Here is a 230,686-nt window from a genome sequence, read left to right on the forward strand (position 1 = left end):
TATCATTCGATTATTCATATTAATAATAGAAAGAAAATGGCAAAGCTCCTTTATTTTAAAAATGTAGATAACAAGTTAACTCCTTGTCTTTCTATCAATGATTTAACTTCTCTTGGTATTGATACTTATTTTTATAAAATAACAAAAGAAAATCAGGAAATAACTCCTTTAAGCGATTATTCGATAGATTTTAAATACCAATTTTCCAATCAAAAATTAAATTTAATCATTCCGCAAAAAGCATTAATAAAAAAAACAGACTATGTCATCAATGAACAAGATTGGGATGACGGAATTACCGCATTATTCACTCAATATTCCTATTGGATTAAATATCACCAAAAAAAATCGACTGAGCAAAAACTTAATTTACACTCAGGTATTAACATGGGAGCTTGGCGTGTACGTAGTCAAAGTGGATTTAATTGGAATAAAGATCGTTATCAATCTAAGCTTTCATCAATTTACACCTATCGACAAATTAATTCTTTTTCTTCTCTTTTTTATGGAGGTAAATTTTCACCTACGACACGAATATTATCAAATGATAAAATTATTGGCTTTCAATTAATATCCAATAATTTAATTTCGAACAAAAGTCTTTATGCTAATAGCCCGATTATTGAAGGTATTGCTGATACACAAGCTCAAATTATCATAAAACAGGGTGATAAGATCATCTATGAAACAACGGTTCCTCCTGGCCCCTTTCTTTTAAATTCATTACCTTCAATAGGAAGTGAAAAACTCACTTTGGAGATCAAAGAAGCAGATGGAAGAGTAAAAATTTCGACACACTATTTTGCATCATTACCGAATAAATTAAATAAAGGAAGTTATCAATATAATATCATCTCAGGCACATTACCTGATCATCCAAATAACAAAAAATCTCTTTTTCTTTTAGGCGAATTTTCATATGGTCTAAGCCAAAAAATCACTTCTTACAGTGCAATAAAAAAACATAATAAAAGACAAACCTATTTATCTGGACTATCTCTAGATTTAGGTATTTTAGGTGGTTTAGCGACAAATATAAGTTATGAAAAAAATAACAATAATAAAATTAAATATCAATTTCGTTATCAGAAAAGTATTCCCATGACACAAACTCACTTTACTTCGGGAATGTCTTTCTATCATTATTTAGGTAATTCATTATCAAAAAACAACATTAAAAAAAACCATTCACTATCTTTATCTCAAAATATTAATGAGTTAGGCTACTTCTCTTTGCATTACCACGGTAAAACATACCATGATTCATCGAAAGAATTTGAAATTGGAGCATCCTTTTCATCCTCATTTAATAGGGTAAATTATCATTTAAAGTATGATTTCAAAACAGAGAAATATTTTTCGGATCATTATTTTTCATTTAATTTTCATATTCCTATAGGTAATATTGAACATCATCATTGGATGAACAATCAAACAAGCTATCAAGTCAATAATAAACGTTATACAAATAGTACAAATCTAGGAGGAGCATTGCTTAATAATAATTTAGGATATTCAATAAACTATCAACATACACATCATCCTAAAAGAAAATATAATCAATTTTCTGCTAATACACGCTATCAAAATAATTATCAATCTTATAGTTTCTCTGGAAATAAATCAGAGAATAATTACAATCTTAATTTTTCAATTAATGGTGCATTAGTACTTCATTCCGAAGGTATTACTCTGACACCCCGTTTAGGAAAAACCTTTGCATTAGTGAGTACACAGGGTATTACTGGTATTAAAACATCATTTTCATCTAATTTAGAAACAGATATCTTTGGTAACCTAATTTTAAATAACATCACGCCTTATCGAATAAATAAAATCAAACTAAATGCGACTACACTCCCCCAATCCGTTGAAACCGAATATTACAGCAAGAGTATTATTCCTACATTAGGTGCAATATCTAAAATTACTTTTCCAATGAAAACAGGTTATCGTATTATTTTCAAATCAATAACCCCACTTCCTTTTGCTTCAACAGTTACCGTACTAGATAAAGAGGATAATATTATTTCTCAAGGATTGGTGACAGAAAATAATGTTATTTTTCTTTCTGGTATTCCTGATCATGGATTAATAAAAGTAAAATGGGAAGAAGATAAACAGTGTCAATTTAATTATAATTTGAGTTCCGATGAAAAGAAAAAAAACCTGATAAAAAAAGAAGTTAATTGTCTTTAATTCAAAACAAAAGTACTAAATATGAAAAATAAAAAACATTTCTTCTATTTAATTATAATTTTACTCTATTCATCATTTTCATTTTCATCAATACCAAGACGTGGTGATCACGATATTCCTCTAAGCTGTGATATAGATCATATTTATGAAAATACAAGTGATAGATTTTCTATTAACGGAAATGACTTTTCTTCATATGAGAAAGGAGAATTAGCGAATATTGATCCTCACATTATCCTTATTAATATAAAAGATTGTTCTAAGAGTAATGGGAATATTCGCTTAAAAATTGAAAATACGAGTATTGATAATACAACAGGTTACTTGAAAAATATGATTAGTGCTCCAGATGCAAGTAATAATATTGCTTTTCAATTATTGTACAATGAGGAAGAAAGACCCATCAATCTTAATAAAAAGAGCGAATTTACTGAAGAACTGACTGATGGAGAAGCTGAATTTTATTTTTTAGTTAACTATGTTAAAAAAGATAATATGCCTCCTGCATCCGGTTATATACGCTCAAACATTAATTTTATTGTCATGATCAATGACGATATTGTTAATTTTAGTGGTAATGATTAATTAGTCATAAAAATTAGCTACAAAAAAGCACGATAGAAATTTATAATATATCGTGCTTTAAAAATAAAATGAGGTTAAGTCTGTATTTAAGATTTAACTACTTCTTTACCCATTTTCCATTAATCCCCTTTACAAACTCACCTTCATTAGCTCTTGCGACTAATTTTTCACCTGCTAGTCGAGCAACAGAATCAGGTGTTACTTGGTTAGTTTTAGCAATTTCAGCATATTTTGCTTTTCTTGCTTGATTTATTTCATCAGCAAGTTGTTGAGCCTGCTTGTTATTAGTTTGCACAAGCTCAATATAACCACTAAAGGTTTCCCCTACTAATCCTTGTGATCTTGCTTCATCAAGCGTTAATGCTATGGCATTTGCACTGCCTAAAGCTATCATTAGCGCAAAACTTAAAAAATATTTTTTATAATTCATCATTTATCCTTTAAAAAATGGCGCTGTTATTTTTTAAGAGATCTTCAACTTGTCGGTCTATTTTTACATTAATTTCATGTTCAATTTTTACATTCATATTAATGTTAATGGGCTTATCCGGTGTGGCGACTTCTAACCGAATACATCCTGTTAATGCTGATATTCCCATCATCAAAGCTGTTAGTAAGAATAGTTTTCTTAAGAATAATGGTTTCACTCTGACTCACTCCCTAAATCTGATAAGCTCTTTTCTAACCACTCTTCCAATTGTGAACCAAATCGTAAACTTCGCCATAATTGGAAGACATTTTCTTCATGTCGATAATTTAAATTAACTTGTCGACGTTTATCTTCTAGAGGATTCGTTCCATTGATTTCTGCTTCTAATACCAACTCACCCAAATTACTTAAATTAACGCGAGTCCAAGAACGGCTGATCTCTAAATAGCGCAACCATGCCATAGCAACGCCCGCAGACATATTATTTTCATCAATAGAATCCACAAAATCCTTATCAAGTCTTAACGTTAAATAAGATGAATTAGCCAGCCAACCATCTTTAATAATCCATTGGTTATTATTAATAAAAAACGGAAATTCACCACTAACTTTACCTGATGCCGCAAACTGCGTCACTTTTAACAAAGTAAAAAGATGACTTAATTGAATGTTATCAAGAGAAATAATCGCTGCATCATGTTGTGGAATTGTGAGTTTTGCCAATGAAATGGTTCCATCAAGCATAGCAACATTCACATTAGATAGAACTAACGGTTTATTTTCTGTTGCAGGGTAAAAACCTTGAAGATCAGCCGTAATATCCGTCATGTCAAAAAGATTATTAACACGCTTTATCCGTAACTGGACAGGCTGTTTAACACCTAATTGCCATTCGTCGCCATTTAAACGCCAAGGCAAAATAAAATCTAAACCTTCTAAAACACCATCTTTAAGCCACATTCCACCTTGTTTAACAACAAGATGCCCTCCTGCTATTAATCCTTGTTCTGGTGCAATAGAAAAATCTGCTTGTGTGTAGAGTTCACCTTTATCAAGAGTGATCCCTAAATCTTCAGGCAAGAGCGATTGAAAAACATTAATAGGTTGTGAAGGCCAACGCATTTGACCTCTTAATCTTGCGCCATCCCAACGCGTATTTATTGCAATAGGTCCTATATTGGGTTTAGCACTTAATTCGCCTTTTACATTAAAATTAAAAGGGGAATCACCATTAACTGTGGCAATAAAATCGGCCTTATCTAAAAAACCACCAGCAGGAAAATCAATACGTTGACTCGTTAATTTTAGTTTTCCATTAAATACAGGCTTTTTATCATCTCTTACCCAACGAAACGGACTTTCTAAAGATAATCGAGGAGCAGTCATCGTAGTATTTTGATATTTTAAAACATCAAAACCTGTATTGAGTTTCTCAAAACTAACCACTTTATCAGCCCAGTACCCTGTTCCTGCGATATCCCAACGTGCTTTTAAAGGTAATAAATCCCCTTCTCCCCAATAGCGCCATTGCCAAGTCCCATTGTCAGGTAAAAAATCAATCGCCTTACCTTGAAAATGAATACGGTAATCCCCCCAAATGCTATCTTGGGCAACGACTATCGCATTTAAACGACCATTAAAACCATTTGATGAAAGTGTGGTTCCAGCTAAAGGTAAACGAGCATCTGTGATGGTAAGCGTTTCAGTGAGTGGTCCTTTAAAACGAAACAAAGAGCCAGATTGAAATTCAACAGTAGGATCGGTCAACATGCCAGTGACTTTAACAGGTAATTGCGCACTGGCTTGCATTAATTCTTTATTAACAATACCAGTGATTTGAATAGGGATTTGTGCATCTAACCAATTTACTGCGGTTTCAGGGATCGATATTACTAAATTCCCTTTTCCCGCTTTGCCTTCTGTCATCACGTTTAATCGTGCAGTTAGTCTTAAATCCGCCAATCCTTTTTGCCATTGAGCGATATTAATATTTACACCGCCTCGCAAAGGTTGATCCAATCCAAACCATTCCCAACGACCTTGTTCAATCACTATATTTTCGGGTGTCACTTTCCAAGGTAATAAAGCCAATGCATGGCCACCACCTTGTTCAGCAAGCGAAATCGTGCCAGATTTTCCTACCCATTCAAGAATAACAACCAATGGGTAAGCGTAGTGAGACGTCAATAGTGTCGCATCAATGGTTCCTTTTTCTGGTAATGAAGCAACATCAAGAGGAAGCGCTATTTCAGCAGCAAGTTCAATGTTATTGTCATCAGGCAAATTCACTTTGAACCGTTTAATATCAAGCCATTGGTTATCTCTAATAAAAATACCAAGTTGTACATTTTCTCCTTGGTAAGTCATTAATCTTCCATTATTTTGTGTTCTTAATTGCAAAGAACCTTGATAACGCGCATTTTCTTTTAAGAGTACATTTTCGATGTTGACAAATAAATGAGGTATTGAAGTCAGTAGTGAATTTATCTCAAGAGGAACGGTTGCAGTTTCTTCTTGCTTACTTACAGGCATCATTGAAAAACATTGTTCATCAATGGCAAGTTGCTGGCTATTAAATTGCAATTTATCAATCTGTTCTTTTTGATAAGAGAAAACAAAGTTATCAAGATTAGCTAAAGTGCAATTCTCTGTCTTTAATACGATGTTTTCAATTGAAACACCCATACGCTGTAATTTGGGCTGTGATAAAGAAAGAGTTACACCTTCAGGTAAGTAATAATGAGCAACAACAGGTAACCAACGAGGAATAGACACCCATAAAGCAGTGCCTATTAGGCCGGCGCCTAGTAGTATCGTCCCTGTCCATTTGATTGTTTTTCTTAACAACACATTATATTCCTTTTAAACAAACCTGAATCATCCACTTACCTCGTTAAATTGTTTATAATGATAGTATTAATTTCTTTCATATTGGGGCTGGATAATTCTTGTTTTTCTAGCCTCTGAATAAAAATTTAATCGAGAGTAGAGAAGACTGGATGAAAATCGTTTCCTATAGTACTAAACATTATGATCGTAAGCACATGGAATGGGTCAATCAACATAATGGATATCATTATGATATTGAATATTTCGATTTTAATTTAACAGAACAAACTGCAAAAAATGCCGTTGGCGCTGATGCTGTCTGTATTTTCGTCAATGACGATGCAAATCGTGCGGTTTTACAAGAACTTGCTAGCCTTAATATACGTATTCTCGCATTACGCTGCGCGGGCTTTAATAATGTTGACTTAGAAGCGGCCGCTGAATTAGGCATTACTGTTGTTCGTGTTCCTGCTTACTCACCAGAGGCTATTGCAGAACATGCTGTTGGTATGATGCTGTCACTTAATCGTCGTATACACAGAGCTTATCAACGTACTCGTGATGCTAACTTCTCATTAGAAGGCTTAACTGGCTTTAATATGCATAATCGTACTGCCGGTATTATTGGTACAGGTAAAATAGGATTAGCAACATTACGCATATTAAAGGGTTTTGGCATGAAGTTACTTGCCTATGATCCTTACCCAAACCAAGCTGTACTTGATTTAGGTGCCGAATATGTTGATTTGGCGACGATTTACGCAAACTCCCATGTAATTTCATTACATTGCCCATTAACCGCAGATAATCATCATCTATTAAATGAAACTGCTTTTTCACAGATGAAAGATGGTGTGATGATTATTAACACCAGTCGTGGTGCATTGATTGACTCTGCGGCTGCGATTAATGCATTGAAACAAGGCAAAATTGGTGCACTGGGAATGGACGTTTATGAAAATGAACGCGATCTTTTCTTTGAAGATAAATCAAATGACGTTATTCAGGATGATATTTTCCGTCGTCTTTCTTCTTGCCATAACGTGTTATTTACTGGGCATCAAGCATTTTTAACAGAAGAAGCCTTAATCAGTATTAGTGAAACAACTCTGCACAATATTAAAGAGATTGCTTCAGGTAATGAGTGCGTTAATCAGATCAAAGCTTAATTCTAGGCATTAAGAATAAATGTAATAAAAAGCCCCCTTCGCCATAGATTAGCCAAGGGGGCTTATTTTATTTATCATCGATACGACACTTATTTTCCTTGAGTGTCGATAACTTCTGTTGATTGTGTTGAATCAAAACGTGAAAGAATTTCGTTCTCTTCATCTACTGTAAATTGTGAAACCAATTTAGCTAATTGATGAGCTTCATCATCCATATTTGCTGTGATAGCTGCTGATTCTTCAACCAATGCTGCATTTTGCTGAGTAACGGTATCCATTTCACTGACGGCCAACGCGATTTGGTTAATACCCATGCTTTGTTCATTAGAAGCAAGGGCAATCTGTTGCATAAAGTCATTTACCTGATTAATGGTTGTAACGATCTCTGACATTGAACGTCCAGCTTGAGCAACCTGTTGCGAACCAACATGCACTTTATTAACAGAGTGCGTAATCAACTCATTGATCTCTTTTGCAGCTTCGGCACTGCGGCTAGCTAAACTGCGCACTTCAGACGCAACAACGGTAAATCCTCTACCTTGCTCACCTGCTCTTGCTGCTTCAACTGCCGCATTCAGTGACAAAATATTCGTTTGATTGGCTATGCTGTTAATAATGTCATTGATATCTGCAATTTTTTTCGCACTTTCAGAGATTGAAGACATGGTCTCTACCACGCTATCCATCACATTTTCGCCATTTTGAGCAGATGCCGTTGCTGTTAGTGCTAATTTGCTAGCTTCACGCGAGTTATCCGCATTTTTCTCAACTGTTGTTTTAATTTGCTCCATGCTCGCAACAGTTTCTTGTAATGCACTAGCCTGCTCCTCAGTACGGGAAGATAAATCAGTATTTCCTGTCGCAATTTCACTTGCACTTACACTGATGGTATTCACTGCATTTTTGACAGATGCGATCATATGGCTTAATGAATTTTTCATCTTATTCATTTCATTGAATAACTGACCAAATTCATTAGTACCATGATTCTCTACACGCATACTTAAATCGCCTTGGCTCATCTTACTAAATATGTTGATTAAGATTTTAATATTGCCAATAAACGTATGAGAGAACCAACGTAATATAAAGATAAATAAGAGAATAACGACAGTGCCAATAGAAATCGACACCAACATCAAGCGTTCTTGGGATGTTTTTGCAATATCGATATAGCTATTCTCAATGCCATTAGCAACAGCATAATATTGCATAGTAATATCATTTAGCTCATCCATTTTAACACTGGCAGAGTGTGTTGTTAGCTCACCTTTACGCAGTTTATCTAGTGCGCCAGTGAAGATATCCAGCAGTTCATCAAAACGCTTTGTCATATCATCGGCTAATTCTCGCCCTTCTTGGGTGAGTTTTTCCGTATCTGACCAACGATGGATCTCTTCACGCGTTATTTCAATATATTCCGCAGTTTGGTGAAAGTATTTTGCTGAGGGTTTTTCATTAACGCGTAATTGTCCATCTAACCCATTAATATTTGCCCTGATCACCGCCATTTGATATCGCGCTTTGCCCATAAGTAACATTTGCTGACTGAGGCTATTTGATGAAACGAAATTATTGTAGGAGCGAGTGGAAGCATCATAACTAAAATAAATAATGCTCATAATCAACGCAAACAAAATGGCCAGCATGACCTTAACGGTCTTTTCTATACTGATATTTTTAAACATGGTCATATTCCATCAAAATATACAGAGTTTGTTATCTGTACATTTGTAAGATATCAGAATGCACTCTTTTTCTGGTAAAGAGCATATTCCCTAGTGTCAATAAAATAAGGCTAAGATTTATTCATTAGAATATAAAGGCACGTAGGATCTACCTTTGTTTATAATGTCGGTAATAATGAGAGAAAACTTTAGAGTACAGTGAAAACCATTTTTCATTTATGAAATAAACGATTGTTTTAGCCACCAAGATACAAATTAACTATATAATATCCCGCAATGAAGGTGATTTTACTCAGAAAAAGATAATTTATTAATTATATTTTAGTTTTTTTGATTTTATTTATGTATTTTCATATTAAGTTTTAATAGGTATATTTACCTATTAACATTAATTAATTTAATTCTGAGATTAATTTACAGTGAGTTTTAAAAGTGTTTTATTTCCAATAAAAATAAAGCAGTTTCTAAAAACCGCTTTTATTGTTTATTTATTATGAGTAATTTAGCTTTATTAAGAAATTTAAATAATTTTTTCTATTAATAGTTTTTCAGTTAGTTCAATAAGTCTTATCACATTTAATGGGGTTTCTATTTTTCTAACTTCTTCCAAAGAAAGCCATTGGAAAGAATTATTTGTTAATCGGCTATTTTTTAGCGGCTTGCAAAGGTAAATCATATCAATGTGATAATGAAATCCTTGTTTTTTATCGTGGATGGGTTCTTTTAAAATGGCGAGAGGTTTTACAAGCTCAATAACATCATTGTTATTGAGGTTAAGGCTAAATTCAGGTTGATAGCAAAGACACTCACACAGTAAGCCTGTTTCTTCTTCTATTTCTCTTAATACTGCATCTTGTGGCTCTTCATTTTCTTCTATATGACCACCAGGTGGTAACCAACAACCTATTTTAGAGTGTAAATGGAGAAGGAATTTGCCCTGTTCATTGAATACAATGCCCGTTGCGGTGAAATGACTCTTAGGCACTTCTATTGTCATAATATTCTGATCCTTTACTCTATTTATTTTTACCCAATGTACATCACACCTATCATTATTTTTGTGCTATTTATGGTCTTTCACATTTATTGAAGATTGTTTCATTCCCATTAAAAAATCAGAAAATATCATTTTAAAATCCTTACAAGCATTTTCAGGTAATGTAGTTTCATTTTTTAAATTAATCGCGATATGCGTAACAAATCCATAAATTAAATTAACGACAATATCAGGAGAATAGGTACAAATTTCTTGTTTATCATAAAGCGTATCTACACATTTTTTTATTCGAGGAATAAGAATTTGTGAATCAATTTCATCCCATTCCTTCCAACCTAAAACGGAAATTATTTCTTGTAGGGGAATAAGCTTATCTTTATGTTGATAAATATGATCAACACAGAAACTAAAAATAGCCTCTAACTCTTGCCATTGATCATCATAGGTAGGAATTTGAACCAGTTTTTCAACAACTTTATCAACCTGAAAAAGATAGCACTCTTTTAATAGGGCTTTCTTATTACTAAAGTGGTGATAAAACGCCCCTTTCGTTACTCTTGCGTGACGTGATATTTCATCAACAGAAACATCACAATAGTTCTGATTTATAAATAGTTCTTGTGCAGCTTCACGTAACGCAGAGCGCGTTTGCTCTGAATTCTCTTGTTGCCGTGATTTTATTTTCATGATAAAACCCTTAAAACATACCATAAGTATGTAATAATATATGGGTATCAGTTTCGTGTAAACTGAACAAAATATTTTCAGGAAATCATCATGTCATCTCAGTACAATGGGCTTATCCCCTCCAATACCTTATCCTCATTTAATATAGAAATTATCAAAGAACTCCTTCTCTGGATTGAGGTGAATCTGGAAAAACCGTTGTTACTTGATGATGTGGCAATTAAATCAGGTTACACAAAGTGGCACTTACAACGCGTATTTAAACAAGCAACGGGTTTAACGCTTGCTTCGTATATTCGAGGAAGACGTTTAACAAAAGCTGCAACAGAGTTACGGTTAACAAAGTTACCTATTCTCACTGTTGCATTGCGTTATCAATTTGATTCTCAACAGTCATTTACTCGTCGCTTTAAAGCAACATTTGGTGTTACACCAACGGAATATCGTAAACTTGATAATCTTTGTGGTAATAATTTCCAGCCCCCCATTAATTTTGATGTTATTGATTTGCCTATTCCTAAGATTATGGAATTACCAGACAGTTATGTTTACGGCATGCAATATCAATATTTTTGCTCTATAGAAGATATTGGCAAATTACATGAAGATATTCGTCATCAATTTTGGAATGATTTTTTACTGTATACTGATAAAAATTTTACGGAAAGTACGGTGCTTATCTCATATCAACCCAATACTTTACGTAAAAATAAAATCCAAATTGATTATGAAATTGGCTTGAATAACTTAGATCATTTTACAAAAACCAGTGGTTTTAGAAAAAGAGTGATAGAAGGAGGACGTTATGTCCGATTTCAATTTAAGGGAACATTAGAAGAATATAAGCAGTTTGCGATGAAAATTTATTTTTATACGCTACCTGCATTAGGTTTATGTCGTCGCTTAGGCGCTGATATTGAAAGGTATGTCAGTATAGAAACTGATGTTGATTTAATGGAATTACCAAAAACCTTAGAGATTGATTATTTCGTTCCCATCCATTGATGATCCTCAAATAGCTTGAATTTTCAGGCTATTTTATTAAGAGCAGATTAATTTCATAGTGGCTATCTGTGCGATAAATTTTTCATCACTTGTTTCTGTACAATAATTCACTAAATTAGCTGTTTACTTATTATTAAAATAAAATTTCGTATTACCTCCCTACAAAAACAAATAAGGTGATCATGCGCATTTCACTTCTATTTTTACTCTCTACTTTTTTGCTTCCTTCTTTTGAAAGTTATGCAAAAATATCGACACATCTACTCCCACGGAAAGATGGTAGTGAAATTAGCTATTACTTGGATAAACGAGCTGAAAAAAACCAAACTCTATTAGTATTAATGCAAGGCTCTGACTGTAACAGCATTAAAAATAACATGTTTATCCAAGAAACTTTTGGTCAGTGGTTACCAAATAGTGATGTTCTCATGGTGGAAAAATACGGTATTACCGCCCTATTACCGTATTCACAATATGATGGTGAACGTGTTGATTGTCCTAAAATCTATAAGCGTCATGATAATCCCAAGCAACGAATCGAAGATTATGAAGCTGTGTTAGATAAATTATCCTCACAGTATCCGAATATTATTTTAATTGGTGGAAGTGAAGGCGCCACGATGGTGCATTTAGTGGTAACTAAGCGCAATGATATTAAAGCAGCTATTGCGTTAAATGGCGGGGGTCGTTTTTTTCTTGATGATGTTCTTTATAATATCCGCCATACCACACCGAAAGAACACGTTGAAGATGCTCTAAATGGCTTTCAGCAATTTGCTGACGCAATAAAAAATAATCAAATAGATGATGAACAATTTATAAGCGAACACAGTAAAATATGGTGGCAACAATTTTTTACTATCGATTTACTCAAAGTCATTAAAAGTAATCAACACACCCCTGTATTAATTATTCAGACACTTAATGACACTAATGTAAATGTCGATGCATTTCATCAATTAAGCCAAGATATCAATCAGCCTAATGTGAAATTTATTAAATACAATAAACTAGATCATGGGTTTTATAATGAACAAGGCGAGCGTTTAACGAATGAAATAATCAGCGATATACAGCAGTGGTACTCTCAATATACAAAATAATTTTATCTTTTTTATAGGCTCGCATTCTTATTATCCTATACTTCAATAGTAACAAATTTGCTTACTAACTGATTTAAAGCAGGATCTTTATATCGTTAATTCTGTATAATAATTATTATTCTCTCTTTTAAGTTTGGGATAAGAATGGAAAGCACGACTGCACTTTTACGTCTTGATAAAATAAGTTATCGAGTCGATAACAAAACTATCCTCGATGATATCAATTTTGAACTTCAACCTTCTGAATTTAAACTTATCACAGGCCCTTCAGGTTGTGGTAAAAGTACCTTACTCAAGATTGTCGCTTCTCTATTATCACCTACCAAGGGTTCAATTTTCTTTGAAAATAAAGACTATTTAACGTTGTCACCCGAAGAATATCGTCAACAAGTTTCTTATTGCACTCAAACACCTATGTTATTTGGTGAAACTGTTTACGATAACCTTAAATTTCCTTATTTCTTACGAAAACTCTCAGTGGATGATAAGAAACTAGCACATGATTTGGATTATTTTTGTTTACCTGAATCCATTATGAAAAAAGGAATTAATGAACTTTCTGGCGGTGAAAAGCAGCGTATTTCACTGATAAGAAATCTGCAATTTATGCCAAAAATCTTATTACTTGATGAGATAACAAGTGCATTAGATGAAGATAATAAAACAAAAGTGAATGATGTTATTCACCAGTACGTTAAAGATCAAAATCTTGCTGTGTTGTGGGTTACTCACGATCAAAATGAAATAAAACACGCTGATGATGTGATTTTATTACCTTCTCACAATGATGCCTGATTTTTTATTTCTTTCTCAGTCATCCTTTTGTTATGAGCGAACATAATATTATGAACGAACATACGATAAGCAATGAATCTCTAATTTTCTCGCTTTTATTAGTTCTCGTGGCTATTTTTATTAGTCGCAAAGAAAAACTAGCTTTAGAAAAAGATATTATTTGGAGTACAGCAAGAGCCATTATTCAACTATTAATTGTTGGCTATGTCTTGACCTATATTTTCCATGTTGACCATTTTATTCTCACCTTCTTAATGGTGTTATTTATCTGCTATAACGCAGCTCATAATGCCAAAAAGCGAAGTAAATACGTTAAAGATATTTTTCTGATCTCATTTACTGCTATTACAACTGGGGCACTATTAACTTTAACTATTTTATTGCTCACCAGTTCTATTGCTTTTACACCAATTCAAATTATTCCTATTACGGGGATGATTGCGGGTAATGCGATGATAGCAACAGGGCTTTGTTATAATAATTTGGGTCAACGTTTTCAAAATCAACAACAGCAATTGCAAGAGATGTTAAGCCTTGGTGCGACACCTAAATTAGCCTCAATGAGTATTATTCGAGATAGCATTAAATCTTCATTGATCCCGACCGTTGATGCAGCAAAAACTGTGGGTATTGTGAGTTTACCGGGTATGATGTCAGGGCTTATTTTTGCCGGTGTTGATCCATTACAAGCTGTTAAATATCAAATTATGGTGACTTTTATGTTGATGGCAACAGCCAGTATTTCAACCATTATTGCTTGCTATTTAACCTATAAGAAGTTTTTTAATCAGCGACACCAGCTTATTAATCTTGAAAACCGCTAAATTATAGCCATTTAACTATATTGATAAAGGTCACTCAATTGAGTGACCTTTTTTATTACTTACTAAGAAATCGGTTTAAAATCTTATTTTAATACCGTACATCCCATTTTTTTGACTAACTCACCAGATTGAGATTTCACACCTTGAGCGCTTTCAGGTAATTGACTCCAGAGTGTTAGACCTGTACGTGCTTCCACTTCTGCCGCAGTTACTTGGAATTCACAGAAATTTGCTTTTTTCGGTGTTTGTTGATCCATAATAAACGCTGCATAAGAGGAGTTTTCAGGTGAATCATTTAGAAAAACCACTTTAAAATAAGCGCTTGGAATTGTGTGATCTTTATCTGTACTTGGCAATTTACCCATATCTCTTTCATAGATAGGACCAGTAACTGTAAAGACTTTATGACCTTCTTTTGCCAAATTACGCTCTTGATCTTCTAATCGCACCCACGCACCTTGGTTTAAATCTGCTTTTTGTGGTGTGATATTCGAAAGATAGTTAAGTGCATTCCAGCCAGGCAACGCAGCCAATGAAGCTAAAGGCGCCTGATGACCACGGTCAACTTTTAATGTGGCATTGGCATTTTTGTAATCCGTTGGCGATAAGGTTTCATCATTACCTAAAGCTGGGTCTTTTTTCCAGTTACGTGCTTTACCACTACCAATACTGTCTTTAGTCACTAAATAAGCAACCCAGTCCGCAAACTTGGTTTCGCTATTATTATTTAATGTATAAACATCACGTTGAATTGTGGTTTCACTGCCTCCTAATGGACAACCAATACCACAGTTTTCATCATTCATTGCACGCATTGAAGTATCACGCGCAACGGCAGATGGTTGTGTTTCAAGATCAGGCCCTACCATCGTCTCTGAATTGGCATAGCTAGTTGAAACCATAAGAAGTGATAAAATAATCGGGGTAATACGTTTCATATAAAATTCCTTTTTATAAAATGAAGAAAAACAAAAAAACTCGCCGAAGCGAGTTTTGATGTTTTAGATAAGAGAAAATCCATTCTTCTCTTTTAGTGAATTCTGGTAATAAACGATAAAGAAAAGCGCATCATTTTAATATTGATGTGCTTTTCAATGACTGAATACGACTCAGAATTTTGCTATAAAATATGGAGGGAATTTTCACAGCACTAAAATGCAAAAAGCCCCGCATAAGCGAGGCATTTATTCATTTAGTTGGTGAAATTCAAATTTTCCACCATGAGAATAATCATGGACTATATTTCCCATCTCGTCAATAAGTTTTCTTAAAAAGATTATTTGATGAATATTTTTTCTCTTATTGGCATCAAATTAGGAATTTTTTATCATTGACATCATGTCAATCGGTATAGCTGACCCAGCAATATCTATTGTCATTACTTAGCTCCTTTAACAAAAAGCGCCTATAAAGGCGCTTTTTAATGAAAAGAAGTAATTAACCACGCCCTTTCGGACGATTAAGAATATGATCTTCCCAATCTTCAACTTCCGTTTCTGGTACCGCAATATATCTTACGGAAATATTGCCTTGGTGCATTTTTGCTTTATTACCTGCAATAAGTGGATGCCAACTTTGTAACGTCTTACCCTCTGCTAACAGGCGATACGCACATGTCATTGGTAGCCACTCAAATGTTGGTAAATTATACCGTGTAAGTTTGATACAATCTGGCTCATAACGGAAACGATCTTCGTAATTACTGCATTGGCAAGTTTTAATATTTAGCTGATTACAAGCGACATTGGTAAAATATATCTCATCAGTATCGTCATCCATTAACTTGTGTAAACAACACTGTCCACACCCGTCACAGAGCGATTCCCACTCATCATCACTCATTTCATCTAATGTTTTAGTCTGCCAAAAAGCCTGTGTCATCTCTACGTTATTACCTTATTGCTCATCTAATACGAATTAAATAACCCGCGTTGTCAGCTGATGTTCATTAACACTTAATACCAACATATCGCCTGATTCTAGAGGACCAACACCTTCAGGTGTCCCCGTTAAAATCACATCACCAGGACGTAGGGTAAAAAAGCGAGACATATAGCTGATAAGGGGCAAAACAGGGGTTAGCATATCACGACTGTTACCCTGCTGACGAATCTCGTCATTAACACGTAACATTAAATCCGCATTTTGCGGGTCGCCAAATGAATTGACAGGGATAAAACCTGATAATGGTGCAGAGCCATCAAACGCTTTACTTTTTTCCCATGGTTGCCCTGCTTTTTTCAATTTACCTTGTAAGTCACGTAATGTGAGATCAAGACCAAGACCGAAACCCGCAATTGCACGATCAACCCTATCTTCGTTAGCTTGCTTAAGTGGCTGACCGATAAGTACCGCTAATTCAATTTCGTGATGAACCGCTCCCATATCTTTTGGGATAGCAATAGGTTGGCGAATATCACACATTGCTGTTTCTGGTTTGATAAAAATCACAGGCTCTTCTGAGCGAACGGACCCCATCTCTTTAATGTGATTTGCATAGTTACTGCCAACGCAAATCACTTTATTGACAGGAAAATCAAGTAACGCACCTTCCCAATCACGATGTTGATACATAATGTGTTCCTTTTAGGTAAATTGCTGTGTTTTATTTCACTATAAAAACGCGATTAGCTCGCGTTAGGTAGTGAATTTATTTTATTAGCAACGCCATCAGCCATTGTGACAATACTGAGGGCAAAAAAGTAAGAGCTGTTCCAATGCATAATCGTACGGAAGTTCTGTGTTACTAAATAGCTTCTGTGCAAATCATCATCAGGAATGATTAACCATACAGTCATAGCATCGTTCAATTGGCTATTTACAGGTAATTGAACACCCAACGCTTTCCATTGAGCGACCGTTTTTTTCTGTTCGGTCTTAATGCCTTCAAGCTGTTGGTTAAAATCTACCGATAAAGTAACCTGTTCTCCCCAAGGAAGTCCACTTTTCCAACCTTCAGTCGCTAAATAGTTAGCAGCCGAAGCAAATGCGTCTTCTTGAGTATTCCAAATATCGATTTTTCCATCACCATTGCCATCTGCGGCATAAGTTAGGAAGGAAGATGGCATAAACTGAGTTTGCCCCATAGCACCCGCCCAAGAGCCTTTGAGACGCTGTCCTTGAGGGATATGTCCTTCTTCAATAATCTCTAATGCTGCCATCAATTGACGAGCAAAAAGTTCTTCTCGACGGCCTTCAAACGCAAGCGTTGCAAGTGCAGAGACAACATCTTCTTTGCCTTGCACCTTACCAAAGCCACTCTCAAGTCCCCATAACGCAACAATATAGTTTGCAGGCACACCATATTTTTTGCTGATTTGTTCTAGGGTATCTTGATTCTCTTGATAAAGCTTAGCCCCTTGGTTTAAACGCCCATTGGTGACAATGCGCGGTAAATAAACATCGAGTGTGATTTTCTTTTCCGGTTGATTACGGTCTGATTTAATCACTCGTTCAATAAAATGTGCTTCTGAAAAAGCAAAATCTATTGTTTCTTGTTTATATCCCAATTGAGCTGCTTTCAATTTTAACGCTTCAACATAAGCAGGAAATTGTGCAGAAGTGCGAGTGTCTTTAGGAAACGCTTGTTCTAACGATGCAACATTCACTTGTTTCCATCGAGGCATTTTTTGTGCTTCAACTGCCTTTTCCTCTGGTGCAGTAATTTGCCTTTCAGCCAATTTTTGTTGGCTATGAGTACACGCAGATAACATTAAACCGGAAACAATCACAGCGATGAATGAATATTTGAACATTTATGCTCCTTTTATCTCGATGATTTATTCAGTTTTTTCTGATTTTTTTAATTCATCTAAATAAGCATTTAACATACTTTCGACAGGGGGTGGAACTTGTAAGTAAAAACCCTGCTCAACTAATGCTTTTTTGACTTTTTCAATGTCAGCATGCGCTAAACGCTGTCTATCCGCGAGATTAAGCAACATTGAAAATTGTGGTTCGCCAAAACTTTGTAATAATTCGTCCGGAATTCGAGAGAAATCATCCTTTTTTTCGATGTATAAATAAGTTTGATCACGTTTGGTACTACGGTAAATTGCACAAATCATTTTCATTAAACTCTAATTATTAAAATAAGCGACTTGCCTGAATATTTTAGTAAATATAACATGCTTATATACTTTCGTAATATCGTCTCTGGTTTTTTGTGCCAGATTATAAAAAATTTACTGAGTCAGATAGATGTCAAACACGCCCATTGAGTTAAAAGGCAGTAATTTTACCCTTTCAGTACTCCATTTAAACGATGGAACACCGAAAGTTATTCGTCAGGCTATTTCAGAAAAAATTGCACAAGCGCCTCAATTTCTGAAAAACGCACCTGTGGTTATCAATGTCTCTGCTTTGGCAGATGAAAATATTGATTTTAAAAAACTGAGGCGAATTGTAGAAGATGCTGGCTTACGAGTCGTGGGAATTAGTGGTAGTTCAAACGCTCAACAGAAAGAAGCGATAATTGCCGCACAGTTACCTATCTTAAATGAAGGTAAAATAGTTAAGCCAAGCACTCAGGCAAATAACGATAAAACGAATGAAGCACCGACAGTTGTTCGTCAAAAAACAAAAATCATCCATACACCTGTGCGTTCAGGTCAGCGTATTTATGCTCAAAATAGCGATTTAGTCGTTATCAGTAATGTAAGTGCAGGCGCTGAATTAATTGCTGATGGTAATGTTCATGTCTACGGTGTGTTACGTGGACGTGTGCTTGCAGGAGCATCGGGTGATCAAGAGAGTCATATTTTTTGTACACATCTGTCTGCTGAACTTGTTTCTATTGCTGGTCAATATTGGCTAAGCGACCAAATTCCTACAGACTTTGTTGGTAAATCAGTACAACTGAGTTTGCAAGAGAATGAATTAACAATCGAGAACTTAATTTAGAGCATCGACAAGGAATCACGCCATGGCACGCATTATTGTTGTTACGTCAGGTAAAGGTGGGGTTGGTAAAACAACTTCCAGCGCGGCCATTTCTACCGGCCTCGCTCAAAAAGGTCATAAGACGGTTGTTATCGACTTTGACATTGGGTTGCGTAATCTAGACCTTATCATGGGTTGTGAACGTAGAGTTGTTTATGATTTTGTTAATGTTATTCAGGGTGATGCTTCTTTAAATCAAGCATTGATTAAAGATAAGCGTACAGAAAATCTATTTATTCTCCCTGCTTCACAAACAAGAGATAAAGACGCGCTCACTCGTGATGGTGTCGAACAAGTATTAGATGAACTTGATGAAATGGGTTTTGATTTTATTATCTGTGACTCACCTGCGGGTATCGAAAGTGGCGCTTTGATGGCTCTTTATTTCGCAGATGAAGCTGTTATCACCACAAACCCTGAAGTGTCATCAGTACGTGACTCCGACCGTATTTTAGGCATTCTTGCCTCGAAATCACGTCGTGCTGAACGTGGTGAAGAACCAATTAAAGAACATCTGCTATTAACACGTTATAACCCCGGCCGTGTTAACCGTGGTGATATGTTAAGTATGGAAGATGTCCTTGAAATTCTATGCATTCCACTCTTGGGTGTTATTCCAGAAGATCAATCTGTTTTACGTTCATCTAACCAAGGTGAACCTGTTATTTTAGATAGCGAGTCTGATGCGGGTAAAGCCTATTCAGATACAGTAAATCGTTTGTTAGGTGAAGAACATCCATTCCGTTTTATTGAAGAAGAGAAAAAAGGCTTTCTGAAACGCCTTTTTGGGGGGTAAAAGATGGCTTTACTAGATTTTTTCCTGTCGCGTAAAAAGTCGACAGCTAATATTGCCAAGGAGCGTCTACAAATTATCGTAGCAGAACGCCGCCGTGGTGATAGCGAGCCAGCTTATTTACCTGATATGAAAAGAGATTTATTAGGTGTCATCTGCAAATATGTGCAGATAGATCCAGAGATGCTTTCAGTTCAATTTGAACAAAAAGGTGATGATATCTCTGTATTAGAGCTAAATGTGACTTTACCTGAGAGTGAAGAACCTACAAAGTAAATCATATTTTACGCTTTACATAAGTCATTATTCACAGAGCCAGCCATGAACTATAATTAATTTGATTGGCTCTGTGTTTAATTATATACAAATTGAATACACCTGAATGCGCAAATAGCGCTATATCTCGTTGCTATTTTGATCATTGGTGATAAGTCAAAGGAGTTTTTTTATTCCGTTATAACATTTATTTTACGCCCTGTTTATTTAGCTTATTAATCCGTATCACCTATTTTTTATAGGCGATTTTTTTGTGCGCAAAAAATAAGAGCCTCAAAAGAGACTCCTATTTATTGAACTAATGATACCGACTTCATTTCAAGTATTTGCTATTAGAAAATAAGCCGTTAACAAATTTAGGAATATTGTGCCAAAATTTCAGTGACTTTTTCTTCTAATAAGGCTTTACGCCAGCGTGAAGTAAGCTCAGGTTGCCCTTCTCTTATTTTCCAATGAACACTCAATAATTGATTTATTTGTCTTCTTGAGGCTAATAATTCAGGGTTATAACGCTTGTCTTCACTAATTTCTTGAATAACCGATTTGATTGCTTTAAACGCTTTTTTATAGTTTGGTTGTTCAATTAAATTGCCAATAGGCTCTGGGCAATCTTCATCTTTAATTTCTTTTGCCTTAGCAACAAAATCTAATAAGCGACGACCATGACAACGAATTTCTTGACCAGAAAGCGATAACGCATCTAATTCTGCTAGTGATGAAGGAAAATAACGAGCAACAGACCATAAATGTTCTTCTCTTACAACGAAGTTTAATGCCATATCACGAGATTTAGCTTGATTTAAACGCCACTGAGCAAGCATTTGTAAGCATGCTAGCTGTTGGCCTTTTAATTGCCATGCATTGCTAATATCACGATAGGCAAGCTCTGGTACAACCGTTTCTTGTCGACGTTCTGCAATCATGTTGCATTCATCTGCAATGGCATCCATATAGCCTGCTTCTTCAGCTTCTTTAATTAATTTTTCAGCTAAAGGTAGCAAATAGAAAACATCACCGCTGGCATATTGGCACTGTTTTTCAGTTAAAGGTCGCGCTAGCCAATCTGTTCGAGATTCACTTTTATCGAGTGCAACATTTTCATATTTCTCAACTAATGTCGCAAAACCACAAGAAATGGGATGACCTAAGAATGCAGCAACGACTTGAGTGTCAATCATAGGTGTTGGAACACAGCCAAACTGGTGAGAAAAGACTTCGAGATCTTCACTTCCCGCATGGAGAAACTTCATAATGTCTGAGTTTGTTAGTAGCTCAACAAAAGGAGCCCAATCCTTAATTGCTAACGGATCAATAAGAGAGATCTGCTTACCGTCATACATCTGGATCAAACCAAGATGTGGGTAATAGGTTCGTATGCGGACAAACTCTGTATCTAAAGCTATTTGTGAAGCCTCAGAAGCGGCTTTACAGGCGGTATCTAATGCAGTGTCTGTCGTAATCAATTGATAATTCAAAACAGGTTTCTCTTATTTTTATGTCTAATGACTTTTTTATGTAATCACAAAAACGCCGGTATAAACCGGCGAAATTGAAAAAGGTTATTGAGTGTTGTATCAAGATTCAGTTGAGGTTTTCAACTCTTTTTCTTCATTTCTTAACTCTCTGCGTAAAATTTTACCAACATTTGATTTTGGTAATTCATCGCGGAACTCAATAATTTTAGGTACTTTATAACCTGTTAGGTAACGACGACAGTGTGTTTTTATCTCATCTTCTGTTAATGATGGATCTTTTTTCACAATGAAAACTTTAACTGCTTCACCTGAGTTTTTACTCGGTACGCCAATTGCAGCTGATTCTAAAACCTTAGGATGCGCCGTGACAACTTCTTCGACTTCATTAGGATATACATTAAAGCCTGAAACTAAGATCATATCTTTTTTGCGATCAATGATACGAATAAAGCCTTCGTCATCCATTGTAGCAATATCACCAGTTGCAACCCAACCATCATGTAAAACTTCATCAGTTGCATCAGGACGATTCCAATAACCTTTCATTACTTGAGGACCACGAACCCACATTTCACCGCCTACAGTGCGGTCAACTTCGTTACCTTCATCATCCATAAACTTCACATCCGTTGAAGGTACAGGTAAGCCAATACTACCACTGTATTTTTTCAAATTATAAGGGTTACCAGTGACTAAAGGAGAACATTCAGTCAAACCATAACCTTCTAACAAATGTTTACCCGTTAACTCTTCCCACTCTTTAGCAACACTACTTTGAACGGGCATACCACCGCCAACAGAGAGGTTTAGTTTGGAAAAATCAAGCTGACGGAATTCTGGATTTTGTAACCAAGCATTAAATAAAGTATTTACGCCAGTAATTGCCGTGACAGGGTAACGTCCTAGCTCTTTAATTGTGCCTTTCACATCACGAGGGTTGGTAATAAGTAAATTTTTACCACCAATTTCAATAAAGAGCAGACAGTTTACGGTTAAAGCAAAAACGTGATATAGCGGTAACGCTGTAACCACCAGCTCTTTACCTACATTTAGTGCAGGTACATAAGCCGCTTTTGCTTGCTCAAGATTTGCCAACATATTGCGGTGCGTTAACATAGCACCTTTAGCAATACCTGTTGTTCCCCCTGTGTATTGCAAGAAAGCTAGGTCACTTCCTGTAATTTCAGGTTTGATATATTGCATACGATAACCAAAATGCATTGCTCTACGGAATGAAATGGCATCAGGCAAGTTATATTTAGGCACTAATCGTTTGATATATTTAACAACAAAGTCGACTAATGTTGCTTTAGGACGAGATAGCTGATCACCCATTCGGGTTAAAATAACGTGTTTAATACTGGTATTAAATACGATTTTTTCGAGCGTATGCGCAAAGTTAGAGACTATTACAATGGCATTTGCACCACTGTCATTTAATTGATGTTCAAGTTCTCTTGGTGTGTAAAGTGGGTTTACGTTTACGACAACCATGCCTGCACGAAGAATACCGAAAAGCGCGATAGGATATTGCAGTAAATTAGGCATCATTAAGGCAACACGATCACCTTTTTTTAATCCTAAGCCGTTTTGCAAGTATGCTGCAAAAGCACGGCTACGCTCTTCAAGTTTGCGATAAGTCATGACCTCGCCCATATTGATAAAGGCGGGTTGATCTGCGTAATTTGCGACAGCGTTTTCAAGCATCTCAGCAAGGGATGCAAAACGGTCCGGGTCAATTTCAGCCGGAACATCTGCCGGATAACGTTTAAGCCAGACTTTTTCCAAAGTAGTACTCCTGATTAATCGCACTTCTTGGGTTAATATTATGTTTCATTTTTAACAAAGTATTAACTCATCCTACCAGCACAAACAATTTTCTGTTGTGAAGATGCGAAGTGTGTCACTAAATATTTTATTTTTAGATTAACAAAAAAGAAGGCGGTCAAAACCGCCCTCTCTTTTATTTTTATTCAACTTTAATAACTCTATTAGATAGTTACCTAATATATTATAGATATTGATTATACACCGTTTCTCACAAATGGAGATAAAATATTATTTTGTCATGGAATCTAATACCCATTTTTTATTCTAAAACGGGCACAACCTGACCGGTTCCATATGGATATCCACCGTAACCGCCATATCCATGATGATAACCCCAATATGGGCCATCTCCATAATATCCCCATGTCATAACAGGTGCTGGCATAATGACTTGTTGTGTCAGCGTCCAACGTTTCATGCCCGTCACATCAATACGTAAAAATGGATAACTCGCTTCACCGACTTTGCCAGTTTCAACACCTTTAATAGTACCAACTACTGTTACATACTGATTTTTATAATCGGTAGGATCTAAGAAATGCATAACATTCGCATAGAGACGACCAATAGAAGGCTGTTGCAATTCGGGCGCAGCATCATATTGAGAAAGAGGCATAACAGCAATTTCTAGCTGTGTTGATGATTGAAGATTTTTAACATCAATCACACGTCCACCAAAACGCCCTTCTTGGCCAATATAAAGCTCAGGTGCAACAAAAACTCCATTTAAATCAGTAACAGGCGTTGCTGATGTACCTTTTATTGATTCAGGTATAGAGACGCATCCCGCCAGAAACAAAGCACCAGATAGAAATAGCGCTTTGCTTACCAAACGGTAGTTTAATTGTCTGTTCATAAACCACCTCATTGCAAGTCATTATTGACGTTACTCTATAGTACTATTATAGCTTTACTCTTCGATTTCTAATAGATACTCACAAATCTATTCACGACCGGGCAATTTTTTCCACGTCACTTCATTACGTAAATACACAGGCTCAGCGTCTTCAACTTTGGTTGCTTTACCTTCATGCCAAGCGGTTACAGCAAGGGGTAACATATCTTGTGCAGCAGGTAATGTAATCTCAGTTTCAACAACAGTGAAAGACAACGCTTTTTTTAAATCAGGATAAGCTTGCCAGCCTGTACCTGCCATTGCCCATGTTCCTGTTGTTGATTGTAATGCTTCAATAAACTGCTCAGGTTTCATCACCGCTTCAGTGTCTTCCCCCACCCAAGCACCTGCATCATTACGCTGATATTGAGCGCAATAGATTTCACCCATACGCGCATCGATTGCCACGAGAACTTGTTTAATACCCGTTGTTCTAAAGACACCTTCAGCCATTGTGGCAAGTGATGAAATACCAATCATGGGCAACTCAGCACCTAACGCAATACCTTGTGCAACACCAACACCAATACGAACGCCAGTAAAGCTCCCTGGGCCTCGTCCAAAAGCAAGTGCATCTAATGATTGCAATGTGATGTTTGCTTCTTCTAAGGCGCTTTTCACCATAGGTAAAATCTTTTGTGTATGTTCACGAGGTGAGATTTCAAAACGTGAAGCAACAACGCCTTCATTCCAAACTGCAACTGAACAAGATTCTGTTGCAGTATCAATTGCTAAAATTCGCAGTGACACGCCATAACTCCGGCAAATTCGATAATTAAAAGAGGAATAATAATATCATAATAGTGTTCAACAGAATAAACACACATTCTGTGCGATCGCTATTATGAATCCGATATTTCTTGTATTTCATTCTGCTGTGCGCGTTGGCTCAAAAATTTCATTGTTTTTTCGAGTGAACGCGTTCGTGGTGATGGTGGCAGACTACTTAAAAAAACCTCGCCATATGCACGAGAAACCAATCTATCATCACAAACTATAATTGCACCATAATCGTGTACATCACGAATTAATCGCCCGACACCTTGTTTTAAACTAATAACAGCATCAGGAATTTGGACATCTTTAAAGGCATCTCCGCCCCGCAACTCACAATCTTCAATACGTGCTCTTAATAAAGGATCATCAGGTGCTGTAAAGGGTAATTTATCAATAATCACACAAGACAATGTATCTCCACGCACATCAACACCTTCCCAAAAACTTTGAGTCGCCACTAAAAGCGCATTTCCTGATGAGATAAATTTTTGCAGTAATTGCGTTTTACTCATCTCTCCTTGCATCAATACGGGTAATGGCAAACTGGCTTTGAATTCTTCGGCAAGTCCACGCATCATGGCATGTGAAGTACAGAGGAAAAAACAGCGACCTTGGTTTTTTAAAATAACAGGCGTGAGCATAGTGGCTAAACGTTTCGCCGTATAAGATTGATTTAATGGTGGCAAATAACGTGGTACACAGAGTAATGTTTGATGTTGATAATCAAACGGACTGTTTAAAATCAGTGTTGTCGCATTTTCTAAACCGAGCCTGTCTGTGTAATAAGACATCTGTTCATTTACAGAAAGTGTTGCAGAGGTAAACACCCAACTACTTTTATGTGATTTGATAAGCTCACGAAATTTATCGGCCACAGAAAGTGGCGTAATGGCCAGTAAAAAATGGCGACCATAACTTTCAAACCAGTAGCTATAACCCGGAATTGTGGTATCAATCAGGCGTTTTAAGCGATTGCGATAAACGGTGGCGCGTTCAAAAGCACTATCAAGTAATTGGCTTCGCCCTAACGAAAGTTTCATTACGTCATAGCTCAGTTCTAAGGCATCATCCAGTAACGTAAGAAAACGTTTTGTTTCACCACCTTGCAATAGCTCACGTAAATTTCCACGATACCCCGTATCACCTAACGCTAAGCGAAAATCCATCACCATTTGTGTTAATCTATCAGCGCTTTTTTGCAACTGAACTTGATCACGGACTTCTGTGCGATAAGCAACTGTCATGTCTCTGGCGAGATCAAAAAGCTGTCTACTGGTAAGTTGTTGACCAAAATAGTGACTAGCGATATCTGGAATTTGATGGGCTTCATCAAAGATCATAATTTCAGCTTCCGGAATTAGCTCACCAAAACCAGTATCTTTAACGACCGTATCCGCCATAAATAAATGGTGATTAACCACCACAATATCCGCATCCATTGCTTTTTTACGTGCACTTAAAACATAACACTCTTTATAGCGAGGGCAATCACTGCCTAAACAGTTATCGTTAGTACTTGTGACTAAAGGCCAAACACGACTGTCTTCAGCCACGCTATGACAACGGCTCACATCACCATCTTCTGTCTGCGTTGACCATTGACGCACATACATTACATCAGACAAAACTTCGGCCTCGAGATCACCACCACTCAGCATTTGCTGATCAAGTCTTTCCAAGCAGAGATAGTTAGAACGCCCTTTTAATAACGCCGTATTACCATCATAATTAATCGCTTCAATGATCGTGGGTAAATCTCGACTATATAATTGATCTTGCAAGGCTTTAGAGCCTGTTGAGATAATCGTTTTTTTACCCGAACGCAACGCGGGCACAAGATAAGCATACGTTTTTCCTGTCCCTGTACCCGCTTCAGCGATAAGTACACCTTGCTTATCAATAATTTCCTCTATTGATTTCGCCATTTGTCGTTGAGCTTCACGGGGATGAAATCCTGGAATAGTTCGGGTTAAAATCCCGTTTTCTGCAAAATCGTCTGACACAGGCATACTCTTTTTATAAAATAAGACGTAAATTATGCCAGTGGATAACCAAAAGTACCACCTATGCCGTTAATACAAAGGAGAACTCATAATGACAATTAAACGTATCGACCCTGAAGATCGCTGGTCTGAAGCTGTTATTCATAACGACACAATTTATTACACTGCGGTGCCAGAAAATTTATCGGGCGATATTATTGAACAAACAGCAAACACATTAGCGGCAATTGACGTTTTGTTACAACGTTTAGGTTCTGATAAAACTAAAATTCTTGATGCAACAATTTTTTTAGCTAATAAAGAGGATTTTGCAGGAATGAATCAAGCGTGGGATGCATGGGTTGCCAAAGGTAGCGCACCAGTGCGTTGTACTGTACAAGCACAATTAATGCACCCTGAATATAAAGTTGAAATTAAGATTATTGCGGCTATGTAAATAGGTATTATTTATTGACCTGTTACGTTTATATAAAAAAGCTGAATTCATAAGAACTCAGCTTTTTAATGTCACTTATTGCTGTAATAATTAGATTTTTTGTTTTATCAATATCTCATTTATTAAGTTAATTAGATTTAGGGAAATTTAATCATTACCATACCAACCAGTAATAATATAATTCCACCCCATCCTTTATAATTGAGTCGTTGATTAAATAAGATCCAACCCGCGGCAATGGTTGCAATAATTCCGAATGCTCCCCAAAGTGCATAAGCAACAGAAAGCTCTATCCCTTTGACTGCCATTGCCAGTGCACTAAAGGCACCTAATACACAAAACAGTGATAATATTCCTAATCCCATTCGGCTAAAACCGTTAGACATTTTTAAGAATATATTCGCGACAATCTCGAGCACTACGGCAAGTATCAGAAACGCACCATGCCACCATTCAAATTGAGCTAACATAATTAAGCCTCCTTGATATTGGCAGGAATTGGCTTATTCGCTCCTTTTACAGCACTGGCAACGTGCTTGGCTTTACCGGCAATACTTTTTACCGATTCTGTTGTTTTCTTAGCAACAGCCGATTTTTTAGTACCTGATTTTATAAGCGTGATCCCTGCAATTAACATTGCTAGACCACCTAATTTTAATGGTGAAAGTGATTCACCAAACCACAGAACGCTGAATGTCGTAATAATGACAATTCCAATACCTTCCCACAGTGCATATGCTACACCTAATGCCACTTTTTTAACGGCTATGGCTAAAAAGATATAGGAAGTGGCAATCATTAACCACATCACTATCATACCGGTGTAACCACCGCTTACACTGGCGTACTTCATCGATAAAGTACCGATAACTTCACAAACAATAGCTAATGCTAAAAATATCCAATAAATCATTTTTTCATCTCTCATACACATTTGAAATACGCCGAAACGTTTCTTGCGCAGAAGATAGAGAATATGTAGATAGTCTTTCTGGCGGCAATAGTAGCCAAACGTTAAGGCAACGTCATTTCCTGATAACTCAGGAATTAAGATGAGAGATTTCTATAATGCGCCACACCAGTAGTGTTCGCTGGATAAAATAGCAGAAAGGAATAACTTATAGGTAGAACGTTTAACTTTGACGCTTTTGGCGCTAGTCATGATTATTTATTCTTTCATCGCACAGACCATCCGCACGATATACTCCGAACCCTCATATAAGATGGTTAAATGTTACATGATATTTCTATCACGCCAAATTATTTAAAGCAATGCTTTTGAGGAAAATTTTTTAGTTAATTGGTTGGTTTTGTTTAAGTTTTAATTTCCAACTTAAATTAGATTGCATAGTTAATCAGTAGTTTTACGATCCTTCAGCGGTTTTATTCATCTAAAGCGCTGTATCTATGCTTAGAGGTAAAAAATACCCAGCAAAGCTGGGTATCTTAATCGTCGAATAAACAATAAAGACATTATTGATTATTCAATTTCATTCCAAGAACGACCATCACGAGTGATCATTGCAACAGATGCAACAGGCCCCCATGTACCAGCTTGATAGGGTTTAGGTAGCTCATTATCGCATTCCCATGCATTGATAATTGAATCAACCCATTTCCATGCTTCTTCCACTTCGTCACGACGCACGAATAGCGCTTGAATGCCACGCATGGCTTCTAACAATAAACGCTCATAAGCATCCGCTAAATGCGTTTGGTTGAATGTTTCAGAGAAACTCAAGTCCAGCTTAGTTGTTTGTAAACGGTGTTTATGATCAAGACCAGGTGCTTTGTTTAGCACTTCAATATCGATACCTTCATCTGGCTGTAAACGGATAGTCAGCTTATTTTGAGGTAACTCTTGATAAGTCTCACTGAAAATATTCAGCGCAGGCTTTTTAAAATAAACCACAACTTCTGAACATTTACTTGGTAGGCGTTTACCTGTTCTTAAATAGAACGGAACACCTGCCCAACGCCAGTTATCGATATCAGCGCGGATTGCCACAAATGTTTCTGTATTGCTGGTTTTATTGGCACCTTCTTCATCAAGATAACCAGGTACTTTTTTACCTTGTACAAAACCACCCGTATATTGTCCACGAACTGTTTTTTCGCGAATATTTGTGTTATCAATACGACGCAGTGAACGTAAAACTTTCACTTTTTCTTGACGAATACTGTCAGCTGTTAAGTCAGCTGGCGGTGACATTGCAATCATAGTCAGGATTTGTAATAGGTGATTTTGCACCATATCTCGCATTTGACCTGCTTGATCGAAGTATCCCCAACGCCCTTCAATGCCCACTTCTTCTGCAACCGTAATTTGGACATGATCAATCGTTTTATTGTCCCAGTTGTTAACAAACAGTGAGTTTGCAAAGCGCAATGCTAATAGGTTTAAAACGGTTTCTTTACCTAAATAGTGGTCAATACGATAAATTTGAGTCTCTTTAAAGTATTTCGCCACGCTATCGTTAATAGAAACAGAAGACGCTAAATCTGTCCCTAATGGTTTTTCCATTACGACACGATTAGGCTCTTTATTTAATTTTGCATGACCTAGTCCCTGACACATCGCGCTAAAGGTACTTGGAGGCATAGCAAAATAATAGATAGCGGGTAATTTATCTTGTTTTAGATGCTTTGATAACTCAATGAAATGGTCGGTTTCATTAACATCAAGATTACAAAAATCTAAGCGATCACTTAAACGCTGCCAAATTTCAGGGTTAATTTCTTCTTTTAAAAAGGTTTTTAACGCTTCATGAGCGACATTTTTATATGCCTCAACATCCCAATCAGCACGACCGACACCAATAATGCGAGAGTCAGGGTGAATATATCCTGCTTTCTCCAATTGATATAATGATGGAATGAGCTTACGGCGTGCTAGATCCCCTTTCGTACCGAAGATAACCAGATCACAGGCCTGAGCAGTCGATATCGCTGCCATAGAACGTCTCCTCATGATGAGATTTTGTAATTTTGTTACAGAATTTTGTATTAATGTACTCTTTTGGATGTATTCAGTAAATACACTTGCACATATTAGTCTTTAACTTACCATACATATTGTAATGCTTCATTTTATGCCTAGCGTTTTATCCTTTCTTGTAACTTTACAACAGTTTTGTTTCTTGTTTTCAGCTTTGAAAGTTAGACACACGTCATACTTTAACGAAAAAAGCCCTGTTTACCGATGGTTTACACTGCAAGCCTTGTTCTTTGCGTAGTATATTTTCATAAAACCGTTATAGATTTCTCCTTTTATTGAAATTGGCAAAGCCAAGGATCTGTATATTTAATGAATATATTGGAAAGGGTTCAGTCTAATCTGGACATCTTGAGTAAATCAGAAAAAAAAGTCGCAGAGGCTGTTTTAACTGCGCCACAAACAGTTATCCATTCAAGCATTGCCTTAATGGCTAAAACGGCTGATGTCAGTGAGCCGACTGTTAATCGATTTTGCCGACGTATGGCAACAAAAGGATTTCCTGATTTCAAATTACAATTAGCACAAAGCATTGCCAACGGTACGCCTTATGTAAATCGTAATATTGATGATTCCGATACTGTCTCTTCTTATACCAATAAAATTTTTGAATCAGCAATGGCAGGACTTGAAAACGTTAAAAACAATATTGATATCGCAGCGATCAATCGTGCAGTTGATATTTTGACGCAAGCTAAAAAAATCTCTTTTTTTGGTTTAGGTGCATCAGCAGCCGTTGCTCACGATGCCATGAATAAGTTTTCTCGTTTTAATATTCCTGTCACTTATTTTGATGATGTTGTTATGCAACGTATGAGTTGCATAAATAGTACTGATGGTGATGTGGTCGTTATTATTTCACATACAGGACGTACTAAAAATTTAGTTGAAATTGCCAAAATCGCACGCGAAAACGATGCAGCGGTTATTGCTATTACAACTCCGGGCTCTCTTTTAGCCTCTGAAGCAACCCTTCCCATCTTGCTTGATGTGCCTGAAGATACTGATATCTACATGCCAATGATCTCCCGCCTTGCACAACTCACTATTATTGATGTTCTTGCAACAGGATTTATTTTACGCCGAGGACCAAAATTCAGAGATAACTTGAAGCGCGTCAAAGAAGCTTTACGTGATTCACGGTTTGATAAGTAACCGTTTTTAATTATTCTGTTAGTATAGTCACACTTCCAATTGTGCCCCTGACTAGATAAGTTTTTGAAAAATGGTAGCATATCTGCGAGCTAACTCTCGCATATAATGAAAACAGTAGTGTATGTTGCAATTAGCTTGAAGCGTTTCACTTAACATATTGGGTAAAACACAGTCTGATTTCTGTTTTATCCAATTGCCAACACCTTTCGTTCAAGGTCAACGGAGTAATACATGTCCAGACGGCTCAGAAGAACAAAAATTGTTACCACCTTAGGCCCAGCAACAGATCGTGATAATAACTTAGAAAAAATTATTATTGCTGGCGCGAATGTTGTTCGATTAAATTTCTCTCATGGTTCTGCGGAAGATCATCTTGCTCGTGCTAATCGTACGCGTGAAATTGCAGCAAGATTAGGTCGCCATGTTGCTATTCTCGGGGATTTACAAGGCCCTAAAATCCGTGTATCTACCTTTAAAGACGGAAAAGTTTTCCTGAATGTCGGTGATAAATTCTTGCTTGATGCGGCGCTAGAAAAAGGCGAAGGCAATCAAAATCAAGTGGGTATTGATTATAAAGGCTTACCAGCCGATGTGGTTCCAGGCGATATTTTACTTCTTGATGATGGTCGCGTTCAGTTAAAAGTCCTTAAAGTGGATGGTTTAAAAGTCTTTACTGAAGTGACTGTGGGCGGTCCTTTATCTAACAATAAAGGGATTAACAAACTGGGTGGTGGTCTCTCCGCTGATGCGTTAACAGAAAAAGATAAGCAAGATATCATCACTGCTGCAAAAATTGGTGTTGATTACCTTGCCGTTTCATTCCCAAGAACTGGCGAAGATCTTAACCTTGCCCGCCGTTTAGCCCGTGATGCTGGCTGTGAATGCCAAATCGTTTCAAAAGTAGAACGAGCTGAAGCGGTTGCTAATGATGAAATCATTGATGAAATCATTCTAGCTTCAGATGTGGTGATGGTTGCTCGTGGCGATTTAGGCGTTGAAATTGGTGATCCTGAGTTGGTTGGCGTACAGAAAAAATTAATTCGTCGTGCTCGTCAGCTTAATCGTGTCGTTATCACTGCGACTCAAATGATGGAATCCATGATAACAAATCCAATGCCAACTCGTGCCGAAGTAATGGACGTTGCTAACGCCGTATTGGATGGTACTGATGCTGTTATGCTTTCAGCAGAAACAGCTGCTGGACAATATCCAGCAGAAACAGTCGCTTCAATGGCGCAAGTCTGCTTAGGTGCTGAGAAAATGCCAGCTGCCAATGTTTCTAAGCACCGTTTAGATATGGTGTTTGATACAGTGGAAGAAGCCATTGCAATGTCTACAATGTATGCAGCTAACCATATGAAAGGCGTTAATGCGATTATTGCGATGACTGAATCAGGTCGTACTGCACGCATGATGTCTCGTATCAGTACAGGCTTACCTATTTTCTCAATGTCTCGTCATGAGAAAACATTGAATCAGACTGCACTTTATCGTGGCGTAACCCCCGTTTATTGTAGTACTCACACTGACGGTATTGCCGCTGCTAATGAAGCAATTGGTCGTTTGCGTGATAAAGGTTTCTTAGTTTCAGGTGATTTAGTGCTAGTCACTCAAGGTGACCAAATGGGCACAGTCGGTAGCACCAATACATGCCGTATTTTGACTGTTGAATAACTCAGAGTCTTAAATATTAATAACAAAATGGGCACTTTATTAAGTGCCCATTTTTTATTTGGTTATTTCTTGTGCAAGAACTAGTCTAGGATATTCTCACGTGCATAAGGCTCTATTTCACCCTCTTTACGTGTCTTAAGTAATTTTAAGATCCACGTATATTGCTCTGGCGTTGGTGTCACTAGTGCTTCTAACTCTTCATTCATTCTGCGTGCAATGTACGCATCATCTTTATCTTCAATATCATCCATTGGTTCACGAACAATAATACTAAGCTGATGTGTTTTATGACAATACACTGGGAACAACGGTACGATAGCAGCTCGGCATACTTTCATTAACCGCCCAATCGCGGGTAATGTCGCTTTATAAGTACCGAAAAAATCGACAAATTGGCTATGCTCTGCACCGTGATCTTGGTCGGGCAGATAATAGCCCCAGTAACCTTGTCGCACAGAAGAAATAAAAGGCTTAATACCTGCTTCGCGTGAATGTAATCGACCATCAAAATGATGACGTGCTTTATTCCATAAATAATCAGCAACAGGATCTTTTTGGTGGTGAAACATCGCGGCCATCTTCTGACCTGTTGATGCTAATAGCATTGCAGGGATATCAACTGCCCAGCCATGAGGCACCATAAAAATGACATTACGGCCTTGCGCTTTAAAACGCTCAATAATTTCTAGCCCCTGCCAAGATGTGCGTTTTAATATACGCTCAGGGCCTCTTAAACAAAGCTCTGCTAACATCACAAAGGATTGGGGGGCAGTTTCAAACATACTGTCGAGTACATTTTCACGTTGCGTTTTATTCCATGTTGGAAAACAGTATCTCAAGTTGATATCTGCACGACGTCTTGCGCTTTTCGCTTTACGTCCAACAAAACGGCCAATAGAAGCAAGAAAGGGATCACGCCATTTTACTGGCATATAAGCCAATACACTTAATACACCTGCACCTAGCCAAGTTCCCCAATGACGAGGATGCAAATACGCACGGTGAAAAGTGGGCACATAACCCGCTTTGCTATCTGTATCTTTTTCTTTATTCATCAGATAATTCTCTGAATTGATACCCCTAATAGGCGTAAAAAACATTAAAACAAAAACGGATGATATCAATCATCCGCTTTTATGTCTTTAAAATCGTGTTTATTGTCAATCGGCTAGCACTAACTGAGGTTTAATCTCTTTTACTTTAGCAAGATATTCTTGTTTATCTTTACCTGTTAAACCGTCAGCGCGAGGCAATGTTGCCGTTAATGGATTGACTGCTTGTTGGTTGATCCACATTTCATAATGTAAATGAGGCCCCGTAGAACGCCCTGTATTTCCTGATAACGCAATTCTATCGCCACGCTTAACACGCTGTCCTGGTTTTACCAATAATTGACGTAAGTGCATATAACGTGTTGTGTATTGGCTACCATGACGAATAGCGATAAAGTTACCTGCAGCACCACTGTATTTAGCCACAATAACTTCACCATCTCCTGTTGCTAATACTGGAGTACCTACTGGCATCGCAAAATCAACACCTTTATGTGCAGCTAAACGCCCCGTAACAGGGTTAATACGACGAGGGTTAAATTGAGAGGAAACTCTAAATTGCTTCACAGTTGGGAAACGCATAAATCCACGTTCTAATCCACCCGCTTGGCTATCGTAGAAACGACCATCTTCAGCAAGGAACGCATAATAATCTTTACCCGCACTACGTAAACGGACACCAACTAGCTCACTTTGCTCGGTACGCCCATCAAGCACTTCACGAGAAAATAGTGCCGCAAATTGGTCACCACTTTGTAATTTTTTAAAGTCCACTTGCCACTGTAATGCTTTGGTAACGGCGCGTGCTTCAGCATTGGTTAAACCTGCATTTGTTGCACTGACAGAAAAACTCCCACGAATAACACCTGTGGTTACACTGTTCTTCCATTCACCTTTTTGAAACTCTTTTGTTTCTTTAAAACCCGTTTCGGTACGGGTATAAACGCGAGTTTCGCGACGAGAAACACCCCAGCTTAATTCTTGAAGCAATCCATTATCATCAAGTTCCCAGCTAATAGGTTGCCCTATTTTGAGGTTTCTAAGATCTTTATTTTGATTAGAGATAGTCGCGATATCCGCAGAATCAATACCAAACTGAGTCAGAATTGAACTTAATGAATCGCCACTAGAAACAATATAAGTATGGGGAACTTGCGCAACCGCAGTGCTTGTATCAGTGCCATCATCAGTATCAACTAATCCTTCATTGGTAAGCTGATCACTACTATCAGTGATAATGTCATCGGTATTTTCGCCTTGATTGGCAAGAGGCATTTGAATGCTGACTGGAACTTCTCGGCTTTGTTCATTTTGAAGTACCACAGGCCGCCAAATTGCGACGGCCAAGGTTGCTGCAGTTAACGAACCAAGCATGATCTTATGTGGGAGTGGTAAACTTAAATATACCTGTGCAATGGATTTCTTCTGCTGCACGCTCTTAATTCCTTATTGTGTTTCATTCAGGCAGCTCGCATATTGGTTAGCTAGTTGGGTAAGGAATTTTACATAGCTCTCTTGAGTTAGAGCAATCCCACTTCCTAGGGGGTCTAATACACCCATTTTAACCCCAGTGCCTTTCGCCACTGTTTCTATTACTGTCGGCCTAAATTGTGGCTCAGCAAAAATGCAGGTTGCTTTTTGCTCAACCAACTGTGTTCGTATTTGATGTAATTTCTGCGCACCTGGCTGTATTTCAGGGTTGATCGTAAAATGACCTAACGGCTTTAAATTATAATGTTTTTCGAAGTAGCCATAAGCATCATGAAAGACAAAATAACCCTTATTTCTCACAGGCGACAGAATATTAACAAGATTCTTATCAGTTTGCTTGAGTTGTTCGCTGAATTTACCTAGGTTTACGTCCAGAAGTTCTTTTTTATCTGGATAGAGTGTAATTAACCTTTGGTGGATCTGTTTTGCAGACGACAACGCAATTTCTGGTGATAACCAGATGTGCATATTATAATCACCGTGAGAATGATGTTCGTGATTTTCCTCATGTTTATGCACATTGTCATCATCATCTTTCAATAAAAGTGACTTTATTTCGTCAGTTTCCGCTAAAGCCAACTTATGATTGTCAGTAAGTCTGTTTAATGGCTTATCTAAAAATACTTCCATATCAGGCCCCACCCATACCATCAGGTCTGCGGAAGTAATTTTTTTCAAATCAGAGGGTTTTAATGCATAATCGTGTGGAGATGCCCCATCTGGTAATAAAACCTCCGTTGGTGTTACTCCATCAGCGATAGCCGCAGCAATAAATCCTAGTGGTCTGATGGAAACGACAACATCAGCCTGCACTGAAGCACTGAATGAGCTTATCATCGCTGTCGTTAAAAATGATTTCAATAAAAAACGATGCGCAAATTTGTTGTTTTTATGTAACATAGGAAGAATTCTCGTGAATCATCATTGGAAATGTTATATTATAACGTTTCAATGATTCTGCAAGTGCTAATTTTATGTCTGACTTGATTTGTTTAAAATCGGTTTGTGTTTCTTTTGGTGAAAGAGAAATTTTAAAAGATATCTCTTTTGATCTAAAAGCAGGCCGTATTCTTACTTTACTTGGCCCTAATGGTGCAGGTAAATCTACGGTTATCCGTTTAGTTCTTGGTTTATTAAATCCAACCTCAGGAAAAGTTGAGCGTCAAAACGCGCTACGAGTGGGCTATGTACCACAAAAACTTTATCTTGATCCCACAATGCCACTCACCGTTAAACGGTTTATGACACTAAAACCGGGTGTTCATGATAAAGATATTCTCCCTGCTTTAGAACGCGTTAATGCGGCTAAATTAATCGATCAACCTATGCAGAAACTTTCTGGTGGTGAGTCTCAACGTGTATTGTTAGCAAGAGCGTTGCTTAATCAGCCCCAACTTTTAGTTTTAGATGAACCCACTCAAGGTGTTGATGTTAATGGTCAATTAGCACTTTATGATTTAATTAATCAGCTTCGTCATGAATTAGGTTGTGCCATATTGATGGTTTCTCATGATCTTCATCTTGTGATGGCAAAAACAGACGAAGTCCTCTGTTTAAATGGTCATATTTGCTGTTCGGGTACACCTGACGTTGTTTCTTCTCACCCTGAATTTATTGCCATGTTTGGAAGCCGTGGTGCTGAACAACTTGGTATTTATCGTCATCATCACCAGCATAGTAAGGAGTGTCGTCATGATTGAGTTGCTGTTACCGGGTTGGATTGCCGGTATGCTCTTAGCAATGGCGGCGGGCCCTTTGGGCTCTTTTGTCGTTTGGCGTCGTATGTCTTATTTTGGTGATACTTTAGCTCACGCCTCACTACTTGGTGTTGCTTTTGGTTTGCTGTTTAACATCGAGCCTTTTTATGCTGTGATTGCAGTCACGCTTCTCCTCGCTATTTTGTTGGTCTGGTTAGAATTAAAACCTCAACTTTCTGTTGATACTCTTTTAGGGATCATGGCACACAGTGCGCTTTCTTTAGGGCTTGTGGTTGTTAGTTTAATGTCGAATGTACGTGTTGATTTAATGGCTTATCTGTTTGGTGATTTGCTGTCTGTAAACTATCAAGACGTTATCAGTATTTTTATTGGTGTTGTGATTGTTTTATTTGTGATTATTCGCTCATGGCGTCCACTACTTTCCATGACAATTAATCAAGATATGGCATTTGTTGATGGTGTGAATATTCAACGAGAACGCTTAAAGCTAATGATGATCACCGCATTAACCATTGGTTTAGCCATGAAGTTTGTCGGTGCGCTGATCATTACCTCGTTACTGATCATCCCTGCTGCAACAGCACGTCGTTTTGCTCGTTCTCCAGAACAAATGGCTCTGATTGCAATCGCGGTTGGTATGTTAGCCATTACAGGCGGTTTAACCTTCTCAGCTTTCTATGACACTCCAGCTGGCCCGTCTGTAGTTTTAGCAGCGAGTTGCCTATTTATCTTGAGTTTATTTTCACCTACTAAACAGTAAGATAACAAATTAAGTTTGGATAAAAAAATACCCCTCGTTGTTAATTATTTCACCGAGGGGTATTTTTTATCTATTTTCTAATGATGATAAGAAATTAATCTTCCATAATTCGATTAAAATGACGATAGGCATGATTAGTGGCAACACGGCCTCGTGGTGTGCGCTGAATAAAACCTTGCTGAATTAAATAAGGCTCTAATACATCTTCTATGGTTTCACGCTCTTCACCAATAGCTGCTGCAAGGTTATCTAATCCTACGGGGCCACCCATAAATTTATCAATGATGGCAAAAAGGAGTTTACGATCTAAATAATCAAAGCCTGCCGCATCCACATTCAACATATCAAGCGCTTTAGAAGCAATCTCTTCATCAATGGCACCATTACCCTTTACTTGGGCAAAGTCTCTCACACGGCGCAATAATCGGTTAGTAATACGCGGTGTGCCTCGTGAACGCATCGCAATTTGACGAGCACCTTCGTCTGTCATCTCTAATCCCATAAAACTGGCACTACGAGAAACAATATGTTGAAGATCGTCAACATTATAAAACTCAAGACGTTGAACAATACCAAAACGGTCACGCAATGGCGATGTTAAAGAGCCAGCTCTTGTGGTTGCACCCACTAAGGTAAATGGAGGTAGGTCAATTTTAATTGAACGAGCCGCAGGCCCTTCACCAATCATGATATCAAGTTGATAATCTTCCATTGCTGGATAAAGAATTTCTTCAACAACGGGTGAAAGACGATGAATTTCATCAATAAATAATACGTCGTGAGGCTCAAGATTAGTTAGCATTGCAGCTAGATCACCCGCTTTTTCAAGCACAGGACCTGATGTCGTGCGTAAATTAACCCCCATTTCATTAGCAATGATATTTGCCAATGTGGTTTTACCTAATCCAGGAGGTCCAAAGATAAGCAAATGATCGAGCGCATCATGACGCAATTTAGCCGCCTGAATAAAAATCTCCATTTGTTCACGAACTTGCGGTTGCCCAACATATTCGGCAAGAGATTTAGGACGTATCGCCCTATCAATAATTTCTTCTTCAGGTTGTTGAATTTCTGCTGAAATCAGGCGATCTGCTTCAATCACAATGTGTTACTCCTAAATAGCCGCGCGCAACGCTTCTTTGATAAGCGTCTCGCTATCTGTACCCAGTTTTGCCACTTTGCTGATCATTTTTGCAGCTTCTTGTGGTTTATAGCCTAATGCGATTAATGCAGCAGAGGCTTCGGCTTCAATATCTGCCGCTTTTGGTGCTTTAGGTGAAGTACTTTCTGGTAATTCGATGTCACTATTTTCGAATAAATCACCATTAAGACCTTTAAAGCGATCTTTCATTTCAACAACTAAACGCTCAGCTGTTTTCTTACCTACACCCGGTAATTTCACTAGTGAAGTGATAGATTCATTTTCAATCGCGGTTACAAATTGGCGAGCAGACATGCCAGATAGAATGGCTAATGCGAGTTTAGGCCCTACACCATTCACTTTAATTAATTCACGAAAGAGTGCGCGCTCTTGTTTTTGGTTAAAACCATAAAGTAATTGAGCATCTTCACGTACGATAAATTGCGTGTAGATAATGGCTTCTTGACCAATATCAGGCAATTCATAAAAACAGGTCATTGGCATATTGATTTCATAACCCACACCATTACCTGCCTCGATCAGCACCACTGGTGGCTGTTTTTCAAGAATAATTCCTCTGATACGACCTATCACCCTAACGCCTCCGCAAATATAATTACGTCAAGTTTATAACATAAAAAAAGCTGGACGTATATCCAGCCTGTAAAAAACCAAAGACATTTACCAAGATAACAACTTATCTTAACCGACCTCGTGTTAACACTAATCGAGGATCACCCACACGTAATAAATTTTGGTTAAAATGACAATGCGTGATAGCAATCGCCAAAGCATCAGCAGCATCTGATTGTGGTGCCGCAGATAGTTTTAGTATTGAGCGCACCATATGTTGTACTTGGCTTTTTTCAGCGGCACCCGTACCCACAACGGTTTGTTTAACTTGGCGAGCCGCATATTCAAAAACAGGTAAATCATTGTTTACGGCTGCGAGTATCGCTACACCTCGCGCTTGCCCCAGTTTTAATGCGGAGTCAGCATTTTTAGCCATAAACACTTGTTCAACGGCAAACACATCCGGCGAAAACTGAGTAATAATTTCGCTAACACCAGCATAAATGCGCTTAAGTCGATTGGGGAGATCGGGAACTTGTGTACGAATACAACCGCTTCCCAAATAGATAAGTTGACGCCCTTGCTGTCGAATTACGCCATAGCCTGTAACACGCGAACCGGGGTCTATACCTAGAATGATAGCCATATCAATTCCTGTTGCCGATATGGTCGATGGCGAGAGAAAAGAGCAAAAAAATCTGCTCTGCTCTTCTCTTCGCACTTTTAATAACAGCGTTAAACACCGTTATTTTCGATAATCGTTAGAACGATTACAGGATATCTTCCAGTTGTTTTGCAACTTCGTCTGAGATATCACCGTTGTGATATACTTCTTGCACGTCATCACTGTCTTCTAACATATCGATAAGACGCATTAATTTTGGTGCAGTTTCAATATCTAATTCAGCTTTAGTCGATGGGATCATTGAAACTTCTGCTGATTCAGCAACAAAACCTGCTGCATCCATTGCATCTTTTACTTCACCAAAAGATTCTGGTGTAGTGTAAACATCAATAGCGCCATCATCAAAGGTTTCAACGTCGTCAGCACCTGCTTCTAACGCTGCTTCCATAACGGCATCTTCATCAACACCTGGTGCGTATGAAATTACACCTTTTTTGGTAAACAGATAAGATACAGAACCATCAGTTCCTAAGTTACCACCTGTTTTGGTAAATGCATGGCGAACATCGGAAACAGTACGGTTACGATTATCACTTAAGCATTCAACCATCACAGCAGTACCTGCTGGGCCATAGCCTTCATAAATGATGGTTTCCATATTATCGTTTTCATCATTACCCACACCTCGTGCAATTGCACGATTTAAGGTGTCACGAGTCATGTTGTTCGATAATGCTTTATCAACTGCCGCACGTAAACGCGGGTTAGTTGCAGGATCACCACCACCTAAACGTGCTGCTGTAACTAGTTCACGGATGATTTTAGTGAAAATTTTACCGCGTTTCGCATCTTGCGCTGCTTTACGGTGTTTTGTATTGGCCCATTTACTATGACCTGCCATGAAATATCTCCAAACGTGGTCTAATCATTAAATAACAAATTCTTCAATCGCTTGCTGATTACTGGCGGATTTTGTTAATTTTGCCGCCAGTGACGCGTCTAACCATTGGTATTGCGAATGCTCAGTTAGCACAATATCTCGCTCTGCGGGCAGTGCTAACGTAAACCAATGTTCCTGACAATGAGTAACATCTGGTGCATAACGATGCCGAAAATGTGCAAAAATTTCAAAAAGAATTGAGCGATGGCAATCCACCAGCTCAAGATTTTCTTTTATGATATCAATTCCAACTTCTTCTTGCACTTCACGCAACGCCGTTTGAAAAGGCGTTTCACCCTCTTCTAAACTGCCAGTCACAGATTGCCAGAAATCAGGATCATCTCGACGCTTTAGCATAAGCACCCGTTTGGTCTTTTTTGCATAAATAACAACTAAAACGGATATCGGGCGCTTATATTTCATCATTTACTCTTTATCTTCGCTAACTTCTTTTTGAGTGACTGCAATCGCTAACTCTTTTAAAGAATCTTCATTAGCAAAGCTTGGTGCATTAGTCATTAAACACGCAGCGGCTGTTGTTTTAGGGAAAGCAATAACATCACGGATGTTATCAGTACCTGTCAACAACATCACTAAACGGTCTAAACCAAATGCTAAACCTGCATGTGGTGGAGTACCAAATTTAAGTGCATCTAATAAGAAACCAAATTTCTCTTGTTGCTCATTCGGTGTAATACCTAAAATGCTAAATACCGCTTGCTGCATTTCATTACGGTGAATACGCACTGAACCGCCACCCACTTCATAACCATTAATCACCATATCATAAGCATTTGCCACAGCACCTACCGGATGTGCAGTCAATTCAGCTGGTGATAAGTCTTTTGGTGAAGTAAATGGATGGTGCATCGCACTTAAGCTACCAGTTTCTTCATCTTCTTCAAACATTGGGAAGTCGATGACCCACAATGGTTTCCATGCATTTAAATCAGTCAGTTCAAGATCACGACCGACTTTTAGACGCAGAGCGCCCATCGCATCACTCATTGTGCCTTTACGACCCGCACCAAAGAAGATTAAATCGCCATCTGTTGCGCCAGTTGTTTCCAAAATAGCGTTAACAACATCGTTAGTCAGGAATTTAGCGATAGGGCTTTGTACACCTTCAATGCCTTTCGCGCTTTCGTTGACTTTCATCCACGCAAGACCTTTAGCACCGTAAATACCAACAAACTGTGTATATTCGTCAATATTTTTACGGGTTAATGCTGCACCACCCGGTACACGCAATGCGATAACACGGCATTTTTCATCGTTGGCAGCTTGTGCAAATACGCTAAACTCAACATCTTTGACTAAATCAGCGATGTCTTTAAGTTCCATTGGGTTACGTAAATCTGGTTTGTCTGAACCATAACGACGCATTGCTTCAGCAAAAGTCATTACTGGGAACGCACCTAAATCGACATTAAGAATATCTAACCATAATGCATGGATCATACGCTCCATCACTTCGCGCACTTGATCTGCACTCATGAAAGAGGTTTCAACATCGATCTGGGTAAATTCAGGCTGACGGTCAGCACGTAAGTCTTCATCGCGGAAGCATTTTACGATTTGATAGTAACGATCAAAGCCAGACATCATTAACAGCTGTTTAAAAAGCTGTGGTGATTGAGGTAATGCGTAGAATTTACCTTTATGTACACGACTTGGCACTAAATAGTCACGCGCACCTTCTGGTGTCGCTTTAGTCAGCATAGGGGTTTCAACATCAAGGAAACCTTCACCATCCATAAAACGGCGAACAAAGCTTGTGATTTTAGCACGGGTTTTTAAGCGATCTGACATTTCAGGGCGACGCAGGTCTAAATAACGATATGTTAAACGACGCTCTTCGGTATTTGTTTGATTGCTATCTAACGGTAATGGCTCTGAACGGTTAAAAATAGACAGAGATTCTGCCGCTAACTCAATTTCACCTGTTGCCATATTTTTATTAACTTGGCTATCAGGACGAGCGCGTACTGTTCCTGTGACTTGAATACAAAATTCATTACGCAGTTCTGAAGCCTGAGAAAATGCCTCTTTCTGCTCTGGGTCAAAGAAGACTTGAACAATACCTTCGCGATCTCGCATATCAATAAAGATAAGTCCACCTAAGTCACGGCGACGGTTAACCCAACCACAAAGAGTCACTTTTTGGCCCACATGGGCGCTATTCAACTGCCCACAATAATTAGTACGCATACAATATCCTTTTACTCAGCTTGTTGTGCTTTCTGCTGCGGAAATTTTGGCAATAGTCTTTTTCGAGTAGTGTCAAAAAAAGGCAGACATTATAACGAAAATTCTTCCTGGAGATAAGAGTATAGACCTAGTTTATATGATACATCTTTTCAAGGATTTGCTAATCCCCAAACAATTAATTAATAATAATTATTTATAGCGACAGAAGTCGCTTTGAGGTTTATCATTAAATTCGCCGTTTTTTGGCTTTGGCAATGGAGAAAAGATGGTTAGCTCGCTTTACATCGTACTGGGCGCACTATTATTGATTAAATTGTCCCTCAATGTCGTAAAACTCAGAACACAATATCGGGTTGCTTATGGCGATGGTGGCTTTTATGAATTACAAACAGCCATCCGTGTTCACGGCAATGCGGTAGAATATATTCCGATTTCCATGATCTTATTACTGGTCATGGAAATGAATGGTGCTTTTGTTTGGATGGTGCACATCTGTGGCTCAATTTTAATCGCAGGTCGCTTTTTACACTCTTATGGATTAAAACACCGTGAACTTCGCTGGCGCCGTTCAGGTATGGCAGCCACTTATTTATCGATGGTATTGATGATCATTGCTAATATTTATTTCCTTCCTTGGATACAAATCTTTTCCTTTTATTACTAAGTCCTCGCGGGAATAACATGATCATCCATGATCAAAACCGACATCCTTGCTGTTGTGTCTAATAACGGCAAGGTATCAAAAAGGTTTATTTATTTTTTCCAATTTCTTTCTAAATAATGCAACTTTGTGAGCACCGTCGCTTCTGGTAGAATGCTTGCTTCTTTTATTCCTTAAACCTATTTTAGTTATGTCGAATTCAAAATCATCACAACAAGACAGCTTATTTGCGACACCTATTGCTAACCTTGGTGACTGGCGCTTTGATGAAAAAGTCGCTGAAGTGTTTCCTGATATGATAAAACGCTCAGTACCAGGTTATTCTAATATCATCTCCATGATTGGTATGCTTGCAGGTCGCTTTGTTACGCCCAATAGCCAAGTCTATGATTTAGGCTGTTCTTTAGGTGCAGCAACCCTTTCCATGCGTCGTAATATTGATGCTGCTGGCTGTAAAATTATTGGTGTTGATAATTCACCTGCCATGGTAGAACGCTGTCAGCGCCATATTGATGCCTATAAAGCAGATACACCCGTTGATATTATTGAAGGTGATATTCTTGATATCGAAATTAATAATGCCTCAATGGTAGTGCTTAATTTCACCTTACAATTCTTAGCGCCGAACGATCGCCAAATATTATTAAACCGAATTTACCAAGGTCTTAATCCCGGTGGCGTGTTAGTGCTTTCTGAAAAATTCAGTTTTGAAGATAAAGAAATTGGTGAGTTGTTGTTTAATATGCACCATGATTTCAAACGTGCTAACGGTTACAGCGAATTAGAAATTAGCCAAAAACGTAGCATGTTAGAAAATGTTATGCTGACCGATTCTGTTGAAACGCATAAAGCTCGCTTACATAATGCAGGTTTTCCACATACAGAAGTTTGGTTCCAATGTTTTAATTTCGGCTCTCTTTTAGCGATTAAAGGCAATAATTAATGATTAATTTTGGCTCGTTTTATCAACTTATTGCGCAAGATGAGCGCTTATTTCATTGGTTAGATACATTACCGGCTCAATTATCAGAATGGCGATCAAATGCGTTACACGGTCACTTTTCTTCTTGGGAAAGAATGCTCGATGGTTTGCCAGAAATTACGCCTACTGAGATTGATTTGAAAAATGGTGTGATTGCTCAACACACTCCAGCATTAAGTGCTGGCGAGCAACTAGGATTAAGTAACGTTTTAAAAAATTTAATGCCGTGGCGTAAAGGTCCATTTTCACTTTATGGCGTCAATATCGATACAGAATGGCGCTCTGATTGGAAATGGGATCGTGTTTTACCCCATCTTTCACCGCTTGAAGGCCGTTTAGTATTAGATGTTGGTTGTGGCAGTGGCTATCATATGTGGCGGATGTTAGGTGAAGGCGCAGAATTTGTTGTAGGGATCGATCCTACTCAACTTTTCTTATGCCAATTTGAAGCTGTCAGAAAATTATTAGGTAATGACCAACGCGCACATTTAATTCCTGTTGGTATTGAGCAAATGCCAGAATTAAATGCCTTCGATACTGTATTCTCAATGGGTGTACTTTATCATCGCCGTTCACCACTTGATCATTTATGGCAATTAAAAAACCAATTAGTTTCTGGTGGCGAATTAGTGTTAGAAAGCCTTGTTGTTGATGGTGATGAATTTCAATGCCTGATCCCTGGTGAGCGTTATGCACAAATGCGTAACGTGTACTTTATTCCATCTGCAAAAATGCTAAAGGTTTGGCTAGAAAAATGTGGTTTTAAAGATGTGCGTATTGTTGATGAAAATACGACATCACTTGATGAGCAACGTAAAACAGATTGGATGGTAACAGATTCATTAGATGCTTTTTTAGATGCTGATGATAAAACAAAAACTGTTGAAGGTTATCCCGCACCAAAACGTGCCATATTAATTGCCACTAAGCCTTAATTTTTTATCTAAATTTAAAGGGATATCAAGTTATTAAATATCCCTTTCTTTCATAATATTCATCTTGTTTTTTATTAAAGACACTTTATACGCCCCTTATTTGCAGATGAACGATTAAAGAAAATTATGGCAAAGACACCAAAGAGCAAAGTTGCTACCCAAAAGGAAATAACACAAAAAAAACAACACGCTCTTTTGCAAAAAAATAAGCGTCAGCAATATGATGATCCTATTTTTTCGTCCTTTATAGAAACCACATCAGCAAAACGCCCTCCACTAACTCCATTACAACAAGGGGTACAACTCTTTTTTTCATTATTTGACTATGCCACACAACTTTTATATATCGCTTTTATTATTACCGTTTGGTGGTTTCCTGAACATTTCTCAGTTCAAACAATTTATAATCTAACCGCTTTATTTTTATTTGAATTTATTCTCGTGCATTCAGGTGTTTTTATGGCTGCATTTGCTCGTACTAAGCTTGTTTTTGCTCTTATTCCTTTTTATGGGATATTTGCTCTTATTATCAATAGTATGATTATGGGTGATGAAAACCTGATTATTTGGCTTTATGCTGTAATTGTTGCTAATCGAATTATCAGTGGTTATCAAGTGAAAACTAAAGAAGAAATGGGAAAGAATTTATTCTATTCTGCACTATTAGTTTTAAATTTTATGCTGTGCCTTTTTTCTGTCATGATTTTTAAGTTTCTAGTCCCTTACGGTGGATTAACGCCCCAATATTTAAATGAAATTAACTATCTCTATTTAATTCCACAGCACAGCGATTATTTTAATGTTCCACATATTGGTATGGCTTACGGCACATTATTCTACGGTATTCCTTTAGCTTGCATTGCCTATATTAATATATCATCGATTTATAAACGTATAATGTTTAGAATAAAAGCACATAAAATAAGAACCACACAAAGATAACCTTATTCGGCGCTTGTTGTTTATCTTTATTCATGTTTAAATACGCGCGTTATCACTCCAATTATTTCTCTTTTTAAGAAGGCACTTCCCTACGATGAACTAAATTCTGCCAGAAAATTATTTCAAATACCTTTTAGGTATTCATTTTCTGTTACTGGCAGACAATAATTTATTTCGTCGCATCTAGAAAAAAGATCTCGGCTGTCTGCCACCTATTTCTCTTAGGAGGTCGATGATGACAATAGCCAGTCATTTTTCACAACTTACTGTCGAATTTAATCAACAAGCTCTTTTTCCACCATTAACTCGCTCACTGACTTGTCAGCAAAATGCATTAATTGGCCATAACGGTAAAGGAAAGTCTGTACTATTAAGATTATTAGCACAAAAAATATTACCGACTTCGGGTCAAATTAATTGGAATATGCCTTTTGTTCACGTTGATCAATTAACGCGATTACAGGGTGATACACTTGCTCAAGCGTTAGATGTTCATGAAATTTATCAAGCATTCCAACGCGTTGATGACGGTATTGCCACATTAGAAGATATTGAGTTACTCGATGGCAAATGGCAACTCCCTGTCATGTGGCAGAATTTATTAGATTCAGCACAACTTCCCGTCGCATTAGATACCCCTATTGCGCATCTAAGTGGTGGAGAACAAACACGTTTAGCACTTTGTCGCGCTTTTTTATGTGAAGAGAGCTTTCTACTGTTAGATGAGCCAGATAACCATCTTGATTATCAAGGACAACAATGGCTAATAAAACAATTAGCTCAGCACAAAGCTGGCTCTCTTATTGTTAGCCACAATCGAAACCTGCTTTCGTATGCTGATACCATTCTTGAGTTAAGTGAGAAAGGCTTATCAGAATATGGTGGAAATTATACGTTATATGAGGCACAAAAAAGTGCGGAAATAACATCATTGGAAGCCGCAAGTGATCGACTAAACAGCCAAATTAAAAATGAGAAACGCCAGCAACAAGCAACATTGCAAAAAGCAGCACAACGGAAACGACAAGGCGAATCAATTAGGCAAAGTGGCTCTCAGTGCCTACTTTTACTGGATATGCAAAAAAACAGAGCAGAACAACGCCAATCTGCCGTAGCAAAACGACATCAACGCGTAATTGATGATATGCAATCTCAAAAGCAAGGTATCGATGAGGAAAAAGCACATGTTCATCAGCAAAAAATGGTATTGAATTATCAAAGTGATGGCCATCGTTTAAATGTATTTGTTAATAATCTTCAACTTCCATATGGTTATCAGCACCCTATTTCATTTTCAGCTTACGGCAATGAGCATTGGCATATTAAAGGTAAAAATGGCTGTGGAAAATCAACATTACTAAAATGCTTGATCGAACAATTTGTACCACTTTCTGGTGAGTTTCGTCTCAACAAAGACTATTGTTACCTTGACCAACATCTTGCTTTACTTGATAAAACATTGCCACTTGCACAAGCACTACACCAATATCAACCCGCGATTTCTGTCGAGCAATGGCGAACGCGTCTTGGAATGTTGAGAATTAGAGGTGATAAATCTTTACTACCACTTGAAAAACTCAGTGGTGGCGAGCAATTAAAAGCAACGTTATTGGCTTTAACACACAGCCCAAAACCACCAGCAGTATTATTACTTGATGAGCCAGATAATCACCTTGATATCGAATCCAAACAACTATTGGAAAATCTACTTGTTGAATATCAAGGCACATTGTTACTGGTTTCGCATGATGAAGCCTTTGTTGAACGCTGTGGTATTACACATACGCTGTTATTAGGCGAACTTATATAAAAAAACTGCGCCATAAAAGGCGCAGTTTTAAAATATTTAATCCGTATCAATCAAGATGCTAATGGCGCATAAATACTCATAATATCTTTCATCGCTTCAACTGTATCTTCATCCACACAGTAATGCGTAAACTCATCAACCTCACTGTCAGAGCTCATAGTTACCCCCGCTTTTCGATAAATCATGGTTGAAGGTGCCACTTTTCCTGCTGAGCTATGAATTTCTTTCAATCCTGCATCTAGGAATTTTTGGATATTGCTGAGTCTTACACCAGCGCCCGCCATAATTATAGGGCCTTGTGTTTTTTCATTTAACGTGCGTAATAATGGCAAACCTAATTCTGCATTCGCCTGCTGTCCTGAGGTTAAAATACGAGCAACACCTAGCTGAGTCAGTTGTTCTAGCGCTAATAATGGATTAATGCACATATCAAAAGCACGATGAAAAGTAATGGCTAATGGACCTGCAAGCTCCATTAAAATTTCCATTTTAGGCAAATCAATATGCCCTTCTTCATTTAAAAGACCAACAACGGCACCTGAAAATCCCATATCACGGATCAAACTAATATCATTTTTCATTGCTGAAAAATCAGCTTGTGTATAACAAAAATCACCACCACGCGGGCGAACGATAGGATGAACGGGAATACGAACCAGATCCCTGACTTGTCGTAGCATTCCAAAGCTTGGTGTAATACCACCTTCTGCTGGACTCGTGCACAGCTCTATTCTGTCTGCGCCTGCTCGTTCTGCTACCAACGCACATTCAGCGCCAAAACAACAAATCTCCAATGTAGCCATATCATCCCTCTCCATCCTTAATAAAGAAAGTAATCAGAAAATAAATATCATTTCTTAGCGATTACTAACAATAGTTGTCGAATCTTGTAATTCATTCAATTCTGCCATCAGAATTTTGTGCTGACACAAGCAAACTATTTTCTGAAAGTGTCGATCAACACTCACTTTCAACGATTTCAAGTAACGAATAAGGATGATACTTCACGGTGACTTTTCCATTAGAAATAGCCACCGTTGGATTGGGTAAACGTTCTTTCTCACCTTTAGGTTCGCTGATTTTTAGGCTAACACTCTCAGGTAACGTTTGGGGTAAAAAAGACATCACTTTATCCACTAAAAAACCGGGTTCAACGGAGATCACTTGCTCAATATGCTCCCAACCTTGGTATTCATATTTTTTATTTGTGGGAAAAGGCAATTCAACAATCGAAACAGATTGATTTAGAATAGTTAGCGGTATTTCTAATTGAAATAGATATATTGGGCGCCCATTAATCACATTATCAGAAATACACTTTCCACACTGGCTTAATCCTGTTCGCCACTGCTCCGCTAATGCTAAATCGTGACAACGTAACGATACGTGATCAGTGTGATAGATGGATAAATCTATGCCCAAACTATTGACAAATAGTGTCATATTTTCTTCAAACAAAGAAAGCTCGTGAGTTAAATCATTTAATTGAGGAATTGAAGAAAATAACACCATTTTGAATAACCTTAATGAAAAAACAGAGAAAAAACCTTAAAGATAAGGCCTAGATGGTAGCATGTTCTAGCCGGAATATGTTATAAATTCAAGGTTAATCCTAATTCTTTATAAGAAACCTGTCAGACTTTTGTCGTCAGGTTTTATTTTCTCAATAATTTAAGGTAACCCGGTGAATATTCAGGCTTTTCTTTCAGAAAAAATCAGTGTGGCAATGTGTGCTGCTGGCGCACCCGCTGATAGCGAACCTCTTGTCCGTCAGTCAGCCAAAGTACAATTTGGTGACTATCAGGCAAATGGTGTCATGGGAGCTGCAAAAAAAATGGGGATCCCACCCCGACAACTCGCAGAAAAGATCCTAGAAAAGCTCGATATTACAGATGTTGCAGATAAAGTTGAAATCGCAGGCCCAGGTTTCATCAATATCTTTTTATCTCCACAATGGGTTGCAAAGCAAGCTGAAGACGCATTAGCAGATGAACATCTAAACGTAACACCCGTCGAACCTCAAACTATTGTTATCGACTATTCATCTCCGAACGTTGCAAAACAGATGCACGTTGGTCACTTACGCTCAACCATTATTGGTGATGCAAGTGCGCGTACTTTATCTTTCTTAGGTCATAATGTTATTCGTGCTAATCACCTTGGTGATTGGGGTACGCAATTTGGTATGTTGATTGCGTATTTAGAAAAAAAACAGAATGAAAATGCCGCTGATATGGCGTTATCAGATCTCGAAGAGTTCTATCGTGAAGCGAAAAAACACTATGATGAAGATGAAGTATTCGCAGAGCGTGCCCGTAATTACGTTGTGAAATTACAAAGTGGTGATGAATACTGCCGTACAATGTGGCGTAAATTAGTTGATATCACCATGCAACAAAACCAAGTGACTTATCAACGTCTTAACGTCACATTAACCGAAGACGACATTATGGGTGAAAGTCTTTATAACCCAATGTTGGCAGGTATTGTTGCCGATTTAAAAGCAAAAGGTCTTGCAGTAGAAAGTGAAGGCGCAACGGTTGTTTTCCTTGACGAATATAAAAACAAGGAAGGCGAACCTATGGGTGTTATCGTTCAGAAAAAAGACGGTGGCTACCTATATACAACGACAGATATTGCTTGTGCAAAATACCGTCACGAAACATTACATGCTGACCGTGTGCTTTATTATATCGACTCTCGTCAGCACCAGCATTTAATGCAAGCTTGGACAATCGTTCGTAAAGCAGGCTACATCCCTGATTCAATGTCACTCGAACACCATATGTTCGGTATGATGTTAGGTAAAGATGGTCGTCCGTTTAAAACTCGTTCTGGCGGCACTATTCGTTTAACCGACTTGCTGGACGAAGCTCAAGAAAGAGCCCGCGCATTAATCGCTGAAAAAAATCCAGATATGGATAAAGACGAATTAAATAATGTTGCTCGCGTTGTGGGTATTGGTGCTGTTAAATACGCTGATTTATCTAAAAACCGTACCACAGATTACATCTTTGATTGGGATCTGATGTTAAGTTTTGAAGGTAACACAGCACCGTATATGCAATATGCTTATACTCGTGTTGCTTCAATCTTCAAACGTGCAGAAATTGATGAAAATGCGTTAACGCAACCTATCGCACTAACCCAATCTCATGAAAGACAGCTTGCATTACGTTTAGTCCAGTTTGATGAGACGATTATGCAAGTTTCTCGTGAAGGAACGCCTCACGTTATGTGTGCTTATCTTTACGATCTGGCACAAGCTTTCTCTGGCTTTTATGAAAACTGCCCTATCTTATCTGCTGAAGATGAAAACACTCGCCAAAGTCGTCTAAAACTAGCTCGTTTAACCGCAAGAACATTAAAACAAGGTTTGGATACTTTAGGTATTGAAACAGTAGATAGAATGTAATTCATCTCTATTTTCAAATAGTAGTGATAAAAAAACCGATGGTATTAACCATCGGTTTTTTATTATGCGTTAAATTTTAATTCAAGATAGCTAAAAACACGACAAACAATGGTTTAATAAAACTTCCAATGCTATTTAATCATTAATCTTCGTTAGCAGTTATAACATCCTGACACAATAGCCCTCTAATATCTTTTACCTCAATCCAACCATCGACACTGTCTATTGGCTTACTAGGGCTGTATAAGCGGTCATTGACGTCTTTAGCGGTGAAAGCAAGCTTCTCATTAGTTTTGTCGAATACGCCAATACAGTTAACTGGAGTGAGTCTTGAGGTATTAATTTTTCCGTCAGCAGTACAACCTGCAAGAAATAACGTAGCTAGTGATACAGAAATGATAATTGCTTTTTTCATAGTAGCTCCTTGACACTCTTATTTTTATTTTTACCAAAAATCACGCAGTGATTATTTAGTGGTCTTTAAACTAGAAATACCTAATGATTTATAACTGCTTTGAGTATAACGAATAAATAGAGAAATATTTGAGTTATTGAGCTATTAATAAAAAAATAAGAGATATTGAGAAGGACTAGAAAAGAGAGGGAAAAACAGAAAACAACGGCGGATAAATGAAAATAATAATTAGTGTACCATACTGAATTTTCAGTAATCTAATTATCTATTAATAATAGATTTAGCATTAATTTCATTATTCACGCGACTTATTGTTTACTGCTTATCCCCAGCAATCGTGTTACCTATTTGAAGCGCAGACAAAATAGATATGATCACTTTCAGTAGTACTGAACGATAACAAGCAAATAACTTTACAGTCACGGTTAATCTACCTGAATAAAGAAATAATAATATGTCTTAAATCAAAAAAATTAAATGTTTTAAAATATACTGCAATATTTTGAAATATTTGCAATATCTCATCATTAAGTAAGAAATATTTAACAGATGTGTCAATTTTTAAACCTATACGACATAAGAGAGTTTATCTAAAAAAAGATAATTCGTCAAACCGTAAGTGCTTAGAATATAGTGTCTATTTTTTTACTTTATGTAGAATCCCACTGCTAGTAAACAAATTGTCTAAAGATATTCGATATGATTAATGTTTAGATAAACTTATCAATAACGATTAAAAAACACTTTCAGATGCCGAAAAACTGTATAAATCATTTAGAAATTGGAAAAAAAATTTAATAAAAAAAATAGTGAGAAAAAAGATTTTTGCTTTTTTTCTCACTATTTTTTCTTTTTAAGGGTAGCCAGATCCGCGTAACTAAATGCGAGAAGTGTGATCTATATAACATTATAAATAGTCTAAAAATAGAGAAAGGCTCTAAATGAAGAGAATTACATTGAAAAAAATATTGTTAATTTTGCAACTCCTCGCTTTTATACAAAAACGAGGAGTCCATGTTATCAGTTATAAAGCACGTAGTGAGAAATGGCGAGGTCTAAACCCTAGTGCATACAGCGCAACAAAATAACTTCCTGCTCCAGCTACTACAACTAACAACAAGCGTAAGATGCGCATTAGCATATTGCCAGTATCCCAACTTGGCATGATCCACAACATTCCAACTAATACTGCCCCCATTACGGCAAGCGCAATAACAAGTTTTAATAAGAACACTGGCCAGCCAGCCAAAGGCTGATAGATATTTTTCTTACGGATCTGCCAAAACAACATAGAGGCATTAAAACAAGCCGCAATACCTATTGAAAGTGCAAGCCCCACATGTTTCAAGCTACCAATGAATGCAAGGTTCATTAATTGTGTGAGAATTAATGTCGCAATCGCAATTTTTACTGGTGTTTTAATATCCTGACGAGAATAAAACCCTGGTGCTAAGATTTTTATGATAATCAGTCCCATTAACCCAACACAGTAAGCGATTAGCGCTTGTTGTGTCATTAGTGCATCATGAGCATTGAAATTACCATACTGGAATAAAGACGCTGTTAAAGGCCCAGATAATATAGCTAAACCAATAGTACAAGGCAGTGCTAATAAGAAGCACAGTCTTAATCCCCAATCCATTAATTTTCTATATTCTTCAGTATTACCACTGGCAAAACTCTTAGATAATGAAGGAAGTAAGATTGTACCTAATGCAACGCCTAATACCCCTGTCGGTAGTTCCATCAAACGATCTGCGTAATACATCCAAGAAACTGAACCAGAGACTAAGAAGGAAGCAAAAATAGTATTGATAATTAACGATATTTGGCTAACCGAAACCCCTAAAATAGCAGGTCCCATCAGTTTCATCACACGCCAAACACCGCTATTTTTAAATGAAATACGTGGCAAAACAAGCATACCGATTTTTTTCAAATGCGGTAATTGATAACCCAGTTGTAATATTCCCCCAGCAACAACCGCCCACGCCAATGCCATAATAGGAGGATTACAATAAGGTGCGACCACTAAAGCGAAAAAGATCATGCTGACATTGAGTAGCGTTGGTGCAAAAGCGGGTACTGAAAAACGATTCCAAGTATTTAAAATAGAGCCCGTCAATGAAGCCAGTGAAATAAGAAAAATATAAGGAAAGGTGATCCGTAATAGATCGGTCGTTAATTGAAATTTATCAGGTGAACTACTAAAACCCGGTGCTGTAACATAAATCACCCAAGGCGCAGCAATAATACCAATCACGGTGACCACGGCTAAAATAAGCGTCAGCATACCCGAAACGTAAGCAATAAAGGTACGCGTTGCCTCCTCACCTTGCTGATTTTTATATTCTGCCAAGATTGGAACAAATGCTTGAGAAAATGCCCCTTCTGCAAAAATACGCCGCAATAAGTTTGGCAATTTAAAAGCAACAAAAAAGGCATCTGTTGCCATACCTGCGCCAAAAATACGCGCAATAATTGCATCACGAATAAATCCCAGTACCCGTGAAAATAAGGTCATAGAACTCACCGCAGCAAGTGATTTAAGTAAATTCATAAAGTCATTCTAATTTTTGTTGAATGGAATAAAAAGAAAGGGACTATACTCCGTCTCTAACATCGAAAAATCAATCTTCAATTAGCTAAGAATATGCTGACTCTGCTTATCTTCGACTAATCCAAGCGATTAAAAAATAGCTATTTATGGCTTTGTCAGCATTTTTCTCAACATCGATTCCAACATAACGTGATCCTCACCCTCATTAAATTCAGGATCGATAATATTTCTTCCCATAGAGCCATCTGCGATGACTAACAGCCATGTTGCAATTTTCTCTGGCTCAAGTGTTGAGTCTATCTGCCCTTTTTTAATACCGTTTTTCAGCATCGCAATCAAACGCTGTTTGTTGTTTCTTTCATTTTCAATAAAAATCTCGTGAATGCTCGCATTACGCGATGCTTCAGCAAAAATTTCAATACTAATGCGCGCATATTCGGGGTGATTATAAAGCGCTATAATTTCCTTCATTAAATCGATGATTGCTTGAATACACTCTTCTTCGGCTTCATAGCGACAAAAGATATCGTCAAACAGTTGTGCATCTTCTAATGCAATCGCCTCAATAATCGAATTCTTATTCGGAAAGTAATGAAATACATTCCCAGGGCTCATACCTGCTTCATGACAGATTTCTGCTGTTGATGTGGAGTGAAAACCTTTTACAGCAAAGCAACGTATTGCAGCATCAATAATATGCTTCATTTTCGCTTTTTGTTTTTCAGTAACAGTCTTGTTCATAACATTAAAAATCTCTGGACAAAATAAATTAGACTGATTAGTCTACAATCAACTAGACTAAACAGTCTAAAAAGTTAACCCTATTATTGCAGAGTAACGATATCATGCAATTACTTAATGAACACTATCAGCTTCGTGTTGCAGAACCTTCAGATACTCCTGAAATTATTCAATTATTTGCACAAGCATTTCGTTTTAAATTGAACGCATTTAATATTGATAGCACTAATCCTAACCAACGTCGGCAATTAGAGGCTATTTGGAATTCATTAGCATGTAAAAAAAATAGCCAACAATTTGTTGTCACTGATGATGGAAAGATAATTGCAACATTTTGTGTGGTGATAAAAGAAAACGACTTTATTTCAAATCCCTTTATTAAAACACCTTTCTTGGATCATTGGCGTTTTGGTATCGCTCATTATATTAAGCAAAAGATTTTCTTTTTTTTATTTGATTATATACCAAATGAAAATGAGGCTTATTTGGCTCATATTGCCGTTTTATCATCATATCAAGGACATGGTATTGCTTACGCTATACTTGATTGGATAACCCAATATAGTAAAGATGTTCTGAGAAAAGCGTTTTTATCACTTTATGTCGATATTCATCATGAAGGTGCACTTTATTTGTATCAAAAGAATGGGTTTTATATTGAAAAAGAGGAATCATCACGCTTAACACAGTCTATTTTCCATATTCAACATTGGTACTATATGTTGAAAAAAACCGACTTAATGACCTATTAAATATCTCTATTATCATTAAAGAGTGGCTAAAAGCACTGACATAAGGCATTTTTAATATAATTATAAACAGTGCTTTTCTTCCATGATGACCAATATTAACGTTTAAAATAAGTTCGCGTTGTTAATGCAGTTAGTACGTGATCTCGCCACTCTTGATTAATTTGTAGATAGTTTTTGGCGTACCCTTCCCGTTCAAAACCATGTTTAGCTAATAGGTTTCCACTGCGTAAATTATGAGGCATATAATTCGCCATAATACGATGCATCCCTTGCTGTCGTTGCATATAGCGAAGTGTTTCCGTTAAGGCTTCCGACATATAGCCCTGACCTTGCCATTTTTCACCCACTGAATACCCTAGAAAACAAGCATTAAAAGCGCCGCGCATAACATTGCTGTAATTAGCAACACCAATAATTTCATCTTCATTTTGTGTTAATAGCAGAAAATGAAAAGCACTTTCTTGTCGGTGCAGTTCGTTCATATATTGTAAGCGGTGTTCCCAACCAGAGGGTAGGTAATGTGTTTTATCTCTTACGGGTTCCCACGGAATTAAAAAGCGACGATTTAATGTATAATAATCGGCCAGTCTTTCAGCATCTCTCTCATATGCTAAACGAATTACCATTCTTTGTGTTTCAAAACGAATTTTAGGAATTCCGCCACGATAACCAAACATTACGATCTCATTATCCTTTGATATAAATAAGCCTAATTCTGAAGCAACTCTTCTTATTCTGCCACTAACCTTAATAAAAAAATATCATCTTTAATTTACTAGGAATTATGTACATTTAGAGACAGAATAGTCGAAGAAATAAATTATTTCATTCCCCCCTTATTTTATTTAAATTATTTGCTTATTGATGGTGAGTAATGGCGCTGGTAACACAAGCCCGTACTTTGGGTAAATACTTTCTCCTCGTTGACAATATGTTAGTTGTCTTAGGTTTTTTCGTCGTTTTTCCGCTTATTTCTATTCGTTTCGTCGAACAATTAGGTTGGGCTGGTGTTATTGTCGGCTTTGCTTTAGGGCTTAGACAATTAGTACAACAAGGCCTTGGTATTTTTGGTGGTGCTATTGCAGACCGTTTTGGTGCAAAACCAATGATAATAACAGGCATGTTATTACGAGCTTCAGGTTTTGCTTTAATGGCAATGGCAGATCAACCTTGGATACTTTGGTTATCTTGCATTTTATCTGCATTAGGTGGGACTTTATTTGATCCACCTCGCACAGCGCTAGTTATCAAATTAACCCGTCCTTATGAACGCGGTCGTTTTTACTCTTTATTATTAATGCAAGATAGCGCCGGTGCCGTTATTGGTGCTCTCATCGGTAGCTGGTTATTACAGTATGATTTTCATTTAGTCTGCTGGGTTGGTGCTGGTGTTTTTGTTATCGCCGCCTTATTTAATGCTTGGTTATTACCCGCTTACCGTATATCCACAACCCGAACACCAATTAAAGAAGGATTAAAACGCGTATTTCTTGATAAGCGCTTTGTCAGTTATGTCTTAACGCTGACAGGTTATTTTGTATTATCTGTTCAAGTCATGTTGATGTTTCCTATTATCGTCAATGATATTGCGGGTACGCCAACTGCCGTAAAATGGATGTATGCTATTGAAGCCCTGCTTTCTTTAACATTGCTTTATCCTATTGCGCGCTGGAGTGAGAAACGCTTTAAATTAGAACAACGTTTAATGGCGGGCTTATTTTTAATGAGCATCAGCATGTTCCCTGTTGGTATGATCCATTCATTACAAAGCATCTTCTTGATTATTGGCCTGTTCTATCTTGGTACTATTACCGCAGAGCCTGCTCGCGAAACATTAAGTGCATCACTTGCTGATCCTCGCGCTCGTGGTAGTTATATGGGCTTTAGCCGATTAGGCTTAGCATTTGGTGGTGCAATTGGATATACCGGTGGTGGATGGATGTATGATTTAGGTAATCAATTTGATATGCCTGAATTACCTTGGTTCTTACTAGGAACCGTAGGTTTAATAACACTTTATGCATTACATCGCCAATTTAATCGTAAAAAAATAGAAACAGCCATGCTTACTCCCTAAAGATCGGGTAAACTCTTAGTTATCAATGATCAAGGAGTGTTTATGAAAGTAATTTTTCTAACAGCTATATTAGTATTAACAAGCTTAGTCACAGGGTGTGATCAGCTCAAGCAATTTGATGTAAGTGAAAATCTTATTAATGACTATATCAGCCAAAAAATAAATCTCCAGAAACATATTGGTGAAGATGAAGTTGTATCCGCTGATATTAAATTGAGCAATCTTTCCATTCAAATTGGTCGTACTGAACCGGGTAAAATTAGTCTTTCTGGTACAACCGACCTAACAATTAATTCATTCTTTGGCAAGACAAACGCTAAAGTTGAGCTTACGTTATCAGGCCAACCTTCTTATCAAGCTGATAAAGGAGCGATATACATAAAATCAATGGCTATTGATAGTTACAAAGTCTCTCCAGAAAAAATGGATGCAGTGGTTGTAGCATTAAAACCTTATTTAGAGACAACCATCGCAACTTACTTTGATAATCAACCTGTTTATGTTCTTAATCCAGAAAAAAACAGTGCTGAAGCAGCCGCGTTTAAACTGGCTAAAGGAATTGAAGTTAAACCAGGTAAATTTGTGATCCAGCTCTAATAGTTACGCGAGTTGATTAAAAATATTTATCGTGATTAATGAGAAAGGCAAACCTAATGGTTTGCCTTTTTTATGAATAATAAAATACTTTTACAAAGAAATATTTATATTACTCTGCATCTATCTCATCACTATCTTCATCATCAGAGAGTTCTTCGCGTAATGCTGATAATGCACCACGCGCAATACCTGCTAATGTGCGATAAAAACCACTTGTTGCATGAGCTTCTACTTTACCTAAAAATGTTCCAGCCCAAGGTAGCAGGTATTCATCAAATAATTGTATTTGTGCTAATACTTCATCTTCCGCAGAGTTATCTTCAAGCCATGAAGCAGCAAGCAATAAAGCGCCAAAACTGTCTGTTGCACTTTCAGCAACAGGCATCCCTCTTGTGACTAAGAATTGGCGAATATCGTCTTCTTTGATCTCTTCATAATCATGGGCATAAACAGACACCGTTGGTGCTTCACCACCAAAAAGAGATTGATAATCAGCTTCAACAATAGCCAAATCTTTGACGCTATTTTTTAACGTATTAAAGAGTTCATCTTGCTCTAATGGCCACAGCTGACTCAGTTTCCCTTCACTAATCATTTTTATAATTGGCGCAAAGATTGGATCATTGGGTTCACGTTGAAATAATGTACCTAAAAGACGACAAACAATCGAAAACTCATTCATTTTATTTTTACCCCATAAAGTTTGGCGTTATTGTGCTTTTAATAGTAAGAAAATCAACTTTTTTCGTCATATCTCTTTTATTGTTAATATTAATCTTACTATCTCTAATCACTTAAAACAGAAAAAGCGCGCTCTTATTATTAAGTCTTTTACTTAATATAAGAAACGCGCCTAATCCCATGCTATTTTCCAACAGCAATTATTTTGCCAATTAATTAGCTGGCGATATCTAAAAAGTTATCTCGCACGCCATTTACTCTAAACCAACCAGCAATACTGACTCTCTCTTTATTAGTAGGAAGGACTTCATGAGGAAACTGCTCCGAAAGAAAAACAACCAAACGCCCACCCTTTGGTGCCACAGTTGCCAGTTCTTTATCTTCCAAATCATAAATAACTAACTCACCACCGTCTTCTTTTGTCCAAGCCTCATTAAGATACAACACGGTAGTTAAACGGCGAGTGACATTTTCTTTAAATGCATCGAGGTGTTTTTTATAAAAAGCGCCTTTCTCATAACAGGCAAAATGTGCTTCGTATTCAAAAAGACCTAAATAAAACTCTCGGTTAACGGCACGCTGAATAGACTCCATTTGCATTAAGTAATGCTGAACGGGTATTCCCATTTCAGGTTCTAGCCAACGTATTTTATCACTTCGAATTGTTGTTTCTGCAAGTCGATTCTCATGACGACCAATACGCGCTTGTTGTGCATTGCCATCAAAACAAGCGCGCAATTGTTGAACAGCCTCTGGTGTGAGGAAATCATCCCATACACACCATCCTTTCTCTGCTATTTGCTCAAGAAGTTCTGCTATATTCATTAAGTATATTGTCTGATAAACATGGGAAACTACCTTATATCACCAAGTTAAGCAAAATGACAATTTAATAAACTTATCTTTTCGATAACATCAATTAATTAGAGATAAATCTCATAAAAATCAAAAATAATAGATCAAACAAAACTTAACACTGCTTATCTTTTTCAAACCCTCATTTTTTCAAGGGTGATTTTATAAGTTACATTACACTAATAATAAACAAAATGAATGATTTACTTAGTAATAATAACTAGTTGATATTTTATCCATTCGCTCTTCATCTTCATTATAAATATAATTAATATTCCCTTTAACTTGAGTATGTATAATCGCTTTTTTATTTCCTAATCGCACAAACCCTGTCGGCAATGTCTTCTTTTTGTACGAAAGCTCACTAACAGACATAATATCTGTAGAGGCAATTTGATATTCAACCTGAGTAAACTGCTGTTTATATCTAGTATATAAATCATCCAGTTTTTCTTTGATTTTATTTAAATCAATCTGTTCAGAATTTCTACTCTCTTCAACAAATTGATTTATTTCATTTTGTAAATCAGAACGCAGTGAGCGCCCCTGTCTATTTAGCTGATAATTTGCTGTAAAATAAGGCTTAAATTTTTCATTCATATTATCTTTTGTTTGAGAAGACAATGTCTCTTTTCTTTCCTTTAATGAGGATAAAAAACGATCAATGTTATATTGTCTATTTTCTTTTGTTATTTGATCCTGAAAAATATCTTCTTTACTTTGAGATAGAACAGTAATAGATTTTTTATTACTATCATCTTTTAATTTATTAATTGCTTTTTTATCTGATGATAAATTTAAATAGATGCTATCCAATTTAGATATACTATTAGAAAGATGATATCTCTCTGGATATTTTTCTAATAATCTATTTATTTTTAATACTCTTTTATAAATTCCTTTTATATCTTTTTTATCTTGATCCAATTTTTCTGCGCTTATTAATTTCTCACTTTTAAAAAGTGTAAAACTTAATAAGCTATTTATTCTTTTTTTCACCATTAATTCGAAATCTTTTACGGACGTTAATGGATACCACTGAATAACATTATCAGCATTCGTTGTAGAAGGCGTAAACTTCAAATCACGATAAATATCAACACCAAGTTCTAATAAGTTGAGATCAAGCCTTTTTGTTTTTTTTGTAATATCTGTTTTACCATAATCGATAAATTTATTAATATTTAAATTTAACTTTAATAAATTGAAAATAAAGTTTATACCAATAGCATTTCTGGGCACGGTTAGTTCCATATTGGGATTAACCATGACATCAACATCAAAACTCACTTCACTTCTTCCCTCAACTCCCATTGAGATGCTTATGCCTTGATCAATTTCAAGGGTAGATTTATCGATTAATTCATTTTCACTTTGATTTAACCCTTGATTAATAAATTCTGAAATATTATTAATATCAAGACTAAATGAAAAATTAGATTTTTTAGTATAAGTGGCACTTAATAAAGCACTTGCCATGACTGGAGTAACAAAGCCATAGTCAACATTTTCTAAATCCCATCTTTTTTCATACCCACCAATGCCCGCAGATAAGCCTGCAACAAAAAGATTCTTATTATTATTAATAAAAGAAAAAGTGATCTTATTATCTTCACTTTTTGATAATGTGATAGAGTGCGACTTTACATAAGAAGCTAATAGAAAGGCGTTAATCCCTATATTATTTGGCAGTTGAAAAGCATTAATACCAAAAAAAGCTTTAACATCATTATGGTGGTTAATTGTAATATTTTCTTTCTCTTTAAGGTCTTTTACTAATGAATAAATCACATCACCTTGTGTTACACCATTTTTGACACCTTTAACTATACGATTTAACACATCATAGCTTTTTCCTATATTTTCTTTAATACCATATAATGCCATTGGCTTGCTGTTATATGCAGAGGTTGAAGAATTAATAAGCTGTTTTATATTACAAAATAATCCTCTAAAACCAGGATCAACAGCTTTTGCAATATTTTTCATCATTGCTTTATATTTTTTTAATGCATATTGCTCTTTAGCTTTACTAATATGTAATCTAGAATTATCAATAAAAGAAGAGAAAAAAGGAATATGTTGGCTACTGAAATTACCTATTGTTTGAGTAGCAAATGGCTGCCCAGAATGATAATTATTATAATTATTTTCACCTACCATTGAGTAAAATGATAAGGGTGGATCCTGTTTTAAACGAGTAACCTCATACTGATAATCTTTAACCGCAAAAATATTCAAAGGGTCAAGGTAGTATATTTTTATTTTATTACCTTTATCCACAACGAGTTGGATTTGATTTAATATTGGTTTTATTGCTAATATTTTATCTGTATTCTTTAATGGAATTTTTATTTTATGCTTTTCAATTTTAATATCATGTTCAGTTTTAGCACTGTCAGTTTGATCATCTGTTAATTTTAATATCGCAGGCAATCCAGATGTAAAAAGTTGGTTATCTTTAACTTCAATTGTAATATTTAGACCTTCACGATTAATTTTTAATATATTATTCTCTTTTGATTCCGCAATATTATTTATACTTGATAATTCTGGCTGTAGGTTATCGTCAACTATATATTTTTCATATTCAACGATAAAGTTACTCCCAATAGTATTTGATGAGACATCATTTAAACTATATTCATTTTCGACTCTGTTAAATTTAATTTTATAAAGATCACTACTATTATCTATATTGCTATATTTATTTCCAATCAAAAACCCATTAGGATCAACATAAAGCTCTTTGAACTTCATATTATCACCACTTTGAGACTCTATATTAAAAACATTATATTTAAACCCTCCTTTAAAGTGTTTTTGATATAATCCTGTAAATAAGTCATGTGTTTTACCTTTAATTAAAATTAAGGAACCATCATCTGAAAGTGTGATCCCCATATTATTAAATAAAGGTGTATTTGTTGATCCTAAATATACATAGTTATTAGCATTATTTAAGCTAAATTGCTTTCCTCTTTTTTGTTTATCATGATTTTTATGGTAGGTACTATTACTATTAGCTAGCCCTTTTATTGAAGGTTTCTCTTTTTTCCCATAAAAAGTACCCATTGGCATTAATTTACTGGGTATCGCATTTATTTTATTAATCATGTCGACCTCATTACATTCAAATCATGAGGTAATAATTAATAAGATAATCTGCAAACGATATCTTTTTACAACCAGATTTTTATGACATTATATAATAATCAAAAAAAGTACTTTTTTTGAAAGCTCAGACAAAAAAATAGGCAACAAACTAAAGTTTGTCGCCTATTATCTAAAATTAAAATATAAATAAAATAGACTTAGTAACCACTCTTCATATCAACCACACCAAAAGGTGCTTCTCCTTTTTCAATTCTCTGAATATTTTCAACAATCGTATCCATTGCAATAGAAGGAATGGTAAAAGCCGCAATATGTGGCGTAATAGAAATACGAGGATGAGTCCAGAATGGGTGCATACCCGCTAAAGGCTCCTGAGCAAAAACATCAAGTGTTGCATCAGCAATATAGCCTTGATCTATGGCTTCTAATAAATCTTGATCGACTAAATGCGCACCACGAGCAAGATTAATTAAATAAGAAGACGGTTTTAATTGCTCAAAGAGTGAAAAATTCAAGATACCATGCGTTTCAGGCGTATAAGGCAATAAGTTAATCAGCAAATTACACTCTTTGAGAAAATTACTGAGTTGCTCTTTGCCATAAAAACTTTCAACATTTTTAATTTGTTTTTCACTGCGACTCCAGCAACGAACTTTAAAACCTAATTCCGCAAGTTTAGTTGCGACACTACCGCCTAAAGCGCCAGCACCTAAAACACCAATCACAAAATTATCATAAGAGTGTGCAGGAAGCTGTTTCCATAAACGTTGTGATTGTTGGCGTTTATAATCATCCATACGGCGAAAGTAATACATCACTTTAGCAATGGCATATTCTTGCATTTGAAGCCCCATACCAGTGTCTTCTAAACGCATAACAGGAACACCTGTTGGCAATGTGCCGGGCTTTTGCTGTTCTTGTTTTAAAATAGCATCAACACCTGCCCCTAACGCAAAAATACCTTTAAGGTGATTACGACTTGCAAGCATTTCATAAGGAGGAAGCCAAACCATGGCGTAATCAGCAGGTTGATTATCGCTAGGTTCCCAAATGCGTATATTGGCATCAGGCAAACGCGCCTTCATACCGTTGATCCATGTTTCTGCGTCAAAAAAAGGATGATAATAAATAATATTCATTTTGCCTTCCTCCAGCATTTTTATCATAGGGTGCGAGGGTTGCGTTCTTATTTCAAGTCTCTTTGTATAAGTTGTTAATAAAAATGTTGAGAATGTTAACCAGTTAACGAAAATATCCATTCTTTTTTCAATACGCCAATCTATACGTGTATTGGTTTACTGTATAATTTGTCTAGCATTTGTGCATATTGTTTTTTATTTGACTGCTTAATAGAAAAGTTAAAGGAAAAATGCATTTAGCTGTTGACGCTTATGCTCCTTTTCCCTATAGTAGCGCCCCGTTGAGAGATGTTAAGTACATATCCAACAAACAATACGGTGAGATGTCCGAGAGGCTGAAGGAGCACGCCTGGAAAGTGTGTATACGGCAACGTATCGAGGGTTCGAATCCCTCTCTCACCGCCATATTCTAAGATAGAGCCTAGTTTTTTAGCTAGGCTCTATTTTTTTGTTCTAAAAACATACACTTTTAGTCTCGTTTTTCTTCACTGAGTTATTTATATCCATCACTCTTCTTTTTTTGATTAGATTATGGTTAGTATACAAAGCATTTTTTATTTTACTTTTTTGCTTAATCGTTTTATTTAATAATTCCTTATCACTTAATAATCTCTGATAATTAATTTTAATGAATCAAAACAACTTATCTAGTTGTTATTTATGTCTATCCGATTTTTATGACATAAAAAGGTTTTTATTATCCTATCTATAAACGACATTTATTCTAAAATAAAACGCTTTTTATAGTTTTAAAATAAATTTAAACTTTATTTTCAAGCAAGCAACAGAATAAATACAATAAGATACATTACATTATCTATTTATGTTAACTTATTAGTTTAATTGATTTTATTTCTACTAAGCCTTAAGATATGCATTAATAATTTGATGTATCACATTATTATCAGCGAATAAAAGCGATATCCTCTCTTTTCCTTATCGCCGTTATTCGGCATCTGACTTCTTATTTTGGTTTAATCCTAAATGAAAACTCATAAAGTTAACCGGGTTCGCCCCTTTAGTGCATTTATTGATGCATGTGTAAAAGAGCCTTACTCTTTTGCGCGTTTATTAAAAGATATTATTGCAGGGATCACCGTCGGAATTATCGCGATACCTTTAGCCATGGCTCTGGCAATTGGTAGCGGTGTTCCTCCGCAATACGGTCTTTATACCGCAGCTATTGCCGGTATAGTTATTGCTGTTTCTGGTGGCTCACGATACAGCGTTTCAGGCCCTACTGCCGCATTTGTTGTGATCCTTTATCCTGTATCACAACAATTTGGTTTAAGTGGCTTATTGATTGCTACGCTTATGTCTGGCGTGATCTTAGTGGTTATGGGATTAGCTCGTTTTGGTAAGCTTATCGAGTATATTCCTGTTTCTGTAACACTTGGATTTACCTCAGGGATTGCTATTACAATTGCCACGATGCAAGTAAAAGACTTTTTTGGTCTTGAATTAGCACATGTGCCAGAAACCTATATAGATAAAGTTATTGCTTTAGGCTCTGCATTACCGACTATTCATATTGGTGATACGCTTATTGGTCTGACAACTCTGTTTGTTTTAATTTATTGGCCTAAGCTGAATTTACGTTTACCTGGGCACCTACCTGCTTTAATCGCAGGTACTGCGGTAATGGGTATTGTGAATATGTTCGGTCATGACGTTGCAACAATTGGCTCGCAATTTAGCTATATGCTTCCTAATGGTACAACAGGGCAAGGTATTCCACCTATTTTGCCCCAATTTGTTTTACCTTGGAATTTACCAAGCTCAGGTTCATCACTTGAATTAAATTGGAGCACTGTCTCTGCTTTATTACCCGCAGCCTTTTCAATGGCAATGTTAGGTGCAATTGAATCGTTATTATGTGCGGTTGTACTTGATGGCATGACAGGCAAAAAACATCACTCTAATGGTGAATTAGTGGGACAAGGGATTGGTAATATTGTCGCACCTTTCTTTGGTGGTATTACAGCGACTGCCGCTATTGCTCGTTCAGCAGCTAACGTGCGTGCGGGCGCAACATCGCCAGTTTCTGCTATTGTTCACTCGTTGTTGGTGTTGCTAACTTTACTTGTATTAGCTCCTTTTCTTTCTTATTTACCTTTAGCCGCAATGTCAGCATTGCTGTTAATTGTTGCATGGAATATGAGCGAAGCACGTAAAGTTATTGATCTTATTCGACATGCCCCTAAAGACGATATTATTGTCTTAGTATTATGCTTATCGCTCACCGTTCTCTTTGACATGGTGATTGCAATTACTATCGGTATTGTGTTGGCGTCACTGTTATTTATGCGTCGTATTGCCAATATGACCAAAATAACTGAATCCCCTTATACTGATGATGATAAGCAGTTATTAGTTGTGCGTGTTAATGGTCCATTATTCTTTGCCGCCGCTGAACGTATCTTTAATGAGTTACGTGAACGTAGTAAAGGTTATAAAACCGTTATTATGCAATGGGATGCTGTTCCTGTATTAGATGCGGGGGGATTACATGCGTTCCAGCATTTCGTTACTGATGTAAAACACAATACCCATGTGATTGTGTGTGATATACCTTTCCAGCCATTAAAGACACTGGCTAGAGCAAGAGTCACGCCAATTGAAGGTACACTGAATTTTTATCCTTCATTGCAAAAAGCATTGGATGATCTGGAATTAATTCAGTAGTTGTTTATATTTTTAAGATAAAAAATTAACGCCTTTAATCAATATTAAATAAAGATTAAGGGCGTTTTTAATTATGAGTAATTCACTTAATAAGGAATAAATGCTTTACCTATTCCACTTCCTTGCACACCTTTTTTTAATAAATCTTGATAAAGTGCATTCATACCCAACCAATGGTTTTCACACCACTCTGGGGCTAATAAAGTGGGTTTTCTGGCACTGGCACATACGCGGTGATAAATAATCTCAGGAGGAGTATGGCGGATCATCTCACCCGCGGTATAAACATATTGTTCTTGTGTTAATGCGTTTATTCGCCCCGCTTTCCACGCTTTAGCTATCGTACTGCCTTCGACAATATGTAAAGGATGCAATTTAAGCCCATCAGTACCTGTCTCAACCACACGCTCTAATGTTTGCATATTAAGCAGATGATCTTCTCGTGGCAGTCCAACAATAAGATGTGTGCATACTTTTAAACCACGACGGCGAGCTTCGCGAGTCGTCGCTTGATAACATTGAAAATCATGTCCACGATTAATATGCTTTAATGTTTTATCATGAGCCGTTTGTAAACCGAGTTCTAACCATACTTCATAGCCTTTATCACGATAACCTTGTAATAAATCTAATACGCTAACAGGAACACAATCTGGTCGAGTTCCCACACATAACCCCACCATATCTGCTTGTAATAATGCGGTTTCATATAAGGTACGTAAGTATTCTACTTCGGCATAAGTACTGGTATAGGCTTGAAAATAAGCAAGATAACGGTGTGCGCGGTTAATATTTTTAGCTTGTAATGCAATTTGTTCTTCAATGGAGTGATATTGCGTTTGCTCATCAGCAAAAGAAGAGACATTACAAAAAGTACAGCCACCTCGCCCCAATGTGCCATCTCGATTAGGACAGTTGAAACCGCCATGAAGGGTGATTTTATGAATTTTTTCGTGATAACGGCGCTGAAGATCAGCGCCGAACATATTAACAACCGTATGAAGTTGCATAATGCATTTTATTTGCTGGTATCTAGCTCTGGGAAACTTTTTACCACTTCATCAATCGCTTTAATTTGCGCTAGGAAAGGCTCTAATTTAGCCAGTGGTAACGCTGATGGGCCATCACAACGAGCATTATCTGGATCTGGATGAGCTTCAAGGAATAGACCTGCAAGACCAACCGCCATACCTGCACGAGCTAATTCTGCAACTTGTGCACGGCGTCCACCTGATGCTGCACCAAATGGGTCACGGCATTGCAGTGAATGTGTTACGTCAAAAATAACGGGTGCGCCTTGAGAAGCCTGCATCATAACGTGGAAACCTAACATATCAACTACTAAGTTATCGTAGCCAAAGTTACTGCCGCGATCACATAGAATAACTTGGTCGTTGCCGCCTTCTTTAAATTTATCGACGATATTCCCCATTTGACCAGGGCTTACAAACTGAGGTTTTTTCACGTTAATCACAGCACCCGTTTTTGCCATCGCTTCAACAAGATCAGTTTGACGAGCTAAAAATGCAGGTAATTGAATAACATCGACAACTTCTGATACAGGCTGAGCTTGTGCCACTTCATGAACGTCAGTAATAATTTTAACGCCAAAAGTTTCTTTTAACTCTTGGAAAATTTTCATCCCTTCTTCTAAGCCCGGACCACGGTAAGAGTGGATTGAAGAACGGTTTGCTTTATCAAAAGAGGCTTTGAATACATAAGGAATATTCAGTTTTTGAGTGACAGTGACGTAATGCTCACAAATACGCATGGCTAAATCGCGCGATTCTAATACATTCATGCCACCAAAAAGCACAAATGGCAGGTCGTTTGCTACCTTGATATCACCAATATTCACCACTTTATGTTGCATATTTATCCCTATACTGTTTGTAATGTACTGTGTTAATTAAGTACGTTTCTTAAATTTTTAATGGAGAACAATAGGATTTTGTTCTATCGAATGAATTTGGATTTTGATCATCTCTGAAATAGGATCTTCAGGGCATTGCTCAACAAAATAGTTTAGGTCAGATATTGCCACATGGTTGCACTCTAACTGAGCAAAAATAAGTCCGCGATCACGTATTTCGTAAGGATCTTCAGGATCAAACATTAATACCGTTTCACTGGCTTTTAATGCTTGCTCCATATTCTTTTCTTCCATTAAAGAAACTTTCAATGTATCCAAAAGTTTACGAATAATAGAACTGTATTCTGATTCTTCTAAATCTGCCTCTAATAGTACAGAAGAGCTACCTACATTCCCTTTTAACCAAACTTCTAAGGTATGTTGCGATAGATATTCACCATTTATTGGGTTTAAAAATAGCGGTTGTTCATTAGGAATATCTATTCTGATAATAAGTTGTGTAGGAAAGATAACTGGTACTAACGGTAAATTTAACGCTTGTGCGATATAAATAAGAATCGAACCCAGTGAAACAGGAGAGCCTACATGAGTCGCTAATACTTTATCTAACCATAAAGTATCAGAAAGGCAATATTTGCCACTTGCACCACTAAAGTGCCACTGCTTATAAAACAGTTTTAGCAGTGCTTCTATCTGCTCTTTAGTATTTCCTTGTTGAGGAATTTCAGCTTCTGCTTGTTCAACTAACTGCTCCAGTTGATAACCAACAGAAGTGGTTGGAAAATCAGGTCGAATAGCCTGAGAGATAAGGATCATGCCCTTAACTAAAGGGGCTTTATTAAATTCGTAATCAGCTATGGTTTCTATCATAATTCCAACGACCTACTGTCACTCGCTCATTACCGCCATAATCACGGAAAGTTTCCACACAGCAGTAACCCTTATCAATAAAAATATTGCGTACACCTTCGCCTTGTTGCCAACCGTGTTCCAGTAATACCCATCCATTATCAGTTAAAAACTGTCGAGCAGTTTCAATGATAATTTCGATATCAGCAAACCCATTTTTGCCAGCAACTAATGCAGTTAAAGGTTCAAAACGAACATCCCCTTGATGAATATGCTCATCATTTTCATCTATGTAAGGAGGATTACTGATTATCATACCAAATTGATACCCAGAGAGTGAACTAAACCAACAACTTTCCATAAATTCTGTGTTGGTTAATGCTAAATTGGTCGCATTCTCTTGTGCTAATGCCACGGCTTCAGTTTGAAAATCCACACCAATAATATGACAATCTGGGCGCTCAGATGCCATTGCGAGCGCAATAGCACCTGTTCCTGTTCCTAAATCAAGAATTTTTGTTGGTTCCAATGGGAGTTTTTCTAACGCTTTTTCAACAAGACATTCGGTATCAGGACGGGGGATTAATGTTGCGGGTGACACTTTTAACGGCAATGACCAAAACTCTCTTTCACCCACTAAATACGCGATGGGCTCACCTTTAATGCGTCGAGCAAGTAATTGTGACAATTGCGCTAACTCGTCTGACGAAAGTACCGTTTCATTAAAGGCAATTAAATAAGTACGGGTACGTTGTGTTACGTACCCAAGTAAAATCTCAGCATCGCGTTTAGGGCTGTCACTTTCAATTAATTGCAAGGCTGCTTCACGCAACCATTGTTCATAATTCATTAATTCAACTCAGAAAGTGCAGAAAGCTGATCCGCTTGATATTCGGTCACGATAGGCTGAATTAATGGATCTAACTTTCCTTCCATCACTTCATCTAAGCGATAAAATGTGAGGTTGATACGGTGATCAGTTACACGACCTTGCGGGAAGTTGTACGTTCTGATTCGGTCAGAACGGTCACCAGAACCCAATAAGTTACGACGTTCAGAAGCTTCTGCTTCTTGGCGTTTTTGCATTTCAGCCGCACGAATACGTGCACCTAATACAGACATCGCTTTAGCTTTATTTTTGTGCTGTGAACGTTCATCCTGACATTCCACCACAATTCCTGTTGGAATATGCGTAATACGGATAGCAGAATCAGTGGTGTTAACGTGCTGACCACCCGCCCCTGAAGAACGGAATGTATCTATACGTAAGTCACTTGGACTGATTTCAGGTAATTCAGCTTCTGGCACTTCAGCTAATACGGCAACCGTACAAGCAGAAGTATGAATACGGCCTTGAGATTCTGTTTCTGGTACACGTTGAACACGGTGACCGCCTGATTCAAATTTCAATACACCATAAGCGCCATCACCCACGACTTTTGCAATAACTTCTTTATAGCCACCATGCTCACCTTCGTTAGCATTCATGACTTCAATACGCCAGCGACGTGATTCTGCATAACGGCTATACATACGGAATAAATCACCCGCAAATAATGCAGCTTCATCGCCGCCTGTTCCTGCACGAATTTCAAGGAAACAGTTAAATTCATCATCAGGATCTTTAGGTAACAACAGTACTTGTAACTGTTGTTCTAAATCATCATTTAATGCTCGCGCTTCTTTCAGCTCTTCTTGTGCCATCTCTTTCATTTCAGGATCATCAAGCATCATTTCTGCTGCTTCGATGTCGTCTTGCACTTGTCGCCATTGGCTAAAACAAGCCGTGACGTCAGTTAATTGAGAGTATTCTTTTGAAAGCGCACGAAAACGCTCCTGAGAGGCAATAACATCAGCTTCTGACAGAAGTGCCTGAATTTCTTCATAACGCTCTTGTAGAGCTTCCAACTTAGCGACAATAGAAGGCTTCATTCGTAGATTAAGATCCTGTTAGACAAAGTTAATTATGGGTAATACCCAAACTTTCACGTAATAGATTCAGGCGTTCAATATCACCATCACTGGCAGCCTGTTGAAGAGATTTTGTTGGTGTGTGAATAAGGCGATTCATCAATTGATGAGAGAGCTGTTGGATAACTTTTTCTGCATCCGCTCCGTTTTGTATCAATGTGATAGCTTTTTCTGTCATTTCTGCACGTAACATTTCAGCGCTGTCTCGATATTCTCGAATCGCACCCACGGCACCTTGTGCCCGTAGCCAATCCATAAATTGCCCACTTTCTTGCTGGACAATATGTTCTGCTTGAATTGCTGCTGCTTGGCGTTGTTCTCGGTTATGTTGAATAATCGCTTCTAAATCATCAACGCTATAAAGATAAACGTTATTTAGCTTTTCAACATCTTGTTCAATATCACGAGGAACTGCAATATCCACCAGCAACATTGGCTGATTACGACGTTTTTTAAGCGCCCTTTCAACCATTCCTTTACCAATAATGGGTAATGGGCTTGCCGTAGAACTAATGACAATATCCGCTTGTGAAAGACATTCATCAATCTCTGATAATGTAATCACTTCGGCATCAACTTCATTAGCTAAACGTTGAGCACGCTCTTTTGTTCGATTCGCAATGATGATTTTTTTGACTTGATGTTCACGCAGATGACGAGCGACTAACTCTATTGTCTCGCCAGCGCCCACTAACAAAATAGTCAAAGAAGATAACGATTCAAAGATTTGACGCGCTAGCGTACAAGCTGCAAAAGCGACAGAAACCGCATTGGCACCGATTTGTGTCTCTGTTCTCACTCTTTTCGCAACTGAAAAAGATTTCTGAAACAAACGTTCCAGCTCTGAAGAGAGCGAGTGATAGCTTTGAGAATCGGCAAAGGCTTTTTTAACTTGCCCTAATATTTGAGGTTCACCTAATACTAGAGAATCTAAGCCACTTGCCACTCGCATTAAATGGCTGACAGCTTGATTATCTTGATGCCAATAAACACTGCTTTTCAGTTCATTTGGCTCTATTTGGTGATATTGACATAACCAGCGAATAAGCTGTTCATGACTATTTTCTTTGTCTTCCATACTAAGATAGAGCTCAGTACGGTTACAAGTAGACAGCACAACACCGCCTCTAACAGCGGGTTGCTGTAAGAGGTTATTTAAGGCATCACCCATGGTATCGGGAGAAAAAGAGACTTTCTCGCGTAAAGCAACGGGGGCTGTTTTATGATTAATACCTAATGCTAATAACGTCATATCAACTATATCGAGTTATGAATAAATACCGCCTCGCGACTTGACTTAGTGTAAACCTAAAACAGCGCATTTAGTATGGACTCTTCATTTCCGACATTCTACTTGATGAACAGATTCAATAAAAGAGCTTACTTGAGTGATAGGAGATTTCTATACACAATTTAACGAAATATCGTTATATCATAAGGTTTATGATACTCTTTTTTTTAACTAATAACGAATTAAAGGAATGTCTCAGCTATGCGTTCACGCTTTTTTTCAACCAAACAACTCCTGCGCCTTATCCCGCTAACGGCGTTGTTGCTGAGTGCCTGTAATCTAAATCAGATAAAGACTCAAGGTTCGGCATCTGATAATGATGTGCAATGGCAAGCTCGCCAACAAGCATTAAAGAAAATTTCACAATACGAAACCCGAGGCGCTTTTGCCTATATTGAAGATACCAATAAAACCTATGCCCGATTCTATTGGCAAGACAAAGCGGATGAGCGTTATCGCTTATTGTTAACCAATCCTTTAGGTACAACAGAACTCGATTTAAATGTTATGCCTGGTGTAATTGAAGTTACTGATAATAAAGGCAAAAAATATTATAGCGATAACCCTGCTGAAATGATCTACCAACTTACAGGAATGGTTATTCCACTGAAAAATCTGCGTGCTTGGCTTGTGGGTTTACCAGGTGATGCAACTGATTTCGAGTTAGATGCTAATCATTTATTAAAATCTGTCACATTACCTGCACCTGAAGGCGATTGGATTGTGACTTACCAAGCTTATGATTCAAGTACCACACCCAACCTGCCACAACGCCTTGAGCTAAAACAAGGTGAACGCACTATCAAATTAAAAATGGATAACTGGGATATACAGCAATGACACTAAGTTGGCCTTCTCCTGCCAAATTAAATCTTTTTCTCTACATTACGGGAAAACGCCCTGATGGTTATCACAATCTGCAAACGTTATTTCAGTTTTTAGATTATGGCGATACATTAACCATTACACCTCGTGATGATACCCAGTTAACTATCTTGACGCCGATTGATGGCGTAGAAAATAAAAATAATTTAATTATTAAAGCCGCTAAATTACTGCGTGATTATTGTCAGCAACATAATATTTCTTTGCAGTATCACGGTGCAGATATCAGTGTTGATAAAAAACTGCCTATGGGAGGTGGTTTAGGTGGAGGCTCCTCTAACGCGGCAACCACCTTAATTGCACTTAATTACCATTGGCAAGCCGGTTTAAGTGATGAAACGTTAGCTGAATTAGGCGTTAGTTTAGGTGCAGACGTCCCTGTTTTTGTAAAAGGTCATGCAGCGTTCGCCGAAGGCGTTGGTGAAATTTTGACCCCCGCAGAGCCAAAAGAGCAATGGTATTTAGTCGCACATCCCGGAATTTCCATCCCAACACCGACAATCTTCACAGATCCAGAATTAAAACGTAATTCTCCTATTCGCTCTCTTGGCGCATTATTAAAGGCTCCGTTTGCAAATGACTGTGAAATGATCGCAAGAAAACGTTTTCGTGAGGTTGAATATCTGCTTTCGTGGCTGTTAGAATATGCACCGTCACGCTTAACTGGGACAGGTGCCTGTGTGTTCGGCGAGTTCGACTCACAAGTTGCCGCCAGTGAAGTGTTAATTAACGCCCCTGAGTGGGTGCATGGATTTGTAGCGCAAGGCGTCAACATTTCTCCTCTGCATTTATTCCGCTCAAGGATACCTGTGTTATTGCACCCGTAAGATGATGTTTACAAACCCTATGTTCATAAACACGTTCTTTACAGGTCAACAATATCTCTCTCTGGACGCAAGCCTGAGGTTTTTCTCGTGCCCGATATGAAGCTTTTTGCTGGTAACGCAACCCCGGAACTGGCTCAACGTGTTGCCAACCGACTCTACACTAGCCTAGGAGACGCGGCTGTAGGTCGTTTTAGCGACGGTGAAGTCAGTGTGCAAATCAACGAAAACGTACGTGGTGGTGATGTATTTATCATTCAATCAACCTGCGCACCTACTAATGATAATTTAATGGAATTAGTGGTCATGGTTGACGCATTACGTCGAGCTTCCGCTGGTCGTATCACTGCTGTTATTCCTTACTTCGGTTATGCCCGTCAGGATCGCCGTGTTCGTTCAGCCCGTGTTCCTATTACGGCAAAAGTTGTTGCGGATTTCTTATCTAGTGTAGGCGTAGATCGTGTTTTAACCTGTGACTTACACGCAGAACAAATCCAAGGGTTCTTTGATGTACCGGTTGACAATGTCTTCGGCAGCCCAATTCTTTTAGAAGATATGCTTCAAAAAGATTTGGACAACCCTATTGTTGTTTCTCCAGATATTGGCGGTGTTGTTCGCGCTCGTGCTATCGCTAAACTTCTGAATGACACTGATATGGCTATCATTGATAAACGTCGCCCTCGCGCTAACGTTTCTCAAGTTATGCACATTATTGGTGACGTTGCTAACCGCGACTGTATCCTTGTTGACGATATGATCGACACAGGCGGTACATTGTGTAAAGCAGCTGAAGCGCTGAAAGAACGTGGTGCTAAACGTGTATTTGCTTACGCGACTCACCCAATCTTCTCTGGTAATGCTGTTGAGAACATCAAAAGCTCTGTTATTGATGAAGTGGTTGTCTGCGATACAATTCCGTTATCAGCAGAAATCAAAGCATTAAATAAAGTCCGCTCATTGACCCTTTCTGGCATGCTGGCTGAAGCAATTCGTCGCATTAGCAATGAAGAGTCAATCTCTGCGATGTTTGAACATTAATTTGTTATAACATTCATTGCAATTTGAGATAACTAAACCCGCTATAGCATTTGTTATAGCGGGTTTTTTGATGTTTTTTTCTAGATTAAGAGAATTTTAGGCAACAAAAAACCCGTTATCATTAAACGGGTCTATAGGTGTGTATTACAACGCATAATGACAACTATTATTCACTTAACATCAGTTTTTAATTTCTTGTTATTTTTATCTATTCTGATATTCATTTGTAATAATAACATTATGGATAACGGTGATTGTCATGACGACGATAACGTTCATCATGGTTACGTAACCACCAATATCTTTCTGCTATTGTTTCTCTACCACCAATACGGGCGCCAGCTAACCAAACTAGAGCACCAATAAAAATCCCCATTAAAGAGATATCCGCTAGAAATTCAGGGAGCCCTAATGGGAAAATATGGCTAAGAAGCGTATAACCAAGACTACCGAGCATCACAACCATCCCCGTAGCCATACATAAATTACCGACTGCAAATGCATGTTTATATTTCATGTTGCACCTCCAAGCGCGTCGTCAGACGATTCAACAACAAAATACATCGAATAACCTTTTATTCTTTGTAGTTATTATAGCCATAAATACTAAGAAGTTATTGTCGAAGGGATCACATCGCTCCGAAATTTATTGACAATTCTTAACAAAAAATGTGTTTTTTTCTTTCAAAAGAATAAAACAGCGCCGATTTTGTTATTTTCGCTCTTTTTGTTAAATCAAAAAATTAACATTTCCTCTGCTTATCATTTCAAAAAATATTCTATGTAATCTATTTTGTGCTTCTGAGCTTAGACAGGTAAACTATGGGCTTTCTTTTAAGACGATAACAGTGAAAGGCTATTGTGAGTAAAATTAAACTTATCGTCGGGTTAGCAAACCCCGGTGCAGATTATGCCCAGACTCGTCATAATGCGGGTGCTTGGTATGTTGATTTATTGGCTCAACGCCATCAACAATCTCTAAAAGAAGAGAGTAAATTCTTTGGTTACACTGCGCGTATTAATTTGAATGGTAATGATGTTCGATTATTAGTGCCTACCACTTTTATGAATTTAAGTGGTAAAGCGGTACAAGCAATGGCAAATTTCTATCGCATTGAGCTTGATGAAATTTTAGTTGCACATGATGAACTCGATTTACCACCCGGTGTTGTCAAAATGAAGCTAGGTGGTGGCAATGGCGGTCATAACGGATTAAAAGATATTCAAAGTAAGTTTGCTAATAATCCGAACTTCTATCGTTTACGCATTGGTATTGGTCACCCTGGTGATAAAAATAAAGTGGTTGGTTTTGTATTAGGCAAACCACCCATGAGTGAACAAAAATTAATTGATGACGCTATTGATGAAGCACTTTCATGCACAGAGATTCTCATGCGTGACGGCTATGAAAAAGCCATAAACCGCTTACATAGTTTTAAAGCTTAATCAGCATTAGTAAGCAAACTCAATTACTTTCAAGGTATTAAGTGGGTAAATCACCCTCTTCTTTTGCGCGATTAATCCCTGATGATTTAATCAATCGGGGATTTGCTCTATAATAGCGCCAAATTTTTTTTAACAGCACACAACAGGAACACTCCCTCCTGTTGTTTTTATGTGACAAGGTGAACGTTTATGGGATTTAAATGTGGTATCGTCGGTCTGCCTAACGTAGGGAAATCTACACTGTTTAATGCCTTAACTAAGGCAGGTATTGAGGCAGCCAACTTCCCATTCTGTACTATTGAGCCAAACACAGGTGTTGTTCCAATGCCTGATCCTCGCTTAGATAAATTAGCTGAAATTGTTAAGCCACAGCGTATTTTACCTACAACAATGGAATTCGTTGATATTGCGGGTTTAGTAAAAGGCGCATCTAAAGGCGAAGGTTTAGGTAACCAATTCCTAACTAATATTCGTGAAACTGAAGCGATTGGCCATGTGGTTCGTTGTTTTGAAAACGACAATATCATTCACGTTGCGGGCAAAGTTGATCCTGCTGAAGATATCGAAACTATCAATACTGAACTTGCCCTTTCTGACTTAGATACCTGTGAACGTGCAATGCACCGTAATCAGAAAAAAGCGAAAGGTGGCGATAAAATTGCTAAAGCAGAAATGGAAGTGTTAGAAAAATGCTTACCGCATTTAGAAAACGCGGGCATGTTACGTGCTTTAGATTTAACTGAAGAAGAAAAAGCGACTATTCGTTATTTAAGCTTCTTAACGTTAAAACCAACAATGTATATTGCAAACGTTAATGAAGATGGTTTTGAAAATAACCCTTACCTTGAAACCGTTCGCAAAATCGCAGAAGCAGAAGGCTCTGTGGTTGTTCCTGTTTGTGCTGCAATTGAAGCAGACATTGCTGAATTAGAAGATGCTGAGCGTGAAGAGTTTATGCAAGATTTAGGCATCGAAGAGCCCGGTTTAAACCGTGTTATCCGTGCGGGTTACGCATTACTGAACTTACAAACTTACTTCACTGCGGGCGTTAAAGAAGTACGTGCATGGACAATACCAGTAGGTGCAACTGCGCCACAAGCCGCAGGTAAAATCCACACTGACTTTGAAAAAGGCTTTATTCGCGCTCAAACTATCGCTTATAACGATTTTATCACTTACGGTGGTGAGCAAGGTGCAAAAGAAGCGGGTAAAATGCGTGCAGAAGGTAAAGAGTATATTGTTCAAGACGGCGATGTGATGAACTTCTTGTTTAACGTGTAATTCTCGTTATTACAAAAAATACATTTTCTTAATTAAGCCCCAAAAGTTGATCTCCAGCTTTTGGGGTTTTTTATGCTTTTGCATTAAATAAGTATTATCTCCACTGTGGTGGTATCATCTTATTAAAAATAGAAGCACAGCGCATTTTTCCATATGCACTCATTCGGAAATAAAGACCAGTTGTTTCAGTGGTCTCTTTACCGCTTCCCACTAAATCAGACATAAAATCATAATAATCATCGCCCATTAATTTTGCATTTAATTTATTAGCTTTATCTATTAATGCATAAGCATAAAGTTTCAATACTTGAGGTGACTTATTTCCCAAGCCAAATACATCGTTAGATGCATATTTAACAAATATAATTGCAAGGCACAGTAAGTATTTAGACTTTTCTTTATCCTTTAACCCGTTCAATTCAAAAATGTCACATATTTGTTGATAATGTTTATTTTTGAGTGATGTCATTGAAATATTGGTTTCTGGGATATCTATTAATTCTTTTAAAACCAAATATATTTTAGTTTGCTCTTTCTGATCACGATCAATTAATTTGTCATTAACCTGAATATGATTACCAATGAAAGCAGAATTGAATCCTTCAGCGTAACTATCAAAATTTGATGCTAGTTTCTTAAATTTCTCACTCAGAGCAAAATCATTATAATTCTCTTTAAAGATCTTAAAATCTTTATTAAATAAAACATAAAGATTGCTTTCGTTAACCTTCTGCAATATTTTATCGTTATAAAGATAAAATGAATTCCACTGTGTATCCGCTTTTTTAAGGTCGGCAAATAGCATTTTATTTAATTCGTTATAGCTTGTCACCATCGTTTTATTTTCATTAATAATAATTATATTATTAGCGTCTTTATTATCCCAATCAACCTTTTCATCATTAACAGTTTTATGCTTTTCATAAAAGGATCTTACCCTTTCTAATTTAAGATATTTATCATATAAAGTTCTAGATTTTTCTTGAATATTTCTGTCATCATGATAAAGAGCGACTGCCATTAAATTAATAAATTTTTTATTATTTTTCAATAGGAAATCATCCTGTTCTTGATCATTAAAAAACTTGGAAATAATATCCAGATATAACGATACGTGCTTTAGTGCTATATGTTTTTCATTATTATTAGTTAGAGTTAATTGATCAAGCAAAGATTTAACAGAATCTCTAATCTCTTTATCTTCCAAATAATATTCTTTTGAAAAAATGTAATCCAGAAATGAGTCAATATGTTGTACATTTACATAATTTTTATCCCAATAATGCACTGCTTTGATTAATTTCTTGACGAGATTTATTTTAATATCAGAATATTTATCATCAATACTTCTGAGAGTATTAAGTATTGCTTTCTTAGCCGGATCATCAATTATTTTTTCACCTACACACACTCTATCCATATATTTTATTTTTTTAAATTTTATTTGCGCACCATCAAGCTTGGCATTCGAAAAATCAGCATCATTTGCCTTGATTTTAGTTCCACTCAAATCACTATTTGTAAATTTCGATCTCTCCAAAAAATAACTACTTAAATCAACATTGGAAAGATCATAATTTGAAAAATCCATATTTACTTTAGAGAATTCATAATGAAATTTTTTTAAAGTTTCAAAACCTTTATGCCTAATATCTTTATCTTGATATGTTTTTCTTTGCTCAATTCCAGCTAATTTTCCAAGCAGTTTTTGGTATTTAATGGCTTTATTTATATTAAGTTCTTGATCCTTCTTTTTATAACAGAAATTACACTCAACAGTTGTTAACTTTATATTCAATATCTTTCTTGCGAAAGATAAGTTCTTAAAAGAAGGATGATAATCTGCCAGATCAACAGCGGCTGTAGTATCCTTAGCTAAATGAGCCTTTAGATATGTAAATACTATATTCATAATGGTAGCCTATATAATTAATTATGTATCGTAAGTGACGATAACAAGCATTTATGATTTCTACTTTTATAAAGCAACCACCATTCAAATAACTTAAAAGAAACCATTCAAATAACTTTATAAAATAATCACCACACACATCTAAAAAATAGTAAATTATCATTAATATTTTAATAACAATAAAAACATTTGAATTTTTTATTCACGAGACTAATAATTAAATTGATAGTCAATTAATGACCATCTTTATCAAATAAGGATCAGTTGCATTATGAATTATAATTTAAGCCATAATATGCGAGATAATAGCGATATAGCCCATAATAAAAATAGTAGTTGTCAATGTAGCCAAGAGATAGTAACCAATCTAAATAATTATATTAATAATCATCCCGAATGTACTATTTATCAGAATTCATTAATGAGCAGCTTAATTGCCGGCGTTTATGATAGTGATGTTACTATTGCTGATTTATTAAAACAGGGTGATTTTGGTTTGGGCACCTTTAATCAACTTGATGGTGAATTAGTTGCTTTTGATAACAACGTTTTCCAATTACGTTCTGATGGCAGTGCCCGTAAGGCATTAGACTCTCAAAAATCCCCTTTTGCTGTGATGACCTTTTTTAATTCTGATATTGAACATTCGTTTTCTTACGGCGCCTCACAACAAGAAATACATAATACAATCAATCAGTATGTTCCTTCTGATAATCTTTTTTGTGCAATTAAAATTGAAGGCGAATTTGAATTAGTCAAAACACGTACTGTTCCTCGCCAAGAGCCTCCTTACCTTCCCATGTTAGAAGCAATAAAAAATCAACCTATTTTCACGTTTCATAACGAAACCGGTATTATTGCAGGCTTTCGTTCACCACAATTTACTCAAGGAATAAATGTTGCTGGTTTTCATGAACATTATATAAATCAACAACGCCAAGGTGGTGGTCATGTTCTTGATTACTATTTAAAATATGGCACCTTAAAAATCGGTGTTATTTCTCGCCTTACCATCGACTTACCCTGCCAAGCTACGTTTCTGCAAGCTAACTTAATGCCAGACAATCTGCATCAGGCAATAGAAAAAGCTGAAAATTAATCTAGAAGCCTCTTAGCTTTATTACCCGCTTGTATTTTATTCACTTGCAAACTCAAAGAAGGTTATATGAACACTCATCATTGGAAATGTGGTGCAGATTTAGTCGTCAAACAATTAGAGCAACATGGCATCAAACAAGTATTTGGTATTCCGGGTGCAAAAATCGATCGTGTATTCGATTCGCTTGTTGATTCAAATATTGAAACTGTGGTTGTTCGTCATGAAGCGAATGCGGCATTTATGGCTGCGGCAGTCGGACGCTTAACGGGTAAAGCGGGAGTCGCTATCACTACATCAGGGCCAGGATGTTCTAATCTTGCAACTGGCATTGCAACGGCAACTTCTGAAGGTGATCCGTTAGTCGCATTAGGCGGTTCAGTAAAATCGGCGGATAGATTAAAACTGGTTCATCAGAGTATGGATACCGTTACCATGTTTAATCCTATCACTAAATTTTGTGCTGAAATTGATTCCTCAAAATCAATCTCTGAAATAATGGTCAATGCGTTTCGTCATGCAGAATCAGGAAGACCTGGCTCTGCTTTCTTAACATTTCCAATGGACATTTTAAATAATGCTGTTGATAGCCCAATATTAGTGCCTAAATCTAATCTGGGTGGAGCAAACAATGATGCAATAAAAGAAGCGGTTACCTTATTATTAATGGCAAAAAACCCTGTCATTTTATTAGGTTTGCAGGCGAGTTATCCTGATAATGCATTATCACTGCAAAAACTACTCGATATTTGCCCTCTCCCAATTGTGGGAACTTATCAATCAGCAGGCGCTATCGCTCAACGCCATTTTCCTTTATTTGCTGGTCGCATAGGTTTATTTAATAATCAGCCAGGCGATGAATTACTTTCCCATGCTGATTTAGTCATTACGTTAGGTTATAGTCCAATCGAATATGAACCTTCATTATGGAATCACAACAATGCCAATATTATTCATATTGATGAAATTCCAGCTGAAATAGATCTAGCTTATTGCCCTGATTTAGAATTAACCGGCAATATCAAACTAACTCTCGATAATTTAACTCAGCGTTTCGCTAAACAATCCACATCTCAAATTACACTCTCAAATAACACTCGTCAGGTTTTAGAAAAAATTCGCCAGCAAAGAGAAACGCTGCAACAAAATAGTTATTTTAGGCAAGGTAGTCCTATTCACCCTTTAACCATTATTCATGAGATGCAAGATATTATTGATAACGATGTAACACTGTGTATTGATATGGGGAGTTTTCATATCTGGTTAGCTCGTTATCTTTATAGTTTTAGAGCAAGACAAATGCTGATTTCTAATGGTCAACAAACTATGGGTGTTGCATTGCCGTGGGGAATTGGTGCCTCTTTTGTTCGTCCTTCTGACAAAATTATTTCTGTTTCTGGTGATGGTGGCTTTATGCAATCTTCAATGGAATTAGAAACTGCGGTTCGTTTAAATACAAATATCCTACATATTATCTGGGTGGATAACGCTTATAATATGGTCGAAATGCAAGAAAAGGAAAAATATGGTCGTTATTCTGGCGTGAAATTTGGCGCAATTGATTTTAAACGTTACGCGGAATCCTTCGGAGCTAAAGGGTTTTCTGTTGAATGTGCTTCTCAATTACGTAGCGTTTTACATGAAGCAATGGCTGTTGATGGCCCTGCTGTTCTTGCTATTCCTGTCGATTATAGTGATAACGCTAAATTAATGGAACATATTGATTATAATTTGATTATTTAGTTATCTTACTTAAACGCCCTATTTAGAAAAATAAGGATGAACATTCTCCTTTCATCCTTATGCCCTCCTTTGTTTTTCCATATTTTATTCTTTTGATACAAAACAATTTCATTGTTAATAAAAAGTTATTATCTATTTCCTCTTTCGTTTTTTTTATTAATAATACATTATGCGAGTTTTGTGCATAAAAATGAAAGTAGATAATAAAAATAAACTAAGTCTTATCTTATCTGAAACGGTCATTTTAGTGCTTACAATAACCATAATAAATTAAATATAGACATTCAGTTATTAGGATAATCACCATGCCACACACCTCATTACTTTATTCCAATTCTCGATTTATTCCACTTCGCCTTCTCCCTAATGAAGATGTGATTATGGCATTACGACAGATGATTAAAGAACAAAACCTGAAATCGGCATTTATTGCAGGTTGTGTGGGCAGTTTAACAGATGTGGTATTACGCTTTGCAGGACGTGAAGAAAATCGCTATCTTACGGGTAAATTTGAAATTGTTTCACTAATTGGAACATTAGATGACCAAGGTGAACATTTGCATTTAGCGGTTTCAGATGAAAATGGATTAATGTGTGGTGGACATATGATGCCAGGTTGTACAGTGCGCACAACGCTAGAACTCGTTATTGGTGAGTTAGAGCAAGTGACTTTTAGCCGTCAGCCTTGTGAACACTCTGGTTATGAGGAGTTGGTCATCACACCGCGTAAATAGCCTTTTTATAAAAAGAGCGTTATTGATGCAGAATAATAAAACCAATAGTCACTATCCTTTGTAAAGGTTTTTAAACTATGTCTACAACTCCTCTAATTTCGAGCCGTACTCTTGTGCTCATTGTTGTTTCTATTGCAATAAATATGATCGGTGGTCAAATCACCTCAATGGTCAAACTTCCTATCTTTTTAGACTCCATCGGCACGCTTATCTGTGCCTTATTAGGTGGTCCATGGGTTGCATTATTTACTGGATTATTAACCAACCTGTTATGGGGATTAATTAGTGGCCCAATGGCTGCTGCATTTGCACCTGTTGCCATGATGATAGGATTAAGTGCAGGTTTATTAGCGCGTGCTGGTGGTTTTCGTTCATTAACTCGAGTTATTGGCTCAGGTATTATTATTACTTTAGCGTTAATGATTGTCGCTGTTCCAATTCGGACTTATTTATTTGGTGGTGCCACAGGCAGTGGCGCAGATTTCTTTGTCGCTTATTTTCATGCGGTTGGTGAAGGGCTTATTGAATCTGTTGCAATTACTGTTTTAGGTGCAAATCTCGCCGATAAAATATTATCAGCGATTATTGCTTGGTTATTAGTACGTCAATTACCACAAAAAACACAACGCAACTTCCCTGCAATGGCTAAGGTTCGCTAATAATGCATCCCTTTACCTCATTGGCATTATGGCTTTGGCTAAGTGCCAGTGTGCTGTTTTTATCATTAAGCTTACCACTGCTGATAATTAGCAGTGGTACTTTTATTAGCTTATTACTTTGGAAAGCCTCTCGCTGGCGTTGGCGCCTTATTGCATGGTTGATGATCCCTATGGCGATAGGCCTATGGTTAGTTCATAGCGGTTGGTTTGCTTATTGGTTAACAGGTGGCATTTTAGATACCAGTAAACAAGCTATGGCAATAACGCTATGGCTAAGATTATTAGCAATAATAAGCGGTGCTCAATTGTGGTTGCAGTACACTTCAACCGAACAATTTATTAGAGCCTTATTTGCTAGCCGTCTACCTATGAGTCTTTCCTATTTATTAGCAGGGCCTTTGTTACTTGTAGAACAATTACGCCAACAGTTACACAATATAAGAGAAGCACAATTAGCACGAGGTGTACCTCTTGATGGTTCATTCTGGCAACGTCTAATAACATTGCCTGCTATTGTCTTGCCACTTATTAGCCATGTATTAAGTGATTTAACGATTCGTAGCGCTGCATTAGATATGCGAGGATTTCGTATTATTGCAAAACGTACCACGCTTTCTCCCCCTGTCGATACACCACTACAAGAGATGTTACGCTATTTTATTTTACTGCTTATCTTTGTTGAAGGAGCTATTTGGCTATGGTAATAAATCTTCAGCAATTTAGTTTTACTCCTAAAGACGATGAGCAACCTATTATTGGCCCTATTGATCTACAATTAAAGCAAGGAGAATGGCTTGTTGTTTTGGGAGGAAATGGCAGTGGAAAAAGCCTTCTTGCCCAACTACTAGCAGGTTGGCATCCCGATTTATTAACAGGCTCAGTGCAAGGCTTGGGAATTGTACAAAATATTGCTCTGGATAAAAGCCGATTAGTATCACTAGCCCCCGGTAGACAACTCGTTCAACAATCTCCTCAATTACAACTTTCAGGTTGTGCTTTTACAGTAGAGCAAGAGATTGCTTTTGGCCCTGAAAATTTGGGGTTAAGTGATAATGAAGTTCGATTTCGCGTAAAAGAAGCAATGATATTAACGCAATGTGACAGCCTTCGTTTCCGCCACCCTTCTACACTGTCAGGCGGAGAAGCGCAGCGTGTAGTCATTGCAAGCGCTCTTGCCATGCACCCTAAATTATTATTGCTTGATGAAGCATTTAGTCGTTTAACACCAAATGCAACACAACAATTACAGCAACGCATTAAACGGTACGCACAAGAGCACACATGTAGTGTGATTATTTTTGAACGCAATTTATTGCCTGCAATAACACTTAGTGAACAATTTTTATTGTTAGAAGCAGGAACAATAAAAGCAGCAGGTGCTTTAAAAGATATATTTCCTTTCTTATTTACAACAATTAATGCTCCTGATGCATGGTTAGCTTTAAATTGGTTAGTCGAAAACCATCATTGGAAAAAAAATATTGTAAATAACGATAAGGCCTTACTTAAGGCTTTTAAGGAGTTTTATGTTACAGCTTGATAAAGTGACTTATCGTTGGAGTGAAGATGTTCCACCGTGTATTTCTCAATTATCTTTAACATTAAATCAAGGTGAATGGATAACACTCGTTGGTGATAATGGTGCGGGTAAATCAACACTATTACGTTTAATTGCAGGATTGTTAACGCCTAATGAAGGTGAGATAAAACTCAATAATCAGTTATTATCTCAAATGAAAGCACAGCAACGTGCTCAATATATTGGTGTATTATTCCAAGAGCCTGAACGACAAATATTTCATAACACCGTAGAAAAAGAAGTTTCTTTTGGCTTGAAACAACGCAAGTTTTCTAAAGAAGAGATTAAAAAACGTTTGGATGAAACATTAATGCTTTGCGGTTTAAGCAATGTCGCTGATGTTCATCCTTTAGATTTACACGCAGGTCAACGTAGAATGGTTGCCGTTGCAAGTTTGAGTATTCTATCCCCCAAAATATTACTACTTGATGAACCAACTCGCGATTTCGATGCACATTGGCTAACATGTTTTGAGAACTGGCTTCAGATACAAAAAACATTAGGTACATCTGTTCTTGCGATTAGCCATGATCTTGATTTTACGGCACGTCATTTTCAGCGGGTTATCCATTTATCATCAGGAAAATTAATTGCTGATGGTGCTCCTGAAAGTGTATTAATGAGCTCAACGTTGCAATCCCTTTCAGATATACCCGCACCTACGTTATACTCATTAAGTCAGAAATTAAAATTACCAATAAAAAACAGCCCTGTTGAATGGGCTAAAATGTTAATTAAGAATAAATAGAAATCATAATATTAGCTTATAATAATCTTAAGACTTATCTCTATTATTATCATTTATTTTGCTGCTGGAGATAATTAAATGGAAATCTTTCACATGGTATTAGACTCATTGAGTCACTTATCTCCTATTACCCTATTCTTATCTATTATCTTAATCACGGCTGGAAAATCGACCATCGGTATTTCTTCATTTTTGCCACCAGCATCTTTGATGTTGATCTTTATTTTTGGTGCCTGTTTACCACTTTACTCCCCGATATTTCTTTGGTTAGCAACCAGTCTTGGTGCCTTATTAGGTTCAATTTTAAGCTATGAATTGGGGTGTTCAATTTATCGTTTTCCTCGTCTTAAATTGTGGGTTAAGCGTTATCAATCAAAAATAAATCGAGTTCAACAGTTATTAAAAAATAAAACGTACTATATTTTGTTTATTTCTCGATTCTTAGCTGTCTTTCGTTATTTAACACCCTTTAGTGCAGGCTTATTAAAATTACCTGCTTATGGTATTTATATCACTAGCGCTATTTCTGCATTGGTGTGGTCTGCAATGTTTATTCTAATTGCAACAGGAGTGCTCTCTATTGCATTATAGGAATACTGATTAATCCTTAATTTTACTTATTTTCTTAATTCTCAAACTCATCTATTTTCACTTTTTTTCGCAAAATTATTTAAATTTCTACCAATTTCTCTTTTTTTCATTTTATTTTTTATTATCGATAAATAGGCTATTTTTTAGCTCATTTTATCGTTTCCCTAGCAAGTTATTGATATTTTCTTTTGTGTTTTATGACTATCACCATAATTATGATTAAAAATTGCATAATTACTATATTGATCACAAATTGTTATTTTCTTGTTTAAATTTCATTACGTCACCTCACAATTCTTTAACTTTCTTGTTTTCTATAAAAGTTGTCATGTTGTATACAAGTTAGTGTGAAACATTCACCTGCGTTTTTATGTACAGGAACAACATCATGAGAATAAGAAAAACAAAGCTTGCCATCGGTATTGTTGCTGTTATTGCTGTTGTCTCATTAGCAGTAATCGGCAAAAAAGAGAATGCGAATAAACAATTTCTCTCTGTAGCAACCGCTTCAACAGGAGGAACGTATTATCCGATGGGAGTGGGTTTAGCAAACGTATGGAGTACACATCTTAAGGACAGAGGTGTTCAAGTAACAGGACAATCTTCAGCGGGATCAATAGAAAATATCTATTTAATGCAGAAAAATGAAGCTCAACTTTCAATTTTACAAAGCCTTTTAGCCGTAGAGGCTTATGAAGGGGTGCGTAATTTTGAAGACAAACCAGAAAAAGATCTGCGTTCAATTTCTATGTTATGGCCTAATGTTGAGCACTTTGTTTTAATGGATAACAAAGTAAAAACGGGCACATTAGAAGATATTCGCGCGACTAGCTTTTCTGTGGGTCCTCAAGCCAGTGGTACTGAACAATCCACGATTATTATTCTTCAAGGCGTGAATTTAACTAAAAAAGATATCACACCTGAATATCTTGGATATGGCGATACCGTTTCTGCCATGCGAGATGGCCGCCTTGATGGTGGTGCATTACCTGCTGGGGTGCCAGCTTCTGCGGTAACTGATATGTACGCAAGTGGTGTCAGTGCAAAATTACTCGAAGTCACGGATAAGCAACTTGATGATATCAATCATGTAGCGAATTCATGGTTTCGTTTTGAAATCCCCGCCAACACCTACCCTCGTCAAACTGAAATGGTCAATACGATTGCTCAACCTAATATCTTAATGACCACAACCAGCATTGATAATGATCTGGTTTATGAGTTGACAAAAACTATGTTTGAGAACCTTCCAGAGGTTCACCAAGTTCACAGCGCAGCCAAGTACATCACCACAGAAAATGCATTAAAAGGTGTTTCTGTACCATTACATTTAGGGGCTTACCGCTACTACAAAGAAATCGGATTAGAGATCCCTGATTATCTTATTCCACCTGAAGCTCAAACGCAGACTAATAATAAATAACAGGAGTGAGTTATGACTAACAATGACCACCTAACTCCGGTAGAGCCACCTGCATTAGATAAAGAAGCAAGCTCCGGCAATCGCCAACTTGCAGGTATTTACCTGAAAATTACCACGACTCTTGCAATATTAATTTCGCTTTACGCTATTTATTCCAACGCATTATCAAATACTCAAGAATTTTACCGTAATACTATTTTTCTTAGCGGTATTTTAATTCTAGGCTTTATTCTGTTTCCATTCTCTAAGCGTTTTTCAACGCCTAAATTTAATGGATGGGATTATCTTTTTATTGCTTTAACATTAATCAGTTATGGATATTTTTTCTTTAATTACGTCGATCTTCATGTTGTAAGAAAAAGTATTCCCAACACTACCGATTATGTCATGGCAATACTGGGTATTATTGTACTGTTTGAAGCAGCAAGAAGAACCACTGGGTATTTCATTCCAGGGCTTGCAACTTTTGCCATTATCTATGCTTTATTTGGTCAGTATTTTATGGGTATTTTCGGTCATGCCGGATTTTCTGTAGAAAGATTGTTATACCGTTTATTTATGACCAGTGAAGGTATTTTTGGGATCACCCTTTCAACAGCCTCGACAGCGATTGTTGTCTTTATTCTTTTTGGATCGTTCTTAAGTGTCAGTGGCGCAACAGCCCTGTTTAATGACTTAGCACTTGCTCTTGCGGGTCGTCGCCGAGGTGGTCCTGCTCAAGTCGCTGTTATTTCATCTGCATTAACAGGTTCATTAAGCGGAAGTGCTGTCGCCAACGTAGCAACAACGGGGACTTTTACCATTCCTTTAATGAAAAGCATTGGATTAACGCCTCGCTTTGCGGGTGCCGTAGAAGCAACAGCATCAACAGGCGGTATGATAATGCCACCTATTATGGGTGCTGCCGCATTTATTATGGCGGGCTTTTTAGGCATTTCTTATACCACTATTGTTATTGCAGCGATTATTCCAGCGTTGTTATATTACGCAGCTTTAATTATGGCGATTGATATCGAAGCCAAAAAACAAGGATTAAAAGGTTTAAGTAAAGAGAATATTCCACAAGTTAAAGCGGTATTAAAAGCGCGTGGTTTATTATTACTACCTTTAGTTATTGTTATTGGCACTTTATTAGTGGGTAAAACACCTATTTATGCAGGCTTCTTAGGTATTCTGACCATTATTGTCGCAAGTTGGATAACGCCTGATAAATCAGTCCGTATGACATTAACTAAAGTAGCTGACGCCTTAGCGGAAGCGGCTCGTGGATCTGTTCAAGTGACTGTCGCTTGTGCTGCAATCGGTGTCATCATCTGTGTTGTGACAATGACAGGTATCGGTGCAACATTGGCATTCAATATCGTCTCAATGACAGATAACACATTATGGATGATCTTATTAGTCGTTATGCTAGTGTGCATTGTATTAAGTATGGGTTTACCTTCAACGGCGTTATATATTGTCGTAGCCGTTACAGTGTCACCTATCTTAATTAAAGCGGGTGTTATGCCTTTAGCGGCTCACTTCTTTGTTTTCTGGTTCGGAGCTTTATCCAATATTACACCACCCGTAGCATTAGCAAGTTATACCGCGGCCAGTATTGCTAGAGCTGATCCAATGCAAACATCATGGGATGCGGTTCGTTTAGCACTTCCCGGTTTTATTATTCCGTTTATTTTAGTCTATAACCCTGCTTTACTGATGCAAGGTGATAATTTAGGTGTACTTTCAATTGGATTAATGATTATTAGTGCATTAATCGGAATTTATGCACTCAGTATCGCAACGGCAAACTTCTGGATGATTAAAACAACATGGTTTGAGCGTATTGCATTTGCAGCAGCGGCAATTCTAATGATTAAACCGGGCTTATATACCGACCTTTTAGGTGTCGCCTTGATCCTATTAACGGGTGCATTCCATTTATTACGGTCTAAAAAACAGTTAGCCAATATGGAGCATGCATCTGGAGAAAACTAGATGATACAAAAGATCTCACGCCAAAAAGTGTCGCATCAAATTCTTGAGCAGATAAAGCAAAATATTAGTAACGGGACTTACCCTATTGGTGAAAAGTTACCCTCTGAAAATGTACTTGCTGACGCCTTTGGCGTCAGTCGAGTTCCCATCAGAGAAGCATTAGGTGTCTTAGAAGCCAGTGGCATAGTAACTTCACGCCAAGGGGGTGGTCGCCGTGTAATTGACCATTCTATACTCAGTAAATATGAACCATTGGTAATGGAAATTGCTTGCCCTGAAGAGATAGATTCACTGCTCGAAATGCGTGAGGTCATTGAACATGAAGCGGCAGCTATTGCCGCTTTACGTCGAACACCAGAAGAATTACGCGCTATCGAAAACGCCCACGATGCCTTTGTTTTAGCAACAAGACAGAACAAAAGTATTGGTCATAAAGAGGACTATCAATTTCATCGTTCTATTATGGTTGCCTCTCATAACTCTTTTTTTGTCCAGATCTTAGATAACTTACACGAACTCTACCTTGGCGTATTAATGTATTCGCTAAGTAAAAACAAAGGACGAGATACTGAAATTGAGCGAGTGATTGCGGAACATGAGGCAATTGTCGAATCAATACGCCAACAAGATCACGATGAAACAAGCCATAGAATGCGTCTTCATTTAACCAATGTACGTGGCAAATTAAAGCGATTACAACAAGAACCCTGTTAATTTAAAATTTATAAAATGGATAATATTATGGCTTATGACGTGATTATTATTGGTGCGGGATTAGTTGGATTAGGGGTTGCAAGTGCGCTACAAGAGAGTCAACCTGAGCTGAAATTGCTAGTGATTGATAAAGAGTCAGGCCCTGCTGCTCACCAAAGTGGGCATAACAGTAATGTTGTTCATTCCGGTATTTATTACACACCAGGGAGCCTTAAAGCAAGGCTGGCAAAACAAGGCAACATTACGACATATGCGTTTTGCCAACAACATAATCTCTATTATGATCGTTGTGGCAAAGTTATTGTTGCTACCAATGAAAAAGAGTTAAAAGCGTTAGAAAATATCTATCAACGTGGCATTGAAAACGGGCTTGAAGTTATCAAAATGACTGAATCTGAACTTAAAGTCAGAGAACCTTATGTCAATGGTATCGCGGCTCTATTAGTTCCTGATGCAGGTATTGTGAATTACCCTGAAATTGCAGCAAAACACGTTGAAATTATTCAATCACGAGGCGGTGAATTTGCATTTGGACAAACGGTGACAGCAATTAATGAAACCGATGATACTGTTACTGTCACAACATCCAATAATCAATTTACAGGTAAATGGTTGATTAATTGCGCCGGCTTATTTAGTGATCGTATTGCTAAAATGGCAGGTTATGACACAGGAATGAAAATAGTCCCATTCCGTGGTGAATATTTTATGATTAATGCTAATAAAAACTACTTAGTAAACCATCTTATCTACCCTGTTCCTAATCCTGATTTTCCTTTCTTAGGTGTACACTTTACGCGTATGTATAACGGGCATCGTGATGTTGGACCTAACGCAGTATTAGCATTTAAGCGTGAAGGCTATAAAAAAAGTGATATTAACTTAAAAGATCTCACTGAAGTGCTGACTTATAAAGGATTTTGGAAAATTGCTGGAAATTATTTAGGTGAAGGAATGGCAGAGCTTCGCCGCTCATATTCACGTAAATTATTTACTGCAAATGCACAGAAACTCATTCCTGATTTACGTGAAGCAGATATTCATCCAGGTCCTGCGGGTGTTAGAGCCCAAGCGTTAACTCGTGAAGGGAAATTAGTAGATGATTTTCATTTTGTAAAAGGCAAACGCTCGCTGCATGTTTGTAATGCTCCATCACCTGCTGCAACCGCATCTATTGAAATAGGCAGAGAAATAGTAAAAGAGCATTTTTCTTTGTAATTGAAAAAATATATGCAAGTAAAAACAACAAATGGCACTGAGATTAATCAGTGCTTTTTTATTTTTATATCATTCACTGATTTCTTTTAGCGCTTCATTCATTAGCCATTGCTGAAATATTTCCATTGATGCTGTCATTGGCTTTGATTTTAAATATGTTAGCCAATATTTTCCCAATTCAACTTCTATTTTAAAGGGTTGTACTAACTGACCATTTTTAATTTCTCTTGAAAACATTTTTGCGGGTGCTAATGCAACACCCCCTTCATAAATTGCGCTTTCAATCATTAAGCGTGAAGAGTCAAAAATAGAGCCTGTTATTTTTATCGGCGGCATCTTTGCTTTTTCAAACCATTGTAACCACTCATCTTCTCGATAAGAGCGATATAAGTTTTCATTTATTAAATCTGTCGGATGTTGTAAACGTTTCGCTGTATCTGATGAACATAACACCGTTAATGGCGCAGAAAATAACGCTTTATTATGTGTCAATGGCCATAAACCTTCACCAAATCGAATCGCAAAATCTAATCCTTCAGTAGCCAAATTAACCACATTATTATTTGTTCTTAAATTTAATTCTATTCTTGGATATAACTGCCTAAATTCAGCTAATCTAGGTAATAACCATCCCACCGCAAATGTGCCAACAGCCGCAATTGAAACAACATCGCGATATTCACCACGTTCAAATTGCTTAAATACACGCTCAATATCACTAAAAGCCGTTGTTAACACAGAAAATAAAATCTGGGCATCATCCGTCATTTCTAAGCCACGGGGTAAACGCTTAAAAAGAATAACGCCAAGTCGCTCTTCTAACATTCTCACTTGTTGGCTAACAGCACCTTGAGTGACATACAGCTCTAATGCCGCTTTGGTGAAATTAAGGTGCCTTGCTGAAGCTTCAAATGCACGTAATGCATTTAGGGGAAGATGAGTTCGCATAATATTTTTAGCCATTAGATTTTCTATAGGCTAAGGTGATTTATTATCGATTGTCAATAAATCAATTAAATAGGATATTGCACCTCATAAATAAACGGCTCTATATCTACTCAATAACTGTCTATTTATATTGATATTTTCTTTATTAACTTAATATGAGCAACAATGACTATGTTTAAAACAACATTTCGCCAAACAGCGACGATTGCAGTTTCATTAATATCTCTATTGGTATCTCCAATGTTATGGGCTAACACCAATAATACGATTGAAGAGCAATTAAGTACGCTTGAAAAATATAGCCAAGGTCGTTTAGGTGTTGCTTTAATCAACACGGAAGATAATTCACAAATAACATATCGTGGTGAAGAACGTTTTGCGATGGCAAGTACAAGTAAGGTTATGGCTGTTGCGGCAGTTTTAAAAGAGAGTGAAAAACAAGCGGGATTATTAGATAAGAATATTACAATTAAAAAATCCGACTTAGTTGCTTACAGCCCTATTACAGAAAAACATTTAGTAACAGGAATGTCTTTAGCTCAATTAAGTGCTGCTACGTTGCAATATAGCGATAATACAGCAATGAATAAAATCTTAGATTATTTAGGTGGTCCAGCCAAAGTCACTCAATTTGCACGTTCAATTAATGATGTAACTTATCGCCTAGATCGTAAAGAGCCTGAATTAAATACAGCAATTCATGGTGATCCTCGTGATACGACTTCTCCAATTGCTATGGCTAAAAGCCTTCAAGCATTGACATTAGGTGACGCATTAGGTCAATCTCAACGTCAACAGCTTGTTACTTGGTTAAAAGGCAATACAACAGGTGATCACAGTATTAAAGCGGGTTTACCAAAACACTGGATTGTTGGGGATAAAACTGGCAGTGGTGATTATGGTACGACTAATGATATCGCCGTTATTTGGCCTAAAAACCATGCACCATTAATTTTAGTGGTCTATTTCACACAACAAGAACAAGATGCAAAATACCGTAAAGATATTATTGTGAAAACCACAGAGATTGTAACAAAAGAATTTTCCAATTTATCTCAAAAAAAATAAATTTCTTTATTGATAATCTAAACAGGAAATTAAATATAATAGAGCTACTTATTAGCTCTATTATTACAAGAGTACACGGAACAATATAAGTAAAATAACTTAAAGATAAAAAATTAGACTGTAATAAATAAGCCTAATATACTTAATTCTATTAAATGGATTTATTTTAAGGAAGTAAGATGTCCGATTTTTTTGAGTTAATTGGTGAGTTATTATCGTGTGCAGGTCAAATAACTCTTACACAGATCAGACTTTGTATCGTCACTCTTACAATATTAATGTTAATTATCGTCTCTTTATGTACTTGGTCATTTGATATCTATTTTATTGGTGCATCATTATTTATTTGTATGTTGCTTTATACACCAGAAATATATCGTTTTATTAAAAGCTGGATAATTTAACTTATAGTTATAAAAAAGCCTCCGTTAACTTTAACTAGAGGCTTTCTCGACTAAGAATATCGTGTGATAATTTAAAATCAACTAAACCTAACTGTTTAGAAAATTAAAGTGGCAAAGCAAAACTCACTTTTACCGTTTCCATTGGTACTTCTGTTTTTATACTTTGGATGCTTGGAATTTGTGTTAAATAATCGGCATGGAAGCGACGATACGTTGCTAAATCTTTCGTCACAATTCGAATTAGCGCATCGCATTCGCCTGCCATTAAATGACACTCAACCACTTCAGGTAATACCTTGATAGCCTTTACAAATTCTTCAATAGTTTCAGCATCTTGTGCTCTAAACCAAATTCTTGCAAATAAAGATAACCCTGCATCAACCTTACTACCATCTAATACAGCAACATAACGAGTGATCACACCAGATTCTTCAAGTAAACGCACGCGACGAAGACAAGGAGAAGGTGAGAGTCCAACCTCTTTTGCCAGCTCAATGTTCTGGATTTTGCCATCACGTTGAAGCACCTGCAAAATATGTTTATCTATCTTATCTAATTTTATTGACATCAAAGATTAACCTTAATTCTATTTATGGAATTTTATTGCCAATTAATTCTTTTTGTTAGCAACAAAGCAACCCGATTTTTTCGAAAACATCATATAATCTTTCCGCTAAATTTCACAGCAAAAACGATATTTCTCTTAAACTATCTCTATCAGGTGAAAAGATGGAATTTAACACTTTATTATTATTCGCATTAACGGTTCTACCGCTTATCTGCACACCTGGGCCCGATATTCTTTTTATCTCATCTCAAGGGCTATCAGGCGGTATGAAATCTGCATGGGTTGCCAACGCTGGCGTTATATCAGGCTATTTAACCCATGCATTACTAAGCGCATTAGGGCTTGCCGCCTTAGTGTCAGCATCACCCATTTTATTTCATTTACTCAAATGGGTTGGTGTGTTTTATATCAGTTATCTTGCAGTCAAAATGTTGATATCCGCCTGCAAAAAAGGTCAATTAGCCCTCAATGCCTCAAAAACCTCACACTTATTTCGTAAAGGTTTTTTAACCAGTTTTCTTAATCCTAAAGGACTATTAGTTTATCTCGCTATTTTACCAAACTTTATTGATAATCATAATGATATCGCAACACAATCATTGCTGTTATCTGGGATATTTATCACGACTTGCTTAATTATTTATGGTTTGCTCGGCACCTTTTTTGCTTATATTGGCTTAAAAGGCGGTTTAAGTGAAAAACGTCGCCGCTATAACGATGGCATCGCGGGTGGATTACTCACATTTGCAGCAATTAATCTGGCTTTAAATTAGCCTTAATCCTAAGCACTATTTATTATTCTAATCAGAATTTGACCACAAGAATGCCCTCTATTTAAGTGGTCGAATATCTGCCCATAATAATTGACAGTTTGCGGTTAACGGTCTTATTTCACCTTCTCGAATATCAGGTAACCACCAAGCCCCTTGTCCTTTTGATAAACGCTGGCAAGTCGCGCCAATTAAAGTCCATTCACCTTGAGTGACATAAATTAATCCTGCATGAGAACTAGGTAAAATAAGCGGTTGTGTTATTAAGGTCGTCTCTGCTTTCCAACATGTCCGACGCACCATAATATTTAGGCACTTTACGCTGCCTTTAATAAGTTCAGATTTAACAGGAATATCACCTGAAAAATCAAAAGGCTGATAAGAGTCAGTAACGGAATGATTAAGAAAACCAGGGCTATTTAAATTGATGCCATTACCTTCTAATAGCACTATTTGCCGTTCAATGTCAGGAAACTGTCCTAATGAGCTATTCTCTTCGATAGAGGTTAAACACGCTCGCCATGAAAAATCATTATTAACTGGCCAGCACACAATTTCTTGCGTTGTGCCTTTTTGATTATTCCATGATATAAACGGTAACTCTTGTTGATCAAAACAACGTAGCTTCATTGTATCCTCCTTCAATATCTGGCTATCAGTCTGATAATGAGGTTAGGGATCAATCATTGGAGATTACCGTCAATAAATCAATAGTTAACTTTTAAAAATGTGCGCTGGCGTCAGCTATTTACGTCGTAATTTTCTGCACCCTTCTCCAATAATTTCCATTCCTTTTTCAGTACGACTATTCCATTGAAAAGAAGAGTTTAAACGAAATGCATGATTAAATTGAGAGCTGGTGGAAAACATTGAACCTGGCGCAATACTGACACCTCTCTCTAATGCAAAATGATAGAGTTTATTCGCATCAAATGTTGATTCAAATTCTAACCAGAGAAAATATCCTCCTGATGGAATATTCACTTTTACATCTTCTGATAAATGCGTTTGTATCGCTTGTAACATACGATAACGCCTTTGTTCTAATAATAATCTTAATCGGCGAAGATGCGTATCATAGCCACCTTGTGACAAATAATCGGCAATAGCTTGTTGTGTTGGCATACTCGCAGATACTGTACTCATCATTTGCAACTGCTGTATTTTTGTTGCATGTTTTCCAGCTGCAACCCAACCCACACGAAATCCCGGTGCAAGGCATTTAGAAAAAGAAGCGCAATGTAAAACGCTATTTGTTTTATCAAAACCTTTTACTGGCATAGGTGCTTTCTGGCTGTTATAGAGTTCGCCATAGACATCGTCTTCGATTAGCGTTATCTGTTTCTTCGCTAATATATCCACCAGCTTTATTTTATTTTCATCAGGCATTGTTCCACCTAATGGATTTTGACAATGACTCATCAACCAACAGGCTTTAATATCGTATTGCTCAACCACTTTTTCGAGTTCATCTAAACAAATTCCTGTTACTGGATCTGTTCTAATGGCAATCGCTTTTAATCGTAAACGCTCAATGGCTTGTAATGCACCATAAAATGCAGGTGATTCAATCACGACCCAGTCACCCGGTTCGGTAACGGCTTGCAAACTAAAACTGAGTGATTCCATTGCACCAGCAGTAATCACAATTTCATCTGGAGAGACATGAATTCCTTGTAATGCATAGCGTTGCGCAATGTTACGGCGTAACTTTTCATTTCCTGGTGGTAGATTGATCACTGAACTTTGAGGCGCTAAATGCCTTGCAGCAGAAGCCAATGCGCTACTTAATTTAGGCTGAATAAATAGGCTGGGATCGGGGAAAGCGGAACCAAAAGGAATAATTTCAGGATCTTTACACGCTTGAAGTACATTGAAAATAGAGGTGCTAATTTCAACATTTTCACTCATGTGTAGCCCTTTGCTAGCGGTTACTTGACCGAAACGGTTATTACGATGTGCAACGTAATAACCTGATTGTGGTCGCGCTGTTATCCATCCTTGGCTTTCTAATAACTGGTACGATTGTAAAACAGTCATTAAACTTAAACCTGATTGTTTCACCGTATCCCGCAATGAAGGTAAACGGTCGCCAGATTGCCAGATATTATCTTCAATTTGTTGGCGTATTTGCGATGCAAGCTGTTCATATCGAGTCATATAAAACTGTTTACCTCAAAACTGTTATAGTCATTTTTAAACTTATTGTCACTATTATAGCTTACTGTCATATGGTCTACTAATCCACACGTTTTACCTGCAATTTACATTTTTATATCAATAAAACGAGGTTTTTATGCTTGGGTTAAGTGCCTTTGATTTGGCGCGTATCCAGTTTGCGTTCACAGTTTCTTTCCATATTATCTTTCCCGCAATTACGATCGGACTGGCTAGCTTTTTAGCCGTATTGGAAGGTTTATGGTTAAAAACTCGCAATAAGGATTATTTAGCGCTATTCCATTTTTGGTCAAAAATATTCGCTGTTAACTTTGCTATGGGCGTTGTCTCTGGTTTGGTTATGGCCTATCAATTTGGAACCAACTGGAGCTTTTTCTCTGATTTTGCTGGCTCAATTACAGGCCCTCTACTCACTTATGAAGTACTTACCGCTTTCTTCTTAGAAGCTGGTTTCTTAGGTGTGATGCTGTTTGGCTGGAATAAAGTAGGTGAAAAACTTCACTTTTTCGCAACCTGTATGGTGGCATTAGGCACATTAATGTCTACGTTTTGGATCTTGGCTTCAAATAGCTGGATGCAAACACCGCAAGGATTTGAAATTATAAATAACCAAGTCGTTCCGGTAGATTGGATCGCCGTTATTTTTAACCCATCGTTCCCTTATCGCCTTGCTCATATGGGTGTTGCAGCTTTCCTTGCTTCCGCCTTCTTTATTGCTGCATCTGCTTCATGGCATCTACTCAAAGGCCATAAAACATCTGCAATGAAAAAAATGCTTTCAATGTCTTTATGGATGATTTTAATTTTAGCACCAATTCAAGCACTCATTGGAGATGTTCATGGTTTAAACACCTTAAAACATCAACCCGCTAAAATCGCCGCTATTGAAGGTCACTGGGAAAATGAACCAGGAGAAGCAACACCGTTAATTCTCTTTGGTGTGCCTGATATGGATGCTGAAGAAACGAAATATAAGATAGAAATTCCTTATCTTGGCAGCATGATCTTAACTCACAGCTTAGAAAAACAAGTTCCGGCATTAAAAGAGTTTCCTAAAGAAGATCGACCAAACTCACTTATCGTCTTCTGGTCTTTCCGCATTATGGTTGGCCTTGGGATGTTAATGATTTTAGTTGGTGTATGGGGAACTTGGCTGCGATATAAAAAGAAACTTTATGAATCTAAAGCTTTCTTACGCTTAACTTTCTTAATGGCGCCTTCGGGTCTTATCGCTATTCTTGCTGGTTGGTTTACAACAGAAGTAGGACGTCAACCTTGGGTTGTTTATGGCGTACAACGAACACGAGATGCCGTATCTGCACATGGCGAAATGCATATGAGTATAAGCCTGCTGATCTTCTTAGTTGTTTATGGGTCTGTATTCGGTATTGGATATGCCTATATGTTAAAACTAATCCGTAAAGGTACACCGGAGGTTCATCATGGGAATTGATTTACCAGTTATTTGGTTCATCATTATCGTATTTAGTACGTTAATGTATATCGTAATGGATGGTTTCGATCTTGGTATCGGTATGCTTTATCCATTTATTAAAAGTGACCAAGATCGTGACTTAATGATGAATACTGTTGCCCCTGTATGGGATGGTAACGAAACATGGTTAGTCCTAGGTGGAGCTTCATTATTTGGTGCCTTCCCATTAGCTTACGCGGTTATTCTTGATGCCTTGGCAATGCCTTTAACCTTAATGCTTGTCGCATTAATTTTCCGTGGTGTCGCTTTTGAATTTCGTTTTAAAGCAGATGACAGTCATAAAGGCTTTTGGAATAAAGCATTTATCTTTGGCTCTATCTTAGCCACCTTTATGCAAGGTGTTGTCGTGGGTAGCGTTGTTCAAGGTTTGCCGGTTGTTAATCGCGCCTTTGCGGGTAGCTATTTTGACTGGTTATCCCCTTTTGCACTCTTTTGTGGATTTGGATTAGTTATCGCCTATTCATTATTAGGATGTGGCTGGCTGATTATGAAAACCGAAGGTCATTTACAACAGAGTCTATATAAGGTCGCTAAACCTCTCACACTCATTATGCTTGCAGTCATTGCAGCCGTCAGTGCATGGACACCATTAGCGCAACCTGCAATTGCTGAACGTTGGTTCACATTACCAAATCTGTTCTTCTTTTTACCTGTTCCTCTTTTAGTGTTGTACAGCACTTGGTTAATTTTACGCTCAGTGAAAAAACAAGGACATTACCTTCCTTTCTTTGGTGCGCTGGCTTTAATTTTCTTAGGCTTTGCAGGATTAGGCATAAGCATTTGGCCTAACATTATTCCACCTGCAATTAGTTTTGTAGAAGCATCTGCACCACCAGAAAGTCAAGGGTTTATGCTAGTTGGCGCATTGTTTATTATTCCAATTATTCTCGTTTACACATTCTGGAGTTATTACGTTTTCAGAGGAAAAACAAATTATGAAGAAGGTTATCACTGATCCACAAATACAAAGTAAACCCTCATTATTAAAAAAATGGGGATGGTTGATTACAATTTGGTTTTGTAGTGTTTTAGCCTTATTTGCTGTGTCTTCCCTCTTCCGTTTCTTAATGACGTTAGCCGGAATGAAAGTCAAGTAAAGGCAAAGTACATACAGCAATATAATTAACTAGCGCCGAATATGGTAAGCTATAAAATAGAAGTGAAGTAAAGAAAGGGCTGAAGTTATCTTCAGCCCTTTTATCTTTATTTAAGATAGTGGGTTACCGTGTAATGTCATTAAAACTTAACCTATTCTTATTAGAATGCTCTTTTAACAGCTAATTTTATATAAATAATTTTTTTATAAAAGAAAATACAAAAACAAATATTTTTATTCTTCCATGATTAACTAAATTTAAATCAAACTCCTTGATAAAATCATTTTAAATACATCATTTTTGATTAACAATAAGAGATAAAATCTTTTTTATGCATGTATTACGATAAATAAAAATATAAATAATCCTATAAAAAGCCTTCTCTCTAGAAATAAGATAGAATGAATGTTGAATTAGGCTTCCAAAGTAATTATGATATCGGCGCCTAGAGGATCCATATCTGTATTATTCTATAAAGACACGCTGAATGTGTCATTCAGGTATGCTCATATGATTAATTCAAGAATTAAATCCACACCCTATTAAAAGTGTGGATATGGATAATATCTGTTCAAAATACATATTTTGATAATTTAGATTTATCTTAATTGCTAAGAAAGATCTCTTACACTAGGCTTACGTATTGTTGCTACTAAATTAAGGATGAAGTCATGAATTGGTATTTGGAAGTCATTAAAAATAATTACGCTAACTTTTCAGGCCGTGCTCGCAGAAAAGAATATTGGATGTTTACTCTAGTAAATACCATTATTATTACTGTTCTATACGCTATTTTAATTTCATCAGTAGATATGAATACAGGTGAAATGAGTTCACTAGGTTCAATTGCAGGTATTATTATAGGTATTTATTCTTTAGCAATTATCATACCTAGTCTTGCAGTGACTATTCGTCGTTTCCACGATCAAGATAAATCAGGTTGGATGTTCTTACTTGCATTTATTCCTGCTGTTGGTGGATTAATTGTTTTTGTCTTTATGTGCCTTGAGGGTACTAAAGGTGACAACAGATTTGGTCCAGATCCAAAAGCTTAATCTAGTGCTGAATTAATATGACAATACAGTGAGTATACCTACTATTAAGTTTACTCACTGTATTAATTGATTTTCCTTCCTTTGTTACAACCATCTGAAAATATTCCTTCGTTAAAAAAAGAACACCAATTCACCTCCCTCTGTATTGTAATTTAGTATTTTTATTTATCTCTGACTTTTTAATTAATGCCTTAGAGTTATTACATTAAGCTTATTACATTGATTTTTAAGTTTTTTTCTTTATTGTTAATTTGAACCTAATCACTAGACATAAGTAAAAAATACGCATTCGTTTACTAAATCAACGTTAATTTTGATAATGACTATCATTATTAATTGAAAATGATAATATCTACGTCAATAAAACAATTAAATGAGTCAGGTAAAAAAACGTGAGTAACAAAAAAACACCTCAAGAAAAGAGTATTTATAAACCAGCGCCTCCTCGCCTAGTTCAAGTAAAGCGCATTACTGATGTTACACCGGGAATGCGTTGTATCACCTTTACGAGTGATGATTTAAATACTTACCCAACAGATACTGCGGGGGCACATTTAAAAATATTCTTACCTTTAGAAGGCCAAGTTAAACCAACAGTCCCAGGCTTTTCTGAAAAAGGCCCTAAATGGCCTGAAGGTGAACCAAGATCGATTGTACGTACTTATAGTGTTCGCGCTATTCGCCCTGAACAAAAAGAGTTAGATATTGAATTTGCAGTACATAACGATGCAGGCCCCGCTATTCATTTTGCGCTAAATGCTAAGCAAGGCGACTATATTGGGATCACTAATCCAGGTGGCCCTGAGCCTTTATTAGCACCAGCGTCACATTACTATATGGCAGCAGATCCAAGTTCATTACCTGCTTTAATGGCTTTAATTGAAGCCATGCAGCCTAATGTTCAAGGGAAAGTCGTTATACGAGTAGAAGACGAAACGCATCGCCAAGAAATTAAACGTCCTAGTGGCTTAGAGATAATCTGGTTAATTGGTTCTGTTGAAGAACAAACTCAAAACTTAATTAATGAATTTATGTCGTGGGAATTACCTGCTGAAGATGTGGCATTTTGGATTGCAGGTGAAGACAAAATTATTCGTGCATTAAGACGCCATATTCGTCGTGATAATGGTTACGATCGTAGCTTGATTTATGCCGTTCCTTATTGGCGTTTTGGTTATGACGAAGAAGGCTATCATGCTGAACGTCACCATGTTATGGATAACGAAGATGTAAGCTAAGCGATAAATTAAAGGCTAATCGTTGGCTGTACAGGCTGCATATTAATTTCATTAATAATATGCGGCCTTTTTTATTATACAAATATAATTAATGTATATTCTTCTTATCTTGCTGATAGTTTCCATCATCATCGATATAGATAACAGTAATTACTTGGTTCATATCAGTTTGCTTTTGATATTGAATGTGCTGTTTTGCAAAAGGAGCAACCATAATGGCATTTGTTAATAGTGCTTCTTTATCATTAAAATACATCTTCGAAATTGTAAAGTAATAAGCTGTAGGGTTATTTATTTCTAAATATTCTCCATTATGAGTTATCCCTATTTTTTTAAAAACATCCTCGGTGGTTAACTTAAGTTGTGCTGGACGATAAAAAAGTTTAATTCGTGTTTGCAATGCTAATTGTAATGTACTGAGGTTTTCTTTATTTTCTGGTTTAGGTGCAATATCTAATACATTTAAATAAAAAACAGATTCTCTATCTTTGGGTAACCTGTTTTCTAATTGTTGTATTTTTAATTGTAATCCACCATTTGCAGTTATTTTTGCCATAGGTGGAATAACAATAAAAGGTGCTGTTGTCGTTTCTGGTGTGGACGCAATATTCCCTTCATCTACCCAACTCTGTATTAATGTCGGCTGTTCACTTCGATTAAAAACTTGCAACGATATTATCGATTTATCGGCAGAAAGTATTAAACGAGTGCGCTCAAGCACCACACTTGCATAAGTAAAATGTGTTATCAACATGAATAATAGAATTAAAACACCTTTCATTTTCGCTTCCATTTTTTATGGCTTATTAATCGTAAGACATCACAAGTGTTGCCGCACTTGTCATTTTTCCTTGAGTGACTGAATTAATATTATAAGGATAATAATAAGCGCCCATATTTATCGAAAATGCAGAGGATATGGTGCCACCTTGATTAACACTAAAAATACTAGTCGCACTACCTTGTGTATTAATATTGTCAGATAAAATAAGCGGGCTTGCGGTGTTATCACTTTTTACGACACGGAATCCAACACCACCTGCACCTTGTGCTGTTGTGTTGGTTAATACGGTTTTATCCGTTGCCAATAAATTCTGGCTTGATAAAAACATATTAATATTACGTGATGCTTTTGAACCGCTCAAAAAATCTTGGCATGTAAAATTTAATGTAAAAGGGGTATATCCTGCTTTATCTACCGTTTTTGCATCTTTTACGCTAATTAACGGCAATGAAACAATTAAACCTGCATTAGAAAAATTACATGTTGTCATTACAGGATTATATGTAATTTGCATTGGTTGTAAGAAAATATCGTTTTGATCAACCGGCCACTGCCACGTTAATAAAAATTGAACTAATTTAGTGACAATATTCAATAACCATTGAACAAGCCCCAAACTTGATGCATCAGAGGCTAAAATAACGGGTGTAACAATTGCTGTACTGCCACTGACTTCAGTGTAGTTGGTCGAAGGTTTACTACTTAATAACGTAAATTTCAATGTAAAGTTAGTATCTAAATCTGAAGCAGGATGTGTTCCCGCTGGAATATTCGTTACGTTATCTTTTTCTAATGACGTTAACGTAATAGAAACAAACTGCTTACCACCATTAAAACCAATTGTTCCCGTCCGTCCATCATTAAAAGGTGAAGCGATACCTACTGTATTAGGAAATAATAATCCTCTTGCTGTACATTTATATGTACCTGGAAATGTTGTTCTACTCGATTTTGTGATCGTTGTTGAAGTACTATTTAAATCCGCAGATAAATCAAAATTAACGTTGGGTGCAGTAATAGTGCTATCGGGTTTACAGTTAGCGATTGCCTGCTGGCTTATTGTTCCTAATAGCATTAAAAATATAAAGGCAGATGATTTCATAAGACTTTCCTTTATCGACAGATATTACTATTTTTATCCATCGTATTAACTAAATGATTAATCACACACTCTGTTTTTCCTGCCTCATTTAATTTAATCGAGACAGAAGAAGGTAACGCATCACTTTTTAAATAAAGTACACTCGATTGCCCAACATAACCGATACTCTGTTTCTTATTATTTAAAACTTCAGTACCAAAAGGTAAGCTTTCATCATTTTCTAAAGAAGCTCTGATAATGAACGTTTTGCGCTGATCCGTGGTTAATGTGAGATGATTAACAGCACCTAAATAAGGCGTAACATGCGTTATATTTCCTAAAACTTCTGCATTCGATGGGTATTCTGTATTTGTTAATATATAAGTATTCGTTCGATAAGGGATCGTATTCGCGACTAAAACAACACCTTGATTATTGGTTAATGTCGCTTTATTCCCATTAACCATCATATTATTCGCCATAGGCGCTTCAATAATAGTATAAGTTTTTCCAGTATCCCCAGAAAACGCAATATGACTAGGTATAGCAACAATAGTTCCTCGGGTTCCCAGTCCACCTTGACGATAATTATTTGCTTCAGTATAAGAGGCAGATAAAGTGCTATAAGGATGGCGATAGCTCACATTAGCACCGACTAAATTATTCCCACCCGTCTGATTAGAGCCTGTTAAGGTATAATTAACCAAGTCATCTTTACCTGCTGTTCCGCTCATACTCAATGTAGATTGCTGATAGCGTGAATCAGTGGCATAAACCGAAGTATTAATATTTGCTCTTTTATCAAAGAATGAAATGGGCACACTGACGTTTAAATAATAACGAGTTTCTTCTTTATTATCGTAATTTCTTAATTTTGATACCGAAAGATTATAAGCAATATCTTTATAGTTATTTGAATAACCTAATTGATACTCTCGATTACTCTCATCAGTATTCCAATAATTTCGATGCGTTCCTGAAAGGAAAATAACACCTCGCTGGCCGCCTAAATATTGATTAAGGTTTATGGTAAACGTATTTTTTGCTCTAGAGCCGCGTAGTGCATCAAATGTTGTGAGATCTAAATCAGATGCAGCATTATTATTTCCCTGCTGTTGAGCAAGATCATTTTGATAATCTTTCCAAGCTTGGTAATTATCATGAGAGTAAATTGAGTCCACAAAGCTATAATAATCACGGGTAGAGTAACGATAAGCCGCCAGTGTTAAATTAGTTAGTGTGGCATCCATATATTTGCTTATGCAAGACGAAAACTTTGCCCTGTTTTTTTGCCTGTTTGTAGATCTGCACTTGCATGAGTTATATCGGCAGAAATCGCCCCAAATTTGAAATTCCAACCACTACCAATCAATGCCGAATAATAGTCTTCACTGGCAATTCCTCCTGCATAAAGCGTAACAAGGTTATTTAGTCCATAATGAAATTCACCTTGCGCAAATTTAGGTCGGTAATCGGTATTATTAATACGTGATTCCCCCACCATCACGTTATAGCGATATACACCTTCTTTTAGCATATCGGGAACGGCTGAAAATGGCACAGTAAATGACTCTCTTCTGCCATCCGCTTCTTGAACCACCACTAACAGATCACCACCACCAGCTGTTGGCTGAATATCACGAAAAGAAAATTCACCAGGGGGCACATTCTCTTGAAAAACTAAGTTTTCGTTTTGATAAACACTCACTAATGCGTTTGTTTGTGCAACGCCACGAATAATAGGTGCAAACCCTTGACTTGAATTAGGTAGCATTCCCATTTCGGTCGCCAATGAAGCGCCTCTAAATGAAATACTGGTAAAGAGTGCGGCTGGTGTATAAAAATCACCTATCGTTAATCCCGCGGTTATCTGACTTAATGCTTTATAGATATAACGAGTATTATTTTTCCATTGACTTTTACCATGAGAATAATAAGTATAGTTAGACTCGTCTCTAAACTGCCATGCCCCTAAGTTAATTCCTGAATTAATATTGGCAAAAAAGCTCTCGTTATTACTCTTATTCCCTTTTTTCTCTTTGTAGTTATAGTAATTTAAATTATAAGATAAAATCAGTGCTGAAATACCTTGTTCCCAATAACTGGGATCAACATATCCCACTTCTGATTGTTTAACAGAAATCTGAGGTGCTGTGATATCCAGTCTTAATTTATTAATATCTAATGTTGAAGCAACTCCCGTCGCCAATTCATTAGATAAAATTGTTTTTTGCTGTGCTATTTTTTGCTTTGCCGACAAAGATAGATTTAAACCTAACTTATTTACATCATCCGACTCAAAACTAATCCCTGTATTATTTCCTAGCACATTGACTTCAAATTGCCCTTTCCACACCTGATTGACATACACATCAACAAGTTGCTTTCCTTCAGGTACTTTATCATCAATATAAAATCGTGAAATATCGCCATGCTTTGATTTTCCAACTAATAAAGATGTGTCAAATCCCTCTGCATACAGATTTTGAGTATAATTTTGTATTCCTAAAAAAATAAGAACTGAGAGGTATTTTGAATTATTCACGATGTTATCTCTATTAGAGTTTAATATTCTGTGATTTATAAACACCAAAATCATCAACATAAATAACAACAGCGGAATTACTTTTTAATTTATTAATTAAAGGTAACTCACGAGAAGATAACGGCGGGATCATTTCAGAATCTACAAGCGTAACACGGGGTGTCTCTTGTGTAGAAATCGAGGCTATCGTGAAATGATACTGTGAGTTATTTTTAACTAAAACTTTATCACCATTTAATTGATACGTTATTTTCTCATTAACAAGTTCTGGCTTATCAGTTAAATCTTTAGGACGATAAAAAACTTTAATTCGTGTTTTCATCGCTAATTGCAAATAGCTTTTTCCTTTTAATGCTTCGGCATTTTCTGGAATATCGAGAATATTTAAATAGTATACCCGTTCAACATTTCCTGATAATTTTTCATTAGAATTTTTTATTCTTAATGTCTGACCTTGCCTACCTGCTATTTTTACAATTGGTGGATATAAATAAAAAGGAGAGTTTGCATCTTCAGGCGTAGAGTTTATATCGCCATCATCAATCCAACTTTGCACGAGTGAAGCTAAATCACCATTGTTGGTTAATTGAAGATTAACACTATCTGTTCCTTCATAATAAATAACCCGTGTACCATTAATAATAATATTAGCAAATACACTCGTTGGTAATATCAATGCCATTAAAAAAACGATTAACTTTTTCATTATAAACATCCTAAAAAACCAGACCCAATATTGAGTCTGGTTTTTTTATATTATAAATAAGAAACAGTATAGATAACGTTAGAGTGTACTGGCCCTGTTTTAGCGGCTGTCGCATTTGTTTTATAGTAACTGGCAATTAAACGCAGAGTATCTGAATCTGGCGCTGTTTTATCGCCTTTAATACCTGTATCAAAGGTTGCGTTCAGTGGTATAGCAACTGTTGGAGCCGCAGGTGTTGATAAACTAAAGCCAACATTCTTTGCCACTAATGGATCATTTTCATTAGCGGTATCATTGACTAAATATAATCCACTGGTGGAAATGGTATTTGCAGATGAGAAATGTATCTTTAAATTACTTCCACTTGGCGTAGATGCAGGAGCACAATCAGAGAATGTCAAAGCAAACTCTTTTTGGTTTTTGGCAATAACAGTACTCGCCGTTGTTCCAGCATCCGTTACGGTAATAGGATCTAATAAAATAGAAAAGTCCGCACTATTTCCTCCATTAATTGTACAGGTGGTATCACTAATAGCACCAGAGAAAGAGATTATTCCACCAGCGCTGTTGGTTGCAGCAAATGCCGACGTCGACAATATAGCCACTGATAATAATGACAGTGGGAGTTTATTTTTAAGCATATATAACCCCAAGAATAGACAAATATTTAATTAGCAAAAATAAGCTACTATTATTGCCATCATTAACTAAAGGTGATGAAATTAGACCCTAGTCAATTTGATATTAGCCATAATTTAAAAAACCAACAAATGAATTTATCCGCTTTTTTAAATTTGTGACTTAAGTCAAATTAGATTCATAACCACACTTAGTTAATATGTAAATGTATTAATATTTAGCATTACTATCTAATTAAAAAATCATAAACAAAAGAACAATAACAATTAATTTATTAATAACAAGTCATAAAAAGAATATCTATAAATGAATTGATTTATTTTGGAATTTTTTATTCAAATTAAATATTCCACAATTAATAAAAAAGATAAATCACATCAAGGAAAATCAACAAATAAAAAGGCCACATTAGTATGCAGCCTTTTTAAATGTATACAAAAATTCCCATGCTCTATTTAATCATTATAAGCAGCTAATACATGTTGGCATAATGTAGAGCGTACACAATCTTCTTGCATAAATTTAATCACGCCTACACGATTATTGGCTTCAAATCGAATAAGAGCATCTGCTAATCCTGAATTTACATTTGAGGGTAAATCACACTGGGTAATATCTCCATTGACAATCACGGTAACATTTTCACCCATACGAGTTAGAAATAACTTCATTTGATTTACCGTCACATTTTGCGCTTCATCTAAAATAACAAATGCATTTTCAAAAGTACGGCCTCGCATATAAGCGAAAGGCGCAATTTCGACTTTACCGATTTCAGGTCTTAAACAGTATTGTAAAAATGAAGCGCCTAAACGTTTGACTAATACGTCGTAGACAGGACGAAAATAGGGTGCAAACTTTTCAGCAATATCACCAGGTAAGAAACCAAGATCCTCATCAGCTTGCAACACAGGTCGAGTAACAATGATACGTTCTATTTCTTTATTAATTAAAGCATCGGCAGCCATTGCAGCGCTGAGAAAGGTTTTACCACAGCCCGCTTCCCCTGTGGCAAAAATAAGATTCTGATGTTTAATTGCATTTATATATTGGCGTTGCGCTTCGTTACGAGGAGATAACACCCTCTCATCACGCTTTTCTCTGGCCATACCAATTGTATTGATATCCCCAAATCCTGGTAAGACCATAACATTATCTCGATGTGCCCCATTACGTTGCTCTTTACGTGAGGTGCGTTTATTTTCTCGGCGTAAACGTGTTGCTGCTTTTTGTCTACTCATAGTGGAATTTATCCTTGTTAGTCTTCAAAAAGTCATCGACATCTCTGTTTATATTCCATTCACTTACCGATGAGTCCCCTTCAGACCCTGTTTAGTCGCAAAAAACAAAAAAACCGGTCACAATCCTGAACATTAAACATCAATGAACGGTTGTTGCCGGTTTTCTGTGAGTAACGAGATATTTCCATTGCTTCTGTCATTCATATTCCCCATCATGGAGTTAGAGTGAAAATTAACGAAGCTTTATGACAGTATAATGACAAAAGAAAAATATTTTCAATACTGAAATGATTTATAACGAGATGGACTTAACATAAAAATAACAATTAAGTGCTATTTTAGGGGGAAGTAAATGAGTTTCTTGCGATTACCTTTTGTTTATTGGTTATTACTTAACCTAATTCCATTTATTGGTTTTGAACTTCACTCTGGCTCTCTCAAAATGGGCTTCTTTTTTTACCTCGGTTTGCTCACCATTACGACTTCAGGGATCTGGCTTTTTTATTGCCTCTCATTTTTTATTAAACAAAAAACCTCTCCTAACCCCAATCACACCCCTCGACAATTAGTAATAAGTGGCCCTTATAAAATAAGTCGCAATCCTATGTATCTCGGTTTCTTAGATATTAGTATTGGGTTATTTTTTATTTTTGGTAATTGGGGATTTTTGGGCGCGGCAATTGCGTTTTACTTTATTACTGATCGCTATACGATAGTGCGTGAAGAGAAAATCTTAAGTGAATTATTTCCACAAGCGTGGCAACAATATTGTCGCCACGTTCGTCGTTGGATGTAATCTAAATAATTACGATTAAGGCTGTTTACAGTTATTAGCTAAACGGTAACCTGCCTTAATGGCCTCACTCTCTGTTTTAAATAAAACCGCATTTTTATCTGACATTGTTTTATAACCTGAGCAATGTGCAAAATGGTAGATCTTGCTATTTACATTACCCTTAATGTCTCCCGATTGTGGTGTACTGGCTTGTTTCGGTGTTTCCACTTTGGCTCTAGTCACTGGCGTACTATTTGTTGCAGATAATCCTGCACCACTATTTTTATGCCCTAATTGCCATTTCATTTCACCCGTTACAAAAGGATTATGATATCCAACAATACGAGCAATACGGCTATCACGCTCTTTTTCCCATGCGGTTGGTGGATAAGCATTATCCCAAGCCATTAATAACTGTTGTTGCTGACGTGACATTGAGAGGTTATAACGGTCGTGTAAATAGAAATAAACTCTTGCCACTTGGCCTTTGACTTCATTCCGAGGTTCAAAGGTGCGAGAAGCAAAGTCAACACGACTACGGCATTGCCCATATTGATAAGGTGCTTGAGCGGGTAATTGTCCAAAACTAAAATTGCTACGATCACCGTTAACTTCACCAATAGATGGCGCTAAGTTATGTAAATCGGCTTCGATTTTGCCAAAAACAGGATCGTTTTTCACACAGTTAGTTCGACCTCCATTTTGCCAACATTGACGTTGATGCCCAAAAACCCATGCTGGAACAATATGTTCCCACTCAATACGAGCCGCTCTTGTTTGCTGTGTTCTCACTTGATAACCACAACTGGCTAAATCAACGCGACCTCCCGATTTCCCTACCCATTCCCAATCACAACCACAATAAATCGTTCCTTGCGATTTTTGATTTTGATCATAATAAATACGTTCTTTTGCTATCTCTTTCGCTTTGGTGAAATTTTCAGGGGCTTGTGCTTGAACATTTAGCGCAATAACAAATAAACCCAACACAACCGCGGTATAGTGTAATATTTTTCTCAAAGTGGTATCTGCCTTACTCTTTATTTTATTAAACCCAATAAGAATTATCTTTAATAACCAACTGATAATCTTATTTTTATTTTGCCTAATATTACCTTTTTTTGATTTATTTTGGGCAATCTTTCTTGCTATTTTTTGTATAAAAAATAAAACAATAAGCGTGAATGGTGATAGAAAAAGCCGTTATTCTCGACATTAACGCAAAAGGGATTTGCTATGGTTTACTCCATCAATGATTTGGAGAAATTTAAAAATGAATGAGAATATGCTGAATTTGATGGACGAATTAGTCGAGATAACAAAAAAGCATGCGAATAACGAAGATGTTAAAGCGCATGCCAGTTTAGAATCTGAGAATAAATTACGAATTCAAATTATTATTTCCGACAAAAATGAGCTAGATATTACATTAAATTCGCTACAACACGCCGTATAAGCTTTTATACACTCGGACGCTTGCGATACAACCATAATCCCGGCAAGGATAGCCCGATAGAGAGCGCACCGACAATAAATGAAGCTTTAAGGAAATTAGTAACTAAAGCTTCAAAAATTTCCGCGCTATAACCAATTTGCGTTAACTTCACCACTGAGATCATCGCTATATATGCATTTATTCCAGGGAACATAGGAATAACCGCTGCAACAGTAAAAACTTTAGGGTGTGCAAGCCACCAGCGTGACCATTGAATACCTATGCACCCCACTAAAATAGCAGCACAAAAACTTGACCACTCAATGTTCATACCACTCATCACTAAAATAGTACGAGAGCCGTGGCCTATTGCACCTAATAATGCGCAATATTTTAATGCCCTTGAAGGTACATTAAATACCATTGCAAAACCGACCGCAGGAATAGCAGCTAAAATCATATCTTCAATCAGGGTAAGAATTATCGTTATTATGCCCAATCTCTTAACCCCCATACTGCCATGGCTAAAATAACACCTAGACAGGTTGCCAATGTTAACATTGTTGCCATTGCCCAACGCGCTAAGCCAGTATTAACATGCCCTTTAAACATATCAGCGACAGCATTAATTAAAGGAAATCCGGGAACCAACAATAAGACGCTGGCAGCCATTGAAATAGTCGCTGTAGTTTGAAAATAAGAGAGCTTTAATAATAGACCTGAAACTGAAGTTGCTACAAATGCCGTAATACAGAAATTAATTAATGGATTCATTTGGCGATGTGTTAATGCTTGGCGTACAAACATACCAAAACCACCACCAATGGCAGAAACTAAAAAGCCATCCCAATTACCACCATTCAATTTAGAAAAACAACCACAAGATAAGGCAACCATAAAAATAATCGCCCAACGAGGATAACGTAATGGTTTTATATGCTCAAAGCGTTTTCTGGCTTCATGAATATCTGCAAGATGATGTTCAACCAAAATAACAATATGCTGAACTTCTGTCACAACATGCATATTAATGCCACGGTCGACTATCTTTCGTGTTGATGTTTGGCAATGCCCGTTAACAATCGTGGTTAATACAACTGCATTAGCAGAAATTGCGCTTTCGACTTGATGTACACCTAAAGCTAAACCTAGACGGGTTGAAAGCTGTTCAACCAGCATACTTTCTGCGCCATGTTGCAATAGCAACAACGCAGTTTGAATACATAACTTGGTAATTTCACGCTGTTTATCTTGTGAAATGGCTGTGCACTCTGCCATTATCTCATTATCCATACTATGCCTTAGTTTTAATCCAAAACGAGCCATTGCTAATATAAAGTTTATCAGCATAGCTCGTTTCTCGCTCTATTATCTTTCAATACTATTATGAACAAATAAAATATTTTAGGCAGTAAGTAGATCAATTTTATCGATGGATAGCCATAAATATTGGCATAGGAAAGTACAATACAATGATAAATACCCATTCTTGTTTTTAAATCGCATCATCAAATAGCTATCACTATTTTAATAAGCAATCACACGCACAAATCAATTTAAAATGGCAATGCTTAAATGCAAAAATAAAAAACCCCTAAATAAAAAATCTAGGGGTTTTAGGCTATTTTTTAACTTTTATAAAAAATTTTAGCGAACAACTAAAACAGATTGTTTAGCATAAGCGACAATACCTGATGCATTGGAGCCTAATAGGTGTGTCGAAATACTTGGGCGGCGTGAGCCAATCACGATTAAATCAGCATTAATTTTTTCAGCCAGCTCTAAAACTTTATCTCTTGCAGAACCAAATACAGCTGAAAATTCAACTTGTTCATTTGGCAAATCAATACCATTAGCTAATTCTTGCAGTTGTTCTTGTACACGCTCAAGTGCTTTATTTGCAAAAGAACTGAGCATGTCATAATGGTAACTATAACTAATAGAGAAACGTGAAATATCAGGAATAGCATGGAAAAGATGCAGTTTTGCGCCTTCTAATTTAGCAATATAAACAGCGTGTTGTAAGGCTTTAGTCGTTAACTCATCTTCTGAAATATCAACAGGTACTAGAATTGTCTTGTACATAGCAACTCCTCATTATCAGATTATTGTCTGTTTATTATTGTAGCGTTAAACCCACAGCTTGCTTATTTAATCTTCCTCAAGATGCCATTTATGCAATTGTCGATGAATAAAAGGTGTCACTACAAGCCCAATCGATAAAATAAAAACACACTGAAGAAATAAACCATAGATTGCAATAAAAAAGCGCCCTGTTGGGGTTGCAGGTGCTGGCTCTACTGGCTGACCACTTAACATAGAGATTGCATTTAATGAAGATTCCATAAAGGTATGCCCTTCAATTAAATAAAACCCTAATACACCAGGTAATAATCCTAAGAAAAAGAAAATAGAGCCTATTACATAATAGCGTAAGATGCGTAGAATAAAATGATCGAGCCTTAAAAGTTCTTCGGTAAATTTTTCCATTCTTATCCACTTTCTAGACTGTTTATTCAATAAACTGCTTATTGAATAAATAAGATAAGCTACGCAAAAAAACTAAAATATATGCTATGAGGGATGCTCATAGCATATTAGTAATATATTAACGAACAACTAACACTGAAATTTCAGCATAGCGAACAACACCCGCTGCCGTTGAACCTAATAAATGAGTACTAATATTAGGTCTACGTGAACCAATCACAATTAAGTCTGCTTGAATATCTTTTGCTGTGACCAAAATTTCATCACGAGGTGAGCCAAAAGTAACCGTATAAGCGACCTTTTCAGCAGGCAAATCCACCGAATCTACCAACATTTGCATATCATTCTCTGCTTTCACTGTCGCTTTATCTTTAATTTCTGGATAACCCAATGAATAAGCATTAATGATTGCTGAAGAGATAGGAAGAACATGAATTAAATGTAAATTAGCTCCTGTTTCTTTGGCTAAATACACAGCATGTCGTACCGCTTTACTGGTTAACTCTTCTTCCACAATATCAATAGGCACTAAAATCGTTTTATACATAATAACTCCTCTTAACTCTCCATTTGCCTTAATCCTATCGCAATAACCCAAAGATTACTGTGAGTGAATTAACTAAAAACAACCTAATCTTAATATAAACCTACTTTAATTATTAATACGTTAAGCTAAAAAATAAAAGCGATTATTCAAAATAGTTTGCATTATGTTGCTGTGATAATGTCCATATTTGATTGCGAATATTCCGGATAGTATCAATCAATTCTGATGCAGTTAATCCGATTGGTCCAATACCTTTTTTAACTAAAATATCCGCCGACATTCCATGTATCCAAACAGCACTTCTCACCGCATCCGCCATTGTCATTCCTTGTGCTAAAAAACTTCCCATAACGCCTGTTAGCACATCACCACTCCCCGCGGTTGATAATCCACTATTACCAGTTGTATTAATTGTGATTTCCCCTTTCGGAGAAGTCACTACGGTATGTTGACCTTTGATAATTGCCCAGCAATGATAAATCTTCGCAATTTCTTTCGCCGCTTCTTCTCTATTATTTTGAATATCATTTAGCGTGCAATTAAGCAAAATAGACGCTTCTTTAGGGTGTGGTGTTAATACACAGTGCTGATTAAGTGAGAGTTCTGATTTAAGATTAGCCATTAACACTAATGCATCCGCATCAAAAACATAAGGTCTATTTTCATTACGCTGTGCTAAAGCTATTGATAAGATTTCTTCAGAATTTGCAGATAATCCTAATCCACACCCAATCGCCCAAGCAGAAATATCCTGCTGATTTATCAACGCTTGGGCTGTTTTAAGCATAAGCTCTGGTGCACTATCAATAAAAGGGATAGGAAGTTGCGATTGAGCAAAACCAAGAAATACCTTTCCACACCCTGCTTTCAATGCACTTTTGCCTGCTAACACAATAGCACCGCTCATTCCTTCTGAGCTACCTACAATACCTAATGTGCCGAATGTTCCTTTATGTGTATTTCCTGATTTGCGCTGATAAAGTGCGGGATAATGAGTGATAGCCTGTAATAATTGTTCTTCATTCATATTATTTTCCCTTTTTCTGCATTTTTCTTATTGCTCGCAATGGTTGCTCTACCACATTTTGTTTGTATTAACGTTAAAAGCATAACGTTCAAAGTATAGCCTGATTTCGACTAATAAATGGGATCACTGGCTATTTTGTCTTTTTATCATGCTAACAAATTCAATATGATAAAATGCTTTTATTATCGCTATTCATACCTTGCTGAGACTTTGCTATTCTAATGACCTAGCCTGATATGATTTATAAATTAAAGACAAAGGAACGTAGATAATGAACGAGAAGTTTAAAACACAAGCAGATGTAGAAACATTAGCAGAAGAAGTGGCTTGCTTAAAAACACTAGTCACCTATATGTTAAAAGCATTAGGTCAAGCAGATGCTGGACGTGTTATTTTAAACATTGAACGTGCTATTGCAGAAGTTGATGATGAAAAACAAGCAGAAACATTCCGTAATACGATTAGCCAAATTAAGACAGCCTATCGTCAATAATACATTTATTTTCGAATTGAGTACTCGCACATATTTTTATTCTATTTTCTAATCTTTTTGTGCTGCACAAATAAACAAATTTTGATTTCAAATTTCCTATATACTCAATCTCGAAATAAACCATTCTTTATTCATTTAGCTACCCCTCTATCTTTATAGAGGGGATTTTTTACCCGCCTCAATATTTCTATTCAAATTCTTTTCATATCATCCAAATGATAATGAGTTTGTTTTCTTTTGGTGTATTTAACCAATAGTCACTATCAAAACTTATTTTTGTTTAAAATTTTTAATGTTATTTGGATTAAATAATAGAATTAGAAATCTTGCCATCATTGCCAACACGAACATAAATTAACTTATTAAATACAATGTATTAAAATCATCTCAATGATAACTGATAATCACTTAACTTTTTTATTCTGTTTTTTATATTTAAAGCGCACATTTTGTTACTTTTAACACAAATAAAAATTAATCGTATAAAATGTAAATAAAGATAAATCCTAATATTATTGTATTTTGAGTTATTTTATATATTGTAAATTGTAAGTTTTTATTATGTCAAAATTTGCTAGCTTATTGTCCCTAAACACAATTATAGCGAAAGCAACTAAAACCAATAGGATTAAAAATATTAACTATTTATATTTTTACACTTTTTCTGATTTATCGTCACTCCTGTTTATATGTTACACTCAATAAATATGTACTAAAAAATAAACATGAGGCTAAAATGAAACCACTTCTCTTATCTCTGCTATTATTACCTGCTGTTGCTTTTGCAAACCCAACAAAAATGGCTGATGATTACTGCGATACTTTTAAAGATATCTCAATTAAAGCTTATGATACAAAAGAACCAGCAGAGAAAATTGCTAAAGATGCAATGGCCTCTCTGAGTGCAAAGAAATTTGATTTTGCAAAACTGGAAGCAACTGAAGCACAATTCACTGAAGGTGCTATTGAGGTTGTTAATTCTTTACGTGAAGCCAAATCTGAAATTGGTTCTCGCGCAGAGTTCCAAGATGGTTTAACTCAAATTGTTGCGGCTTGTAAAGTTCAAATGGTTGCAGCATTAGAAGAGCCAAAAAAATAATCTTCTCATTAAAGAATGGGTAAAAATCAATATAAAGAGTAGAAATTATCCTGCTCTTTTTTATTTTCCCCTCACCTATCACTTATTCCTCTCCTCTTTTCTCTTTTCTCTTTTCTCTTTTCTCTTTTCTCTATAATTAACGTTCTATACTCTAAATAATTCAAGATGTAGCTAGGCGACAAGTGAATGAGTCGCTAGGAGCATACATAAGTAGTGACTACGCAGCCAACAACGCTACAGCTTGAAGTATGACGAGTATGAATTATAGAGTATCTATGTATCAATATTAAGGTTTATAATACCTCGGTAAATACTTGTTAGTACTGGCCATAAAAAGGAGATATTGTGAGCAACGAACAATCCATCCAGCGTTTAAGAAGACTACGCCAGTCAGAAAACCTGCGCGCGCTCTTTCAAGAAACAACTCTGACTAAAAATGATCTCGCTCTGCCTATCTTTGTAGAAGAAGGGCTTGATGATTACCAACCGATTAAAAGCATGCCAGGTGTCGTTCGTATTCCTGAAAAACGCCTTGCTTATGAAATTGAACGCATTGCAAAAGCAGGCATTAAAACTGTTATGACTTTTGGCGTATCACATCACCTTGATGAAACAGGAAGTGATGCTTGGAAAAGTGACGGTTTAGTTTCTCGCATGTCTCGTATTTGTAAAGATGCCGTACCAGAAATGATTGTCATGTCTGATACCTGTTTTTGTGAATACACATCACATGGTCACTGTGGTGTTTTACATGGTGAACATGTTGATAATGATGAAACTATCTATAATTTAGGGCTTCAAGCTGTTGCTGCCGCACAAGCGGGTGCTGATTTTATCGCGCCATCAGCGGCAATGGACGGCCAAGTTGCTGCTATTCGTGCCGCACTTGATAAAGCAGGATTTAGCGACACAGGTATTGTTTCTTACTCGACTAAATTTGCTTCTGCCTTATATGGTCCTTTCCGCGATGCAGCAGGCTCTCGCTTAATTGGTGATCGTAAAACTTATCAAATGAATCCAATGAACCGCCGTGAAGCGATCCGTGAATCATTAATTGATGAGCAAGAAGGCGCTGATATGCTGATGGTAAAACCAGCGGGTGCTTATTTAGATATTATTCGCGATGTGCGTGAACGTACTTTATTACCTTTAGCGGCTTATCAAATCAGCGGTGAATATGCGCAAATTAAATTTGCGGCATTAGCGGGTGCAATCGATGAAGATCGTGTGGTAATGGAGACTTTAGGCTCAATTAAACGTGCAGGTGCAGATTTAATTCTATCTTACTTCGCACTTGATTTAGCAGAAAGAAATCTACTTTAATCACCTTATACGCTAAATAATTCAATAAGTTGAAGTATGTAGAATATAGATATGAGGCTACGACTATGGATAACTGTATTTTCTGCCAAATCGTTGCGGGTAAAGCGCCTTGCCATAAAATTTGGGAGGATGATCATCATCTTGCTTTCCTCTCTATTTTTCCCAATACCAAAGGTTTTACCGTTGTTATTCCCAAAAAGCACTACCCGAGTTATGCGTTTGATTTAAACGATGAAGCTTTAGCATTATTGGTTATCGCGACAAAAAAAGTAGCAAAAATCTTAGATAAAACATTCCCCGATGTTTCACGCTCAGGAATGTTTTTTGAAGGGTTTGGGGTTGATCATGTTCATAGTAAACTTAGCCCGATGCACGGCACAGGTGATATGACAAAATGGGCGCCTATTGAAAATAAACAAAAGATTTTCTTTGAGAAATACCCCGGATATCTTTCATCGCATGATTTTGAACGTGCGAGTGATGAAGAACTTGCACAATTAGCAGCGTTGATCAGAAAAAATAGCCGATAATAAAAAGAAAACAGGTATTAAATCTTTATAAAAAAATAACGGATAAGTGATTAATCGACTTATCCGTTTTATCTGTTATTCGAAAATCCAACTTGTTAGATTATTTATAATTAATCGCTGTTGGCTTATCTAACATAATTTCTGTTTTCGCTGGCTCTGTTTGTGCAATCACTTTACCGTGGCGAATTGAATAACGTACAGGTACTTGACGGCGTAAGGCATCAAATCCATTATCTGCGGGCAAAATAATAAAGTTTGCACTATTTCCTATTTCAACACCGTAATCCGTTAAGACCAATGTTTTCGCACTATTATGACTAATTAACTGTAACCCATTATCAATTTGACCATAGCCCATTAATTGGCAAACATGCAGTCCCATATGTAAGACTTGAAGCATATTTGCTGTGCCTAATGGATACCAAGGATCAAAAACATCATCATGACCAAAACAAACATTAATATTACTTTCTAGCATCTCTTTTACACGAGTAATACCGCGACGCTTTGGATAAGTATCAAAACGACCTTGCAAGTGAATATTAACTAAAGGATTCGCCACAAAGTTAATACCAGACATTCTTAATAAACGGAATAAACGCGAAGTATAAGCCCCATTATAAGAATGCATTGCGGTTGTATGACTTGCTGTTACTCTTGAGCCCATATTTTCTTTATGTGCTAAAGCGGCAACAGTTTCAACAAAGCGAGATTGTTCATCATCAATTTCATCACAATGAACATCAATTAAGCGATCATATTTTTGTGCTAATGCAAAGGTTTTATGCAGTGATTCAACACCATATTCACGCGTAAATTCAAAGTGAGGAATAGCACCGACAACATCAGCGCCTAATTTTAATGCTTCTTCTAATAAAGCTTCACCATTAGGGTAAGACAAAATACCTTCTTGTGGAAAAGCAACAATTTGCAAATCAATCCAAGGTTTAATTTCTTCTTTCACTTCCAGCATGGCTTTTAATGCTGTCAGCGATGGATCCGAAACATCAACATGGGTTCTAACATGTTGAATACCATTAGCAATTTGCCATTGAAGCGTTTGCCATGCACGTTGTTTAACATCATCATGAGTTAACAGCGCTTTTCTTTCAGCCCAACGCTCGATACCCTCAAATAATGTTCCCGATTGATTCCAATTCGGTTGCCCTGCTGTTTGTGTTGTATCTAAATGAATATGAGGCTCAACAAAAGGAGCATGAACTAAACCACCTTGCGCATCTAATGCTTCAGGATGAAAGTTATTCTCAGGTTGTGGCTCTATCGCTTCAATTTTATTGTTTTTAAGCGTAATGCGCCACAAACCCTCTTTTCCAACGAGACGAGCATGATTAATTTGTTCGATATTCTTACCCAGCATGACTTATCTCCGCTTGTCGAGCTGTACGACGATTTAATATTGGATTTAACACAGCGTAACTAATTGCACCACCTAATACTGCGTTAACAGGTACGATACCTGGTAACCAGTGCCCCGCGGCAATACCAATTGCAACAGCCAGTAATGCGACCCAGTTAACTGATTGCATTTTATCTGCATTGAAGGTGCTATAACGATCTTTATTCATCAGATAATCTGCAATGATAACACCACCTACTGGTGGAATTGCGGCAGATAAAAAGGTTAACCAGCCAACAAAGTTATTATAGAGCCATAATGCACACAGTGTACCGACAATGCCATTTATCACTGAAAGCTTTTTGCTTGATAAGCCTGTAATATTGGCAAATCCTAATCCAGAGGCATATAACGCATTATCATTGGTTGTCCAAATATTTAAGCCTAATACGACAATCGCTGGAAGTAATAATCCTTGCGCAATCATCACATCAGAAATATCTGCCATTCCCAATGAAGCGGCACCTGCTGCACCAAAGACAAACATCAATGTATTGCCTAAAAAGAACGCAACAATTGCGACAACCACTGCAACTTTAGGGTTTCGTCCAAAACGGACAAAGTCAGCTGTAAGCGTTCCCGCACTAATAAACGATCCGACAACCATCGCCAGCGCTAAATTGAAATCTAATGGCTGAGTTGGTTTAACACCCATTAACGTTGAAAGCCCGCCCATATCATGTATGGCAAGATAAACAGAGTAACTGCCAAGGATGGCGATTGCTGGAACAGCAATGATAGAGAGAACGGTGAGAGCGGAAATACCGAAGAATACAGTGATGGTCATTAAAATGCCGGAAACGGCGATGAGGAGATTAATATCAATACCAGTGGCTTTTCCTACCGGGATGGCAAACATTGCCACACCCACACCAAACCAACCAACTTGAGTACCACCGAGTAAAAATGAGGGAAGCCAAGAACCTTTAATACCGAAAGAGTAACGCGCGAGGAGATGAGTGGTAAGACCTGTTTTTGAACCAATAAAACCAAGAAATGCGGTGTAGATACCAAGAAGAAGATTACCAATTAGAACTGCGAGGAAGAAATCATTGAAGGAAAGACCAGTACCAAGAGCGCCGCCAGTCCACATACTGGCTGAAAAAAACGTTAATCCCAACATCACAAAGGTTAACGCCAATCCACCCTTTCTTGCGGATATGGGCACAGGGCCCTGACTATAATTGTTGTCCTGAGACACTTTAACCTCCTATTCATTTCACCTAGCCAAAAAAATCTGACGAATTCTATCTACATAAAAATATTATGCAAACGTTTTCGTTGTCTGTTTATTATAATTAATGGAACGCTTTATTTAAGGAGAGTTGATGTTCATCACAAAAATAGGAGAAAAATCGTTATTGTATTTGAAGTTATCTAATTTTATAGAATGGATTTTTAAGAAAGAATTTCTTTAGAGAAATTAATGATAATATTCTTTATCTTTTAAACCATGTTCATTTTTAAATCATAACGTTTATTTTAGTCATATTTTAATTACGCCAAAAGGAAGCAGATAATAAAACAAGTAGCGTATAAATTTCTAATCGACCAAGTAACATAGCAAGACACATTAAATATTTTGCACTGTCGGTAATTTCACCAAAACCAGCAACTGTTTCACCAAATCCCAATCCCATATTATTTAAACATGCTGCCACCGTAGCAAAAGCTGTAATTAAATCGTAGCCCATCATGCTTAAACACCAAATAAAAAAACAAGCGCAGAGTGTATAAAGAAAAAAGAAACTCCAAACGGAATTAAGGAGTCGAGAAGTTATAATACTGTCGCCGACACGAACGGAACTCACTGATTTTGGATGAATTAATTGATGAATTTCTTGGCGACTCTGTTTATAGAGAATTAAAAATCGAATAGCTTTAATTCCACCACACGTCGAACCAACACAACCACCAAAAAAACTAGAAAATAGTAAGAGAACAATAATATGTTGTGGCCATTGAGCATAATCTGCTGTTGCAAGCCCGTTGTCAGTGATCATCGAACTGGTTAGAAAAAAAGAATGAATAAAAGCATCTGGGAATGAATACATATTACTGCGCCATGTTTCAAATGTGATCAAACCGATAACTAGCAATGCCACTGTAATAAAAAAACGAAACTCTGGATTGGTTAATAATGGTCGTAAACTAAATTTAGCTAAGGATGCAAAATAGAGGGTAAAATTGACTGCTGAAAGGAGTGAAAATAGCCCTGCAACAAATTCAATTTTTGCGCTATTAAAATAGCCAATGCTTTCGCTATATGTTGAAAATCCGCCTAAAGACACAGTCGATAAACCATGACAAAGCGCATCAAAAAAAGACATTCCCGCTATTTTAAACGCGATAATACATAAACTACCTAGCAGAATATAAGTAAACCATAAATTACGAGCTGTACTTGCTAAGCGAGGCGTTAACTTTTCTTCTTTAAATGGCCCAGGCATTTCAGATTGATATAATTTCATGCCCCCAATGCCTAATAAGGGAAGAACGGCAACAGCCAGTACAATAACACCTAATCCTCCAACAAAATTTAACTGTGCGCGATAGTAAAGAATAGATTTAGGTAAATCAGTCACATTGTGAAAAACAGAAGCGCCTGTGGTTGTTATCCCTGACACCCCTTCAAAAAGCGCATCAACAAAGCGCATATTAAGTTGCTCATTCAGCCATAAAGGTAATGTGCTAATTAAAGAAAATAACAACCAAAACAAGGCAATAATAATAAATCCATCTCGTGTTTTCAGCTGAATATCTTTTATTTTTGTTTTCAGCCAAATAAATAAACCTCCACAAAAAAAGATAAAAAAACACAATGCAAAAGAAAATAGACTTTGCTCTTTTTCATATAGCGCAACCAACATAGGCGGTATCATTGTTAAGCTATAAAGAACAATGAGAAAGCTACAAAGATGCACAATGATTTTAAAATGATTAGATACACGCATAAATGATGATGCCCATATTCGCGATTTAGTCCGCTACATTAAATGTTCAAAATTGACATAATTCAGTATGGCTTATCATTATCAATAATTTTTCTTTTTATTTTAAATTGATAACTGACAAGTTTACTCCCTACTCATTCTTTTTTTCAATGACAGAACTTTTCCCTAACCCCCAAAAATGAATTTATAGTCACAAATACAACATAATTATTTACTTCTGTCTTTTTTTTAGTAATCTATAAGAACTAATAAAACATAGAATAATTTACTTGGGAAACATAACATGAATCGTCGGTCATTTTTAACTTCATCCAGCTTAGTGATTGGTGGTCTTTCATTAAGTTCATTTGTTAGCTCTGCCTATGCCAATGAAACACTAAAAAATAAATTGGTATTTAATGCAGAAAATCCGTTACTGCTAAATTTTAATGAAAATTCACTTGGTATGTCGCAAAAAGCGAAACAGGCTATTATTGATGCTTTACCTAATGCCTTTAGATATCCAGACGATGCGCGTAGCTCATTAATTAGCGAATTAGGGAAAGAATTTAAACTTTCAGATAAGCACATCACCTTGGGAAATGGCTCATCTGAGACAATTCAAGCAGCCGTACAGTTTGTGGCAAATAAAGCACAAAAAGAAGGTAAAGCGGTTCAACTTATTGTTCCTGATCCAACATTTAACTATGCCGAACTTTATGCAGAACCTTTAGGCGTAAAAATCGTTAAAGTACCCGTTGATAAAACACTGGCGTTTGATTTAGCAACCATGCAGAAAAAAGCGCAAGAGTTTGATGGTATTAGCATGGTATATTTATGCAATCCGAATAACCCAACAGCGATGTTAACGCCGACGGCTGCATTGACGAATTGGATAAAATCAGCCAAAGAAAATGTCTTTTTTATTATTGATGAAGCTTATGCGGAATTTGCTTCAACGCCTGAATTTACCAGTGCGATTACATTAGTTGAAGCGGGTTATAAAAACCTAATTGTTGCACGTACTTTCTCAAAAATTTACGCATTAGCAGGGCTTCGTGTGGGTTATGGTGTTGCTGTACCTGAGGTTATTACCAATGTTGATGTGTTTGTTTCCATTGATAATACCAACACTGCGGGTGCTGTTGCTGCATTAGCCTCATTAAAAGATAAAGCTTATGTGGAATATAGCCGTAAATCGATTGATGTTTCTCGTCAAATGGTTGTTGATGTCTTAAAAGAGCTGGATATTGAATATGCACCTTCTTATGCAAACTTTATATTCCATAAAGTGAAAGGCGATGTAAAAACCTATCAAAACAGAATGAAAGAAGCGAATATTATGGTTGGTCGTGAGTTTCCACCTGCTTTGGGTTGGAGCCGTTTAACTTTAGGCACACCAGAAGAGATGAGCTATTTTGTTTCTACATTAAAAGCCTTTAGAACTAAAGGTTGGATTTAATCTGATTTGGTGATCTTTCGATCCGTTAATAAATAGAATGCCCTTGAAAATAAAACTTCAAGGGCATTTTTTCTACTTTACTTAATCATTCAATCGCCTTAAAGCGGATCAACTTTTAAGCAAGAGACTGCATGGCGAAAGCTCCCTTCTAATAAAGGGCGTGTTTTGGCACATTCTTCATCTGCCATCGGACAACGTGTACGGAATATACAGCCTGATGGTGGATTAATCGGAGAAGGCAATTCCCCTTCCAATAAATCAATATGCTTATTGCGCTCTTTATCAGGATCAGGAATAGGCACCGCTGACATCAACGCTTTGGTATAAGGGTGTAATGGATGATGATAAACTTCATCATACGTTCCTAACTCCACTGCATGCCCTAAATACATCACCAATACACGATCTGAAATATGTTTTACCACCGCTAGATCATGGGCAATAAAGATTAAAGATAATCCCATCTCTTTTTGAATATCTTTCAGCAAGTTAACCACTTGAGCCTGAATTGATACGTCTAATGCTGAAACGGGTTCGTCACAAATCACTAATTTAGGTTCTAAAATTAACGCGCGAGCAATACCGATACGTTGGCATTGTCCACCTGAGAATTCATGTGGGTAACGGTTGATTAAGTTTGGCAATAATCCGACTCGCATCATCATTGCTTTCACTTTTTCAACAACTTCAGCCTGTTTCATTTTAGGGTGATAGGTTTTAAGCGGCTCCGCAATAATATCACCAATGGTCATTCTTGGGTTTAAGGAAGCCAGCGGATCTTGGAAAATCATCTGGATATCTTGGCGAATATCGCGCCATTGTTTATTTCCCATTCCCAATAAATTATTGCCTAACCAAGAGACTGTACCACCAGAGGCTTTAACTAAACCAATAATGGCGCGAGCAAAAGTCGATTTACCACAACCAGATTCACCAACAACCCCTAATGTTTCACCTTCATATAAGCGTAGTGTGACACCATCAACGGCTTTTAGGCTTTTTTTCGCTTTCCAAAACCACTGTTTATTATCTTGAACATCGAAATAAACTTTTAAGTCATTCACTTCAAGAATAACTTTTCTATCTTGTAACATGGCTTGAGTCATACCAATTCCTCCACCGCTTTAAAACAGGCTCGTAGTCGGCCTTGTGCGAATTGCTCTAATTGAGGTTCACTCGTTAAGCATTGCTCTGTTGCATACTGGCAACGAGGTTGGAATGGGCAGCCTTTTGGTAAACGTAATAAATTAGGCGGATTTCCCGGAATGGTTGCGAGTCGTTCATCTTCACCGTCTAAGCGAGGAACAGCCTGTAACAATCCGATAGAATATGGATGTGATGGTTGATAGAAGATATCACGCGCTTTACCGTACTCCATGGTACGTCCTGCGTACATCACCAACACTTTATCGCAGATACCCGCAACAACCCCCAAGTCATGAGTGATCATAATAATCGCAGTGTTTAAATCACTCTTAAGCTCATTGAGTAAGGTCATGATTTGCGCTTGAACCGTCACATCAAGTGCGGTTGTCGGTTCATCAGCAATTAAAAGTTTAGGCTTACACAGCAATGCCATTGCAATCATGACTCGTTGGCGCATACCGCCTGAAAACTCATGAGGATACATACTCATTCGTTTATGAGCTTCTGGCATTTTTACTGCATCTAACATGCGTACTGATTCTGCATAAGCATCATTCTTACTCATGCCTTTATGAAGCATTAATACTTCAATAAGCTGCGAACCAACTTTCATATACGGGTTTAATGAAGTCATTGGATCTTGAAATATCATAGATATTTCTTCAGCGCGCATTTTATTTAATTCACTTTGGCGAAGGTTTAAGATCTCACGACCATTAAAGTTTGCGCTACCCGCTGTGCGACCATTTTTCGCTAATAATCCCATTAATGCGAATGCCGTTTGGGATTTACCTGAGCCAGATTCACCAACGATCCCGAGGGTTTCACCTGCGGATAATTCAAAGTTGAGCTTATTAACTGCGGTAACATCACCATCCGGTGTACCGAAAGTCACACAGAGATCTTTAACACTTAATAACGACTTGTTTGTTGTATTTGTCATTTTGTTCTCCTTAACGATCTTTCGGGTCTAATGCGTCACGTAAGCCATCACCGATAAAGTTAAAGCAAAACAGTGTGACAACTAAGAACGAAGCCGGGAAAAGTAACAACCAAGGAGAAACTTCCATTGAGTTTGCACCATCACTTAATAGTGCTCCCCAACTACTTAATGGTTCTTGCGTTCCTAAACCTAAGAAGCTTAAGAAGGATTCAAATAAAATCATACTAGGGACTAATAAAGAGGCATAAACCACAACAACACCCAGTACGTTAGGTACGATATGTCTTAACACGATATTGCGTGATGACACACCACAAACTAATGCAGCTTCAATAAACTCTTTACGTTTTAAACTTAAGGTTTGTCCTCTTACAATACGCGCCATATCGAGCCAAGATACCATCCCGATAGCAACGAAAATCAGTAAGATATTTTGACCAAAGAATGTCACTAATAAGATAACAAAGAACATAAATGGAAATGAGTTTAGGATTTCCAGTAAACGCATCATCACAGAGTCAACACGTCCACCAATATAGCCCGCCATTGCGCCATACAGTGTACCAACAATAACGGCAACAAAAGCAGCCGCTATACCGACCATTAATGAAATACGTCCACCAATCGCAACACGGACTAATAAGTCACGCCCAGATGAGTCAGTACCAAAATAGTGAGAAGAGGCAAAATCAGGTGCCATTGACATCATCTCCCAATCGGTATCGTCATAGACAAAAGGCGATAACATTGGGGCAAAAATGACAAATAATAAAATAAAGAAAAGTAATATAAGGCTCGTAATCGCCGCTTTATTGTGCATAAAACGACGACGAGCGTCTTGCCATAAACTACGGCCTTCAATATCTAGCTGCTCCGAGAAATTCCCCAGAGCTTCGCTGTTTTCCTTCAGTGATAACATAACGCGCTCCAGTATCTATTAGTAACGAATTTTCGGATCAATAACGGCATATAAAATATCGACAATCGCATTAAAGAAAATTGTTAATGCACCTACGATAATGGTTAAGCTTAATACCAATGAGTAATCTCGGTTTAAAGCACCATTAACGAATAATTGTCCGATACCTGGCAATCCAAAGATGGTTTCAATAACCATTGAGCCCGTAATAATACCGACGAATGCAGGCCCCATATAAGAGATAACAGGTAGCAACGCAGGTTTTAAAGCATGACGCAACACAATTCTTTTCATCGGCAAGCCTTTCGCTTTTGCCGTTCTGATAAAGTTTGAGTGTAATACTTCAATCATTGAACTACGGGTAATACGCGATATACTGGCAATATAAGAAAGCGACAGTGCAATCATTGGTAGCAACATATATTGCACCGCACCGCCATTCCAGCCACCAGCTGGTAGCCACCTTAAGGTAATGGCAAAAATAAGTACAAGCAGTGGTGCAACAACGAAACTCGGTATTACAACTCCCGTCATGGCAAAAGTCATGACGGTATAATCCCATTTGGTGTTTTGATTCAGTGCGGCTATCACGCCTGCCCCCACACCTAAAATCACGGCAAAAATAAATGCCGACAGCCCTAATTTAGCTGAAACAGGGAATGCTTTACCGACTAAGGTGTTTACACTGTAGTCTTTATATTTAAAAGAAGGCCCTAAATCCCCTTTCGACAATTGAATTAAATAATCGAAGTATTGTTTATAAATGGGATCATTTAAGTGATATTTCGCTTCAATATTTGCCATGACCTCTGGTGGAAGTTTCCTTTCCCCTGTAAAAGGGCTACCAGGTGCTAATCGCATCATAAAAAACGAAATTGTTATTAGAATAAATAGAGTCGGTATCGCTTCTAAAAAGCGACGAAAAATAAATTTGAGCATTGCCCGTTCCTATAACACAAACCTATTCAGGCGTGACGATAAAAAGACCTTGCCTTAAAAAAGACAAGGTCTCGCCCGATTACTTAGCAATAATGTACAAGTCTTTAGTATGTAAATTATCTAATGGATCTTTACCTGAATAACCACCCACATAAGGTTTAACTAAACGGGTGTTTACATAGTAGTAAAGTGGAACAATGGCCGAATCTTTATCTAATACGCCTTCAGCTTTTTGATAAATAGCGGCACGTTCGTCATCAGATTTCACACGTAAAGATTCTTTGATCAATGCGTCAAACTCTGTGTTTTTATAGTGAACAGTATTATTACTGCTGTAAGACAGCATCATGTTCAGGAATGAAGAAGGTTCGTTATAATCTGCACACCAGCCCGCACGCGCAACATCATAAGTTCCTTGGTGACGTGTATCTAAGAACGTTTTCCACTCTTGGTTTTCAAGAGACACATCTGCACCTAAGTTTTTCTTCCAAATTGAAGAAGCAGCAATTGCCACTTTTTTATGAAGATCTGAAGTATTGTACAGAAGTTTAAATTTCAGTGGGTTTGCTTTGTTATAGCCCGCCTCTTCTAACAATTGACGTGCTTTCTCATTGCGCTGTTCTTGTGTCCAAGTCGCAAACCATTCTGGTTTACTCTCTTTAATTCCGTCTGTAAATGGCGGAGTAAAACCGTAAGCGGGAATATCACCTTGGTTTTTCACTTTATAAGTGATGATATCTCTGTCCATTGACAGTTTCAGCGCTTCACGAACACGAGGATCATTAAACGGTGCTTTCTCATTATTAATTTCATAATAATAAGTACATAAATATGGGCTTATACGCAATTCATCTGGGATCTCTTTTTTTAGTTTTTGGAAAAGTTCGATCGGTAAATTGCTATATGTCATGTCGATTTCACCCGCACGATAGCGGTTTACGTCAGTGACTTCTGATGAGATAGGTAAGAACGTAACTTTATCAATAACAGTATTTTTGTTATCCCAATAAGTTGGGCTACGTTCTAAAACAATACGTTCGTTGACGGTCCAGTCTTTTAAATTATAAGCGCCGTTGCCGACGAAGTTAGCAGGTTGTGTCCATTTTTCACCAAATTTTTCAATTACTTTTTGGTTAACTGGCGACATGGAGGAGTGAGCTAATAATTTTGGTAAATAAGGCACTGCTTCAGATAAAGTGATTTCTAATGTGTTGTTATCTAATGCCTTAACACCTAATTCTGTGGCTTTTTTCTTACCTGCAATAATATCGTCAATATTCACGATATGCGCATATTGCAGATAGCTTTCATAAGGAGATGCAGTATTAGGATCCGCTAAACGTTGCCAGCTATAAACGAAATCTTGTGCTGTAACAGGTTCACCATTTGACCATTTAGCGCCTTCACGAATTTTGAATGTCCAAACAGTAAAATCTTTATTTTCCCAGCTGGTTGCAGAGCCAGGTAAAATTTCCCCATTTGGACCAACAATAGTAACGCCTTCGAAAAGATCACGCGCTAATGCAGACTCAGGTACACCTTCGATTTTATGAGGATCAAGTGATTGTGGTTCAGAGCCGTTATTACGTACGAGCACTTGTTTTTCAGCTAATTTTACCCCGTCTGGAACAACAGCGGCATTAGCCGTTAGCGCTGACAATCCAAAGATTGCGCTTATTGCAATCGCCAACGCACTCTTTTTAGTTAAATTACTCATCTTATAAAATACTCCCAGTTAGTGAGCTGGTTGTTAGACAACCATTCTGTGATGTTCAGTTGTGTTTTAGAACGGTTTACACAACTTATTGTTTTTACAAAAAATAAATCAATCTTGCTTATTTGCTATCAGTGCTTAATTGCCTGATAGCATTATAATTTTTTATGCCGCTATCTTTTTTGTGTAGCTTTTTATTGGTTAACTACTTTTTAAGTCACTTTTAATAATTCAAATCACACATAACTATAGAATATCGATAATTTACCAGTTTTAGTTATCTGCCTTTATAAAATAGCGCTTTAAGTCCGTATAATCAAAGGGGTCTTTGCCTGTAAATCCACCTACTTTTGGACTAACTAATCTAACACTGACTCGATAATAGACAGGTACTATCGCGGAGTCCTTGTCTAGCAAGGCTTCAGCGCGCTGATAGAGTTGATGGCGAGCCCCTTTATCAACAGCAATTGAGGCATTATTTAATGCATCATCGTAATCATTATTTTCATAAAAAACGGTATTCAGGCTACTTGTGGAAAGAAACGAGTTTAAAAACGAGGTAGGTTCATTGTAATCTGCACACCATGTTGCTCTCGCGACTTGGTAATTTCCTTGGTTACGGTTTTCTAATGCCGTTTTCCACTCTTGGTTTTGCAACGTCACATTGGCACCAATACTTTTTTTCCACATTGATGCTGCCGCTATTGCCTGCTGTTTATTTTGATCTGACGTATTGTAGAGCAAGGTAAAAGTCAGAGGATTTTGACCATCAAACCCCGCTTCTTTTAATAATTCACGCGCCCTTTCATTACGTTGCTGTTGTGTCCAATAAGCCCATTTAGGCGGTTTAAAATTACCATTGCCAATAAAAGAGGGAGTAAAAGAATAAGCCGGTATTTGTCCTTGTCCCATTATTTTTTCAGCAATGACTTCTCTATCAAGAGTCAATTTCACGGCTTCTCGAACACGAGGATCATCAAAAGGGGCTTTTTTATTATTTAATTCATAATAGAAAGTACATAAATATGGTGTGACATGTAAATTCTCTGGCTGCTCTTGCTTCATTTTTCTATAAAGAACAGGAGGAATAGCGCTATTAGTGATATCTATTTCACCGCTACGGTAGCGATTTATATCACTGGTTTCTGAACTAATTGGTAAAAATGTGGCTTGCTCAATAATGGTGTTTTTATTATCCCAATAAAGTGGATTTCGTTTTAAAGTCACCTTTTCATTCACCACCCAATTTTCAATAACATAAGCACCATTACCGACAAAGTTTTCAGGACGAGTCCAATTCACGCCATATTTTTCAACAATCTCTTTTTTAACTGGCTTTAACGGAGTGTGGCTGACCATATCGACTAAATAAGGGATTGGCTTGGTTAAATTGACTTGCAAAGTGTGAGCGTCTATCGCTTTCACACCTAATGTTTCAGGGGATTTTTTGCCACTAAGAATATCTGCAACATTTTCAACATAAGCATATTCGAGATAACTGGCATAAGGCGATCCTGTTTTAGGATCTACTACTCGACGCCAGCTATAAACAAAGTCTTCAGCTGTAACTGGTGTGCCATCACTCCACTTTGCGTCTTCTCGCAAATAGAATGTCCACACCTTGTTATCATTAGTTTCCCAGCGTTGTGCAACGCCAGGCATGCTTTCACCATTAGGTCCAACGTAGGTCAGCCCCTCTAATAAATTTAAAATAATATTAGTTTCTGGTGCGCCTTCTACTTTGTGCGGATCAAGTGATGAAACTTCAGTACCGTTATTAATCACAATATTCTGTTGTTTTGCCAGAATAGTACCTTCAGGAAGAGTGACGGCATGAGAAAAAAAGGAGGTTAATACAAGTGACATAATACTGAGTGGAAACACTGTTTTTAACGTAACTTTATTTTTCATGGGTACCTCTCCTAATAAACAATAATTTATAGCGGGGTCGCTCAATTAACGATATGTATCGTTGTTAAATTTTGATTGTAATATTTGTGGCTCTCAAACGTTTAAAGATATTAATAAGATAAAAATGATACCAACACTCTTCTTTTTTACACTTATCGTAAATTTTGTCAATTAATGCGGTATTCTTATCACTTAACTTTATTGAGCCCTCTAGAGTTCTATCCTGAGAAAATAAAAAATATATATCGAGAGAAGCAAAACAACAAATAAACATTAAATTAACATCATGCAAGTTTTATAGATAGAAAACCTACTTAGCTCACAAAATTAATATAATTAGGATGGGTTTTATCCGACTTGCAGAACTTTATGATGCTTTGTTTGTAAAGAGTTTCTCTTTGAAATTAATTAAAAATAACAATAAATTCATCTTTAGACTGAATAACGATTCTAGTCTAAACATATTTATAGATTATTAAATATTCAATTTTATTATTTGTTTTTAAATTTTAATCTAAATGTTTAATTGAAATGTAATTAAACAATTTTTCATTTATATTTCTATGTGTTAGATAAAAAAACCTCTTTAATATACATATCGAATATTAAAGAGGTTTTTAATTTTAAAATGATATCATCAATTCTTTTCAGCTATTTAGCCGATTTGGATTGAAACCATTGTAGCTTCTCATTCAGTGTGACAACCTCCCCCACAATAATCAGTGCAGGGCTTTCCATTGTTTCTGCCATCTCTGCCAGTTGGCGTAATTGACCAACAATCACTTTTTGTGTGGTTAAAGTGCCCTTTTCAATAATCGCAATCGGCATGGTTGCGCGCATATTTTGGCTAAGTAGCATTTGCTGAATATAACGGGCTTTACTTAATCCCATATAAAAGACTAACGTTTGGTTTTCTTGTGCAATACATTGCCATTCAGCCTCGTTTAATCCTTTGCCATGCCCAGTAATAAAGCGGACACTTTGTGCATAATCTCGATGCGTTAAAGGAATACCCGCATATGTTGTACAGCCTGAAGCCGCGGTAATACCGGGGATCACTGAAAAGGGAATATGATGTTCAATCAAGGCTTCTAGCTCTTCGCTACCTCGACCAAAAATAAAGGGATCACCTCCTTTTAATCTCACCACCCGTTTTCCTGCTACGGCTTCTTTGATTAAAATTTGATTGATTTCATCTTGAGGAACACAATGAAAACCCGCTTGCTTACCAACATAAATACGCTGTGCATCTCTGCGGACTAATGCCATTACCTCATCAGATACTAATCTATCGTAAACCACCACATCAGCTTGTTGACACTGCTGTAACCCTTTAATAGTCATTAGCCCAGCATCACCCGGCCCTGCTCCGACTAAAACAACACTGCCTTGAGGTTGCTGATTTTCAGATAATAGCGCGCTAATACGTTGCTCAATATCGCCGTCTCTTTGTGCTTCAATTTCAGCTTGTAATGATTTATCTGCAAAAAATTGCTCCCAGAAATAACGTCTTGCACTTATGGATGAAAAACGTTGTTTTACTTCTTCTCTTAATTTTCCCGCAAGTTTCGCTAATGCACCGAGATAATTTGGGAGTAGTTGCTCAATTTTTTCTCGCAAAATACGCGCTAGCACAGGGGCTTTTCCGCCCGATGAAATAGCCACCACAATAGGAGAACGATCGATAACAGAAGGCATAATAAAGCTGGCTTGTTCTGGTGAATCAACCACATTACAAAATATCTGTTTCTCTGTCGCGGATTGAAAAACCTGTTGATTCACTTGCTCACTATCTGTTGCCGCAATAACAAGCCACTTACTTGATAGATGATCCGCAGTAAATACACCAGTGATGCAGTTTAGTTTTTGCTCAGAATGCCACTGCATAAACTGCTCTGTAAACGAAGGTGCGATAACAGAAATAATAGCCCCCGCCTCCATAAGCAATCGGGCTTTACGTTCAGCAATCTCACCCCCTCCCACTAATAAACAAGGTTTATCTTTGAGCTGACAGAATATTGGAAAGTAATCCATATTCATTCCCCTATTTATTGAGATGATTCATTACGGCTACGTACGCTGACAGTATTGCCTTCAACCTTGACGTCAAAATGGGTGATCGAGAAACTCTCATCTTCAAGGCAAAAACCATCCGTTAAACGAAAATGCTGTTTTTTCAGCGGACTGACGATATACAACTCATTTTCATGTTCAGCGATCAGCCCTCGAGATAAAACACTCGAATGTGCAAAGGGATCTATATTGCTTAACGCATATAAACGTGCATCAGAATAAGGGCGAAATATGGCAACGTGATCTTGTTCCACCAGCGCACAAACACCTGTTCCTGGCGTAATGTCATCTAATTGGCAAACAGCTATCCATTGGCTCATGATTGCGCCTCCTCAGTGATCATTTTGATATCAATACGTTCATGTAAACGTGCGGGACGGTGTTGAAAACGTTCTTTTACCGTTTGTACAGTCGGATCAGGCATTGGATTATTAATAAAGTGGGCAAAACGTTTTAATGCTTTTGGAGAATCAACTGTTTCTTTCCATTCACAAGCGACACGTTCTTGTAAGGCTTTCAGTTCTTTTTCTAACTGTGCATTTAAGCCTAATTTGTCGTTAATAATGACATCACGTAAATATTCAATACCGCCTTCTAAATTATCTAGCCACACTGAAGTGCGTTGCAGTTTATCGGCGGTGCGAATATAAAACATCATAAAACGGTCGATATAATGTACTAAAGTTTCTTCATCGAGATCAGATGCAAAGAGATCACCATGGCGTGGTTTCATACCGCCATTTCCACCAAAATAGAGGTTCCAACCTTTATCTGTGGCGATAATCCCCACATCTTTTCCTTGCGCTTCAGAACATTCACGGGTGCAACCTGAGACACCAAATTTCATCTTATGAGGTGTTCTAATGCCTTTATAGCGATGCTCTAACGCAACCCCCAAACCGACACTATCACCGACGCCAAAACGACACCAACTGCTACCCACACACGTTTTTACCATGCGCAGTGCTTTCGCATAGGCATGACCTGTTTCAAAACCCGCAGCAATCAGTTTTTCCCAAATAGCGGGTAAATCCTGTTTATGCGCACCGAACATCGCCATGCGTTGCGAGCCAGTAATTTTGGTATATAGATTATATTCTTGAGCAATTTGCCCAATAGCAATAATGCCTGCGGGTGTAATTTCACCACCTGGAGAGCGAGGAATAATGGAATAAGTCCCATCTTTTTGCATATTTGCAAGGAAGTTATCATTAGTATCTTGCAGAGCAACTAAATCATCACGCAAGATATAATCGTTCCAACATGAAGCAAGCAATGAACCCACTGTTGGTTTACATATTTCACAGCCATAACCTTGACCATGTTTTTTCAACAATTCATCAAAACTTTTCAGCCCTTCTACGCGAATAAGATGATAAAGCTCTTGGCGAGAATAGTGAAAATGCTCACAAAGATGGTGATTAACTTCAATACCTTGTTTTGCTAATTCTGCATTTAAAACTTGAGTCACCAATGGAATACAGCCACCACACCCTGTGCCCGCTTTGGTTTCTGCCTTAATAGCAGCGACTGTATGACATCCTCGTTCAATTGCTTGAATAATGTCGCCTTTTGTCACATCAAAACAAGAGCAGATTTGTGCAGTTTCAGGCAAGGAATCAACACCAATTGCTGGCTTACTTCCTGCATGTGCAGGCAAAATTAAGGAGTCTGGATGCTCTGGTAATTCAATAGTGTTCAGTGATAGTTGCAAAAGATTGCCATAATCTTCTGTATCGCCTACTAATACTGCGCCTAGTAGGTATTTGTTATCTTCACTGACAATCAGGCGTTTATAAATTTCTTTGCCTTCATCGAGATAAATATAACTACGACACCCTTCTTGACGAGCGTGAGCATCACCGATACCGCCCACATCAACACCAAGAAGTTTTAATTTTGCGCTTAAATCGGCGCCTTGGAATACAGAGTGATGACCTAATAGATTATCAACCGCTACTTGCGCCATTTTGTAGCCCGGTGCAACTAAGCCGAACGTTTTATTTTGCCAAGATGCACATTCACCAATGGCGTAAATATCAGGATCGGTTGTTTGGCAATAATCATTAATAACAATACCGCCTCTTGGTGCGATATCTAAATCACATTGGCGAGCTAATTTATCTTTTGGGCGAATACCTGTGGAGAACACAATAAAGTCAACTTCAAGAGAAGTACCATCTGCAAATTGCAGTGTCTTACGTGCGCTTTCTCCCGTCGATAATATTTCTTGTGTATTTTTAGACGTATGCACTTTTACACCCATACGCTCTATTTTTCGCTTAAGTTGCTCACCACCTAATGCATCAAGCTGTTCTGCCATTAATGTTGGTGCAAACTCGATAACGTGAGTTTCAATACCCAAACTTTTTAGCGCACCAGCGGCTTCTAAACCTAAAAGTCCTCCACCAATCACCGCCCCTTTACGACTAATACGTGCGCAAGATTCGATTGCATTTAAATCTTCAATAGTCCGATAGACAAAGCAATCTGATGAGTTATTTCCCTTAATTGGAGGAACCCATGGATAAGAGCCCGTTGCCATCACTAACTTATCGTAACTAACACAACGCCCCGTATTAGTGTGTACCACTTTTTCGTCACGATTAATGGTAATAACACGCTCACCAATTAATACTTCTATTTGGTGTTTTTCGTAATAGCCTTGTTTAACTAAAGAGAGTTCTTCTGCGGTGTGATGGGAGAAATAAGAGGAGAGATGGACTCTATCATATGCAACGCGAGGTTCTTCACAAAAGACGACAATATTAAATTCTTCATTGCCACCTTTATCAATCAACTCTTCGATATAACGGTGCCCCACCATACCATTACCGATGATTGCGAGTGTTTTCTTGCTCATTTTTGCCTCAGATTTAAAGATTTCTAAGGCTAAAATACGAAACTACTCATAAGGGATATTGATGAATATCAAATACAGCTTAATCAATTCAGCTACTACAACTTAATAGTCAATGGGTTACTACTAAAGGAGTATTTCATCATCCTATTCTTGCGGTTAATTATTCTTCTACCATAATTAATTTTAGCCACTTATAACGAAGAGTTATATGTAAGCGTAATTAAAACTTTGCGCATTGGTCACGTTTTGCCTAAGTTAATTTCACAAAGTAATAACTAATAAGTTATTGACATAACGACTTTAGCTACACCGTTTCAGGGAGCGTCTCATGAAAGCAAAATTATTATCATTATTCGTTGTGGGTGCCCTTTCCGTACCGGCATTTGCAGCAACACCTGCTAATACATTAATTGTGGTACAAGGGCTTGATGATATTGTCAGCCTTGATCCTGCTGAAAGTAATGAGTTATCGAGTATTCAGACTGTACCGAGTTTATACCAACGTATTGTTCAACCTAATCGTGATAATCCAGAAATTAATGAACCCATTTTAGTTGAAAGTTGGCAAGCAAATCCTGAACAAAAAACAATCGTATTTAAAATTAAACCCAACGCAAAATTTGCATCGGGCAACGCTGTGCGTCCTGAAGATATTATCTTCTCTTATCAGCGTGCGATCACCATGAATAAATCACCTGCCTTTATTCTAAATGTCTTGGGTTGGAAAACAGATAACATCAATTCGTTGCTAAAAAAAATCAGTGATAACGAATTGGAAGTACGCTGGACTGCCGATGTCAGCCCTGATGTTGTGCTAAATATCCTTTCAACCCCGATTGCTTCTATTGTTGATGAAAAGCTGGTTTCTGCTCATGTTAAAAATAATGACTTTGGTAATAGCTGGCTAAAAATGAATTCAGCAGGAAGTGGTGCATACAAAATGCGCGCTTATCAACCGCGTCAAGCCATTGTGTTAGAAGCTAACCCACTTTCGCCAACTGGCGCGCCTAAAATGGCAAATATTATTATTAAAAACGTGCCTGATCCCGCATCTCGTCGCTTACTAATTGAAAAAGGCGATGCAGATATTGCACGCGAATTAGGCACAGACCAGACTGCTGCATTAGCAGGCAAAGCAGGGATCAAAATTTTAGATATCCCTTCTGCTGAACAAGTGTATATGGCGTTTAATACTGCCAGTGGAAATCCTGCACTGAGTAACCCTGCTTTTTGGGAAGCTTCGCGCTATTTAATTGACTACAAAGGTATTACTGAAGACTTAATGCGTGGTCAGTATTTTATTCACCAAAGTTTTTTACCTGTAGGTTTACCGGGCGCATTAAAAGATAATCCATTTACGTTTGATCCAGAAAAAGCCAAAGCAATTTTAGCTAAAGCAGGCATTACCAATGCACGCTTTACGTTAGATGTAGAAAATAAAGTCCCTTACATCACTGTGGCGCAATCCATTCAAGCAAGTTTTGCTCAAGCAGGTGTACAAGTTGATTTATTACCTGCTGCGGGTAGCCAAGTGTATAGTCGTGTGCGCGCTAAACAACATCAAGCAGCGATCCGCTTTTGGATCCCTGATTATTTTGATGCTCACTCAAATGCCAGTGCCTTTGCTTATAATGACGGACAATCCAACACTGTTGCTTGGTTAAATGGCTGGAAAATTCCTGAATTAAGTCAGCAAACATTGGCAGCACTTAATGAAGCGGACAAAACAAAACGTCAATCGCTCTATACTGAAATGCAAAAAGAGTTACAACGTAGCTCACCTTATGTGTTTATCGACCAAGGTAAAAACCAAATCGTCATGCGCGATAACGTCAAAGGTTATGCACAAGGTCTAAATGCAGATATGGTCTATTATGACAAAGTAACTAAGTAATATTTTTTCTGAAACCATCCACAGTCATGTTACTGTGGATGGTCTATTTTTTGTCATTTCACTAGGCTATTGCTGTATGAATACTGCTATGACGTTACCTTTTCGTCTAAAAGGTCAGTTAATTACCTTTGCTCAAGGAATATTGACACTGGTGCTGACTCTTTTAGGGCTTCTTGTCATCACTTTTACGCTTTCTGCACTTTCCCCCGTCGACCCTGTTTTACAAATTGTCGGTGATCACGCAAGCCTCGAAACCTACAACCAAGTAAAACATGAGTTAGGGCTGGATTTACCTATCTACATGCAGTTTTTTCACTATGTGGAAGCACTGCTGCAAGGACATTTAGGTACCGCGACATCAACAGGCCAGCCTGTTCTTGATGATTTGTTAGCGACTTTCCCCGCGACATTGGAATTAGCAACTGTTGCATTACTGATTGGTGCCAGTCTCGGAATTTTATTCGGCGTTTTATGTGCGCGATTTGTGGGAACTCCCCTCGATTTTATTTTGCGAATTCTGACGTTATTAGGTAGTTCAGTCCCTATTTTCTGGCTAGGTTTGATTTTGTTATTGATCTTCTACGCCACATTGCAATGGACTGCTGGTCCCGGACGATTAGACGATATCTATCAATTCACCATTGAACCCATAACGGGTTTTGCATTAATTGATACATTATTAGCTGGCGATAAAGATGCTTTTTTTAATGCGTTATCGCACCTTATTTTACCAGTTTCTCTATTAGCGTATTTTGCCTTAGCTTCTATCACTCGCTTAACTCGCTCAGCCTGCTTAAACGAGATGAATAAAGAGTATGTCACGTTAGCAAGAGCAAAAGGTATTGGCGAGTTGCGTATTCTTTTTTATCACGTACTGCCTAATATTCGTGGTGTTTTAATGACTATTATCGCCCTGTCTTACACTGGCATGTTAGAAGGTGCCGTATTGACAGAAACGGTCTTTTCTTGGCCAGGAATTGGGCGATATCTCACAACAGCGCTTTTTGCGGGTGATACCACAGCCATTATGGGCGGTACTTTAATTATCGGTTTATGCTTTGTCTTTATTAATAATATGACCGATATCGTTATTCGTTTGACTGATCCGAGGCTCCGCTAATGTCATCCTCATTTTTAAGAAAAATAGCGCGTTCGCCTTCCGCATTTATCGGTTTATCGTTGCTCATTTTACTGTTAATTATTGCGATTTTTGCACCTTGGCTAGCCCCTTATGATCCAAATTGGCAACATGCAGCCCAACGTTTATTAGCGCCCAATGCTGAACATTGGTTAGGCACAGATAATTATGGGCGCGATATTCTTTCTCGCCTTATCTATGGTACTCGCCCCATGCTAGGCTTAGTGGGACTGGTGGCGCTTATTACGTTACCTTTAGGATTATTGATTGGGATTTTATCTGGATATTACGGTGGTTGGACTGAACGTATTTTAATGCGCTTCACCGATATTGTGATGTCAATGCCTTCCCTTATTCTCGCTTTCGCTTTTGTCGCAATGTTAGGCCCTGGCCTACTCAATGGTGCATTAGCACTGGCTTTAACTGCATGGCCAGCTTATGCGCGACAATCGCGCAGTGAAATTCAACATTTACGCAATAGTGATTATCTTGCTGCGGCTGAAATGATGGGAATTAAGGGTATCCGACTGTTATGGGGACATATTTTACCCCTGTGTTTACCTTCAGCCATTGTTCGTTTAGCGCTGAACTTAGCGGTGATTATCCTCGCGGCAGCAGGATTGGGTTTTCTGGGATTAGGTGCTCGCCCACCGATGGCGGAATGGGGAGCAATGATCGCAGAAGGCATGCCTGTTATTTTTGATCAATGGTGGGTTGCCGCTATTCCGGGTACAGCAATTTTAATCAGCAGTCTGGCATTTAATTTATTGGGTGATGGATTACGCGATGTATTGGGAGATACCCATGAATAAAACACCATTAATTGAAGTAAATAACCTCTGTATTGATTTCCCAAAGGCAAGAGTGGTCAATAATGTCTCTTTCACTTTAGGGCAAGTGCGTTTGGCAGTTGTTGGCGAATCAGGCTCAGGCAAGTCAATGACCGCTCGTGCATTAATGGGATTAGTTCGTCAGCCGGGAAAAGTCAGCGCAGATAAACTAAGCTTGCAAGGAAGTAATCTATTGGATTTCTCGTCTCGCCAATGGAATAACATTCGAGGTAATACAATTTCAATGGTACTACAAGATCCTCGTTACGCCTTAAATCCTGTAAAAACCATTTATCAACAAGTAGAAGAAACCGTAAAACAGCATCAAAAACTTTCGCGCCAAGATAGACGCCAACTTATCATCGATACACTGCTGTCTGTTGGTTTACCTGAACAGAATATTTATCGCTATCCCGGTGAATTATCAGGTGGTATGGGGCAACGAGCAATGATAGCTATTGCGCTAATTAATAACCCTACTATTTTAATTGCCGATGAACCGACATCGGCACTTGATGCTCAGCTTCGCCATCAAATCCTTGAACTGATCACCACACAGTGTGAACAACGTAATATGGGCTTATTGCTAATTAGCCATGACTTGCCCCTTGTTGCCGAATATTGCGAACGTGTCATGGTGATGTACCAAGGCGAACAAGTCGATGAACTTAGTGCCAAAGACTTACCTACCGCCACGCATCCTTATACACGTACACTTTGGACATGTAGACCCAATGCAAGCACTTATGGCACTCAATTGCCCGTATTAGATAGAATGCTTAATTTCAAGGGAATACATCATGCTAATTGATATTCATGATTTACATGTTCAATTTGAGCAAGGTAAACAAGCCAAGCACGTTGTAAAAGAAATTAATTTACATGTTCAACAAGGTGAAACCTTTAGCTTAATAGGTCGTTCTGGCTGTGGAAAGTCGACTGTTTTACGTGTAATTGCTGGGTTATTGCCCCATTGGCAAGGTAATATATCGCTTTTAGGGCAAACTATTAAACCTCGACAACGTTTTCAAGGGACATTACGCCGTAATATACAAATGGTATTTCAAGATCCCTACGCCTCTTTACACCCTCAACACCGTATTGAACGGGCGTTTTCTGAGCCTTTAAAAATCCATCAAATTCCTTTTGACAAAGATACGATTGAGCAAGCATTAGCCCAAGTTGGTTTGCCTGCGGATGTAACAAGTCGTTATCCTCATCAACTTTCTGGTGGACAGCGCCAACGTGTCGCTATTGCGAGAGCCCTTTTATTACAACCTCAATTATTACTTTTAGACGAGCCAACTTCAGCACTAGATATGTCAGTACAAGCCGAGATCTTAAACCTGCTTAACACACTGAAAAAACAGCATCATATGACATATTTATTAGTAAGCCATGATGCCGATGTGATTGCTCATATGTCTGATAGAGCCGCACTCATGGAAAATGGTGAGTTAACACAACATTATGATCGAGAAGCTTTATCAAAAGGGATACATCGTCTTGATTGAAATAAAAGAAAAACAGATGTGAAGAAAGGAGCAGAGCAGTATTTGAGTGATTCATACTGCTCTTTTAATAGCACTGCGCTGTGTTTACACTAATAAGCCCGGGAAAATAGAACGTAATCCGGTCACAATAAATTCAATACCTAACGACATTAATAATAAGCCCATTATACGAGTAACGACGTTAATGCCTGTTTGCCCTAAATATTTCACTAATAATGTTGCACTACGGAAAAGTAACCAACAACAGAATGCAAAAAAGATACTGGTTGCGGCTAATCCTAAAAAGTTAGTAAAGCCTTCCCAGCGAGAGCTCCACACAATACAAGAACTGATTGCTCCAGGCCCTGCCATTAATGGTAATGCTAAAGGTACAACTGCAACACTATTACGTACTGCGGATTCGTTTCGTTCTTGATTGTTTTGTTTATCTTCCCCTAAACGCCCATTTATCATTGTCATTGCAATAGTAACAATCAGTATTCCCCCTGCTATACGAAACGAGTCGATAGAAATACCAAAAATACTCAGTATAGAATCACCAATTAACAGAGAAGAAACTAAAATAATTGCAACGGAGCCATTCGCAATTAAGTTTGTTTTGTTACGCCCTGCATCAGTTTGATAACTCGTCATACTGATAAAGACAGGCAAAATACCAATTGGGTTTACAATCGCAAAAAGACCGACAAAAAATTTAATATAACCGGATAAATCCAGCAGTGACCCCATGAAAAGCCCCTTCTTGGCTAATAAACATGCGAATTATTCTATAAAAGATAGAGTAACTCCAAAAAATGCGCGTTACTTTAAATCAATAAACCAGTTAATTCTATTAGTTAACAAGTTTTTACCTAAAATATTCTCTTGTAAACTGATCAAAACCTAGTGGTTTAATTTTATATCGAAATAGAGTATACGACAAAAAAATCGTTGAATATTTATTTCATATAAGAATCATTCTCATAAATAGCCTTGCTGAAAGGTGTCAGCTTGCTAATTTTGTGACATGCATCACGTTAATTAATTAGAAAGATGGTAAGCTGTTACCATTCGAAGAAAGAGGGTTACTTCGAAAATATATTTACCTTTATTATTGTTTTTTTTAAGTTTTTTAAGCAAATTATGCCCTCTTATAATTATTACTGAAATAAGCACATTATCATCTATCTAAGCTATTCTTATTAGTTATGACGATAACGGCTAATTTGCTTAAAAAATTTAACATTTTATCAGGAGTCTCTTTATGTCCGTAACTAACGTTACTGAACTCAATGATTTGGTTGCTCGTGTAAAAAAAGCTCAACGTGAATTTGCTAACTTCTCTCAAGAACAAGTTGATGCTATTTTCCGTGCTGCTGCATTAGCTGCCGCTGATGCCCGTATTCCTCTTGCAAAATTGGCTGTTAAAGAGTCTGGTATGGGTATCGTTGAAGATAAAGTGATTAAAAACCACTTTGCTTCTGAGTACATCTACAATGCGTATAAAGACGAAAAAACCTGCGGTATCTTATCTGAAGATCTGACTTACGGCACAATAACCATTGCTGAACCTATTGGGATCATCTGTGGTATCGTACCAACAACTAACCCAACTTCTACTGCGATTTTTAAAGCATTAATTAGCTTAAAAACACGTAATGGTATTATCTTCTCTCCACACCCTCGTGCAAAAGAAGCGACAAACCGTGCAGCTGAAATCGTCTTAAATGCAGCTATCGCTGCTGGCGCACCAAAAGATATTATCGGTTGGATTGATGAGCCTTCTGTTGCCCTATCTAACGCGTTAATGCACCATGATGATATTAACCTGATCTTAGCGACAGGTGGTCCAGGCATGGTTAAAGCAGCGTATAGTTCTGGTAAACCAGCTATCGGTGTTGGTGCAGGTAATACACCAGTGGTTATTGATGATTCTGCTGATATCAAACGTGCAGTGGCTTCAATCTTAATGTCTAAAACTTTCGATAACGGCGTAATATGTGCATCAGAGCAATCTGTTATCGTTGTTGACAGCATTTACAAACAAGTTCGTGAGCGTTTCTCAACTCATGGCGGTTACATGCTGACAGGTAAAGAATTAAAAGCTGTTCAAGACATCATCTTAAAAGACGGTAACTTAAACGCAGCTATCGTGGGTCAACCTGCAACAAAAATTGCTGAAATGGCTGGCATTGAAGTACCTGTAAATACCAAAATTTTAATTGGTGAAGTCAAAGAAACAACAGAAGCAGAACCATTTGCTCACGAGAAATTATCTCCACTATTAGCCATGTATCATGCTCAATCGTTTGAAGATGCGGTGCTAAAAGCTGAAAAATTAGTTGAGATGGGTGGTATCGGTCACACTTCTTGCTTATATACAGACCAAGATAACTGTCCTGAACATGTTGCCTACTTCGGCGACAAAATGAAAACATCTCGTATTTTAATCAATACTCCAGCATCCCAAGGTGGTATTGGTGACTTATACAACTTTAAGCTTGCTCCTTCTCTAACATTAGGTTGCGGTTCATGGGGTGGTAACTCCATTTCTGAAAACGTAGGGCCAAAACACCTTATCAACACTAAAACCGTGGCGAAAAGAGCAGAAAATATGTTGTGGCATAAACTTCCAAAATCTATTTACTTCCGCCGTGGTTGTTTACCTATCGCTCTAGAAGAGATTGCGACTGACGGTAAAAAACGTGCCTTTATCGTGACCGACAGTTTCTTATTCAACAATGGTTATGTTGATGAAGTCACTCGCGTACTGAAAAAATTTGGCGTTGAAACAGAAGTCTTCTTTGAAGTTGAAGCCGATCCTACATTAAGTATTGTGCGTAAAGGCGCAGAACAAATGAACAGCTTTAAACCTGATGTGATCATCGCATTAGGTGGTGGTTCACCAATGGATGCGGCGAAAATCATGTGGGTTATGTATGAACACCCTGAAACTCATTTCGAAGAATTAGCATTACGCTTTATGGATATCCGTAAACGTATTTACAAATTCCCGAAAATGGGTGTGAAAGCACAAATGGTTGCTATCACAACAACATCAGGTACTGGCTCTGAAGTAACGCCATTTGCGGTAGTAACTGATGACGAAACAGGCCAAAAATATCCATTAGCAGACTATGCATTAACCCCAGATATGGCTATCGTTGATGCAAACCTTGTTATGAATATGCCTAAATCTCTGTGTGCATTTGGTGGTTTAGACGCTGTAACTCACGCATTAGAAGCCTATGTTTCTGTATTAGCGAACGAATATTCTGATGGGCAAGCACTGCAAGCATTAAAATTACTGAAAGAATATCTGCCTGCAAGTTATCATGAAGGCGCAAAAAACCCTGTTGCTCGTGAGCGTGTTCATAATGCGGCAACTATTGCAGGTATTGCTTTTGCTAACGCATTCTTGGGTGTTTGTCACTCAATGGCGCATAAATTAGGCTCTGAGTTCCATATTCCTCACGGTTTAGCTAATGCGTTATTAATTTCAAACGTTATTCGTTATAACGCTAATGACAACCCAACAAAACAAACTGCATTTAGCCAATACGACCGTCCTCAAGCACGTCGTCGTTATGCAGAAATTGCTGATCACTTAGAACTTTCAGCACCAGGTGACCGCACTGCTGCTAAAATTGAAAAATTGTTAGCTTGGTTAGAAGAAATGAAATCTTCATTAGGCATTCCATCTTCTATTCGTGAAGCTGGTGTTCAAGAAAGTGATTTCTTAGCAAGAGTTGATAAATTATCTGAAGATGCGTTTGATGATCAATGTACTGGTGCTAACCCACGTTACCCACTGATCTCTGAACTGAAACAACTGTTATTAGATTCTTACTACGGTCGTGAATTTAATGAGCATCCCGTTGTTGAAGTAAAAGAAGAAGCAAAACCAGCTAAAAAAAGCAGTAAAAAATAATCGAAACACACTGTGTTAATGTGATCCTCGATATTTCGGTTATTTGTTCTTAAATAGAAACCCAGTCCTATGGCTGGGTTTTTTTATGGCTGATCATTTGTTTATATGCATTTTGCTACTGATTTCTGAGATTGAGGAATAAGGCGGGATAAGTCACTATTCAGTCATAAATTATAGGTATTTACACCTAGTTAAAAAGTTTGGTTTTTACTATAAAAATAGTGTCTTCCTTTATACGTTCATAATTAGCTCTAAAAAAGACGCTGAACAACTTATCATTCAAGTCATACCATCGCATTACCATATTATAAAAAATGCCTTAGAGATGATTACAAGGCGCATCAAACTCTTTTCCTCTTTCATTAGTTGGTATAATTATTTCATTCTTACCTTATTTTCTTCATAAAATGACTATAACGATATGTGAAGCTATTGTGTTCGCTTTACGATTTACAATCGTGCTTTTCTTCTTATCCGATAAAAATAAATAGACTTCATCATTTTGATTATTAATTAGTAATCAAAATATAGAAATATAAATATTTTATATCCCTAGCTACATTGGATTTATAAAAAACATAATTTTAATAAAATATTATCGAAATGAGGCTTGCTAGCTGGCGAACGTAATAAAGGTCGCTATTTGTGCTTTCCACATAGAAATTACTCCTTTAGGAGTATAAAAGGAGCCTGTTTATCCGTATTGACAGGCATAAAGTGAAGTGCTTTATTTATTCAATAACAAATTAAGCATCCTATAATCAGCATCTATAAGACCCGATATAAATGTTTCATTATACAAACCATAGATAAAAGAAATATTTTTTCAGTATTTCATGACTATCTTTATTCAATTTTATTAAACTATGAATAATATAAATGCATCAAATGTCTATCTCTCTTATCATTTGTAAAAAACAATATCGACATCACAAAACAAACACCTTACGTATATTTGATTATGTCTTTTTTGATTAATGATAATGAAATAAATAAATTTCCCCATCAAAAAATAACATCTCGTCACAGACGAAAATCAAACTCACCGCAATTTGATATAAAAAAAGCCAATAAATTGGCTAAAAATTAAAAATATATAAGTATTTTTTAGTATTACGTAATATAACACTTTATTTGAATTCTTATTTCATCCCCCTCTTTCACTCTGACAAATTAGTAAAAGAGGGAAATTGAAAAGGTTACTCTTGTTCAATACACCCTTTTAGCGTTGCCTGCGTATAATGCTTACGGCAGACTGAAACATATTTTTCATTTCCACCTATTTCAACTTGAGCACCATCACTCAGTACATTTCCTTTATCATCTAAACGTAATACTTTATTTGCCTTTCTACCGCAGTAACATACTGTTTTAAGTTCTACCAGTTTATCAGCCCATGCTAATAAATAAGCACTACCTGTAAATAACTCACCTCTAAAATCCGTTCTTAATCCATAAGTGAGAACGGGAATATCATAGGTATCCGTTATTTCGCAAAGTTGTTCGACATGTGCCTTACTTAAAAATTGGCATTCATCAATCAATACACAGTGAATAGGCTGTTTGTTATGCTCAGCAACAATAACGTCGCGAATATTCATATCATCACTAAAGAGTAATGCATCCGCACTTAATCCTATTCTTGAGCTAATCTTCCCCTTTGCAAAGCGTGTATCAATAGCCGCAGTGAAAATCAATGTACGCATTCCTCGTTCATTATAGTTATAAGAGGATTGCAATAAAGATGTTGATTTTCCAGCATTCATGGCTGAATAATAAAAATAAAGTTGAGCCATCAGCTCACTCCTTAAATAGTGTTTATTTTCACGAGCGACAGTCTAACATAAACATTCTACAAGTTATCCATAACAAGTATTTATTACCTTTATTTCTATTCTAGATATACTACCGAAAGATGAACTTCGTTGTTAATGCTAATTTTTGCTTAAAAAATAAATAGCTTTAATAAGTACTTAACATATTAAAACACACCTTGATATACCTTTATTAAAGTATGAAAGTTAGTCCGATTCCATTTTTAGAAAAAAGTCCGTTATTATAAAAAAATGAACAAAGCTTTCTATTCTTTAGCATTAGCGCTATCATCAGTTAAAAGATGCATTTCCTTACTAATATTTCCTTTATTGACTAAAGATGCCTCAACTTTTATTATTTTTTTCGTTGAGATATTAGTTTAAAAAAAAGAAATTTTACGTAAGGTTTGTATTTAGGTATTGCAGAAATTTAAATAGCAATCTATTATTAGTATTACATCAGCCAACAACATTTATTTGAGACCAGGAAAATGAGCGAATCTTTAAAAATATTAAATAACATCCGTACTCTCCGTGCACAAGCAAGAGAAACTTCTTTAGAAACTTTAGAAGAAATGCTGGAGAAACTCGAAGTTGTCGTTAATGAGCGTCGTGAAGAATTCTCATTAGAAAAAGCAGCTGAAGAAGAACGTGTTCAAAAATTACAAAAATACCGTGAAATGTTAGAAGAAGCCGGTATTGATCCAACAGACTTACTTGAAGCAAGTGCTGTTAATAAAACAGGCCGTGCTAAACGTGCAGCTCGCCCTGCTAAATACTCTTACGTTGATGAAAATGGTGAAACTAAAACTTGGACAGGCCAAGGTCGTACACCAGCAGTAATCAAACGTGCTATTGATGAAGAAGGCAAATCATTAGACGATTTCCTGCTGTAATTTAAGTCAATACTCTATTTGAAATACCCTTTTAAATAATTAAAAGGGTATTTTCTTGTTTACCTCATTTAATTAAACAAGCGTTTAATTTTAATATGTGCTGATGTTGTTTGTATTAAATGTGGGTAAGCGAAAATAAAAAATGTAATAACTGCGTTATTTATTTTTATTTATAATGAAAAAGGAGCTTTTATAGCTCCTTTTTTCTTTGATCCAATTAAACTAATATTATTAATTTTTATAATAACTTAAATACCAATCAACAAACTGTTTTACGCCATATTCTACTTCGGTATTCGGCGAAAAACCTATTGTCTCAAACAAGTCTTGGCAATCAGCACAAGTAGAAAGCACATCACCATCTTGCATTGGCATTAAATTCAATTTAGCTTTAATATTTAGTGACTTTTCTATCGCTTCAATGAATGCCATCAATTTGGTTGGCTGCCCATTACCCACATTATAGATTTTATAAGGAGCAGAACTTGAAGACGTTTCACCTTTCTCTACTGTCCAGTTTTCATCTGCTTCTGGTACAACATTAACTAATCGAACAACAGATCCCACAATATCATCGACATAAGTGAAATCACGCGTCATATTTCCACTGTTATAAACATCAATAGGTTCGCCAGCTAGCATTGCCTTCGTAAATTTAAATAATGCCATATCAGGACGTCCCCAAGGCCCATATACCGTAAAGAAACGTAATCCTGTTGTCGGTAATTGATATAAATGTGAATAGCTATGAGACATTAACTCATTGGCTTTCTTTGTTGCCGCATATAATGAAACTGGGTGATCAACACTATCTTCTGTTGAGAAAGGCTGTTTCTGATTTAAACCATAAACCGAGCTTGAAGAGGAATAGATAAGATGTCCGACTTTATTATGGCGACATCCTTCTAATATATTAATATGCCCAACAATATTCGCATCAATATATGCCATTGGGTTTTCAATTGAATAGCGAACACCTGGTTGAGCAGCTAAATGAATAACTCGGTCAAATTGGTGTGATGCAAATAAATGAGCCACTTTTGCTGAGTCAACGATATCAAGTTTCTCAAAATGGAATTTTTCTAGCTGTTGTAATTTAGCTAATCGAGCTTCTTTTAAACGCACATCATAATAATCATTCATGTTATCTATTCCGACAACATGATAACCCATTTCGATTAAACGCTGGCTCATATGATAGCCAATAAAACCCGCAGCACCTGTTACCAATATTTTCATATTATTACTCAATAACCCAATAATTTATTTTTCATGTCAACGCTATCATGCTTAATATCACCTAGATTAAACATCATAACGCTTAACATCGTCATACATTACAGAAATCAACATGGCTCAATACTAAATGCATTGAGCCATACCTTAATCTCTTACAATCACTTTATCTAGCTTTTCTCATAAAATATCAGCTTATTATGCATCATTCATTTATAAGAATTATACAATGAGATTAACCATATAAATGATTATTAATGGGCTTTATTTCACTGTATCTTTAATGATTTTAGCCATTGTGCAAAGTCTTCACCGAACTCTTCGTGCTGTATTCCGTACTCTACGAAGGCTTTCATATACCCTAATTTATTACCACAATCGTGGCTTTTCCCTTGCAGGTGATAAGCTTCAACAGCTTCTTTTTCAATCAGCATTGCAATCGCATCCGTTAACTGAATTTCATCTCCGGCACCAGGTGCTGTTCTCGCTAATAGTGGCCAAATACTTTCAGATAACACATAACGCCCTACGATAGATAAATTCGAAGGTGCTTCTTCTTTCTTAGGTTTTTCAACAACACGAGTAATTGGTTTGCTATCACCTGGGCATAAGTTTTCACCCATGCAATCAACAATACCATAATTAGAGACTTCATCTTCAGGAACAGGCTCAACAAGGATTTGACTTGCGCCTGAACGCTCAAAATGAGAAAGCATCTCTTTTAAGTTAACTTTCGTTAAATCAGCACTGTATCTGTCTAAAATAACATCAGGCAGGATAACAGCGAAAGGTTCATCACCAATTAATGGCTTAGCACATAAAATGGCATGGCCTAATCCTTTCGCTATTCCCTGACGAGTTTGCATAATAGTGACATGGCTTGGGCAAATGCCTTGTACTTCTTCTAATAACTGGCGTTTTACTCGTTTTTCTAAAATTGCTTCTAATTCAAAACTTGTATCAAAATGGTTTTCAATTGAATTTTTAGATGAATGTGTAACAAGTACAATTTCATTAATACCTGCGGCAATACATTCATTCACCACATATTGAATAAGAGGCTTATCAACCACTGGCAACATCTCTTTTGGAATTGCCTTGGTTGCAGGTAGCATTCGTGTTCCTAATCCAGCAACAGGGATCACCGCTTTTCTAACTTTACGCACTGCTGATGACATTATACTTCTCCTGCAATTCGTACCGTTCTACTTTCAGATGTGAATGGGTACAATTAAAAATAATCGCCAGAGTATACCAGCTAATATCTAAGGATAAACAGAGTCCTACCCGTTAATTGAGATAGTTCTTCATTTATGTTTAATATATGCGCGATATTCTGTTTTTATTTAATCTAAATTTAACTTTTATAGATAGGGGAAAACATTAATTTAATCTGGTTTGTGTTATCCCAAATTTTACATTGCCAATTTGTTCCCTCACATTTTACTTGATTAATATATAAAAGTTGCAATGTACCTAAGGGAACACCGCTATTTAATTCAAATTTTTTACTTTCTGTTTTTATTTCAGCTTTTAAACCTGCTGAGGCTAATAATATATTTTTTTTCTGCGTATGATAATATCCTAGTGTTATAGGAAATTGTCCTTTTACCCCAATCTCATTAAGCATTTTATTTAGTTTATTCAACATATTATACATACTTGGTAAAGATCGTATTTTTTCTGATGACTTTAATACATCATTAAAAACAACCCGTAAGAGTAAAGCGACCAAAAGCCCATTTTCATCATCTCTCGATATATCGACACAATAGAAGATAATTTGATCTTCGGATAAAGCCGCAATATCAAATAATAAACCCATTTTAGCAATATCATTTAATTGACGATAATTAACACAATATCCCGCAATAATCTGCTTAACCTGTGGTTGCATCTGTTTTATGAACGATTGAATATAATGGGTATCTTTTCGTAAGCTATTCCAAAGTGGTTCTAAATGTATACCTTCTATTAATACTGATTCAAAAAAGCCAGGGCATAATACTTCAATGACTTTTTGTTTTAATTTCTCAAGATGTGTTATTGGCTTAAGAAAAATCTCTTGCGCCCCTAAACGCAACATATCATCTACTTCAGCCATATTATCTGTACATGAAATAGCAATAACAGGAATAGCCAATTTACGTTGTTCAAGATGACATAAAAAAGTGGGACCATTCATTACTGGCATACGGATATCACATAAAATAAGATCAGGAAGCAATCCCCCTTCTAATAAAGATAATGCTTGGCTACCGTTATCTGTTGTATAAACGCAAGCCTTTTCATGTGAGAAATATTCCGTCAACATGGTGCGAAAAACGACCTCATCATCAATTATTAAGATTTTTTTACCCACTAAGGCTTTATTCATTGGTGACTCCGGTAACTATCGTTTCACATGCTGATTAATTAGCGCTACATTATTAGTTTAGTTCAACATTGACGTTAATTATTCCCAATCATTACTTTTTTCAATCTATGGGAAATCGTCATACTGATAACGTGAGTTAGGACATTATTTTGTCAAGTTTATGCCCCTGTAATAGCCAATTATTCTACTCGAATTGCTGTGAGCCTTACCATTTAGGTCAAAAGAACGCCCCAACAGCAGAAGCATTGATGCGTTCGCGTTATAGCGCGTTCGTTAAACATAATGCTGATTACTTAATCAAGACGTGGCATCCCTCTTGTCGTGTTGTCTCCTTGCATGATGAATTAGTTTCTGGCTTTCCAAATACACAATGGCTTGGACTCAATGTTATCTCATCGCAAGTAAGCACAAATAAAAATGAGGCATATGTTGAATTCTCGGCTTGCTTTATTGAAAGAAATGCCGATGATAAACAGTACTTACATGAACGCTCTCGTTTTCTAAAAATAGATGACTGTTGGTTTTATATTGACGGTGTGAAACCGAAAGTGGGACGAAACGATCCCTGCCCTTGTGGTTCAGGGCGTAAATACAAAAAATGTTGTGAAAATAACATCAAATAACTGCAAACACAGAAGTAAAAGAAAGGATTTATCCATACATGCAACACCAAAATACTCAAAAAAAAATACTGCGTACTATTTGCCCTGATGCAAAAGGACTTATCGCTAAAATCACGAATATTTGCTACAAACATCAATTAAATATTGTTCAAAATAGTGAGTTTGTTGATCATCGTACAGGTCGCTTTTTTATGCGCACCGAGCTTGAAGGTATCTTTAATGATGAAACCTTTCTTGCAGATTTAGATGATGCCTTACCACAAGGCTCAAAACGTGAATTAAATACCGCAGGTCGTCGTCGCATTGTCATTATGGTGACAAAAGAAGCACACTGCTTGGGTGACTTATTAATGAAAAGTGCATTTGGTGATTTGGATGTAGAAATTGCCGCCGTCATTGGTAATCACGATACGTTAAAACATCTAGTAGAACAATTTGGTATTCCTTTCCATCTTGTTAGCCATGAAGGCTTAACCCGTGATCAGCATGATGAAAAGTTAATTGCACAAATTAATCAATACAAACCTGATTATGTTGTACTCGCAAAATACATGCGTGTATTAACACCTGCATTTGTACAAAACTTCCCGAATCAAATTATCAATATTCACCACTCTTTCTTACCTGCCTTTATTGGTGCACGCCCTTACCATCAGGCTTATGAGCGCGGTGTGAAAATCATTGGTGCAACAGCACACTACGTAAATGATAATTTAGATGAAGGCCCAATCATCACTCAAAATGTGATTAATGTTGACCATACGTTTTCTGCTGAAGATATGATGAGAGCCGGTCGAGATGTTGAAAAGAATGTTCTTAGCCATGCTTTATATTGGGTACTTTCACAACGTGTCTTCGTTTATGGTAACAGAACAATCATTTTATAAGTTTTCTGTCACTAATAACGCAAACAGTGTGACTATCTAAATGTAAACCGCGATATAAAACATATCGCGGTTTATTTTTTATCTCTTACTAATAGAGATGATATTGCTTAAAATCAATACGATAGCGCATAAAGCTCGAACGATACGCACAATTTTACAGCAGTCAGTCTGTTTTTAGTAAAATAGCGCTTTACAGATCTCAGGTATTTGGTATTATTGCGCCCGCTGTCACGGACAGCAAAACAATTTAATGTTGGTGGGATACCCAAGCGGCCAAAGGGAGCAGACTGTAAATCTGCCGTCACAGACTTCGAAGGTTCGAATCCTTCTCCCACCACCATCTCCTCTTAGCTTTACCCCAAAAAATTCTTTTTATTTCATTTTATTAATTAAATCCAAAAATCGATTCAATACACTTGAATGATACTTAGATTTATAGATATAACAGCTATACTGAATTTCAGGCTGAATTAATGGTATAAAGCATAAATCTGCTTCATACTCACTTTTCAATGGGTTTTCATCTGTTAATAAAAGAGAATGATGCGTTTGAATAAAACGTAAACAGCAATTAAGATCATCCATTATTCTGACACACACTGTCTTTCCTCTATCCCCAATTTCACTCTCTAATTTTTTTATCTTAGCTGTTTTGTATAATGCCGGATCACATAACCAAATATTTTCACTTAAAAGCCTATCAATATTATTATTCACACTATTCACGAGTGTTTTTTGACAACAAATACCCAAGTGTTTATTTTCTATTTTATGAAGAAGACTAAATTTTTCACTAATAATTTTCTCAGAACTTAATATTAATGTATTACCATCATAGTCGGGTATTTCTTCAAAGTTTTCTCTTGAAAATCGCATTATATTTATATGGGAATAATTTTTATTTGCTGCTTGATAAAACTGAGTTAAATACTGACTTTTTCCCCAATCATAATAAACATGAATGCTATTATTTATAATCCCCGAGATATGTTTTTTAGTTATCTCTTTTTCCTGAAGATAGAGCGATTTCAAATCATTATAAAGCTCAAGACCCTCTTGGGTTAAACTCATACCAAACTTCTCTCGCTTAAATAAACGCTTTCCTAACACGGCTTCAAAGTCTTTGATAGATTTAGCGACGGGAGGCGTCGTGCGATTCATCACCCGCGCCGCTTTACTTAACGAGCCGTTTTCGACTACAGCCATAAAGGCTTCTAACTTACGAGAAAAAAACATAATTCACCATTCCTTTGCTGTGTAGAATAAAATAATTTCATTGATTCATTTAATGTAAATAAAATAGTGATTAATTAATTTAAAAATTAATTTTATATAAAAGCAGTCTTATATAAATATTCTTTTACCTCCTTTTAATGAATACAATTTATAACTACAATATTATTTTTATTATGTCATCATTCTTCACATATAAAGAATAATAATACTTATATTCTTCTATCAAAGATTAGTTTATGTTTCTAGTTTGTTTAATTAATATTTTTTGTTATACAATTAATTATTTTTATTAAATTAGCGCGCTTTATTTAATGGCCTTTATTTTTTATCTCATTTTATCTTTCTCTTGATAAGCTGTGCCATCATTTCAGTGATTTGCTTACATTCATTTTATGATCCTGCTAGTATAAGACATCCTATTATTCAATATATAAATGGTTACAGTCACATGAAATTTGTCTCTTTCAATATTAATGGTTTACGCGCTCGTCCTCACCAACTTGAAGCTATCATAGAAAAACATCAGCCAGATGTTATTGGGCTTCAAGAAACGAAAGTTCATGATGATATGTTTCCATTAGATACGGTGGGTGCCTTGGGTTATCATGTTTTCTATCATGGTCAAAAAGGGCATTATGGAGTTGCCTTACTCACAAAAGAAAAACCTGTCGCAGTACGTAAAGGCTTTCCTGGCGATGAGGATGATGCTCAACGTCGAATGATCATGGCAGATATCGAAACACCAGCGGGTTTATTAACAGTTATGAACGGTTATTTCCCTCAAGGCGAAAGCCGTGATCATGAAACTAAATTTCCAGCAAAAGAAAAATTCTATGCTGACCTGCAAAATTACCTAACCACCAGCTTAAAACCAACCTCTCCAGTACTTATTATGGGTGATTTAAATATTAGCCCAACAGATAAAGATATTGGTATTGGCGAAAATAATATGAAACGTTGGTTAAAAACAGGTAAATGTTCTTTCCTACCAGAAGAGCGGGAATGGCTGGCAACCTTAATGGGTTGGGGGTTAACAGATACATTCCGCCAACAACATCCTGAAGCTGATGATAAATTCTCGTGGTTTGACTATCGTTCTAAAGGGTTTGATGATAACCGAGGCTTACGCATTGACTTACTTCTAGCAAGTCGCTGCTTAGCGGATAATTGTATTTCAACAGGAATTGATTACGAGATCCGTGGAATGGAAAAACCATCTGATCACGCACCAGTTTGGGCTGAATTTAAAATCTAATCAGATAAAATCTTAATTCAGTAAAAGCACTTCCCTAAATAATAAAGGAAGTGCTTTTTTATTTGTGCTTAATTATCAGTAGTTGTTTCTTTACTCTGCGCTTTATTTTTCGCGGGGCTTGCTTTGTTACTTCCTTTAGTTGCTGTCTTGCGCTTTTTATTATGCGCGGGTGCGGGAAGATTTCTGAAAGCTTGAATATTTGGACGACGCTTCGCTTGAGTAATCAACTCTATCAAGGTGTTATTTAATGGCATCATAAAATCTTGATATTTAAATTGTTTCTCACTAATTTGCGTGAGTATCGATTCCCAATGTGCAGTCATATCCGGTAAAGTTGCCATATCTGGCAATACATGAATTAATGCTCTACCCGCTGGGGTTGAATTAATGGCTCGCCCTTTCTTTTGCAAAAAACCACGCTTAAATAACAGCTCAATAATTCCCGCTCTTGTCGCCTCAGTGCCTAATCCATCCGTTGCTCTTAGGATTTTCTTAAGTTCTTTATCTTGAACAAAGCGCGCAATTCCAGTCATAGCAGAAAGCAATGTTGCATCAGTAAAAGGTCTTGGAGGCTGTGTTTGCTTTTCAACAATCTCTCCCTTTTCACACAGCAGTTCATCACCCTTAGCCACTATTGGCAATGCAGAGCCGTCATTTTCAGCATCTTGCTCTTTCGCACCTAATAAAACTCGCCATCCTGCTTGCGCTAAAAAACGCGCTTTAGCGATAAATTTGCCATTCTCAATATCAAGTTCAATAACGCATTTACGATAGACAGCATCAGGCATAAATTGCATTAGATATTGGCGAGCCACGAGATAATAAATATTTTTCTCATTTTCACTTAATGAGATATTGCCCGTTTTTGCTGTTGGAATAATCGCATGGTGAGCATCAACTTTTTTATCATCCCAGCAACGATTCTTTTTATCAATATCTAGAGTATCTTGCGGTAATAAGCTTGCGTCATGTGTGCTGATCGCATTAATAACGGCATGGCGGCCAGCAAAATGTTCATCAGGAAGATAACGGCTATCAGAACGCGGATAAGTAATTAATTTATGCGTTTCATATAATCGCTGGCAGGTATCTAAGACTTGTTGTGCGCTTAAACCAAAACGTTTTGCCGCTTCAATTTGTAACGCTGAAAGCGAAAAGGGTAATGGGGCAATTTCAGACTCTTGTTTATCTTGGTAATCTGTAACATTCGCTGGCTTGCCTTGAATTCTCTCAACAACATGCTCTGCAAGCTTACGATTTAATAATCGCCCTTCTTCATCTTGCCAAGGTTCACAATGTTCACTTGGTTGCCAAATCGCGGTAAAGCGTTCATCGGCAGGTGTTACAACATGTGCTTTAACTTCAAAAAAATCTTTAGGAACGAAGTTTTCAATTTCTTCATCACGCCGAACCACTAAGCCTAATACTGGCGTTTGTACTCGCCCTACTGACAATACACCTTGATAACCATTACGCTGACCTAATAGCGTATACGCTCGAGTCATGTTAATACCATAAAGCCAATCTGCTCTTGCTCGCGCTAAAGCAGATACGCACAATGGTACAAACTCATGGTTATAACGTAGCTTATCAATAGCTCGCGTCACTGCCGCTGGGTTTAAGTCATTAATTAAGCAACGACGCGCCTGTTTTCTTTGCTCTTCACTGATATTTAAATAGTTAAGTACTTCATCGACTAAGAGCTGACCTTCACGATCGGGGTCCCCCGCGTGGATCACTTCTTTTGCCTGCTTAAGTAGTGTTTTGATGGTTTCTAGCTGCTTTTTAACATCAGCTCGGGGCTTGAGTTGCCATTTTTCAGGAATAATGGGCAAATCATCTAACGACCAGCGGGCGTACCGCGGGTCGTATGCATCCGGCTCAGCTTGTTCAAGTAAGTGACCAACACACCACGTCACATACTGGTTATCACCACAAAGAATAAAGCCATCGCCCCGTTTATGGGGCTTTGGCAATACATCAGCAATAGCGCGAGCAAGGCTGGGTTTTTCTGCAATAAATAATCTCATTACGTTAGTTAGTCACTTCAATCAACGCTTTTCCTGCCACTGGCTCAGTTAACTCACCGATAGAGGTTAGTTCAATATCAAAACGAGCAGCGACCTCTTTAACCTGTTCCACGGCTTCAGGTAATACAGCTAATAATAAGCCACCTGATGTTTGCGGATCACAGAGTAATTTACGTTGCATTTCAGTGATCTCACCAATTAAATGACCATAACTTTCAAAGTTACGACCTGTACCACCAGGAACACAGCCTTGTTCAATATAAGACTCTACTTCTGGCAATCTTGGGACTCGTGAGAAATGAATGGTGGCTTGTACACCAGAGCCATCACAGATTTCGCTTAAATGCCCTAATAAACCGAATCCTGTAACGTCTGTCATTGCAGTGACGCCTTCGATATCAGAAAAATCAGAACCGGCTTTATTCATACGGCACATAATTTCTGTTGCTAAACCTTGGTGCTCTGGTTTTAACAAACCTTTTTTCTCAGCCGTTGTTAATACACCAATACCCAAAGGTTTAGTTAAAAAGAGCTGACATCCTGCTTTAGCTTCACTGTTTTTCTTCACTTTGCTCACAGGCACGACACCTGTAACGGCAAGGCCAAAAATAGGTTCTGGCGCATCAATTGAGTGACCACCAGCCAGTGAAATGCCTGCTTCTTGGCAAGCAGCTCGACCCCCCTCAATCACTTCACGCGCAATTTCAGGTGCCAGTTTACTAATAGGCCAGCCTAGAATTGCGATTGCCATAATAGGTTTTCCGCCCATTGCAAAAATATCACTGATTGCATTCGTTGCAGCGATACGCCCAAAATCATAAGGATTATCAACGATTGGCATAAAGAAATCAGTAGTACTGATAATACCTGTGCCATTTCCTAAATCATAAACAGCAGCATCATCTTTGGTTTCATTACCTACAAGTAAGTGAGGATCATGAAACTTAGCTTGTTCGCTATGTAAAATGGTTTCTAAAACTTTTGGCGAGATCTTACAACCACAACCTGCACCATGACTGTATTGTGTTAAACGAATTGCTTCAGACATAACATGCCATCCTTTTTAAAAATAAGTCACAAAATCAGTTAAGTCAGCAGGAGAAACCGTCATTGGCGCTTTCAGGGCTGGCGTGCCTAAATAAAGGAAACCAATAATCTGGTCATGTTCACCACAGCCAAGTCCTTCTCTTACAACTGCATCATGAGTCCAAGAGCCTGAACGCCAAATCCCCCCAAATCCTTGAGCAACAGCGGCCATTTGCATTGCTTGTACACTACAACCGGCTGCAACAACTTGCTCCCATTCAGGAACTTTAGGATGATCTTTCACTTTCGCAATGACCGTGATGATCAATGGGGCACGAAAAGGTGCATTTTTTGCTTTTTCTTCAACTTCTGGCCCTAAATTACCCACAACCGCGGCTTTATGTAGTAATTGGCTAAAGCGTTCAATGCCTTCATTTTGCATCACAACGAAATGCCACGGCTTAAGTGCACCATGATCAGGCGCGCGCATACCGGCTTGTAAAATAGTATTGAGGGCTTCACTATCGGGGGCTGGAGTAGTCAGTCGGGAAGCTGAACGGCGGTTCAAAAGCAGTGTTAATGCATCCATTTTTATTCTCCTGTCAGCATTTTATTTTAGCAAGATCCCATTCTTATGGGGATGGACAGTTCTTATCAATTCGCAGTATAACAAACTGTTATATTACCACCATCCGCAGATTTAGGCGGGAATTTTTCTAAAAATCAGGTGTGTGGTCATTTAATCGTAATTTATTGTTCATAAAATGATTAATCTTAGCTTACTAAGTTAATTTAAGCTGATTTTGATCCTATTTTTCTTTTTAATTTGACGATTTTCTATATTACTTTGATGCCTTTTTGTGTGAATTTATTTAACTATTTTTACGTAAGATAAATGTTTGCTTAATAACATCTTAAGTAAAAAGTTATCATTAGTGTTTTCCTAAAAATCAATGACAGACATTCAATAAGAGCTATATTAGAATATTCCTTTATTGTTATTACTATTCTCTCTATTGATAACAACATTTTTTGTTTTAATAGTATGAGATTATGTAGATGTAGCCTGCTTACCAATAATTCTAGCATGACTGTTTAGGATTAAATTTTAGCTTTACATGATGTGGAGATAATATGAATAAAATTATGGAGTTAATCGGCGCAATATTAAAATTCAGTTGGCAAGCCATTAACTTTATCAGAAAATTAATCTTAAACGTTATTTTCTTTTTCCTTCTCTTTGTGGTCATTGGTATTTTCTTAATTAGCAAAGAAGCACAAAAACCAATGGATTATGAAGGCGCCCTTCTTGTTGATCTTAAAGGTGTGATTGTTGACCAAACTGCAACCCAAAATCCTTTAGGGGAAGTTGGGCGTGAGCTTTTAGGCGTTTCGGGTAGCCAGCTCCAAGAAAATTCATTATTTGAAGTCGTCGATACACTACGCCTAGCCTCTCAAGATCCGAAAATTAAAGGTATGGTGCTTAAACTTGATGAATTTGTCGGCGCAGATCAGCCTTCGCTAAATTATATTGGTAAGGCACTTACTGAATTTAAAAAAACAGGCAAACCGATTTTTGCAGTGAGTGGCTATTACAGTCAGCCGCAATATTATCTCGCTTCTTATGCAGATAAAATTTATCTCACACCTCAAGGTGCAGTGGGTGTTTATGGTTTTGGCTTTCAAAATCTCTATTACAAAACACTGTTAGAAAATTTAAAAGTAAGTACTCATATTTTCCGCGTAGGAACGTATAAATCTGCGGTTGAACCGTTAATGCGCAATGATATGTCTGCGGAATCTCGAGAAGCTTCATTACGTTTAGTTAATGCGCTGTGGTCTACTTATTTAACCCAAGTGGCAGAAAACCGTAGCATTACCACAGAAGATGTTTTCCCAGGTGCAAAAGAGATGATTGCACAGCTACGCAATGCAGATGGGGATAACGCAACTTATGCGCTAAATCGTAAATTAGTGGATTCTGTCAGCTCATACGCTCAATTTGAAGCTGATATGACAGAAACCTTTCAGTGGGATAAAGAGAACAAGCAATTTAACAATATCAGTATTTATGATTATGCCGATACGTTAACTTCATCATTACCTGCAAATGATGAAGGTAATATTGCCGTAGTCGTTGTTCAAGGCGCCATTATTGACGGCGAAAGCATTCCGGGCTCCGCAGGCGGTTCCACCATTGCAAATCAAATTCGCCAAGCCCGTTTAGATCCTAATATTCGAGCACTTGTATTACGTGTAAATAGCCCAGGTGGTAGTGTTTCAGCATCAGAACAAATTCGCAGTGAAGTTGAAGCCTTTAAACAACAGAAAAAACATGTGGTTGTTTCAATGGGAGGATTAGCAGCATCAGGAGGATATTGGATCTCCACACCTGCAAATAAGATTATTGCTAGTCCTTCAACATTAACGGGTTCTATTGGTATTTTCGGTGTTATTAATACCTTTGAAAACAGCCTAGAGTCTATTGGTGTTTATACCGATGGTGTCACAACATCACCTTTAGCAGGATTATCTGTCACCAATAAGTTGCCTGAAGAATTTGCCGAGTTGTTACAACTGAATATCGAAAGTGGTTATAAAACATTTCTTAATTTAGTGGCTGAATCTCGTAAAAAAACGCCAGCTCAAATTGATCGTATTGCTCAAGGTCGAGTGTGGGTAGGAATAGATGCAAAAAATGTGGGCTTAGTCGATGAGTTTGGTGATTTTGATGATGCCATTGATGCCGTTGCTAAAATGGCAAAAATTAAAGAGCCTGTTATTGATTGGATGAAGCCAGAATTAAGTCTCTCTGAACAGATAATCATGAGCTTATCAAATAATGCAAAAGCTATTATCCCTGATCCATTACAAGCTTATTTACCAGCCCCTGTTTTAAGAGAAGTAAAATCACAAACGGAGTTTTATCGCAATATGAATGATCCGCTTAACCGCTATGTGTATTGCTTATCTTGTGGTGATATTCAATAGCCGTTTTTGTCTCAACACCTGCTCTTTCAGAGCAGGTGTTTTTCTCTTTTTTCCTGACTTTGTTTAGCATAATATACTGAAGATTATTTTTTGCCCGTTTTTATCAATAGTATTTTTAACACAATGATTTAAAGCAGATATTCATTAATCTCTATTTTCTTTTTTTAGCATCCTTTCCTTTTTTTATTCTGTAAACTCCCTATAATCAGGTATTTCTCACAGCCTAATAAGAGTGTTTTGTCTGATGCAAAAGAAATCAATCTACGTTGTATACACGGGTGGTACTATTGGTATGCAACATTCTGAACACGGCTATATTCCTGTATCAGGACATTTACAACGCCAATTAGCCAAAATGCCAGAGTTCCATCGTGAAGAAATGCCTGATTTCACAATCAAAGAGCATCTTCCGCTGATCGACTCTTCAAATATTACCCCTGAAGATTGGCAATCTATTGCTGATGATATTAGTGAAAATTATCACAACTATGATGGATTCGTTATTCTTCATGGTACTGATACAATGGCATTTACTGCTTCTGCACTCTCTTTTATGTTTGAGAATCTTAGCAAGCCTATTATTGTTACTGGCTCTCAAATTCCTTTAGAAGCCTTACGGTCTGATGGACAAACAAACCTATTAAATGCGCTTTATCTTGCTGCTCATCATCCAATTAATGAAGTGGCTCTATTTTTCAATAACACGCTGTATCGCGGAAACCGCACCGTAAAAGCACATGCCGACGGCTTTAATGCCTTTGCATCGCCAAATAGCGCACCACTGTTAGAAGCGGGCATTAATATTAAACAATTTAAAATTAATTCCTTTCCTAAAGGAAATGGTGAATTTACTGCACATAATATTACGCCTCAACCTATCGGTGTTGTCACAATTTATCCGGGTCTTTCCGATGAAGTCGTTAAAAACATCCTGATGCAACCTGTGAAAGCCTTAATATTGCGCTCTTATGGTGTCGGTAATGCACCATCACACCCAGCTTTACTTTCTACCCTACGTGAAGCAACAGAGCGTGGTATTGTTGTTATCAACCTTACACAATGTATTTCTGGCCGAGTGAATATGGAAGGTTATGCAACAGGTCAAGCATTAGCGGAAGTTGGGGTGATCAGTGGCTTTGATATGACATTTGAAGCAACATTAACTAAACTGCATTATCTTCTTAGCCAACAATATAATTACACTGAAATCTGCCGACTAATGCAACAAAACCTACGCGGTGAAATGACATTAGACGATAACGACTAAGTTTAATCTAAAGGTAAAAGTGGTGAAAAATTCTGCACTGTTATTGGTTGATATACAAAATGATTTTTGTACAGGTGGTGCATTAGCTGTTAATGAAAGCGACATAGTTATACAAACAGCCAATCAACTTATTCATAGTTTCAAGCAATCTAAAAATCCTATTATCGCCAGTTTAGACTGGCATCCAGCCGATCATCTTAGCTTTGCTGAAAATTCAGGCACAGTTGTGGGAGAGGTAGGTACTCTTAATGGATTACCACAAGTTTGGTGGCCAATACATTGCGTACAAAATTCTTATGGCGCTGCATTTCATCCTGAATTAAACCAAGCACTGATTAATCATATTATTTACAAAGGGCAAAATCACCTTATTGATAGTTATAGTGCTTTTTTTGATAACGACCATGAATACCAAACAGGTTTGCATACACTTTTGCAGACATTAAATATAAAACATCTTTATATTTTAGGAATTGCTACGGATTACTGTGTCAAATTTACAGTGCTAGATGCGTTGTTATTAGGATATCAGGTTTCAGTTGTTACAGACGGTTGTCGCGGTGTCAATATTCAAGATGACGATAGCGAAAAAGCACTAGAAGAGATGAGAGCAAAAGGCGCAGCATTAATTGATTCAGCACATTGGCTTAATCGTAACAATCAATAAGTTCGTTATTTTCTTTATCTTCATAAAATGAAAAAGGGGCTAATTTTAACCAATTCGGTTAATAAATAGCCCATTTTTATATTTATTCTATCCATTCAACACAGGTTTTATTCATCATCCATTGGCGTTAACGTCGCTAAGCGTTCAGATTGAAACTGAGCTTTTAATTCTTGTTTGCTCTTCATGGTAATTTGTCCATTAGTGCCTACCGTCATATGCTCAGGTGTGTGGTTATTTTTCGCCTGCCATAATAAAACAATCTGCATGCAATGTTCTTTTTGCTCATCGGTCAATGCAACACCATCAGGCCATTTACCTAGTTCAACTGCGGTTGAAATACGCTGATAAATTTCAGGGGTTACCATCGAAATAAGTTCATTAACTTCCATTGATTGCTCCATAAGCTAAATAATCATTTGAAATGGCTGAATCGTTTTTTCAGTTGTTATTATTTTGTTAACTTAATTGAGTTAACCGACTTGTTTTTCGCCTGTTTCACTATTCGTAAATGAAAGAGATGCTGAATTAACACAATAACGCTCCCCTGTTGGAGCTGGGCCATCATTAAAAACATGACCTAAATGTGCATCACATTGCTGACAACGGATTTCAGTTCTTTTCATATTATGAGAAAAATCATCAATATAGCGAATTGCATTATCACTAACAGGTTGATAAAAGCTTGGCCAACCACATCCCGCATCAAATTTTGTATCTGAATAAAACAGAGGAGCAGAACAACATAAACAGTGATAAATTCCTGTTTGACGGTTGTGTAATAATTTACCACTAAATGGCGGTTCTGTGCCTTGCTGTTGCGTTACATAACGTTGCATTTCGTTGAGTGTTGATAAATCAAGGTGATTGTTATTACTTGAAATATTCACTTTCTTTTCATTATCTGCCATATCGACCTCTTGCCCAGAAAAATGCTTTTTAAAACAACAGTGAATAATAACAAAGATTTAACAACAAATCTGGAAAATATGGTCTAAAATCATCAAGAGTAATCTTTAGTTTTTGAAATGTGATGAATTTCACATAACGGAGCAAAGGTAACTTCATTTATCGGCGTTGATCCCGATAATACACAGCGTAACATTTGGCTAAAACGACCAATCTTTAAGCGAAAAGTGTTTTTTTAATTGATTTTTTGCAATTATTGACACGATTCCGCTTGACGATTGGCGCGGTTTTGGTAACTTTAGAAGCAACTTTTTAATTCACTAAATTAAAGCTGGTGGAATACATATGACTATCAAAGTAGGTATTAATGGTTTTGGTCGTATCGGCCGCATCGTTTTCCGTGCTGCTCAAGAACGTTCAGATATCGAAATCGTAGGTATTAACGATCTGTTAGACGCAGACTACATGGCATACATGCTGAAATACGATTCAACTCATGGCCGTTTCAACGGTACTGTTGAAGTAAAAGATGGCCACCTCGTTGTTAATGGTAAAACCATCCGCGTAACTTCAGAAAGAGATCCAGCAAATCTGAAATGGAACGAAGTCGGTGCTGACGTTGTTGCAGAAGCAACTGGTCTGTTCTTAACTGATGAAACCGCTCGTAAACACATCCAAGCTGGTGCGAAAAAAGTTGTTCTGACTGGTCCTTCAAAAGACAACACACCAATGTTCGTAATGGGCGTAAACCATAAATCATACGCAGGCCAAGATATCGTTTCTAACGCATCTTGTACTACTAACTGCTTAGCGCCTTTAGCTAAAGTTATCAACGATAACTTCGGTATCGTTGAAGGTCTGATGACTACTGTTCACGCAACAACTGCAACTCAACGTACTGTTGATGGTCCATCTGCAAAAGACTGGCGTGGTGGTCGTGGTGCTTCTCAAAACATCATCCCATCATCAACTGGTGCTGCTAAAGCGGTAGGTAAAGTTATCCCTGAACTGAACGGCAAACTGACTGGTATGTCTTTCCGTGTTCCTACTCCTAACGTTTCTGTTGTTGACCTGACTGCACGTCTGGAAAAACCAGCAACTTACGCTCAAATCTGTGACGCTATCAAAGCAGCAGCTGAAGGCGAACTGAAAGGCGTTCTGGGCTACACTGAAGATGCAGTTGTTTCAACTGACTTCAACGGTGAAGTTCTGACTTCAGTATTTGATGCTAAAGCAGGTATCGCACTGAACGACAACTTTGTTAAATTAGTTGCTTGGTACGATAACGAAGTTGGTTATTCAAACAAAGTTCTGGATCTGATTTCTCATATCTCTAAATAATTAGAGTTTAGAAAGTCACGATTTCTTTTAGAGCCACCTTTTCGGTGGCTCTTTTATTTTCTAGCCAGTCAGTTTATTGTATTGAAATAGTCAGTGACATAAGGTCATAAAATAATGAATGAGAAAATTTTTTCTTTGCCGATTATTGAACAAATATCACCTTACTTAAGTCGTCGGCAATTAGGCGAACTTCCTATCCTTGTTATTTCACATCCTAAAGTACGCGCAGCTATCAGTCTTCAAGGCGCACATTTAATTGCTTGGCAACCCGCACAAGAGCATCCTGTATTTTGGGTAAGCGAAGCTTCTCTCTTCACTCCCGGTGTTGCCATTCGTGGTGGTATCCCTATTTGCTGGCCTTGGTTTGCTTCAGCAGGTACACCAAGCCATGGATTTGCACGAATTCTTCCTTGGGAATTTAGTGCTCACACAGAGCAAGAGGATGGCGTACTCATTACCATGACACTAAAAGAGAGCCAGCAGACGCAGAAATATTGGCCTCATGAGTTTACGGTTATTGCTCGCTTTAAATTAGGCGCAACCTGTGAGGTTGAATTAGAATCTTACGGTGATTATGAAGCGACAGCCGCCCTTCACTCTTATTTTAATGTGAGTGACATTGATAATGTCTCTGTAACTGGCTTAGGAGGCCACTACATTGACACCGTGGCAGATAAAGAGGTTTACACTGATGAAACCTCATTACGCTTCAATGGACGCACTGACAGGCTTTATACAGAGCCTGACGATTTTAATCTTATTCATGATGATGGCTGGGATCGCACAATTGAGGTTCATCATTACCATCATAGTGATGTGGTATGTTGGAACCCCGGTGCAGAACTCGCAAGTTCAATGAAAGATATGAGCACAGGTGGCTATCGTAAAATGGCTTGCGTAGAAACCGCTCGTATCCACCAACCATTAAAACCAGATAACGTTCATCCTGGTCGCTTATCTCTGGTAGTTCGTGTTCGTAAAAATATTGCCGAAAAATAAAGTATTACTGATATCTTGCCACCATAAAAAAGCTTCGAGTTTGAATCGAAGCTTTTTTTATTATGGCTAATCTTACTAAATTCTAGTTAGATTTTCGCTAATTAGAATGCGTAAGTCACACCTGTCCACACAATCGCTGTAACAGATTTATTTACCATTGGGCTGTCTTTCACTTCACTTGGCAAATGGTCAACACGTCCCATCACAAAGAAATTCCAGTTTTCAGCAAACTTATAGTTCGCCGATAGCTCTACATACGGTCTCCAGCTATCATTTGGCGTATATTCTGCTAAACCACTACGTTGAGATTCTGCGTGAGTAATACCATAAGCGTAACGGTTTTGCTTTTTGTTTTCCCAAACAACACCTGCACCTGGTTGTAAAGACCAGTTACCAAATTCGAAAGGATATAAATAAGCGGCGTCAGCGATAATACCGTTACTTTTGCCTAGCATATCACCAGAAACGATCGCTCTTAAGCTACCCCATGATTCGTGGTGTTTATAAGTAAAGCCACCCATCATAGTGTCACGGCGACGATTCAGTTTTTTCATTTGCTCATCGTCACTATCACTTGGTTTAAAGGCTTGAGGATAGTAGTGTAAATCAACAGAAAGTTGATCTTTCGGTGTATTCCATAGGTAATATCCCGCCGCTAACGTTGCGAAATAGAAATTCTCTGATTGGTAATTAACTTGCGGTACTGGTAATAAATAATCTTTTGATTTAGCCCCTTTATAAGGAGTGACTTGTGCTAAAACTGAACCACCAATTGACCATTCTCCAGCAAATGCTGCTGGCGTGCTTAATCCTGCAATAACGGCCAAAGAAACGATAATCTTCTTATTACTCACGATGATTTTCCATATTGTCATTAATCATTAATAAAGTAGCAACCAAAAACCTATTTCAGTCACAACTAACTAAAACTGGCATTATTTTACCTATAATTATTTTATTTTTGCATTAAATGTGTAGCAATCAATGCTTGCCCTAATGCAATACCGCCATCACCAGCAGGTAACATCATAGGTGTTAATACTTTTTTATTGTTTAATTTTTTCTTAAACAGGTGTTTGAGTAGCATGTTATTTAACACACCCCCCGTAAGTACAATGGTATCAATCTGATGTTCATCCGCACATTGCAATGCAATTTTGCTTAAACTTTCAGCTAATAAATAATGAAATAACCACGCTTTTTCACTGACATTAAGATCAACATCTTCCCATTGTGTCCAAAAAACAGATAGATCAAGCAAGTTGTTTTTTACAGGCATCAAATGCCCATATTGCTTAATAATTTCTGTTTGTTTGTCTTGATGACACTGTAATGCCGCCGTTTGTAAGTAACATGCAGCTTCACCTTCCCAACTTATTTCTTTAGGCGCTAATCCTAATGATGCTGAAACTGCATCAAAAAACCGACCACAAGAAGAGGCTTTAGGCGAATTTAAACCACGTTCTACTGCCTTACTTAATATTTGCAAATCATTACTAGGTATCATTTTGGCGATAACACTACCTTGCCAATCTTTAGAAAAAGTAGCTAAATGTGCGAACCAGTTTCGCCAAGGTTGAACTGAGGCAAGATTGCCTCCTGGCATAGCAACCGCAGGAAGCCCACCAATCCGTTCTGATTTTTGATAATCCACCAGCAAACATTCTCCGCCCCATAAAGTCCCGTCTTGTCCAAAACCTAATCCATCAAGAGCAATACCAATAACAGCACCTTGTTGATGTGTATGACCATGTTCAGCAAGACAAGAAACAATATGTGCATGATGATGAGAGACTTCAATAACAGGAATATTTTGCTCTTGAGCAAACTGCTTACCCAACCGATGACTGATGTAGTTAGGATGCGCATCTATTGCAATTGCTTTAGGGGTGAAGCGATAAATTTGTTGGAAAAGAGCCAACGATTTTACCAACTGTTGTCGCACGCTTAAATCATCAAGATCCCCTAAATGAGGACCCATAATGGCTTGATGCTGACGTAATAAGCAAAATACATTTTTGAGATCGCCCCCCATTGCAAGCACTGACGGTTGCGCCTCAAAATCTTCAGGTAATGAAATCGCATCAGGTACATACCCGCGAGAACGTCGGATCATGACGCTCTGTTTACCCTCAATACGAACTAATGAATCATCCGCCCTTTGTATAATTTCTCTATTATGCATTAAGAATAAATCTGCAATATCTTTCAATTGCATTAAGGCATCTTCATTACTTAATGCTGGTGTATGGCCTGATGCATTTCCTGATGTCATAACAAGAGGAATGTTCGTACCACGCGCTAATAGATGTTGCAGTGGATTGGCTGGCAACATAACACCAATTTCAGTTAATCCCGGCGCAATAAGCTCCGCAAGTTTAGGTGTAACAGTTTTAGGGACTAATACAATTGGGGCTGCGGTGCTTTGCAATGTTTGGATAGCTGTAGGAAGAAAATCGAGATCTTGCTTATCTGCTTTAATTTGATCAATTCCTGTGATCATCACAGCTAATGGCTTTGCGGGTCGGTACTTGCGTTCGCGTAATAATGCAACGCTCTCATTATTACGTGCATCACACACTAAATGAAAACCACCAATACCTTTAACTGCAACAATTTTTCCAGCAAGTAATGCTTCACAAGCTTGGGTTAATGCAAGCTCTTTCGTTGCTAACTCTTTACCCTGATTATCTGTAAGCCAGATATGAGGCCCACATACAGGGCATGCATTAGGCTGAGCATGAAACCGTCTATCTGCGGGATCTTCATATTCATGTTTACATTCAGGGCAGAATGGAAATTCAGACATAGAAGTAAAAGGCCTGTCATAAGGCATTTTTTTTATAATAGTAAAACGAGGGCCACAATGTGTGCAGTTAATAAAAGGATAATGATAACGACGATTTTGTGGGTCAAACAATTCATCAATGCAAGCTTGGCAAGTTGTTGCATCAGGAACAACTTGTGTATCCATTTCGCCACCACCACTTTTTACAATAATAAAATCAGTAGGCAGCTGTTCCCATTGATAAGGTGATTCTTCTATACGTTCAATACGTGCTAATGGTGGGCATTCTGCTTTTAATGCCTCTATAAAGAGTGCATTTTTAGGTGAAGGCGTTAAATGTATCAATACCCCCAAACTATCATTGCTCACTTGCCCTAATAAACCAAAACGATGAGCTAATTGCCAAACAAATGGGCGAAATCCAACGCCTTGAACCTTTCCTTTCACACGCAATGCAATGCCGTTACTCATAGGATCACCAAATCAAAATAAATTTAATCTTATTCTAGTTTAGTGATTATCAACAACTTTCATTTAGATCAGAAAAAGTGGAATTAGGTAAATTTATCATCACTTCAACAATAACTCTTGGTGCTATTGCACACAGTAATTCGTAACCAATAGTGCCACATGCCATTGCAACATCATCAACAGGAAGTTCTTTCCCCCATAATTCAACTGGACTACCGTAATTGACATCAGGAAAATCCGTAACATCAATGGTTAGCATATCCATAGAGATGCGCCCTACCAATTGTGTTTTATGTCCATTAACAATAACAGGTGTACCGTCTGGTGCGTGTCTTGGATAACCATCAGCATAACCACAGGCAACAACACCGATCCGCATATCACGCTCAGCGGTATATCGGCTACCATAACCTATCTGCTCACCTTTTTTGACTTGTTGAATGGCTAATATTTCACTATTAAATGTCATTACGGGTTGTAAATCGAAATTAGCAATATCTTGCCAAACACCCGAAGGCGAAACACCATATAAAATAATACCTGGGCGTACCCAATCTTGATAAGTTTCAGGATCAAATAACGTTGCAGCTGAATTTGCCAAACACCGAGGTAATTCATTTACCATTGCCTGATTAATGGCGGCCTTTTGTGCATTCATGTTCAATCCAGTATCTGCATTAGCAAAATGCGACATTTGGATAATTGAACCAATATTTTTGATACTTTTCGCACGATCAATCGCTTGTTGATAAGCATCAGGACGATAACCTAAACGGTTCATTCCACTATTAAGCTTAAGATAAATATTGATAGGTCTTTCTAATTGTGCTTTTTCTATGGCATCAAATTGCCAATCTGAATGCACTGCGGTGGTAAGTGAATAACGCTCGAGTAAATAGACATCTTCTGGTTTAAAAAAACCTTCGAGTAAAAGGATGGGACCAACCCATCCTTGCTCTCTTAACATGATAGCTTTGTCTAACTCAATTAATGCAAAACCATCAGTATGACTTAATGCCGGCCAAACACAGGATAATCCATGTCCATAAGCATCTGCTTTTACAACAGACCACACTTTGCTGCCTCTGACTCTCTCTTTAATAACAGATAGATTATGGCTTAATGCATCGAGGTTAATGGTTACTTTTGTGGGTCTGGACATGTTTTTTCCTCAATTAATAAGCTGCATCAAGTTTTTGCCCCGGTAAGAGCAATTTAGTATTAAAGCCATCGATATACCGAAACACAGATAAATCATCAGCGGCAATAGCAGGTTTATTCCCTGAAATTAAATCAGCCAATAATTGTCCAGAGCCACATGCCATTGTCCAACCTAATGTGCCGTGCCCTGTATTTAATGATAAATTGCGATAAGCCGTAGGTCCTACAATTGGTGTACCATCAGGTGTCATAGGTCTTAAACCTGTCCAAAAAGTGGCTTTCTCAATATCACCACCACCTTGATAGAGATCTTGTACAACCATTTTTAATGTTTCACAGCGCGATTTTAAAATATCCAGATTAAAACCAACGACTTCTGCCATTCCGCCAACACGAATTCGCTCATCAAAACGAGTTACTGCGATTTTATAAGTTTCATCTAAAATAGTGGATGTTGGTGCTCTTGAAGCATCAATAATCGGCATCGTAAGTGAATAACCTTTAAGAGGGTAAACTGGAATAGCGACTTTGTTTTTCAAAAACTCTGTTGAATAAGAGCCCATGGCAACAACATAATGATCGGCTGTTAATAATCCATCATGACATTGAACACCCGCTACTTTATCACCATCAAATAACAAATGTTTGATTTCTTTGTTAAACAAGAAAGTAACACCTGCATCTTCTGCCATTTTAGCGAGTCTTTTCGTGAAAGTTTGGCAATCACCCGTTTCATCATTTGGTAAACGTAAACCACCTGTCAATTTGTGACTAACATGCTCAAGTGCAGGTTCGGCTAATTTTAGTTGATCCGCAGTTAACAATTCATAAGCAACGCCTTCTTGCTTTAATACAGCAATATCATTGGCTGCATTATCAAATTGCTTTTGATCACGGAAAAGTTGCAGAGTGCCGCCTTGGCGACCTTCATATTCAATGCCAGTGTCTTGGCGTAACTGACGAATGCAATCACGGCTATATTCGGCAATACGCACCATGCGGCTTTTATTCATAGTGTAATGTGACGCATCACAATTACGTAACATTTGCCACATCCAACGTAATTGGAAAAGTGAGCCATCGGGTTTAATCGCTAATGGTGCGTGCTTTTGAAACATCCATTTAACTGCTTTTAATGGAATACCTGGCGCGCCCCAAGGCGTTGCATACCCTGGAGATATTTGGCCTGCATTACCTGCACTCGTCTCTTCAGCTGCACTATTTTGTCTATCAACAACAATGACTTCATGGCCTTGTTGCACAAGATACCACGCACTCGTTACACCAATAACGCCGCCACCTAAGATGATCACTTTCATGGCAAGACTCCAATAATTTACATTGATATAACATAAGAATAATATTCCATACACAAAAAGCCAATATAGAATAATCATCTAAGCCAATAAAAAGATAGATTTTAGAGTTAAGTCACATTTGATTGTTATTCGACAGATGATTTTCAAAAAAAAACATTTAATTAACCAGTAAAATCAATGATATATTATTTTTACTGTAAATTATAAAAATATTGATTAGTAAATTATTTTAAATTGAAGGGATTTTAAGGTGTAGGAAAAGAAAATTGGAACTTTATTAAAATCTAAAAATTAGCTTATTTTAAGATGATAACGCCTAAATTAACTCACTTTGGTTACTCTTTTTACTAAAAATAACCTATTTAAAGCATTGCCTAAAAAATGACACATTGGCTTTTTAAAAAGCATAAAAAAACCAGTATCACAAATTATATGCATACTGGTTTTTCTATTGTGATAAAGCAGCAAACGTAATTAGCGTTTTACTTCTTCTAGGTCACTTGGTAATGGTGACTGTAAACTTTGCCAGATAACACCACTGTCTTTACCATATTGACGGACACATTCCATGACATGCTCGACATCTTTTTGCTCACATAATGCAGCCAGTTTTTTATAGAATGCTAATGCGAGTTCTTTGGCTTGAATATTTGAGAAATAATAACGACCTACGCGCGTATAAAGCCCTTTTAAGCCGTTTAAGATAAGACCATAAATTGGGTTACCTGATGCAAACGCCAATCCACGGAAAATGTTGTAATCCAGTTCACTAAACTCATCAGCGCTATTTTCAGTAGTAAGCTCATGGTTTAAAATTTCAATACATTTTTCAGGGCTATTTCTAAATGCTGTACGTATAAAAATAGCTGAGATATTGGTTCTGACGGCCAATAAGTTATCTATTAACTGTGGTACTCGATCATGATCGAGACGAGCGACTGTTTCAAGGATATTAAGGCCTGATGTTTCCCAGAAATTGTTTACCTTCGTTGGCTTTCCGTGTTGAATTGTTAACCAACCATCACGAGCAAGGCGTTGTAACACTTCTCTTAATGTGGTTCTTGTAACACCGATTAATTCAGAGAGCTCACGTTCCGCTGGAAGAATAGATCCAGGAGGAAAACGATTATTCCAGATGCTTTCAACAATATACTCTTCCGCAAAACCTGCGGGGCTTTGAGCCTTAATAACCATATTTTTATTTCTTCCGAAGCGATTTTTCTGCTAATAATGGAAAAGATAATATCAGAATGCGTAATTTTGATATAGCTCAACCATCATTAAATAGTGAATGGCATCATAAAACTTGATGTAGCTTTATCAATTTATTATTACTGAGGCGCTTAATTTCACAGCGATTAGCGCGTACTATGGTTAAATTGCGCATCATTGCGCTTAAAATCTCTATTTGGAGGATGAGAAACCTAATGGATATGAGTATAAGACAAGCACTACTAAAGAACTTTATGGGGAATTCCCCAGATTGGTATAAGCTTGCTATTCTTACTTTTTTAATTATCAACCCACTGATTTTTTTCTTTGTTGACCCTTTTGTCGCCGGTTGGCTATTAGTTGTAGAATTTATTTTTACACTGGCTATGGCGCTAAAGTGTTACCCGTTACAACCCGGAGGATTACTTGCTATTGAGGCCGTCATCATTGGTATGACTAGCCCAAAACAGATTGGTCATGAAATTGCCAACAACCTTGAAGTGATTTTGCTTCTTGTCTTTATGGTTGCAGGTATCTATTTTATGAAGCAATTATTACTGTTTGCTTTTACTAAACTGCTGTTATCCATTCGCTCTAAACGAATGTTGTCTATTGCCTTTTGCTTCGCAAGTGCATTTTTATCTGCCTTTTTAGATGCTTTAACCGTTATCGCGGTTGTAATCAGTGTCTCTCTCGGTTTCTATTCTATTTATCATAATTTCGCTTCTAACCAATCAGGTGCAGAATTAAATAATGATGGATTTATTGATACCGCAGAAAAAAAACAAACTTTAGAACAATTCCGTGCTTTTTTACGTAGCTTAATGATGCATGCGGGTGTTGGTACTGCATTAGGTGGCGTAATGACCATGGTTGGTGAACCACAAAACCTTATTATTGCAAAACATTTAGAGTGGGATTTTGTGACCTTCTTTATCAGAATGTCACCTGTCACTATTCCTGTTTTCTTTGCTGGCCTTGCAGTGTGCTACCTTGTAGAACGCTTTAAGCTCTTTGGTTATGGTGCTGAATTACCTGATTTAGTTCGTAAAGTTCTCACTGAATACGATAAGAAAAACAGTGAAAAACGCACTTCTCAAGAAAAAGCACAACTGATGATCCAAGCATTAATTGGTATTTGGTTGATTGTTGCTTTAGCGCTCCATTTAGCAGAAGTCGGTATTATCGGTTTATCTGTTATTATTCTTGCCACTGCATTTTGTGGGATCACAGAAGAACACGCTCTTGGTAAAGCATTTGAAGAAGCCTTACCTTTCACTGCGTTATTGACTGTTTTCTTCTCTATTGTTGCTGTTATTATTGATCAACAATTATTTGGCCCTATTATTCAGTTTGTTCTTCAAGCTTCAGAATCCTCACAATTGTCTCTTTTTTACCTCTTTAATGGTCTACTATCTGCTATTTCAGATAACGTGTTTGTGGGTACGGTTTATATCAGTGAAGCTTTAACAGCATTGCAAAATGGATTAATTAGCCAATCACAATATGAACATATTGGTGTTGCTATTAATACAGGTACAAACTTACCTTCTGTTGCGACGCCAAATGGTCAAGCCGCATTCCTGTTCTTATTAACATCGGCATTATCACCACTTATCCGTTTATCATATGGCCGTATGGTGATAATGGCACTGCCATATACAATTGTAATGACATTGCTTGGTTTACTGGCTGTTGAATTTTGGCTTGTTCCTGCAACACACTGGTTTTATGAAATTGGTTTAGTTGCTATTCCATAACAATAGATCCACAGTTACACCACATAAATAGGACTTTTATTTGATAAAAGTCCTATTTTTTTCATTAAAATAAGCTTGAATGTAAATATTTGTGAAATAACAGGTTTTAACTTTTTTTGCGCTTGATTTTTGGGCAGAATAGGCACTTATTTTATTTAATATTTAAATGGATATTATTATGCTGACTTCTCTTCGTCACTGGTCACAAAGCCGTTTTTCATGGCTGTTGCTTGCATTAACAGCAATAGGTCTTGAAGGTGCTGCATTGTATTTTCAGTACGGAATGGAATTAATGCCTTGCGTAATGTGCGTCTATCAACGTATCGCAGTATTAGGGATCTTAGTTGCTGCATTGATTGGGGCATCTGCACCTAAAATGGCTCTTATGCGTATGGCGGGTAGTTTCTTATGGATTTATTCTGCATACCGAGGAATTGAACTAGCTTGGGAGCATACACAACTTATTCTGAATCCATCACCTTTTGCAACCTGTGATTTCTTTGTCACTTTACCTTCTTGGTTTGCCCTGCAAGATTGGTTCCCTTCTGTATTCCAAGCAACCGGTGATTGCTCTGTCAGCCAATGGCAATTCTTAACTTTAGAAATGCCACAATGGATGCTTATTATTTTCTCTGCTTATTTTGTTGTAGGTTTATTAGTATTAATGAGCCAAATAACAAGTTCTTTTAAGACAAAAGAATAAAAAAGAAAATAGCCTTTAGCGATAAACTAAAGGCTATTTTTATAATAGAGAAATGGTGATTCAGCATTCAACCCCAAATAAGCTTTAACCTGGAATGCAAGCCCCTTCAATTAAAGCTTGTTCACTACAACGCTTACCATTAGCAAATTGACACACTGGCGTCTGACCGCCATGCAATTCATAGTTTAAAGAAGGCACACCACCTGAAAAGACACAGGTTGCCTTGGCTGATTCTTCTAAGGGAATATCAAGGCTGGTTGTCGGTATCGTTCGACTTTTACTAACCATTTGTGTAGATGAATATTGTGTCTGCGCTGAATTACTGCATCCTGCAATAAAAGCAAAGCTAGTCAACATAATAAGATAACAAGCTGTTTTAAATTTCTTTTGCATCAAAGACACCCTAATTTATTCCAGTTATTCCTATTAGTGTGAAGCACTTTTTGAAAGTAGATTTATAACTAAAACACCAGCAATAATTAAAGTCATACCAACAATGGCAGGTAAATCGAGTTTTTGTTGATAAAGAAATACTGCTGCAACAGAGACTAAAACTATCCCTAATCCACTCCATATTGCATAAGCAATACCTAATGGCATAACTCTTACCACTTGAGAAAGTGCCCAAAAAGAAAGACAGTAACCAATGACGACTACAATAGATGGATATAATCGGCTAAAACCATCAGAAGCTTTCAGCATTGTTGTCGCAATGACTTCAGATATAATTGCCAACATTAAGTAAGTTAATCCATTCATTTTTTCGCCTTAATCCTATACAAAGTCAATTTTGTGAATTCTATCACAAGCGAGATTACGGATATTCATCTACAACAAATAAAAAAGGCACTCTTCCTATTGAATAAGTGCCTTTATATCGTAGAAATACTTATTTAGTGTTGATGAAGTTGATTCCTTTGGCGGGGTTCCCCGCCCATAGCAACACGATAACGATTAAAGATAAAACCACACCAAACCGCTGCAATAATACTTAATATTGTTCCTGCATAGCCAATGTTTGTCATACCAGCATGTAAAATAACCTGATTACCAATCAATGCTCCAGCACCAATACCGATATTAAAAATACCAGAATAAATAGACATAGCGATATCTGTTGCATCAGGTGCTAAATCAATCACTTTCACCTGCATTCCTAGCCCAATACACATAAATCCAATACCCCAAAATATAATCAGCACAATAAATGCGGTTAGATTCTGGCTACTGATCATTAATAAGCTTAAACAAACAGTAAGCAATATTAAGGCTGAAAATAAGAATGATGTTGGCATTTTGGTGCTATAACGACTAAATAACACGCTACCAATGATACCGGCTCCACCAAAAATCAATAACACCAACGTAGCAAAATTCTGATCCAGATTTGCAATATCAACCACAAAAGGCTCGATATAACTATACGCTGTAAAATGCGCCGTTACGGCAATAACCGTTAATAGAAAGATCCCCATGAGTGGGCCGCGCTTTAATAACATAGGCACACTTTTTAGTGATCCTGAATGCTCACTTGGTAATAAAGGTAAATAACGCATTAATGCAAACATAGTAATTAAGGCTAATATCCCAATGCCCATAAATGTTGCACGCCATCCTAACCACTGTCCAACAACACGACCAATAGGTAAACCTAATACTGTTGCAAGTGCTGTTCCTGTTGCTAATAAACCTAATGCCTGAGCGCGTTTACCAGCAGGTGCTACTCTAATAGCTAGTGATGCAGTAATAGACCAAAATACTGCATGAGAAAAAGCGACACCAATACGCCCTGCTATCAGTGATTTAAAATCCCATGCCACACCAGATAAAATATGACTTAAAATAAAGAGTATAAATAAAATAATAAGTAACTTACGTCGCTCAACTTTACTTGTCATTATCATTAAAGGCAGAGACATTAAAGCAACAACCCAAGCATATATCGTGATCATTAAACCTGTTTGAGCTGGGAGCATACCAAAGCTTTCAGAAATATCACTTAACAATGCAACAGGAACAAATTCTGTTGTATTAAAAACGAAAGCCGCGAATGATAATATTATTACCCTGATCCACGCTGTTTGTCGGCTAACTTCATTTACGTTTGATGCTGCGATATTCATAATTGATTGATATTTTCTTAAATTATATTGATATATATGCCATGCTTTTGATAGAAGCTTTTGTCTGATTTGCTTTTCTTACTTGCGCTAAAATTGATTTATTAGATTGAAAATAAAAAATAGTATTAAAAATAAAAACACATTTCGTTAGAAACAAAAAATAAACCAAATTATCACCAAATCTCACTGCTAAAGCGAATCAGCTATCAATTTTAGCATATTCGTATCGCGATTTTAAATCCCCTTGGCAACTTCTTTTTAACGTTAACATAATCTTTTAATAGTAAGATTGTAGATATAAATGCCCTATTGCTACTTTATGGTAAAGAATAAAAATATACTCTTTTCAAGAAAAATATATCGCATATTCATTGAATTAAGTTAAGAGATACTAATTTAATAACCGAAAATAATCTTACTGTTGGATAAAAGATAAATAAAAATAGAAAGGATATTAAGATTACTGACTCAAGTCAGTAATAACTTGAATTGCTTGCTCGCAAGCAATATTTTTCGTAGGTGATGTCGAACCATCAAAAGCATTTTTGATAGTTGAAATTTGTTCTTTTGCTGGTCGTGATAGCGTTAAATTTCCATTAGAAAGTGCTTTTTCAACATCATTTAGCTTTTCAGCTAGCTGCTGACAACTTCCATTATTATCTTTAGATTGATAAATAGCCATAAGCGTATCGCGTTTTGCTTCTACGGTAGAAAGCGTTTTACGTACTGTTGATGACGAATTTTCAATCAATTCACGGCTTTCACTCCAAAACTCAGTGGTATTTTCTTTAATGACAGATACTATGATAATAGCGACAAGAATAGCCAACATAATAGTCAGCGATAATATCCCTCCTGCAATAATAAGTATCTGTTTCATATTAAACTCCACATATCAATCATATCTGTTTTAATATTTATTTTTTAATGCTTATTTTTAATGCTTATTTTTAATATATATAGTTAAAATAAATCAGGTTCAATCTGGATTACGATTCTTTTTATTTTTTACATTTTATTACGGAGGTATACAGTTCTATTTATTCTTATTAATAGAAAAACAAGCACCTAGTTTTACCTAGGTGCCATTAAATGATATATAAGCTTTTCTTGATGGAATTATTTTTTAGAGCAACACGCAATATAATTTAAAATATGCCGATTTTCTCTAAAAAAACGAAACATTGATAAGAAGCGTGGCCTATTTTGCTTATTTGCCAATCCATTTTTAATTATCTTAGCTGTTCTAAATAAACCTTCATCACGAATTAAACCAATAGGTGACATTAAACTCATGTTGCCAGATTTTATTTTTACTTCTGAGAAACCAATATTAATAAATAAATCATGCCACTCTTGCTTAAACATTGGTGCTACATTTGATTTCACTACACCGATTAATTTATCTCTATTAACATCATCATTTTTCTTCATAATATCATGAGTTAATAATAAACCACCGGGTTTTAAAACACGGTAATACTCTTTTACTAGCTTTGTTTTGGCTTTATCTGCATACATTGTCAACATTGCTTCATTTATAACAATATCAAACGTATTATCAGGAAAAGGCAAAGATAAGGCATTGGCTTTGGTTAATTGAATCAAATGTGATAATTGTGCTTTATCAACATTATTCTGTGCATGAGCTAAAGCATTATCATCCATATCGACAGCAATAATATGGCAACCATATTCCTTAGCAATTTCAATTGAAGTTGTCGCCATATTACAAGCAATCTCAAGAACATGGCTTGATGATGTAAAATGTGCGTTATTAATCAACCAATCAGATGCCTCTACACCGCCGGGTCTTAAACGTGTTTTCCCTAAACTTGCTAAAAAGGTATGTCCTGCTTTTGAGTGCTCTTGAGACATAGACTGCGTTGTAGTTTGATTATCCATATAGCTCGCCTTAAAGTTGCATTAATAATGCAACTTTATAATAAAATATATTAAATGGGAATAGTTATCATTACTTTTCTATCTTTTATAAAGAAATTCTGAGTGTATAAAGAGATATGAAATTGAATTTAGAGATATAACCAATTGAAATAAAATGGGTTAAAAAGGCTATTTTGTAATTACGTCATTAAAGGTAAAGAACATTAAACTTTGAATAACAACATTGACCTTCCCCTAGGGGGAATCTTTAGAGTAATAACAATTACACGATAAATTAAAGGAAACTGTTATGAAAAAGATTTTACCTACTGCTGTTATTTTAATGAGTGCTATCTCTTTTGGTGCAATGGCAAACAATACACACATGAACATGAATATGGATACACCTCATAACAGTTCGCCAATGCAAAAAGAACTCAATGATTCCATGAATAAGATGCATGCCGATATGGCAAAAGGGATGAATACCGATAATGCAGATGTCGCTTTTGCTGATGGCATGATTGCCCACCATTTAGGCGCTATTGATATGGCTAAGATCGAGTTGAAATATGGTACTGATCCTGAAATGCGTAAACTAGCTCAGGCTATTATTGATGCGCAAGGCCCTGAAATAGAACAAATGCAAAAATGGTTAGAAAAAAATAAAACCAATAAATAATATATTCATAAGGCTGTGATTTATTAGGCACAGCCTATCTTATTTTTGATATTTACTTTCCAGATTTCTTATTAAATATACGTCAAATAATTTTCTAATATTCATCTCATACATTATAATTTTGCGACGACGACAATATTAATCGCTTTATCCCGTATGGAGTCCATATGAATAAATTAGAAAACATGGCGTTATTAACTCAAAAACTAGCCATGCAGATTGAAAAATGGACTCATGATACTAATCAATTTGAAACTCAAATTCCGGGATTAACGCTGACACACTGGACTTCTCCTACACCAATTACCAGCCATACTCACAAATCAGGAATATGTTTAATTGCCCAAGGTGAAAAGAGAGTGATCTTAGGAGAAGAAAGCTTTATTTATGATGCCAACCATTTTTTAATTTCTTCAATAGAACTCCCAGTTATGGCGAATATTATGAAAGCCAGCAACGAGAAACCTTTTTTAGGGCTAGTTATGGAGTTAGATCTGCAAGAAATATCGCAACTCATCGTTGATAGTGAATTAACATTTAACTCAGATTTAAATGCTCAAAAAGGAATTGCTGTTGGCAAATTATCAGAACCTTTAGTCAATGCCTTTATTCGCTTGCTCACTCTTCTTGATGAGCCTGATAGTATTAAAATTCTTGCTCCAGGTATAAAGCGTGAGATTTTTTATCGTCTACTTATTACAGAGCAAGGTGAACGATTGAATCAAATCGTCACAGCAGGTAGTCATAGTCATCAAATAGCTAAAGCGATTGATTGGTTAAAAAGTAATTATATAAAACCATTAAATATCAGTGAATTGGCTTCATGTTCTGGAATGAGCAAATCTGCTTTTTATACTCATTTTAAAACAATGACATCAATGACTCCGCTTCAATTCCAAAAAAAATTACGACTCAGTGAAGCCCGTCGATTAATGTTAACTGAAAATTTAGGTGCAACGACAACCACTTTCCGAGTTGGTTATGAAAGCCCTTCTCAATTTAGTCGTGAATATAGTCGATTATTCGGAGCTCCACCAGCAACAGACATTAAGTTGCTTAAAGAAACGGATCATATTTAACCGTTATAAATGCTCTTGTTCTTTCTCTAAGCTGATTTATATTATTCACAATCATCATTTTAGTTTTTTGGAAAAATAGGCAAGAGACTAAGAAGATCAGACATTCATTTCTAAATGCGAAAGCGATAGCATTTTCCTCAACAATTAATCTGTCTCTATCTTATTTGAAGTTAAAAAATACATTAGGCTTTAATTAGATAGTCTTTAATCTGGCAAAAGGATATCAAAATGCAACTCGATTTCTCTTACTATAATCCAACCACCATTCATTTTGGTAAGAATTCTCTTGCTAAATTAAATGATGAATTATCACATTATGGCGAAACAGTTATGCTGATGTATGGCCGTAACGCGATTAAATCAAATGGGCTCTATGATGAGGTTATAACCATACTCCGTCATGCAGGTAAAAACATTGTTGAGTTATCAGGCGTTATGCCAAACCCAACTTATAAAAAAATGATGGAAGGTGCTCAGTTAGTTCGCGAACACAATGTCAGTTTGATATTAGCGGTCGGTGGTGGCTCCGTTATCGATTGTGCGAAAGGCATTTCCATTTCGGCTTATTGTGAAAATGAAGATCCTTTCCAAAAATACTGGGTTGAATACCAAGATGTGACAAATAAAATTGTTCCTGTCGCATCAATTCTTACCATGGTAGGCACAGGCTCTGAAATGAATGGTGGTTCAGTTATTACCCATGAAGAGACTAAATATAAAATTGGACGTGCATTTCCTGCAAATGTATTTCCTAAGTTCTCGATTTTAAACCCAGAATATACTTTTTCTGTTTCTCAGTATCAGATGGTAAGTGGTGTTTTTGACACTATGTCGCATTTGATGGAGCAATATTTTTCTGATGAAGGTGCAAATACAACCGATTATTTAATTGAAAGTTTATTAAAATCTTCGATTGATAATTTACGTATCGCACTAAAAAATCCAACAGATTACGAAGCCAGAAGTAATCTTATGTGGAATGCAACACTTGCATTAAATACCCTCACAGGATTATCAAAAACACAAGATTGGCAAGTTCATATGATTGAACATCAATTAGGGGCTTATACAGACTGTGCACATGGAATGGGACTCGCAGCGATTTCTCTACCTTATTATCGTTTTATCTATAAGTTTGGTATTGAAAAATTTGTACGATTTGCAACTCAAGTATGGGGAATTTCCGCAGAAGGAAAAACGCAAGATCAAATTGCACTTGAAGGTATTGATGCACTAGAACGTTTCACAAAGGAATGTGGCATTATTACATCATTAGAAGCCTTAGGTGCAACAAGAGAAATGCTTCCTGAGATTGCACAATCAACCACAATTATTGGTAGAGGCTATCAAAAGCTAACCTCTAAAGATGTACTCGATATTTTGGAAGCGTGTTTTTAATTACCCGTAAATGGCATTATAAACATAGTCTTAGTTACTAAAGATAAATTTTATATTAAGACATATAACAAATACGATGATTATCTAAAAAATAGTCATCGTATTATCAATAGTACAGCCTTTGAGCTTATCTTCTTCTCATTCCCTATCCCTATCCCAAAAGCAGATTAATTCCCTGATAAAGATGCCTCTACATATCGAATCGCTTATAATCATAAATATACAATATGATTACTGCTGAAGTCATACTCATCAGCAATGAATTTCTCTCATTCGAATATACATAAATCTAATTATGCCTAAAATATTAATAATACAAAGAGATAACATTGGTGATTTAATACTTACAACACCATTAATTGACTCTCTTGCCCATGAATATAATACAAAAATAGATCTGCTCGTAAACTCTTACAATCAAGCCATCCTAGAAGGCAACCCTTCTGTTGGAAATGTACATATTTACAGTAAGTTACATCATAAAAAATCAGGACAATCATCCCTAAAACTTATTCTAAGTCGCTTGAAAATTATTTTTGATATGCGTCGTCAGCATTATGATATCGCAATTGTTGCTCGTGACCATTGGGCCAAAAGAGCATTACAATGGGCAAAATTATCAGGTGCTAAGCGTATTATCGCTATTGGCAATGACGCGCCTTCAGCAGTGACAGATCCTATTCCAACGCCGTCTAACAAAGGCCATATCGCTGAGTTGTTCTGTCAACTAGCCCATCCTCTTGGAATAGAGAAAAAAGCTGGCCCTTTAAAATTGTATGTCAAAGATGAAGAGATCTCTGCAATTCGTCAACGCATTAAAATAACTGAAAATGTTCCTATTTACGGCTTACAAATCAGTTCACGTAAACCACAACAACGTTGGCAAGCAGAAAAATTTATCGAGTTAGCACACCAATTAACACAACGTGAAAAATGCCACATTCTTCTCTTTTGGTCGCCAGGAAGCAACGACAATAAACAGCACCCCGGTGATGATGAAAAAGCACAGTTTATCCTTGAACAGTGCAAAGATATCCCTATTACGCCAGTACCTACGCAAAATATTAGAGAATTAATGGCTGGTATGTCTTTATGTGATCAGATGCTAACCAGCGATGGTGGTGCATTACATATTTCAGTGGGTGTTGGTGTGCCGACAGTAGCGATGTTTGGTAATAGTGATGCTGATTTTTGGGGTCCATGGCATATTGCCAGTGAAGTACTGAAGGCGCCTGAAGATAATGTAGGGCTTCTTACGGTAGACGATGTATTGACTCGTTTTATTACACTAAGAGATCGAGTCATTGCTTTAAATACAAAGAGTTAATTGCCAAACACTAATACAAAAAACATTAAATATAAATCACCTTATTGCTACACCTGATAAGGTGATTTTTTATTTTATACCCATCGAGTTGATAAAATCATATTTAAGTAGCAATAAAATAATATATTCAATTTGATTTTTACTTTTTATGATCAAAAAAAACGGACCTTATTAAGGTCCGCTTTTTTATATGGTGCCCAGGGCGGGACTTGAACCCGCACAGCCTTACAGCCGAGGGATTTTAAATCCCTTGTGTCTACCGATTTCACCACCTGGGCTAAATTGTATTTACTTGTCACGCTTAATACTTGTTTATCAAACAAGATAGATAACAAATAAATTTAAAGCATTTACTTCTAAAACAGCTAACTTTAGTTTTTTGCTTTTCTCTCACTAACTTGTTGCTAGAGGAAGAAAAAACGGACCCAAGTTAAGGTCCGCTATTTATATGGTGCCCAGGGCGGGACTTGAACCCGCACAGCCTTACAGCCGAGGGATTTTAAATCCCTTGTGTCTACCGATTTCACCACCTGGGCTAAATTCTGTGGTGCGTCCGTAAATCCTTATTACTAAGATAGATACTGGCATGGACGACTTATTACTTATTTACTTCTCAATGCCATTTACAATGGACTTTCTTTTTGCACCAAACTCTTTATCTTAAAGAGATGGTGCCCAGGGCGGGACTTGAACCCGCACAGCCTTACAGCCGAGGGATTTTAAATCCCTTGTGTCTACCGATTTCACCACCTGGGCATTAATGGAGGCGCGTCCCGGAATCGAACCGAGGTACACGGATTTGCAATCCGCTGCATGACCACTCTGCCAACGCGCCTCAACTACTCAATCTCATAAGAGATTGGAGCGGGAAACGAGACTCGAACTCGCGACCCCAACCTTGGCAAGGTTGTGCTCTACCAACTGAGCTATTCCCGCATTACCGAACTTGCTGATTTACTTATTTATTTCTGTAAACCGTTGTGCCTTTCGATGCGTTGCATTCTACTGATTTCCTGAATCTAGTCAACACTATATTTGCATCTTTTTGACTGTTCGGTGAATTTTCAGTCATTTCGATCAACCTTCGCGCAAATCTGACCACGCAGCGCTCAAATATTGAAACATTGACCAGAAAGTCAGCACTGTTGCGATATATAATAAAGCGAATCCAAACCATTCTGCTTCAACAGTAGGACGCCATAATAACACAACAAGCGATCCCATTTGTGCGGTCGTCTTCACTTTTCCTATCCAAGAAACTGCAACACTGTTACGTTTCCCTAATTCAGCCATCCATTCTCTTAATGAAGAAATAATAATTTCACGAGCAATCATTGTTGCTGCAGGTAAGGTTATCCACCACTCATGATAGTACTCAGTAATTAAAACAAGTGCTGTTGCAACCATTACTTTATCCGCTACTGGATCAAGAAAAGCTCCGAAGCGGGTAGTTTGTTTCCATCTACGTGCTAAAAAACCATCAAACCAGTCTGTTGCAGCTGCTACCATAAAAATAATAGCGCAAACTAATGGAGCATCTTTGAATGGTAAATAAAACACCAAAACAAAGAATGGGATTAGAGCGACACGAAATAGAGTTAGCCAAGTTGGGATATTTAGTTGCATAGCGTTCTACACGACCTAGAAAAGTGAGAGTTATTAATATGGTGCATCAATACACTTAGTGTTTCAACGCATTAAAAATTTTTTCTGCTAATGCCGTCGAAATTGTGGGGACTTTTGCAATTTCTTCAACACTTGCATCTCGTAAAGCTTGTAGCCCTCCCATATATTTCAACAACATTTGACGACGTTTGGGCCCTACGCCTTCAATAGACTCCAGCGAACTGGTATTTTTTACTTTTGCTCTACGTTGACGATGTCCCGTTATTGCATGACGATGGGATTCATCACGAATATGTTGGATCAAATGTAACGCAGGTGAATCAGAAGGTAACGCCATTCCTTCACCTTCAGGCACAAAAAACAAAGTTTCAAGCCCTGCTTTACGATCACTTCCTTTTGCGACACCAATTAATTTCGGGTGTGATTTGTCCCAATCAACATTAAGAGAATCAAATACCTCTATTGCTTGTGCTAATTGCCCTTTACCACCATCGATAAAGATAACATCTGGAACCTTACTGTCTTCTAATGATTTACCATAACGTCGAGTAAGCACTTGATTCATCGCCGCATAATCATCACCAGGAGTAATACCACTAATATTATAGCGCCTATATTCAGATTTTAATGGGCCATTCATGTCAAATACTACACATGAAGCCACAGTTTGCTCTCCCATAGTGTGACTAATATCAAAACATTCCATTCGTTTTATCTCTTTCATATCAAGAAGAGACATCAAAGAGGTATAACGCTGTGAAATTGTCGATTGCTCGACTTGTTTTGAAGCCAATGCCGTTGCCGCATTTGTTCTAGCTAATTTCAAATAGCGCGCCCTATCACCACGCGGTTTTGTTTGAATTTGAATTTTTCGACCTGCAATTGAAGATATAGATTCAGAAAGAATGGCTTTATCTTCTAAATCAAAATCGAGCAAAATTTCACTTGGTAAAGTACGAATTGCACTGCCTTGTAAATAAAATTGACCAATAAAAGTCTGAACAACTTCATCGATTGAGGTATTTGCAGGAACTTTAGGAAAATAACTCCGACTACCTAACACTTTACCTTGACGGAAAAAGAGAACATAAACACAAGCAATCGCACCATTAAAAGCAACACTGATCACATCAAGATCATCACCAATATTGGCAACAAATTGTTTTTCTGTTACTTGCCTTACCGCTTGAATTTGATCACGAATGCGAGCGGCCTCTTCAAAACGTAATTCTTGGCTAGCTCCTTCCATACGTTTAACCAATCCATCAATAACTTGCGTATCATCACCTGAAAGAAAAAGTCGCACATAATTAACTTGTTGGGCATATTCTTCATCAGAAACATAACCTTTTACGCAAGGTGCAAGGCAACGCCCAATTTGATATTGCAAACAAGGTCTTGAACGATTGCGATAAACACTGTCTTCGCATTGACGAATAGGAAACAATTTTTGCATTAATGCTAAGGTTTCTCTTACTGCAAAGGAGTTAGGAAAAGGTCCAAAATATTCCCCTTTCGCATGTTTTGCGCCACGGTAGCTAGCAAGTCTGGGGTGTTTATCACCGCTTAAATAGATATAAGGATAGGATTTATCATCTCGCAACAACACATTATAGCGAGGCTGATAACGCTGAATGTAGCTGTGTTCAAGCAATAAAGCTTCCGTTTCTGTATGGGTGATCGTGACATCAATATTTGCAATGCACTTCACTAAAGCTTCAGTTTTACGGCTATTTACCTGTGTACGAAAATAGCTTGAAAGCCTTTTTTTCAGATCTTTAGCTTTGCCGACATAGATTACTGTGTCTGTTGCATCATACATCCGATACACACCTGGTTTATCTGTGACTCGGCTTAAGAATGCTTTGGCGTCAAATTTGTCTTCCACTTTGTAAATGACTCTCTATCTCAATTAACCCATAACGTATTGCTATATGTGTTAATTCTACATCACCTGAAATTTTAAGTTTACTAAACATTCGGTAACGATAGCTATTTACTGTTTTTGTATTAATATTCAACTCACTTGCGATTTGTGTGATTTTCTTCCCTCTAATGATCATCGACATAATCTGCAATTCTCGTTCAGACAGATGATGTAAAGGATTTAATTCTTGCTGTAATTTTGTTAGTGCGATTTCCATCGCTAACTCTTGGCTTATATACCGTTGACCGATACAAACCTGTCGGATAGCTTGCAGAATATTTTCACAAGAAGTATCAGCTACAATAAAACCTTCAATACCCAATTGAAGAAGTGTTATTGATAATATTGAATCTGTTTTTGGTGAAATAACAATAATTTTAATTGATAAAGATGATCGCTTTATTCTTTTTATAGAATCAATTAATGAGACTGAAGGTGCTGAATAAATAATAATAAGATTAACTGAAAATTGTCGGCAATAACGAAATGCATCATTTTCATTATTCACCACCTTTCGGATATTAATTTTTTTAATCTGGCTAAGAAGTGTTTTTATTCCCAAGCTAAATATTTCAACTCGACTTATTATCAATGTATTTATCAATAACTTTTTCCTTTTAAATTACACCATAACAAAGAACATTAAATCAATTCTTCACAGGCGTGAATACAAACATCATACTATAATAAGAAAATAGCAACCCAGCGCTTCCTTTATATTACATTAATATTTATTTAATGAAATAAAATAATAAAAAAGACTCATGTAGAAAAGAGTCTTTAAAAAATAAAAAAAATATAAAAAACTAATAAATGAAATGTTATTTATTGAACATATTCATAATATCTTGTTCTGTTAGCATGGGCGTTTTTTCTACAAAATTATAATAATTAGGTTTGCTATCTATATAAATTTGCATTGTCAGTTTACTTTCTTTTGCATCGGGGAATAATCCTGCTGATACATAGTAAGTATGGGTTTCTTTTAGATGATAAAAAAGATGAGAACCACAATGCTTACAAAATGCTCGTTCTCCCCATAAAGATGAATCATAACGTGTTATATTTTCTTCACCTTCAATCTTCAAATCTGATTTACAATCAATTGAAAAACCAGGGCCACCATTCCAACGCAAACACATACTGCAATGACAAACGCTGAGTGCAGAGATATCTTGCGCTGTCGATAGCTTAACCTTGCCACATAAACATTGACCTTGATGCATTGATACTCTCCTCTTCTTTAGATCATGAAATCATGCATTAATCACTTAAGATTATATGCATGATTTAATTTCAAAGATCAATAAAACGCACATGTAAAAAACGTCTATACTTTTGTATTTTCTCTTTGCTTTTTAGGTGGCAATGGTGAGAAATACCCAATTAATAAAATCAGTATTGCAACACCAATGAAGGCCAATGCTCTGAGCAACCCACTACTTAATGATGTATCAATTAGGAAAAGTTTAGCGATAACTACGGCCAACAGTACGCCACCAATAAACCATTGTGAACGTAACTTCTTACGTGTCGCCATCACCATAGTCACTAACGCAGTAATTGCCCAAATAATGGCTAATACTGTTTGGATAACTTTGGAATTAATTATTGCATAACTCGACCAATCAATATCTGTTGCAAAGACTAGTCCTCTTAATAAAATACCGTTTGCCCACCAGAAAATCATAGCTGGAATAATGTAATTAAATATAATCAAGTTATTTTTCAATAATATTTGATATTTAGGTGACTGTTTTATTACTAATATAAATTTATAGCCAACACATATTCCAATAACTCCCATTAGATCCATTAAGTTAAATAATGGAATAAATTTAACTCCACTTTCAGTGCCGTCATTAAAGTTTGCAAAGATTAAAGAAAGTGCCAGTAAACCTAAAACAGGAAAAGTGACTACCCAATAAGCATTTTGGTACTCTTTTATCCAATCAACTTTCATTGCTAGTATATAGCTTATTGCAATAAATAAACTTATAACAAAAATTACGCTTGCAAAATGTAAACTCACATAAAGGTACGTAACATCCATTAACCAAATAATTTCAGTAAATAAGAATAGAACAATAAAGATAAGGTGCATACTGTGGATCAATGCTTTATTTATCCTTTGTTTCGGCAATAACGTATTTACCTTAAGCAAGTAAAAACCACTCGCAAAAACTGCTATCCAGATAATCGCACTTAACCAATTATCAATTAACGAGCCTGCAAGATAGATGTACACCAACATAATAAGCGCTGACATCGGCCATAATAAAATAGAACAACTAGCCAACTCAGAAAATTGGGCTTTCTTCCCAGCAAAGAACATGCCCCAACAGCTAATAAGAATAAAAGCAAAGGTAATGGATTTTACTTCTGGAGAAAGCCAATGTTCGCCATATTCTTGTAGAAGTAAAACGCTATATCCCCAACTTACAGCAGAAATAAATAGTGTTACATATCCAATAGTTCGATTATCAAGATTAATAAATTGTGCTCGATACCACAGTACTGCGACGGCAAATACAACGATGACTTGTGTTACAAGCATTAGCCAATCGCCTAGCGAGATAACAGGCATGTTAAATAATAAAACAGAGGAAACCGCAACTAAAATAGTCCCTGCAATCGCAGGTTTCTTTTGCTGCTGTAAAACAGAAAATGCGAGGATCATTACCCCTTCAATTGCCCATACAATCGATGTCCATTCAGCAGAGAATGCAAATGGTACGGCTAAAGTAGCAAAGGTGACAGATAGCATAAAGAAGGCAATTGCCAGTAATTTGCCCTCTTCACGATAACGCTTAAGTGCAAACCAACTTAGTGCGAAATAAGCTAATCCATAAAGTGATGAAGCAATAGCAACACCATATGGCCATTCAGAAGCTAATCGATGTTGGAAGATAAAACCAATTAATGGCGTACCAAATAGTAATGTGGCATCAAAAGGAATATTAAGTTTCAGTTTATTTTTTAATGTTGAAAGTTCCGTTGCAACACCAAAAATCAACCAATTTGCAATTAAAAATAGCTGGCAAGGTAAATAATCAGCATGGGTGTAATTTGGTATTGCCCATATAAAAGCAATACCAAAAGTAAATGCAAAACCAATAAGATTTAATAAACGCCAAACTTGCCAATGGCTGATAATAAGAATACCAATTGAAAGAATAAGATAATAGCTAAACAATGCAACATAATTGCCACTACCCGTAGACAATAATACAGGTGCTAAATAACCACCAAGTGAAGCTAATATAGCTAAACTAATAGCCCGATGAATAACTGCCAAACTTACACTAACCAAACAGATAAACACCATAATAGCGAGAGCAATGCTAATAGGAATAAAATCATAAATTTTAGTCGCAGCAAAAATAGTAATGTAAAACCCACCAATGCCGCCACCTTGCAAAATTAATGCATATATCAGGTTTTTCTTTCTAAGCCACCAGCCAATACCTAATAACGCTAAGCATCCTGTTCCCGCCATCATTAAACGTGTTGATGCTGAGACAAGCTCATTCTCAATACTATATTTAAGTAAATAAGACAGACCAAAAAAGAGTAATAACATCCCTATTTTAGCCAGCGGATTTCCTGTTACTACCCAATTCCAAATAAGCCCCAAGATCGATTTCTGTTGACGTTTTGGACGAGGGTTTAAATTAGGTCTATATTGCGATGCAGGTCTATTTGCTTGAGGTGTAGCATTTCCTAAATTACCTGTTTCAGATCCTGCAAGGCTTGCACTTGCCATATTAGCTCTATTTTCGGCAAGCAGATCTGATGTTGATTTAACAGATGTTTGTTTTGCCTCTTGTTGGTAATGATGGGCAAAACGACTTGTTGCTATCTTAGGTTGATAAGGCTCAGCTCCTTTAGGTGTAGGGGCTGTTGATATTTCTGGCTGATCAGGTTGTTTGTTTTCAAAGTTAATATTATTAACCATAGAAGATTGAACAATTGGATTTTCTTCTTTAGGAGAAACTTTATTAAATGCTGTTTCTTGTGATGCTTGTGCATATTGAGATACAGGCGCGTCTTTATTTTCCGCCTGATTTTTCACATGTTCTGTTGTGTTAATAGGTTCAACTGTTTTAGGTTGATAAGTTGAAGCAGTTGAAATCGTTGATTGAGGCTCTTTTTTTATATCACAAGAGAAATCCTTAACTTCGCTTTTCTGAGCGTCAAGCTCTGTGCGAATATCCGCAGCGTTATCTTTACTTAATAACTTAAATAATTTCTCTTGTTGTTCAGTAAGTTTTTCTTCAAGCTGTTTAATTCGATGTAACAATGAGTTGCTATTTGTATAAGCGTGATATTGCCAATACAAAGATACCACGACAAATATTGTAACGATAAGCACCAAAAAGTCATCCATAAACCTAATCCTTTTGCGTTAAGCATCACATGCTTTTAATCTCTTAACCTTAGTTATACTTTAATTTTCACAGATTTATCTTAGTTTATTCCTAAATAACCTATTTCGAGAACTCTTGATTTAAACCTAGCACATAATTTCGAAAAAAAGGTATGATCGGCAACCTATCTTAATCTTCCATTTATATCGCAAAACACACTCATAATATGAAATTAAATGACGAATTAACTAATGCTATCGCTTCTGTAACAGAAGCCGCAGCTATTGCAGCAATGCCTTGGATTGGAAAACAAAATAAAAATGCAGCAGATGATGCTGCTGTCAGTGCTATGCGTGAACGTTTGAATAACCTGAATATCAATGGTGAAATAGTCATTGGTGAAGGTGAAATAGATGAAGCACCTATGCTCTATATTGGCGAAAAAGTAGGTAATGGGAAAGGCGATAAAATAGAAATCGCGGTTGATCCAATTGACGGTACTCGCATGGTTGCTACGGGTGAAAATAATTCCCTAGCCATTTTAGCCGCAGGCTTTGAAGGCAGTTTTTTACAAGCTCCCGACATGTATATGGAAAAATTAATTGTGGGTAAGCAAGCTGCTGGTGTGATTGATCTTAACCATTGCCTTGAATATAACCTTGATGCGATTGCACAAACATTAAATAAATCTATTGAGCAGTTAACTCTCGCTATTTTAGATAAACCGCGTCACCACGATATTATTAACGATCTACGCGCTAAAAGTATTAATGTTATTACACTACCTGATGGTGATGTTCTAGCCTCTTTATATGCCACAATGCCTAATAACAGTATTGATGTTATGTATGGTATTGGTGGAGCACCTGAAGGCGTAATTAGTGCAGCTATCGCTAAGGCATTAGGTGGTGATATGCAAGCACGTTTAATTACTCGTGATATTGCAAAAGGAAATAGTGCAGAAAATAGAGAATATGCCGTTTCTGAAATTGCTCGTTGTCATAAAATGGGTACTGATGTAAATATTAAATTGTCATTAGACACATTAGTACGTAACCAAGATGTTATGTTTGCCGCAACCGCGATTACCAAAGGTGATTTCTTATCTGGTGTTAATCAACAAGCTCAATATCTACAAACACATTCTTTAGTAATTAATGGTTCAACACACTCATTACGTTATATTGAAAATTATCATTTACGTTAATGCTTAAATTTGTCTTCGTTTCCTTGAGACATAAAAAAGCGGCACCTTATTAAGATGCCGCTAAATTTACTTCAAGGGGTATATTTATTGTTATTTATTCACTTCAGATTTAAGCCAACAAATTGGCTGGATTCTCAACACATAATTTTTTGATAATAGATTTATCAATGCCACGTTGAGCCAATAATGAAAGGAATACATTAGGAACAAATCCCCAGCCATTCCCCCCATTTTTCGCCCACATCTGTTTTAAAAACACATCATGGCTTAATACAATTTGGCTACCATAACCTCGTTCAATTAAAGTTGCGACAGCTTCTACGGTATCCATAACACTTGGTGCCGCACCCTCTTTAGGGAAAGAGATATCCAGACCAATCATATCAAATTCAAGCCAAACACCGCGATCTAACATTTTGCATTGATAATCAATATCTTTACCTGATGGATCAGAATGTGCCAATGAAATCTTAGCGGGATTACATCCCATTTCTGTTAATAGAATATCTAAAACTTCATCACCACGACGTTGCCAACCTGGCATATGAATATTCATCGAAGCATGAGGATTACTGTTTTGTGCAATAGCGGCGGCATGTAGGCTATTTTTCTCACCATCTGTAAAGAATGGAGAAACACCAATTTCACCAATCATACCTGCACGAATATCAGTACCATCAATACCTACATTCAATTCATCATCAATGATTTTTGCCATTGCATCAATATCATCAGCCAGCCGTTCTCCTTCAAACTTTTCAATATAAAGTCCTGAAGAAGCTACAACATTAATACCTGTTATTTCTGCAACTTGTCTTAGTTTTCTAATATCACGTCCAATGGATGAAGAGCCTGTTGCATCAACAATTGTTCTTCCACCTAACTCTTTGAAGTTATTTAATTCAAAAATAACATCTTCGATTGGTTTTTTATCCATATTATCGCAACAACAATATGGATCGTATTTAAGTCCCCACTGAATATCTGCACTCACTTTTTTATCAACTAACACATGCGAGAATTCATAAAAAGGTTCATCAACAACACCTGAGAGATCATTAAAGAGGTGTTCATGGGGCAATGTTAGCCCCATATCTTCTTTTTTCACGGGGCCAGTTACGGTTTGAATATAACCTTTCATTACGATACTCCTACGCTTTTGCTGACTTAGTCGCTCTGAATTCAGGAATTGTTGTTACAATTGCACCCACTAACGCAAATAATGTACCGATGATTGTCACTAAATAAACGGTATTGCCCAATGAAGGTAATAACAAGTCAATTAATACAGAACCTAACAATTGACCCGCTGTTGAAGCAACACCTAACATCAGTAAGCCTAAACCACGTACTAAAATAGCCATTAATGCGATAGACATAAGCCCTAAAGGACCACCTAAATACATCCACCAAGTACCGGGTAATTCAAGAGTGATATGACCTAATGCCATACGAACAATAAGAGCAATCGTTAAAACAGTGAAGCCAACAATAAAGTTCCAAGTGATAGACACCATCATAGAACCTGTTGCTTCTGCAACTTTTGAGTTACCTGCTGGCTGCCAACCGGCTAATAAACCCGCAAGGAAAGGTAAGATTGCTAAATAAATAAATGAGGTTGAGTGCCATTGCGGAGAAACTACAAATAAAGTCGCAACAACAGCTAACACAGCTCCTAATACACGATATGGTGTGAAATATTTTTTCTCATCAACACCAACACCAAAGCGGTCACATAATAAGCCTGATAATAAAAGTGCTGAAATTAATGCTGTTTGGAATGTTGCAATCCCTAATGCACTCGCAGAAGCCCCTTCAGAGAAAACAACCATTGCACCACAAAGACCCGCAAACCAGTTCCATAATGGAATTTTGCGCGTTTTAATTAAACTAGGGATTGAAGCAAATTGCTGGCGATACTGTTTTTTCGACATAATGATAAAAAACATCACCACTAAACCACTGGCAAAAGAGATAACTGCACTGGCGTTACCATCTTTTAAAACATGCCCTAACTGCCCATTCACCGCAGACTGCATTGGTGATAGCATACCTGCTAACACAGTTGCTAACATCAGCAATGGTGTTGATAAATTTTTTGTACTCATAAGATGTTCCTTTTGGATTATTGGCTATGAGTGATTTCTTTTTTTATTTTTCAAGTAATCGGTTTTTTATTAGCGCAGAGCAGCAACTCTGCGCTTTTTTACTTTTTATGACAGTTATTCTTAATTCAAATTAACGAGCGATTTGTTTAAGAATGTTGACCCACATATCGGCATAATGCGGCCATGCTAAAAATTCTTTACTTCCCCAGTGAGGAGAACAGTCACTCATAAAGCAGCCTGTTTTTCCTTTTTCAAACTGACCAAATACCAGTAATGGATCTTCGCCAATATTTAATACAGTTTCTGTATTCTCTTTAGCTGAAACTTTGTTATAGCCAAGGAACATTGGCCATTCACCAAAACCTTTTACGGATGCATGCTCTGCATTAACCGCACTTGCAAATACACCTTCTGGCGCTTCAACACGATCGTCGCCATCCAGCATTTCAACAGGCAGAACTTCTGCAAGTAATGTATTTTTGTAGTTTGCTTTAGCTTCAATACCCATAAATGACAAGTAACCACCAATCATTAATAAACCACCGCCATTAACCACAAACTCTTTAATTAACCCTAATGCGTTAGGGATAACTTTCATGTTATAGAAAGTATCGTTTTGCAGAAGGAACGTATTTGCACCAATATCACTAATAACAATGACATCGTATTTAGCTAATGCTTCAGCCGTTTGAGGGAATGCAACCTGAACGGTATGAGCTGGCATATAATCAACTTCAACACCCTTTTCTCTTAAGCAACTTAATAAGAACGTTGAACCTTCTTCATATTTGCTGGAAGTGAAACTGTCGTAGCCTTTGGAGTGGATCATATGAATGTGCCATGACTCACCAATAAATAAGATTTTCATTTTTATTCCTCTTTCAAAAAAGATTATTTATTCAGGGGATTGGGTGACAATCTGTGAATATGTTGTTTGATTGATGCGATGCATGACATTAATATCTTCAGGCATTTCTGAAGCATTACTCGTCTCAACAGCTAATGATGAAAAAGCTGATGCATAGCGTAACGCATAAGAAAACTGCTTTCCTTTTGCCAATGAGGCAGCGAGTGCTCCATTAAAAGCATCACCTGCCCCTGCTGTATTTTTTACAACTGCCGGATATGCCGGCGAATAAATATACTTATATCCGTCATAAGCTAACGAACCTTTACTACCCAGCGTAATAACCACCTTATTTACGCCTTGCTGATAAATAGAAACTGCAGCATTTTTTGCAGATTCTAAATCAAGTACTTCTATCCCAGATAATAAACTTGCTTCCGTTTCATTAGGTGTTAAAACATCTATCATTGGAAGTAATTCATTAACTATTTTGTTATAAGGTGCTGGGTTAAGAATAATAGGAATATTATTTTCGTTTCCAATAGCAATAATTTCTTTTAATGCTTCAATATTCGTTTCTAATTGAATTAAAATTATATCCGCGTCAATAATTTTATCTTTCTGTATTTTTACTTCATCAGCAGAAATATCCATATTAGAACCCGAGTAAATAGAAATAATATTTTCTCCACTCTCCTCCGACACAAAAATAGACGCTGTTCCTGTTTGATAATTTTCAGTTTGATATATCGTTGACGTTTTTATTCTTGATGACGATATAAAATTAACTGCATAATCACTAAATTGATCAGTACCTATCTTCGTAATAAAATGTACTTGTGCATCAGCATAACTCGCCGCCAATGCTTGGTTACAGCCTTTACCTCCTGGTGAGAAGATAAATTTATTCGATAATAAGGATTCCCCGGCTTCTGGCAATCTAGGAAGATAACTAATCATATCAACATTAAATGAGCCCAGTACGCACACCTTATTTATTGCAGTCTTGTTTGCTAAATCGTTTTTATCAATTTGATCATTACATTCTAGAAATTGTATAATTTCTTTCTTAGCGACTTTATCTAATGTCTCAAATTCTATAAAAGCACCACCATGGCATCTTTTTATAATTCCTTTTTCTGCTAGTGTATTTAAATCTGATCGTATTGTTTCTTTGGTAACATCAAGTTCTTTGGCCAAAACAGAAACTTTTACTGCACCATTACCTTTAATCAGATTAATTATTTTTTTATGACGTTCTGCTTTCATTTAATGTTACCTCTATGGCAACAACTTTAGTTTATTAGTTGTTATGGGATTGTGATTACAATCATATGTTATTTATTAAAAGCAAAAAAAAGCAGAAATACAAAAATAAAAAACAAAAAGAAACAGAAATAAACAATGATAATCGTAAGATTATTTAATAAATAAATTTGGAATTTATTTCTTTTTCAGAAAAAACGAATCAACATATAACGTCATTCCAATCTATTTACCATAAATAAATTTAATATTATTTTTTATTTTTATACGGGAGATAAAATTAAAAAATTAAATATAAAAATAAAATTCACTTTTATAAATAAGGCATTACAGAAAAATAATTTTATATTTCTGTAAAATATCCGTAATAATGCTTAAATAAAATACAATCTAATTGAATCGAGCAATGCATTAATTATTTTTATCATCGCGGATTTTTAAAACGCATTTACCATAAAGAAATTCTAATCATTAAATACCAAAGAAAACGATACCCTTTTACCAAAGAACATAAATCACTTAAGTAATGCAAAAGTAATGCTTAAAACATCTTCTATTTTTGTCTTTTCATTTTTGTGATCGAGATATCATTCAATACGTTTACAACACCCTTTTCATAAATAGAATATTGATTATTTATTTCAATCTTTCATTTTATGCACCATTTTTACAGAGAGCTGGCTATTTATCTTTGTCTATATTGCACATCGATTGGTCAAGCTTTGATCTAATTTTGTAAATAAGGAAGGCTTTCTATACGTTTTATCCATTGTTTATAATAATTATTTATATTGTTGAACATCTTTTAATCGGATAATAAATCCTAAAAACAAAAATTATTAATACTTAACACCGAAAACAACGCAGTTAAAGTGATTTAATTCTAGCTGTTTTTGTAAAACAACCTTTTCATCAGAAACATTCTGACATACTTCTTTTCTGGTACTTACCTCGTTTCATGCCTAACTTTATTACTAACAGGAAAAACATCAGTGTTCATAGACAAGAAGTACAACGTAAAATAAGGATATATTAATGAAAATAAAATCACTTATCGCAATCTCATTATTAAGCGCTAGTTTTTCTCTTTTTGCCGCAGAGAGTTCAACATCAACTGCCAATATTCAAACTCAAGGAGTTATTCAGGCTCAAAAAGAACTGAATGACTATGAGAAAGTCATGATAGAAAAAGTTTGGATAACGACTGATGCTATCGATGAAAAAGGAAATAAAACTGTGGCCGATAATCCTCAAGTCAGCAACTATTTTGGACTTGCTGAGTATTACCCTAATGGCACTTTTATTATGTTTACACCGGAAGGTAAACAGAAAATGCAAGGTGATTGGTCAATGTCAGATGATGGCAAAATACGTACCTTAGTTGCCAAAGATACTGAGGGTAAAACATTATTCACCCGAGATGTAGAAAATATCACGGTTAAAAATGATGAATATACCTATCGTATTTATCCAAATGCTGATGATCGTAATACCTATTTCGATATCATCCATCACGTTAAAAAATAAATTTAGTACGTTGTTTTACCTGCAAATTAATCCTACTCAATAAGTAAAAAGGGTTACTTATAAAAATAAGTAACCCTCACTTTACTTTATAACCGACTTATCATTTCGCCGAAATAATCGGATAATTAAAGTATGGTCTGAGATTGCCCTTCAATCCAATAAATCACTTCATGCGCTTCTTCTGGTGTTGGTACTTCCAATTTACTCAACATGCGTTCCATTACTTTAACTGGCACGGCTTCGTTTCTTGCATTATTTTGCCTCTGCCACTGCACATAAGGGACTTCAATATAAACCAATCTAATTTTCGCATTATAACGATAAAACAAAGAGATAAGTTGATCTCGCATTTTTCTTGTAATATTGGTGGCATTCCAAACAAAAGGTTTATGCTCTCGTAAATAAAGACGGGCTTGTTCTTTTGCTTGCTGTACTATCCAACCATTAGCATCTCTGTTATCAGGCTTAATATTATGCTGACGACGGAGATCATCTAAACTCACAATCGGAAGATCTGCACAATGTTGGCGAATAAAAGTATCTTTTCCCATACCTGGTAATCCACATAACACCGTAACTTCACTTCCTTTTTCAGGGTAAGGCTCATAATTGCAATCCGTACTATTTTCTGTATAAAAATAGTGAAAGCGAGCATCATCTGAAGGAAATGGAGCAACCTTACGCCAACAATTTAGCTCTTCACAATAAAGCGCAAATAACACAATTTTATCAAAAAGGGCTTGTTTATCTTCACAATCTCGCCCTAAAACATCAGCTTTAGCTAATAATGCCAACAAATAGCAATCTACTCTTAATGATGCAGCAAGCAGCGCTTTTTTAGGATCAGGCTTATCCATCACCCACAACGGCAGCCCATGAAAGCGAACTAAAGCCGCGATCTGCTCTCTATCAGCAAAGCTTAAAGGTACTTTTTCATACAGAAAAAGACGTGTTGTTAATTCCCCTTTACGTGCATGACCCGGTGAAACAATACGCCCCTCTTCTTCGCGTGTTGTAGATCGTTTTTCCACATCATGAAGTAGTGCCGAGATCCATAAAATTTGCTGTTCTCTTTCAGTTAAAGTCTTATATTCTGGCAATGATTTAACTGAATTGATTACTCTTTGTGTATGTATCGCCACATCACCTTCTGCATGATGAATAGGATCTTGCATAACACCAGCCATATCACTAATTTCGTCATACAATCCACAGAGATGTTCCCATGACATTTCAGTGTGTAATTTCTTATGAAGCATCATTGAGACTCCTGTGTTTTTTCCCAAATTAAAGAGGCTCGTCGCCAATTTTTTTTCCAATGAACATCTGTTTTAACGTGATCTTTTCTAACATATTTAAAAACACGATGTGAAAAATCATCTAAAGAAAATGATTGTGCATCTCGTGTAACAATACCTTCCATTGGGCTTGGTTTTTGCGTTAAAACATCATGTGATTGAAAGAAACTTGCCTGTTTCGCTTGTGAAACAATCATATTTTCAAAATCAGTTTTATCCTGACATTTAGGCAGTTTAATTTCTGGCACAGTTGGAAGATCAAACAGAGAAGCATAAAACTGCACTTCTTCCCAACTTAGCCATTTATCTTTATAACGAACCGCAAACACATAAAAATATTCTTCTAGGTGTGCATATTCAATAGAATGAATGGCATATAGATTCTCGCCGAAAATATCTAACTCACCTAAATCATTTTTCATCAATTGCCAACGTTGACGCAATTGAGATGTCCACGCTGATTGTGTTGGGGTTGCATGCGAGCGAGCAAAAACACCCATTTTATTCAGGCAATTATTTTCTCCATCCAGTTTTTCTGTATGGATAAGTTGTTTTATCTTGCAAATATCCTGCCACCATTGTGCATTTATACGATCGTCGTTTGTTGTGCCCGGTGAAAAAGGATAGTGATAAGTTCTATCATATTTTTGTGATTGATTATTCATTATTTAATACTCATCAAGTAACAGAAGTCCTACCAAATTTAAAAAGAAATTCAGTAAGTTAATTTTTCTGTATTGCACTATTCCTTCAGTGCCTTAATGTGTATTACATAACAACGACCTAAATAATCAAAAGAGAGAGGAAAATAAATTTAGACAGATATTACCTATAACTTTCCAAAAGAGCTAGACAATTAATATACATTTTTCTTTGTATTTTTTCTAATTAGTCTTACGCTTGAAATAACTTAAAGATAAATATCACTGTGGATATGGAAAAATATTTTCAGAGTTAATCAGATTTTCAGGAAAAATAAGTGGATTATCTGAAATAAATGGCATATCTAATTTTCGACTACCCGTGGAAATAGAAACCCCAGCTCTTAACCATGCAGCAGCAACTAGCTCAGTGCAATAAACACCCTGTCCTGGGTAAATACTAAATTTTTCACCAACTCGTTCTAATGCAGTTTGCACCGCAATATTTCTAGCTTCTTCACTTCCTTTCACTTGGTAAAAACGAACTGAATTCGGCTTTGCTCGACTAATGAAAAATTCAAGACTATCCACAGTAACGCCATCTTTTATATTGCTATGTTCACTGGGTGTAGAATGGATCACTTGAACACCGTAATCAGAGATCCACAGCATACCTACGTGGCTAAACCCACTTTTATCAACTTGTTTAATTATCTCACTAATAACTTCATCCCCATCCCGAAAGACTAAATCACCATTTTTTAAGTCATGAGGCAAAGCGAGTGCATAAAATGCACCCGCTAAGAATAAAGCTACAATATTAAATATGCGAACAATCACTTGAAAGCAACTTTCCATTTACCATCAACATTAATCATTTCTTGTGCTTTTGTTTTTTCTACACCATCTTTTAAGACAGTTTTTAATGTCACTATTGCGCTCTTTTTATCTTCGCTATATTCAACACTAACAATTTCAACCTTGCTTAAACCACCCTGCTCTTTAACTTGTTTCCCTGTTTCCGCAACAATCATCTTAAACTTGCTATTAAATTGCTCTGCTCTTGGATCTTTTTCCATTTCGCCTAAGTGGATTAATGATACTGCTTTATCTCCATTTCCTTCTGCAATTGCTTCAACGAATGCAACGGCAGCCTGCCCTGGATCATCTGTTTTATCACCACAAGCTGATAACACCATAACTGTAAATATTAAAAACAGAGAACCCACAATTTTCTTTAACATAATTCGCCATCACCATAAAAGTTATTTTAACTAAAAGAAATCTTATATAAAATATTTCCTATATTAAGATATAAGACAGTAAATGCATTATTTAAAATTAATTCAATAAAGAGAGATAACTTACCTTTCCTACCAATAAATTATACGTGATAAAAGTAAGTTTAGGCATATTTTTATATCATTCACTATTTTCAGATAGAGATTAAATGAAACTAAATTAGTTTTGCCGCATATCATAAAAAGAGTAATTTTAATTTGCACAAGAAACCTACTCGTTACATAATGAAAATATCTTATATATTTACCCTTTATAATCAATAAATAAAGAAAAAACATCTCTACTTTAGCTTTTTGCTTTCTTTTTAAGAATATAATTAGGAGCAAATATTAATAATATTGAGTATTAATATTTTTTCGATAACATTAGAATAAAATTATTCTCTATTTATTGTCGAAACTACTTTAATATTTGCTAAATATAATACTTTTTGCCTTAATTTATCTAATTAACAAGCATCATTTAAACTAATATCTCATGAGAAATATCAATTTAATATTACAAATAACAATATTACAACAATTAAGTAGACTAAAAAACAATTCTATTTGTTTTCACAATATATCACAGCGTATTATTGCCTAATATTTAGGTCATTTGCTTATAACACATTGCAAAAAAACACAAATAAACACTAGAAAAATTGTGATCGCATACACTTTTTTGCATCATTAATGCTATTTAAGACAAATAGAAACTGCTTTTTTATCAACAAATAGGTAATCTAGCGGTCTGATTTTGATGACCAAACATGAATAGTTAAAAGGATATTTTATGTTTACTTCACAGCTCATGCTGGTCGGTTATGTGTTGTTGGTAAGTCCTTGTGGAAATGATTCTTGTGATGCAGTTCCTGTTACAGAAACAATTTATACTAAAGATGAATGCACAACACGACTTAACTACTTAAAACAAAAAAGACCTGACCTTATTATTTTCTGTGGAGAAGTCTTGAGAGATCCTGAAGTTACTGATGAAAACCCTTACCTCACCCCACCAGATAGTGCAGACGACGTTTTCAAAATTAAGTAACTAATCTATTCCTAGTTTTATAATTAAGATAAAATACAATTTAATTTGTTTTCTTTTTACGATATACTCTTTGTACTTGAATATGTAAGGACACGTATTAGGAGTCACTAATGTCTATTGCGAAACGTACCAAAGATAAACGCATTGCGTTAGGTTTAACACAATCAGAACTTGCTACTTTAGCGAGTACGACACAGCAATCCATAGAACAGCTAGAAAGTGGTAAAACTAAACGCCCCCGTTTTTTACCTGAATTAGCAAAAGCATTAAATTGTGATTTGGCTTGGCTACTCGAAGGTGAAGAACAACCCAATGCAACTTCTGAAATTCCACCAGAGAATGAATGGCAACCGGTGAGTGAATGGGACAGTAATACCCCTTTAGGTGCCGATGAAGTGGAAATTCCCTATTTTAAAAGTATCGAACTCGCGGCGGGTGACGGTTGTTGTACTAACGAAGATCATAATGGATATAAATTGAGATTTTCAAAAAGCACATTACGCCGTTATGGCGCATCTTCTCAAAACGTTATTTGCTTTTCTGTTTATGGCGATAGTATGTCACCTGTTATTCCCAATGGCTCAACAGTCACTGTCGATACAGGTAACACACGTATTGTTGATGGTGGCATTTATGCTATCGAACAAGATGCCTTGTTTAGAATAAAACTGCTCTATCGTCAACCGGGCGGTAAATTGATTATACGTAGTTATAATAAAGACGAATTTCCTGATGAATCAGCAGAAACTGATTCTGTAAAAATTATGGGGCGTATTATCCATTGGTCAGTAATGGCTTGGTAATCAATAAGCAAAGCAACAATTTCATAGTATAGAATTTTCAGTAACAACTTGTCCTTTAGACAATAAAACCGTTTTATCTGCTAGCGCTCTGATTTCACGAGGCTCATGAGTAACCATGATCATCGTTATTTCCTTAGATTTTAAGGAATCAATTAAATCCCAAAGCTGATAACGTGTTTCCCAATCCAAACTCGAAAAAGGTTCGTCCAGTAGTAACAGTTTGGGTTGGCTAATAAGCGCTCTTGCCAATGCAACGCGTTGTTGCTCCCCTCCTGAAATTTGATGAGGATAACGTGTAGCGAGATGTGCAATTCCCATTTGCTCTAATATCGCCTTTTCTCTCTCCTTGCTTCGTTTCTGTTTTGCACCATATTGTGCTAACCATAAATTTTGTGTCACAGTCATAAACGGAAATAAATAAAGCCGTTGATTTAAATATCGACAAGAGCGTAACCATACTGGTTGTTCATTTATATTTTTATCTGCAAGGTAGATATCACCAGTGTATGAAGTATATCCAGCAATCGCATTTAAAAGCGTTGTTTTACCACTTCCAGATGTACCACTTATTCCTAAACATGTTCCTTTTTCTACGTCCAACGAAATATCTTTTAATATACCCGTTGTTAATGAACGAATTTCTAACATGATCTTTTCCTTTCTCGCTGTAAACGATGTAATGCAAATAACAAAGTAATCGCGATAGCGATAAGAACAAGCGCACAACCTATTGCCAGAGTAAAGTCTCCGCTGGCAATATTTAAATAAATTGCCATAGGCAACGTTTCTGTTTTTAACCTTGTTGCACCAGCTAACATTAACGTTGCGCCAAATTCACCTAAAGCTCTAGAAAATGCAATGATGCTTCCACTCATTAAAGCTGGCCAACACAGTGGTATTTCAATCAAGAAAAATGTTTTTGTTGGCGTTAATCCTAAATTTTGTGCCGTTTGAATATAAGCAGGATCGACAGACTTAAAAGCAGAGAGACTATTTCTCATAATAATCGCGCTTGCGACATAAGTTTGAGCAATAATAATACCCAATGGTGAAAAAAGAGAGCGAGATAATTCAGGAAAAACGCCTGTTAAAGGGCCCTGATTTCCTAACAATAATAATAATCCGATACCGATAACTAATGGAGGAGTAACCAAAGGCAAATCTAATAACGCATCAATAAAACGATGTCCTTTAAAAGGAATTCTTGCCATTGCCCATGCGGCAGGTACACCTAGGATAATTGCTAGACATAAAGAAGTTAACGCTGTACTGAGCGACATGCCAATAGCAAAATGGAATTCAGGATCGGTAATAACTTGCCTCAATTCAACATAAGAAAGTTGGCATATCAATGCAATTAGCGATCCTAAGATCAGAAATAACAATAAAAAAAGTGGAATTAATGCCCATCGAAACACGTTATTTCCTTTTTAAGATAGATATTTATTTTGCTGTAATAATGAAAAAAGCCACCAGTGAGTTGGTGGCGAAAAAACACAATTTATGTGAGAAAAAATCTATGGTTTCGAAATTACAGGAAGAAAACCATAATCAGTAAAAGCCTTTATCCCTTCAGCACGAGTAAAATAATCAGCAAGTAATTGTGCTTCTTTCGGATTTGCTGATGTTTTTAAAACAGCAAGTGTTGCCACTTCTTCTGGGCTACCTTCAGGAACTGGAAGCAAAACGAGTTTATCTTGATTTTTCATTGCATCTGCATACCCAATAATGGCGGCATCCACTTCCCCATTGAGTAAATACATAAGCAATTGTTTAATGGTTGCAGTGCGTACAACAACTTTATCACGTAGTTTATCGCCTTGACCTGATGCATCAATAAGTTGCTCGCCACTTTTTCCTAATGCGATAGCTTTAGCATCACCCATACCTAGTTTTAATGAACTATTCGCAAGATCTTCTAGTGTTTTAATATCACCCACTTTATCTTTACGCACAGCAATAACTGGAATATGGCGAACAATAGAATATTGATTAACTACTTGTCCTTCTTTATTTAACTTTTCCACGTAATCTTGTGAACCGGGAAAAAATAAATCCCCCTGCTTAGTTAAATTAAAGCGTGTTAGTATTTGACCTGAACCGCCATATTCAATAGTAACTTTATTTCCTGTCTCTTTTTCAAATACACTCACAACTTGCTCTACTGGTTGTTTTAATCCAGCGCCTGCATAAAGATGAAGCTCTGCTGCAAATGTATTATGGCAAATTAATCCTAATGCTAGCCCTAAACCAGCAAGAAATTGGCGTTTCATAAAAGTGGTGATCCCGACTATCGTTATATAATTTTTTATATAATGAATGATATAAGTATTTAAGGCAAGAGGCTCATATAAAAAAAGATAAAAATGTTAACAACTTATCATTTTTATCTTTTTCTTTATATGTAAGCTTTACAAAATAGACTGATCAAAACAAATGCTTCAAATACTTTATTTTTATCAGAAATAAGTAAAGCTTAAATAGTGGTTTGCCAACAAATCCTCGCTTTCACGAGGATTTTATTACTAATTGTCTAGCTCTAATAATGCCAGCGCTGTGACTTCATCAATCACAATATCAGTGGCGTAACCTCCTTTTATCGCCCCTATTGTCGCCTGAATATTTTCCACACCACCAGCAATAAAAAGTCTCTGTGTTATTTGTCTTAACTGAGCAAGGCTTATTCCCATTATTCTAAGGTCAATATCAGAAACCAAAGGATTGCCTTGCGCATCATAAAAACGTCCACAAATTACGCCAACAGCACCCAAATCACGATATTGAGCCATTTCACTGCTCGTTAAAACCCCCGTTGTAACCAAAGGATTATCATCTAATGTATTACCCACAACAAAAAGGGCTTTATTACACTGATTTAGCGCTGAAAAATTACGCCTAATAATAGGTTCAGCTTGAAGTTCCATTGCTAGGCGCGCACTAGAAACCACCGCAGGCACATGCAAATTAATACTGCACCCTGACAACTTGTTTGCGATTAACGCGGCTGCTTCTGTTGTTTTAAAATCAGGCTGTGGCGCTACTGCACCTATCATTTGTAGTACGGTGATATTTTTTAATGACTTGGGTGGAAGATAATTACCCAATTTATAAATTGTTCGTCCCCAAGCAACACCTAAAATATCATCGTCATTAATTATCTGAGAAAGATACATTGCTCCTGCTTTCGCTAATCTTTCTCTATTCATATTTAAAGTGTGTTGCGATTTATTCTTTTCTTCATCAGGTAAAATAAGCACATTATTAAGATCGAATTTTGCTTTTATTCTGATGGCATAATCAATCGTAGAAAATACTGATGAATCCAAGTTAATATTTACGAATCCTTTTTCTCTAGCTAGATGCAAATATTTCACGACGGTGACTCGAGAAACACCCATAATATTTGCAACTTCACTTTGGCTGAGTCCGTCTTGATAGTAAAGCCACGCAGCATAGAGAACGGGATCATTATCAAATAAACTCGCGTTTTTTAGCGAATTATTATCCATTTTAAACCCCACAAATTTTTATAAATCTTATGACTAATTAGTTTATTTTATATTAGAGATATTATTGAAGGTAAAAATGCCTTTAGCAAAATTAAGCCTTATAACACAAATAGATAGATTTCATTAATCTAATAATAATATCGGCACCCTGATATTTTTCTTTACTACAAGAACCTTATAATACGTAAAAAGCCCTTAATAATGCCGTAAACATTTCATATCGAGAAAGTTTTTTTTGAAAAAACTGTTTTATTTCGCTAAAAATAAAAATATTAGCTTTAAGTTTTAAAAAGTTTTATTTTGATAAAATTAAAATCACCAAACCTTATTGTTGCTATGAAAGATCGAATTAATTTTAAAAGGAAAAACAATGATAATTGCATACTCAACCGCACCAAATGAAACAATCGCTAATGAAATTGCTCACCACCTCATCAATGCAAAACTTGCTGCTTGTGTGAATTTAATACCTCACGTAAAGTCTATTTATCATTGGAATAATGAAATTGTTGAAGATAATGAAATACTTATGATGATAAAATCCGAAAAAAGTAAACAGCAAAACTTAATTGATACTCTTATCGAAATACATCCTTATGATACTCCTGAAGTAATTATAATACCGATTGAAAATGGTTTTAAAGGTTATCTTAATTGGATCTATACCTCCTTGAATTAAAATAACGTTAAATTTTTAACGAGATCTCTTTTCTAATTCTCTTTTTCAAAAAAATGATAATTAATTGTAAATTAAAGCATCTTATATCATCTCAATTATGAGACAAATAACTCGATGTTAATATTAAGCTAAATTTCTTATTTTTAATCATGACAAGTGTTTTAAATACACTTTATAAGTGTAAATATTTTAATTTCAACTGATGATAATCTAGATACTTAATTAAATTTCGAATATAAAAATATTTATTTTATTAATCTGAATATTTTTAAAAAAAGGGAAAATATAGGCAGAATAGCCTTTAATGCTAAATTAATAAGGTTACCAATATCTTATTCTATTTATTCTCTGCTATAATAAATAGGCTTTCTCTAAATTACATGCAAAAAGGAGTGAGTTGTGAAAACAAACAGAGTCGCAAGACGTATTTTAGGTTTACCTTATAATTTGAGTCGGTCTAAAAAGAAAGTGCGTTTTTCCATTATTGCCTCTGCAAACGCAGAAAATATGCCTGCTGAGTTAAAAAATACAGCTAAAATCTGTTTAAAACAGGATTTTAGAAAGAACGCAGAGCACAAGCGTATATATATGAAGTTAACAGATGCTTACCCAGAGTATCTTGCAACTAATTAATATTTTTATATATCAACGCTATTTAATAAATATTTTTACATTTAGTTTGTATACTTAAAATATTTAAAATAGCATATCCCTTACATTACGTAAGGGATATTAGTTTTCTAGGCTAGTTTATTTTTCTATTAGTTATAAAGCTCTTTTCTTATATTTATAAGAGCAACTTCTGCAATTGAAGGCTCAATTTTTTCAGGCAACAGGCTTAATTGAAATGCTCTCTTAATAGTCTTAATAAGAATTTCACTGCGCTCTAATAATTCATTATAACTAAACTGACCTGCCTTAATTACTAATAATTCATCTCTGTTATCACACCAAACCTTCACTTTACCTTCTTGTGCAATCCCTAATGCAATATAGAGTAATCTAAAGGTATGCATCATATTCTTGCTATCATAACTTCTGCCATGATCGATGTTTTGTTGGTAACGAACATCATTACGTTGCTCAACCCACTGCCAATATTCATGATATTGCTTGCGATATGCACTATAACCTTCTTTATTAAAGCTAAGATAACCTTCTAGTTTTGCTGTTTTAGAAATACTACTTAGCAATACATCATTAGCATTTTCTTTTTTTATTATTCCTTGATAAGGCACTTTATCACCATAATAAATTGCATAAGTATCTTGAGCATGAGTAAGTTTTGCTAACCCAACATTCTCTTGTTTCCAACGTCGATTTTCTAACCAAGTATTGATTAATGTTGTTTTTCCATCTTCAATGACATAACAAAAATCAAGAATAGTTTTTAATTTTTTTTCGACCGGATTTACTATTTTTTTGTTTAGTCCCTGAGCTTTCTTAATCTGCCCTTGTGCATAGCGCACAAATGTTTGAACACAAGTTTTAGACAAAAACCATTCTGGTTTTATCAATGACATTAAAGGATGTCGATAAGTAACCATCTGTTCGGGTGAATTAAGTAACTCTAAAATATTAGGATTAGATGCACACAATAGTTCTATAAATCGTCCAAGTTCATAATAGACTATATCATTGGTTTCATTACTTACTTGTGGTGTGTATTCCAACCCATAAAAAAGATCTTTAGGAAGATAAAAGACACCTTTAATATCTGTATCTGATGTTTCCGTTGCAAGATTATGTGAACGACTTCCAGCAATACTTTCAAATAAAAGGTAAGGTTTTATATCTTCAATAGTCAGTTTCATCTAATTTTTTCCTAAACCAATTATTTAAAATATTATTATCGGGTACTGTTCTCTTGGTTAATTGAACATTTGTCTCTTGCCATAAAAAGATCACTAGATGTTGCATTGCATCTGTTGGCACCCAAGTAAAATGTTCATCTTTATCTGATTTAAATTCTACTAGTTCTTTGATGGCTTTTTGTTCTTCGATAGTTAAAATTTTTATCAGCTTATCCAATTCCATAGGCGGAATGCTACTCATTTTCACTGTCCAATAAGCGGATAAAAGAGAGCGTAACATATAGAACCATTTTTTTAATTTTATTGGCTCTGCACTAATCTCATTTTTAGCGTTATTTTCAGGACAATATCCACTCACAACTTTAGCAATTCCTCTGTAATGATGAACAATCACTTTTGGTTGATAATAGAGTTCTGCAAGCTCAAATAACTCTTTTTGAACATTAGGATATTGTTGATAAATTATTGGCGATTGGAGCCACTCTAATAATATACAATTCGATTTGCGTAATAAGTGTAGAGCTTTGGTAATATCCCAAGCGCCTACATCAAACCAACTATTTTCTATCCATTCGAAGGTTTCTTTAGGTTTATCAATAGAAAGATAAGCATTACGAGGCCGTATAAAAATACCCCGAACATCATAATCACTATCTGTTGAGGCAAATCCCCAAGCTCGACTACCACTTTCTGCAACATAAAGTAATTTAACTTGATGCTCTTGCTCTATTTGCGGTAATTTTTTTAATATCTCATTATGCATGATATCCTTATCTCCTATTTTATTAAATTACAACATCATGTAGATGCTCTTGTTTATAATTCGAGTATTAAACAATAATAACGAAGTTAAAAAAAAGTGATCAATTCAATGTAACTAATAATGGATTTTTCTATGAATAACAATAAATTTAAAAGCATTGCTGAAATTAGAAAAGATAACCTGATTTATATTATTGAACGCTACTACAACGGCAAACAAAAATTACTGGCTAATGCATTAGGTGTAGCCCCAAGTATGATCTCCCGTTACCTATCACCAAAAAATTTAAAAAGTCATCGTGAACTCACCGATCCTATGTCACGTAAAATTGAGTATGTGACTAGAATTAGTAAATATTGGATGGATATAGACCATTTAAAAGAAGGTCATACAGAGCCAGAAAAAGAAGAATACATTCCGACCGAGATCGGAAAAATACTCTCAGATAACATCACAACATTTATGTTAAACGATGGAATAAAATCAAGAGTTAAACTCTCTGTTGATTCGGGTCTTGCACAATCAACGGTTAACCGCATTATTAATTGTGAAGCCAGTGCCACCGCTGAAAGTATTGATGCTATTGCTAAGGCAATGGGGCGTCAGGCTTACGAATTATTAATCCCTAAGAATGATAAAGGCGCTATTTATTACGATAGAAAAGCCTATTCTAAATTACCTTTAAGTGAACAAATATCAATTCAAAACTTTATTGAATTTATTATTTATAAAAATAATCCTACAACTAGTGAATAGATATATATAAAAAAAAGCCACCAGTAACTTACTGATGGCTTTTGGTTTTTTAACCTTTATCAACTATTGCTGATAAACGGTATTTTATTCCCACTCAATTGTTGCTGGTGGTTTACCGCTGATATCATAAACAACACGGGAGATACCACTAACTTCATTGATAATGCGGTTAGAAACACGACCTAAGAAGTCATATGGTAAATGTGCCCAATGTGCTGTCATAAAGTCCACAGTTTCAACTGCACGTAATGAAACAACCCAGTCATATTTACGACCGTCACCCATAACGCCCACTGAACGCACAGGTAAGAACACGGTAAATGCTTGGCTTACTTTGTTATATAAGTCAGCTTTATGCAATTCTTCAATAAAGATAGCATCAGCACGACGCAGTAAATCACAATACTCTTTTTTGATTTCACCTAATACACGAACCCCTAAACCAGGACCTGGGAATGGATGACGATAAAGCATGTCGTAAGGTAAGCCTAACTCTAGACCAATTTTACGAACTTCATCTTTAAATAGTTCTTTTAATGGCTCAACTAAACCCAGTTTCATATCATCAGGTAAACCACCCACATTATGGTGTGATTTAATCACATGAGCTTTACCTGTTGCAGATGCGGCAGATTCAATCACATCTGGGTAAATAGTACCTTGCGCTAACCATTTAACTTGTGGCTGTTTAACCGCTTCTTCATCAAAGATTTCAATGAATGTGTGACCAATGATTTTACGCTTTTTCTCAGGATCGTTTTCGCCCTTCAACGCAGTTAAGAAACGTTCTTCTGCTTCAACATGGATAATATTTAGGTCAAATTTACCTTTAAACATTTCCATGACTTGTTCTGCTTCATTCAGACGCAATAAGCCGTTATCAACAAATACACATGTTAAACGTTTACCAATCGCACGGTTTAACAATAATGCAGTCACTGAAGAATCAACACCACCTGATAATGCTAAAATAACGTGATCATCACCAATTTGCTCTTTTAAACGAGCAACAGTGTCTTCAATAATTGCAGCAGAAGTCCACAGAGCATCACAACCACAGATATCTAAAACGAAACGTTTTAAAATCGCTAAGCCTTGATGGGTGTGTGTAACTTCTGGATGGAATTGAACACCATAAAAACGTTTCTCTTCATTCGCCATAATAGCAAATGGGCAAGTTTCAGTGCTGGCTACTGTTACAAAGTCTGATGGAATAGCAGTAACTTTGTCACCGTGGCTCATCCACACATCTAATAGTGGTTTGCCATCTTCGCTAACTGAATCTTGAATATCATTGAACAGAGCACAAGTTTCACGAATTTCAACTTGTGAATAACCAAATTCACGCTCACCAGAAACTTCGACGTCGCCACCTAATTGCATTGACATCGTTTGCATACCATAACAAATTCCTAATACAGGAACGCCTGCATTAAATACGTATTCTGGCGCACGAGGGCTGTTGTCTTCAGTAGTACTTTCAGGGCCACCAGACAGAATAATACCATTAGGATTAAATTCACGAATTTGTTCTTCTGTAACATCCCATGCCCAGAGTTCACAATAAACGCCGATTTCACGGATACGACGAGCAATAAGCTGCGTATACTGTGAACCGAAATCAAGGATAAGAATGCGATGATTATGGATATTTGCTGTCATTTGTGGTGAATTCCAAAACAGATAAAGTCATAAAGTTGAAAGGCTTGCTAATTTATAATCAAAACAAGCCTTTCTCGGAATAAATTACATACCTAAGCGATAGTTAGGTGATTCTTTCGTGATGGTCACATCATGGACATGGCTTTCTTGAATACCGGCACCACTGATACGAACAAATTCAGCTTTAGTATTCAATTCTTTAATTGTTGCGCAGCCTGTTAAGCCCATGCATGAGCGTAAACCACCCATTTGTTGGTGAACGATAGTTTTTAATAAACCTTTATAAGCAACACGACCTTCGATACCTTCTGGTACTAATTTGTCTGCTGCATTGTCAGTTTGGAAGTAACGATCTGATGAACCTTTAGACATCGCACCTAATGAGCCCATGCCACGATAGGATTTATAAGAACGGCCTTGGAATAGTTCGATTTCGCCCGGAGATTCTTCAGTACCTGCAAACATTGAACCAACCATCACGCAAGCTGCACCTGCTGCTAATGCTTTTGCGATATCGCCAGAGAAACGAATACCACCATCTGCAATAACAGGAATGTTACGATCTTTCAGTGCTTCAACTGCATCTGCAATAGCGGTAATTTGTGGTACACCAACACCAGTTACGATACGTGTTGTACAAATTGAACCAGGACCAATACCAACTTTAACCGCACTTACACCTGCATCTGCCAGTGCTAAAGCACCTTCTGCGGTTGCAACGTTGCCACCAATGATAGGGAGATTTGGATACAATGCACGAGTATCACGAATGCGCTGTAATACGCCTTCAGAGTGACCGTGAGAAGAGTCAATAAGTAAAACGTCAACGCCAGCGGCAACTAATGCTGCTACACGCTCTTCGTTACCTGCACCTGCACCAACAGCAGCACCTACACGTAAACGACCGTGTTCATCTTTACATGCGTTTGGTTTACGTTCTGCTTTTTTGAAATCTTTTACAGTGATCATACCTTTCAGATGGAAGTTGTTATCAACCACTAAGGCTTTCTCTACACGTTTTTCATGCATTCTTTGCATGACAACATCTCGTGCTTCACCTTCTTGTACTGTCACTAAGCGCTCTTTTGGTGTCATTACCGCAGTAACTGGTTGGTCTAAATCAGTAACAAAACGAACATCACGACCAGTAATAATACCCACTAATTCGTTGTCATTAGTCACAACTGGGTAACCCGCAAAGCCATTGCGTTCAGTCATTGCTTGAACTTCACGTAAAGAAGTTTCTGGTGTTACGGTGATAGGATCAGTGACAACACCACTTTCATGTTTTTTCACACGACGAACTTCTTCAGCTTGGCGTTCGATAGACATGTTTTTGTGGATAAAACCAATTCCACCTTCTTGAGCTAATGCGATAGCTAAAGGCGCTTCAGTCACAGTATCCATTGCAGCAGACAGCATAGGAACATTTAGGCGGATTGTTTCAGTCAGTTGAGTAGACAAGTCGGCAGTATTAGGAAGAACAGTGGAGTGTGCAGGAACTAACAAAACATCATCAAATGTAAGTGCTTCTTTTTTAATTCGTAACATAGCAATATCTCACCAAGGCGGCTTTTAGGAAATAGAAAATATTGCCGCGGAATTATACACACCGTAATCGGTTGCTTCTAGCTTTTTTTCAAAATTTTTATTGATCCTGCCACTAACTTAGGTAGTATCAATCAATTAAGTCTTTGTTTTAAAATTTGATCTGGCTCACATGACACTACCGATAAACAATAATATTTTTACTGTTAGCCGTCTAAATAAGACCGTTCGCCAGTTATTAGAAATGGAAATGGGTCGCATTTGGATCAGCGCTGAAATTTCCAATTTTACTCAACCTTCTTCTGGTCACTGGTATTTTACGTTAAAGGATACGAATGCCCAAATCAGAGCGGCGATGTTTCGTGGGCAAAATACTAAAGTTACTTTTCGCCCTCAGCATGGTCAGCAAGTTTTAGTTCGCGCAACAATTACATTGTATGAGCCACGAGGCGATTACCAATTGATTGTTGAGAGTATGCAACCTGCTGGTGACGGGCTATTACAACAACAATTTGAGCTATTAAAACAAAAACTCAGTGCGGAGGGGTTATTTGATGCAATTCATAAAAAACCCCTGCCATCTCCCGCTAAACAAATTGGTGTTATCACTTCATCAACCGGAGCAGCACTACACGACATCTTAAATATTCTTCGTCGTCGTGATCCTTCTTTGCCAGTGCTTATCTACCCAACCGCTGTTCAAGGTGCTGAAGCGCCTATGCAGATTGTTCATGCCATCGAACTTGCTAACCGCCGTAAAGAGTGTGATGTTTTAATTGTTGGTCGTGGTGGCGGTTCGTTAGAAGATCTCTGGGCATTTAATGATGAACGCGTTGCTCGTGCTATTTTTGCCAGTGAAATTCCAATTGTAAGTGCAGTTGGTCATGAAACCGATGTGACCATTGCTGATTTTATTGCCGACCTTAGAGCGCCAACCCCTTCTGCGGCGGCAGAACTCATTAGTCGTAACAAACTTGAGCTATTGCGCCAACTACAATCACAGCAACAACGCCTTGAAATGGCGATGGATTACTATTTAGCGAAAAAATTACGCGCAATAACACAGCTCCATCATCGTTTACAGCAACAGCATCCTCATTTACGTCTTGCTCGTCAGCAAAATGTATTAGCTTCCACACAACAGCGTTTAGTCACTAGTTTTCAGCGGCTATTGCAAGCCAAGCAACATCAACAAACACAACTACAAAAACGCCTTAATTACCAAGAGCCTAGTTCACAAATTCAAGCATTACTTCGCCAACAACAGCAGTTGATTTACCGTATGAGAGAAAGTATTTCACTACAGTTATCTCGTCAACGTGAACAATTCGCTATTAGTTGCTCTCGTTTAGAAAGTGTGAGTCCTCTCGCAACACTTTCTCGCGGTTACAGTATTAGCGAAACAGAGTCTGGAGAAGTGCTGAAAAATACCAAACAAGTGAAAATTGGCGATCCGTTGAAAACACGCGTTGAAGATGGTTGGATCACCAGTGAAGTAGTTAAAACACAAAAGATAAGAGCTAAACGTAAAACAACACCTAAAAGTGACGATTAACTTAAATATTATTGTTTAGTGAAACCGTGATACAAAAAACGGCACCAATCTTCCTTTGATGCCGTTTTTTATTATTTATACTTTAAGATAATCATTACGTTACATTAAAAACGTACTTCTCCTGCAAAAAGATAACTTCTGCCACGGGCAGTTTGTGTATTTGCACTCGGATCTTGCATAATCGGCGCTGAATTACTTCTATCAAGCGCATTAGAATAGTTTTTATTCATTAAATTATGCACGGCAAATTTTAAAGAAATATTTTTATTAATTCTGTAATTACTATAAACGTCGACAACCGTTGGGATATCATCTTGCTGTACCATTGGTACTTTACCTGTATCGTAATCTACCCCTTCTGGTGAGGATTTACGTGCTTTTCCCGTTATTTGGATCACAGTGCCTAGTTCTAATGACTGGTCATCAAAGAAGCGAACACCAGTATCAATAGTGGCATAATATTTAGGTAATTCAGAAGCGGGCGTTTGCCCAAAGTCTGTACTGGCAATCGAAGTCGGCTGTGAAGTTCGTTGATCACTGTATGAAAGGTTAGTGTAAAACACCCCTGCGTCATAATTTGCTTGTAGCTCATAACCACGTAAAGTCACAGGATCAAGGCTATTGGTGTACAAGAAAATATTCCCATCGTATTCTATCCCCGCGTAATCCTCGCCAGTTAAAGAACCGTCATTTTTACAACGCACCCCACCTTTACATACCAAATAAGAATCACTGGAAATGTAGTCTTTGATTTTTGTGTGATACCACAATCCTTTAAATCGTAAACTATCACCTTCCATCATTAAATCTGGGTGATAACTATTAAAACCAATTTGGACGGTATCGGCTTTTTCACTTTTTAAAAATGGATTCATTGAAGCACCACCTTCATTGGCAAAAAAGATCTCTTGTGATGTCGGTGCCCTCATGGTGTGTGCATAGCTTACAAAAGGCTGGAATTCAGGAATAATTTCGGCAGAAAACAACATGCCTGGATCCCAATTTCTATCATGGCGACTGAGGTTCATTTCACCTTCGGGGAAACATGCGGCTCGTGGATCACAAGCGGGTTTTCGCCCTTTAATATGATAATCGACATAATTTAAATTAAGGTCGAGAGTATAAATATCATATTCAAATTTCATTTGTGAAAAGAAGCTGGTTAAATCATTTTTTCCTTGAGGTGCAAACGTATTATATTCAACCATATTTTGTGCTTGCCACGGATCAGTAGAAGGTGCAATAACACTGCGTTTGTATTCTGTTGACATTAATTTTGTGCCCAGTGTTAATGCCATATCCAATTCATCATAATTAAAGCGGCTGGTATTTTTAGCGACTAGTGAATCAGATATATTTTTTGCATTTGCTTCACGTAAACTCACAAGAGAATCACCCGCAAACTTTTGCGATGCTTGACTATGGCTAAGCAGAATTTCGCTATCAAATAGATCATTTAATGGTGTATAGCGATATTTTGCATAATAATCTTTAGCATCAATTTTACGGCGATTAAAATCATTGTTATAAAAACGACCACTTAATTCTAATTCATGAGAATCATTTGGTTTTATATTTATTTTGGTAAGTTCTGAGTGTGGTCTTTGATTAAATTCTTTACTTGTAGAAAATTCTTCACTATTAAAGCCAGCGCCATTTTTATAAGACGATTCTATTTTATGTCCACTTAATGCAAGCATTGCGCCAACTGAACCATTATCATTAAATAATGAGCGCTGCCCTGCAAAAGCAACCATACCGTTATAACCTAAGCCATTTGTACCACCAGCTGCTTTACTTCTGACACCCCAAGTGTGTCCTTGAAATAAAATATCTTCTACACCAATAGTTTTAAAATTAGCACTTCCTGCCAGGGCATTAATACTATTTTCACCGTCTTGTTGACCACGAGAAATATCGATTTGAATAATAAAATTCGGATCGATCATGCTATTAAATTGGTTGTAAGGTTGCGCGCCATGCGCATATTGGCTAGGTGATGTGCTATACATAGTTTGAGTGACACCATCAACCATCATATTAACGCGACCAAAACCACTTAATCCGCGAATATTAACACCAATGCCCGGCTGACTCACATCCATTTGAGTATATGTTCCCGGCGTTGAACGTAATGTTTGTTCAACAGATTCAAGATTATTAATTTCACCAATAGAGCTATAAGCACCCGGTTTTCCCAATGCTTTTTGTTCAGGCGTTTCTTTTTGTGCTGATGAAACTTTTAAGCTACTAAATTGAATCGCTTTATCTGTTTCAGATGCAATGGCAAGATGATTAACACCCGAAAATAAAATAAGAGTGCTAAGTATTTTCCTTGTAAATTTCATAATAAACCTATTCTTTATTTTTATTTAAATAGGCTCACGTTGCTTTATATAAAGTAAATTAAACTAGAAAATATTATTATTGTTATGTTTGCTTTAAATAATAGCGCTGTCTCCCTTAAAGAGAGACAGGCTAATTTATTAAACTGATTTACTATTACTGATTATTCTATTTTATATTTTGAGCTTTAAAATAGACTTCAGGCTGTTCTAACATCAGAATAAAGGCATATTCTTTTGCTGTATCGCGTAAGCGATTAAAACGCCCTGATTTACCACCATGCCCTGCACTCATATTAGTTTCAAGTAATAGCAGATTATTATCTGTTTTTAATTCACGCAATTTCGCAACCCATTTTGCAGGCTCCCAATATTGCACTTGTGAATCATGTAACCCTGTTGTGACTAATAAATGAGGGTATGCCTTGGCAACCACATTGTCATATGGGCTATACGATTTTAGGCGGAAATAAACGTCTTTATCCGCAGGATTTCCCCATTCTTCATATTCCCCTGTTGTTAAAGGAATTGAAGCATCAAGCATTGTTGTCACAACATCCACAAATGGAACTTGAGATACAACACCTCGGTATAATTCAGGTGCCATATTCACAACGGCGCCCATTAATAATCCGCCCGCACTGCCACCCATAGCGTAAACGTGTTTGGGTGCTCCGTAACCTTTGGCAATTAGATATTTAGTAGCATCAATAAAGTCTGTAAAAGTATTAACTTTATGTTCCATTTTACCTTGGTTATACCAGCGTTTACCTAATTCACCGCCACCACGCACATGCACAATGGCATACACAAAGCCTCGGTCTAATAAGCTTAAACGAGGTGAACTAAACGAAGGATCGATGCTGCTACCGTAAGAGCCATAGCCATAAATTAAGATAGGATTTTCACCTTTCTTAAATAAGTCTTTGCGATAAACCAATGATACGGGAACTTCAACACCGTCTTGTGCTTTTACCCAGATACGCTCGCTTTCATATAAATTGCGTTCAAAGCCTTTCACTTCTTGCTGTTTAAGCAATTGCTTTTGATGCGTTTGCATATTCCATTGATAAGTTGAAGAAGGCGTTGTCATGGAAGTATAACCAAAGCGAAGCTCTTCGCTATCTGCTTGAGGGTTAAAACCTAGCCATGCCATATAAACAGGATCGTCAAAGGTCACATTTGTCGATTGACCTGTTTTCCAATCAATTTGACGTAATGACACTAGTCCTTGTTTTCTTTCTTCCACAACTAACCAGCGATTAAAGAGATCAAAACCTTCTAAATCGACCTCTTTTTGTGGTGCAATGACGGTTTCCCAAGGCTTATCGATTGATGCCGTTTTATAAAGACCAAACAATTCACTCTCATGATTCGAACGAATATAGAATTCACCATTAAAATGGTCGATATCATATTCACGCCCTTCTTGACGCGCAGAGAATATTACCATTGGTTTTTCTGGCGCATTCGCATCAATTAAACGAGATTCTGAGGTTGTTGAGCTTTCAATAGAGACAAGAATGTAATCTTCAGATTTACTTTTACCCATCCATGTATAAAAGCGATCGTCGTTTTCTTCGAAGATTTTGACATCTTGTTTACGATCGGTGCCATATTGATGGCGATAGATTTGATAAGGCAGTAAGGTTTGCGGATCTTTATCAACATAAAATAGTGTTTTGCTGTCGTTTGCCCACACAAGATTTGCTGAGATATTGGTTAACACATTCTCTTTCCATGTATTATCCGATAAATCTTTATAGGCAACATTATAGTTTCTGCGCCCTTCTTTATCTTCTGCAATAGCGATACGTTTGTTATCTGGGCTGATTGTCAAATCACCTAATTGATAGAATTCGTGCCCTTTAGCACGTTCGTTTCCATCAACGAGAACTTCCCATTCACCTTCGCTATTTACTGGTTTACGCTGATAAATAGGGAAATCTTTACCTTCTTGATAAATAGTACGATAAGTATAGCCATTATAAATATAAGGCACTGATTCATCGTTTTGAGCCATACGGCTCACCATTTCATTAAAGAGCGTTTCTTCGAGCGCCTTGCCTTCTTTCATCACTGATTCAGTATAGGCATTTTCAGCATTCAGATAATCAAGCACGTTAGGATCTTTACGTGAATCATCTCTTAGCCAATAGTAATTATCGGTGCGCGTGTCTCCATGTTCTGTCATCACATGAGGCACTTTATTCGCTTTTGGTGGCATCACTAGGGAGTCCTTCTGATTTTGAGCCAATGCAGGTGTTGCTGAAATTAACAATGCCATGATCACACTCGTTAATTGCAACGTCATCCGTTTTTTTGTTGCGACTAGCATAACGTTTTATTTCCTTTTTGACCTGTCGTTAGAACGTTAGTGTAGAAAACTCAATTGGCATTTCAACCATTATTTTACCTTTCGACAATAACTCAATTGGTGGTATCGGTAAGGGCTCTGCACGTTTGAGTACTCGTTGTGCTTCTCTGTCTAAAGAACGCACGCCACTACTAAGAATTAATTCACTCGATATGACATAACCTTGTTCATCAACAATAAAGCGTACTTTAGAAATCCCTGTTCTACCTTTACTTTTAGCTTCTTCGGGATAGGCTTTATAGCGATTAAGATGCCCTTTTGTTTTAGCTTGCCATAATGCTAATGCGCTTTCCGTGCTATCTGAATCGCTATCATAATTTGCACTAACATCATTAGATTGCTGTTTCGCCGCAGAGCGACTGCTTGATGGTGCTGATTGGCTAGACACATTTTCGCTAATAGTAGGCGCGGGCTTTACCGGAGAGGTTATAGGTGTCACTTTAGCTGTTTGCTCTACATTGACTCTTTTTTTAGGTTTTTCGAGCAAAATATCTGCATTTTCATTCACAATCAGATCAGGCTGTTTTTCAGCAATATCTTGCTCTACCTTTTTTTGACTTGCTACCGCCAATTGTTGATCGACGCCTACAACCTGTTTTTCATCACTGAGTGCTTGGACGTTTTCACTTAAGCTCATCATTACAGCTAATTCTGGCTCTTGTATAAGTACCGTATTCTCTTTATTGAAATAAAAATAAGCCATGACAAAAATAGCATGTACACCGAGAGCCAAAATAAATGCTTTAGAACTACAAAGCTGAAATTTTGGCATTTGATCCATACAAGAAGAAATAAGCATATTCGTATTATCAATAAATTAAGGTAAGGCGACAGGTGTTATCCAAAGATAATCGGCATGAACGGAAGTCACATCACTTCCCTCTTCCGTCATTATCACCACAGTTACTTTTTCATTCGGCGCTAGATCAGCAACGTGTAAAGGTACACCCATTACTTTTGTGGCATGAAAAGAGCCAGCAATTAACAGTGCGGGTGTCGGAGCATCTAATAAACTTTTAGCCATTGCACGATCACGCAATTGCTGAATAACCGTCATTTTTTCTGCTTGTGTTTTATCAAGCTCACCGCCATGAGAAAGCTCAATTGTTTTTTGAATAAGTTGGCGAACAGATGTATCAGTTGAATGCACACCATCAATAATAGGAGGATTTTTATACGCACTAGATATTTCACTGCGATCAATATTTGCCGCTAATAAAGGATAATCAGCGCTTAGCCCTGCTTTAACTATATTGCCATACCATTTCCAAGGCCAACCTGAATTCCATTTTAATGCAGCCATTAGTCGCTCATCTCGTAGATATTCAGAGCCTGAATAACGTTTCTTTGTGTTATCCACTAATGATTGCTGGCTTGGCGTTAGCATCTCAAGTAAAACCGCTCCTTGAGGGCGTTTTTTAGGTAGCTCTGTCATTAACCAATATTCAATATCATGATGATAAGCATTGTCATGTTTTTCACCAATAATCACATGTGATTGACTTGCTAATCGTGTTAACAGTGTGTCTGCTGTGATGGATTGCCCAGTCTGAGTATCAATGATGTTTGCTGACTGAATAATTGCCAGATCTACGGTTGATACAGGTTGTTTTTCTATTGAATGACATGCTGAAAGACTTATTAATGAAACTAGTAGTAAGATCCTTTTTGATATTGAGAAAAACATAATCATCCTATTAGTTATATATACCTACTTTAGTTAGACGCATAGGTTAATATTGTTGCTAATAATTATCAATATCATTCTTATATTAATTTGTATTTAACATTCTTTATGCTGATTTGATGAGCATAAAAAACCCCCGATAATCGGTTGTCCAACTATCGGGGGTCACTTCAATAAAAGGCGCTTTATGAATGGAATTATTTAATTAGTAACAATTAATTTTGAGATTGTGCCTGAGCTTCCACAACAGCTAATGCCACCATATTCACGATACGACGTACTGATGCAATTGGCGTCAAGATGTGGGCAGGTTTAGCAATACCCATTAATACTGGTCCTACTGTCACACCATCAGAGCTTGTCACACGCAGCAAGTTATAGCTAATACGTGCAGCTTCCATTGTTGGCATAACTAATAGGTTTGCAGCGCCTTTTAATGGACTATCTGGCATCACATCACGGCGAATAGATTCTACTAATGCTGCATCTGCATGCATTTCACCATCAATCTCTAATTCAGGTGCACGTTGCTTGATTATCTCTAACGCTTTTCTGAGTTTGATTGAAGATGGGCTATCAAATGAGCCGAAACTTGAACGAGAAACCAGCGCTGCTTTTGGCTCGATACCAAAGCGACGAATAGTATCAGCAGCCATAATCGTAATATCGGCTAGTTGTTCTGCGGTCGGATCTTCATTAACGTAAGTGTCTGTAATAAAGGTGTTACCACTTGGCAATAGCAGAGCATTCATTGCTCCTGCGGTTTCCATTCCTTCACGTAAGCCAAACACATTTTTGTAGATTTCAAAATGTTCAGAATAGCTACCCACAGTACCACAAATCAGGCCATCTGCTTCACCTCGGCGAACCATAATGGCACCAATAAGTGTTGGATTGCCAATCATTGCACGGCGAGCTTGCTCTTGTGATACACCGCGACGTTTCATGATTTGGTGATATTCTTGCCAATACTCTTTGAAACGTGGGTCGTTTTCATTATTCACCACCTCAAAGTCTTTACCAGCTTTAATGTGTAAACCCAATTTCTGAATACGCATTTCAATCACACTAGGACGACCAATTAAAATTGGAGTGGCTAATCCTAATGTTACTAATTCTTGTGTTGCATGCAGTACGCGGTTTTCTTCCCCTTCTGCTAACACAATGCGTTTTTTCTCTTTTTTCGCTTGCGAGAAAATAGGTTTCATAAATAAGTTCGTTTTATAAACAAACTCATTAAGGTGTTCAATATAAGCAGAGAAATCTTCAATTGGACGTGTTGCAACACCTGAATCCATCGCCGCTTTTGCAACTGCTGGCGCAATTTTCACAATCAAACGTGGATCAAACGGTTTCGGAATAATGTATTCAGGACCAAAAGAGAGTTCCTGATCACCATAGGCAGAAGCAACTTCTTCGTTTTGTTCCGCGAGTGCTAATTCTGCAATAGCATGAACACAAGCGAGTTTCATCTCTTCATTAATTGCTGTCGCACCAACGTCTAATGCGCCACGGAAGATGAATGGGAAACACAATACGTTATTAACCTGATTTGGGTAGTCAGAACGCCCTGTACAGATAATCGCATCTGAACGTACAGCTTTTACTAACGGCGGTAAAATTTCAGGTTCTGGGTTTGCAAGCGCGAGAATAAGTGGATCGCGAGCCATTTTCTTGACCATTTCTTGCGTTAATACGCCAGGTCCTGAGCAACCTAAGAAAATATCAGCATTATTAATAACGTCATCTAATGTACGAGTACCGTTATCTTCGATTGCATAAGCAGCTTTGGTTTCTGCCATATTAGCTTCACGTCCACGGTAGATAACCCCTTTAGAGTCACATACAGTGATGTTTTCGCGTGTTAGCCCTAAAGCAACTAATAAGTTCATACAAGCAATAGACGCGGCACCTGCTCCTGATACCACTAATTTTACTTTACTAATTTCTTTTTTAATAATACGCAAGCCATTGAGAATTGCGGCTGTAGAGATAATCGCTGTACCATGCTGATCATCATGGAATACAGGAATGTTCATTTTCTCACGCAGTTTTTTCTCAATATAGAAACACTCTGGTGCTTTAATATCTTCGAGGTTAATACCACCAAATGTTGGCTCTAATGATGCGATAATATCAACGAGTTTGTCAGGATCTGTCTCATTAACTTCAATGTCAAAAACATCAACGCCAGAAAACTTCTTAAACAAAACGCCTTTACCTTCCATTACAGGCTTACCTGCTAAGGCACCGATATTTCCAAGTCCAAGTACCGCAGTACCATTTGAAATCACCGCGACAAGGTTACCTTTGGCTGTGTAGCGATAAGCAGCAAGAGGATCTGCTGCAATTTCTAAACAAGGAGCGGCGACGCCTGGTGAATAAGCTAATGCTAAATCACGTTGGGTTATGAGTGGTTTTGTTGGTGTTACTGTGATTTTGCCAGGTACGGGAAATTCATGAAAATCTAGAGCGCTTTGTTTTAATTTGTCTTCCATCTTCATATCCTTTGTATCAATAGGGTAAGGGCTTCGTTAGTATAATGGTAATGGAGCGTTAAATCATGACGGCTCCGACACTTTTTTCAAATTAGTAAACAAGATTTATTATAAACAATTAATACCTAGTTATAGGTATATTATTAACACTATTTAATTTCACCGGTGTAATAAACTCGAACAGAAAAAAGACAATATTTGTTTATTATTTACCAGATATTAAATTAACATTTAAAATAATTAATTTTTTTATATTGTTTAAAAAAACAATAACTATTTTCACTTTTTGATTATTTTTTAAATAGCCTTATCTCTGCACAACTCATTGTAACTATAAAGATTTTATAGAATTAGATTTTTTGTTAGTCGTTTTGGTTATTTTCTTTTTTACCCGTAACAATAATTGGTGTAATATTGCGAACCGTCAATTTTATTTTCTTATTGTTTTAATAAGATGTCTGATTCTAATTTTTATTCCTCATTTGGAATTTACTTTTTTATTTTCTGCTATTGGAAAGATTACGCACATTATTATTTTTTTTTAGGGAGAGGGGTTATGCCTAGCTACTCAATTATGATAGTGGATGATCACCCTATCATGAGATATGGATTACGGCTATTGTTAGAAAAAGACAAGGACTTTGTCGT

At 36.8% G+C, this 230,686-nt stretch carries 209 protein-coding genes, 7 tRNA genes and 1 pseudogene (2 of these 217 only partly in view); 89 read left to right on the forward strand and 128 right to left on the reverse strand.

What is annotated here, in order from left to right; all coding sequences use genetic code 11:
• Together ACNART_RS01890 and ACNART_RS01895 are read left to right on the forward strand one after the other, a co-directional pair.
• A protein-coding gene (locus tag ACNART_RS01890; protein ID WP_416303423.1) for a fimbria/pilus outer membrane usher protein crosses the window boundary here: on the forward strand, positions 1-2,199 show its 3' portion. It extends 171 nt beyond the left edge of the window; the window shows 2,199 of its 2,370 coding nt (coding positions 172-2,370); its start codon lies beyond the left edge, outside the window; the stop codon is at positions 2,197-2,199.
• A 21-nt stretch (positions 2,200-2,220) separates the two neighbouring features.
• Positions 2,221-2,784, forward strand: coding sequence for a fimbrial protein (locus tag ACNART_RS01895; protein WP_198625665.1), 564 nt, complete (start codon positions 2,221-2,223; stop codon positions 2,782-2,784).
• 97 nt (positions 2,785-2,881) lie between these two features.
• Here ACNART_RS01895 and ACNART_RS01900 read toward each other — a convergent pair whose 3' ends face one another.
• From ACNART_RS01900 to ACNART_RS01910, 3 genes are read right to left on the reverse strand one after another with little or no spacing between them, the layout of a single operon-like run.
• The gene (locus ACNART_RS01900; protein ID WP_198620009.1) at positions 2,882-3,214 is read right to left on the reverse strand and encodes a YdbL family protein; all 333 of its coding nucleotides are present in this window, start codon (positions 3,212-3,214) and stop codon (positions 2,882-2,884) included.
• A gap of 10 nt (positions 3,215-3,224) precedes the next feature.
• Positions 3,225-3,431 carry a YnbE family lipoprotein gene (locus tag ACNART_RS01905; RefSeq protein WP_100159376.1) on the reverse strand — a complete coding sequence of 69 codons (207 nt, stop codon included), beginning with the start codon at positions 3,429-3,431 and terminating at the stop codon, positions 3,225-3,227.
• Entirely contained in the window at positions 3,428-6,064 is a 2,637-nt protein-coding gene (locus ACNART_RS01910) for a YdbH family protein (protein ID WP_416303424.1), read from the reverse strand. The genes ACNART_RS01905 and ACNART_RS01910 overlap by 4 nt, the downstream gene beginning before the upstream one ends.
• A 149-nt stretch (positions 6,065-6,213) precedes the next feature.
• Here ACNART_RS01910 and ACNART_RS01915 point away from each other — a divergent pair, with 149 nt between their 5' ends.
• The gene (locus ACNART_RS01915) at positions 6,214-7,212 is read left to right on the forward strand and encodes a 2-hydroxyacid dehydrogenase (RefSeq protein WP_109372260.1); all 999 of its coding nucleotides are present in this window, start codon (positions 6,214-6,216) and stop codon (positions 7,210-7,212) included.
• Positions 7,213-7,301: 89 nt separating this feature from the next.
• On the opposite strand, the gene ACNART_RS01920 is transcribed toward ACNART_RS01915, so the two are convergent.
• The 3 genes from ACNART_RS01920 to ACNART_RS01930 all read right to left on the reverse strand — a co-directional run bounded on the left by ACNART_RS01920 (position 7,302) and on the right by ACNART_RS01930 (position 10,584).
• Positions 7,302-8,900: a methyl-accepting chemotaxis protein gene (locus tag ACNART_RS01920; protein WP_198620007.1), complete on the reverse strand. Its 1,599-nt coding sequence runs from the start codon at positions 8,898-8,900 to the stop codon at positions 7,302-7,304.
• Positions 8,901-9,420: 520 nt separating this feature from the next.
• Positions 9,421-9,897, reverse strand: coding sequence for an NUDIX hydrolase (locus tag ACNART_RS01925; protein ID WP_198620006.1), 477 nt, complete (start codon positions 9,895-9,897; stop codon positions 9,421-9,423).
• Positions 9,898-9,963: 66 nt separating this feature from the next.
• A complete protein-coding gene (locus tag ACNART_RS01930) occupies positions 9,964-10,584 on the reverse strand; it encodes a TetR family transcriptional regulator (protein WP_416303425.1) in 621 nt (206 codons plus the stop codon).
• A gap of 90 nt (positions 10,585-10,674) precedes the next feature.
• On the opposite strand from ACNART_RS01930, the gene ACNART_RS01935 reads away from it, so the two are divergent.
• From ACNART_RS01935 to fetB, 4 genes are all read left to right on the forward strand, one after another.
• A complete protein-coding gene (locus tag ACNART_RS01935; RefSeq protein WP_109372256.1) occupies positions 10,675-11,589 on the forward strand; it encodes a helix-turn-helix domain-containing protein in 915 nt (304 codons plus the stop codon).
• Positions 11,590-11,771: 182 nt separating this feature from the next.
• The gene (locus tag ACNART_RS01940; RefSeq protein WP_198625667.1) at positions 11,772-12,692 is read left to right on the forward strand and encodes an alpha/beta hydrolase family protein; all 921 of its coding nucleotides are present in this window, start codon (positions 11,772-11,774) and stop codon (positions 12,690-12,692) included.
• A gap of 144 nt (positions 12,693-12,836) precedes the next feature.
• Entirely contained in the window at positions 12,837-13,487 is a 651-nt protein-coding gene (gene fetA / locus ACNART_RS01945) for an iron efflux ABC transporter ATP-binding subunit FetA (protein ID WP_198625668.1), read from the forward strand.
• Positions 13,488-13,537: 50 nt separating this feature from the next.
• Positions 13,538-14,311 (forward strand): iron efflux ABC transporter permease subunit FetB, encoded by a 774-nt coding sequence (gene fetB / locus ACNART_RS01950; protein ID WP_109372253.1) that lies wholly within the window; start codon positions 13,538-13,540, stop codon positions 14,309-14,311.
• A gap of 83 nt (positions 14,312-14,394) precedes the next feature.
• Here fetB and ACNART_RS01955 read toward each other — a convergent pair whose 3' ends face one another.
• From ACNART_RS01955 to ACNART_RS01975, 5 genes are all read right to left on the reverse strand, one after another.
• A complete protein-coding gene (locus ACNART_RS01955) occupies positions 14,395-15,126 on the reverse strand; it encodes a DNA/RNA non-specific endonuclease (RefSeq protein ID WP_232797488.1) in 732 nt (243 codons plus the stop codon).
• 622 nt (positions 15,127-15,748) lie between these two features.
• A complete protein-coding gene (locus ACNART_RS01960; protein ID WP_088495473.1) occupies positions 15,749-16,192 on the reverse strand; it encodes a YcgN family cysteine cluster protein in 444 nt (147 codons plus the stop codon).
• Between the two features lie 36 nt (positions 16,193-16,228).
• Positions 16,229-16,885, reverse strand: coding sequence for a fumarylacetoacetate hydrolase family protein (locus tag ACNART_RS01965; RefSeq protein WP_100159367.1), 657 nt, complete (start codon positions 16,883-16,885; stop codon positions 16,229-16,231).
• A gap of 53 nt (positions 16,886-16,938) precedes the next feature.
• A complete protein-coding gene (locus ACNART_RS01970; protein WP_198625669.1) occupies positions 16,939-18,066 on the reverse strand; it encodes a lytic murein transglycosylase in 1,128 nt (375 codons plus the stop codon).
• Positions 18,067-18,090: 24 nt separating this feature from the next.
• Entirely contained in the window at positions 18,091-18,378 is a 288-nt protein-coding gene (locus ACNART_RS01975) for a YcgL domain-containing protein (protein WP_069369136.1), read from the reverse strand.
• Positions 18,379-18,511: 133 nt separating this feature from the next.
• Between ACNART_RS01975 and minC the strand changes: the two genes are divergently transcribed.
• The 3 genes from minC to minE are packed head-to-tail and all read left to right on the forward strand — an operon-like array spanning position 18,512 to position 20,321.
• The gene (minC, locus tag ACNART_RS01980; protein ID WP_109372250.1) at positions 18,512-19,213 is read left to right on the forward strand and encodes a septum site-determining protein MinC; all 702 of its coding nucleotides are present in this window, start codon (positions 18,512-18,514) and stop codon (positions 19,211-19,213) included.
• A gap of 22 nt (positions 19,214-19,235) precedes the next feature.
• Complete coding sequence (gene minD, locus ACNART_RS01985; protein ID WP_109372249.1) at positions 19,236-20,048, forward strand: septum site-determining protein MinD; 813 nt, start codon at positions 19,236-19,238, stop codon at positions 20,046-20,048.
• A gap of 3 nt (positions 20,049-20,051) precedes the next feature.
• Entirely contained in the window at positions 20,052-20,321 is a 270-nt protein-coding gene (minE, locus tag ACNART_RS01990; protein ID WP_023582089.1) for a cell division topological specificity factor MinE, read from the forward strand.
• A gap of 356 nt (positions 20,322-20,677) precedes the next feature.
• Here minE and rnd read toward each other — a convergent pair whose 3' ends face one another.
• The 5 genes from rnd to ACNART_RS02015 all read right to left on the reverse strand — a co-directional run bounded on the left by rnd (position 20,678) and on the right by ACNART_RS02015 (position 27,307).
• Positions 20,678-21,796 (reverse strand): ribonuclease D, encoded by a 1,119-nt coding sequence (rnd, locus tag ACNART_RS01995; protein WP_198619999.1) that lies wholly within the window; start codon positions 21,794-21,796, stop codon positions 20,678-20,680.
• 99 nt (positions 21,797-21,895) lie between these two features.
• The gene (gene fadD / locus ACNART_RS02000; RefSeq protein ID WP_109372247.1) at positions 21,896-23,584 is read right to left on the reverse strand and encodes a long-chain-fatty-acid--CoA ligase FadD; all 1,689 of its coding nucleotides are present in this window, start codon (positions 23,582-23,584) and stop codon (positions 21,896-21,898) included.
• A gap of 301 nt (positions 23,585-23,885) precedes the next feature.
• On the reverse strand, positions 23,886-24,482 hold the full coding sequence (locus ACNART_RS02005) for a Slp family lipoprotein (protein ID WP_198619998.1): 597 nt from the start codon (positions 24,480-24,482) through the stop codon (positions 23,886-23,888).
• A gap of 87 nt (positions 24,483-24,569) precedes the next feature.
• On the reverse strand, positions 24,570-25,271 hold the full coding sequence (gene tsaB / locus ACNART_RS02010; protein ID WP_109372245.1) for a tRNA (adenosine(37)-N6)-threonylcarbamoyltransferase complex dimerization subunit type 1 TsaB: 702 nt from the start codon (positions 25,269-25,271) through the stop codon (positions 24,570-24,572).
• Positions 25,272-25,363: 92 nt separating this feature from the next.
• A complete protein-coding gene (locus ACNART_RS02015; RefSeq protein WP_368926649.1) occupies positions 25,364-27,307 on the reverse strand; it encodes an ATP-dependent DNA helicase in 1,944 nt (647 codons plus the stop codon).
• Between the two features lie 85 nt (positions 27,308-27,392).
• On the opposite strand from ACNART_RS02015, the gene ACNART_RS02020 reads away from it, so the two are divergent.
• Positions 27,393-27,737 carry a RidA family protein gene (locus ACNART_RS02020; RefSeq protein ID WP_198632166.1) on the forward strand — a complete coding sequence of 115 codons (345 nt, stop codon included), beginning with the start codon at positions 27,393-27,395 and terminating at the stop codon, positions 27,735-27,737.
• 137 nt (positions 27,738-27,874) lie between these two features.
• Here ACNART_RS02020 and mdtI read toward each other — a convergent pair whose 3' ends face one another.
• From mdtI to zwf, 3 genes are all read right to left on the reverse strand, one after another.
• A complete protein-coding gene (mdtI, locus tag ACNART_RS02025) occupies positions 27,875-28,207 on the reverse strand; it encodes a multidrug/spermidine efflux SMR transporter subunit MdtI (protein WP_416303426.1) in 333 nt (110 codons plus the stop codon).
• Positions 28,208-28,209: 2 nt separating this feature from the next.
• Positions 28,210-28,650: a multidrug/spermidine efflux SMR transporter subunit MdtJ gene (mdtJ, locus tag ACNART_RS02030; protein WP_075671146.1), complete on the reverse strand. Its 441-nt coding sequence runs from the start codon at positions 28,648-28,650 to the stop codon at positions 28,210-28,212.
• Positions 28,651-29,217: 567 nt separating this feature from the next.
• On the reverse strand, positions 29,218-30,693 hold the full coding sequence (zwf, locus tag ACNART_RS02035) for a glucose-6-phosphate dehydrogenase (RefSeq protein WP_088495462.1): 1,476 nt from the start codon (positions 30,691-30,693) through the stop codon (positions 29,218-29,220).
• A 351-nt stretch (positions 30,694-31,044) separates the two neighbouring features.
• Between zwf and ACNART_RS02040 the strand changes: the two genes are divergently transcribed.
• Positions 31,045-31,887 carry a MurR/RpiR family transcriptional regulator gene (locus ACNART_RS02040; RefSeq protein WP_099075468.1) on the forward strand — a complete coding sequence of 281 codons (843 nt, stop codon included), beginning with the start codon at positions 31,045-31,047 and terminating at the stop codon, positions 31,885-31,887.
• A 231-nt stretch (positions 31,888-32,118) separates the two neighbouring features.
• Entirely contained in the window at positions 32,119-33,561 is a 1,443-nt protein-coding gene (gene pyk / locus ACNART_RS02045) for a pyruvate kinase (RefSeq protein WP_088495460.1), read from the forward strand.
• A gap of 80 nt (positions 33,562-33,641) precedes the next feature.
• On the opposite strand, the gene lpxM is transcribed toward pyk, so the two are convergent.
• The 3 genes from lpxM to znuA all read right to left on the reverse strand — a co-directional run bounded on the left by lpxM (position 33,642) and on the right by znuA (position 37,004).
• Entirely contained in the window at positions 33,642-34,616 is a 975-nt protein-coding gene (lpxM, locus tag ACNART_RS02050; protein ID WP_198619994.1) for a lauroyl-Kdo(2)-lipid IV(A) myristoyltransferase, read from the reverse strand.
• 105 nt (positions 34,617-34,721) lie between these two features.
• Complete coding sequence (gene mepM, locus ACNART_RS02055) at positions 34,722-36,047, reverse strand: murein DD-endopeptidase MepM (RefSeq protein ID WP_109372239.1); 1,326 nt, start codon at positions 36,045-36,047, stop codon at positions 34,722-34,724.
• Positions 36,048-36,059: 12 nt separating this feature from the next.
• Positions 36,060-37,004, reverse strand: a complete 945-nt coding sequence (znuA, locus tag ACNART_RS02060) for a zinc ABC transporter substrate-binding protein ZnuA (protein WP_198625671.1) — start codon at positions 37,002-37,004, stop codon at positions 36,060-36,062.
• 74 nt (positions 37,005-37,078) lie between these two features.
• On the opposite strand from znuA, the gene znuC reads away from it, so the two are divergent.
• Both znuC and znuB read left to right on the forward strand, forming a co-directional pair.
• Entirely contained in the window at positions 37,079-37,804 is a 726-nt protein-coding gene (gene znuC, locus ACNART_RS02065; RefSeq protein ID WP_088495457.1) for a zinc ABC transporter ATP-binding protein ZnuC, read from the forward strand.
• Positions 37,797-38,582 (forward strand): zinc ABC transporter permease subunit ZnuB, encoded by a 786-nt coding sequence (gene znuB / locus ACNART_RS02070; protein WP_196532616.1) that lies wholly within the window; start codon positions 37,797-37,799, stop codon positions 38,580-38,582. Before znuC ends, znuB begins: the two co-directional genes overlap by 8 nt.
• Positions 38,583-38,676: 94 nt before the next feature.
• On the opposite strand, the gene ruvB is transcribed toward znuB, so the two are convergent.
• From ruvB to aspS, 6 genes are all read right to left on the reverse strand, one after another.
• Positions 38,677-39,684, reverse strand: coding sequence for a Holliday junction branch migration DNA helicase RuvB (ruvB, locus tag ACNART_RS02075; protein ID WP_099075472.1), 1,008 nt, complete (start codon positions 39,682-39,684; stop codon positions 38,677-38,679).
• A gap of 12 nt (positions 39,685-39,696) precedes the next feature.
• Positions 39,697-40,317: a Holliday junction branch migration protein RuvA gene (ruvA, locus tag ACNART_RS02080; RefSeq protein ID WP_075671063.1), complete on the reverse strand. Its 621-nt coding sequence runs from the start codon at positions 40,315-40,317 to the stop codon at positions 39,697-39,699.
• A gap of 103 nt (positions 40,318-40,420) precedes the next feature.
• A complete protein-coding gene (ruvC, locus tag ACNART_RS02085; RefSeq protein WP_006536599.1) occupies positions 40,421-40,942 on the reverse strand; it encodes a crossover junction endodeoxyribonuclease RuvC in 522 nt (173 codons plus the stop codon).
• Between the two features lie 124 nt (positions 40,943-41,066).
• Positions 41,067-41,822 (reverse strand): YebC/PmpR family DNA-binding transcriptional regulator, encoded by a 756-nt coding sequence (locus ACNART_RS02090; protein WP_023582074.1) that lies wholly within the window; start codon positions 41,820-41,822, stop codon positions 41,067-41,069.
• A gap of 27 nt (positions 41,823-41,849) precedes the next feature.
• The gene (gene nudB, locus ACNART_RS02095; protein ID WP_196532615.1) at positions 41,850-42,284 is read right to left on the reverse strand and encodes a dihydroneopterin triphosphate diphosphatase; all 435 of its coding nucleotides are present in this window, start codon (positions 42,282-42,284) and stop codon (positions 41,850-41,852) included.
• A gap of 3 nt (positions 42,285-42,287) precedes the next feature.
• The gene (aspS, locus tag ACNART_RS02100) at positions 42,288-44,072 is read right to left on the reverse strand and encodes an aspartate--tRNA ligase (protein ID WP_109372234.1); all 1,785 of its coding nucleotides are present in this window, start codon (positions 44,070-44,072) and stop codon (positions 42,288-42,290) included.
• Positions 44,073-44,337: 265 nt separating this feature from the next.
• On the opposite strand from aspS, the gene ACNART_RS02105 reads away from it, so the two are divergent.
• The 5 genes from ACNART_RS02105 to ACNART_RS02125 all read left to right on the forward strand — a co-directional run bounded on the left by ACNART_RS02105 (position 44,338) and on the right by ACNART_RS02125 (position 49,402).
• Positions 44,338-44,736 carry an MAPEG family protein gene (locus tag ACNART_RS02105; protein WP_023582071.1) on the forward strand — a complete coding sequence of 133 codons (399 nt, stop codon included), beginning with the start codon at positions 44,338-44,340 and terminating at the stop codon, positions 44,734-44,736.
• A 187-nt stretch (positions 44,737-44,923) separates the two neighbouring features.
• Positions 44,924-45,676 carry a carboxy-S-adenosyl-L-methionine synthase CmoA gene (gene cmoA, locus ACNART_RS02110; RefSeq protein WP_198625673.1) on the forward strand — a complete coding sequence of 251 codons (753 nt, stop codon included), beginning with the start codon at positions 44,924-44,926 and terminating at the stop codon, positions 45,674-45,676.
• A complete protein-coding gene (gene cmoB, locus ACNART_RS02115; RefSeq protein ID WP_109372232.1) occupies positions 45,676-46,650 on the forward strand; it encodes a tRNA 5-methoxyuridine(34)/uridine 5-oxyacetic acid(34) synthase CmoB in 975 nt (324 codons plus the stop codon). The genes cmoA and cmoB overlap by 1 nt, the downstream gene beginning before the upstream one ends.
• A gap of 126 nt (positions 46,651-46,776) precedes the next feature.
• Positions 46,777-47,592 (forward strand): hypothetical protein, encoded by an 816-nt coding sequence (locus ACNART_RS02120; RefSeq protein ID WP_198625674.1) that lies wholly within the window; start codon positions 46,777-46,779, stop codon positions 47,590-47,592.
• A 235-nt stretch (positions 47,593-47,827) separates the two neighbouring features.
• Positions 47,828-49,402 (forward strand): ATP-binding cassette domain-containing protein, encoded by a 1,575-nt coding sequence (locus tag ACNART_RS02125; RefSeq protein WP_198619987.1) that lies wholly within the window; start codon positions 47,828-47,830, stop codon positions 49,400-49,402.
• Positions 49,403-49,452: 50 nt separating this feature from the next.
• On the opposite strand, the gene cutC is transcribed toward ACNART_RS02125, so the two are convergent.
• Together cutC and ACNART_RS02135 are read right to left on the reverse strand one after the other, a co-directional pair.
• On the reverse strand, positions 49,453-50,205 hold the full coding sequence (gene cutC / locus ACNART_RS02130) for a copper homeostasis protein CutC (RefSeq protein WP_109372229.1): 753 nt from the start codon (positions 50,203-50,205) through the stop codon (positions 49,453-49,455).
• Between the two features lie 154 nt (positions 50,206-50,359).
• The gene (locus ACNART_RS02135; RefSeq protein ID WP_416303427.1) at positions 50,360-50,914 is read right to left on the reverse strand and encodes a VOC family protein; all 555 of its coding nucleotides are present in this window, start codon (positions 50,912-50,914) and stop codon (positions 50,360-50,362) included.
• Positions 50,915-51,086: 172 nt separating this feature from the next.
• On the opposite strand from ACNART_RS02135, the gene argS reads away from it, so the two are divergent.
• Positions 51,087-52,817 (forward strand): arginine--tRNA ligase, encoded by a 1,731-nt coding sequence (argS, locus tag ACNART_RS02140; RefSeq protein ID WP_160230397.1) that lies wholly within the window; start codon positions 51,087-51,089, stop codon positions 52,815-52,817.
• A gap of 142 nt (positions 52,818-52,959) precedes the next feature.
• On the opposite strand, the gene ACNART_RS02145 is transcribed toward argS, so the two are convergent.
• The 3 genes from ACNART_RS02145 to ACNART_RS02155 all read right to left on the reverse strand — a co-directional run bounded on the left by ACNART_RS02145 (position 52,960) and on the right by ACNART_RS02155 (position 56,533).
• Positions 52,960-53,232 carry a hypothetical protein gene (locus ACNART_RS02145; protein WP_198619984.1) on the reverse strand — a complete coding sequence of 91 codons (273 nt, stop codon included), beginning with the start codon at positions 53,230-53,232 and terminating at the stop codon, positions 52,960-52,962.
• Between the two features lie 1,024 nt (positions 53,233-54,256).
• On the reverse strand, positions 54,257-55,792 hold the full coding sequence (gene murJ, locus ACNART_RS02150; protein ID WP_198619983.1) for a murein biosynthesis integral membrane protein MurJ: 1,536 nt from the start codon (positions 55,790-55,792) through the stop codon (positions 54,257-54,259).
• 144 nt (positions 55,793-55,936) lie between these two features.
• Positions 55,937-56,533 (reverse strand): TetR/AcrR family transcriptional regulator, encoded by a 597-nt coding sequence (locus ACNART_RS02155; protein WP_196532607.1) that lies wholly within the window; start codon positions 56,531-56,533, stop codon positions 55,937-55,939.
• Between the two features lie 104 nt (positions 56,534-56,637).
• Here ACNART_RS02155 and ACNART_RS02160 point away from each other — a divergent pair, with 104 nt between their 5' ends.
• A complete protein-coding gene (locus ACNART_RS02160; protein WP_368926640.1) occupies positions 56,638-57,285 on the forward strand; it encodes a GNAT family N-acetyltransferase in 648 nt (215 codons plus the stop codon).
• Positions 57,286-57,380: 95 nt separating this feature from the next.
• Here the strand turns inward: ACNART_RS02160 and rimJ are convergent, their stop codons facing one another.
• Complete coding sequence (gene rimJ, locus ACNART_RS02165; protein WP_109372222.1) at positions 57,381-57,962, reverse strand: ribosomal protein S5-alanine N-acetyltransferase; 582 nt, start codon at positions 57,960-57,962, stop codon at positions 57,381-57,383.
• Between the two features lie 197 nt (positions 57,963-58,159).
• Between rimJ and mdtH the strand changes: the two genes are divergently transcribed.
• Positions 58,160-59,362, forward strand: a complete 1,203-nt coding sequence (gene mdtH, locus ACNART_RS02170; protein ID WP_198619981.1) for a multidrug efflux MFS transporter MdtH — start codon at positions 58,160-58,162, stop codon at positions 59,360-59,362.
• A gap of 42 nt (positions 59,363-59,404) precedes the next feature.
• Positions 59,405-59,959 (forward strand): lipoprotein, encoded by a 555-nt coding sequence (locus ACNART_RS02175; RefSeq protein ID WP_198619980.1) that lies wholly within the window; start codon positions 59,405-59,407, stop codon positions 59,957-59,959.
• Between the two features lie 109 nt (positions 59,960-60,068).
• Here the strand turns inward: ACNART_RS02175 and ACNART_RS02180 are convergent, their stop codons facing one another.
• The 4 genes from ACNART_RS02180 to ghrA form a co-directional block, all read right to left on the reverse strand.
• On the reverse strand, positions 60,069-60,641 hold the full coding sequence (locus ACNART_RS02180) for a TorD/DmsD family molecular chaperone (RefSeq protein ID WP_416303428.1): 573 nt from the start codon (positions 60,639-60,641) through the stop codon (positions 60,069-60,071).
• A gap of 215 nt (positions 60,642-60,856) precedes the next feature.
• Complete coding sequence (locus ACNART_RS02185) at positions 60,857-61,465, reverse strand: 2OG-Fe(II) oxygenase (protein WP_198619978.1); 609 nt, start codon at positions 61,463-61,465, stop codon at positions 60,857-60,859.
• Between the two features lie 237 nt (positions 61,466-61,702).
• On the reverse strand, positions 61,703-64,612 hold the full coding sequence (locus ACNART_RS02190; RefSeq protein WP_368926638.1) for a hypothetical protein: 2,910 nt from the start codon (positions 64,610-64,612) through the stop codon (positions 61,703-61,705).
• Positions 64,613-64,809: 197 nt separating this feature from the next.
• Complete coding sequence (ghrA, locus tag ACNART_RS02195) at positions 64,810-65,751, reverse strand: glyoxylate/hydroxypyruvate reductase GhrA (RefSeq protein WP_198629997.1); 942 nt, start codon at positions 65,749-65,751, stop codon at positions 64,810-64,812.
• A gap of 317 nt (positions 65,752-66,068) precedes the next feature.
• On the opposite strand from ghrA, the gene ACNART_RS02200 reads away from it, so the two are divergent.
• Positions 66,069-66,156: transfer RNA gene (locus tag ACNART_RS02200), tRNA-Ser, on the forward strand.
• 579 nt (positions 66,157-66,735) lie between these two features.
• Positions 66,736-68,436 (forward strand): C4-dicarboxylic acid transporter DauA, encoded by a 1,701-nt coding sequence (gene dauA, locus ACNART_RS02205; RefSeq protein ID WP_368926635.1) that lies wholly within the window; start codon positions 66,736-66,738, stop codon positions 68,434-68,436.
• An 86-nt stretch (positions 68,437-68,522) separates the two neighbouring features.
• Here dauA and ACNART_RS02210 read toward each other — a convergent pair whose 3' ends face one another.
• Genes ACNART_RS02210 through hemA form a run of 6 tightly spaced genes read right to left on the reverse strand, consistent with a single transcriptional unit; the run spans position 68,523 to position 74,381 of the window.
• Complete coding sequence (locus tag ACNART_RS02210; RefSeq protein WP_368887766.1) at positions 68,523-69,446, reverse strand: TIGR01212 family radical SAM protein; 924 nt, start codon at positions 69,444-69,446, stop codon at positions 68,523-68,525.
• 8 nt (positions 69,447-69,454) lie between these two features.
• Positions 69,455-70,309: a 3-deoxy-8-phosphooctulonate synthase gene (gene kdsA / locus ACNART_RS02215; RefSeq protein WP_198625680.1), complete on the reverse strand. Its 855-nt coding sequence runs from the start codon at positions 70,307-70,309 to the stop codon at positions 69,455-69,457.
• Between the two features lie 57 nt (positions 70,310-70,366).
• The gene (sirB1, locus tag ACNART_RS02220; protein WP_198625761.1) at positions 70,367-71,176 is read right to left on the reverse strand and encodes an invasion regulator SirB1; all 810 of its coding nucleotides are present in this window, start codon (positions 71,174-71,176) and stop codon (positions 70,367-70,369) included.
• Positions 71,160-72,008 carry a peptide chain release factor N(5)-glutamine methyltransferase gene (gene prmC, locus ACNART_RS02225; RefSeq protein ID WP_198625681.1) on the reverse strand — a complete coding sequence of 283 codons (849 nt, stop codon included), beginning with the start codon at positions 72,006-72,008 and terminating at the stop codon, positions 71,160-71,162. Before prmC ends, sirB1 begins: the two co-directional genes overlap by 17 nt.
• Positions 72,008-73,090, reverse strand: a complete 1,083-nt coding sequence (gene prfA, locus ACNART_RS02230; RefSeq protein ID WP_109372211.1) for a peptide chain release factor 1 — start codon at positions 73,088-73,090, stop codon at positions 72,008-72,010. Before prfA ends, prmC begins: the two co-directional genes overlap by 1 nt.
• Before the next feature lie 28 nt (positions 73,091-73,118).
• A complete protein-coding gene (gene hemA, locus ACNART_RS02235) occupies positions 73,119-74,381 on the reverse strand; it encodes a glutamyl-tRNA reductase (RefSeq protein ID WP_109372210.1) in 1,263 nt (420 codons plus the stop codon).
• A 240-nt stretch (positions 74,382-74,621) separates the two neighbouring features.
• Between hemA and lolB the strand changes: the two genes are divergently transcribed.
• The 3 genes from lolB (at position 74,622) to prs (ending at position 77,167) form a co-directional block, all read left to right on the forward strand.
• Positions 74,622-75,260 carry a lipoprotein insertase outer membrane protein LolB gene (lolB, locus tag ACNART_RS02240; RefSeq protein WP_109372209.1) on the forward strand — a complete coding sequence of 213 codons (639 nt, stop codon included), beginning with the start codon at positions 74,622-74,624 and terminating at the stop codon, positions 75,258-75,260.
• The gene (ispE, locus tag ACNART_RS02245; protein ID WP_368926632.1) at positions 75,257-76,132 is read left to right on the forward strand and encodes a 4-(cytidine 5'-diphospho)-2-C-methyl-D-erythritol kinase; all 876 of its coding nucleotides are present in this window, start codon (positions 75,257-75,259) and stop codon (positions 76,130-76,132) included. Before lolB ends, ispE begins: the two co-directional genes overlap by 4 nt.
• Positions 76,133-76,219: 87 nt before the next feature.
• Positions 76,220-77,167, forward strand: coding sequence for a ribose-phosphate diphosphokinase (gene prs / locus ACNART_RS02250; protein ID WP_036912921.1), 948 nt, complete (start codon positions 76,220-76,222; stop codon positions 77,165-77,167).
• Between the two features lie 238 nt (positions 77,168-77,405).
• Here prs and ychH read toward each other — a convergent pair whose 3' ends face one another.
• A complete protein-coding gene (ychH, locus tag ACNART_RS02255; RefSeq protein ID WP_072068239.1) occupies positions 77,406-77,684 on the reverse strand; it encodes a stress-induced protein YchH in 279 nt (92 codons plus the stop codon).
• Between the two features lie 344 nt (positions 77,685-78,028).
• Between ychH and pth the strand changes: the two genes are divergently transcribed.
• Positions 78,029-78,613, forward strand: a complete 585-nt coding sequence (gene pth, locus ACNART_RS02260; RefSeq protein ID WP_198619972.1) for an aminoacyl-tRNA hydrolase — start codon at positions 78,029-78,031, stop codon at positions 78,611-78,613.
• 189 nt (positions 78,614-78,802) lie between these two features.
• Positions 78,803-79,894, forward strand: a complete 1,092-nt coding sequence (gene ychF, locus ACNART_RS02265) for a redox-regulated ATPase YchF (RefSeq protein WP_023582042.1) — start codon at positions 78,803-78,805, stop codon at positions 79,892-79,894.
• A 94-nt stretch (positions 79,895-79,988) separates the two neighbouring features.
• Here the strand turns inward: ychF and ACNART_RS02270 are convergent, their stop codons facing one another.
• Complete coding sequence (locus ACNART_RS02270; protein WP_368926630.1) at positions 79,989-81,806, reverse strand: hypothetical protein; 1,818 nt, start codon at positions 81,804-81,806, stop codon at positions 79,989-79,991.
• Between the two features lie 271 nt (positions 81,807-82,077).
• On the opposite strand from ACNART_RS02270, the gene budA reads away from it, so the two are divergent.
• The 12 genes from budA to lhgO all read left to right on the forward strand — a co-directional run bounded on the left by budA (position 82,078) and on the right by lhgO (position 94,291).
• The gene (gene budA, locus ACNART_RS02275; protein WP_198619969.1) at positions 82,078-82,905 is read left to right on the forward strand and encodes an acetolactate decarboxylase; all 828 of its coding nucleotides are present in this window, start codon (positions 82,078-82,080) and stop codon (positions 82,903-82,905) included.
• A 66-nt stretch (positions 82,906-82,971) separates the two neighbouring features.
• On the forward strand, positions 82,972-84,645 hold the full coding sequence (alsS, locus tag ACNART_RS02280; protein ID WP_368926628.1) for an acetolactate synthase AlsS: 1,674 nt from the start codon (positions 82,972-82,974) through the stop codon (positions 84,643-84,645).
• 305 nt (positions 84,646-84,950) lie between these two features.
• Positions 84,951-85,379 (forward strand): PPC domain-containing DNA-binding protein, encoded by a 429-nt coding sequence (locus ACNART_RS02285; protein WP_198619967.1) that lies wholly within the window; start codon positions 84,951-84,953, stop codon positions 85,377-85,379.
• 77 nt (positions 85,380-85,456) lie between these two features.
• Entirely contained in the window at positions 85,457-86,038 is a 582-nt protein-coding gene (locus ACNART_RS02290) for an ECF transporter S component (RefSeq protein WP_109372201.1), read from the forward strand.
• Between the two features lie 2 nt (positions 86,039-86,040).
• Positions 86,041-86,742, forward strand: coding sequence for an energy-coupling factor transporter transmembrane component T (locus tag ACNART_RS02295; RefSeq protein ID WP_198619966.1), 702 nt, complete (start codon positions 86,041-86,043; stop codon positions 86,740-86,742).
• Positions 86,736-87,578: an energy-coupling factor ABC transporter ATP-binding protein gene (locus ACNART_RS02300; protein WP_198619965.1), complete on the forward strand. Its 843-nt coding sequence runs from the start codon at positions 86,736-86,738 to the stop codon at positions 87,576-87,578. The genes ACNART_RS02295 and ACNART_RS02300 overlap by 7 nt, the downstream gene beginning before the upstream one ends.
• Complete coding sequence (locus ACNART_RS02305) at positions 87,565-88,365, forward strand: energy-coupling factor ABC transporter ATP-binding protein (protein WP_198619964.1); 801 nt, start codon at positions 87,565-87,567, stop codon at positions 88,363-88,365. The genes ACNART_RS02300 and ACNART_RS02305 overlap by 14 nt, the downstream gene beginning before the upstream one ends.
• Before the next feature lie 78 nt (positions 88,366-88,443).
• Positions 88,444-88,956 (forward strand): DedA family protein, encoded by a 513-nt coding sequence (locus ACNART_RS02310; RefSeq protein ID WP_198619963.1) that lies wholly within the window; start codon positions 88,444-88,446, stop codon positions 88,954-88,956.
• A 388-nt stretch (positions 88,957-89,344) separates the two neighbouring features.
• The gene (locus ACNART_RS02315; RefSeq protein ID WP_368926626.1) at positions 89,345-90,379 is read left to right on the forward strand and encodes a TAXI family TRAP transporter solute-binding subunit; all 1,035 of its coding nucleotides are present in this window, start codon (positions 89,345-89,347) and stop codon (positions 90,377-90,379) included.
• Between the two features lie 12 nt (positions 90,380-90,391).
• The gene (locus ACNART_RS02320) at positions 90,392-92,359 is read left to right on the forward strand and encodes a TRAP transporter permease (protein WP_109372193.1); all 1,968 of its coding nucleotides are present in this window, start codon (positions 90,392-90,394) and stop codon (positions 92,357-92,359) included.
• Complete coding sequence (locus ACNART_RS02325; RefSeq protein WP_368926624.1) at positions 92,360-93,073, forward strand: FadR/GntR family transcriptional regulator; 714 nt, start codon at positions 92,360-92,362, stop codon at positions 93,071-93,073.
• Positions 93,074-93,088: 15 nt separating this feature from the next.
• Positions 93,089-94,291 carry an L-2-hydroxyglutarate oxidase gene (gene lhgO / locus ACNART_RS02330; protein WP_368926622.1) on the forward strand — a complete coding sequence of 401 codons (1,203 nt, stop codon included), beginning with the start codon at positions 93,089-93,091 and terminating at the stop codon, positions 94,289-94,291.
• A 69-nt stretch (positions 94,292-94,360) separates the two neighbouring features.
• Here the strand turns inward: lhgO and ACNART_RS02335 are convergent, their stop codons facing one another.
• Complete coding sequence (locus ACNART_RS02335) at positions 94,361-95,239, reverse strand: LysR substrate-binding domain-containing protein (RefSeq protein ID WP_198630012.1); 879 nt, start codon at positions 95,237-95,239, stop codon at positions 94,361-94,363.
• A gap of 171 nt (positions 95,240-95,410) precedes the next feature.
• On the opposite strand from ACNART_RS02335, the gene bla reads away from it, so the two are divergent.
• Positions 95,411-96,307, forward strand: coding sequence for a class A beta-lactamase (gene bla / locus ACNART_RS02340; protein WP_368926906.1), 897 nt, complete (start codon positions 95,411-95,413; stop codon positions 96,305-96,307).
• A 179-nt stretch (positions 96,308-96,486) separates the two neighbouring features.
• Complete coding sequence (locus ACNART_RS02345; protein ID WP_198625688.1) at positions 96,487-96,711, forward strand: hypothetical protein; 225 nt, start codon at positions 96,487-96,489, stop codon at positions 96,709-96,711.
• Between the two features lie 103 nt (positions 96,712-96,814).
• Here the strand turns inward: ACNART_RS02345 and ACNART_RS02350 are convergent, their stop codons facing one another.
• Positions 96,815-97,279, reverse strand: coding sequence for an Lrp/AsnC family transcriptional regulator (locus ACNART_RS02350; protein WP_023582027.1), 465 nt, complete (start codon positions 97,277-97,279; stop codon positions 96,815-96,817).
• Between the two features lie 161 nt (positions 97,280-97,440).
• Between ACNART_RS02350 and ACNART_RS02355 the strand changes: the two genes are divergently transcribed.
• Positions 97,441-98,052 (forward strand): LysE family translocator, encoded by a 612-nt coding sequence (locus ACNART_RS02355; RefSeq protein WP_198632178.1) that lies wholly within the window; start codon positions 97,441-97,443, stop codon positions 98,050-98,052.
• Between the two features lie 57 nt (positions 98,053-98,109).
• On the opposite strand, the gene ACNART_RS02360 is transcribed toward ACNART_RS02355, so the two are convergent.
• Together ACNART_RS02360 and ACNART_RS02365 are read right to left on the reverse strand one after the other, a co-directional pair.
• The gene (locus ACNART_RS02360) at positions 98,110-98,679 is read right to left on the reverse strand and encodes a HutD family protein (protein WP_368926620.1); all 570 of its coding nucleotides are present in this window, start codon (positions 98,677-98,679) and stop codon (positions 98,110-98,112) included.
• Positions 98,680-98,793: 114 nt separating this feature from the next.
• Positions 98,794-100,209, reverse strand: coding sequence for a PLP-dependent aminotransferase family protein (locus tag ACNART_RS02365; protein WP_198619958.1), 1,416 nt, complete (start codon positions 100,207-100,209; stop codon positions 98,794-98,796).
• 136 nt (positions 100,210-100,345) lie between these two features.
• Here ACNART_RS02365 and ACNART_RS02370 point away from each other — a divergent pair, with 136 nt between their 5' ends.
• The 5 genes from ACNART_RS02370 to ACNART_RS02390 all read left to right on the forward strand — a co-directional run bounded on the left by ACNART_RS02370 (position 100,346) and on the right by ACNART_RS02390 (position 105,112).
• Positions 100,346-101,680 (forward strand): cytochrome ubiquinol oxidase subunit I, encoded by a 1,335-nt coding sequence (locus tag ACNART_RS02370; protein WP_198619957.1) that lies wholly within the window; start codon positions 100,346-100,348, stop codon positions 101,678-101,680.
• Positions 101,670-102,677, forward strand: a complete 1,008-nt coding sequence (gene cydB / locus ACNART_RS02375) for a cytochrome d ubiquinol oxidase subunit II (protein ID WP_198619956.1) — start codon at positions 101,670-101,672, stop codon at positions 102,675-102,677. Before ACNART_RS02370 ends, cydB begins: the two co-directional genes overlap by 11 nt.
• Positions 102,658-102,819 carry a DUF2474 domain-containing protein gene (locus ACNART_RS02380; protein WP_109372179.1) on the forward strand — a complete coding sequence of 54 codons (162 nt, stop codon included), beginning with the start codon at positions 102,658-102,660 and terminating at the stop codon, positions 102,817-102,819. The genes cydB and ACNART_RS02380 overlap by 20 nt, the downstream gene beginning before the upstream one ends.
• Before the next feature lie 671 nt (positions 102,820-103,490).
• Positions 103,491-103,874, forward strand: a complete 384-nt coding sequence (locus ACNART_RS02385) for a DUF805 domain-containing protein (RefSeq protein ID WP_198619954.1) — start codon at positions 103,491-103,493, stop codon at positions 103,872-103,874.
• 392 nt (positions 103,875-104,266) lie between these two features.
• Positions 104,267-105,112, forward strand: coding sequence for a siderophore-interacting protein (locus tag ACNART_RS02390; protein ID WP_198619953.1), 846 nt, complete (start codon positions 104,267-104,269; stop codon positions 105,110-105,112).
• Between the two features lie 88 nt (positions 105,113-105,200).
• Here the strand turns inward: ACNART_RS02390 and ACNART_RS02395 are convergent, their stop codons facing one another.
• From ACNART_RS02395 to phoH, 7 genes and pseudogenes are all read right to left on the reverse strand, one after another.
• On the reverse strand, positions 105,201-105,893 hold the full coding sequence (locus ACNART_RS02395) for a molecular chaperone (protein WP_232799387.1): 693 nt from the start codon (positions 105,891-105,893) through the stop codon (positions 105,201-105,203).
• Between the two features lie 25 nt (positions 105,894-105,918).
• Positions 105,919-106,998, reverse strand: coding sequence for a fimbrial protein (locus ACNART_RS02400; RefSeq protein WP_198619951.1), 1,080 nt, complete (start codon positions 106,996-106,998; stop codon positions 105,919-105,921).
• Positions 106,999-107,009: 11 nt separating this feature from the next.
• The gene (locus ACNART_RS02405) at positions 107,010-107,357 is read right to left on the reverse strand and encodes a FimD/PapC C-terminal domain-containing protein (RefSeq protein ID WP_416303436.1); all 348 of its coding nucleotides are present in this window, start codon (positions 107,355-107,357) and stop codon (positions 107,010-107,012) included.
• Positions 107,334-109,582 (reverse strand): annotated as a pseudogene (locus ACNART_RS02410) (fimbria/pilus outer membrane usher protein); the annotation flags it as partial. The pseudogene ACNART_RS02410 and the gene ACNART_RS02405, both read right to left, overlap by 24 nt.
• Complete coding sequence (locus ACNART_RS02415; protein ID WP_198619950.1) at positions 109,536-110,228, reverse strand: molecular chaperone; 693 nt, start codon at positions 110,226-110,228, stop codon at positions 109,536-109,538. The gene ACNART_RS02415 and the pseudogene ACNART_RS02410, both read right to left, overlap by 47 nt.
• Before the next feature lie 50 nt (positions 110,229-110,278).
• Positions 110,279-110,869 carry a fimbrial protein gene (locus tag ACNART_RS02420; RefSeq protein WP_100160253.1) on the reverse strand — a complete coding sequence of 197 codons (591 nt, stop codon included), beginning with the start codon at positions 110,867-110,869 and terminating at the stop codon, positions 110,279-110,281.
• Positions 110,870-111,322: 453 nt separating this feature from the next.
• A complete protein-coding gene (phoH, locus tag ACNART_RS02425) occupies positions 111,323-112,108 on the reverse strand; it encodes a phosphate starvation-inducible protein PhoH (RefSeq protein ID WP_198619949.1) in 786 nt (261 codons plus the stop codon).
• Between the two features lie 352 nt (positions 112,109-112,460).
• Between phoH and ACNART_RS02430 the strand changes: the two genes are divergently transcribed.
• On the forward strand, positions 112,461-112,904 hold the full coding sequence (locus ACNART_RS02430) for a methyltransferase family protein (protein WP_198619948.1): 444 nt from the start codon (positions 112,461-112,463) through the stop codon (positions 112,902-112,904).
• Positions 112,905-112,919: 15 nt separating this feature from the next.
• Here the strand turns inward: ACNART_RS02430 and ACNART_RS02435 are convergent, their stop codons facing one another.
• Complete coding sequence (locus ACNART_RS02435; RefSeq protein ID WP_232797457.1) at positions 112,920-113,903, reverse strand: endonuclease; 984 nt, start codon at positions 113,901-113,903, stop codon at positions 112,920-112,922.
• A gap of 253 nt (positions 113,904-114,156) precedes the next feature.
• On the opposite strand from ACNART_RS02435, the gene ACNART_RS02440 reads away from it, so the two are divergent.
• The gene (locus ACNART_RS02440; RefSeq protein WP_064720096.1) at positions 114,157-114,339 is read left to right on the forward strand and encodes a hypothetical protein; all 183 of its coding nucleotides are present in this window, start codon (positions 114,157-114,159) and stop codon (positions 114,337-114,339) included.
• 4 nt (positions 114,340-114,343) lie between these two features.
• Here ACNART_RS02440 and ACNART_RS02445 read toward each other — a convergent pair whose 3' ends face one another.
• From ACNART_RS02445 to ACNART_RS02470, 6 genes are all read right to left on the reverse strand, one after another.
• Positions 114,344-114,817: a threonine/serine exporter gene (locus ACNART_RS02445; protein WP_198619947.1), complete on the reverse strand. Its 474-nt coding sequence runs from the start codon at positions 114,815-114,817 to the stop codon at positions 114,344-114,346.
• Positions 114,808-115,611 (reverse strand): threonine/serine ThrE exporter family protein, encoded by an 804-nt coding sequence (locus ACNART_RS02450; protein WP_198619946.1) that lies wholly within the window; start codon positions 115,609-115,611, stop codon positions 114,808-114,810. Before ACNART_RS02450 ends, ACNART_RS02445 begins: the two co-directional genes overlap by 10 nt.
• A 354-nt stretch (positions 115,612-115,965) precedes the next feature.
• The gene (locus tag ACNART_RS02455) at positions 115,966-116,403 is read right to left on the reverse strand and encodes a universal stress protein (RefSeq protein ID WP_088495397.1); all 438 of its coding nucleotides are present in this window, start codon (positions 116,401-116,403) and stop codon (positions 115,966-115,968) included.
• A gap of 66 nt (positions 116,404-116,469) precedes the next feature.
• The gene (locus tag ACNART_RS02460; protein WP_072064066.1) at positions 116,470-116,808 is read right to left on the reverse strand and encodes a hypothetical protein; all 339 of its coding nucleotides are present in this window, start codon (positions 116,806-116,808) and stop codon (positions 116,470-116,472) included.
• A 118-nt stretch (positions 116,809-116,926) separates the two neighbouring features.
• Positions 116,927-117,355: a universal stress protein gene (locus ACNART_RS02465; protein ID WP_036912874.1), complete on the reverse strand. Its 429-nt coding sequence runs from the start codon at positions 117,353-117,355 to the stop codon at positions 116,927-116,929.
• A 142-nt stretch (positions 117,356-117,497) separates the two neighbouring features.
• A complete protein-coding gene (locus tag ACNART_RS02470) occupies positions 117,498-118,382 on the reverse strand; it encodes an NAD(P)H-hydrate dehydratase (RefSeq protein WP_196532572.1) in 885 nt (294 codons plus the stop codon).
• Positions 118,383-118,653: 271 nt separating this feature from the next.
• Between ACNART_RS02470 and ACNART_RS02475 the strand changes: the two genes are divergently transcribed.
• The 4 genes from ACNART_RS02475 (at position 118,654) to ACNART_RS02490 (ending at position 121,827) form a co-directional block, all read left to right on the forward strand.
• The gene (locus ACNART_RS02475) at positions 118,654-118,875 is read left to right on the forward strand and encodes a DUF2594 family protein (protein WP_006536484.1); all 222 of its coding nucleotides are present in this window, start codon (positions 118,654-118,656) and stop codon (positions 118,873-118,875) included.
• Between the two features lie 736 nt (positions 118,876-119,611).
• Positions 119,612-119,974 carry a hypothetical protein gene (locus ACNART_RS02480; RefSeq protein ID WP_198619945.1) on the forward strand — a complete coding sequence of 121 codons (363 nt, stop codon included), beginning with the start codon at positions 119,612-119,614 and terminating at the stop codon, positions 119,972-119,974.
• Between the two features lie 345 nt (positions 119,975-120,319).
• Positions 120,320-121,297, forward strand: coding sequence for a porphobilinogen synthase (gene hemB / locus ACNART_RS02485; protein WP_072064069.1), 978 nt, complete (start codon positions 120,320-120,322; stop codon positions 121,295-121,297).
• 65 nt (positions 121,298-121,362) lie between these two features.
• Positions 121,363-121,827, forward strand: coding sequence for an HIT family protein (locus tag ACNART_RS02490; protein WP_198619943.1), 465 nt, complete (start codon positions 121,363-121,365; stop codon positions 121,825-121,827).
• A gap of 100 nt (positions 121,828-121,927) precedes the next feature.
• Here the strand turns inward: ACNART_RS02490 and ACNART_RS02495 are convergent, their stop codons facing one another.
• The 3 genes from ACNART_RS02495 to ACNART_RS02505 all read right to left on the reverse strand — a co-directional run bounded on the left by ACNART_RS02495 (position 121,928) and on the right by ACNART_RS02505 (position 126,198).
• Positions 121,928-123,205, reverse strand: coding sequence for a cytosine deaminase (locus ACNART_RS02495; protein ID WP_198619942.1), 1,278 nt, complete (start codon positions 123,203-123,205; stop codon positions 121,928-121,930).
• Positions 123,195-124,445: a cytosine permease gene (gene codB, locus ACNART_RS02500; protein ID WP_198619941.1), complete on the reverse strand. Its 1,251-nt coding sequence runs from the start codon at positions 124,443-124,445 to the stop codon at positions 123,195-123,197. The genes ACNART_RS02495 and codB overlap by 11 nt, the downstream gene beginning before the upstream one ends.
• Positions 124,446-124,737: 292 nt before the next feature.
• Positions 124,738-126,198 (reverse strand): TrkH family potassium uptake protein, encoded by a 1,461-nt coding sequence (locus ACNART_RS02505; protein WP_198619940.1) that lies wholly within the window; start codon positions 126,196-126,198, stop codon positions 124,738-124,740.
• Between the two features lie 283 nt (positions 126,199-126,481).
• On the opposite strand from ACNART_RS02505, the gene ACNART_RS02510 reads away from it, so the two are divergent.
• The gene (locus tag ACNART_RS02510) at positions 126,482-127,639 is read left to right on the forward strand and encodes a pyridoxal phosphate-dependent aminotransferase (RefSeq protein WP_198619939.1); all 1,158 of its coding nucleotides are present in this window, start codon (positions 126,482-126,484) and stop codon (positions 127,637-127,639) included.
• Positions 127,640-127,737: 98 nt separating this feature from the next.
• Here ACNART_RS02510 and oppF read toward each other — a convergent pair whose 3' ends face one another.
• The 9 genes from oppF to nirB form a co-directional block, all read right to left on the reverse strand.
• A complete protein-coding gene (gene oppF, locus ACNART_RS02515; RefSeq protein ID WP_109372141.1) occupies positions 127,738-128,745 on the reverse strand; it encodes a murein tripeptide/oligopeptide ABC transporter ATP binding protein OppF in 1,008 nt (335 codons plus the stop codon).
• Positions 128,742-129,728, reverse strand: a complete 987-nt coding sequence (locus ACNART_RS02520) for an ABC transporter ATP-binding protein (protein ID WP_368926612.1) — start codon at positions 129,726-129,728, stop codon at positions 128,742-128,744. The genes oppF and ACNART_RS02520 overlap by 4 nt, the downstream gene beginning before the upstream one ends.
• Before the next feature lie 10 nt (positions 129,729-129,738).
• Positions 129,739-130,647 carry an oligopeptide ABC transporter permease OppC gene (gene oppC / locus ACNART_RS02525; protein ID WP_100160272.1) on the reverse strand — a complete coding sequence of 303 codons (909 nt, stop codon included), beginning with the start codon at positions 130,645-130,647 and terminating at the stop codon, positions 129,739-129,741.
• 18 nt (positions 130,648-130,665) lie between these two features.
• Positions 130,666-131,586, reverse strand: a complete 921-nt coding sequence (oppB, locus tag ACNART_RS02530; protein WP_023581988.1) for an oligopeptide ABC transporter permease OppB — start codon at positions 131,584-131,586, stop codon at positions 130,666-130,668.
• A 79-nt stretch (positions 131,587-131,665) separates the two neighbouring features.
• The gene (gene oppA / locus ACNART_RS02535; protein WP_109372137.1) at positions 131,666-133,303 is read right to left on the reverse strand and encodes an oligopeptide ABC transporter substrate-binding protein OppA; all 1,638 of its coding nucleotides are present in this window, start codon (positions 133,301-133,303) and stop codon (positions 131,666-131,668) included.
• 270 nt (positions 133,304-133,573) lie between these two features.
• Positions 133,574-135,211 (reverse strand): ABC transporter substrate-binding protein, encoded by a 1,638-nt coding sequence (locus ACNART_RS02540; protein ID WP_198632185.1) that lies wholly within the window; start codon positions 135,209-135,211, stop codon positions 133,574-133,576.
• A gap of 651 nt (positions 135,212-135,862) precedes the next feature.
• Complete coding sequence (cysG, locus tag ACNART_RS02545) at positions 135,863-137,245, reverse strand: siroheme synthase CysG (RefSeq protein ID WP_368926611.1); 1,383 nt, start codon at positions 137,243-137,245, stop codon at positions 135,863-135,865.
• Between the two features lie 14 nt (positions 137,246-137,259).
• The gene (nirD, locus tag ACNART_RS02550; protein ID WP_198619934.1) at positions 137,260-137,604 is read right to left on the reverse strand and encodes a nitrite reductase small subunit NirD; all 345 of its coding nucleotides are present in this window, start codon (positions 137,602-137,604) and stop codon (positions 137,260-137,262) included.
• Positions 137,601-140,147: a nitrite reductase large subunit NirB gene (gene nirB, locus ACNART_RS02555; RefSeq protein WP_368926609.1), complete on the reverse strand. Its 2,547-nt coding sequence runs from the start codon at positions 140,145-140,147 to the stop codon at positions 137,601-137,603. The genes nirD and nirB overlap by 4 nt, the downstream gene beginning before the upstream one ends.
• Positions 140,148-140,475: 328 nt before the next feature.
• Here nirB and ACNART_RS02560 point away from each other — a divergent pair, with 328 nt between their 5' ends.
• The 5 genes from ACNART_RS02560 to ACNART_RS02580 all read left to right on the forward strand — a co-directional run bounded on the left by ACNART_RS02560 (position 140,476) and on the right by ACNART_RS02580 (position 145,523).
• Positions 140,476-142,041, forward strand: a complete 1,566-nt coding sequence (locus ACNART_RS02560; RefSeq protein ID WP_109372126.1) for an ABC transporter substrate-binding protein — start codon at positions 140,476-140,478, stop codon at positions 142,039-142,041.
• A gap of 76 nt (positions 142,042-142,117) precedes the next feature.
• Complete coding sequence (locus tag ACNART_RS02565) at positions 142,118-143,161, forward strand: ABC transporter permease (RefSeq protein WP_196532557.1); 1,044 nt, start codon at positions 142,118-142,120, stop codon at positions 143,159-143,161.
• The gene (locus ACNART_RS02570; protein WP_100160281.1) at positions 143,161-143,991 is read left to right on the forward strand and encodes an ABC transporter permease; all 831 of its coding nucleotides are present in this window, start codon (positions 143,161-143,163) and stop codon (positions 143,989-143,991) included. Before ACNART_RS02565 ends, ACNART_RS02570 begins: the two co-directional genes overlap by 1 nt.
• Positions 143,984-144,820 carry an ABC transporter ATP-binding protein gene (locus ACNART_RS02575; RefSeq protein ID WP_368887787.1) on the forward strand — a complete coding sequence of 279 codons (837 nt, stop codon included), beginning with the start codon at positions 143,984-143,986 and terminating at the stop codon, positions 144,818-144,820. The genes ACNART_RS02570 and ACNART_RS02575 overlap by 8 nt, the downstream gene beginning before the upstream one ends.
• Positions 144,807-145,523, forward strand: coding sequence for an ABC transporter ATP-binding protein (locus tag ACNART_RS02580; protein WP_416303437.1), 717 nt, complete (start codon positions 144,807-144,809; stop codon positions 145,521-145,523). The genes ACNART_RS02575 and ACNART_RS02580 overlap by 14 nt, the downstream gene beginning before the upstream one ends.
• An 84-nt stretch (positions 145,524-145,607) precedes the next feature.
• Here the strand turns inward: ACNART_RS02580 and ACNART_RS02585 are convergent, their stop codons facing one another.
• Positions 145,608-146,252, reverse strand: a complete 645-nt coding sequence (locus tag ACNART_RS02585) for a YchE family NAAT transporter (protein WP_109372118.1) — start codon at positions 146,250-146,252, stop codon at positions 145,608-145,610.
• A gap of 514 nt (positions 146,253-146,766) precedes the next feature.
• Between ACNART_RS02585 and adhE the strand changes: the two genes are divergently transcribed.
• The gene (gene adhE / locus ACNART_RS02590) at positions 146,767-149,433 is read left to right on the forward strand and encodes a bifunctional acetaldehyde-CoA/alcohol dehydrogenase (protein ID WP_109372116.1); all 2,667 of its coding nucleotides are present in this window, start codon (positions 146,767-146,769) and stop codon (positions 149,431-149,433) included.
• 1,199 nt (positions 149,434-150,632) lie between these two features.
• Here adhE and ACNART_RS02595 read toward each other — a convergent pair.
• Entirely contained in the window at positions 150,633-151,229 is a 597-nt protein-coding gene (locus tag ACNART_RS02595) for a thymidine kinase (RefSeq protein ID WP_023581977.1), read from the reverse strand.
• Positions 151,230-151,738: 509 nt separating this feature from the next.
• On the opposite strand from ACNART_RS02595, the gene hns reads away from it, so the two are divergent.
• Entirely contained in the window at positions 151,739-152,143 is a 405-nt protein-coding gene (gene hns, locus ACNART_RS02600; protein WP_088495367.1) for a histone-like nucleoid-structuring protein H-NS, read from the forward strand.
• Between the two features lie 231 nt (positions 152,144-152,374).
• Here hns and ACNART_RS02605 read toward each other — a convergent pair whose 3' ends face one another.
• The 3 genes from ACNART_RS02605 to rssB form a co-directional block, all read right to left on the reverse strand.
• Positions 152,375-153,382: an NAD-dependent epimerase gene (locus tag ACNART_RS02605; protein ID WP_416303429.1), complete on the reverse strand. Its 1,008-nt coding sequence runs from the start codon at positions 153,380-153,382 to the stop codon at positions 152,375-152,377.
• 266 nt (positions 153,383-153,648) lie between these two features.
• Positions 153,649-154,557, reverse strand: coding sequence for a UTP--glucose-1-phosphate uridylyltransferase GalU (gene galU / locus ACNART_RS02610; protein WP_368926602.1), 909 nt, complete (start codon positions 154,555-154,557; stop codon positions 153,649-153,651).
• 179 nt (positions 154,558-154,736) lie between these two features.
• Entirely contained in the window at positions 154,737-155,756 is a 1,020-nt protein-coding gene (rssB, locus tag ACNART_RS02615; RefSeq protein ID WP_285715090.1) for a two-component system response regulator RssB, read from the reverse strand.
• A gap of 149 nt (positions 155,757-155,905) precedes the next feature.
• Between rssB and ACNART_RS02620 the strand changes: the two genes are divergently transcribed.
• The 3 genes from ACNART_RS02620 (at position 155,906) to ACNART_RS02630 (ending at position 157,606) form a co-directional block, all read left to right on the forward strand.
• The gene (locus ACNART_RS02620) at positions 155,906-156,379 is read left to right on the forward strand and encodes a YchJ family protein (RefSeq protein WP_198619927.1); all 474 of its coding nucleotides are present in this window, start codon (positions 155,906-155,908) and stop codon (positions 156,377-156,379) included.
• A 38-nt stretch (positions 156,380-156,417) separates the two neighbouring features.
• The gene (gene purU / locus ACNART_RS02625) at positions 156,418-157,266 is read left to right on the forward strand and encodes a formyltetrahydrofolate deformylase (protein ID WP_069368973.1); all 849 of its coding nucleotides are present in this window, start codon (positions 156,418-156,420) and stop codon (positions 157,264-157,266) included.
• Positions 157,267-157,521: 255 nt separating this feature from the next.
• Positions 157,522-157,606: transfer RNA gene (locus ACNART_RS02630), tRNA-Tyr, on the forward strand.
• A gap of 32 nt (positions 157,607-157,638) precedes the next feature.
• Here ACNART_RS02630 and ACNART_RS02635 read toward each other — a convergent pair.
• Positions 157,639-158,502 carry a LysR family transcriptional regulator gene (locus ACNART_RS02635; protein WP_198619926.1) on the reverse strand — a complete coding sequence of 288 codons (864 nt, stop codon included), beginning with the start codon at positions 158,500-158,502 and terminating at the stop codon, positions 157,639-157,641.
• 448 nt (positions 158,503-158,950) lie between these two features.
• On the opposite strand from ACNART_RS02635, the gene xthA reads away from it, so the two are divergent.
• Positions 158,951-159,757, forward strand: a complete 807-nt coding sequence (gene xthA / locus ACNART_RS02640; RefSeq protein WP_198619925.1) for an exodeoxyribonuclease III — start codon at positions 158,951-158,953, stop codon at positions 159,755-159,757.
• 68 nt (positions 159,758-159,825) lie between these two features.
• Here the strand turns inward: xthA and ACNART_RS02645 are convergent, their stop codons facing one another.
• From ACNART_RS02645 to ACNART_RS02655, 3 genes are read right to left on the reverse strand one after another with little or no spacing between them, the layout of a single operon-like run.
• Positions 159,826-161,787 carry a DNA topoisomerase III gene (locus tag ACNART_RS02645; RefSeq protein WP_198619924.1) on the reverse strand — a complete coding sequence of 654 codons (1,962 nt, stop codon included), beginning with the start codon at positions 161,785-161,787 and terminating at the stop codon, positions 159,826-159,828.
• 4 nt (positions 161,788-161,791) lie between these two features.
• Positions 161,792-162,835 carry a selenide, water dikinase SelD gene (gene selD, locus ACNART_RS02650; RefSeq protein ID WP_198619923.1) on the reverse strand — a complete coding sequence of 348 codons (1,044 nt, stop codon included), beginning with the start codon at positions 162,833-162,835 and terminating at the stop codon, positions 161,792-161,794.
• A 15-nt stretch (positions 162,836-162,850) separates the two neighbouring features.
• Positions 162,851-163,402, reverse strand: a complete 552-nt coding sequence (locus ACNART_RS02655) for an NAD(P)H nitroreductase (RefSeq protein ID WP_023581966.1) — start codon at positions 163,400-163,402, stop codon at positions 162,851-162,853.
• Positions 163,403-163,947: 545 nt separating this feature from the next.
• Between ACNART_RS02655 and sppA the strand changes: the two genes are divergently transcribed.
• The 3 genes from sppA to pncA all read left to right on the forward strand — a co-directional run bounded on the left by sppA (position 163,948) and on the right by pncA (position 167,738).
• Positions 163,948-165,804 carry a signal peptide peptidase SppA gene (sppA, locus tag ACNART_RS02660; RefSeq protein WP_368926599.1) on the forward strand — a complete coding sequence of 619 codons (1,857 nt, stop codon included), beginning with the start codon at positions 163,948-163,950 and terminating at the stop codon, positions 165,802-165,804.
• Positions 165,805-166,048: 244 nt separating this feature from the next.
• Entirely contained in the window at positions 166,049-167,071 is a 1,023-nt protein-coding gene (gene ansA / locus ACNART_RS02665) for an asparaginase (protein ID WP_109372094.1), read from the forward strand.
• Between the two features lie 22 nt (positions 167,072-167,093).
• Complete coding sequence (pncA, locus tag ACNART_RS02670; protein WP_198630157.1) at positions 167,094-167,738, forward strand: bifunctional nicotinamidase/pyrazinamidase; 645 nt, start codon at positions 167,094-167,096, stop codon at positions 167,736-167,738.
• Positions 167,739-167,845: 107 nt separating this feature from the next.
• Here pncA and ACNART_RS02675 read toward each other — a convergent pair whose 3' ends face one another.
• Together ACNART_RS02675 and msrB are read right to left on the reverse strand one after the other, a co-directional pair.
• Positions 167,846-168,127 carry a YeaC family protein gene (locus ACNART_RS02675; RefSeq protein WP_100160296.1) on the reverse strand — a complete coding sequence of 94 codons (282 nt, stop codon included), beginning with the start codon at positions 168,125-168,127 and terminating at the stop codon, positions 167,846-167,848.
• Positions 168,128-168,208: 81 nt separating this feature from the next.
• Positions 168,209-168,646: a peptide-methionine (R)-S-oxide reductase MsrB gene (gene msrB, locus ACNART_RS02680; RefSeq protein WP_196532548.1), complete on the reverse strand. Its 438-nt coding sequence runs from the start codon at positions 168,644-168,646 to the stop codon at positions 168,209-168,211.
• A gap of 343 nt (positions 168,647-168,989) precedes the next feature.
• On the opposite strand from msrB, the gene gapA reads away from it, so the two are divergent.
• Both gapA and ACNART_RS02690 read left to right on the forward strand, forming a co-directional pair.
• Positions 168,990-169,985: a glyceraldehyde-3-phosphate dehydrogenase gene (gene gapA, locus ACNART_RS02685; RefSeq protein WP_109372088.1), complete on the forward strand. Its 996-nt coding sequence runs from the start codon at positions 168,990-168,992 to the stop codon at positions 169,983-169,985.
• A gap of 114 nt (positions 169,986-170,099) precedes the next feature.
• Positions 170,100-170,984 (forward strand): D-hexose-6-phosphate mutarotase, encoded by an 885-nt coding sequence (locus ACNART_RS02690; RefSeq protein ID WP_196532547.1) that lies wholly within the window; start codon positions 170,100-170,102, stop codon positions 170,982-170,984.
• A gap of 101 nt (positions 170,985-171,085) precedes the next feature.
• Here ACNART_RS02690 and ACNART_RS02695 read toward each other — a convergent pair whose 3' ends face one another.
• The 5 genes from ACNART_RS02695 to fadR form a co-directional block, all read right to left on the reverse strand.
• On the reverse strand, positions 171,086-171,838 hold the full coding sequence (locus tag ACNART_RS02695; RefSeq protein ID WP_368926596.1) for a MipA/OmpV family protein: 753 nt from the start codon (positions 171,836-171,838) through the stop codon (positions 171,086-171,088).
• A 101-nt stretch (positions 171,839-171,939) separates the two neighbouring features.
• Positions 171,940-174,243, reverse strand: a complete 2,304-nt coding sequence (hypF, locus tag ACNART_RS02700) for a carbamoyltransferase HypF (protein WP_368926594.1) — start codon at positions 174,241-174,243, stop codon at positions 171,940-171,942.
• A 49-nt stretch (positions 174,244-174,292) separates the two neighbouring features.
• Positions 174,293-175,405 carry an alanine racemase gene (gene alr / locus ACNART_RS02705; RefSeq protein ID WP_198619916.1) on the reverse strand — a complete coding sequence of 371 codons (1,113 nt, stop codon included), beginning with the start codon at positions 175,403-175,405 and terminating at the stop codon, positions 174,293-174,295.
• A gap of 13 nt (positions 175,406-175,418) precedes the next feature.
• On the reverse strand, positions 175,419-176,723 hold the full coding sequence (locus ACNART_RS02710; RefSeq protein WP_109373571.1) for a D-amino acid dehydrogenase: 1,305 nt from the start codon (positions 176,721-176,723) through the stop codon (positions 175,419-175,421).
• Positions 176,724-177,197: 474 nt separating this feature from the next.
• The gene (gene fadR / locus ACNART_RS02715) at positions 177,198-177,917 is read right to left on the reverse strand and encodes a fatty acid metabolism transcriptional regulator FadR (protein ID WP_109373572.1); all 720 of its coding nucleotides are present in this window, start codon (positions 177,915-177,917) and stop codon (positions 177,198-177,200) included.
• Positions 177,918-178,150: 233 nt separating this feature from the next.
• Here fadR and nhaB point away from each other — a divergent pair, with 233 nt between their 5' ends.
• Together nhaB and dsbB are read left to right on the forward strand one after the other, a co-directional pair.
• Positions 178,151-179,695 (forward strand): sodium/proton antiporter NhaB, encoded by a 1,545-nt coding sequence (gene nhaB, locus ACNART_RS02720; RefSeq protein ID WP_109373573.1) that lies wholly within the window; start codon positions 178,151-178,153, stop codon positions 179,693-179,695.
• A gap of 178 nt (positions 179,696-179,873) precedes the next feature.
• Complete coding sequence (gene dsbB, locus ACNART_RS02725; RefSeq protein ID WP_109373574.1) at positions 179,874-180,398, forward strand: disulfide bond formation protein DsbB; 525 nt, start codon at positions 179,874-179,876, stop codon at positions 180,396-180,398.
• Positions 180,399-180,482: 84 nt separating this feature from the next.
• On the opposite strand, the gene ACNART_RS02730 is transcribed toward dsbB, so the two are convergent.
• From ACNART_RS02730 to ACNART_RS02750, 5 genes are all read right to left on the reverse strand, one after another.
• On the reverse strand, positions 180,483-180,791 hold the full coding sequence (locus ACNART_RS02730) for a DUF333 domain-containing protein (RefSeq protein ID WP_198619915.1): 309 nt from the start codon (positions 180,789-180,791) through the stop codon (positions 180,483-180,485).
• 33 nt (positions 180,792-180,824) lie between these two features.
• Positions 180,825-181,157, reverse strand: a complete 333-nt coding sequence (locus ACNART_RS02735) for an SMR family transporter (RefSeq protein WP_023581949.1) — start codon at positions 181,155-181,157, stop codon at positions 180,825-180,827.
• A gap of 134 nt (positions 181,158-181,291) precedes the next feature.
• The gene (locus ACNART_RS02740; protein WP_198630155.1) at positions 181,292-182,521 is read right to left on the reverse strand and encodes a sugar transporter; all 1,230 of its coding nucleotides are present in this window, start codon (positions 182,519-182,521) and stop codon (positions 181,292-181,294) included.
• Positions 182,522-182,981: 460 nt separating this feature from the next.
• Positions 182,982-183,401: a hypothetical protein gene (locus tag ACNART_RS02745; RefSeq protein ID WP_198619913.1), complete on the reverse strand. Its 420-nt coding sequence runs from the start codon at positions 183,399-183,401 to the stop codon at positions 182,982-182,984.
• A gap of 239 nt (positions 183,402-183,640) precedes the next feature.
• The gene (locus ACNART_RS02750) at positions 183,641-184,426 is read right to left on the reverse strand and encodes a class I SAM-dependent methyltransferase (RefSeq protein ID WP_232797460.1); all 786 of its coding nucleotides are present in this window, start codon (positions 184,424-184,426) and stop codon (positions 183,641-183,643) included.
• A gap of 289 nt (positions 184,427-184,715) precedes the next feature.
• On the opposite strand from ACNART_RS02750, the gene ACNART_RS02755 reads away from it, so the two are divergent.
• From ACNART_RS02755 to ACNART_RS02770, 4 genes are all read left to right on the forward strand, one after another.
• Positions 184,716-185,087 carry a DUF305 domain-containing protein gene (locus ACNART_RS02755; RefSeq protein WP_109373579.1) on the forward strand — a complete coding sequence of 124 codons (372 nt, stop codon included), beginning with the start codon at positions 184,716-184,718 and terminating at the stop codon, positions 185,085-185,087.
• A gap of 167 nt (positions 185,088-185,254) precedes the next feature.
• Positions 185,255-186,166 carry an AraC family transcriptional regulator gene (locus tag ACNART_RS02760; RefSeq protein ID WP_198619912.1) on the forward strand — a complete coding sequence of 304 codons (912 nt, stop codon included), beginning with the start codon at positions 185,255-185,257 and terminating at the stop codon, positions 186,164-186,166.
• A gap of 228 nt (positions 186,167-186,394) precedes the next feature.
• A complete protein-coding gene (locus tag ACNART_RS02765) occupies positions 186,395-187,564 on the forward strand; it encodes an iron-containing alcohol dehydrogenase (protein ID WP_198619911.1) in 1,170 nt (389 codons plus the stop codon).
• Positions 187,565-187,859: 295 nt separating this feature from the next.
• Positions 187,860-188,891 (forward strand): glycosyltransferase family 9 protein, encoded by a 1,032-nt coding sequence (locus tag ACNART_RS02770; protein ID WP_198619910.1) that lies wholly within the window; start codon positions 187,860-187,862, stop codon positions 188,889-188,891.
• Positions 188,892-189,082: 191 nt separating this feature from the next.
• On the opposite strand, the gene ACNART_RS02775 is transcribed toward ACNART_RS02770, so the two are convergent.
• The 10 genes from ACNART_RS02775 to ACNART_RS02820 all read right to left on the reverse strand — a co-directional run bounded on the left by ACNART_RS02775 (position 189,083) and on the right by ACNART_RS02820 (position 196,834).
• Positions 189,083-189,169, reverse strand: a tRNA-Leu gene (locus ACNART_RS02775).
• A 171-nt stretch (positions 189,170-189,340) separates the two neighbouring features.
• Positions 189,341-189,427 (reverse strand) — tRNA-Leu (locus ACNART_RS02780).
• Positions 189,428-189,560: 133 nt separating this feature from the next.
• Positions 189,561-189,647: transfer RNA gene (locus ACNART_RS02785), tRNA-Leu, on the reverse strand.
• Positions 189,648-189,652: 5 nt separating this feature from the next.
• Positions 189,653-189,726 (reverse strand) — tRNA-Cys (locus tag ACNART_RS02790).
• A 25-nt stretch (positions 189,727-189,751) separates the two neighbouring features.
• Positions 189,752-189,827: transfer RNA gene (locus ACNART_RS02795), tRNA-Gly, on the reverse strand.
• Between the two features lie 141 nt (positions 189,828-189,968).
• Positions 189,969-190,517 carry a CDP-diacylglycerol--glycerol-3-phosphate 3-phosphatidyltransferase gene (gene pgsA, locus ACNART_RS02800; RefSeq protein ID WP_075674025.1) on the reverse strand — a complete coding sequence of 183 codons (549 nt, stop codon included), beginning with the start codon at positions 190,515-190,517 and terminating at the stop codon, positions 189,969-189,971.
• 55 nt (positions 190,518-190,572) lie between these two features.
• A complete protein-coding gene (gene uvrC, locus ACNART_RS02805) occupies positions 190,573-192,405 on the reverse strand; it encodes an excinuclease ABC subunit UvrC (protein WP_196574360.1) in 1,833 nt (610 codons plus the stop codon).
• The gene (locus ACNART_RS02810) at positions 192,389-193,048 is read right to left on the reverse strand and encodes a LuxR C-terminal-related transcriptional regulator (RefSeq protein ID WP_198619909.1); all 660 of its coding nucleotides are present in this window, start codon (positions 193,046-193,048) and stop codon (positions 192,389-192,391) included. The genes uvrC and ACNART_RS02810 overlap by 17 nt, the downstream gene beginning before the upstream one ends.
• Before the next feature lie 217 nt (positions 193,049-193,265).
• Positions 193,266-193,670, reverse strand: a complete 405-nt coding sequence (locus tag ACNART_RS02815) for a GFA family protein (RefSeq protein WP_198619908.1) — start codon at positions 193,668-193,670, stop codon at positions 193,266-193,268.
• Positions 193,671-193,774: 104 nt separating this feature from the next.
• Positions 193,775-196,834, reverse strand: coding sequence for a DUF2339 domain-containing protein (locus ACNART_RS02820; protein ID WP_416303430.1), 3,060 nt, complete (start codon positions 196,832-196,834; stop codon positions 193,775-193,777).
• Positions 196,835-197,040: 206 nt separating this feature from the next.
• Here ACNART_RS02820 and glpX point away from each other — a divergent pair, with 206 nt between their 5' ends.
• Complete coding sequence (gene glpX / locus ACNART_RS02825; protein WP_198625711.1) at positions 197,041-198,021, forward strand: class II fructose-bisphosphatase; 981 nt, start codon at positions 197,041-197,043, stop codon at positions 198,019-198,021.
• 109 nt (positions 198,022-198,130) lie between these two features.
• Here glpX and ACNART_RS02830 read toward each other — a convergent pair whose 3' ends face one another.
• The 4 genes from ACNART_RS02830 to ACNART_RS02845 all read right to left on the reverse strand — a co-directional run bounded on the left by ACNART_RS02830 (position 198,131) and on the right by ACNART_RS02845 (position 202,245).
• Positions 198,131-199,162, reverse strand: coding sequence for a methylphosphonate esterase (locus tag ACNART_RS02830; protein WP_416303431.1), 1,032 nt, complete (start codon positions 199,160-199,162; stop codon positions 198,131-198,133).
• Positions 199,163-199,172: 10 nt separating this feature from the next.
• Positions 199,173-200,129, reverse strand: a complete 957-nt coding sequence (locus tag ACNART_RS02835; RefSeq protein ID WP_075674018.1) for a DMT family transporter — start codon at positions 200,127-200,129, stop codon at positions 199,173-199,175.
• A gap of 130 nt (positions 200,130-200,259) precedes the next feature.
• Complete coding sequence (locus ACNART_RS02840; RefSeq protein ID WP_006532984.1) at positions 200,260-200,997, reverse strand: glutamine amidotransferase; 738 nt, start codon at positions 200,995-200,997, stop codon at positions 200,260-200,262.
• A gap of 27 nt (positions 200,998-201,024) precedes the next feature.
• Positions 201,025-202,245, reverse strand: a complete 1,221-nt coding sequence (locus ACNART_RS02845) for a PfkB family carbohydrate kinase (RefSeq protein ID WP_109373588.1) — start codon at positions 202,243-202,245, stop codon at positions 201,025-201,027.
• A 1,032-nt stretch (positions 202,246-203,277) separates the two neighbouring features.
• On the opposite strand from ACNART_RS02845, the gene ACNART_RS02850 reads away from it, so the two are divergent.
• Positions 203,278-203,769, forward strand: coding sequence for a DUF4822 domain-containing protein (locus ACNART_RS02850; protein ID WP_349443317.1), 492 nt, complete (start codon positions 203,278-203,280; stop codon positions 203,767-203,769).
• Positions 203,770-203,894: 125 nt separating this feature from the next.
• On the opposite strand, the gene ACNART_RS02855 is transcribed toward ACNART_RS02850, so the two are convergent.
• The 4 genes from ACNART_RS02855 to ACNART_RS02870 form a co-directional block, all read right to left on the reverse strand.
• Positions 203,895-205,031 carry an AAA family ATPase gene (locus tag ACNART_RS02855; protein ID WP_198619905.1) on the reverse strand — a complete coding sequence of 379 codons (1,137 nt, stop codon included), beginning with the start codon at positions 205,029-205,031 and terminating at the stop codon, positions 203,895-203,897.
• Positions 205,028-205,732, reverse strand: coding sequence for an RNA ligase family protein (locus tag ACNART_RS02860; RefSeq protein ID WP_198619904.1), 705 nt, complete (start codon positions 205,730-205,732; stop codon positions 205,028-205,030). The genes ACNART_RS02855 and ACNART_RS02860 overlap by 4 nt, the downstream gene beginning before the upstream one ends.
• 258 nt (positions 205,733-205,990) lie before the next feature.
• Positions 205,991-206,566 (reverse strand): YiiX/YebB-like N1pC/P60 family cysteine hydrolase, encoded by a 576-nt coding sequence (locus ACNART_RS02865; RefSeq protein WP_232799388.1) that lies wholly within the window; start codon positions 206,564-206,566, stop codon positions 205,991-205,993.
• Positions 206,545-206,952, reverse strand: coding sequence for a DUF4878 domain-containing protein (locus ACNART_RS02870; RefSeq protein ID WP_196532529.1), 408 nt, complete (start codon positions 206,950-206,952; stop codon positions 206,545-206,547). Before ACNART_RS02870 ends, ACNART_RS02865 begins: the two co-directional genes overlap by 22 nt.
• An 832-nt stretch (positions 206,953-207,784) precedes the next feature.
• Here ACNART_RS02870 and ACNART_RS02875 point away from each other — a divergent pair.
• Positions 207,785-208,042 (forward strand): hypothetical protein, encoded by a 258-nt coding sequence (locus tag ACNART_RS02875; protein WP_006532995.1) that lies wholly within the window; start codon positions 207,785-207,787, stop codon positions 208,040-208,042.
• Between the two features lie 110 nt (positions 208,043-208,152).
• On the forward strand, positions 208,153-208,845 hold the full coding sequence (locus ACNART_RS02880; protein ID WP_109373592.1) for an XRE family transcriptional regulator: 693 nt from the start codon (positions 208,153-208,155) through the stop codon (positions 208,843-208,845).
• Between the two features lie 21 nt (positions 208,846-208,866).
• Here ACNART_RS02880 and ACNART_RS02885 read toward each other — a convergent pair whose 3' ends face one another.
• From ACNART_RS02885 to ACNART_RS02900, 4 genes are all read right to left on the reverse strand, one after another.
• Entirely contained in the window at positions 208,867-209,493 is a 627-nt protein-coding gene (locus ACNART_RS02885) for an ABC transporter ATP-binding protein (RefSeq protein ID WP_160230432.1), read from the reverse strand.
• Positions 209,487-210,263 (reverse strand): ABC transporter permease, encoded by a 777-nt coding sequence (locus ACNART_RS02890; RefSeq protein ID WP_109401741.1) that lies wholly within the window; start codon positions 210,261-210,263, stop codon positions 209,487-209,489. Before ACNART_RS02890 ends, ACNART_RS02885 begins: the two co-directional genes overlap by 7 nt.
• A gap of 99 nt (positions 210,264-210,362) precedes the next feature.
• A complete protein-coding gene (gene modA / locus ACNART_RS02895) occupies positions 210,363-211,118 on the reverse strand; it encodes a molybdate ABC transporter substrate-binding protein (RefSeq protein WP_196532527.1) in 756 nt (251 codons plus the stop codon).
• Positions 211,119-211,370: 252 nt separating this feature from the next.
• Positions 211,371-212,354 carry a sugar-binding transcriptional regulator gene (locus tag ACNART_RS02900; protein WP_099075600.1) on the reverse strand — a complete coding sequence of 328 codons (984 nt, stop codon included), beginning with the start codon at positions 212,352-212,354 and terminating at the stop codon, positions 211,371-211,373.
• A gap of 370 nt (positions 212,355-212,724) precedes the next feature.
• On the opposite strand from ACNART_RS02900, the gene cutA reads away from it, so the two are divergent.
• On the forward strand, positions 212,725-213,033 hold the full coding sequence (gene cutA / locus ACNART_RS02905; protein WP_198619902.1) for a divalent-cation tolerance protein CutA: 309 nt from the start codon (positions 212,725-212,727) through the stop codon (positions 213,031-213,033).
• 399 nt (positions 213,034-213,432) lie between these two features.
• Positions 213,433-213,666, forward strand: a complete 234-nt coding sequence (gene sra, locus ACNART_RS02910; protein ID WP_109373597.1) for a stationary-phase-induced ribosome-associated protein — start codon at positions 213,433-213,435, stop codon at positions 213,664-213,666.
• Between the two features lie 128 nt (positions 213,667-213,794).
• Here sra and ACNART_RS02915 read toward each other — a convergent pair whose 3' ends face one another.
• Together ACNART_RS02915 and ACNART_RS02920 are read right to left on the reverse strand one after the other, a co-directional pair.
• Positions 213,795-214,847, reverse strand: coding sequence for a DNA polymerase beta superfamily protein (locus tag ACNART_RS02915; protein ID WP_198632196.1), 1,053 nt, complete (start codon positions 214,845-214,847; stop codon positions 213,795-213,797).
• Positions 214,831-215,610, reverse strand: coding sequence for a DNA polymerase beta superfamily protein (locus ACNART_RS02920; protein WP_198632197.1), 780 nt, complete (start codon positions 215,608-215,610; stop codon positions 214,831-214,833). The genes ACNART_RS02915 and ACNART_RS02920 overlap by 17 nt, the downstream gene beginning before the upstream one ends.
• A 132-nt stretch (positions 215,611-215,742) precedes the next feature.
• Here ACNART_RS02920 and ACNART_RS02925 point away from each other — a divergent pair, with 132 nt between their 5' ends.
• A complete protein-coding gene (locus ACNART_RS02925) occupies positions 215,743-216,366 on the forward strand; it encodes an XRE family transcriptional regulator (RefSeq protein ID WP_198632198.1) in 624 nt (207 codons plus the stop codon).
• An 84-nt stretch (positions 216,367-216,450) separates the two neighbouring features.
• On the opposite strand, the gene guaA is transcribed toward ACNART_RS02925, so the two are convergent.
• Both guaA and guaB read right to left on the reverse strand, forming a co-directional pair.
• Complete coding sequence (gene guaA, locus ACNART_RS02930) at positions 216,451-218,028, reverse strand: glutamine-hydrolyzing GMP synthase (protein WP_100160335.1); 1,578 nt, start codon at positions 218,026-218,028, stop codon at positions 216,451-216,453.
• Positions 218,029-218,112: 84 nt separating this feature from the next.
• Positions 218,113-219,579: an IMP dehydrogenase gene (guaB, locus tag ACNART_RS02935; RefSeq protein WP_109373637.1), complete on the reverse strand. Its 1,467-nt coding sequence runs from the start codon at positions 219,577-219,579 to the stop codon at positions 218,113-218,115.
• Positions 219,580-219,748: 169 nt separating this feature from the next.
• Here guaB and xseA point away from each other — a divergent pair, with 169 nt between their 5' ends.
• Positions 219,749-221,131 (forward strand): exodeoxyribonuclease VII large subunit, encoded by a 1,383-nt coding sequence (xseA, locus tag ACNART_RS02940; RefSeq protein WP_198619863.1) that lies wholly within the window; start codon positions 219,749-219,751, stop codon positions 221,129-221,131.
• Positions 221,132-221,235: 104 nt separating this feature from the next.
• Here the strand turns inward: xseA and ACNART_RS02945 are convergent, their stop codons facing one another.
• The 5 genes from ACNART_RS02945 to maeB all read right to left on the reverse strand — a co-directional run bounded on the left by ACNART_RS02945 (position 221,236) and on the right by maeB (position 230,038).
• The gene (locus tag ACNART_RS02945; protein WP_198619862.1) at positions 221,236-223,479 is read right to left on the reverse strand and encodes a TonB-dependent receptor; all 2,244 of its coding nucleotides are present in this window, start codon (positions 223,477-223,479) and stop codon (positions 221,236-221,238) included.
• Positions 223,480-223,645: 166 nt separating this feature from the next.
• Complete coding sequence (locus ACNART_RS02950; RefSeq protein WP_198619861.1) at positions 223,646-225,814, reverse strand: S9 family peptidase; 2,169 nt, start codon at positions 225,812-225,814, stop codon at positions 223,646-223,648.
• 28 nt (positions 225,815-225,842) lie between these two features.
• Positions 225,843-226,625, reverse strand: coding sequence for an energy transducer TonB family protein (locus ACNART_RS02955; protein WP_232797462.1), 783 nt, complete (start codon positions 226,623-226,625; stop codon positions 225,843-225,845).
• 45 nt (positions 226,626-226,670) lie between these two features.
• Positions 226,671-227,540, reverse strand: coding sequence for a ChaN family lipoprotein (locus ACNART_RS02960; protein WP_196532492.1), 870 nt, complete (start codon positions 227,538-227,540; stop codon positions 226,671-226,673).
• A 215-nt stretch (positions 227,541-227,755) separates the two neighbouring features.
• Positions 227,756-230,038, reverse strand: coding sequence for an NADP-dependent oxaloacetate-decarboxylating malate dehydrogenase (gene maeB, locus ACNART_RS02965; RefSeq protein ID WP_198630143.1), 2,283 nt, complete (start codon positions 230,036-230,038; stop codon positions 227,756-227,758).
• Between the two features lie 556 nt (positions 230,039-230,594).
• Here maeB and ACNART_RS02970 point away from each other — a divergent pair.
• Positions 230,595-230,686 carry the 5' portion of a response regulator gene (locus ACNART_RS02970; protein WP_069368881.1) on the forward strand. It continues 532 nt past the right edge of the window, so 92 of the gene's 624 nt are visible here — the first part of the coding sequence; the start codon lies at positions 230,595-230,597; the stop codon falls past the right edge of the window.

This window comes from Proteus sp. LHD240705 (assembly GCF_047921555.1).
In the GTDB taxonomy this organism is placed as follows: domain Bacteria; phylum Pseudomonadota; class Gammaproteobacteria; order Enterobacterales; family Enterobacteriaceae; genus Proteus.

Coding starts and splice junctions, on each gene's coding strand:
- ACNART_RS01895 (WP_198625665.1), top strand. CDS start 2,221: ATGAAAAATAAAAAACATTTCTTCTATTTAATTATAATTTTACTCTAT.
- ACNART_RS01900 (WP_198620009.1), bottom strand. CDS start 3,214: ATGAATTATAAAAAATATTTTTTAAGTTTTGCGCTAATGATAGCTTTA.
- ACNART_RS01915 (WP_109372260.1), top strand. CDS start 6,214: ATGAAAATCGTTTCCTATAGTACTAAACATTATGATCGTAAGCACATG.
- ACNART_RS01920 (WP_198620007.1), bottom strand. CDS start 8,900: ATGTTTAAAAATATCAGTATAGAAAAGACCGTTAAGGTCATGCTGGCC.
- ACNART_RS01925 (WP_198620006.1), bottom strand. CDS start 9,897: ATGACAATAGAAGTGCCTAAGAGTCATTTCACCGCAACGGGCATTGTA.
- ACNART_RS01930 (WP_416303425.1), bottom strand. CDS start 10,584: ATGAAAATAAAATCACGGCAACAAGAGAATTCAGAGCAAACGCGCTCT.
- ACNART_RS01935 (WP_109372256.1), top strand. CDS start 10,675: ATGTCATCTCAGTACAATGGGCTTATCCCCTCCAATACCTTATCCTCA.
- ACNART_RS01940 (WP_198625667.1), top strand. CDS start 11,772: ATGCGCATTTCACTTCTATTTTTACTCTCTACTTTTTTGCTTCCTTCT.
- fetA (WP_198625668.1), top strand. CDS start 12,837: ATGGAAAGCACGACTGCACTTTTACGTCTTGATAAAATAAGTTATCGA.
- fetB (WP_109372253.1), top strand. CDS start 13,538: ATGAACGAACATACGATAAGCAATGAATCTCTAATTTTCTCGCTTTTA.
- ACNART_RS01955 (WP_232797488.1), bottom strand. CDS start 15,126: ATGCGTGCAATGAATGATGAAAACTGTGGTATTGGTTGTCCATTAGGA.
- ACNART_RS01960 (WP_088495473.1), bottom strand. CDS start 16,192: ATGACACAGGCTTTTTGGCAGACTAAAACATTAGATGAAATGAGTGAT.
- ACNART_RS01965 (WP_100159367.1), bottom strand. CDS start 16,885: ATGTATCAACATCGTGATTGGGAAGGTGCGTTACTTGATTTTCCTGTC.
- ACNART_RS01970 (WP_198625669.1), bottom strand. CDS start 18,066: ATGTTCAAATATTCATTCATCGCTGTGATTGTTTCCGGTTTAATGTTA.
- ACNART_RS01975 (WP_069369136.1), bottom strand. CDS start 18,378: ATGATTTGTGCAATTTACCGTAGTACCAAACGTGATCAAACTTATTTA.
- minC (WP_109372250.1), top strand. CDS start 18,512: ATGTCAAACACGCCCATTGAGTTAAAAGGCAGTAATTTTACCCTTTCA.
- minD (WP_109372249.1), top strand. CDS start 19,236: ATGGCACGCATTATTGTTGTTACGTCAGGTAAAGGTGGGGTTGGTAAA.
- minE (WP_023582089.1), top strand. CDS start 20,052: ATGGCTTTACTAGATTTTTTCCTGTCGCGTAAAAAGTCGACAGCTAAT.
- ACNART_RS02005 (WP_198619998.1), bottom strand. CDS start 24,482: ATGAACAGACAATTAAACTACCGTTTGGTAAGCAAAGCGCTATTTCTA.
- ACNART_RS02015 (WP_368926649.1), bottom strand. CDS start 27,307: ATGCCTGTGTCAGACGATTTTGCAGAAAACGGGATTTTAACCCGAACT.
- ACNART_RS02020 (WP_198632166.1), top strand. CDS start 27,393: ATGACAATTAAACGTATCGACCCTGAAGATCGCTGGTCTGAAGCTGTT.
- mdtI (WP_416303426.1), bottom strand. CDS start 28,207: ATGTTAGCTCAATTTGAATGGTGGCATGGTGCGTTTCTGATACTTGCC.
- mdtJ (WP_075671146.1), bottom strand. CDS start 28,650: ATGATTTATTGGATATTTTTAGCATTAGCTATTGTTTGTGAAGTTATC.
- zwf (WP_088495462.1), bottom strand. CDS start 30,693: ATGGCAGCGATATCGACTGCTCAGGCCTGTGATCTGGTTATCTTCGGT.
- ACNART_RS02040 (WP_099075468.1), top strand. CDS start 31,045: ATGAATATATTGGAAAGGGTTCAGTCTAATCTGGACATCTTGAGTAAA.
- pyk (WP_088495460.1), top strand. CDS start 32,119: ATGTCCAGACGGCTCAGAAGAACAAAAATTGTTACCACCTTAGGCCCA.
- lpxM (WP_198619994.1), bottom strand. CDS start 34,616: ATGAATAAAGAAAAAGATACAGATAGCAAAGCGGGTTATGTGCCCACT.
- znuA (WP_198625671.1), bottom strand. CDS start 37,004: ATGTTACATAAAAACAACAAATTTGCGCATCGTTTTTTATTGAAATCA.
- znuC (WP_088495457.1), top strand. CDS start 37,079: ATGTCTGACTTGATTTGTTTAAAATCGGTTTGTGTTTCTTTTGGTGAA.
- znuB (WP_196532616.1), top strand. CDS start 37,797: ATGATTGAGTTGCTGTTACCGGGTTGGATTGCCGGTATGCTCTTAGCA.
- ruvC (WP_006536599.1), bottom strand. CDS start 40,942: ATGGCTATCATTCTAGGTATAGACCCCGGTTCGCGTGTTACAGGCTAT.
- ACNART_RS02090 (WP_023582074.1), bottom strand. CDS start 41,822: ATGGCAGGTCATAGTAAATGGGCCAATACAAAACACCGTAAAGCAGCG.
- nudB (WP_196532615.1), bottom strand. CDS start 42,284: ATGAAATATAAGCGCCCGATATCCGTTTTAGTTGTTATTTATGCAAAA.
- aspS (WP_109372234.1), bottom strand. CDS start 44,072: ATGCGTACTAATTATTGTGGGCAGTTGAATAGCGCCCATGTGGGCCAA.
- ACNART_RS02105 (WP_023582071.1), top strand. CDS start 44,338: ATGGTTAGCTCGCTTTACATCGTACTGGGCGCACTATTATTGATTAAA.
- cmoA (WP_198625673.1), top strand. CDS start 44,924: ATGTCGAATTCAAAATCATCACAACAAGACAGCTTATTTGCGACACCT.
- cmoB (WP_109372232.1), top strand. CDS start 45,676: ATGATTAATTTTGGCTCGTTTTATCAACTTATTGCGCAAGATGAGCGC.
- ACNART_RS02120 (WP_198625674.1), top strand. CDS start 46,777: ATGGCAAAGACACCAAAGAGCAAAGTTGCTACCCAAAAGGAAATAACA.
- ACNART_RS02125 (WP_198619987.1), top strand. CDS start 47,828: ATGACAATAGCCAGTCATTTTTCACAACTTACTGTCGAATTTAATCAA.
- cutC (WP_109372229.1), bottom strand. CDS start 50,205: ATGGCTACATTGGAGATTTGTTGTTTTGGCGCTGAATGTGCGTTGGTA.
- ACNART_RS02135 (WP_416303427.1), bottom strand. CDS start 50,914: ATGGTGTTATTTTCTTCAATTCCTCAATTAAATGATTTAACTCACGAG.
- ACNART_RS02145 (WP_198619984.1), bottom strand. CDS start 53,232: ATGAAAAAAGCAATTATCATTTCTGTATCACTAGCTACGTTATTTCTT.
- murJ (WP_198619983.1), bottom strand. CDS start 55,792: ATGAATTTACTTAAATCACTTGCTGCGGTGAGTTCTATGACCTTATTT.
- ACNART_RS02155 (WP_196532607.1), bottom strand. CDS start 56,533: ATGAACAAGACTGTTACTGAAAAACAAAAAGCGAAAATGAAGCATATT.
- ACNART_RS02160 (WP_368926640.1), top strand. CDS start 56,638: ATGCAATTACTTAATGAACACTATCAGCTTCGTGTTGCAGAACCTTCA.
- rimJ (WP_109372222.1), bottom strand. CDS start 57,962: ATGTTTGGTTATCGTGGCGGAATTCCTAAAATTCGTTTTGAAACACAA.
- mdtH (WP_198619981.1), top strand. CDS start 58,160: ATGGCGCTGGTAACACAAGCCCGTACTTTGGGTAAATACTTTCTCCTC.
- ACNART_RS02175 (WP_198619980.1), top strand. CDS start 59,405: ATGAAAGTAATTTTTCTAACAGCTATATTAGTATTAACAAGCTTAGTC.
- ACNART_RS02180 (WP_416303428.1), bottom strand. CDS start 60,641: ATGAATGAGTTTTCGATTGTTTGTCGTCTTTTAGGTACATTATTTCAA.
- ACNART_RS02185 (WP_198619978.1), bottom strand. CDS start 61,465: ATGAATATAGCAGAACTTCTTGAGCAAATAGCAGAGAAAGGATGGTGT.
- ACNART_RS02190 (WP_368926638.1), bottom strand. CDS start 64,612: ATGATTAATAAAATAAATGCGATACCCAGTAAATTAATGCCAATGGGT.
- ghrA (WP_198629997.1), bottom strand. CDS start 65,751: ATGAATATTATTTATTATCATCCTTTTTTTGACGCAGAAACATGGATC.
- dauA (WP_368926635.1), top strand. CDS start 66,736: ATGAAAACTCATAAAGTTAACCGGGTTCGCCCCTTTAGTGCATTTATT.
- ACNART_RS02210 (WP_368887766.1), bottom strand. CDS start 69,446: ATGCAACTTCATACGGTTGTTAATATGTTCGGCGCTGATCTTCAGCGC.
- kdsA (WP_198625680.1), bottom strand. CDS start 70,309: ATGCAACATAAAGTGGTGAATATTGGTGATATCAAGGTAGCAAACGAC.
- prmC (WP_198625681.1), bottom strand. CDS start 72,008: ATGAATTATGAACAATGGTTGCGTGAAGCAGCCTTGCAATTAATTGAA.
- prfA (WP_109372211.1), bottom strand. CDS start 73,090: ATGAAGCCTTCTATTGTCGCTAAGTTGGAAGCTCTACAAGAGCGTTAT.
- hemA (WP_109372210.1), bottom strand. CDS start 74,381: ATGACGTTATTAGCATTAGGTATTAATCATAAAACAGCCCCCGTTGCT.
- lolB (WP_109372209.1), top strand. CDS start 74,622: ATGCGTTCACGCTTTTTTTCAACCAAACAACTCCTGCGCCTTATCCCG.
- ispE (WP_368926632.1), top strand. CDS start 75,257: ATGACACTAAGTTGGCCTTCTCCTGCCAAATTAAATCTTTTTCTCTAC.
- ychH (WP_072068239.1), bottom strand. CDS start 77,684: ATGAAATATAAACATGCATTTGCAGTCGGTAATTTATGTATGGCTACG.
- ychF (WP_023582042.1), top strand. CDS start 78,803: ATGGGATTTAAATGTGGTATCGTCGGTCTGCCTAACGTAGGGAAATCT.
- ACNART_RS02270 (WP_368926630.1), bottom strand. CDS start 81,806: ATGAATATAGTATTTACATATCTAAAGGCTCATTTAGCTAAGGATACT.
- budA (WP_198619969.1), top strand. CDS start 82,078: ATGAATTATAATTTAAGCCATAATATGCGAGATAATAGCGATATAGCC.
- alsS (WP_368926628.1), top strand. CDS start 82,972: ATGAACACTCATCATTGGAAATGTGGTGCAGATTTAGTCGTCAAACAA.
- ACNART_RS02285 (WP_198619967.1), top strand. CDS start 84,951: ATGCCACACACCTCATTACTTTATTCCAATTCTCGATTTATTCCACTT.
- ACNART_RS02290 (WP_109372201.1), top strand. CDS start 85,457: ATGTCTACAACTCCTCTAATTTCGAGCCGTACTCTTGTGCTCATTGTT.
- ACNART_RS02295 (WP_198619966.1), top strand. CDS start 86,041: ATGCATCCCTTTACCTCATTGGCATTATGGCTTTGGCTAAGTGCCAGT.
- ACNART_RS02300 (WP_198619965.1), top strand. CDS start 86,736: ATGGTAATAAATCTTCAGCAATTTAGTTTTACTCCTAAAGACGATGAG.
- ACNART_RS02305 (WP_198619964.1), top strand. CDS start 87,565: ATGTTACAGCTTGATAAAGTGACTTATCGTTGGAGTGAAGATGTTCCA.
- ACNART_RS02310 (WP_198619963.1), top strand. CDS start 88,444: ATGGAAATCTTTCACATGGTATTAGACTCATTGAGTCACTTATCTCCT.
- ACNART_RS02315 (WP_368926626.1), top strand. CDS start 89,345: ATGAGAATAAGAAAAACAAAGCTTGCCATCGGTATTGTTGCTGTTATT.
- ACNART_RS02320 (WP_109372193.1), top strand. CDS start 90,392: ATGACTAACAATGACCACCTAACTCCGGTAGAGCCACCTGCATTAGAT.
- ACNART_RS02325 (WP_368926624.1), top strand. CDS start 92,360: ATGATACAAAAGATCTCACGCCAAAAAGTGTCGCATCAAATTCTTGAG.
- lhgO (WP_368926622.1), top strand. CDS start 93,089: ATGGATAATATTATGGCTTATGACGTGATTATTATTGGTGCGGGATTA.
- ACNART_RS02335 (WP_198630012.1), bottom strand. CDS start 95,239: ATGCGAACTCATCTTCCCCTAAATGCATTACGTGCATTTGAAGCTTCA.
- bla (WP_368926906.1), top strand. CDS start 95,411: ATGTTTAAAACAACATTTCGCCAAACAGCGACGATTGCAGTTTCATTA.
- ACNART_RS02345 (WP_198625688.1), top strand. CDS start 96,487: ATGTCCGATTTTTTTGAGTTAATTGGTGAGTTATTATCGTGTGCAGGT.
- ACNART_RS02350 (WP_023582027.1), bottom strand. CDS start 97,279: ATGTCAATAAAATTAGATAAGATAGATAAACATATTTTGCAGGTGCTT.
- ACNART_RS02355 (WP_198632178.1), top strand. CDS start 97,441: ATGGAATTTAACACTTTATTATTATTCGCATTAACGGTTCTACCGCTT.
- ACNART_RS02360 (WP_368926620.1), bottom strand. CDS start 98,679: ATGAAGCTACGTTGTTTTGATCAACAAGAGTTACCGTTTATATCATGG.
- ACNART_RS02365 (WP_198619958.1), bottom strand. CDS start 100,209: ATGACTCGATATGAACAGCTTGCATCGCAAATACGCCAACAAATTGAA.
- ACNART_RS02370 (WP_198619957.1), top strand. CDS start 100,346: ATGCTTGGGTTAAGTGCCTTTGATTTGGCGCGTATCCAGTTTGCGTTC.
- cydB (WP_198619956.1), top strand. CDS start 101,670: ATGGGAATTGATTTACCAGTTATTTGGTTCATCATTATCGTATTTAGT.
- ACNART_RS02380 (WP_109372179.1), top strand. CDS start 102,658: ATGAAGAAGGTTATCACTGATCCACAAATACAAAGTAAACCCTCATTA.
- ACNART_RS02385 (WP_198619954.1), top strand. CDS start 103,491: ATGAATTGGTATTTGGAAGTCATTAAAAATAATTACGCTAACTTTTCA.
- ACNART_RS02395 (WP_232799387.1), bottom strand. CDS start 105,893: ATGAAAGGTGTTTTAATTCTATTATTCATGTTGATAACACATTTTACT.
- ACNART_RS02400 (WP_198619951.1), bottom strand. CDS start 106,998: ATGAAATCATCTGCCTTTATATTTTTAATGCTATTAGGAACAATAAGC.
- ACNART_RS02415 (WP_198619950.1), bottom strand. CDS start 110,228: ATGAAAAAGTTAATCGTTTTTTTAATGGCATTGATATTACCAACGAGT.
- ACNART_RS02420 (WP_100160253.1), bottom strand. CDS start 110,869: ATGCTTAAAAATAAACTCCCACTGTCATTATTATCAGTGGCTATATTG.
- phoH (WP_198619949.1), bottom strand. CDS start 112,108: ATGAGTAGACAAAAAGCAGCAACACGTTTACGCCGAGAAAATAAACGC.
- ACNART_RS02430 (WP_198619948.1), top strand. CDS start 112,461: ATGAGTTTCTTGCGATTACCTTTTGTTTATTGGTTATTACTTAACCTA.
- ACNART_RS02440 (WP_064720096.1), top strand. CDS start 114,157: ATGAATGAGAATATGCTGAATTTGATGGACGAATTAGTCGAGATAACA.
- ACNART_RS02450 (WP_198619946.1), bottom strand. CDS start 115,611: ATGGATAATGAGATAATGGCAGAGTGCACAGCCATTTCACAAGATAAA.
- ACNART_RS02455 (WP_088495397.1), bottom strand. CDS start 116,403: ATGTACAAGACAATTCTAGTACCTGTTGATATTTCAGAAGATGAGTTA.
- ACNART_RS02460 (WP_072064066.1), bottom strand. CDS start 116,808: ATGGAAAAATTTACCGAAGAACTTTTAAGGCTCGATCATTTTATTCTA.
- ACNART_RS02465 (WP_036912874.1), bottom strand. CDS start 117,355: ATGTATAAAACGATTTTAGTGCCTATTGATATTGTGGAAGAAGAGTTA.
- ACNART_RS02470 (WP_196532572.1), bottom strand. CDS start 118,382: ATGAATGAAGAACAATTATTACAGGCTATCACTCATTATCCCGCACTT.
- ACNART_RS02475 (WP_006536484.1), top strand. CDS start 118,654: ATGAACGAGAAGTTTAAAACACAAGCAGATGTAGAAACATTAGCAGAA.
- ACNART_RS02480 (WP_198619945.1), top strand. CDS start 119,612: ATGAAACCACTTCTCTTATCTCTGCTATTATTACCTGCTGTTGCTTTT.
- ACNART_RS02490 (WP_198619943.1), top strand. CDS start 121,363: ATGGATAACTGTATTTTCTGCCAAATCGTTGCGGGTAAAGCGCCTTGC.
- ACNART_RS02495 (WP_198619942.1), bottom strand. CDS start 123,205: ATGCTGGGTAAGAATATCGAACAAATTAATCATGCTCGTCTCGTTGGA.
- ACNART_RS02505 (WP_198619940.1), bottom strand. CDS start 126,198: ATGCGTGTATCTAATCATTTTAAAATCATTGTGCATCTTTGTAGCTTT.
- ACNART_RS02510 (WP_198619939.1), top strand. CDS start 126,482: ATGAATCGTCGGTCATTTTTAACTTCATCCAGCTTAGTGATTGGTGGT.
- oppF (WP_109372141.1), bottom strand. CDS start 128,745: ATGACTCAAGCCATGTTACAAGATAGAAAAGTTATTCTTGAAGTGAAT.
- ACNART_RS02520 (WP_368926612.1), bottom strand. CDS start 129,728: ATGACAAATACAACAAACAAGTCGTTATTAAGTGTTAAAGATCTCTGT.
- oppC (WP_100160272.1), bottom strand. CDS start 130,647: ATGTTATCACTGAAGGAAAACAGCGAAGCTCTGGGGAATTTCTCGGAG.
- oppB (WP_023581988.1), bottom strand. CDS start 131,586: ATGCTCAAATTTATTTTTCGTCGCTTTTTAGAAGCGATACCGACTCTA.
- oppA (WP_109372137.1), bottom strand. CDS start 133,303: ATGAGTAATTTAACTAAAAAGAGTGCGTTGGCGATTGCAATAAGCGCA.
- ACNART_RS02540 (WP_198632185.1), bottom strand. CDS start 135,211: ATGAAAAATAAAGTTACGTTAAAAACAGTGTTTCCACTCAGTATTATG.
- cysG (WP_368926611.1), bottom strand. CDS start 137,245: ATGGATTACTTTCCAATATTCTGTCAGCTCAAAGATAAACCTTGTTTA.
- nirD (WP_198619934.1), bottom strand. CDS start 137,604: ATGAGCCAATGGATAGCTGTTTGCCAATTAGATGACATTACGCCAGGA.
- nirB (WP_368926609.1), bottom strand. CDS start 140,147: ATGAGCAAGAAAACACTCGCAATCATCGGTAATGGTATGGTGGGGCAC.
- ACNART_RS02560 (WP_109372126.1), top strand. CDS start 140,476: ATGAAAGCAAAATTATTATCATTATTCGTTGTGGGTGCCCTTTCCGTA.
- ACNART_RS02565 (WP_196532557.1), top strand. CDS start 142,118: ATGAATACTGCTATGACGTTACCTTTTCGTCTAAAAGGTCAGTTAATT.
- ACNART_RS02570 (WP_100160281.1), top strand. CDS start 143,161: ATGTCATCCTCATTTTTAAGAAAAATAGCGCGTTCGCCTTCCGCATTT.
- ACNART_RS02575 (WP_368887787.1), top strand. CDS start 143,984: ATGAATAAAACACCATTAATTGAAGTAAATAACCTCTGTATTGATTTC.
- ACNART_RS02585 (WP_109372118.1), bottom strand. CDS start 146,252: ATGGGGTCACTGCTGGATTTATCCGGTTATATTAAATTTTTTGTCGGT.
- adhE (WP_109372116.1), top strand. CDS start 146,767: ATGTCCGTAACTAACGTTACTGAACTCAATGATTTGGTTGCTCGTGTA.
- ACNART_RS02595 (WP_023581977.1), bottom strand. CDS start 151,229: ATGGCTCAACTTTATTTTTATTATTCAGCCATGAATGCTGGAAAATCA.
- hns (WP_088495367.1), top strand. CDS start 151,739: ATGAGCGAATCTTTAAAAATATTAAATAACATCCGTACTCTCCGTGCA.
- ACNART_RS02605 (WP_416303429.1), bottom strand. CDS start 153,382: ATGAAAATATTGGTAACAGGTGCTGCGGGTTTTATTGGCTATCATATG.
- galU (WP_368926602.1), bottom strand. CDS start 154,557: ATGTCATCAGCAGTGCGTAAAGTTAGAAAAGCGGTGATCCCTGTTGCT.
- rssB (WP_285715090.1), bottom strand. CDS start 155,756: ATGAATAAAGCCTTAGTGGGTAAAAAAATCTTAATAATTGATGATGAG.
- purU (WP_069368973.1), top strand. CDS start 156,418: ATGCAACACCAAAATACTCAAAAAAAAATACTGCGTACTATTTGCCCT.
- ACNART_RS02635 (WP_198619926.1), bottom strand. CDS start 158,502: ATGTTTTTTTCTCGTAAGTTAGAAGCCTTTATGGCTGTAGTCGAAAAC.
- xthA (WP_198619925.1), top strand. CDS start 158,951: ATGAAATTTGTCTCTTTCAATATTAATGGTTTACGCGCTCGTCCTCAC.
- ACNART_RS02645 (WP_198619924.1), bottom strand. CDS start 161,787: ATGAGATTATTTATTGCAGAAAAACCCAGCCTTGCTCGCGCTATTGCT.
- selD (WP_198619923.1), bottom strand. CDS start 162,835: ATGTCTGAAGCAATTCGTTTAACACAATACAGTCATGGTGCAGGTTGT.
- ACNART_RS02655 (WP_023581966.1), bottom strand. CDS start 163,402: ATGGATGCATTAACACTGCTTTTGAACCGCCGTTCAGCTTCCCGACTG.
- sppA (WP_368926599.1), top strand. CDS start 163,948: ATGAATAAAATTATGGAGTTAATCGGCGCAATATTAAAATTCAGTTGG.
- ansA (WP_109372094.1), top strand. CDS start 166,049: ATGCAAAAGAAATCAATCTACGTTGTATACACGGGTGGTACTATTGGT.
- ACNART_RS02675 (WP_100160296.1), bottom strand. CDS start 168,127: ATGGAAGTTAATGAACTTATTTCGATGGTAACCCCTGAAATTTATCAG.
- msrB (WP_196532548.1), bottom strand. CDS start 168,646: ATGGCAGATAATGAAAAGAAAGTGAATATTTCAAGTAATAACAATCAC.
- gapA (WP_109372088.1), top strand. CDS start 168,990: ATGACTATCAAAGTAGGTATTAATGGTTTTGGTCGTATCGGCCGCATC.
- ACNART_RS02690 (WP_196532547.1), top strand. CDS start 170,100: ATGAATGAGAAAATTTTTTCTTTGCCGATTATTGAACAAATATCACCT.
- hypF (WP_368926594.1), bottom strand. CDS start 174,243: ATGAGTAACGGCATTGCATTGCGTGTGAAAGGAAAGGTTCAAGGCGTT.
- alr (WP_198619916.1), bottom strand. CDS start 175,405: ATGTCCAGACCCACAAAAGTAACCATTAACCTCGATGCATTAAGCCAT.
- ACNART_RS02710 (WP_109373571.1), bottom strand. CDS start 176,723: ATGAAAGTGATCATCTTAGGTGGCGGCGTTATTGGTGTAACGAGTGCG.
- fadR (WP_109373572.1), bottom strand. CDS start 177,917: ATGGTTATTAAGGCTCAAAGCCCCGCAGGTTTTGCGGAAGAGTATATT.
- nhaB (WP_109373573.1), top strand. CDS start 178,151: ATGGATATGAGTATAAGACAAGCACTACTAAAGAACTTTATGGGGAAT.
- dsbB (WP_109373574.1), top strand. CDS start 179,874: ATGCTGACTTCTCTTCGTCACTGGTCACAAAGCCGTTTTTCATGGCTG.
- ACNART_RS02730 (WP_198619915.1), bottom strand. CDS start 180,791: ATGCAAAAGAAATTTAAAACAGCTTGTTATCTTATTATGTTGACTAGC.
- ACNART_RS02735 (WP_023581949.1), bottom strand. CDS start 181,157: ATGAATGGATTAACTTACTTAATGTTGGCAATTATATCTGAAGTCATT.
- ACNART_RS02740 (WP_198630155.1), bottom strand. CDS start 182,521: ATGAATATCGCAGCATCAAACGTAAATGAAGTTAGCCGACAAACAGCG.
- ACNART_RS02745 (WP_198619913.1), bottom strand. CDS start 183,401: ATGAAACAGATACTTATTATTGCAGGAGGGATATTATCGCTGACTATT.
- ACNART_RS02750 (WP_232797460.1), bottom strand. CDS start 184,426: ATGGATAATCAAACTACAACGCAGTCTATGTCTCAAGAGCACTCAAAA.
- ACNART_RS02755 (WP_109373579.1), top strand. CDS start 184,716: ATGAAAAAGATTTTACCTACTGCTGTTATTTTAATGAGTGCTATCTCT.
- ACNART_RS02760 (WP_198619912.1), top strand. CDS start 185,255: ATGAATAAATTAGAAAACATGGCGTTATTAACTCAAAAACTAGCCATG.
- ACNART_RS02765 (WP_198619911.1), top strand. CDS start 186,395: ATGCAACTCGATTTCTCTTACTATAATCCAACCACCATTCATTTTGGT.
- ACNART_RS02770 (WP_198619910.1), top strand. CDS start 187,860: ATGCCTAAAATATTAATAATACAAAGAGATAACATTGGTGATTTAATA.
- pgsA (WP_075674025.1), bottom strand. CDS start 190,517: ATGCAACTAAATATCCCAACTTGGCTAACTCTATTTCGTGTCGCTCTA.
- ACNART_RS02815 (WP_198619908.1), bottom strand. CDS start 193,670: ATGCATCAAGGTCAATGTTTATGTGGCAAGGTTAAGCTATCGACAGCG.
- ACNART_RS02820 (WP_416303430.1), bottom strand. CDS start 196,834: ATGGATGACTTTTTGGTGCTTATCGTTACAATATTTGTCGTGGTATCT.
- glpX (WP_198625711.1), top strand. CDS start 197,041: ATGAAATTAAATGACGAATTAACTAATGCTATCGCTTCTGTAACAGAA.
- ACNART_RS02830 (WP_416303431.1), bottom strand. CDS start 199,162: ATGAAAGGTTATATTCAAACCGTAACTGGCCCCGTGAAAAAAGAAGAT.
- ACNART_RS02835 (WP_075674018.1), bottom strand. CDS start 200,129: ATGAGTACAAAAAATTTATCAACACCATTGCTGATGTTAGCAACTGTG.
- ACNART_RS02840 (WP_006532984.1), bottom strand. CDS start 200,997: ATGAAAATCTTATTTATTGGTGAGTCATGGCACATTCATATGATCCAC.
- ACNART_RS02845 (WP_109373588.1), bottom strand. CDS start 202,245: ATGAAAGCAGAACGTCATAAAAAAATAATTAATCTGATTAAAGGTAAT.
- ACNART_RS02850 (WP_349443317.1), top strand. CDS start 203,278: ATGAAAATAAAATCACTTATCGCAATCTCATTATTAAGCGCTAGTTTT.
- ACNART_RS02855 (WP_198619905.1), bottom strand. CDS start 205,031: ATGATGCTTCATAAGAAATTACACACTGAAATGTCATGGGAACATCTC.
- ACNART_RS02860 (WP_198619904.1), bottom strand. CDS start 205,732: ATGAATAATCAATCACAAAAATATGATAGAACTTATCACTATCCTTTT.
- ACNART_RS02865 (WP_232799388.1), bottom strand. CDS start 206,566: ATGGAAAGTTGCTTTCAAGTGATTGTTCGCATATTTAATATTGTAGCT.
- ACNART_RS02870 (WP_196532529.1), bottom strand. CDS start 206,952: ATGTTAAAGAAAATTGTGGGTTCTCTGTTTTTAATATTTACAGTTATG.
- ACNART_RS02875 (WP_006532995.1), top strand. CDS start 207,785: ATGTTTACTTCACAGCTCATGCTGGTCGGTTATGTGTTGTTGGTAAGT.
- ACNART_RS02880 (WP_109373592.1), top strand. CDS start 208,153: ATGTCTATTGCGAAACGTACCAAAGATAAACGCATTGCGTTAGGTTTA.
- ACNART_RS02885 (WP_160230432.1), bottom strand. CDS start 209,493: ATGTTAGAAATTCGTTCATTAACAACGGGTATATTAAAAGATATTTCG.
- modA (WP_196532527.1), bottom strand. CDS start 211,118: ATGAAACGCCAATTTCTTGCTGGTTTAGGGCTAGCATTAGGATTAATT.
- ACNART_RS02900 (WP_099075600.1), bottom strand. CDS start 212,354: ATGGATAATAATTCGCTAAAAAACGCGAGTTTATTTGATAATGATCCC.
- cutA (WP_198619902.1), top strand. CDS start 212,725: ATGATAATTGCATACTCAACCGCACCAAATGAAACAATCGCTAATGAA.
- ACNART_RS02915 (WP_198632196.1), bottom strand. CDS start 214,847: ATGAAACTGACTATTGAAGATATAAAACCTTACCTTTTATTTGAAAGT.
- ACNART_RS02920 (WP_198632197.1), bottom strand. CDS start 215,610: ATGCATAATGAGATATTAAAAAAATTACCGCAAATAGAGCAAGAGCAT.
- ACNART_RS02925 (WP_198632198.1), top strand. CDS start 215,743: ATGAATAACAATAAATTTAAAAGCATTGCTGAAATTAGAAAAGATAAC.
- guaA (WP_100160335.1), bottom strand. CDS start 218,028: ATGACAGCAAATATCCATAATCATCGCATTCTTATCCTTGATTTCGGT.
- guaB (WP_109373637.1), bottom strand. CDS start 219,579: ATGTTACGAATTAAAAAAGAAGCACTTACATTTGATGATGTTTTGTTA.
- xseA (WP_198619863.1), top strand. CDS start 219,749: ATGACACTACCGATAAACAATAATATTTTTACTGTTAGCCGTCTAAAT.
- ACNART_RS02945 (WP_198619862.1), bottom strand. CDS start 223,479: ATGAAATTTACAAGGAAAATACTTAGCACTCTTATTTTATTTTCGGGT.
- ACNART_RS02950 (WP_198619861.1), bottom strand. CDS start 225,814: ATGCTAGTCGCAACAAAAAAACGGATGACGTTGCAATTAACGAGTGTG.
- ACNART_RS02955 (WP_232797462.1), bottom strand. CDS start 226,625: ATGCCAAAATTTCAGCTTTGTAGTTCTAAAGCATTTATTTTGGCTCTC.
- ACNART_RS02960 (WP_196532492.1), bottom strand. CDS start 227,540: ATGTTTTTCTCAATATCAAAAAGGATCTTACTACTAGTTTCATTAATA.
- maeB (WP_198630143.1), bottom strand. CDS start 230,038: ATGGAAGACAAATTAAAACAAAGCGCTCTAGATTTTCATGAATTTCCC.